Origin of the sequence: Hydrogenophaga sp. (genome assembly GCF_050182545.1) — a bacterium.
Taxonomy (GTDB): Bacteria; Pseudomonadota; Gammaproteobacteria; order Burkholderiales; family Burkholderiaceae_C; genus Hydrogenophaga.
On the sequence record NZ_JBFXCD010000005.1, the window covers coordinates 1 to 222,215 of the forward strand.

The 222,215-nt window shown below is 67.9% G+C and carries 212 protein-coding genes, 1 pseudogene and 2 riboswitches (1 of these 215 running past the window's edge); of the genes and pseudogenes, 110 read left to right on the forward strand and 103 right to left on the reverse strand.

Translation table 11 applies throughout. The features are described 5' to 3' along the window. Nucleotides 1–150: 150 nt before the first annotated feature. Both AB7P10_RS06870 and AB7P10_RS06875 read right to left on the reverse strand, forming a co-directional pair. Nucleotides 151–795, reverse strand: coding sequence for a glutathione S-transferase family protein (locus AB7P10_RS06870; protein WP_428293098.1), 645 nt, complete (start codon nt 793–795; stop codon nt 151–153). A gap of 30 nt (nt 796–825) precedes the next feature. Continuing rightward, complete coding sequence (locus AB7P10_RS06875) at nt 826–3,795, reverse strand: DNA topoisomerase III (RefSeq protein ID WP_428293099.1); 2,970 nt, start codon at nt 3,793–3,795, stop codon at nt 826–828. A 180-nt stretch (nt 3,796–3,975) separates the two neighbouring features. Here AB7P10_RS06875 and AB7P10_RS06880 point away from each other — a divergent pair, with 180 nt between their 5' ends. From AB7P10_RS06880 to AB7P10_RS06890, 3 genes are read left to right on the forward strand one after another with little or no spacing between them, the layout of a single operon-like run. Next, nucleotides 3,976–4,434, forward strand: a complete 459-nt coding sequence (locus AB7P10_RS06880; RefSeq protein ID WP_428293333.1) for an SET domain-containing protein — start codon at nt 3,976–3,978, stop codon at nt 4,432–4,434. 19 nt (nt 4,435–4,453) lie between these two features. Then, nucleotides 4,454–5,254 carry a biotin--[acetyl-CoA-carboxylase] ligase gene (locus AB7P10_RS06885; RefSeq protein ID WP_428293100.1) on the forward strand — a complete coding sequence of 267 codons (801 nt, stop codon included), beginning with the start codon at nt 4,454–4,456 and terminating at the stop codon, nt 5,252–5,254. Beyond that, on the forward strand, nt 5,248–6,081 hold the full coding sequence (locus tag AB7P10_RS06890; protein WP_428293101.1) for an SPOR domain-containing protein: 834 nt from the start codon (nt 5,248–5,250) through the stop codon (nt 6,079–6,081). Before AB7P10_RS06885 ends, AB7P10_RS06890 begins: the two co-directional genes overlap by 7 nt. A 62-nt stretch (nt 6,082–6,143) precedes the next feature. Here the strand turns inward: AB7P10_RS06890 and AB7P10_RS06895 are convergent, their stop codons facing one another. The 5 genes from AB7P10_RS06895 to tkt all read right to left on the reverse strand — a co-directional run bounded on the left by AB7P10_RS06895 (nt 6,144) and on the right by tkt (nt 11,985). Further along, nucleotides 6,144–7,088: a hypothetical protein gene (locus tag AB7P10_RS06895; RefSeq protein ID WP_428293102.1), complete on the reverse strand. Its 945-nt coding sequence runs from the start codon at nt 7,086–7,088 to the stop codon at nt 6,144–6,146. A gap of 79 nt (nt 7,089–7,167) precedes the next feature. Next, on the reverse strand, nt 7,168–8,115 hold the full coding sequence (locus AB7P10_RS06900; RefSeq protein WP_428293103.1) for an alpha/beta hydrolase family protein: 948 nt from the start codon (nt 8,113–8,115) through the stop codon (nt 7,168–7,170). A gap of 14 nt (nt 8,116–8,129) precedes the next feature. After that, nucleotides 8,130–8,729 carry a TetR/AcrR family transcriptional regulator gene (locus AB7P10_RS06905; protein WP_428293104.1) on the reverse strand — a complete coding sequence of 200 codons (600 nt, stop codon included), beginning with the start codon at nt 8,727–8,729 and terminating at the stop codon, nt 8,130–8,132. Between the two features lie 117 nt (nt 8,730–8,846). After that, entirely contained in the window at nt 8,847–9,845 is a 999-nt protein-coding gene (gene gap, locus AB7P10_RS06910) for a type I glyceraldehyde-3-phosphate dehydrogenase (protein ID WP_428293105.1), read from the reverse strand. 46 nt (nt 9,846–9,891) lie between these two features. Continuing rightward, nucleotides 9,892–11,985 carry a transketolase gene (gene tkt / locus AB7P10_RS06915; protein WP_428293106.1) on the reverse strand — a complete coding sequence of 698 codons (2,094 nt, stop codon included), beginning with the start codon at nt 11,983–11,985 and terminating at the stop codon, nt 9,892–9,894. A 161-nt stretch (nt 11,986–12,146) separates the two neighbouring features. Here tkt and AB7P10_RS06920 point away from each other — a divergent pair, with 161 nt between their 5' ends. From AB7P10_RS06920 to AB7P10_RS06945, 6 genes are all read left to right on the forward strand, one after another. Beyond that, a complete protein-coding gene (locus AB7P10_RS06920; RefSeq protein ID WP_428293107.1) occupies nt 12,147–12,890 on the forward strand; it encodes a nucleotidyltransferase family protein in 744 nt (247 codons plus the stop codon). 132 nt (nt 12,891–13,022) lie between these two features. Next, on the forward strand, nt 13,023–14,420 hold the full coding sequence (locus AB7P10_RS06925; protein WP_428293108.1) for an aminopeptidase P N-terminal domain-containing protein: 1,398 nt from the start codon (nt 13,023–13,025) through the stop codon (nt 14,418–14,420). A 176-nt stretch (nt 14,421–14,596) separates the two neighbouring features. Then, a complete protein-coding gene (locus AB7P10_RS06930; protein ID WP_428293109.1) occupies nt 14,597–15,763 on the forward strand; it encodes an imelysin family protein in 1,167 nt (388 codons plus the stop codon). A gap of 164 nt (nt 15,764–15,927) precedes the next feature. Next, entirely contained in the window at nt 15,928–17,421 is a 1,494-nt protein-coding gene (locus AB7P10_RS06935; protein WP_428293110.1) for a di-heme oxidoredictase family protein, read from the forward strand. Beyond that, nucleotides 17,418–18,500, forward strand: a complete 1,083-nt coding sequence (locus AB7P10_RS06940) for an imelysin family protein (RefSeq protein WP_428293111.1) — start codon at nt 17,418–17,420, stop codon at nt 18,498–18,500. Before AB7P10_RS06935 ends, AB7P10_RS06940 begins: the two co-directional genes overlap by 4 nt. Then, on the forward strand, nt 18,484–19,605 hold the full coding sequence (locus AB7P10_RS06945) for a DUF1513 domain-containing protein (RefSeq protein WP_428293112.1): 1,122 nt from the start codon (nt 18,484–18,486) through the stop codon (nt 19,603–19,605). The genes AB7P10_RS06940 and AB7P10_RS06945 overlap by 17 nt, the downstream gene beginning before the upstream one ends. A 10-nt stretch (nt 19,606–19,615) precedes the next feature. Here the strand turns inward: AB7P10_RS06945 and AB7P10_RS06950 are convergent, their stop codons facing one another. The 7 genes from AB7P10_RS06950 to AB7P10_RS06980 are packed head-to-tail and all read right to left on the reverse strand — an operon-like array spanning nt 19,616 to nt 26,768. After that, on the reverse strand, nt 19,616–20,056 hold the full coding sequence (locus tag AB7P10_RS06950; RefSeq protein ID WP_428293113.1) for a hypothetical protein: 441 nt from the start codon (nt 20,054–20,056) through the stop codon (nt 19,616–19,618). Continuing rightward, nucleotides 20,053–21,003, reverse strand: a complete 951-nt coding sequence (locus AB7P10_RS06955; protein WP_428293114.1) for a heme ABC transporter ATP-binding protein — start codon at nt 21,001–21,003, stop codon at nt 20,053–20,055. Before AB7P10_RS06955 ends, AB7P10_RS06950 begins: the two co-directional genes overlap by 4 nt. Beyond that, entirely contained in the window at nt 21,000–22,079 is a 1,080-nt protein-coding gene (locus AB7P10_RS06960; RefSeq protein ID WP_428293115.1) for a FecCD family ABC transporter permease, read from the reverse strand. The genes AB7P10_RS06955 and AB7P10_RS06960 overlap by 4 nt, the downstream gene beginning before the upstream one ends. Further along, on the reverse strand, nt 22,076–23,002 hold the full coding sequence (locus tag AB7P10_RS06965; protein WP_428293116.1) for a heme/hemin ABC transporter substrate-binding protein: 927 nt from the start codon (nt 23,000–23,002) through the stop codon (nt 22,076–22,078). Before AB7P10_RS06965 ends, AB7P10_RS06960 begins: the two co-directional genes overlap by 4 nt. Before the next feature lie 31 nt (nt 23,003–23,033). Next, on the reverse strand, nt 23,034–24,119 hold the full coding sequence (locus AB7P10_RS06970) for a hemin-degrading factor (RefSeq protein WP_428293117.1): 1,086 nt from the start codon (nt 24,117–24,119) through the stop codon (nt 23,034–23,036). Nucleotides 24,120–24,160: 41 nt separating this feature from the next. Next, nucleotides 24,161–24,493, reverse strand: coding sequence for a hypothetical protein (locus AB7P10_RS06975; protein ID WP_428293118.1), 333 nt, complete (start codon nt 24,491–24,493; stop codon nt 24,161–24,163). A gap of 19 nt (nt 24,494–24,512) precedes the next feature. Beyond that, entirely contained in the window at nt 24,513–26,768 is a 2,256-nt protein-coding gene (locus AB7P10_RS06980) for a TonB-dependent hemoglobin/transferrin/lactoferrin family receptor (RefSeq protein ID WP_428293119.1), read from the reverse strand. A gap of 200 nt (nt 26,769–26,968) precedes the next feature. Between AB7P10_RS06980 and bfr the strand changes: the two genes are divergently transcribed. The 5 genes and pseudogenes from bfr to AB7P10_RS07005 all read left to right on the forward strand — a co-directional run. After that, the gene (gene bfr / locus AB7P10_RS06985; protein WP_428293120.1) at nt 26,969–27,445 is read left to right on the forward strand and encodes a bacterioferritin; all 477 of its coding nucleotides are present in this window, start codon (nt 26,969–26,971) and stop codon (nt 27,443–27,445) included. 120 nt (nt 27,446–27,565) lie between these two features. Next, nucleotides 27,566–27,790: a (2Fe-2S)-binding protein gene (locus AB7P10_RS06990; protein WP_428293121.1), complete on the forward strand. Its 225-nt coding sequence runs from the start codon at nt 27,566–27,568 to the stop codon at nt 27,788–27,790. A 241-nt stretch (nt 27,791–28,031) separates the two neighbouring features. Beyond that, the gene (locus AB7P10_RS06995) at nt 28,032–30,359 is read left to right on the forward strand and encodes an NADP-dependent malic enzyme (RefSeq protein WP_428293122.1); all 2,328 of its coding nucleotides are present in this window, start codon (nt 28,032–28,034) and stop codon (nt 30,357–30,359) included. Nucleotides 30,360–30,581: 222 nt separating this feature from the next. Then, nucleotides 30,582–31,013: a ribonuclease domain-containing protein gene (locus tag AB7P10_RS07000; protein WP_428293123.1), complete on the forward strand. Its 432-nt coding sequence runs from the start codon at nt 30,582–30,584 to the stop codon at nt 31,011–31,013. Nucleotides 31,014–31,071: 58 nt separating this feature from the next. Then, a pseudogene (locus AB7P10_RS07005) lies at nt 31,072–31,467 on the forward strand (barstar family protein); the annotation flags it as partial. Nucleotides 31,468–31,736: 269 nt separating this feature from the next. Here the strand turns inward: AB7P10_RS07005 and rsmA are convergent. The 3 genes from rsmA to AB7P10_RS07020 are packed head-to-tail and all read right to left on the reverse strand — an operon-like array spanning nt 31,737 to nt 36,277. Continuing rightward, entirely contained in the window at nt 31,737–32,501 is a 765-nt protein-coding gene (gene rsmA / locus AB7P10_RS07010; RefSeq protein ID WP_428293124.1) for a 16S rRNA (adenine(1518)-N(6)/adenine(1519)-N(6))-dimethyltransferase RsmA, read from the reverse strand. A gap of 34 nt (nt 32,502–32,535) precedes the next feature. After that, entirely contained in the window at nt 32,536–33,921 is a 1,386-nt protein-coding gene (locus AB7P10_RS07015) for a peptidylprolyl isomerase (RefSeq protein WP_428293125.1), read from the reverse strand. After that, nucleotides 33,914–36,277 (reverse strand): LPS-assembly protein LptD, encoded by a 2,364-nt coding sequence (locus AB7P10_RS07020; RefSeq protein ID WP_428293334.1) that lies wholly within the window; start codon nt 36,275–36,277, stop codon nt 33,914–33,916. The genes AB7P10_RS07015 and AB7P10_RS07020 overlap by 8 nt, the downstream gene beginning before the upstream one ends. 270 nt (nt 36,278–36,547) lie before the next feature. Between AB7P10_RS07020 and AB7P10_RS07025 the strand changes: the two genes are divergently transcribed. Together AB7P10_RS07025 and AB7P10_RS07030 are read left to right on the forward strand one after the other, a co-directional pair. Further along, nucleotides 36,548–37,639 carry an aminoglycoside phosphotransferase family protein gene (locus AB7P10_RS07025; protein WP_428293126.1) on the forward strand — a complete coding sequence of 364 codons (1,092 nt, stop codon included), beginning with the start codon at nt 36,548–36,550 and terminating at the stop codon, nt 37,637–37,639. Nucleotides 37,640–37,643: 4 nt separating this feature from the next. Further along, nucleotides 37,644–38,381 carry a 16S rRNA (uracil(1498)-N(3))-methyltransferase gene (locus tag AB7P10_RS07030; RefSeq protein WP_428293127.1) on the forward strand — a complete coding sequence of 246 codons (738 nt, stop codon included), beginning with the start codon at nt 37,644–37,646 and terminating at the stop codon, nt 38,379–38,381. A gap of 5 nt (nt 38,382–38,386) precedes the next feature. Here AB7P10_RS07030 and AB7P10_RS07035 read toward each other — a convergent pair whose 3' ends face one another. Continuing rightward, nucleotides 38,387–39,331: an alpha/beta hydrolase family esterase gene (locus AB7P10_RS07035; protein WP_428293128.1), complete on the reverse strand. Its 945-nt coding sequence runs from the start codon at nt 39,329–39,331 to the stop codon at nt 38,387–38,389. 124 nt (nt 39,332–39,455) lie between these two features. Between AB7P10_RS07035 and AB7P10_RS07040 the strand changes: the two genes are divergently transcribed. Then, nucleotides 39,456–40,631 (forward strand): MFS transporter, encoded by a 1,176-nt coding sequence (locus tag AB7P10_RS07040; protein ID WP_428293129.1) that lies wholly within the window; start codon nt 39,456–39,458, stop codon nt 40,629–40,631. Next, nucleotides 40,594–41,193, forward strand: coding sequence for a YidB family protein (locus AB7P10_RS07045; RefSeq protein WP_428293130.1), 600 nt, complete (start codon nt 40,594–40,596; stop codon nt 41,191–41,193). Before AB7P10_RS07040 ends, AB7P10_RS07045 begins: the two co-directional genes overlap by 38 nt. An 8-nt stretch (nt 41,194–41,201) precedes the next feature. Here the strand turns inward: AB7P10_RS07045 and AB7P10_RS07050 are convergent, their stop codons facing one another. The 5 genes from AB7P10_RS07050 to AB7P10_RS07070 form a co-directional block, all read right to left on the reverse strand. After that, nucleotides 41,202–42,068: an alpha/beta hydrolase gene (locus AB7P10_RS07050; RefSeq protein ID WP_428293131.1), complete on the reverse strand. Its 867-nt coding sequence runs from the start codon at nt 42,066–42,068 to the stop codon at nt 41,202–41,204. 10 nt (nt 42,069–42,078) lie between these two features. Further along, a complete protein-coding gene (locus AB7P10_RS07055) occupies nt 42,079–43,575 on the reverse strand; it encodes a M20 family metallopeptidase (protein ID WP_428293132.1) in 1,497 nt (498 codons plus the stop codon). A 149-nt stretch (nt 43,576–43,724) separates the two neighbouring features. Then, nucleotides 43,725–45,287 (reverse strand): methyl-accepting chemotaxis protein, encoded by a 1,563-nt coding sequence (locus AB7P10_RS07060; protein ID WP_428293133.1) that lies wholly within the window; start codon nt 45,285–45,287, stop codon nt 43,725–43,727. Nucleotides 45,288–45,347: 60 nt separating this feature from the next. Beyond that, nucleotides 45,348–47,291, reverse strand: a complete 1,944-nt coding sequence (locus AB7P10_RS07065; RefSeq protein ID WP_428293134.1) for a Cache 3/Cache 2 fusion domain-containing protein — start codon at nt 47,289–47,291, stop codon at nt 45,348–45,350. A 32-nt stretch (nt 47,292–47,323) separates the two neighbouring features. Continuing rightward, entirely contained in the window at nt 47,324–47,854 is a 531-nt protein-coding gene (locus AB7P10_RS07070; RefSeq protein WP_428293135.1) for a chemotaxis protein CheW, read from the reverse strand. A gap of 198 nt (nt 47,855–48,052) precedes the next feature. Here AB7P10_RS07070 and AB7P10_RS07075 point away from each other — a divergent pair, with 198 nt between their 5' ends. Continuing rightward, nucleotides 48,053–48,739: a transglutaminase-like domain-containing protein gene (locus AB7P10_RS07075; protein ID WP_428293136.1), complete on the forward strand. Its 687-nt coding sequence runs from the start codon at nt 48,053–48,055 to the stop codon at nt 48,737–48,739. 3 nt (nt 48,740–48,742) lie between these two features. Here the strand turns inward: AB7P10_RS07075 and metW are convergent, their stop codons facing one another. After that, nucleotides 48,743–49,324 (reverse strand): methionine biosynthesis protein MetW, encoded by a 582-nt coding sequence (metW, locus tag AB7P10_RS07080; RefSeq protein ID WP_428293137.1) that lies wholly within the window; start codon nt 49,322–49,324, stop codon nt 48,743–48,745. Continuing rightward, nucleotides 49,321–50,490, reverse strand: coding sequence for a homoserine O-succinyltransferase MetX (gene metX, locus AB7P10_RS07085; protein WP_428293138.1), 1,170 nt, complete (start codon nt 50,488–50,490; stop codon nt 49,321–49,323). The genes metW and metX overlap by 4 nt, the downstream gene beginning before the upstream one ends. A 54-nt stretch (nt 50,491–50,544) precedes the next feature. Next, nucleotides 50,545–50,620: riboswitch (SAM riboswitch) on the reverse strand. A gap of 287 nt (nt 50,621–50,907) precedes the next feature. Between metX and AB7P10_RS07090 the strand changes: the two genes are divergently transcribed. Further along, on the forward strand, nt 50,908–51,300 hold the full coding sequence (locus AB7P10_RS07090; RefSeq protein WP_428293139.1) for an RNA recognition motif domain-containing protein: 393 nt from the start codon (nt 50,908–50,910) through the stop codon (nt 51,298–51,300). Between the two features lie 87 nt (nt 51,301–51,387). On the opposite strand, the gene AB7P10_RS07095 is transcribed toward AB7P10_RS07090, so the two are convergent. The 4 genes from AB7P10_RS07095 to AB7P10_RS07110 are packed head-to-tail and all read right to left on the reverse strand — an operon-like array spanning nt 51,388 to nt 54,456. Then, entirely contained in the window at nt 51,388–52,209 is an 822-nt protein-coding gene (locus AB7P10_RS07095; RefSeq protein WP_428293140.1) for an SDR family oxidoreductase, read from the reverse strand. Between the two features lie 23 nt (nt 52,210–52,232). Further along, on the reverse strand, nt 52,233–52,904 hold the full coding sequence (gene lptC, locus AB7P10_RS07100) for an LPS export ABC transporter periplasmic protein LptC (protein ID WP_428293141.1): 672 nt from the start codon (nt 52,902–52,904) through the stop codon (nt 52,233–52,235). Further along, nucleotides 52,901–53,446: a KdsC family phosphatase gene (locus tag AB7P10_RS07105; RefSeq protein WP_428293335.1), complete on the reverse strand. Its 546-nt coding sequence runs from the start codon at nt 53,444–53,446 to the stop codon at nt 52,901–52,903. Before AB7P10_RS07105 ends, lptC begins: the two co-directional genes overlap by 4 nt. Before the next feature lie 11 nt (nt 53,447–53,457). After that, nucleotides 53,458–54,456: a KpsF/GutQ family sugar-phosphate isomerase gene (locus tag AB7P10_RS07110; RefSeq protein ID WP_428293142.1), complete on the reverse strand. Its 999-nt coding sequence runs from the start codon at nt 54,454–54,456 to the stop codon at nt 53,458–53,460. Between the two features lie 62 nt (nt 54,457–54,518). On the opposite strand from AB7P10_RS07110, the gene AB7P10_RS07115 reads away from it, so the two are divergent. Next, nucleotides 54,519–56,504: a cation:proton antiporter gene (locus AB7P10_RS07115; RefSeq protein ID WP_428293143.1), complete on the forward strand. Its 1,986-nt coding sequence runs from the start codon at nt 54,519–54,521 to the stop codon at nt 56,502–56,504. 232 nt (nt 56,505–56,736) lie between these two features. After that, on the forward strand, nt 56,737–57,282 hold the full coding sequence (locus AB7P10_RS07120) for an adenine phosphoribosyltransferase (RefSeq protein ID WP_297648556.1): 546 nt from the start codon (nt 56,737–56,739) through the stop codon (nt 57,280–57,282). A 31-nt stretch (nt 57,283–57,313) separates the two neighbouring features. On the opposite strand, the gene AB7P10_RS07125 is transcribed toward AB7P10_RS07120, so the two are convergent. The 7 genes from AB7P10_RS07125 to rpmH form a co-directional block, all read right to left on the reverse strand. Then, nucleotides 57,314–58,018 carry a hypothetical protein gene (locus AB7P10_RS07125; RefSeq protein ID WP_428293144.1) on the reverse strand — a complete coding sequence of 235 codons (705 nt, stop codon included), beginning with the start codon at nt 58,016–58,018 and terminating at the stop codon, nt 57,314–57,316. A 96-nt stretch (nt 58,019–58,114) separates the two neighbouring features. Next, on the reverse strand, nt 58,115–58,606 hold the full coding sequence (locus tag AB7P10_RS07130) for a Crp/Fnr family transcriptional regulator (protein ID WP_297648560.1): 492 nt from the start codon (nt 58,604–58,606) through the stop codon (nt 58,115–58,117). 107 nt (nt 58,607–58,713) lie between these two features. Then, complete coding sequence (gene mnmE / locus AB7P10_RS07135; RefSeq protein ID WP_428293145.1) at nt 58,714–60,120, reverse strand: tRNA uridine-5-carboxymethylaminomethyl(34) synthesis GTPase MnmE; 1,407 nt, start codon at nt 60,118–60,120, stop codon at nt 58,714–58,716. A gap of 151 nt (nt 60,121–60,271) precedes the next feature. Continuing rightward, nucleotides 60,272–61,975: a membrane protein insertase YidC gene (gene yidC / locus AB7P10_RS07140; protein WP_428293146.1), complete on the reverse strand. Its 1,704-nt coding sequence runs from the start codon at nt 61,973–61,975 to the stop codon at nt 60,272–60,274. Further along, nucleotides 61,972–62,262 (reverse strand): membrane protein insertion efficiency factor YidD, encoded by a 291-nt coding sequence (yidD, locus tag AB7P10_RS07145; RefSeq protein WP_428293147.1) that lies wholly within the window; start codon nt 62,260–62,262, stop codon nt 61,972–61,974. The genes yidC and yidD overlap by 4 nt, the downstream gene beginning before the upstream one ends. Then, a complete protein-coding gene (locus AB7P10_RS07150; protein ID WP_428293336.1) occupies nt 62,252–62,671 on the reverse strand; it encodes a ribonuclease P protein component in 420 nt (139 codons plus the stop codon). Before AB7P10_RS07150 ends, yidD begins: the two co-directional genes overlap by 11 nt. Before the next feature lie 73 nt (nt 62,672–62,744). After that, a complete protein-coding gene (rpmH, locus tag AB7P10_RS07155) occupies nt 62,745–62,879 on the reverse strand; it encodes a 50S ribosomal protein L34 (protein WP_006299042.1) in 135 nt (44 codons plus the stop codon). Nucleotides 62,880–63,115: 236 nt separating this feature from the next. Here rpmH and dnaA point away from each other — a divergent pair, with 236 nt between their 5' ends. The 4 genes from dnaA to AB7P10_RS07175 all read left to right on the forward strand — a co-directional run bounded on the left by dnaA (nt 63,116) and on the right by AB7P10_RS07175 (nt 69,837). Further along, complete coding sequence (gene dnaA / locus AB7P10_RS07160) at nt 63,116–64,534, forward strand: chromosomal replication initiator protein DnaA (RefSeq protein WP_428293148.1); 1,419 nt, start codon at nt 63,116–63,118, stop codon at nt 64,532–64,534. A gap of 106 nt (nt 64,535–64,640) precedes the next feature. Continuing rightward, on the forward strand, nt 64,641–65,747 hold the full coding sequence (dnaN, locus tag AB7P10_RS07165; protein ID WP_428293149.1) for a DNA polymerase III subunit beta: 1,107 nt from the start codon (nt 64,641–64,643) through the stop codon (nt 65,745–65,747). 82 nt (nt 65,748–65,829) lie between these two features. After that, nucleotides 65,830–68,454 (forward strand): DNA topoisomerase (ATP-hydrolyzing) subunit B, encoded by a 2,625-nt coding sequence (gene gyrB, locus AB7P10_RS07170; protein ID WP_428293150.1) that lies wholly within the window; start codon nt 65,830–65,832, stop codon nt 68,452–68,454. Between the two features lie 153 nt (nt 68,455–68,607). Next, a complete protein-coding gene (locus AB7P10_RS07175; RefSeq protein WP_428293151.1) occupies nt 68,608–69,837 on the forward strand; it encodes a PQQ-dependent sugar dehydrogenase in 1,230 nt (409 codons plus the stop codon). Nucleotides 69,838–69,917: 80 nt separating this feature from the next. Here the strand turns inward: AB7P10_RS07175 and AB7P10_RS07180 are convergent, their stop codons facing one another. After that, complete coding sequence (locus AB7P10_RS07180) at nt 69,918–70,922, reverse strand: GlxA family transcriptional regulator (protein WP_428293152.1); 1,005 nt, start codon at nt 70,920–70,922, stop codon at nt 69,918–69,920. Nucleotides 70,923–70,948: 26 nt separating this feature from the next. Between AB7P10_RS07180 and AB7P10_RS07185 the strand changes: the two genes are divergently transcribed. Further along, nucleotides 70,949–72,100, forward strand: coding sequence for a DJ-1/PfpI family protein (locus AB7P10_RS07185; protein ID WP_428293153.1), 1,152 nt, complete (start codon nt 70,949–70,951; stop codon nt 72,098–72,100). Between the two features lie 94 nt (nt 72,101–72,194). Then, nucleotides 72,195–72,668, forward strand: a complete 474-nt coding sequence (locus AB7P10_RS07190) for a VOC family protein (protein WP_428293154.1) — start codon at nt 72,195–72,197, stop codon at nt 72,666–72,668. A gap of 84 nt (nt 72,669–72,752) precedes the next feature. Here the strand turns inward: AB7P10_RS07190 and AB7P10_RS07195 are convergent, their stop codons facing one another. After that, nucleotides 72,753–73,721, reverse strand: coding sequence for a LysR substrate-binding domain-containing protein (locus AB7P10_RS07195; RefSeq protein ID WP_428293155.1), 969 nt, complete (start codon nt 73,719–73,721; stop codon nt 72,753–72,755). 121 nt (nt 73,722–73,842) lie between these two features. Here AB7P10_RS07195 and AB7P10_RS07200 point away from each other — a divergent pair, with 121 nt between their 5' ends. The 4 genes from AB7P10_RS07200 to AB7P10_RS07215 all read left to right on the forward strand — a co-directional run bounded on the left by AB7P10_RS07200 (nt 73,843) and on the right by AB7P10_RS07215 (nt 76,668). Further along, nucleotides 73,843–74,832 (forward strand): tripartite tricarboxylate transporter substrate-binding protein, encoded by a 990-nt coding sequence (locus tag AB7P10_RS07200; RefSeq protein ID WP_428293156.1) that lies wholly within the window; start codon nt 73,843–73,845, stop codon nt 74,830–74,832. Further along, nucleotides 74,829–75,392: a DUF4863 family protein gene (locus tag AB7P10_RS07205; protein WP_428293157.1), complete on the forward strand. Its 564-nt coding sequence runs from the start codon at nt 74,829–74,831 to the stop codon at nt 75,390–75,392. The genes AB7P10_RS07200 and AB7P10_RS07205 overlap by 4 nt, the downstream gene beginning before the upstream one ends. Continuing rightward, entirely contained in the window at nt 75,389–76,090 is a 702-nt protein-coding gene (locus AB7P10_RS07210; protein ID WP_428293158.1) for a nitroreductase, read from the forward strand. The genes AB7P10_RS07205 and AB7P10_RS07210 overlap by 4 nt, the downstream gene beginning before the upstream one ends. 161 nt (nt 76,091–76,251) lie before the next feature. Next, nucleotides 76,252–76,668 (forward strand): hypothetical protein, encoded by a 417-nt coding sequence (locus tag AB7P10_RS07215; protein ID WP_428293159.1) that lies wholly within the window; start codon nt 76,252–76,254, stop codon nt 76,666–76,668. Between the two features lie 7 nt (nt 76,669–76,675). On the opposite strand, the gene AB7P10_RS07220 is transcribed toward AB7P10_RS07215, so the two are convergent. Both AB7P10_RS07220 and AB7P10_RS07225 read right to left on the reverse strand, forming a co-directional pair. Continuing rightward, nucleotides 76,676–78,916 (reverse strand): ATP-binding protein, encoded by a 2,241-nt coding sequence (locus AB7P10_RS07220; protein ID WP_428293160.1) that lies wholly within the window; start codon nt 78,914–78,916, stop codon nt 76,676–76,678. Nucleotides 78,917–79,062: 146 nt separating this feature from the next. Beyond that, a complete protein-coding gene (locus tag AB7P10_RS07225) occupies nt 79,063–79,374 on the reverse strand; it encodes a hypothetical protein (RefSeq protein ID WP_428293161.1) in 312 nt (103 codons plus the stop codon). 167 nt (nt 79,375–79,541) lie between these two features. Here AB7P10_RS07225 and AB7P10_RS07230 point away from each other — a divergent pair, with 167 nt between their 5' ends. From AB7P10_RS07230 to AB7P10_RS07260, 7 genes are all read left to right on the forward strand, one after another. Then, on the forward strand, nt 79,542–80,285 hold the full coding sequence (locus AB7P10_RS07230; protein WP_428293162.1) for a class I SAM-dependent methyltransferase: 744 nt from the start codon (nt 79,542–79,544) through the stop codon (nt 80,283–80,285). Nucleotides 80,286–80,470: 185 nt separating this feature from the next. Further along, the gene (locus AB7P10_RS07235) at nt 80,471–81,061 is read left to right on the forward strand and encodes a TetR/AcrR family transcriptional regulator (protein ID WP_428293163.1); all 591 of its coding nucleotides are present in this window, start codon (nt 80,471–80,473) and stop codon (nt 81,059–81,061) included. A gap of 99 nt (nt 81,062–81,160) precedes the next feature. Beyond that, entirely contained in the window at nt 81,161–81,868 is a 708-nt protein-coding gene (locus AB7P10_RS07240) for an SDR family oxidoreductase (protein WP_428293164.1), read from the forward strand. A 13-nt stretch (nt 81,869–81,881) separates the two neighbouring features. Continuing rightward, nucleotides 81,882–83,264 (forward strand): MATE family efflux transporter, encoded by a 1,383-nt coding sequence (locus tag AB7P10_RS07245; protein WP_428293165.1) that lies wholly within the window; start codon nt 81,882–81,884, stop codon nt 83,262–83,264. A gap of 35 nt (nt 83,265–83,299) precedes the next feature. After that, entirely contained in the window at nt 83,300–83,716 is a 417-nt protein-coding gene (locus tag AB7P10_RS07250) for a PaaI family thioesterase (RefSeq protein ID WP_428293166.1), read from the forward strand. 127 nt (nt 83,717–83,843) lie between these two features. Beyond that, nucleotides 83,844–84,254 carry a DUF4148 domain-containing protein gene (locus AB7P10_RS07255; RefSeq protein ID WP_428293167.1) on the forward strand — a complete coding sequence of 137 codons (411 nt, stop codon included), beginning with the start codon at nt 83,844–83,846 and terminating at the stop codon, nt 84,252–84,254. Between the two features lie 87 nt (nt 84,255–84,341). Next, nucleotides 84,342–84,995 carry a 3'-5' exonuclease gene (locus AB7P10_RS07260; protein ID WP_428293168.1) on the forward strand — a complete coding sequence of 218 codons (654 nt, stop codon included), beginning with the start codon at nt 84,342–84,344 and terminating at the stop codon, nt 84,993–84,995. Here the strand turns inward: AB7P10_RS07260 and AB7P10_RS07265 are convergent. Next, nucleotides 84,976–85,464 carry a hypothetical protein gene (locus AB7P10_RS07265; protein ID WP_428293169.1) on the reverse strand — a complete coding sequence of 163 codons (489 nt, stop codon included), beginning with the start codon at nt 85,462–85,464 and terminating at the stop codon, nt 84,976–84,978. The two genes, AB7P10_RS07260 and AB7P10_RS07265, sit on opposite strands and share 20 nt — an antisense overlap. 153 nt (nt 85,465–85,617) lie before the next feature. Between AB7P10_RS07265 and AB7P10_RS07270 the strand changes: the two genes are divergently transcribed. After that, nucleotides 85,618–86,715, forward strand: a complete 1,098-nt coding sequence (locus tag AB7P10_RS07270) for a 3-deoxy-7-phosphoheptulonate synthase (protein ID WP_428293170.1) — start codon at nt 85,618–85,620, stop codon at nt 86,713–86,715. A 6-nt stretch (nt 86,716–86,721) separates the two neighbouring features. Further along, the gene (locus tag AB7P10_RS07275) at nt 86,722–87,750 is read left to right on the forward strand and encodes a patatin-like phospholipase family protein (protein ID WP_428293171.1); all 1,029 of its coding nucleotides are present in this window, start codon (nt 86,722–86,724) and stop codon (nt 87,748–87,750) included. Nucleotides 87,751–87,766: 16 nt separating this feature from the next. On the opposite strand, the gene infA is transcribed toward AB7P10_RS07275, so the two are convergent. The 8 genes from infA to AB7P10_RS07315 form a co-directional block, all read right to left on the reverse strand. Beyond that, nucleotides 87,767–88,021, reverse strand: coding sequence for a translation initiation factor IF-1 (gene infA, locus AB7P10_RS07280; protein ID WP_056265133.1), 255 nt, complete (start codon nt 88,019–88,021; stop codon nt 87,767–87,769). Nucleotides 88,022–88,049: 28 nt separating this feature from the next. After that, the gene (locus AB7P10_RS07285; protein WP_428293172.1) at nt 88,050–88,316 is read right to left on the reverse strand and encodes a hypothetical protein; all 267 of its coding nucleotides are present in this window, start codon (nt 88,314–88,316) and stop codon (nt 88,050–88,052) included. 370 nt (nt 88,317–88,686) lie between these two features. Continuing rightward, complete coding sequence (gene minE / locus AB7P10_RS07290) at nt 88,687–88,947, reverse strand: cell division topological specificity factor MinE (protein WP_297648695.1); 261 nt, start codon at nt 88,945–88,947, stop codon at nt 88,687–88,689. Between the two features lie 3 nt (nt 88,948–88,950). Further along, on the reverse strand, nt 88,951–89,766 hold the full coding sequence (minD, locus tag AB7P10_RS07295) for a septum site-determining protein MinD (protein ID WP_428293173.1): 816 nt from the start codon (nt 89,764–89,766) through the stop codon (nt 88,951–88,953). 38 nt (nt 89,767–89,804) lie between these two features. After that, nucleotides 89,805–90,581, reverse strand: coding sequence for a septum site-determining protein MinC (gene minC / locus AB7P10_RS07300; RefSeq protein ID WP_428293174.1), 777 nt, complete (start codon nt 90,579–90,581; stop codon nt 89,805–89,807). Between the two features lie 413 nt (nt 90,582–90,994). Further along, nucleotides 90,995–91,576 carry a Spy/CpxP family protein refolding chaperone gene (locus AB7P10_RS07305; RefSeq protein ID WP_428293175.1) on the reverse strand — a complete coding sequence of 194 codons (582 nt, stop codon included), beginning with the start codon at nt 91,574–91,576 and terminating at the stop codon, nt 90,995–90,997. A 64-nt stretch (nt 91,577–91,640) separates the two neighbouring features. After that, nucleotides 91,641–92,165, reverse strand: a complete 525-nt coding sequence (gene cueR / locus AB7P10_RS07310) for a Cu(I)-responsive transcriptional regulator (RefSeq protein WP_428293176.1) — start codon at nt 92,163–92,165, stop codon at nt 91,641–91,643. A 2-nt stretch (nt 92,166–92,167) separates the two neighbouring features. Then, nucleotides 92,168–92,365 carry a heavy-metal-associated domain-containing protein gene (locus AB7P10_RS07315; protein WP_428293177.1) on the reverse strand — a complete coding sequence of 66 codons (198 nt, stop codon included), beginning with the start codon at nt 92,363–92,365 and terminating at the stop codon, nt 92,168–92,170. Nucleotides 92,366–92,503: 138 nt separating this feature from the next. Between AB7P10_RS07315 and AB7P10_RS07320 the strand changes: the two genes are divergently transcribed. Beyond that, nucleotides 92,504–94,822, forward strand: coding sequence for a heavy metal translocating P-type ATPase (locus tag AB7P10_RS07320; RefSeq protein WP_428293178.1), 2,319 nt, complete (start codon nt 92,504–92,506; stop codon nt 94,820–94,822). Nucleotides 94,823–94,904: 82 nt separating this feature from the next. Then, entirely contained in the window at nt 94,905–95,501 is a 597-nt protein-coding gene (locus AB7P10_RS07325; RefSeq protein WP_428293179.1) for a hemerythrin domain-containing protein, read from the forward strand. A gap of 9 nt (nt 95,502–95,510) precedes the next feature. On the opposite strand, the gene AB7P10_RS07330 is transcribed toward AB7P10_RS07325, so the two are convergent. Then, on the reverse strand, nt 95,511–96,878 hold the full coding sequence (locus AB7P10_RS07330) for a transaminase (protein ID WP_428293180.1): 1,368 nt from the start codon (nt 96,876–96,878) through the stop codon (nt 95,511–95,513). A 136-nt stretch (nt 96,879–97,014) separates the two neighbouring features. Between AB7P10_RS07330 and AB7P10_RS07335 the strand changes: the two genes are divergently transcribed. Next, nucleotides 97,015–98,229 carry a YbfB/YjiJ family MFS transporter gene (locus AB7P10_RS07335; RefSeq protein WP_428293337.1) on the forward strand — a complete coding sequence of 405 codons (1,215 nt, stop codon included), beginning with the start codon at nt 97,015–97,017 and terminating at the stop codon, nt 98,227–98,229. On the opposite strand, the gene gstA is transcribed toward AB7P10_RS07335, so the two are convergent. Further along, nucleotides 98,226–98,831, reverse strand: coding sequence for a glutathione transferase GstA (gene gstA, locus AB7P10_RS07340; protein ID WP_428293181.1), 606 nt, complete (start codon nt 98,829–98,831; stop codon nt 98,226–98,228). The two genes, AB7P10_RS07335 and gstA, sit on opposite strands and share 4 nt — an antisense overlap. 117 nt (nt 98,832–98,948) lie before the next feature. Here gstA and AB7P10_RS07345 point away from each other — a divergent pair, with 117 nt between their 5' ends. From AB7P10_RS07345 to AB7P10_RS07355, 3 genes are all read left to right on the forward strand, one after another. After that, on the forward strand, nt 98,949–100,262 hold the full coding sequence (locus AB7P10_RS07345) for an AsmA family protein (RefSeq protein WP_428293182.1): 1,314 nt from the start codon (nt 98,949–98,951) through the stop codon (nt 100,260–100,262). A gap of 123 nt (nt 100,263–100,385) precedes the next feature. After that, nucleotides 100,386–101,306 carry an agmatinase gene (speB, locus tag AB7P10_RS07350; protein WP_428293183.1) on the forward strand — a complete coding sequence of 307 codons (921 nt, stop codon included), beginning with the start codon at nt 100,386–100,388 and terminating at the stop codon, nt 101,304–101,306. After that, entirely contained in the window at nt 101,303–102,604 is a 1,302-nt protein-coding gene (locus AB7P10_RS07355) for an NAD(P)/FAD-dependent oxidoreductase (protein WP_428293184.1), read from the forward strand. The genes speB and AB7P10_RS07355 overlap by 4 nt, the downstream gene beginning before the upstream one ends. A gap of 46 nt (nt 102,605–102,650) precedes the next feature. Here the strand turns inward: AB7P10_RS07355 and AB7P10_RS07360 are convergent, their stop codons facing one another. After that, on the reverse strand, nt 102,651–103,145 hold the full coding sequence (locus AB7P10_RS07360; protein WP_428293185.1) for an acyl-CoA thioesterase: 495 nt from the start codon (nt 103,143–103,145) through the stop codon (nt 102,651–102,653). Then, nucleotides 103,142–104,644, reverse strand: coding sequence for a PLP-dependent aminotransferase family protein (locus tag AB7P10_RS07365; protein WP_428293186.1), 1,503 nt, complete (start codon nt 104,642–104,644; stop codon nt 103,142–103,144). Before AB7P10_RS07365 ends, AB7P10_RS07360 begins: the two co-directional genes overlap by 4 nt. 110 nt (nt 104,645–104,754) lie before the next feature. Here AB7P10_RS07365 and AB7P10_RS07370 point away from each other — a divergent pair, with 110 nt between their 5' ends. The 11 genes from AB7P10_RS07370 to AB7P10_RS07420 all read left to right on the forward strand — a co-directional run bounded on the left by AB7P10_RS07370 (nt 104,755) and on the right by AB7P10_RS07420 (nt 118,005). Further along, entirely contained in the window at nt 104,755–105,564 is an 810-nt protein-coding gene (locus AB7P10_RS07370) for a gamma-glutamyl-gamma-aminobutyrate hydrolase family protein (protein WP_428293187.1), read from the forward strand. Nucleotides 105,565–105,596: 32 nt separating this feature from the next. Further along, nucleotides 105,597–106,967, forward strand: coding sequence for a glutamine synthetase family protein (locus AB7P10_RS07375; RefSeq protein WP_428293188.1), 1,371 nt, complete (start codon nt 105,597–105,599; stop codon nt 106,965–106,967). Nucleotides 106,968–107,077: 110 nt separating this feature from the next. After that, nucleotides 107,078–108,514 (forward strand): aspartate aminotransferase family protein, encoded by a 1,437-nt coding sequence (locus AB7P10_RS07380; RefSeq protein ID WP_428293189.1) that lies wholly within the window; start codon nt 107,078–107,080, stop codon nt 108,512–108,514. A 143-nt stretch (nt 108,515–108,657) separates the two neighbouring features. Continuing rightward, the gene (locus tag AB7P10_RS07385; protein WP_428293190.1) at nt 108,658–109,827 is read left to right on the forward strand and encodes an extracellular solute-binding protein; all 1,170 of its coding nucleotides are present in this window, start codon (nt 108,658–108,660) and stop codon (nt 109,825–109,827) included. A gap of 87 nt (nt 109,828–109,914) precedes the next feature. Next, complete coding sequence (locus AB7P10_RS07390) at nt 109,915–111,012, forward strand: ABC transporter ATP-binding protein (RefSeq protein WP_428293191.1); 1,098 nt, start codon at nt 109,915–109,917, stop codon at nt 111,010–111,012. A 2-nt stretch (nt 111,013–111,014) separates the two neighbouring features. Beyond that, complete coding sequence (locus tag AB7P10_RS07395) at nt 111,015–111,926, forward strand: ABC transporter permease (RefSeq protein WP_428293192.1); 912 nt, start codon at nt 111,015–111,017, stop codon at nt 111,924–111,926. Between the two features lie 13 nt (nt 111,927–111,939). Then, nucleotides 111,940–112,776, forward strand: a complete 837-nt coding sequence (locus AB7P10_RS07400; RefSeq protein ID WP_428293193.1) for an ABC transporter permease — start codon at nt 111,940–111,942, stop codon at nt 112,774–112,776. Nucleotides 112,777–112,892: 116 nt separating this feature from the next. Beyond that, nucleotides 112,893–114,368 (forward strand): aldehyde dehydrogenase, encoded by a 1,476-nt coding sequence (locus AB7P10_RS07405; RefSeq protein ID WP_428293194.1) that lies wholly within the window; start codon nt 112,893–112,895, stop codon nt 114,366–114,368. A gap of 109 nt (nt 114,369–114,477) precedes the next feature. Continuing rightward, nucleotides 114,478–115,788, forward strand: coding sequence for a 4-aminobutyrate--2-oxoglutarate transaminase (gene gabT / locus AB7P10_RS07410; protein ID WP_428293195.1), 1,311 nt, complete (start codon nt 114,478–114,480; stop codon nt 115,786–115,788). Beyond that, a complete protein-coding gene (locus AB7P10_RS07415) occupies nt 115,785–117,131 on the forward strand; it encodes a type III glutamate--ammonia ligase (RefSeq protein WP_428293196.1) in 1,347 nt (448 codons plus the stop codon). The genes gabT and AB7P10_RS07415 overlap by 4 nt, the downstream gene beginning before the upstream one ends. Before the next feature lie 121 nt (nt 117,132–117,252). Continuing rightward, nucleotides 117,253–118,005 (forward strand): hypothetical protein, encoded by a 753-nt coding sequence (locus tag AB7P10_RS07420; RefSeq protein WP_428293197.1) that lies wholly within the window; start codon nt 117,253–117,255, stop codon nt 118,003–118,005. Nucleotides 118,006–118,009: 4 nt separating this feature from the next. Here the strand turns inward: AB7P10_RS07420 and AB7P10_RS07425 are convergent, their stop codons facing one another. The 5 genes from AB7P10_RS07425 to AB7P10_RS07445 all read right to left on the reverse strand — a co-directional run bounded on the left by AB7P10_RS07425 (nt 118,010) and on the right by AB7P10_RS07445 (nt 120,407). Further along, nucleotides 118,010–118,780 (reverse strand): class II aldolase/adducin family protein, encoded by a 771-nt coding sequence (locus tag AB7P10_RS07425; protein ID WP_428293198.1) that lies wholly within the window; start codon nt 118,778–118,780, stop codon nt 118,010–118,012. 99 nt (nt 118,781–118,879) lie between these two features. Next, nucleotides 118,880–119,074, reverse strand: coding sequence for a YgaP family membrane protein (locus AB7P10_RS07430; protein WP_428293199.1), 195 nt, complete (start codon nt 119,072–119,074; stop codon nt 118,880–118,882). A gap of 74 nt (nt 119,075–119,148) precedes the next feature. Continuing rightward, on the reverse strand, nt 119,149–119,406 hold the full coding sequence (locus tag AB7P10_RS07435) for a YkgJ family cysteine cluster protein (RefSeq protein WP_428293200.1): 258 nt from the start codon (nt 119,404–119,406) through the stop codon (nt 119,149–119,151). 16 nt (nt 119,407–119,422) lie between these two features. After that, nucleotides 119,423–120,016 carry an NADPH-dependent FMN reductase gene (locus AB7P10_RS07440; RefSeq protein ID WP_428293201.1) on the reverse strand — a complete coding sequence of 198 codons (594 nt, stop codon included), beginning with the start codon at nt 120,014–120,016 and terminating at the stop codon, nt 119,423–119,425. A gap of 19 nt (nt 120,017–120,035) precedes the next feature. Further along, nucleotides 120,036–120,407: a hypothetical protein gene (locus AB7P10_RS07445; RefSeq protein WP_428293202.1), complete on the reverse strand. Its 372-nt coding sequence runs from the start codon at nt 120,405–120,407 to the stop codon at nt 120,036–120,038. Between the two features lie 208 nt (nt 120,408–120,615). Here AB7P10_RS07445 and mnmG point away from each other — a divergent pair, with 208 nt between their 5' ends. From mnmG to AB7P10_RS07475, 6 genes are all read left to right on the forward strand, one after another. Next, nucleotides 120,616–122,583 carry a tRNA uridine-5-carboxymethylaminomethyl(34) synthesis enzyme MnmG gene (gene mnmG / locus AB7P10_RS07450; protein WP_428293203.1) on the forward strand — a complete coding sequence of 656 codons (1,968 nt, stop codon included), beginning with the start codon at nt 120,616–120,618 and terminating at the stop codon, nt 122,581–122,583. Continuing rightward, the gene (gene rsmG, locus AB7P10_RS07455) at nt 122,580–123,254 is read left to right on the forward strand and encodes a 16S rRNA (guanine(527)-N(7))-methyltransferase RsmG (RefSeq protein WP_428293204.1); all 675 of its coding nucleotides are present in this window, start codon (nt 122,580–122,582) and stop codon (nt 123,252–123,254) included. The genes mnmG and rsmG overlap by 4 nt, the downstream gene beginning before the upstream one ends. Before the next feature lie 90 nt (nt 123,255–123,344). Continuing rightward, nucleotides 123,345–123,959: a LysE family transporter gene (locus AB7P10_RS07460; RefSeq protein WP_428293205.1), complete on the forward strand. Its 615-nt coding sequence runs from the start codon at nt 123,345–123,347 to the stop codon at nt 123,957–123,959. An 11-nt stretch (nt 123,960–123,970) separates the two neighbouring features. Continuing rightward, nucleotides 123,971–124,741: a ParA family protein gene (locus AB7P10_RS07465; protein WP_428293206.1), complete on the forward strand. Its 771-nt coding sequence runs from the start codon at nt 123,971–123,973 to the stop codon at nt 124,739–124,741. A gap of 20 nt (nt 124,742–124,761) precedes the next feature. Further along, on the forward strand, nt 124,762–125,301 hold the full coding sequence (locus AB7P10_RS07470; protein WP_428293207.1) for an RBBP9/YdeN family alpha/beta hydrolase: 540 nt from the start codon (nt 124,762–124,764) through the stop codon (nt 125,299–125,301). 23 nt (nt 125,302–125,324) lie between these two features. Beyond that, the gene (locus tag AB7P10_RS07475; RefSeq protein ID WP_428293208.1) at nt 125,325–126,248 is read left to right on the forward strand and encodes a ParB/RepB/Spo0J family partition protein; all 924 of its coding nucleotides are present in this window, start codon (nt 125,325–125,327) and stop codon (nt 126,246–126,248) included. A gap of 45 nt (nt 126,249–126,293) precedes the next feature. Here the strand turns inward: AB7P10_RS07475 and AB7P10_RS07480 are convergent, their stop codons facing one another. The 3 genes from AB7P10_RS07480 to AB7P10_RS07490 all read right to left on the reverse strand — a co-directional run bounded on the left by AB7P10_RS07480 (nt 126,294) and on the right by AB7P10_RS07490 (nt 128,506). Further along, nucleotides 126,294–126,629 (reverse strand): YegP family protein, encoded by a 336-nt coding sequence (locus AB7P10_RS07480; RefSeq protein WP_428293209.1) that lies wholly within the window; start codon nt 126,627–126,629, stop codon nt 126,294–126,296. A gap of 113 nt (nt 126,630–126,742) precedes the next feature. After that, nucleotides 126,743–128,167 carry an FAD-binding oxidoreductase gene (locus tag AB7P10_RS07485; RefSeq protein WP_428293210.1) on the reverse strand — a complete coding sequence of 475 codons (1,425 nt, stop codon included), beginning with the start codon at nt 128,165–128,167 and terminating at the stop codon, nt 126,743–126,745. Nucleotides 128,168–128,275: 108 nt separating this feature from the next. Beyond that, nucleotides 128,276–128,506 carry a hypothetical protein gene (locus tag AB7P10_RS07490; RefSeq protein WP_428293211.1) on the reverse strand — a complete coding sequence of 77 codons (231 nt, stop codon included), beginning with the start codon at nt 128,504–128,506 and terminating at the stop codon, nt 128,276–128,278. 230 nt (nt 128,507–128,736) lie between these two features. Here AB7P10_RS07490 and AB7P10_RS07495 point away from each other — a divergent pair, with 230 nt between their 5' ends. The 6 genes from AB7P10_RS07495 (at nt 128,737) to AB7P10_RS07520 (ending at nt 133,563) form a co-directional block, all read left to right on the forward strand. Next, nucleotides 128,737–129,303 carry a cob(I)yrinic acid a,c-diamide adenosyltransferase gene (locus tag AB7P10_RS07495; protein ID WP_428293212.1) on the forward strand — a complete coding sequence of 189 codons (567 nt, stop codon included), beginning with the start codon at nt 128,737–128,739 and terminating at the stop codon, nt 129,301–129,303. Next, nucleotides 129,300–129,644 (forward strand): hypothetical protein, encoded by a 345-nt coding sequence (locus AB7P10_RS07500; protein WP_428293213.1) that lies wholly within the window; start codon nt 129,300–129,302, stop codon nt 129,642–129,644. Before AB7P10_RS07495 ends, AB7P10_RS07500 begins: the two co-directional genes overlap by 4 nt. A 270-nt stretch (nt 129,645–129,914) precedes the next feature. Next, nucleotides 129,915–130,904, forward strand: a complete 990-nt coding sequence (locus AB7P10_RS07505) for a tripartite tricarboxylate transporter substrate binding protein (protein WP_428293214.1) — start codon at nt 129,915–129,917, stop codon at nt 130,902–130,904. 96 nt (nt 130,905–131,000) lie between these two features. Next, nucleotides 131,001–131,501 (forward strand): tripartite tricarboxylate transporter TctB family protein, encoded by a 501-nt coding sequence (locus AB7P10_RS07510; RefSeq protein WP_428293215.1) that lies wholly within the window; start codon nt 131,001–131,003, stop codon nt 131,499–131,501. Then, nucleotides 131,498–132,994 carry a tripartite tricarboxylate transporter permease gene (locus tag AB7P10_RS07515; RefSeq protein ID WP_428293216.1) on the forward strand — a complete coding sequence of 499 codons (1,497 nt, stop codon included), beginning with the start codon at nt 131,498–131,500 and terminating at the stop codon, nt 132,992–132,994. Before AB7P10_RS07510 ends, AB7P10_RS07515 begins: the two co-directional genes overlap by 4 nt. Nucleotides 132,995–133,014: 20 nt before the next feature. Next, nucleotides 133,015–133,563 carry a DUF4256 domain-containing protein gene (locus AB7P10_RS07520; RefSeq protein ID WP_428293217.1) on the forward strand — a complete coding sequence of 183 codons (549 nt, stop codon included), beginning with the start codon at nt 133,015–133,017 and terminating at the stop codon, nt 133,561–133,563. A 34-nt stretch (nt 133,564–133,597) separates the two neighbouring features. On the opposite strand, the gene AB7P10_RS07525 is transcribed toward AB7P10_RS07520, so the two are convergent. Continuing rightward, entirely contained in the window at nt 133,598–134,020 is a 423-nt protein-coding gene (locus AB7P10_RS07525) for a hotdog fold thioesterase (RefSeq protein WP_428293218.1), read from the reverse strand. Between the two features lie 118 nt (nt 134,021–134,138). Here AB7P10_RS07525 and AB7P10_RS07530 point away from each other — a divergent pair, with 118 nt between their 5' ends. After that, nucleotides 134,139–135,419, forward strand: coding sequence for an AsmA-like C-terminal region-containing protein (locus tag AB7P10_RS07530; RefSeq protein ID WP_428293219.1), 1,281 nt, complete (start codon nt 134,139–134,141; stop codon nt 135,417–135,419). 7 nt (nt 135,420–135,426) lie between these two features. Here AB7P10_RS07530 and AB7P10_RS07535 read toward each other — a convergent pair whose 3' ends face one another. The 9 genes from AB7P10_RS07535 to AB7P10_RS07575 all read right to left on the reverse strand — a co-directional run bounded on the left by AB7P10_RS07535 (nt 135,427) and on the right by AB7P10_RS07575 (nt 144,904). Further along, nucleotides 135,427–136,803 (reverse strand): solute carrier family 23 protein, encoded by a 1,377-nt coding sequence (locus AB7P10_RS07535; RefSeq protein WP_428293220.1) that lies wholly within the window; start codon nt 136,801–136,803, stop codon nt 135,427–135,429. A 318-nt stretch (nt 136,804–137,121) separates the two neighbouring features. Beyond that, a complete protein-coding gene (locus tag AB7P10_RS07540; RefSeq protein WP_428293221.1) occupies nt 137,122–137,877 on the reverse strand; it encodes a DUF3800 domain-containing protein in 756 nt (251 codons plus the stop codon). 67 nt (nt 137,878–137,944) lie between these two features. Further along, nucleotides 137,945–139,270 carry a fumarylacetoacetase gene (gene fahA / locus AB7P10_RS07545; protein WP_428293222.1) on the reverse strand — a complete coding sequence of 442 codons (1,326 nt, stop codon included), beginning with the start codon at nt 139,268–139,270 and terminating at the stop codon, nt 137,945–137,947. A gap of 5 nt (nt 139,271–139,275) precedes the next feature. Continuing rightward, nucleotides 139,276–140,085, reverse strand: coding sequence for a cyclase family protein (locus tag AB7P10_RS07550; RefSeq protein ID WP_428293223.1), 810 nt, complete (start codon nt 140,083–140,085; stop codon nt 139,276–139,278). A gap of 42 nt (nt 140,086–140,127) precedes the next feature. After that, entirely contained in the window at nt 140,128–141,177 is a 1,050-nt protein-coding gene (locus AB7P10_RS07555) for an SMP-30/gluconolactonase/LRE family protein (RefSeq protein WP_428293224.1), read from the reverse strand. Continuing rightward, nucleotides 141,174–142,496, reverse strand: coding sequence for a TRAP transporter large permease (locus AB7P10_RS07560; protein WP_428293225.1), 1,323 nt, complete (start codon nt 142,494–142,496; stop codon nt 141,174–141,176). Before AB7P10_RS07560 ends, AB7P10_RS07555 begins: the two co-directional genes overlap by 4 nt. Beyond that, nucleotides 142,493–143,086 carry a TRAP transporter small permease subunit gene (locus AB7P10_RS07565; protein ID WP_428293226.1) on the reverse strand — a complete coding sequence of 198 codons (594 nt, stop codon included), beginning with the start codon at nt 143,084–143,086 and terminating at the stop codon, nt 142,493–142,495. The genes AB7P10_RS07560 and AB7P10_RS07565 overlap by 4 nt, the downstream gene beginning before the upstream one ends. 1 nt (nt 143,087) lies before the next feature. Then, a complete protein-coding gene (locus tag AB7P10_RS07570; RefSeq protein WP_428293227.1) occupies nt 143,088–144,155 on the reverse strand; it encodes a C4-dicarboxylate TRAP transporter substrate-binding protein in 1,068 nt (355 codons plus the stop codon). Beyond that, a complete protein-coding gene (locus AB7P10_RS07575) occupies nt 144,152–144,904 on the reverse strand; it encodes a TetR/AcrR family transcriptional regulator (protein ID WP_428293228.1) in 753 nt (250 codons plus the stop codon). Before AB7P10_RS07575 ends, AB7P10_RS07570 begins: the two co-directional genes overlap by 4 nt. Nucleotides 144,905–145,002: 98 nt before the next feature. Between AB7P10_RS07575 and AB7P10_RS07580 the strand changes: the two genes are divergently transcribed. Both AB7P10_RS07580 and AB7P10_RS07585 read left to right on the forward strand, forming a co-directional pair. Next, nucleotides 145,003–147,192 carry an acetoacetate--CoA ligase gene (locus tag AB7P10_RS07580; protein WP_428293229.1) on the forward strand — a complete coding sequence of 730 codons (2,190 nt, stop codon included), beginning with the start codon at nt 145,003–145,005 and terminating at the stop codon, nt 147,190–147,192. 141 nt (nt 147,193–147,333) lie between these two features. Further along, entirely contained in the window at nt 147,334–153,351 is a 6,018-nt protein-coding gene (locus AB7P10_RS07585; protein ID WP_428293230.1) for an amino acid adenylation domain-containing protein, read from the forward strand. On the opposite strand, the gene AB7P10_RS07590 is transcribed toward AB7P10_RS07585, so the two are convergent. Further along, the gene (locus AB7P10_RS07590; RefSeq protein ID WP_428293231.1) at nt 153,335–153,979 is read right to left on the reverse strand and encodes an NAD(P)-dependent oxidoreductase; all 645 of its coding nucleotides are present in this window, start codon (nt 153,977–153,979) and stop codon (nt 153,335–153,337) included. The two genes, AB7P10_RS07585 and AB7P10_RS07590, sit on opposite strands and share 17 nt — an antisense overlap. A 110-nt stretch (nt 153,980–154,089) precedes the next feature. On the opposite strand from AB7P10_RS07590, the gene AB7P10_RS07595 reads away from it, so the two are divergent. Both AB7P10_RS07595 and AB7P10_RS07600 read left to right on the forward strand, forming a co-directional pair. Further along, nucleotides 154,090–155,004 carry a LysR substrate-binding domain-containing protein gene (locus tag AB7P10_RS07595; protein ID WP_428293232.1) on the forward strand — a complete coding sequence of 305 codons (915 nt, stop codon included), beginning with the start codon at nt 154,090–154,092 and terminating at the stop codon, nt 155,002–155,004. A 118-nt stretch (nt 155,005–155,122) separates the two neighbouring features. Continuing rightward, complete coding sequence (locus AB7P10_RS07600; protein ID WP_428293233.1) at nt 155,123–156,118, forward strand: tripartite tricarboxylate transporter substrate binding protein; 996 nt, start codon at nt 155,123–155,125, stop codon at nt 156,116–156,118. 108 nt (nt 156,119–156,226) lie between these two features. Here the strand turns inward: AB7P10_RS07600 and AB7P10_RS07605 are convergent, their stop codons facing one another. The 3 genes from AB7P10_RS07605 to AB7P10_RS07615 are packed head-to-tail and all read right to left on the reverse strand — an operon-like array spanning nt 156,227 to nt 158,195. Further along, nucleotides 156,227–157,120, reverse strand: a complete 894-nt coding sequence (locus AB7P10_RS07605) for a DMT family transporter (protein ID WP_428293338.1) — start codon at nt 157,118–157,120, stop codon at nt 156,227–156,229. A 56-nt stretch (nt 157,121–157,176) separates the two neighbouring features. Continuing rightward, nucleotides 157,177–157,677, reverse strand: a complete 501-nt coding sequence (locus tag AB7P10_RS07610) for a MarR family winged helix-turn-helix transcriptional regulator (protein ID WP_428293234.1) — start codon at nt 157,675–157,677, stop codon at nt 157,177–157,179. Beyond that, nucleotides 157,674–158,195 (reverse strand): flavin reductase family protein, encoded by a 522-nt coding sequence (locus tag AB7P10_RS07615; RefSeq protein WP_428293235.1) that lies wholly within the window; start codon nt 158,193–158,195, stop codon nt 157,674–157,676. Before AB7P10_RS07615 ends, AB7P10_RS07610 begins: the two co-directional genes overlap by 4 nt. Before the next feature lie 87 nt (nt 158,196–158,282). Here AB7P10_RS07615 and AB7P10_RS07620 point away from each other — a divergent pair, with 87 nt between their 5' ends. The 4 genes from AB7P10_RS07620 (at nt 158,283) to AB7P10_RS07635 (ending at nt 162,616) form a co-directional block, all read left to right on the forward strand. Continuing rightward, nucleotides 158,283–159,335, forward strand: coding sequence for a peptidase M29 (locus tag AB7P10_RS07620; protein ID WP_428293236.1), 1,053 nt, complete (start codon nt 158,283–158,285; stop codon nt 159,333–159,335). Then, nucleotides 159,332–160,144 carry an alpha/beta fold hydrolase gene (locus AB7P10_RS07625; protein WP_428293237.1) on the forward strand — a complete coding sequence of 271 codons (813 nt, stop codon included), beginning with the start codon at nt 159,332–159,334 and terminating at the stop codon, nt 160,142–160,144. Before AB7P10_RS07620 ends, AB7P10_RS07625 begins: the two co-directional genes overlap by 4 nt. A gap of 170 nt (nt 160,145–160,314) precedes the next feature. Continuing rightward, nucleotides 160,315–161,571 carry an acyl-CoA dehydrogenase family protein gene (locus tag AB7P10_RS07630; protein ID WP_428293339.1) on the forward strand — a complete coding sequence of 419 codons (1,257 nt, stop codon included), beginning with the start codon at nt 160,315–160,317 and terminating at the stop codon, nt 161,569–161,571. A 178-nt stretch (nt 161,572–161,749) separates the two neighbouring features. Further along, on the forward strand, nt 161,750–162,616 hold the full coding sequence (locus tag AB7P10_RS07635) for a M14 family zinc carboxypeptidase (protein WP_428293238.1): 867 nt from the start codon (nt 161,750–161,752) through the stop codon (nt 162,614–162,616). A 63-nt stretch (nt 162,617–162,679) separates the two neighbouring features. On the opposite strand, the gene AB7P10_RS07640 is transcribed toward AB7P10_RS07635, so the two are convergent. Beyond that, nucleotides 162,680–164,032, reverse strand: coding sequence for a D-amino acid dehydrogenase (locus tag AB7P10_RS07640; protein WP_428293239.1), 1,353 nt, complete (start codon nt 164,030–164,032; stop codon nt 162,680–162,682). Between the two features lie 151 nt (nt 164,033–164,183). Here AB7P10_RS07640 and AB7P10_RS07645 point away from each other — a divergent pair, with 151 nt between their 5' ends. Then, a complete protein-coding gene (locus tag AB7P10_RS07645) occupies nt 164,184–165,113 on the forward strand; it encodes a LysR family transcriptional regulator ArgP (RefSeq protein ID WP_428293240.1) in 930 nt (309 codons plus the stop codon). A gap of 51 nt (nt 165,114–165,164) precedes the next feature. Here AB7P10_RS07645 and AB7P10_RS07650 read toward each other — a convergent pair whose 3' ends face one another. Beyond that, on the reverse strand, nt 165,165–165,620 hold the full coding sequence (locus AB7P10_RS07650) for a fasciclin domain-containing protein (protein ID WP_428293241.1): 456 nt from the start codon (nt 165,618–165,620) through the stop codon (nt 165,165–165,167). 189 nt (nt 165,621–165,809) lie between these two features. Between AB7P10_RS07650 and AB7P10_RS07655 the strand changes: the two genes are divergently transcribed. Beyond that, nucleotides 165,810–166,460 carry a TetR/AcrR family transcriptional regulator gene (locus AB7P10_RS07655; RefSeq protein WP_428293242.1) on the forward strand — a complete coding sequence of 217 codons (651 nt, stop codon included), beginning with the start codon at nt 165,810–165,812 and terminating at the stop codon, nt 166,458–166,460. A gap of 66 nt (nt 166,461–166,526) precedes the next feature. Here the strand turns inward: AB7P10_RS07655 and AB7P10_RS07660 are convergent, their stop codons facing one another. From AB7P10_RS07660 to AB7P10_RS07670, 3 genes are read right to left on the reverse strand one after another with little or no spacing between them, the layout of a single operon-like run. Continuing rightward, nucleotides 166,527–166,949 carry a universal stress protein gene (locus AB7P10_RS07660; RefSeq protein WP_428293243.1) on the reverse strand — a complete coding sequence of 141 codons (423 nt, stop codon included), beginning with the start codon at nt 166,947–166,949 and terminating at the stop codon, nt 166,527–166,529. After that, nucleotides 166,946–167,818 carry a metallophosphoesterase gene (locus AB7P10_RS07665; protein ID WP_428293244.1) on the reverse strand — a complete coding sequence of 291 codons (873 nt, stop codon included), beginning with the start codon at nt 167,816–167,818 and terminating at the stop codon, nt 166,946–166,948. The genes AB7P10_RS07660 and AB7P10_RS07665 overlap by 4 nt, the downstream gene beginning before the upstream one ends. A 23-nt stretch (nt 167,819–167,841) precedes the next feature. Next, entirely contained in the window at nt 167,842–168,855 is a 1,014-nt protein-coding gene (locus AB7P10_RS07670; protein ID WP_428293245.1) for a LysR family transcriptional regulator, read from the reverse strand. A gap of 102 nt (nt 168,856–168,957) precedes the next feature. Here AB7P10_RS07670 and AB7P10_RS07675 point away from each other — a divergent pair, with 102 nt between their 5' ends. Continuing rightward, nucleotides 168,958–169,524 (forward strand): hypothetical protein, encoded by a 567-nt coding sequence (locus tag AB7P10_RS07675; protein ID WP_428293246.1) that lies wholly within the window; start codon nt 168,958–168,960, stop codon nt 169,522–169,524. Nucleotides 169,525–169,664: 140 nt separating this feature from the next. Here the strand turns inward: AB7P10_RS07675 and AB7P10_RS07680 are convergent, their stop codons facing one another. The 5 genes from AB7P10_RS07680 to AB7P10_RS07700 all read right to left on the reverse strand — a co-directional run bounded on the left by AB7P10_RS07680 (nt 169,665) and on the right by AB7P10_RS07700 (nt 175,268). Then, a complete protein-coding gene (locus AB7P10_RS07680) occupies nt 169,665–171,521 on the reverse strand; it encodes a phosphoenolpyruvate carboxykinase (GTP) (protein ID WP_428293247.1) in 1,857 nt (618 codons plus the stop codon). Between the two features lie 362 nt (nt 171,522–171,883). After that, nucleotides 171,884–172,027 (reverse strand): hypothetical protein, encoded by a 144-nt coding sequence (locus tag AB7P10_RS07685; protein ID WP_428293248.1) that lies wholly within the window; start codon nt 172,025–172,027, stop codon nt 171,884–171,886. Between the two features lie 53 nt (nt 172,028–172,080). After that, nucleotides 172,081–172,509, reverse strand: coding sequence for a PaaI family thioesterase (locus AB7P10_RS07690; protein ID WP_428293249.1), 429 nt, complete (start codon nt 172,507–172,509; stop codon nt 172,081–172,083). A gap of 4 nt (nt 172,510–172,513) precedes the next feature. Beyond that, nucleotides 172,514–173,974, reverse strand: coding sequence for a mechanosensitive ion channel (locus AB7P10_RS07695; protein WP_428293250.1), 1,461 nt, complete (start codon nt 173,972–173,974; stop codon nt 172,514–172,516). Nucleotides 173,975–174,068: 94 nt separating this feature from the next. Continuing rightward, nucleotides 174,069–175,268, reverse strand: coding sequence for a threonine ammonia-lyase (locus AB7P10_RS07700; protein ID WP_428293251.1), 1,200 nt, complete (start codon nt 175,266–175,268; stop codon nt 174,069–174,071). Nucleotides 175,269–175,438: 170 nt separating this feature from the next. Here AB7P10_RS07700 and AB7P10_RS07705 point away from each other — a divergent pair, with 170 nt between their 5' ends. Beyond that, nucleotides 175,439–177,838: an ATP-binding protein gene (locus tag AB7P10_RS07705; protein WP_428293252.1), complete on the forward strand. Its 2,400-nt coding sequence runs from the start codon at nt 175,439–175,441 to the stop codon at nt 177,836–177,838. 126 nt (nt 177,839–177,964) lie between these two features. Here AB7P10_RS07705 and AB7P10_RS07710 read toward each other — a convergent pair whose 3' ends face one another. From AB7P10_RS07710 to AB7P10_RS07720, 3 genes are all read right to left on the reverse strand, one after another. Then, the gene (locus AB7P10_RS07710) at nt 177,965–178,315 is read right to left on the reverse strand and encodes a hypothetical protein (RefSeq protein WP_428293253.1); all 351 of its coding nucleotides are present in this window, start codon (nt 178,313–178,315) and stop codon (nt 177,965–177,967) included. Nucleotides 178,316–178,493: 178 nt separating this feature from the next. Next, nucleotides 178,494–180,395: a DNA helicase RecQ gene (gene recQ / locus AB7P10_RS07715; protein ID WP_428293254.1), complete on the reverse strand. Its 1,902-nt coding sequence runs from the start codon at nt 180,393–180,395 to the stop codon at nt 178,494–178,496. Beyond that, complete coding sequence (locus tag AB7P10_RS07720) at nt 180,392–180,811, reverse strand: rhodanese-like domain-containing protein (RefSeq protein ID WP_428293255.1); 420 nt, start codon at nt 180,809–180,811, stop codon at nt 180,392–180,394. Before AB7P10_RS07720 ends, recQ begins: the two co-directional genes overlap by 4 nt. An 81-nt stretch (nt 180,812–180,892) precedes the next feature. Here AB7P10_RS07720 and AB7P10_RS07725 point away from each other — a divergent pair, with 81 nt between their 5' ends. Next, the gene (locus tag AB7P10_RS07725; RefSeq protein ID WP_428293256.1) at nt 180,893–181,939 is read left to right on the forward strand and encodes a homocysteine S-methyltransferase family protein; all 1,047 of its coding nucleotides are present in this window, start codon (nt 180,893–180,895) and stop codon (nt 181,937–181,939) included. Here AB7P10_RS07725 and AB7P10_RS07730 read toward each other — a convergent pair whose 3' ends face one another. Next, nucleotides 181,940–182,551, reverse strand: coding sequence for a Crp/Fnr family transcriptional regulator (locus AB7P10_RS07730; protein ID WP_428293257.1), 612 nt, complete (start codon nt 182,549–182,551; stop codon nt 181,940–181,942). Nucleotides 182,552–182,649: 98 nt separating this feature from the next. On the opposite strand from AB7P10_RS07730, the gene AB7P10_RS07735 reads away from it, so the two are divergent. The 7 genes from AB7P10_RS07735 (at nt 182,650) to AB7P10_RS07765 (ending at nt 188,793) form a co-directional block, all read left to right on the forward strand. Continuing rightward, nucleotides 182,650–183,858 (forward strand): PAS domain S-box protein, encoded by a 1,209-nt coding sequence (locus tag AB7P10_RS07735; RefSeq protein WP_428293258.1) that lies wholly within the window; start codon nt 182,650–182,652, stop codon nt 183,856–183,858. Nucleotides 183,859–183,875: 17 nt separating this feature from the next. Beyond that, nucleotides 183,876–184,538, forward strand: coding sequence for a response regulator (locus tag AB7P10_RS07740; protein ID WP_428293340.1), 663 nt, complete (start codon nt 183,876–183,878; stop codon nt 184,536–184,538). Between the two features lie 146 nt (nt 184,539–184,684). Next, complete coding sequence (locus tag AB7P10_RS07745; protein ID WP_428293259.1) at nt 184,685–186,106, forward strand: CmpA/NrtA family ABC transporter substrate-binding protein; 1,422 nt, start codon at nt 184,685–184,687, stop codon at nt 186,104–186,106. A 2-nt stretch (nt 186,107–186,108) separates the two neighbouring features. Continuing rightward, a complete protein-coding gene (gene ntrB / locus AB7P10_RS07750; protein ID WP_428293260.1) occupies nt 186,109–186,972 on the forward strand; it encodes a nitrate ABC transporter permease in 864 nt (287 codons plus the stop codon). Further along, nucleotides 186,962–187,834, forward strand: coding sequence for an ABC transporter ATP-binding protein (locus AB7P10_RS07755; protein ID WP_428293261.1), 873 nt, complete (start codon nt 186,962–186,964; stop codon nt 187,832–187,834). Before ntrB ends, AB7P10_RS07755 begins: the two co-directional genes overlap by 11 nt. A gap of 48 nt (nt 187,835–187,882) precedes the next feature. After that, a complete protein-coding gene (cynS, locus tag AB7P10_RS07760; RefSeq protein ID WP_428293262.1) occupies nt 187,883–188,326 on the forward strand; it encodes a cyanase in 444 nt (147 codons plus the stop codon). Then, nucleotides 188,326–188,793, forward strand: coding sequence for a DUF1348 family protein (locus AB7P10_RS07765; protein ID WP_428293263.1), 468 nt, complete (start codon nt 188,326–188,328; stop codon nt 188,791–188,793). Before cynS ends, AB7P10_RS07765 begins: the two co-directional genes overlap by 1 nt. Before the next feature lie 132 nt (nt 188,794–188,925). Here the strand turns inward: AB7P10_RS07765 and AB7P10_RS07770 are convergent, their stop codons facing one another. The 4 genes from AB7P10_RS07770 to AB7P10_RS07785 all read right to left on the reverse strand — a co-directional run bounded on the left by AB7P10_RS07770 (nt 188,926) and on the right by AB7P10_RS07785 (nt 191,397). Further along, nucleotides 188,926–189,321 (reverse strand): type II toxin-antitoxin system VapC family toxin, encoded by a 396-nt coding sequence (locus AB7P10_RS07770; RefSeq protein ID WP_428293264.1) that lies wholly within the window; start codon nt 189,319–189,321, stop codon nt 188,926–188,928. Beyond that, complete coding sequence (locus tag AB7P10_RS07775) at nt 189,321–189,533, reverse strand: AbrB/MazE/SpoVT family DNA-binding domain-containing protein (RefSeq protein WP_428293265.1); 213 nt, start codon at nt 189,531–189,533, stop codon at nt 189,321–189,323. Before AB7P10_RS07775 ends, AB7P10_RS07770 begins: the two co-directional genes overlap by 1 nt. A gap of 68 nt (nt 189,534–189,601) precedes the next feature. Next, nucleotides 189,602–190,471, reverse strand: coding sequence for a pirin family protein (locus AB7P10_RS07780; RefSeq protein ID WP_428293266.1), 870 nt, complete (start codon nt 190,469–190,471; stop codon nt 189,602–189,604). A gap of 53 nt (nt 190,472–190,524) precedes the next feature. Then, nucleotides 190,525–191,397 carry a pirin family protein gene (locus tag AB7P10_RS07785; protein ID WP_428293267.1) on the reverse strand — a complete coding sequence of 291 codons (873 nt, stop codon included), beginning with the start codon at nt 191,395–191,397 and terminating at the stop codon, nt 190,525–190,527. Nucleotides 191,398–191,482: 85 nt separating this feature from the next. Here AB7P10_RS07785 and AB7P10_RS07790 point away from each other — a divergent pair, with 85 nt between their 5' ends. Further along, complete coding sequence (locus AB7P10_RS07790; RefSeq protein ID WP_428293268.1) at nt 191,483–192,388, forward strand: LysR family transcriptional regulator; 906 nt, start codon at nt 191,483–191,485, stop codon at nt 192,386–192,388. 28 nt (nt 192,389–192,416) lie between these two features. Beyond that, nucleotides 192,417–193,487 carry an RNA methyltransferase gene (locus tag AB7P10_RS07795; RefSeq protein WP_428293269.1) on the forward strand — a complete coding sequence of 357 codons (1,071 nt, stop codon included), beginning with the start codon at nt 192,417–192,419 and terminating at the stop codon, nt 193,485–193,487. Here the strand turns inward: AB7P10_RS07795 and AB7P10_RS07800 are convergent. Beyond that, entirely contained in the window at nt 193,473–194,288 is an 816-nt protein-coding gene (locus AB7P10_RS07800; RefSeq protein ID WP_428293270.1) for a hypothetical protein, read from the reverse strand. The genes AB7P10_RS07795 and AB7P10_RS07800 overlap by 15 nt on opposite strands. A 122-nt stretch (nt 194,289–194,410) precedes the next feature. Here AB7P10_RS07800 and AB7P10_RS07805 point away from each other — a divergent pair, with 122 nt between their 5' ends. The 3 genes from AB7P10_RS07805 (at nt 194,411) to AB7P10_RS07815 (ending at nt 198,211) form a co-directional block, all read left to right on the forward strand. Then, the gene (locus tag AB7P10_RS07805) at nt 194,411–194,812 is read left to right on the forward strand and encodes a helix-turn-helix domain-containing protein (protein ID WP_428293271.1); all 402 of its coding nucleotides are present in this window, start codon (nt 194,411–194,413) and stop codon (nt 194,810–194,812) included. 30 nt (nt 194,813–194,842) lie between these two features. After that, nucleotides 194,843–194,940: riboswitch (S-adenosyl-L-homocysteine riboswitch) on the forward strand. Between the two features lie 77 nt (nt 194,941–195,017). Continuing rightward, complete coding sequence (metH, locus tag AB7P10_RS07810) at nt 195,018–197,714, forward strand: methionine synthase (protein ID WP_428293341.1); 2,697 nt, start codon at nt 195,018–195,020, stop codon at nt 197,712–197,714. Nucleotides 197,715–197,809: 95 nt separating this feature from the next. Next, nucleotides 197,810–198,211 (forward strand): DoxX family protein, encoded by a 402-nt coding sequence (locus AB7P10_RS07815; RefSeq protein ID WP_428293272.1) that lies wholly within the window; start codon nt 197,810–197,812, stop codon nt 198,209–198,211. Between the two features lie 161 nt (nt 198,212–198,372). Here the strand turns inward: AB7P10_RS07815 and AB7P10_RS07820 are convergent, their stop codons facing one another. From AB7P10_RS07820 to AB7P10_RS07835, 4 genes are all read right to left on the reverse strand, one after another. Further along, a complete protein-coding gene (locus AB7P10_RS07820) occupies nt 198,373–199,812 on the reverse strand; it encodes an NAD-dependent succinate-semialdehyde dehydrogenase (protein WP_428293273.1) in 1,440 nt (479 codons plus the stop codon). A gap of 179 nt (nt 199,813–199,991) precedes the next feature. Further along, entirely contained in the window at nt 199,992–200,531 is a 540-nt protein-coding gene (locus tag AB7P10_RS07825) for a hypothetical protein (RefSeq protein WP_428293274.1), read from the reverse strand. A gap of 16 nt (nt 200,532–200,547) precedes the next feature. Continuing rightward, the gene (locus AB7P10_RS07830) at nt 200,548–202,275 is read right to left on the reverse strand and encodes a hypothetical protein (protein WP_428293275.1); all 1,728 of its coding nucleotides are present in this window, start codon (nt 202,273–202,275) and stop codon (nt 200,548–200,550) included. Between the two features lie 91 nt (nt 202,276–202,366). Then, nucleotides 202,367–203,917: a YifB family Mg chelatase-like AAA ATPase gene (locus AB7P10_RS07835; RefSeq protein ID WP_428293276.1), complete on the reverse strand. Its 1,551-nt coding sequence runs from the start codon at nt 203,915–203,917 to the stop codon at nt 202,367–202,369. Between the two features lie 351 nt (nt 203,918–204,268). On the opposite strand from AB7P10_RS07835, the gene AB7P10_RS07840 reads away from it, so the two are divergent. From AB7P10_RS07840 to AB7P10_RS07870, 7 genes are all read left to right on the forward strand, one after another. Beyond that, complete coding sequence (locus AB7P10_RS07840) at nt 204,269–204,607, forward strand: P-II family nitrogen regulator (protein ID WP_297649034.1); 339 nt, start codon at nt 204,269–204,271, stop codon at nt 204,605–204,607. 31 nt (nt 204,608–204,638) lie between these two features. After that, nucleotides 204,639–206,072: an ammonium transporter gene (locus tag AB7P10_RS07845; RefSeq protein WP_428293277.1), complete on the forward strand. Its 1,434-nt coding sequence runs from the start codon at nt 204,639–204,641 to the stop codon at nt 206,070–206,072. 117 nt (nt 206,073–206,189) lie between these two features. Next, on the forward strand, nt 206,190–206,405 hold the full coding sequence (locus AB7P10_RS07850; RefSeq protein ID WP_428293278.1) for a hypothetical protein: 216 nt from the start codon (nt 206,190–206,192) through the stop codon (nt 206,403–206,405). Between the two features lie 83 nt (nt 206,406–206,488). Further along, complete coding sequence (glcE, locus tag AB7P10_RS07855) at nt 206,489–207,610, forward strand: glycolate oxidase subunit GlcE (protein ID WP_428293279.1); 1,122 nt, start codon at nt 206,489–206,491, stop codon at nt 207,608–207,610. 97 nt (nt 207,611–207,707) lie between these two features. Beyond that, nucleotides 207,708–208,946, forward strand: a complete 1,239-nt coding sequence (gene glcF / locus AB7P10_RS07860; RefSeq protein WP_428293280.1) for a glycolate oxidase subunit GlcF — start codon at nt 207,708–207,710, stop codon at nt 208,944–208,946. A gap of 23 nt (nt 208,947–208,969) precedes the next feature. Further along, nucleotides 208,970–209,314: a CidA/LrgA family protein gene (locus AB7P10_RS07865; RefSeq protein WP_428293281.1), complete on the forward strand. Its 345-nt coding sequence runs from the start codon at nt 208,970–208,972 to the stop codon at nt 209,312–209,314. Continuing rightward, nucleotides 209,311–210,063: an LrgB family protein gene (locus tag AB7P10_RS07870; protein ID WP_428293282.1), complete on the forward strand. Its 753-nt coding sequence runs from the start codon at nt 209,311–209,313 to the stop codon at nt 210,061–210,063. The genes AB7P10_RS07865 and AB7P10_RS07870 overlap by 4 nt, the downstream gene beginning before the upstream one ends. On the opposite strand, the gene AB7P10_RS07875 is transcribed toward AB7P10_RS07870, so the two are convergent. Further along, nucleotides 210,011–210,949 carry a LytTR family DNA-binding domain-containing protein gene (locus AB7P10_RS07875; RefSeq protein WP_428293283.1) on the reverse strand — a complete coding sequence of 313 codons (939 nt, stop codon included), beginning with the start codon at nt 210,947–210,949 and terminating at the stop codon, nt 210,011–210,013. The two genes, AB7P10_RS07870 and AB7P10_RS07875, sit on opposite strands and share 53 nt — an antisense overlap. Nucleotides 210,950–211,084: 135 nt before the next feature. Here AB7P10_RS07875 and AB7P10_RS07880 point away from each other — a divergent pair, with 135 nt between their 5' ends. Further along, complete coding sequence (locus tag AB7P10_RS07880) at nt 211,085–212,278, forward strand: acyltransferase family protein (RefSeq protein WP_428293284.1); 1,194 nt, start codon at nt 211,085–211,087, stop codon at nt 212,276–212,278. Here AB7P10_RS07880 and AB7P10_RS07885 read toward each other — a convergent pair. Then, complete coding sequence (locus AB7P10_RS07885; RefSeq protein ID WP_428293285.1) at nt 212,208–212,693, reverse strand: glutathione peroxidase; 486 nt, start codon at nt 212,691–212,693, stop codon at nt 212,208–212,210. The two genes, AB7P10_RS07880 and AB7P10_RS07885, sit on opposite strands and share 71 nt — an antisense overlap. Before the next feature lie 180 nt (nt 212,694–212,873). Between AB7P10_RS07885 and AB7P10_RS07890 the strand changes: the two genes are divergently transcribed. Further along, entirely contained in the window at nt 212,874–214,079 is a 1,206-nt protein-coding gene (locus AB7P10_RS07890) for a hypothetical protein (RefSeq protein ID WP_428293286.1), read from the forward strand. Between the two features lie 54 nt (nt 214,080–214,133). On the opposite strand, the gene AB7P10_RS07895 is transcribed toward AB7P10_RS07890, so the two are convergent. Beyond that, nucleotides 214,134–214,901, reverse strand: coding sequence for a TetR/AcrR family transcriptional regulator (locus AB7P10_RS07895; RefSeq protein WP_428293287.1), 768 nt, complete (start codon nt 214,899–214,901; stop codon nt 214,134–214,136). A gap of 103 nt (nt 214,902–215,004) precedes the next feature. On the opposite strand from AB7P10_RS07895, the gene AB7P10_RS07900 reads away from it, so the two are divergent. Genes AB7P10_RS07900 through AB7P10_RS07915 form a run of 4 tightly spaced genes read left to right on the forward strand, consistent with a single transcriptional unit; the run spans nt 215,005 to nt 218,319 of the window. After that, nucleotides 215,005–215,805, forward strand: a complete 801-nt coding sequence (locus tag AB7P10_RS07900) for a cyclase family protein (RefSeq protein WP_428293288.1) — start codon at nt 215,005–215,007, stop codon at nt 215,803–215,805. A 10-nt stretch (nt 215,806–215,815) separates the two neighbouring features. Further along, nucleotides 215,816–216,775: a fumarylacetoacetate hydrolase family protein gene (locus AB7P10_RS07905; RefSeq protein WP_428293289.1), complete on the forward strand. Its 960-nt coding sequence runs from the start codon at nt 215,816–215,818 to the stop codon at nt 216,773–216,775. Nucleotides 216,776–216,817: 42 nt separating this feature from the next. Beyond that, nucleotides 216,818–217,792, forward strand: coding sequence for a Bug family tripartite tricarboxylate transporter substrate binding protein (locus AB7P10_RS07910; protein WP_428293290.1), 975 nt, complete (start codon nt 216,818–216,820; stop codon nt 217,790–217,792). Beyond that, nucleotides 217,789–218,319 (forward strand): carboxymuconolactone decarboxylase family protein, encoded by a 531-nt coding sequence (locus AB7P10_RS07915; protein WP_428293291.1) that lies wholly within the window; start codon nt 217,789–217,791, stop codon nt 218,317–218,319. The genes AB7P10_RS07910 and AB7P10_RS07915 overlap by 4 nt, the downstream gene beginning before the upstream one ends. 9 nt (nt 218,320–218,328) lie before the next feature. Here the strand turns inward: AB7P10_RS07915 and lplT are convergent, their stop codons facing one another. After that, nucleotides 218,329–219,612, reverse strand: coding sequence for a lysophospholipid transporter LplT (gene lplT, locus AB7P10_RS07920; RefSeq protein ID WP_428293292.1), 1,284 nt, complete (start codon nt 219,610–219,612; stop codon nt 218,329–218,331). 233 nt (nt 219,613–219,845) lie between these two features. Between lplT and alr the strand changes: the two genes are divergently transcribed. Next, nucleotides 219,846–220,955: an alanine racemase gene (gene alr, locus AB7P10_RS07925; protein WP_428293293.1), complete on the forward strand. Its 1,110-nt coding sequence runs from the start codon at nt 219,846–219,848 to the stop codon at nt 220,953–220,955. On the opposite strand, the gene AB7P10_RS07930 is transcribed toward alr, so the two are convergent. Continuing rightward, nucleotides 220,956–222,215, reverse strand: partial view of an ArnT family glycosyltransferase gene (locus AB7P10_RS07930; protein WP_428293294.1) — the 3' portion only. It continues 282 nt past the right edge of the window; 1,260 of the gene's 1,542 nt are visible here — the last part of the coding sequence; the start codon falls outside the window, past its right edge — the gene reads right to left on this strand; its stop codon occupies nt 220,956–220,958.

Sequence of the window (222,215 nt, forward strand, 5' to 3'; positions counted from 1 at the left end):
GACTGGGACTGGCCATCGTGCAGGAGATCGCCCAGCAGCACGGTGCCACGGTGTTCATGGAGGACGCCCACGCCGAGCGCAGCCCGCGAGGCCTGCGCGCCGTCGTGCGGTTCACGCCCAAGAACCCGCCGCGCTCGCAGGAGTGAGGGCTCAGGCCTTGGGCTGGTACACGTTGAGTTGCAGCCGCTCGCGCTCGATGGCGCGCGCCACGGCCGGCAGCGCGGCAAACCGCTGCACCAGTCCCCAGGTGGCGGGGTAGCCCGCGGGGTCGATGCCGGCATAACCGCCCCAGCGCAGCAGAGTGAGCGCATAGGCGTCCAGCGCACCGGGCTGTTCGCCCATCATCCAGGGCGAAGCCTGGGCGGCGAGGGCCTCGATCTCGCCCAGCAGGCCGCGGTAGGTGTTCGCGGCGAAGGCGCGGATGGCCGCTTTGGCGGCTTCGTCGTCGGTGAATTTCTCGGGCATGAAGACGTGCGTGAACGTCGGGTGCACCGTGTTGTTCATCCAGGCCAGGGTCTGCAGCGCACGCGTGCGCGCCAGGCCCGAGGCGGGCAGGATGCCGGCCTGCGGCAGCTTCGCGTCCAGGTGCAGCAGGATGGCGACGATCTGTGTGATCACCTGGCCATCGTCGACCAGCACCGGCACCTGGCCGCGCGGGTTGAGCGCCAGGTATTCCGGGCTGCGCTGCTCGCCTTTGTGCAGCTTCACCATCGACGGCTCGAAGTCGGCACCCGCAAGCTCAAGCATGGCGTGCGGCACGAACGAACAGGCACCGGGTGCGAAATGGAGTTTCATGCCCATGAGAAAAATCCTCTTGAAAAACAGTCAGTTGAGATGCTGGCCCACGATGCCCGCGATCTCGAACATCGTCACCTGGTCCTTGCCGAACACCGGGCGCAGCTTGGCATCGGCGTTCACGCGGCGTTTGTCGGCGGTGTCCTGCAAGCCGTTGGCCTTGATGTAGTCCCACAGTTTCTTCACCACCTCGGGGCGTGAGACGGCGCCCTCGCCGATCACCGCGGCCAGCGCGGCGCTGGGCTGCTTGCCGCTGGCGGCCGTGGTCTTGCGCGGCGCCTTGGGCGCCTTGGGCGTCTTGGCAGCAACGGCCTTTTTGGCTGGCGCCTTCTTCGCAGGTGCGGCCTTGGCCGGTGCACCCGCCGCTGTCTTGCGCGGCGGGAACTTGCTGGCGCGCGGCTCGAACTCGAAGTTCACCTTGCCGGCCTCCTTGTCCCAGGCCAGGAAGGCCTTGAACGCGCGGCGCGTGCGCATGGAGACGAACTTGTCGAGCAGGTCGGTCTTGCCGGTCTCCAGCAGCTTGCTCATCTGTTCGCGCGCCACCGGCTGCTGCAGGATGATCTTGCCGCTCTTGAAGTCGCAGCTGGGCGTGGGCTGGGCCAGCGTGGGCACGGCCTTCTCGCAGACGTAGTTGCTGCCGTGTTCATGCACCGCGCCGCCGCACTTGGGACACCGGCCCAGCGCCTCGCTGCCGGTGAAGTCGACCAGCTCACCGGTTTCCTCACCCTTCTTGTCATCGCCGAAGTCGAATTCCAGTTTCCAGTTCTTCTCTTCTTCGTTGAACTTGATCACGATCTCGGCCACGAAGGGCCAACCGGCTTTGGAGCGGAAGCCTTCGAGCGGGCCGATCTTCTTGTCGCGCAGCAGCTGTTCGGCCTCCTCGGGCTCAAAAGTGCGCCCGGCGGGTGACTTGCCGAACGAGAAGCCGCAGCCCTCGCTGTTGCCATCGGCGCCCGTGCAGGCATAGCGGCGGTAATTTTCTTTCACCACACCGCCGCAGTTCGGGCAGGGCGTGGACAGCGTGGCGTAGTTGCCCGGGATGGTGTCGCGGTCGTACTCCTTGGCCTTCTTCACCATGCGTTCGGTCATGGCCGCGATCTCACCCATGAAGGCGGCGCGGCTGAGCCGGCCGTGCTCCATCTGCGAGAGCTTGTACTCCCATTCACCGGTGAGCTCGGCCTTGGAGAGTTCCTCCACGCCCAGGCCGCGCAGCAGCGTCATGAGCTGGAACGCCTTGGCCGTGGGGATGATCTCGCGGCCTTCGCGGAACATGTACTTTTCGGTCAGCAGGCCTTCGATGATGGCCGCGCGTGTCGCAGGTGTGCCCAGGCCCTTCTCCTGCATGGCCTCGCGAAGTTCGTCGTCGTCCACCAGCTTGCCCGCGCCCTCCATGGCGCCCAGCAGCGTGGCTTCCGAATAACGCGCGGGCGGCTTGGTCTTCAGGCCCTTGGGTTCGACCGATTCGGTGCGCACGGTCTCGCCTTCGCGCACCGGCACGAGGTTCTGACCCTTGTCGCCGTCCTTGGCATCCACCACGTCCTCGGCAGCTTCCTTGCCGTAGACCGCCATCCAGCCCGGCTTGACCAGCACCTTGCCCTCGGTCTTGAAGTGGTGGTTGAGCACCGAGGAGATCCGGGTGGTGACCATGAACTCGGCGCTGGGGAAGAACACCGCAAGGAAACGGCGCACCACCAGGTCGTAGAGCTTCTGCTCGGCATCGCTCAAGCCGTGGGGCGCCTGCAGCGTGGGAATGATGGCAAAGTGGTCGCTCACCTTGCTGTTGTCGAAGACGCGCTTGCTCGGACGGATGTAGTTGCCGTCAAGCGCCGTCTGGGCGTGTGGTGCGAGGTGCTTCATGCCGCTGCCGGCCAGCATCTCGAAGGTCTGTTTCACCGTGGGCAGGTAGTCCTCGGGCAGGGCGCGCGAATCGGTGCGCGGGTAGGTCAGGGCCTTGTGCCGCTCGTACAGGCTTTGCGCCAGCTGCAATGTGGTCTTGGCCGAGAAGCCGAAGCGGCCGTTGGCTTCGCGCTGCAGGCTGGTCAGGTCGTACAGCAGGCCACTGGCCTGGGTGGTCGGCTTGCTTTCCTCCTTCACGCTGGCGGCCTTGCCGCGCACGGCCTCGGCAATGGCCAGCGCCTCGCGCTGGTTCCAGATGCGATCGGCGCGCAGGTCGGCATCGGCATCGTCGCCGGTGGGCTTCTTGAAGGCCGGGTCGAACCACTTGCCCGGGTACTCGCCGGCCTCGGCCAGGAAGGAGGCGTGAATTTCCCAGTAGTCGCGGCTCCGGTGCGCGCGGATCTTTTCCTCGCGCTCGACCACGATGGACAGCGTGGGCGTCTGCACCCGGCCGACCGTGGTGAGGAAGAAGCCGCCGTCGCGCGAGTTGAAGGCCGTCATGGCGCGCGTGCCGTTGATGCCGACCATCCAGTCGGCTTCGGATCGGCTGCGCGCGGCGTCGGCCAGGCCCTGCATCTGCTCGTTGCTGCGCAGGTTCTCGAATCCCTCGCGGATGGCCGCCGGCGTCATGGACTGCAGCCACAGGCGCTGCACCGGCTTGCCCAGGGGCTGGTAGCTGCCGTTCTTCAGGCCGCCGGCGTACTGCTCGATCAGGCGGAAGATCAACTCGCCCTCGCGGCCCGCGTCGCACGCGTTGATGAGTCGGCCCACGTCCTTGCGCTTGACCAGCCTGACCACCGCGCCCAGGCGCGACTTGGTCTTGTCGATCGGACGGAGCTCGAAATAGGGCGGCAGCACCGGCAGGTGCGCAAAACTCCATTTGCCGCGCTTGACGTCGAACTGCTCGGGCGCGGCGATTTCCACCAGATGGCCCACGGCGGAGGTGACCACGTACTGGTCGTTCTCGAAGTGGTCATCGTGTTTTTCAAACTTGCCCGCCGCAGGGGTGAGCGCGCGCACGATGTCCTGGGCCACCGAGGGTTTCTCGGCAATGACCAGCGTTTTGGAAGAACCTTGGGATGGAACGGACCCTGATGTTTTCATCTCTACAATCTGCTTTCACGCGCGTGCACACGCGCACATGGGCACGCGCGCACCCGCGCGCACCTGCATGAAACAACCTTACCAAATAAATCGGCCGTGACGAAAACCCGAGGTTCTGCTGATAGCCCCCCCAAGAAGCCGCGCGCCAAGACGCGCACCGCCGAGCTCTCTGGCCGCCGCATCCAGACCCGGCGCTCCGGCGTGCACGGCAAGGGTGTGTACGCGGTTGTCGACCTGGCTGAGGGCGAGACCCTGGTGGAGTACGTGGGTGAGATCATCACCTGGGAAGAGGCGTTGCGGCGCCACCCTCACGACCCGAGCGACCCCAACCACACGTTCTACTTCCACATCGATGAAGACCATGTGATCGACGCCAAGGTAGGGGGCAACTCGGCGCGCTGGATCAACCACAGCTGCAAGCCCAACTGCGAGGCGGACGTGGAAGACGGCCGCGTGTTCATCCGCGCGCGGCGCAACATCAAGGCCGGCGAAGAACTGTTCTACGACTACGGCCTGGTGATCGACGAACCCTACACACCCAAGCTCAAGGCCGAGTACCCCTGCTGGTGCGGCGCCAAGAAGTGCCGCGGCACCCTGCTCGCGCCCAAGCGGGCCGGACGCGCTTCGAAGCTCGGCTAAGGGCCGGATGGCATGCACCATGTCTGACCTGCTCTCGCACGCGGAAGCCGTGTGGCAGGCCGTGGCTCCCGAGCTGCCGGGGTTCACCGTGGAGGTGCTGCCCAGCGTTGACTCAACCAGCAGTGAGCTCATGCGGCGTGCTCGCAACGGTCTGATGGAGCCCGTGCTGCTGACCGCCGAAGACCAGACCGCGGGTCGCGGCCGTCTTGGCAAGGGCTGGCACAGCAAGCCAGGGCATTCGCTCACGTTCTCCCTGGCATTGCCCCTGGCTCCCGTGAATTGGGCGGGCCTGTCCCTGGCGGTGGGTGTGAGCCTGGCGGGCAGTCTGCATCCAGACATTCGCCTCAAATGGCCCAACGACCTCTGGCTGCATCAGCGCAAGATCGGCGGCATCCTGGTGGAGACGGCGAGCAACGGTGAGGCGCCTGCAAGCCAGCGCATGGTCGTGATCGGCGTGGGCATCAACATCGCGCGCCCCGAGGCCTCGGTTGTGGCTGCGCTGCTGCCCGATGGCGCCGGTGTGACCGCCGTGGCGCCTGCCGGTCTGGCCGAAGTGCTGGTGGGCATCACGCCAGGCGAGGTTCTGGAGCGCGTGACAGCCCCCCTGGTGCGGGATGTACGGGCCTTTGCCACACAAGGTTTTCCCGCTTTTGCACAGCGGTTCGCCCGCCTCGATGCGCTGCAGGGGCAGACCGTTCAGTTGTCCAACGGCACCCAAGGGACAGCCTGCGGCGTGGACGACAGCGGCGCCTTGCAGGTGCTCACTGCGCATGGCATGCAGACGGTCACCAGTGCGGAAGTGAGTGTGCGCCCGTGCTGAGGTGGGCTGTCGTTCTGCTGGTGCTGGCCAACGCGGTCTATTTCGCCTGGACCCAGGGCCACCTCGATGGGCTGGGGCTGGCCCCGGTAGAGCAGTCAGAGCCCCAGCGGCTGACCCTGCAGATCCAGCCCGACATGGTGCGCCTGCTCAATGGCCCCAAGGGTGCATCCATGCCGGCCGATGCCGCGGCTGTGGGCAGTGCAACGCCACCGGTCACTGCACCCGTTCCCACTCCCGCGCCCGCGGTGGCGCCGTCGACCCCGATGGTCGACAGTCCGCGCGGCGCCACAGACGCGCCCGCCGCACCGGCCGCACCCGCCACGCTGCCTCCGGCGACTTCGACCACCACCCCGGCCGTGGCCGACGGCGGCCCCCGGGCCTGCTGGCTGGCAGGTGCGTTCACGGAATCCCAGCTCGAGTTGCTGCGCGCCGAACTGGCCCTGCTGGGGCTCCCGGCAAGCCAGTGGCAGTTCACCGAGACCCGCAGTGGCGGACGCTGGATCGTCTACATGGGCCGCTACGACAACAACGACCAGGTCGAGCGCAAGAAGGCCGAGTTGCGGGGATTGGGTGTGAGCTTCCGCGAGATCAGCGCCCCCGGACTGGCACCGGGTCTGGCCCTGGGCACCTACTCCAGCGAGAGCGCAGCGCAGCAGGCACTGCGACAGCTTGAACAGGATGGCATTCGCACCGCCAAAGTGGCGCAGGAGCGCGCGGAATCGGTGTCGTACACGCTGCGCCTGCCGGCCATCACCGACGCCCAGCGCGCCGCAGTGGATGGTCTGGAAGAGGCCATGGCAGGCAAGACGCTGCGCCGCTGCGTTTGAGCCAGAGCTGCGCACGCTGTTCCGGCAGGCCTCCGGGCGGCGATGAATCGAGTGAACAGTCGCTAGAAGCGGTAGGTCAGCGCCACACCCACTTCGCGGGTGTCGTTTCGGGGCTCGTAAAAGCCGCGCGTTACCTCGGAGTCATCCGCGCTCCAGGTGCGCAGAAACGGTGTCAACGTGATGCGCGAAGGCTTGTGCGCAAAGTTGACATACAGCTCGAAGCCGGACGCATCTTTCTGCTTCTTGTCCAGGCCACCCGAGAGGGCCGAGTACTGATTGCCCCATAGAGCCGAACGGTAGTTGAGGCCAGGGGAGATGGTCCAGTTGCCACTGTGAAAAGGCTTCTCCACGCCCAGGGCAAGGTAAATGCGGTCATTCACGCGCTGGTAGCCGGCCGGACCCGCCTCCTGGAGGTTGTCCGTCAGGCGGCGATAGCCCACGCCAGCGGAGAACGCGACGTCGCTCCATTGGGGAATCGACTGTTTGTAAGCGACCGACACATCAAGAAGGTAACGGCTCTGTCCGTTGAACCTGAGTTCGCCGTAGTTGCCGCCGATAAAGCTGCCTGTGTAATCAGATTCGCCCATTGCGATTTCGCCAGCGACGATCAGCTTTCTGTCTGGGCCCAGGTGGCGGGTCACGGCGCCCTTCACACCAATGAGTGCGCCTTTCTCCTGCATGATTTTCTGGTTCGACGTGCCGAACTCCTCGTAGAGCTCGGTATGGGTCGTCACGCCCAGTTCGTAGGTGTAGCGGCGGACGAGATGGCCGCCGTCGGTTCTGTCAGGGAGGGCACCGGGATCGGCATCGCGGCCACCGCCGTCGTTGGTGACCTTCAACTCGCTCACGAGGTGGTAGCCCCGCGACATCAAGTCACTGCTGGCTTGCCCCTGGTGGAGAGCCGACTGTCCCTGAGGGAGGTCTGTTGCGGAAGCTGCCGCGCCTGCCAGCGCGGTCGTGCACATGAGTGTTCCTGAAATCCAGCGGCGCATTGCGTTCTGATGCATGGGCCGAAGGACCCGGGTGGGGAAAGGTTAACGAAGTAACGAGACATTTTGACATGTCAGTCTTTCTTATTGCCTTCGGTCACGCTGGTTTCGTCATTTCCTCACAACTTTGCAACACCAATGCTCCGCGGCCTGTGCTGGTTTCGGCACGCCGGGCCTCGAACCAGTCCAGCGCCTCGTTCCACAGGGGCAGGGCGCGTGCCCTGAAGTAGCCCATGTGGCCGATCGGGCCCAGACCGGCCAGGCGCGGATCGATGGTGACGGCGCGCACCGCCGCGTTGCGGTAGCCTGCCATGAAGGCGTCGCGCGAGGCCGGTGGCGCCCAGGCGTCGTCCAGCGCGTTGACCGCGACGATGGGAAAGCGCACCTCGTCAAAGCGCGCGGTGACGGACGTCATCCCCGGGTCGTCAAAGAAGTAGCGCGGAAAACGGCACCAGTGACGCCACTGGCGGTACACGTCCAGCGGCAGGTCTTCGCCCATCCCCAGGCGGCTCCAGGGCAGGTAGCCCGCCAGGCGGGTCCACACCGGACCCAGCACGCGCCACATGAAGAGCACGCGCAGGCGTTCCAGGGGCGGCATCCAGCCGTGCCAGCCGGCGCCGGTGGCGAAGGTGTACGCCCCGTCGACCGCATCCGGATCGGGCAGCAGGCCGAGCGCGTGACCCCCATAAGAATGACCCACCAGGTACAGCGGCATGCCCTCTTCGCGCATGGCCGCGACGGCGGCCGCCAGGTCGAGCCGGCCCCAGTCAAGGTAGTTCATGCGAAAGCCCTTGAGCGTGGACGGCGCCGACCCACCGATGCCCCGGTAGTCCAGCGTGAGCACGTCGAAACCGCGTTGCGCCGCGTGTTCGGCGAAGCGTTTGTAGAAGCCTTGCGGCACGGCGGTGGCGCCACCGACCACCAGGTGGGCTCGCGCCGGCGCGGGGCCGCTGTAGCGCGTCGCCGCCAGGTTGTAGCCGTCGGCGGCGGTCAGTGCGATGCGCTCGATGCGCACGCCGGAAGTGGGGTCGATGGCAGCTGTCATGTGCGGATCTCCATTCAGCGCGCGGTGCGCGCGGCGAGCAGGCTCAACAAGGTCTGCGTCGCCTGCTGGATGGGTTCGGTGCTTTGGGCGACACGGGCCTGCAGCAGGCCGCCTTCGTAAGTGGCGACGATCAATGCCGCCACGCCGCGGGCGGACTGCGGCGGCTCGCCGGCGGCTTCCAGCGCTACCGCGATGCGCTCGCGCAGCGTGGCGAAGGCGCGCGCCAGGGCGTCGCGCAGGGCGTGGTCGTCGGGCGTGCTCTCCAGTGCCACGGCGGCCAGCGGGCAACCCGAGTGAAAGCCTGTGCTGCTCAGGCGCGCGGTGGCACCCTGCATCCACTGCCGCGCGGCCTCGACCGGGTCGGCGTTTCGGGCCAGCAGGCCATCGAGCCAGCCCAGCATGCGCTCGACCACATCGTCGATGGCCGCCACCGCCAGTTCGGTCTTGCCACCGGGAAAGTGGTGGTACAGCACACCCTTGGGCGCGCCGGCCTGGGCCAGCAGTTCGGTCAGTCCGACGCCGTGCAGGCCACGGCGGCGCAGCGCGTCGGTCATGGCGGCGATCAGGCGTTCGCGGGTGCCGGGACCTGGTTCGGGAAGGTTGGATGCGGACATGGACGCAATCTATAGACCGGTCGGTCTAGTGTCAAGCCAGCCATGTCGCAAGTAGGCGAGCACCAGACAACAACAAAAAAGCGCCCGAAGGCGCTTTTTTTTGTTGTGAGCTTGCGCTTACTTGGCCACGACACGAACCATTTCGAGGCACTTGTTCGAGTAGCCCCACTCGTTGTCGTACCAGCTCACGACCTTGATGAAGGTCTTGTCCAGCGCGATGCCGGCGTCGGCGTCGAAGATGGAGGTGCGGGTGTCGCCGCGGAAGTCGGTGGCCACCACCTTGTCGGTGGTGTAGCCCAGCACGCCTTTGAGCGCGCCCTCGCTCTGGGCCTTCATCTCGGCACAGATCTCGTCGTAGGTGGCTTCGCTGTTGAGCTCCACCGTGAGGTCGACCACCGACACGTCGGAGGTGGGCACGCGGAAGCTCATGCCGGTAAGCTTCTTGTTCAGCTCGGGAATCACCACGCCCACCGCCTTGGCGGCGCCGGTGCTGCTGGGGATGATGTTTTCCAGGATGCCGCGGCCGCCGCGCCAGTCCTTGTTGGACGGGCCGTCCACGGTCTTCTGCGTGGCGGTGGCGGCGTGCACCGTGGTCATGAGGCCGCGCTTGATGCCCCACTTGTCGTTGAGCACCTTGGCAATCGGCGCCAGGCAGTTGGTGGTGCACGAGGCGTTGGAGATGATCGCTTCGCCCTTGTAGGTCTTGTCGTTCACGCCGAAGACGAACATGGGCGTGTCGTCCTTGGACGGGGCCGAGAGGATGACCTTCTTCGCACCGGCGTCCAGGTGCTTCTGGGCGGTGACCTTGTCCAGGAACAGGCCGGTGGATTCAATCACCACGTCGGCGCCGACCTCGTTCCACTTCAGGTTCGCCGGATCGCGCTCCTGCGTCAGGCGGATCTTCTTGCCGTTGACGATCAGGGTGTTGCCCTCGACCGAGACCGTGCCCTTGAAGCGGCCGTGCACGCTGTCGTACTGCAGCATGTAGGCCAGGTAATCGGGCTCGAGCAGGTCGTTGATGGCCACGACTTCGATGTCGGAAAAATTCTGGATGGCGCTGCGCAGCACGTTGCGGCCGATGCGTCCGAAGCCGTTGATGCCGATCTTGATGCTCATGTCTGGTGCTCCTGGGGTTGCTTGAGGTTCAAAAAAAACGGGGTCTTCACTTCGCGAGCACGGCACGCACCGTGTCCGCCACGTTCTCGGGCGTGAAGCCGAAGTGCTTGAACAGCACCGGCGCCGGGGCCGATTCGCCGTAGGTGTCGATACCCACGACAGCGGCCACGCCGTACTTCCACCAGCCGTCGGTGGCGCCCATCTCGACGGCCACGCGCGGCACGCCCGCCGGCAGCACACCGGCCTTGTAGGCAGCGCCCTGGCGGTCGAAGGTGGTGGTGCTGGGCATCGAGACCACGCGCACCGCGATCTTGTGTTCCTTCGCCAGTTGCTCCTGCGCCTTCAGGGCGAGCTGCACCTCGGAGCCGGTGGCGATGATCACCGCCTGTGCCTTCTTCTTCATGCCCACCTCCGCCGGCTCGGCCAGCACGTAGGCGCCCTTGCTGACGTCCGAGAGGTCGTGCTTGGGCGCGTAGGGCAGGTTCTGGCGCGAAAGCAGCAGCGCGGTCGGGCGGCTGGTGTTCTGCAATGCCACCGCCCATGCCACCGCCGTCTCGGCCGTGTCGGCGGGGCGCCAGACGTCCAGGTTGGGGATCAGCCGCAGGCTGGCGGCGTGCTCGATGGACTGGTGCGTCGGGCCGTCTTCACCCAGGCCAATGGAGTCGTGCGTGAACACGTGAATGACGCGCTGCTTCATCAGCGCGGCCATGCGGATGGCGTTGCGCGAGTAGTCGCTGAAGGTGAGGAAGGTCCCGCCGTAGGGAATGAAGCCACCGTGCAGCGCCACGCCGTTCATGACCGCGGCCATGCCGAACTCGCGCACACCGTAATTGATGTGGCGCCCGCCCTGGCCCTGCTCGTTCTTCACCACGTCGCCCGACATGGTGAAGCGCAGCGCCGGCGTGGCCTTGGTGTTGGTGAGGTTGGAGCCGGTGAGGTCGGCGCTGCCGCCGAGCAGCTCAGGCAGGGCGGCGGTGAAGGCCTCCAGCGCGAGCTGACTGGCCTTGCGGCTGGCCACGGTCTCGGCCTTGGTGTGGGCCGCCACGGCGGCGTCCACCGCAACCTGCGCGAAATTCTTCGGCAGCTCGCCCTTCATGCGGCGCACGAACTCCCTGGCGAGTTCCGGGAAAGCGGCCTTGTAGGCGGCGAACCGGCCGTCCCAGGCTGCTTCCATCGCCTTGCCCGCGTCTTTCGCATCCCAGGCGGCGTACACATCCTGCGGAATCTCGAAGGGCTTGTGCGACCAGCCCAGCGCTTCGCGCGTGAGTGCGATCTCGTCGGCGCCCAGGGGTTCGCCGTGGGCCTTGGCGGTGTTGACGCGGTTGGGGCTGCCCTTGCCGATGTGCGTCTTGCAGATGATCAGCGTCGGCCCGAAGGTGCCCATGCCGGCCTTGTTCTTCGCATCGGCGATGGCGCGGTCCACCGCTTCGGTGTCGTGGCCATCGATCGGGCCGATCACGTTCCAGCCACAGGCGGTGAAGCGCAGCGCGGTGTTGTCGATGAACCAGGGCGTGACCTGGCCGTCGATGGAAATGCCGTTGTCGTCGTACAGCGCGATCAGCTTGTTGAGCTTCCAGGCTCCGGCCAGCGCCACGGCCTCGTGGCTGATGCCTTCCATCAGGCAGCCGTCGCCCAGGAACACGTAGGTGTGGTGGTCGACGATGGCATGGCCGTCGCGGTTGAACTCGGCCGCCAGCAGCTTCTCGGCCAGTGCCATGCCCACGGCGTTGGTGATGCCCTGGCCGAGCGGGCCGGTGGTGGTTTCCACGCCGGGGGTGATGCCGGTTTCCGGGTGGCCGGCGGTCTTGCTGTGGAGCTGGCGGAAGTTCTTCAGCTCGCCCATCGGCAGCTTGTAGCCGGTGAGGTGCAGCAGCGCATAGATCAGCATCGATCCGTGGCCGTTGGAGAGCACGAACCGGTCGCGGTTGGCCCAGTGCGGGTTGGTCGGGTTGTGGCGCAGGTGCCGGCCCCACAGTGCCACCGCCATGTCGGCCATGCCCATGGGCGCACCGGGATGGCCAGAATTGGCCGCCTGCACCGCGTCCATGGCCAGGGCCCGGATGGCGTTGGCCTGGGTCTGGGCGGTTACTGCCGAGGCGGCGGGAGCAAGGCGGGATGGGGTGCTGGCGGCATCGGACATGGGGTGCGGGGTGTGGATGGAGGAAAGGCTGCGCGGTGGCGCAAAACGCATGATTTTATCGGGCCGCCCGGCGCGCCTGCCGAGCGCGCACGCGCTGCCGCGACCGCGCTCATAATTCCTGCAGCGCAGGGCCCTGTGTGCCCGTTACACCGCCCAAGCCCATGCCCCGTCCAGCCACCATCCCGCAGACCATCGCCTCGACCCCGGCCATGATCCTCGCCGCCGGGCGCGGCATGCGCATGCGACCCCTGACCGACGCCACGCCCAAACCGCTGCTGCCCGTGCACGGCAAGCCACTGATGCAGTGGCCGATGGAGGGGCTGCGTGCCGGTGGCTTCCACCGGTGCGTGGTCAACACCGCCAGGCTGGGTGAGCAGATCGACGACTTCTGCCAGCGCTGGCAGGCCGTGAACCCGGGCGCCGAAGTGACGGTCTCGCGCGAGGGGCAGGATTTCGGTTACGCCCTGGAGACCGCCGGCGGCATTGCGCGCGCGCTGCCGTTGCTGGGCGAGGTGTTCTGGGTGCTCGGGGGCGACGTGTACGTGCCCGGCTTCCCCTTCACGGACGAGAGCGTGGCGCGCTTCCAGGCGAGCAACCGGCTGGCGCACATCTGGCTCGTGCCCAACCCGGCGCACAACCCGCGCGGCGATTTTGGCCTGAGCCCCGAGGGCCTGGCGCTGAACCAGGCGGCGACGCGCTTCACCTACAGCACCATCGGCCTGTACCGGCGCGAACTGTTCGAGCCACCCTGGTGCGAAATCCTGCCGGGCAACCCGCAGGGCACGGCCGAGCCCCTGGCGCCACTGCTGCGCCGCGCGATGGACGCCGGCCTGGTGAGCGCCGAGCTCTACACCGGGCCGTGGGTGGATGTGGGCACGCCCGAACGGCTGAAAGAACTGGAGTAACAGGATCTCCCCCCGCGCCGCCTGCGGCGTCCCCCCCCCGAGGGGGCGCACCTGGCGGCCCGGCAAAGCCGGTTCCGCGGGTGCTCTGGTCAAACACCACGGCGCCTCGGCAAAAGTCAGACAATGGCGCGCATGGACGCCACCACACACACCGCTCTCTACGCCGACCGCCGCGCCCGCGTGGCCGCCCAGCTCGGGCCCGGCGGCATCGCCATCGTGCCGACCGCGCTGGAACGCCCGCGCAACCGCGACACCGACTTCATCTACCGGCACGACAGCTACTTCTACTACCTCACCGGTTTCACCGAACCGCACGCCTGGCTGGTGATCACCGCCGAGGGCGAAACCACGCTGTTCTGCCAGCCCAAGGACCTGGAACGCGAGATCTGGGACGGCATCCGGCTGGGCCCCGAGGCCGCGCCCGCTCACCTGGGCGTGAGCCAGGCCTTTGCGGTCGGCGAACTCGACCGGCACCTGCCCCGCCTGCTGGAGAACCGCCAGACCGTCTGGTACCCGTTCGCGACCCATGGCGGGCTCGAAGGCCGGGTGGACGGCTGGCTTCAGAAGGTGCGCGCGCGGGTGCGCTATGGCGCGCTGTGCCCCGAATCGCAACGCGACCTGTGCGGCATCCTCGACGAGTTGCGGCTGGTCAAGGACGCACACGAACAGGCCACGATGCGCCGCGCCGCGCAGATCAGCGCGCAGGCGCACATCCGCGCCATGAAGCGCAGCGCGGCGATGCTGCGCGCCGGCCAGGACGTGCGCGAGTACCACCTCGACGCCGAGCTGCTGCACAGCTTCCGCGAGCACGGCTCGCAGTACCCGGCCTACGGCAGCATCGTGGCTGCGGGCGCCAACGCCTGCGTTCTGCACTACCGTGCCGACGCCGCGCCCATTCGGGACGGCGAACTGGTGCTGATCGACGCCGGCTGCGAACTCGACGGCTACGCCAGCGACATCACGCGCACTTTCCCGGCCAACGGCCGCTTCACCGGCCCGCAGCGCACGCTGTACGACCTGGTGCTCGCCAGCCAGGACGCGGCCGTGGCCGCCACCAGGGCCGGCGCGCGTTTCAACGACCCGCACGAGGCCACCGTGGCGGTGCTCGCGCAGGGCCTGCTCGACGTCGGCCTGCTGGATGCGAACAAGGTCGGCGGCGCGCAGGACGTCATCGCCAACCGCAGCTACTTCCCGTTCTACATGCACCGCACCGGCCACTGGCTGGGCATGGACGTGCACGACTGCGGCAGCTACGTGGAACCGACCGAGCTCGGCACCGTCAGCGAGCGCCGCGACCCGCTCAGTGGCGAGACCATCAAGGACCGCCCCAGCCGCATCCTGCGCCCGGGCATGGTGCTGACCATCGAGCCCGGCCTCTACGTGCGCCCGGGCGAAGGCGTGCCCGAGGCGTTCTGGAACATCGGCATCCGCATCGAGGACGACGCCATCGTCACCGCGAGCGGCTGCGAGCTGATTTCGCGCGGCGTGCCGGTCCAGGCCGACGAGATCGAAGCGCTGATGCGCGCCTGAGACCGCGAAACCGGCGACCGCACCACGCCGGGACCGCTCCTGGCCAAGACCCCCATGGGCGGGGGGGTCTTGCGCACAAATGAAGAATCATTCTCATTTACACTCAAGAACTCTCGACAAGGACTCCCGGCACCGCCGGCCTCGCCCGCCTGTCCACCCTCAGCCCTGGTTCCACCATGAAACCCACCCTGCTCGCCCTGGCCCTGTCGGCCACCCTGTCCGTGCTGCACGCACCCGCCCATGCCCAGACCGCCGCGCCGGCCACCGTCAACTACGCGACCGTGGCCTCGAACTACGCCGCGCTGGTGCATGCCAACTACAGCGACACCCTGGCCGCCGCCCAGGACATGCAGAAGGCCATCGCCGCCTTCGTGGCCGCGCCGTCGGCCGACGGACTGGCCGCCGCGCGCAAGGCCTGGCTGGACGCGCGCGAGTTCTACGGCCAGACCGAGGCCTTTCGCTTCTACGGTGGCCCGATCGACGACGACAAGGGCCCCGAGGGCCAGATCAACGCCTGGCCGCTGGACGAGGCCTATGTCGACTCCGTTCAGGGCAAGCCCCAGTCCGGCCTGATCAACAACCCCAAGTTCAAGATCACCAAGGCCAATCTGGCGAAATTCAACGAACGCGGCGGCGAGGAGAACATCAGCTCCGGCTGGCACGCGGTCGAGTTCCTGCTATGGGGCCAGGACCTGAGCGAGACCGGCCCGGGCAACCGCTCGTTCGAGGACTTCGTCGACGGCAAGACGCCCAACGCCGACCGCCGCCGCCAGTTCCTCACGGTGGCCACCGCGCTGCTGGTGGACGACCTGGGCAGCATGGCCAAGGCCTGGGCGCCGGGTCAGAAAAACTACCGCGCAAAATTCGAGGAAGGTGGCAAGGAGTCGGTGCGCAAGATCATCGTCGGCCTGGGCTCGCTCTCGCGCGGCGAGCTCTCGGGCGAGCGCATGGAGGTGGCGCTGAATTCGCAGGACCAGGAAGACGAACACTCCTGCTTCTCGGATAACACCCACCGCGACATCGTCACCAACGCGCAAGGCATCCAGAACGTGTGGCTGGGGCAGTACAAGCGGCGCGACGGCAGCATGCTGCAAGGGCCGGGCGTGCGCGACCTGGTCGCGGCGAAAAAGGCCGATCTGGCCGAGAAAACCAGCACGCAGCTGGCCGCCTCGGTTGCGGCGGCCGAAGCCATCCCGGCGCCGTTCGACCGCGCCATCGGCAAGGGATCGGCCGGCCGCCCGGCGGTGGAAAAGACCGTCGCCAGCCTGGTCGAGCAGTCCAAGCTGCTGGTGGAATCGGCCAACGCCGTGGGCATCGCCAAACTGACCCTCGTCGAGCCCTGATTCGGAACACCCCCCTGCGCCGCCGCGCGGCTTCCCCCCTCTCTGGCGCGCCTTCGGCGCTGGGAGGGGGGACGGCGTCTCGGGCCGGCGAAGCCGGACCCTTGACGCCTCTGGTCTGACATCGCTTCGCTCCGGCTGCTCATCTGCACACAGGTTCTTTCACCATGCCACTTCATCCCAAAGCCATGCGCCTCGCGCTCGCCATGGGGGTCCTGCTCTGCGGCTCTGCTGCGCTCGTCCTGCGCGCCGATGAGGCACCCGATCCGCTGGGCGAGAAGACCGGTGGCGTCACCACCGTGTATGCCACCGGCAAGAACGCGTTTTCGTTCCCGCTGGCCAATCTGGACGACGCGGGGCGCACGCGCTTCGTGATCGGCAATTCGTTCTTCAAGCGCAACTGGGTCGAGGCGCCGGCCTCGACCACCGCGCGCGACGGCCTGGGCCCGCACTTCATTGCGCGTTCGTGCGCGGGCTGCCACGCCCTCGACGGCCGGGGTGAACCACCGCCGTGGAAGAACACGCTCGGTCCGGAGCCGGAGGGTACGGTCGGGCTGCTCATGCGCCTTTCGGTCGCAGGCACGCCCGACGCAAAGGCCGGCGTGCGCCCCGACCCGGTGTACGGCGACCAGTTCAACAACGCCGCCATCCAGGGCGTCCAGCCCGAGGGCCGGGTGGAAATCCGCCAGCGGCCGATCCACGGCCGCTTCGCCGACGGCACGCGCTACACCCTGCAGCAACCGCTGTACACGCTGACCGACCTGGCCTACGGGCCATTCGCGCCCGGCCTCATGGTCAGCCCGCGCGTCGCACCGCAGCTCGCCGGCATCGGCCTGATCGAGGCCATTCCCGAGGCCGAGATCCTGCGCAACGCGCGCGAGCAGGCCGCCGCGCCCGGCCCGGTCAAGGGCCAGGTCAATCGCGTGTGGGACATGTTCGCGCAAGAAGAGCGCGTCGGCCGCTTCGGCTGGAAGGCCAATGTGGCGAGCCTTGCGCACCAGACCGCCGGCGCCTTCCATGGCGACATCGGCATCACCTCCAGCGTGTTGCCGCTGGAGACCTGCACACCGACCCAGAAGGACTGCCTGGCCGCGCCGCACGGTGGCGGCCGCACCCGCGGGAGCGACGGCATCGTGCCCGCGGCCACCGCCCGCGGCACGCCCCCGGAGATCGACGACGAAACCCTGGGCCACGTGATCTTCTACCAGGCCACGCTGGCGCCGGCCGCGCGCCGCCATGCGAAGGACGCGCAGGTGCTGCGCGGACAGGCGCTGTTCGCGCAGGCCCAGTGCGCGGCCTGTCACCGCCCGAGCTACATGACCGCCGAAGGCCCGTTCCCCCGGTTCACCAGCCCCGCGCTCAAGGGGCAGCGCATCTGGCCCTACACCGACCTGCTGCTGCACGACATGGGACCCGGTCTCGCGGACGGCCGCCCCGACCACCAGGCCAGTGGCAGCCAGTGGAAGACGCCGCCGCTGTGGGGCATCGGCCTCATCCAGGATGTCAACGGCCACACGCGGTTGCTGCACGATGGGCGCGCCAACGGCGTGCTTGAGGCCATCCTGTGGCATGGCGGCGAGGCTAAGCCCTCCAGGGAACAGGTCTTGAAGATGAATCGCCGCGACCGACAGGCGTTGGTGAAATTCGTGGAGTCGCTATGAACCTTTCAGCCATCCACCGGGCCGCCATGCTGCTGGCCCTGGCGCTGGGTACCGCCACCCTGGCCCGGGCACAGACCGCGCCCGTGGTCGCAGCACCGTATTACTCCGCCGAACAGGCCTTGCAGGGCCTCTACACGCACCACCTGCCACCGCTGGCGCGCGACTTCCAGCGCCAGTCCGACCGGCTGGTGGACGCCGCCACGCAGTACTGCAAGGGCCAGCTGGACCTGCCCGCGCTGCGTGCGCAATGGCAGGGCACGCTCATGAGCTGGGAGGCGCTGTCCACGCCGTCCGTGGGCCCGCTGGTCGCGCGGCGCTCGCAGCGCCAGATTGACTTCTGGCCGACCCGCCCCGCCTTGCTGCGCCGCTCGATGGACAAGAAGCCCTCGACCCTGGCGGACATGGAGCGCGTGGGCACGCCCGCCAAGGGCTTCCCCGCGCTGGAGCTGCTGATGCAGCGCTGGGCCACGCAGCCTCCGGCGGCCGACGCCTGCCGCTTTGGCGAACTGGTGGCGCAGGGCATTGCCGCCGAGGCGAGCGCGCTCGACGCCGCATTCACCCCCTTGGTCACGCGCGGATGGCAAGACGAGCCCGAGGCCGCCACCGCCGCGCTCGCCGAGTGGGTGAACCAGTGGCTCGCCGGGCTGGAGCGACTGCGCTGGGCCCACATCGAAAAACCCATCACCACGCACCAGACCACCGGCAAGGCCGCCACCGGCGAACCCGTCCCCTATGCCCGCCTGAACCGCGACACCAGCCTGCGCGACTGGCGCGCGCAGTGGCACAGCCTGTACACGCAGGGCCGCCTGCCACCGGGCACGCCGCCGCCTGCCGCCGGCCAGGCGCTGGTGCCCATGGAGGCGCTGCTCATGGGCCGGGGCCAGCTGGCGCTGGCCGCACGCTGGGGCCGGGCGCTGGACCAGGTGGACGCCGGCGTGGGCCGGCTCACACCGGATTCGAGCGAGAGCGAATTGCTGGCCGTCACGAAATCGATGAAGGCCGTCACCGTGCTGTTCCAGAACGAAGTGGCGGCCGCGCTGGACGTGCCTCTGGGCTTCTCCGATGCCGACGGTGATTGAGGGCGCGCTCGAGACCGTGTTGTCGCGCCGCCGGTGGCTGCTGGCGGCCACGGCGCTGGCTTGCGCGCCCACCGCGCGGACGGCTCAGGCCGGACGTGCCACGCGCCTTGTCGCCGCCTGGCAGACACCCAGCGAGCACCATATTGGCGTCATTGCGGTGGACGGTGCGCGCTGGTCGGTGCAGCGCGCGCTGGCCGTGCCCACGCGCGCGCACGGGCTGATGGTGGAACCCGGCGGCAGCGTGCTGGCCACGGCGCGCCGACCGGGCGACTGGCTGCTGCGCTGGCATCCGGCGAGCGGGCAGACGCAATGGCACTGGATCGAGGACGACCGCCGCTTCAACGGCCATGCCATCGCCAGCGCGGACGGCCGCACGGTCTGGACCACCGAGACCGACCTGGAGACGGCCCAGGGCAAGCTGGCCGTGCGCGACGCGCGCTCGCTGCGCAAGCATGGCGAATGGGCCACGGGCGGCATGGACCCGCACGAGCTGATGGTGCTGCCCGAGCGCGTGGGCGACATCCCCGCCGGCAGCCTGATCGTGGCCAACGGCGGCGTTCCCACCCTGCCCGAGACCGGGCGCAGCAAGCGCCACCTGGACCGCATGGACGCCTCGCTGGTGGCGCTCGACCCGCGCGACGGCGCCCTGCTCGGCCAGTGGCGGCTGGACGACCCGTCCCTGAGCATCCGCCACCTCGCCTGGGACCCGGTCTCGCGGCAGGTCGGCATCGCGCTGCAGGCCGAACACCCGGACGCTGGCGCAAAGCAGCGGGCGCCCGTGTTCGCCGCCTGGGATGGCCAGCGCCTGCGGGCCGCGCTGGGCCAGCCGGCGGTGCAGGGCTACGGCGGCGACATCTGCGCGCGCCCCGGCGGTGGTTTCGTGGTGAGCTGCCCGCGCGTCGACGCACTGGCCGAGTACCGCGCCGACGCGCACTGGGCGCGCAACGTGGCGCACCGCGAGGCCTACGCGCTGGCCGCCTCGGCGGGCCACTGGTGGGCCAGTGGCGCCGAGGGCGTGTGGTGCGCGCCCGAAGGGCAAGAGGCCCGCAACGGCGCAGCCAGCGTGCAGTTCGACAACCACTGGATGGCCTGGCCGAAGGCCTGACGCGGCGCGGTCAGTCCGTGTCGACGCCGCTGGCACTGCCCGCGTACCGCTCGCAGGCCACCCCCGTCCGGCGGCACTGACCATCGGCCTCCAGCCAGGGATGGGCGTGGCCCACACAGCCGGTCTGGCAGATCACGCTGCTGGCCTCTGCCATGGTCGGCGCGGGCGCCGTCACCGCCGTGCGCGCGCGCCGGGGCACGGACTGCAACCCCGCAGCCACGCCCAGACCCCAGAGCAGACAGGTGCGCGCCAGGACGAGTTGCGCGCGCAGGCAAAGCACTTCGTCTTCCAGCCCGCGCACCTGCCGCGCACTGGCGCGAACCTGTTCGCTCACGCGCCGCTGCAGGCTGGCCAGCTGGCGCGCGAGCGCCGCGTGTTCGATGGAAACCTCGCGCGCGTCAGCGCCGTCGTAACGCGCCAGGACGTGCGATGGCATCGTCTTCTGTGTCATGTGGGTTCCTTCCCTGACGTGAGCGGCTCGCCGGCCGCGATGAGCAGTTGCGCCACGCCGTCGGCCGCGCACACGGTGCTGGCCTGCACCTGCCACACGCGCTGCACCAGCGCGGGCCGCAGCACCTGAGCGGGCGGGCCGCTGCTCTGCAGCACGCCGCCATCGAGCACCCACACGCGGTCGGCGTAGCGCAGCGCGAGGTTGGGGTCGTGCAGCACCGCCAGCACGCCCACGCCCTGTTCGCGCGCCCAGCGCTGCACGGTGCGCAGCGTCTCGTGCTGGTGGCGCAGATCGAGCGCGGCGGTGGGTTCGTCCAGCAGCATCCAGCGTGGCGCGCCGTCGGCGCTGGGCTCCCAGATCTGCGCCATGACGCGCGCGAGCTGCGCGCGTGCGCGCTCGCCACCGCTCAGGCTGGCCAGGCTGCGATCGGCCATTGCGGCCACCCCGGTGGCGACCATGGCCGCCTGCACGATCGCGGCCTCGTCGCGCGCGGGGTGCTGGTGGTGCGGGTAGCGCCCGAGCTCCACCACTTCCTGCACGCGGAAGTCGAACGCCACGGCGGTCTCCTGCGGCAGCACGGCGCGCTGTCGTGCCAGCGCGTGCGCCCGCTCGGGCGCCACGTCCTGGCGGTTGATCGTCACGCAACCACTGTCGGGCGCGCGCAGGCCGGCCAGCACCGACAGCAGAGTCGACTTGCCCGCGCCGTTGGGCCCCAGAATGGCACCGACCTCGCCCGGTGCCAGCTGCAGGCTCACGCCCTGGAGCAGGGCGCGGGTGCCCGCGCGCACACCCACGTCCATCGCGCACAGGCCATGTCCCTCGGGCAGGGCTCGTACATCGGTTGCGGTGTCTTCATCGACGTCGTCATCGAGCCAGAGCGGCCGTTCACCGCCTGGCAGCTCTCCACAGGCGCTGCGCCAGTCGGCGTCCAGCAGGCGCGCGTTCACAGCCGCCGCCCGTGCGCGCTGCGCAGCAGCAGCAGGAAGAACGGCACGCCCACCACTGCGGTGAGCACGCCCAGCGGCAACTCGGCCGGTTGCAGCAGGGTGCGCGCCACCGCGTCGGCCGCCAGCACCAGCACGGCGCCCAGCAGCGCCGAGCCTGGCAGCACCCAGCGGTGGTCCGGGCCGGCCACCAGCCGCACCATGTGTGGCGCGACCAGGCCGATGAAACCGATGATGCCGGTGGTGGCCGTGACCGCGCCCACGGCCAACGCGGTGGCCACGATGGCGATCCGCTTCACGCGTTCCACCGACACGCCCAGCAGCACCGCCTGCGCCTCGCCCAGCGCCAGCGCGTTGAGCGGGCGCGCCAGGCGCAGGCCCACCACGCCCGCCGCCAGCGTGATCCCGCCGACCAGCGCCACCGCGCTCCAGCGCGCGCCGCCCAGGCTGCCGAGGAGCCAGAACTGCAGGTTGCGCAATTGTTCGTCGGTGGCCAGGAAGTTGAGCAGGCCCAGGCCGGCGCCGGCCAGCGCGTTCACGGCGATGCCGGCCAGCAGCATCAGCCCCACGCGCGTGCCCCCTTCGCCGCGCGAGAGCAGGTAGATCAGCACCGTGACCGCGAGGCCACCGCCAAAGGCCATGAGCACCAGCGTCCAGCTGCCCAGCGCGCGCGGCAGCTCGGGGAACCACAGGCTGCCCATCACGATGGTGGCGCCCGCGGCCAGCGCCGCGCCGCTGCTCACGCCGATCAGGCCGGGATCGGCCAGCGGGTTGCGGAACAGGCCCTGCATCAGCGCGCCGGCCAGTCCCAGCCCGGCCCCGGCGGCCAGCCCCAGCACCAGGCGCGGCAGACGGATGTGGAAGAACACCAGCTCGGCGCCCGAGTGGGCCGCGCCCGTGCCCAGCAACACGGCGGGCAGGTCGCGCAAGGGCAGGCTGTAGGCGCCTTCGCCGGCGGCCCACAGCAGCGTGAGCAGCAGCAGCGCGCCCAGCGCCCCCAGCAGGCTCGGGCCCGAGAGGCGCTTCGGCGTCCACCGGCCCGTGCCGGCACGCGCCACCGTGGCGACGGCTGTGTTCATGAGCGCACCAGCTGGTTGTGCAAACGCTCGACCACGCTGGGCAGGCGCGGGCCGAAGCCCAGCAGCTCCAGCGCGTCCAGGTGCACCAGGGTGCGGGCGCTGGCGCGGCGCTCGAAGGCGGGCGTGAGGGCGAGTTCGGGGCGTTGCCAGAACGCGGCCTCGCCGCCGATGGCCTCGATGCCCTGGGTGGTGGTCAGGATCACGTCGGGCGCGGCCTGCGCCATGGCTTCGGCGGTCATCGGGCGGTAGCCCTGGAAACCGCCGAGCGCGTTGCGCGCACCGATGAAGCGGATCAGCGCATCGGCCGCCGTCTTCTCGCCCGCCACCATGGGGCTGCCGCTGTGCGAGAGCACGAACAGGATCCTCGGGCCCGGCGCCTTCGCGGCCTGCACGCGCGCCATCACCGCCTGCCAGCGCGCGTCCAGTCCGATCTGCAGTTCGCGCGCGGCCGCTTCGCGCCCCGCAGCGCGGCCCACGGCCGCCACCTTGCGTCGCACCTCATCCCAGCTGTGGTCGGCGTTCACCAGTTCCACGCGCACGCCCGCGCTGCGCAACTGGTCCAGCACCACTGGCGGGCCGGCGTCGCTGCCGGCGACCACCGCATCCGGCCGCAAGGAGAGCAGGCCCTCGGCGGAGAGCTGGCGCATGTAACCCACCTTGGGCGTCGCTTGCGCTGCCGCAGGGTACAGGCTGGTGGTGTCGGTGCCGACCAGCTGGTCCTGCGCGCCCAGTGCGTACACCACCTCGGTGATGCCGCCGCCGACGGTGATGAGACGCGGGGCCGAAGGCGCCGCCGCCACTGGTCGCAAAGGCCAGCCTGCCGCTGACGCAGCAGCGCCGGCCAGCGCGGCCGCAGAGAGTTTCTGCAACGCGCTTCTGCGCGAGGTGCCCGCGGAAGGGAATGATCGCAACGGTGATTTCATGGGTGCTGGAGCGGTGTCCGGGATGGGTGACTCATGCAGCCACCGAGGCGTGCGGCTGCGCCGCGGCCTGCAGGTGCGCCACGATGTGGCGCCAGGCGAGCAGTTCGGCCTGGCCGGGCTTGCGCGCGCCGAAGAACATGGCCATGAGTTCGCCCCGCGCGTCAAAGGCTTCGACCGAGGTCACCACGCCATCGGCGGTTGGTTTTTCCACCACCCACACGTCCTGGATCAGGTCTTCGCGCAAATGCAGATTGAAACCAGGATCGAGCACGTTGAGCCAGGTCTTGTCCTGCATCTCCATGGGCGCGATCCGCTGGACCGGGCCGGTGTGGATCTGGATGCAGCCCGGGCTGCCCACGAACACCATGATGGGCGTGCCGTCGAAGGCGGCTTCCATCAGCAGTTCGCGCACGGCGGCGGTTTCCACGCGGTGCGTGTAGCGGCCCTCCACCAGGCGAAATCCCTGCTGGCGCTCCAGGCCAAACTGCTTGAGCAGGGGAAAGAACTGGTGCGTGTCCGTCATCGCGCCCCAGGCCGCGCCGAACGCCGTGGCGTCCACCGGGGGTTGCGGCGCGGATGTGCCCTCAGCGGCGCGCGGCGCGAATTCGATTTCGGAGCGGTCGCCGCCATGCAGTTCGATCACGCGCCGCCAGGCGGCCAGGTCGGTCTGCTCGCGCACGAAGATCTTGTGCACCGCCACGCCGTGGCGGTCGAAAAACTGCAGGCTCGGCACGGCCATGCCGTGCTGCGACTTCAGCGCCTCGGCCACCGCGAAGCCCGCGTGCCACTGGTTGAAGAACAGGCGCAGGTCGATGTGCTCGCCCAACGCCAGCCCCACGGGGCCGCTGGCCGAGACCTTCTGGTAGACGCCAGTCTTCTCATGCACCGTGGTCTCGTTGCGCGTGAGCGCCATCAGCGGGCCGCAGGCTTCGAGCGCCTGCAACAGGCCCAGCCAGTCGGGCCGCAGCGCCGTGGCCTGCAGGGGCGCATCGTGGGCGCCGCCATGCGCGGCGATGGCGGCGCCTTCGCTCAGGCCGATGGCTTCGGCGGCTTCCCGGGCCCGCAGGCCGCTGGCGCGAACGGTCTGGAAGGCTGCGCGGATGTCGTGGGCATTCATGGTGTTCTCCTTGGGGATGGATTGGGGTCGCTGGCGGTGCTTCACTGCACGCTGGCGGGTGTGGCATGCCACAGGGTGGTGGCCCGAATCTCTTCAGCGGCCGCCACATCGGCGGCGTTCTCCACCTCGATCTGCCAGCGCGTGCGCAGATTGCCCACCATGGTCCGCATCGGCGACGAGAGTTGCGGGTGCTCCGAGAGGTGGTACAGGTTGCACACCAGCTTGCGCGCCATCGCGGCGCGGTGCGGGCAGTCGCACGCGCTTTGCGCGTAGCCGGTCATGAGCGCCAGCGTGCCGGCCAGCAGCGCCTCCACGCAGGGCATCGTGTACTCCTCGTCGGCGGTCTCGTTGGCGTGTGGCTGTGCTGAAGGCATGGCGGCTCCTCTGAGGTGGCTAGAAGTCGGTGACGAGCGCCACCGACAGGCTGCGCCCGGGGGCGGTGTAGGCGTCCAGCACCGGGTCGTTCGCCGCGATGCCGCGCACGTTGGTCCACTCCCAGTACTTGCGGTCGGTCAGGTTGTGGATGGCGGCGCTCAGGCGCGTCGAGCGGTTGACCTGCCAGCTCGCGCGCAGGTCCAGCGTGGTGTACGAGGGCGTGGCGAACTGGTTGGCCGTGCCGCTGGTGTCGATGTCGCTGGCGGACTTCTTCGCGCTGTGGCTGAGCGAGGCGCCCAGGCTCCAGTCACCCAGGCGGTGGTCGACGCCGAGCACCAGTCGGGCCGGGTTTACCGAATTCAGCGGCAGGTTGCGCGCGGTGTCCGTGCCCCGGGTCTGGCCATAGGCCGCGCGCAGCGTGGTGCGGGCGGAGAGCCGCGCCGAGCCCTTGAGTTCGAAGCCACGCAAGGTGACCGACTGGCGGTTGACCGACTGGAATTGCAGCACCGGCGCGGTCTGCACCGTCACCAGGTCTTCGATGAAGTCCTTGTAGCGTCCGGTGAAGGCCACCGCCTCCCATTCGATCACGCCGGACGAACCGCGTGTGCCCAGTTCCAGCGTGCGGCTCTTCTCCGGGCGCAGGTTGGGGTTGGGAATGGCTTCGTAGTTGCCGAAGGGGTTCTGGAAGTAGTTGTTCAACTGCAGCGGGCTGGGCGACCTGAAGCCCGCAGCCAGGTTGCCAAACACGCTCCAGTGCTCGCCGCCGCGCCAGATCGCGCCCAGCTTGGGTGTGAGCGCTCCATTGGACAGCGAGGCCGGCTGCAACGGATACAGCGGGCTGCTGCGCGCGTCCAGCGCCACGCGGTCGTAGCGCAGCGCCGGAATGAGGCTCCAGCGGTCGCTGGCGAACTCGCTCTGCACGAACAGCGCCGAAGTCGTCTCGATGGTCTCGGGAAAGCGCTGCAGCGGATAGCTTTCGTACGACGGACCGTTCACGCCGGTGACGAGGTTGTCCAGGCTGGCGCGTGAGACATCGACGCCATAGACCAGCTTCTGCGACCAGTTGCCGCCCAGGGGGCGCAGCTTCTCGGCCTGCAACACCGCTTGCAGGATGCGTTCGCGGTAGGTGACGTCGCGCACGCGGTTCTGGGTGGCGGCCGGCTGCAGCGGGCGGTATTCGTGCGTCACCTCCTGCGATTCCGAGGCCTGGTAGCCCACCATCGCGCGCAACTCGTCGGCCCACGCGGAGGCGACCGGGAATCGGCCATCCCAGCTCACGCGGCTGCGCACCATGTCGGAGGTGCCGTCGAGATCACCCACATGCGTGGCGGCCGAGATCACCGGTGCGCGCCCACTGTAGGCCTCCACCTCGCTCTGCTTGTCGACGTGCTCGGCGGTGACGACGTGGCGCTGTCCACCACCGGGCGTGAAGACCAGCTTGCCCATCACCGACACCTGCTCATCCTTCTGCGGGTTGGGCGCCGTGCGGGTGCTGTTGAGCGCATGGTTTTCGCCCTGGTTGTCCAGCTCCCGGCTGCGGCCGACCTGCACGCTGCCCAGCCACTGCAGGGTGTCGCTGGCGACCCCCGCGAGCGTCGCGCCGATGCGGCGGCCGCCGTCCTCGCCGTCGTAGCTCAGCCCGACGCGACCACCCAGCGTCTGGCCGGGCCTGAGCAGGTCCTTCGGCTCGGTGGTGAACATGGCGACCATGCCGGCCAGGCCATCGGAGCCATACAGGGCCGAGTTGGCCCCGCGAAGGAGCTCCACTCGCGAGATCAGGCCCAGGTCGTAGTAGTCGCGGCCGAAGGCGGCCGGGCCGAACACGCCACTGCTGAGCTCGCGCGGCACGCGGATGCCGTCGATCGTGAGCAGCACGCGGTTGCCTTCCAGGCCCCGGATGTTGAAACCGGCGTTGCCGTCGCGCCCCACGTTGCCGGTCACGCCACCAAAGCGCACCGGCGCACGCTTGACGCTCACATTGGGCAGCTCGCGCACCAGGTCGCGGATGTCCTGCACGCGCGCCGGGTCCAGGTCTTCGCCTTCGAGCAGGTCGATGGCCGCCGGCACTTCGTCGAGTGCGCGCTCGCTGCGCGAACCGCTGATGACCACGGTGCGCAGCGCGGGCGCGGCGTTGCCGGCCTGCGCCGTCAAGGCGTCTTGCCCGGCGCCCTGGGCATGGGCTGGACTGGCGAGCAGTGCGAGACAGGCGAGAAACAGCGGGCTGAGCGCCAGCCGGGGAAAGCGGGTCGGGGAATGCTTGTGCGAGGAGGTCAAGACGGCACCTGGTCCAAAGGGTTGGAGAACGGGGCTGGCGTCACGACCTCAGGCAGGCGGCCCGGGTGCTGGCTGGCAAAGAGGCAATTATATGCGAATGATTCCTATTTGCAAGATGTACCGATTCTCAAGACGGAATCGATAGCACGCAACGCGCACAATGCCTGCCTGTCAACACAAAAATGGAAAGGAGCGCACCCATGAAAGGCGACGCGAAGGCCATCGGCCACCTGCAGGCACAGCTCAAGAACGAGCTGACCGCGATCAATCAGTACTTTGTCCACTACCGCATGCTCAAGCACTGGGGCCTGGACAAGCTGGCGGGCAAGGAATACGAAGAGTCCATCGGCGAGATGAAGCACGCCGACAAGCTCATGGACCGCATCTTCATGCTCGACGGCCTGCCCAACCTGCAGGACCTGGGCAAGCTGCACATCGGCGAGAGCGTGCCCGAGATCCTCAAGAGCGACCTGGGGCTGGAGACCGCCGCCCAGAAGACCATCAAGGACGGCATTGCGCACTGCGAGTCCGTGCGCGACTACGTCTCTCGCGACCTGCTGCAGGAGATCCTGGACGACACCGAGGAGCACATCGACTTTCTGGAAACCCAGATCGAGCTGGTCGACAAGGTCGGCCTGCAGAACTACCTGCAGAGCCAGATGGGCTCAGCCAGCTGAAGGGCCGGCCTGCGGCCTGTACCCCATGGACCACAAAGCCCCGCCCCTCGCGGGGCTTTTTTTGATCTATTGAATACGATCAATTATCATTTGCGGACTCTTTGACTGTTCCACCGTCCCATGATCGTTTGCGTTTGCCACCGCGTCAGTGACCAGACCATCGCACGTGCCGCGCGATCGGGCATGGCGTTCGACGACATCCAGCTTGAACTGGGCGTGGCCACGCAATGTGGGCAGTGCGAGTCCTGCGCTCGCTCGCTCTGGTCCGAGTGCACGCCGCACCAGTCGGTGGTGCACTTGCAGCTGCACCCGGCCACGCTGCCGGCCCAGGCCGCTGCGGCCTGAAGCCCGCCCGGCGGACCACCCCCCTGACTTTCCCTGCCCGGGCCGCCCATGGCGGCCGCGCTGCCGCATACTGCGTCGCATCGGCTCGCCAGCGCCCGTTTGCGGGCGCGATTCCCCTTCGAAAAGTCACAGGCGCCACAACGCTTTACGCACTTCCACGCACTAGGGTTTTCCCGCGCATCGCTTTAGAATGCGCAACTCCTTTCCGCATAGCAAGATAACGATCCGCCGGAGACATCAGATGAGCATGGAAAACACCCAAGAGAACAAACGCGCCGAACTGCGCCGCGCCGCGCTCGAGTACCACGAGTTCCCCACCCCCGGCAAAGTGGCCATCGCGGCCACCAAGCAGCTCACCAACCAGCGCGACCTGGCGCTGGCGTACTCGCCCGGCGTGGCGGCCCCTTGCGAGGAAATCGTGGCCGATCCGGTCAATGCCTTCAAGTACACCGCGCGCGGCAACCTGGTCGGCGTCATCTCCAATGGCACCGCCGTGCTCGGCCTGGGCGACATCGGCCCGCTGGCGGCCAAGCCAGTGATGGAAGGCAAGGGCGTGCTGTTCAAGAAGTTCGCCGGCGTCGATGTGTTCGACATCGAGATCGACGAGAAGGACCCGGCCCGGCTGGTCGAGGTGATCGCCGCTCTGGAGCCGACCTTCGGCGCGATCAACCTTGAGGACATCAAGGCGCCGGACTGCTTCTACGTGGAGCGCGAGCTGCGCAAGCGCATGAAGATTCCCGTGTTCCACGACGACCAGCACGGCACCGCCATCACGGTGGCGGCCGCCATGCTCAACGGCCTGAAGGTGGCCGGCAAGGACATCGCAAAGGTCAAGCTGGTCACTTCGGGGGCGGGCGCGGCGGCGCTGGCTTGCCTGAATCTGCTGCTCAAGGTCGGCCTCAAGCGCGAGAACGTGTTCGTCACCGACCTGGCCGGCGTGGTCTACGAGGGCCGCGAGGAGCTCATGGACGACGACAAGCGCCAGTACATGCAGAAAACCGACAAGCGCAAGCTCGCCGAAGTGATGGAGGGCGCCGACGTGTTCCTCGGTCTTTCGGCTGGCGGCGTGCTCAAGCCCGCGATGGTGTCGTCGATGGCACCCCATCCGGTGATCTTCGCGCTGGCCAACCCCAATCCCGAAATCGCACCCGAGGACGCGCACGCGGTGCGCGACGACGTGATCATGGCCACGGGGCGCACGGACTATCCGAACCAGGTCAACAACGTCCTGTGTTTCCCGTACATCTTCCGCGGCGCGCTCGATTGCGGCGCGACCACCATCACCGACGAGATGGAGATCGCCGCAGTGCACGCGATCGCCGAGCTGGCGCAGGCCGAGCAGAGCGAAGTGGTGGCCGCCGCCTACGCCGGTGAGCAACTGGCGTTTGGCCGGGAGTACCTCATTCCCAAACCGTTCGACCCGCGCCTGATGATGAAGATCGCGCCGGCGGTGGCACAGGCCGCGGCCGACTGCGGCGTAGCCCTGCGCCCGATCGCCGACATGGCGGCCTACCGCGAGAAGCTGCAGAGCTTCGTGTTCGCCTCGGGCACCATCATGAAACCGATCTTCTCGGCGGCCAAGACGGCGGCGCGCAAGCGCGTGGCCTACGCCGAGGGCGAAGAAGAGCGCGTGCTGCGCGCCTGCCAGATCGTGGTCGACGAAGGCCTGGCGCGCCCGACCCTGATCGGTCGGCCGGCCGTGATCGCGCAGCGCATCGAGAAATTCGGCCTGCGCCTGCGCGAGGAGCTTGACTACGACGTGGTCAATGTCGAGCAGGACAACCGCTACCGCGACTTCTGGCAGACCTACCACCGCATGACAGAGCGCAAGGGCGTGACCCAGCAGCTGGCCAAGATCGAGATGCGCCGCCGGCTCACGCTGATCGGCTCGATGCTGCTGCACAAGGGCGAGGTCGACGGCCTGATCTGCGGCACCTGGGGCACCACCCAGCACCACCTCAAGTACATCGACCAGGTGATCGGCAAGCGCGAGGGCGGCAGCCCCAGCACCGCACAGGACGTGCGCATCTACGCCTGCATGAACGGCCTGATGCTGCCCGGGCGCCAGGTCTTCCTGGTGGACACCCACGTCAACAGCGACCCAAGCCCCGAGGAACTGAGCGAGATCACGGTGATGGCCGCCGAGGAGATGCTGCGCTTCGGCCTGCAGCCCAAAGCCGCCCTGCTCTCGCACTCCAACTTTGGCTCCAGCGACGAAGCCAGCGCGGTGAAGATGCGCCGCACGCTGGCCCTGCTGCGCGAACAGGCACCGTGGCTGGAAGTCGATGGCGAGATGCACGGCGATGTGGCGCTGGACGCCGACGCGCGCCAGCGCCTGATGCCGAATTCGACCCTCAAGGGGGCGGCCAACCTGCTGGTGCTGCCCAACATCGACGCGGCGAACATCGCCTACAACCTGCTCAAGACCGCCGCCGGCGGCAACATCGCCGTCGGCCCGGTGCTGCTGGGCGCTGACAAGCCCGTCCACATCCTCACGGCCAGCGCGACGGTGCGCCGCATCGTCAATATGACCGCCCTGACCGTGGCCGACGCAAACGTTTCACGCTGACGTTTTGCAAAAAAGCAAGCGCTAACTTTTATACACATTTTCCCCGCCTGGGTTTTGCTGAATATTTCAGCAGGCGCTTGCAATTTCCCCCCACCTCAGGCACACTAGAGCGCTTGGATTTCAGGGTTAACCCGCCCTCAAACGCACCACAAAATACATACTTTTGTCTGTCTTTTGTGCCGCATGGGTCATGGGTTGACGTCATCAGCAGCAAGGGATTTCATGGGTCTGAATCAGATCCGGGTTCGTTCAGGGGGGCTGCGCCGCGTGGCCGCTTGGGGCATCGCGGCTGCCCTGGCGGCGGCGCTGGGCACCATTGCGGTGCAGGCCCGCGCTCCCGATACGAAGCTTGGCGGATCGAACTCCGCAACGGTGGTGGTTTCAGGCCTGCCCTTGCAGGGCCAGGAAGTGATGGACCGGATTCGACAGGGTGGACCGTTCCGCTACGAGAAAGACGGTTCGGTGTTCGGCAATCGCGAACGCCTGTTGCCAGGTGAAAAGCGGGGGTACTACCGGGAATACACGGTGCCCACCCCGGGCCTGAACCACCGGGGTGCCCGGCGGATCGTGTGCGGCGGGCTTCGGCCCCGGGCTCCTGAAGCGTGTTATTACACCGAAGACCACTACAGCAGCTTCAGGCTGATCGTGCAGTGAGCCTTGGGTGATGTGAGCAGATTTTCAACTTAGACCTTATTTAGAAAGAGACGCGGAGATGGACACGCCACTTCGTAACGTACGCCCCAATATCGTTCAGTCGATTCGCGCCCATGGCGTGAAAGACCTGCAGGCAGCGGCCGAGCACCTCGGGCACCATTTCCTGTACGCCAACCTGGCCAAGGCCCAGAGCAAGCAGGACGTGCTGGAGCTGATCGCCGCCCAGTACACCCTGCCGTCGCACTTCGGCAAGAACTTCGATGCGCTGTACGACTGCATGACCGACATGGTCCACAAGTCGGGGCCGCAAACCGGGTTCATCGTGGTGCTCGAGCACATCCCCGCGCACGCCAAGTTCGACAAGGAGGCACGCGAGCAATTGCTCGACATCTTCCGCGATGCGGCCGACTACTGGTCGGATCGCAAGGTCCCGTTTCGCTGCTTCTACTCCTTCTCGGTCGCGCGCGCGCCCAAGGGCGAAGAGCCGATCGAAGTGCAGAGCGACGAACCCATGCCCACGGACAAGATCCTGGACGTGAGCCCGATGGCGCTGCGCATGAGCAGCCCTTTCAACGCGGGTTACTGGCTGGCCGCGGCCTGACCAAATAGCCCACCCCCGCGCCGCGCCTGCGGCGCGTCACCCCCTCAAGGGGGCAACACCTGCAGGCCGGCGAAGCCGGACCTGCGGTGTTCTGGATGGCCGCAGCACTTGCTGCGGCTTTTTCATGCCTGCGTGATTTGTGCGAGCGCGACGTATTCGCTCACCGGTACTTCCTCGGCCCGGCGCTGCAGTTCGAAGTCGCCGCTGTAGCCCTGTTCGTCCAGCCAGCGCCCGAGCGTGTTGCGCAGGATCTTGCGGCGCTGGCTGAAGGCGACCTGCACCAGTTCGCCGAAACGCTTCACATCGATCTGCGGCGGCTCGGCCAGCGGCTGCATGCGCACAATGGCGCTGTCCACGCGCGGTGGCGGGTCGAAGCTCTCGGGCGGCACGAACAGCACGTTCTCCATCGCATAGCGCCACTGCAGCATCACGCTGAGGCGGCCATAGTCGGCGGTCGAGGGGCGCGCCACCATGCGGTCGATCACTTCCTTCTGCAGCATGAAGTGCTGGTCCTGCACGGCGGCGACATGGTCGAGCAGGTGAAACAGGATGGGCGTGGAAATGTTGTAGGGCAGGTTGCCCACCACACGCAGCTTCTGGGCGCCCAGCTGCCGCGCCACGGCACCGAAGTCCACCTTCAGCACATCGGACTCGATGACGCTGAGCTGGCCGTGTCCGCGCAGGCGCGCCGCGAGGTCGCGATCGAGCTCGATCACGGTGAGCTGACCCAGGCGCTCCACCAGCGGCTGGGTCAAGGCCGCCAGGCCAGGGCCAATCTCCACCATCGCATCGCCGGCGGCGGGAGCAATGGCGTCCACGATGGCGCCGATGATGACCGGATCGGTCAGGAAGTGCTGGCCAAAGCGCCTGCGAGCGACGTGTTTCATGCGCCGGCGGTCCGTGCCGGTCCCTGGCCCGGCTTCAAGGTTGCGGCGCCTCGCGGTATTCCACGTAGGCCCGCCCGCGAACGTCCTGCGCCCAGACACGCAGGGCGTCATCCATCTTCTTTTCGCGCACCATGTCGCGCACCATGTCGCGTTGCTCGCGCTGCGACAGCTGGGTCTGGCGGCGCTCCTCGACGCGGATGAGGTGCACGCCAAACCGCGACACCAGCGGTGCGGACATCTCGCCTGGCCGCAGCGCGTTCATCGCTTCCTCGAACTCGGGGACGAACTGGCCCGGGTTGGCCCAGCCGAGGTCGCCACCCTGGCTGGCCGATCCGTCCTGGCTGTGCTCGCGCGCCAGGGCCTCGAATGTGGCCTGACCACTGGCCACCTGCTGGCGATAGCCCGCCAGGCGCGCCACCGCATCGGCTTCGCTGAGCTGGGCGGTGGTGCGCAGCAGGATGTGGCGCGCCCGGGTCTGCGTGATGGCCGCACCCGGAAGGCCGGCCTGGCGCTTGTCGATCACCTTGAGCACGTGAAACCCGGCCGGGCTGCGCAAGGGCCCCGCCACGGCGCCCACATTGAGCGTGCGTGTCGCTTCCACGAAAAGCGTGGGCAGTCGATTGGCCGCCCGCATGCCGAACTGCCCACCACTGGCGCCCTCGGGCGCATCGGAGAATTCGCGCGCCAGAGCGGCAAAGTCGGCGCCGGCGCGCGCCCGGTCGGCCGCGCCCTGGGCGCGCGCCTGAAGCTCCTGGATGCGCTGTTCGCTGGCGCCTTCGGGCACCGCGACCAGCACGTGCGACAGGTTGAGCTCCAGGCTGGCCAGGTCATTGCTTCCCTGCTGCTCGCGGATGAAGTCGTCGACGTCGGCGTCGGTCACACGGACCCGCGCGTCCACCTGCCGCTCTCGCACGCGCTGCAACAGGATCTGGTTGCGCAAGTCGTTGCGCAGGCGGTTGATGTCCATGCCTTCGGCGGCGATGCGCCGGCGCAGCTCCTCGGGGCTGAGCTGGTTCTGCGCGGCGATCGCGAGTTCGGCCTGCGTCACCGCGGCTTCGTCCACCGTGATGCCAAGCTCCGTGGCCTGCTGCAGCTGCGCGCGTTCGTTGATGATCTGTTCGAGCACTTCGCGCGCGAGCGCATCGCGCGGGGGCATGGCGCCGCCGCGCTGGGCCAGCTGCTGCTCCACGCGCAGCAGGCGCTGGCGCACTTCGTTGTTCGTCACGGGTTCGGAGTTGACCAAGGCGACGATGAAATCCGCCGTGGCCTGCTCGGGCGCCGTCGCGGCAGCCGGGGGGCGCAACGGGCTGAGCTGGCCGGTGGCGCGCAAGCCTTGCGCCTGCGCAGCGCAGGCCCCGAACAGGAGCGCGCACGACAGACAGATGGACAGGCGCGAGGGGACGGTGTGGCGGTCAGTCATATTGTTGGAAGCGGCTGGGCGGGTTGATCTCTTCGCGCAGGTACTGGTAGCGAGGAACGTTGTCCTTGAGCGTCTTCAAGGGGTTGGAGCCGAGGCGGGAGAAACCACTGAACTCCAGCTGGAACAGGATACGCTGGTTGGCCGACAGGGCGCTGCGCTGCAGGCGTTCGAGCACGATGCGTCCGATCCAGCAACCCGCATCGTATTCAAAGCCGGCCACCAGATCGACCACCTTTTTATCGGGCACGCTGTAGTTGATGCGACCCACGCTGTACCACTGTCCTGCCCCGAGCCCGCGGCCGGGCACGGGCGAGCGCGCGGACTTCTCCCACAGGTCATTGAGGGGCCATTGCCAGCCGAATTCATACTGTTCGCTGACGCCGCGCTGCAGGCGGTAGGCGGCGCTCAGCACACGGTAGCGGCTGGGGGTGTAGCGCGCGGCCAGCGTGGTGCGCACGGCTTCGCGGCTGCCGGGGCTGTACTGGAAGTTGGTGTCGACCATCCAGCGCGGGCTCCACTGCACGCGCGTGGCCAGCAGGATATCGCTCAGGCGTTCCTGCACCGGGTCGCCCCCGGGCAGGCCGCTGGCATTGGGCAGAAAGACGTTCTGGTCGCGGATCAGGTAGCGCTGCGCCAGGCCCACGCGCACGATCTCGGCGCCCGAGTCCGGGTCGAGCAGGCGCGAACTGGCGCCCACCGTGACGGCACGCGTGTCGGAGATGCGGTCGTTGCCGCCGAAGACGTTCTCCGAAAAGATGGTGGCGAAATTGAAGTCGTTCGCGGCAGAGTCGTAGTTGGGCAACAGGCTCTGGTCCCGGTAAGGCGTCCAGGTGAAGAACGCCCGCGGCTCCAGCGTCTGCACGAACTGGCGGCCGAAGTAACGCGCGTCGCGCTCGAACACCAGGCCACCGTCCAGGCTGAGCGTGGGCAGCACGCGCGAGGCGCTGCGCGCACCGTTGGCCAGCGGGTCGTCAAAGTGGTACTGGGTGGCGTGCAGCTGCGCGCGCGGCTGGATGAACCAGCCTGGCGTCTGCCAGCGCCGGCTGAGATCGGCGATGGCCAGCGAGCGCGAGCCGTTGGTCTGGCCCGTGAGCAGCGGATCGGACTCGAAGCGCGTGTACTCCCCCGTGAGCGACCAGTTCCAGTCGTTCAGGCCTGCCAGGCGCGCGTCGCCCCGGCTGTAGCGCACCGCGATGGACGGCAGACGGTCGTAGGGCGGCACGATGGGTGCATCGATGTCCTGAAGCGTCTGCCAGCTGTAGGCGCCGGCGCTCACCGACCAGGGCCCCCGGTTCCACGACAGCACCGCGTCGCCGGCCAGCAGGCGGGTGGTCAGCGAGGCCGTGGCGCGCGGGAAGTCGCGCCAGTAGTCGTCGTCGCTGACGCGGTTGACGTTGAATCGCAAACCTGCCGACCCCCCCAGAGCGAGGCGGGTGCCGCTCAGGCTCTGGTTGTGCTGCCACGAATAGCCCCAGCGGTCGCTGTCGCGCAAGGGGTCCGAGGGCATGTAGGCGCCGCGCACCTGGCCGGCGTAGGCGGGTTGCAGGTAACGCACCTCGGCGCCCAGGTCCACGCCGCGCTTGCTCATCAGCGTGGGGTAGAGCGTCGCGTCCAGGTTGGGCGCGATGTTGAGGTAATAGGGCAGCGTGAGCTCAAGCCCGTTGATGTTGTCGATGTTGATCGTGGGCGGCAGCAGGCCGGACTTGCGCGTGTCGGTCAAGGGGAAGGTGAAATAGGGCCAGCCCAGCAGGGGCACGCCCTTGAATTCCAGCACGCCACCGGTGGCCTTGCCGATTTCGGCCACGTTGTCGAACTCGATGCGGGTGGCCCGAATCAGCCAGTCCGGCATCCAGTCGGCGCCTGGGGTGCGCGGGCAGGTCGAGTAGCGTGCGTCGTGCGCCACCGCCTTGTCTTCCCCCAGAAAGTCGAGCCGGCTCGCGTCGCCCTTGCCTTCGTTGTTGAGCAGCGTGAACTCGGGCTGCTCGAAGTGGCCTTCGAAGGTGTCCACGTTGAGTTGCAGTTCGGGACCCTCGAAGCGGTCGCCAGCGCGATTGATCAACACATCGCCCCGCGCCCTGGCCTCGCGGCTGCGCTGGTCGAACTCCAGGCGGTCGGCGCGGATCACGGTGTCGTGCCGGCGCAGTTCGGCATCGCCTTCGACCGTGGTCACGCCGTCGGTCTGGCCTTCGATGCGCTCACCGGAGACGAAGGTCGGCGCCCGATCCTGGGCTTCCTCGGGCAGCTTCTCCTGCAACAGGCCGCTGGCCTTGAGGTTGACGGCGGACGAGGGCTGCTCATCGCCATCACCGGACTGGGCCCGCACGCAAACGGGCGCGGCCAGCGCCCCCAGCGCCATCACGGCCAGCAGGCCATGGACCGCGCGCGCCACCGGCCGCGCCGCGAACAGCGCGGAGGCGAACGCGACGCGCGTGCGGTGGGTGGACGGCGGATCGTTGCGGCGGTTCAAGGGGATGGACTTCGGTGGCCGGGTTGCCAGGATGGGCTCGATGCGCGGGCATGAGAGCCGGCCGCCGCCCTGCAGGGGGTTTGTAGAATCTCTGGCGATTATCCACGGCCCGACCGTCCCGGGCACCGCCCGGCAACCCCCGCCCACCCGAGCCCCCGCATGACCCCGCCCCTCCCCGCCGTTGCCTGGGCCGAACCCCTGCGCGAAGCTGCCTTTCACGCCTGGCTGGCGCCCCTGGCGACGCGCCTGGCCCTGCTGCCGCAGACGCTGCGCCCGGCCTCGGCCGATGCGAGCTTTCGCCGCTACCTGCGGGTGGACACGCGGGCCGGGGGCAGCCTGATCGTGATGGATGCGCCGCCCGCGCACGAGAACTGCCAGCCCTTTGTGCATGTGGCCGGGCTCATGCGCGCGGCCGGCCTGCTGGTGCCCGAGGTGCTGGCCTGGGACGAACCGCAAGGCTTCATGCTGCTGAGCGACCTGGGCCAGCAGACCATGCTCGAAGGCATCGACACCGCGAACCCGCAGGCCAACCACGCGCGCTACCTGCAGGCGCTGGACGCCCTGCTGGCCTGGCAACTGTCGTCGAAGCCGGGCGCGCTGCCGCCCTACGACGAGGCGTTGCTGCGCCGCGAGCTGCAGCTGTTCCCCGACTGGTACCTGGGCCAGCACAAGGGCCTGACGCTGAGCACTGCGCAGGCGCAGACGCTGCAGACAACCTTCGACACCGTCGTGGCACACAACCTCGCCGCGCCCCAGGTGTACGTGCACCGCGACTTCATGCCGCGCAACCTCATGTTGCCGCTGCAACCCGGCGATACACCGGCGCAGCAATTGGGCGTGCTCGATTTCCAGGACGCAGTGCATGGCCCCATCACCTACGACATCGCCAGCCTGATGCGCGACGCCTTCCTGAGCTGGGAGGAAGACTTCGTCATCGACGTCACCGTCCGTTACTGGGAAAAGGCGCGCGCCGCCGGTCTGATGGACTTCGAGGACTGGCACAGCGACTTCGGCGCCTTCTACCGCGGTGTCGAGTGGATGGGCCTGCAGCGCCACCTGAAGGTCGCCGGCATCTTTGCGCGCCTGACGTTGCGCGACGGCAAGCCCAAGTACCTGGCCGATGCGCCGCGCTTCATCGGCTACATCCGCCACACCGCGCACCGCTACCGCGCGCTGGGCCCCTTCCTGAAGATGCTCGACGAGATCGAGGGCCTGCAGGCCGCATCGGGCTACGCCTTCGGGCGCGTCTGAGCCCATGCCGCGCTTCCATTGCCCGGCCCCGTTGCGCGAAGGCCAGCACCTCGCGCTACCGGCCGCCACCGCGCGGCACGTGCAGGTGATGCGCCTTCAGCCTGGGCAGACCCTCACGCTGTTCAATGGCGAGGGCGGCGAGTGGGACGCCACCATCGCGCGCATGGGCCGCAGCGACGTGGACGTGACCATCGGCGCGCACCGCGCGGTCGAGCGCGAGGCGGCGCGCGCGGTTCACCTGGCCCTGGGTATGCCCGCCAACGAGCGCATGGACTGGCTGGTCGAGAAGGCGACCGAACTCGGCGCTGCCAGCCTGCAGCCGCTGCACACCGCGCACAGCGTGCTGCGCCTGGCGGGCGAGCGCGCCACGAAGAAGCAGGCGCACTGGCAGGCGGTGGCGATCGCGGCCTGCGAGCAGTGCGGTGGCAACCGTGTGCCCACGGTGCACGCGGTGGGCGACCTGGTCAGGTGGCTCGGGGCCCTGCCGGCCCCCAATGCCGGGCAACCCGTGCTGCGCTGTCTGCTCTCGCTGACCGAGGGCACGCAGGCGCTGGCCTCGGTGCTCGCCGCCGCCAGGCCCGACGCACCGGTGCTGTTCCTCAGCGGTCCCGAAGGGGGTCTCAGCCCGGCGGAGGACGCGCAGGCGCGCGCGGCCGGCTTCGTGCCTGTGACGCTGGGCCCGCGCGTGCTGCGAGCCGAAACCGCCGCGCTCACCGCACTGGCACTCGCCACCGGGGCCTGATCGGCTCAATGGCGGCTGAAGAAGTCCCAGATCACGTCGTTGGCAACGAGCGCGCCAGAACCGGCCTGACCACCCAGCACCTTGCGACCACCGGGCCACGAGTGGCCGCCGGTCTCGGTCACACAGAGTTCGACCTCGCTGCCGCCGCGGCAGGGCGCGCGCGTCTTGCACCAGGCACCGGCGACCTCCAGCACGCGCCGCGGTTCGGACGTGCAGCCGTTGAGCCGCGACCATTTCGCCACCGTCTCGGGTACCGAGACAAAGTTCGCGTGCGTCGCCGAGGCGCTGCCCGAGCCGCCATTGAACAACACGCGGTCGTCGTCGCGCGCGTGGATGTGCAGCACCGGGACCGGCCGCGACGGTGTGCAGTTCGGCGAACCGTCTGTGCCCGCCACGGCGGCGATGGCCGCAAAGGTATCGGCCATCTCGCAGGCCAGCCGGTAGGCGAGCATGCCGCCATTGCTCATGCCCTGGGCGTAGATGCGGCGCGGGTCGATGTCCAGGCGGCGCTGCACATCCGCCACCACGGCGCGCACGAAGCCCACGTCGTCAACGTCGCGGTCGCGCGCCTGGCCGCAGCACAGCCCGGCGTTCCAGGTCGCGAGCTTGCCTGAACGCAGGCGGCTGTAGCCGTTGGGAAACACGATCACGTAGCCGTTGCGCTGCGCGTGAGACACCAGGCCGTAGTAGCGGTCATTGGCCTGGATCTCCATGTTGCCGCCGCCACCGTGGAAGGACAGCACCAGTGGCGCGGCCGTGCCGGCGCGGTACGACGCCGGGACATGCACCAGGTAAGCACGCAACAGTCCGTCGTGCGTCAGTGTGAAACGGTGTTCGCCCGGTTGCGTGATCGGCGTCGCATCCTGCGCCGCGCCCATGTGCGGCAGGCACGCGGCTCCGGCGAGCAGAAAGGCCAGCAGCACGCGGCGCCCTGTCGTGCACACACTCATCCCTGATCTCCTTCTGGTGGCAGAGCCGCCATCTTGCCGCATGCGCACGGTCCAGACCAGCCTGCAGGGGGCGCCACGCGGCCCAGGGACGCGTGGTGATGGCTCGCTGTATAAACGCCTGCTTATGAACAAGAACCTCTGGCTGCTGGCCGCCGCGCAAGGCCTGTTTCTCACCAACAACGTGGTCTTCATCGCCATCAACGGCCTGGTGGGTCTGTCGCTGGCGCCGCTGGGCTGGATGGCCACGTTGCCGGTGATGGGCTACGTGGTGGGCGGCGCGCTGTCCACGCCCCTGGTGGCGCGCACGCAGAGCGCGCTCGGGCGCCAGGCCTCGTTCCAGATCGGCCTGCTGGTGGCGCTGGGCTCGGCGCTGCTGTGTGCCTGGGCGGTGATGGACAAGAACTTCTGGCTGCTGGTGGCCGCCACCGTGGTGGCGGGCTACTACAGTGCGAACGGCCAGCTCTACCGCTTCGCGGCGGCCGAGCTCAGCGCACCGGCATTCCGCGAGAAGGCGGTCTCGCTCGTGCTCGCGGGCGGCCTGGTGGGCGCGGTGCTGGGCCCCAACCTGGCCACGCGCACCAAGGACTGGTTGGGCGTGCCCTTCGCCGGCGCCTACGTGGCGCTCGCCGCGGTGGCGCTGCTGTCCATGCTGGCCATGGCCTTCATGCGCTTCCCGCCGGTGCCGCCGCGCGCGGCTCTGGCCGACCGGGGTCGTCCGCTGGGCGCGATCATGCGCCAGCCGGTCTTCATCGTTTCCACCGCGGGCGCCGCACTGGGCTTTGGTGTCATGAACCTGCTGATGGCGGCCACGCCGCTGGCCATGCAGGTCTGCGGCTTTCCGTTCGAGGACGCGGCCCTGGTGCTGGAATGGCACGTGATCGGCATGTTCGCGCCAGGCTTCATCACCGGCCACCTCATCAAGCGCTTTGGCGTGCTGACCATCATGGGCACGGGCGTGGTGCTCAACATCGTGTGCATCGGGGTGGCGCTCTCTGGCGTGGACCTGCACCAGTTCCTGATCGCGCTGTTCCTGCTCGGCGTGGGCTGGAACTTCCTGTTCACCGGCAGCACCACGCTCTCGCTGCAGGCCTACCGACCCGAGGAAAAGGACCGCGCGCAGGCGGCGATCAATTTCTTCGTCTTCGCCACCATGGCGCTGACTTCGTTCGCCTCCGGTGCGCTGGTCACCACGCAGGGTTGGCAATGGCTCAACATTGGTTCTCTGGTACCCGTGGCGCTCACGGGGCTGGCCCTGATCTGGCTTGCCTGGGTGCGCCGGCAAGCCCACAATCCGGCCTGAACCGCATGCCCATTCCGGGCCAGCGCAACGGGGGCACTCCATGGGACTTCTGGATTCACTGATCGGCGCCGCCGCCAACGCTTCTCTGGGCTCAGCGCAGGACCAGCCGGCACCGTCTGCCGCCGCCAACGGTCTGCCGGGTGGCCTTGACCCCCAGATGCTGATCGCGCTGGTGGGCTCGGTGCTGGCCAGTTCGGGTGGTCTGCAAGGCCTGCTGGCGAAGTTGCAGTCGGGCGGCCTGGGCGACGCCGTGCAATCGTGGATCGGCACGGGCACCAACCAGCCGGTCTCGGGCGATCAGCTCGGCAGCGCGCTCGGGCCGGACCTGATGGGCACGATTGCCGCGCAACTCGGTGGCAGCCGCGAGCAGGCCTCGGGCACACTGGCCGACCTGCTGCCGGGCCTGATCGACCAGCTCTCGCCCCAGGGCCGGCTGCCGGCCGACAACGAACTGGGTGGCCTGGGCGGTCTGGGCGCCCTGCTGGGCGGAGGCCACGCCGGCAACGGCGCCACCGGCGATCTGATGGGCATGCTCGGCGGCCTGATGCAGCCCCGGCGCTGAATGGCCCGCTAGGTCGGGGCCGGGGCCGGGGCCTGAACTTCCAGCCAGGCCTTGAGCGTACCGAACACGGCCGACGGATCGGCCTCGTTGAATATCTCGTGGTAGAGCCCCTCGAAGGCGTGGCTGTGCACCTTGTCGCGAGGCGCCGCAGCGGCAAAGGCGCGGCTGCCGGCTGGCTGCACGAGGCTGTCGGCACCGGCGTACATCAGCAGTGAGGGAACACGCCATTGCGGTGCCGCCGACACCACGCAGGGGCCATTGGCATCGATGAACCGCGCCAGCCGCGCGCTGATGCGGTCGTGCACCAGCGGGTCCTTGCGGTAGGCCTCCACGACCGCCGGATTGTGCGAAATCTTGCTGGCGTCCAGGCCATTGGCGATGGCGAAATTGGGCGCGAAGCGATACATCAGCGCGATCAGCTTTTTCTGCAGCGCGCCGATGCCGGCGTCCAGCGCCGGCGATGACAGCACCAGACCATCGACCGGCGCCATGTTGCGCTGCACGAAAGTCGCCGCGATCAAGCCCCCCATGCTGTGGCCCAGCAGAATCAGCGGGCAGGCCCAGGGTTCGGCGATGTGCGAGCGCGTGTCTTCCACCACTTCGGCCAGGTCGTCAAGCAAGGTGTCGTCCTCGGGCAGCACGCCACGCGCGCCACCGGACTCCCCATGGCCGCGCTGGTCGTAGGCGCGCACGCAGAAGCCCCATTCGTTGAGCCGCTGCGCCACGTGGTCGTAGCGCCAGGCATGCTCGCCCAGGCCGTGCACGATGAGCACCACCGCGCGCGGGCGCCAGCGCATCGGCAGCGGCCAGTCGAACAGGGCCAGGTTCAGGCCGTCGCGCAGGGTGAAGGGGGCCTGGGTGGTGTCGGACGACATGGTGGCTCGCTCAGGGCATGCGGGCCATCACCTGGGCCACCGCAGCGGTCAGTCGCCGGGCGTAGTCCAGGTGCAGGAATTCGTTCGGACCGTGCGCATTGCTCCTGGGCCCGAGCACGCCGCACACCATCATCTGCGCGGTTGGAAAGCCTTTGCTGAGCATGTTCATGAGCGGGATCGTGCCGCCCTGGCCGATGGTGCCGCAACCGGCGCTGAAGTGCGCCTGCGAGGCGTCCTGCAGCGCCTGCTCAAACCACGGCGTGGTGGCGGGCGCGTTCCAGCCGCTGGCCGCGCCCTCGCCGTCAAAGGTCACCCGGGCCTGGTAAGGCGCGTTGTCTTCCAGCAGGGCTTTGAGTTCCTGCACGGCGGCGGGTGCATCCACCAGCGGCGGCAGGCGCAGGCTGAGCTTGAACGCGGTGTAGGGGCGCAGCACATTGCCGGCATCGCGCAGCGCGGGAAAGCCCTCGGCCCCGGTGACGCTGAGCGTGGGCCGCCAGGTGCGGTTGAGCAGCGCCTCGACCGGGTCGGTGGTGGTGGGCAGGGCGAACAGCGTGCTGCCGCCGCAGTCGTGGTGCGCCCAGGGGAAGCGCTTGTAGATTTCGTCACCCAGGATGGCGGCGGTGGCCCTGGCCTGCGCCACGCGCTCGGCCGGCACCTCGCAGTGAAAGCTCGCGGGCAGCAGGCGGCCGGTGGCGCTGTCCTCCAGCCGGTCCAGCACCTGGCGCATGATGCGAAAGCTCGACGGCACCAGGCCGGAGGCGTCGCCCGAGTGGATGCCCTCGGTGAGGATCTCGACCTTGAGCACGCCACTGGCCATGCCGCGCAGGCTGGTGGTGAGCCAGAGCTGGTCGTAGTTGCCGGCGCCGCTGTCCAGGCAGATCACCAGGCCCACGTCGCCCAGGCGCGGGCGCAGCGCGTCCACGTAGGGCAGCAGATCGCCGGAGCCGCTTTCCTCGCAGGTCTCGATCAGGCCGACGATGCGCGGGTGCGCCACGCCTTGCGCCTTGAGCGCCTGGATGGCGGCGATGCTGGCATAGACCGCGTAGCCGTCGTCGGCACCGCCCCGGCCATACAACTTGCCGTCATCGATCTTGGGCGTCCAGGGCCCGAGGTCGTTGCGCCAGCCGGTGAATTCCGGTTGTTTGTCCAGGTGGCCGTACATCAGCACGGTCTGGCCCGAGGCGGGGGCCGGTGTGCCGTCCTTGCCGGCGCTCGCCGGCACTTCGAAGAACAGCACCGGCGTGCGGGGTGTGCCACGGGCGTCACTGAGCCGCACGACTTCGAGCGTCAGGCCCACCACCTTCTGCGAGCGAACCCAGTCGGCCGCGCCTTGCAGCACGCGTTCAAGAAGGCCATGGGCCGCCCAGTCGGCATCGAAGGCCGGCGACTTGGCCGGCACCTCGATGTAGCGCTGCAACTCGGGCACGATGGTGCCCGACCAGGAGGCATCGACGTGGGACTGCAGGGCCGAGGCGTCGAGCAGGGGGGAAGGCAGGCGGGCGTTCATGGCATCGGTCTCCGGGAAGGGAGGCCTGAAGCGCCCCGGAAGACCATGCCGGGGGGTTCAAGCCCGGCGGACAGTATAGGCACGCACAGGCGTTTGTGGGCCTGCAACCAACCCCGGGGCCCGCAGGGTGGGCGGGGGTTCCCCCGGCCTTACGCGTGGGACACGCGGAAGAAGCCCACCGCCTCGGCCAGGCGCGAGGCCTGGTCCTTGAGGCTTTCGGCGGCGGCCGCGCTCTCCTCGACCAGCGCGGCGTTCTGCTGCGTCATCTGGTCGAGCTGCGTGACCGCCACGTTGACCTGCCCGATGCCGTCGCTCTGCTCGCCCGCGGCCGTGGTGATGTCGCTGATGAAGGCCGAAACCTTCTCGGCGTTGGCCACGATCTCGCTGATCGTGCTGCCCGCCTGTGCCACCAGGCGCGAGCCGTCTTCGACCTTGCCCACGCTGGTCTCGATCAGGCCCTTGATCTCCTTGGCTGCCTGCGCGCTGCGCTGCGCGAGGTTCCTCACCTCGGCCGCCACCACGGCGAAGCCGCGGCCCTGCTCGCCCGCTCGCGCGGCTTCCACCGCCGCGTTCAGCGCCAGGATGTTGGTCTGGAACGCAATGCCGTCGATCACACCGATGATGTCGCCGATCTTCTTGCTGCTGTGGTTGATCTCGTCCATGGTCGTGACCACCTGGCCCACCACCTGACCGCCGCGCACCGCCACCTCGGCGTTGGCCACCGCCATCTGCGTGGCCTGCCGGGCCGCGTCGGCGCTCTGGCGCACCGTGCTGGTGAGTTGCTCCATGCTCGCGGCCGTCTCCTGGAGGTTGCTCGCGGCCTGCTCGGTGCGCGCGCTCAGGTCCTGGTTGCCACTGGCAATCTGCTGGCTGGCGGTGCCGATGCTGTCGGTGGAGTTGCGCACCTCGCTCACGATGCGCGAGAGCGAGGTCCGCATGTCGCCCAGGGCGCGCATGAGCGCGGCGGTCTCGTCGCGGCCCACCGCGTGCACCGGCCGCGTCAGGTCGCCCTGCGCGATGGCGCTGGCCAGATGACGGGCCTCGTCCAGCGGGTTGCAGATGCTGGTCATGTTGGACAGCGTGGTCGGCACCACCACCAGCGCCGCAATGGCCACGGCCAGACCGAACAGCACCATCGTCTGGCGGCTGGCGTCCAGCCCGGCCTGGCGCGCGCTGGCGGCTTCGGCCATCAGCACCTCTTCCACCTTCTTGAGGCTGGCCAGCAGTTCGTCGTAGCTGGCGTGCGCGCGGTTGAGCATGCGGTTGGCCACCGTGGCCGAGTCGTAGCCACTGGTTTCGAGCTGGCGCGTCACCGGCTCCACCGCGCCCACGTACTGCGTGAGCTGCTCCTTCATGGTCAGCACCAGGGCGTTGTCGTCGTCGGCTTCGCCCGCGAGCATGAGGTCCATCTGGCGCTGCGCTTCATCGCGCGCGGCCAGCCAGGCGGTCTTGGCCTTGAGCACCTGTTCAGGTTTCTCATAGGCAATCACCATGTCCTTCTCGAAACCCCCCATGTCGCGCAGCGACATCTGCAGGCGCGAGAGGGTCAGCGTTTCCTCGAACGGTCCCGCAACGAAGGTCTGGTTCAGGGTCTGCAGGCGGGCGATGCCCCACCAGCCGGCGGCACCCACCAGGGTCAGCAGCATCAGCACGACGCCAATGGCTCCGAGCATCCGGGTTCGGATGGAAAACTGTCGCATCATGTTCTGCATGTCGTCTCTCCAGGGTCTTGTTGGTATGGATGCAGTGGTGAAACCAAGCGGCGCGGAACGTCAGGATGCGGATTGCGCATCGACGCGGAACACGCGCACGACCTGATCGAGGCGCACGGCCTGGTCCTTGAGGCTCTCGGCCGCTGCCGCGCTCTCCTCCACCAGCGCCGCGTTCTGCTGCGTCATCTGGTCGAGCTGCGTCACCGCCACGTTCACCTGCCCGATCCCGTCGCTCTGCTCGCCCGCCGCCGCCGTGATCTCGCCAATGATGTCGGAGACGCGCTGCACCGAGCCCACGATCTCGCTCATCGTCTGACCCGCGTCGGCCACCAGCCGCGAGCCGGTCTCCACCTTGTCCACGCTCGCGCCGATCAGCCCCTTGATCTCCTTGGCCGCCTGCGCGCTGCGCTGCGCCAGGTTCCTCACCTCGCCCGCCACCACCGCGAAGCCCCGGCCCTGTTCGCCCGCGCGCGCGGCTTCCACCGCCGCGTTGAGCGCCAGGATGTTGGTCTGGAACGCGATGCCGTCGATCACGCCGATGATGTCGCTGATCTTCTTGCTGCTGTGGTTGATCTCGTCCATGGTGGTGACCACCTGGCCGACCACTTCGCCGCCGCGCACGGCGATCTCGGCCGCGCTGGCGGCCAGCTGGTTGGCCTGGCGCGCGGCATCCGCGCTCTGGCGCACCGTGCTGGTGAGTTGTTCCATGCTCGCTGCGGTTTCCTGCAGGTTGCTCGCGGCCTGCTCGGTGCGCGCGCTCAGGTCCTGGTTGCCGCTGGCGATCTCCACCGACGCGGTGTTGATGCTGTCGGTCGCGCTGCGCAACTCGCGCATCATGGCGAGGAAGCGCTGGCGCATGGTTTCCACCTCGCGCACCAGACGGCCGATCTCGTCCTTGCGACTGGACTGGAAGGCCTGGCTGAGGTCGCCCTGGGCCACCGCGGTCACGGCCGAGGTCAGCTGGGCCAGCGGCTGGCTGACGTTGCGGCGCACCAGCAGGAACAGGCCCACACCCAACGCAAGAGTGGCGCCGGCCAGCAACGCCCAGAGGGCGTAGATGGTGCGCCAGTAGCTGGCCATGGCTTCGGTATCGGACACCTCGGCCACCACCCACCAGCCGCCCGCTTGGGCTTCGCGCTTGACCACCCAGGGATTCGGGATGGCATCGCTGCGCAGCGGCACGGCATGGCGCACGAAGGCACCGGGCGAGGCGCGCAGCTCGCTGAGCATCGCGTCCGCGCCGGGGTTGACCTCCAGCACCTTCTTGCCGGCGGCCGTGGGGTGCGAGACAAACACCGCATCGGCGTTGGACCCGCGCGGATCGATCACGTAGGTGCCGCCGCTTTCGAAGAAGCGCGCCTCGTCGACCAGCTTGTCCAGCGACGCCTGGAAGTCGGCAATGTCAAAGCCGATGAAGAGGATGCCGACCACCTTGCCGGCCTCGTCCTTCATGGTTTCGTAGTGCGTCATGTAGGGTTTGCCGAACAGCACGGCGCGCCCCGTGTAGCTCTTTCCTTCCAGCATCAGCGGGTAGGCGGCATGCTTGCGATCAAGCAGCGTGCCCATGGCGCGTTCGCCGTTTTCCTTCTTCAGCGAGGTGCTGACGCGCTCGAAGTCGTCGCCCTTGCGCATGAAGATGGTGGCCACGCCACCATTGGTGCGGTTGAAGGTGTCGACCTCGGAGAAATCGTTGTTGAGCAGCATGCCCCAGCTCTTGAGCATGCCGGCCTGCGTGTCGAGTTCAAACTTGTCGGCGAACTTCTGCCGGAATGGCTTGAAGGCGCGATCGGTCATCAGGCGGGCCGTGGCGTCAAAGGCATCGACCGAGTTGGCGACGGACACCGCCTTGTCTCCCGCCCACTCCGCCGTGCGCTCGCGCGAGGAGCTTTCCGCAACCACGGACAGCACGCCGCTGAGCAACGCGAGCACCGACGCCAACAGGACGACGGCGAGCAGCGCTACGCGGCGCGCGACCGAACTCTCTCGGATGTTCTTGTCTTTCATGATCGGGTCTCCTCTTGGGGATGTCAGCCGGCTTATTGAAGGGCTTGGGTGGAGTTGTCCATCAGTCCCATGTCGCTGCCGGACATGAGGGCTTCAATGTCCATCAGGATCAGCATGCGTTCACCCACGCTGGCGATGCCGGTGATGAACGTGGTGTCCACATTGGTGTTCATCTCAGGCGCGGGCTTGATCAGGTCGCCGGCGAGTTCGAGCACGTCCGAGACCGAGTCCACCACCGCGCCGACCACGCGGCCGTGCACGTTGAGCACGATCACCACGGTGAAGCCGTTGTATTCGACCTTGTCGCAACCCAGCTTGATGCGCAGATCCACCACCGGCACGATCACGCCGCGCAGGTTGACCACACCCTTGATGAACGAGGGCGAATTGGCGATGCGGGTGGGTTCCTCGTAGGAGCGAATCTCCTGCACGCGCAAGATGTCGATGCCGTATTCCTCGCCGCCCAGGCGGAAGGTCAGGAATTCGGCGCTGGCCGGCTGGGCTGCGGTGGCCCGCGCGCTGTCCGGGCGGGCAAGTGGGGTGGCGTCGTTGCGCATGTCCATGGAATCGGTCCTCGGTTGACAGGTTGGTCCAAGGACTATCGGCCGGCTGCGGCGGGGCTGAAGTCGGAAATAGGCGGACAAACCCGCCTCTTTCCGGTGCGCAAGCACATAAAAGAATTCTAAAGTTTTAATTCTCAGATTCTGCGGCATGTCTCTGCGGTGTCGCTGGCGTCACCACCCTTCTGCTAACTTGTGCGAATGAGCACAGACACGAATCCCGGCCCGCAGCATCTCGCGGCCACCCCCTGGATCGACACCGACCACCCCGCCGTGCAGGCCTTCGCGGCAGAACATGCCCGCGGCGACAGGCCGCGCGACCGTGCCGTTGCGCTGTACCAGGCAGTGCGTGATCGGGTGCGCTACGACCCTTACCGCATCGACCTGTCGGACGCCGGCATGTCCGCCAGCCGCGTGCTGGAACAGGGGCATGGCTGGTGCGTGCCCAAGGCGGTGCTGCTGGCGGCGGTCTGCCGCGCGCAGGGCATTCCGGCGCGGCTGGGGTTTGCCGACGTGCGCAACCACCTGTCCACCGAGCGCTTGCGCCAGACCATGAAGACCGACGTGTTCGCCTGGCACGGCTACACCTCACTGTGGCTTGATGGCGCCTGGCGCAAGGCCACGCCAGCGTTCAACATCGAACTGTGCGAGAAGTTCGGCCTGTTGCCACTGGCGTTCGACGGCGAGCACGATTCGCTCTACCACCCGTTCGACCGCGAAGGCCGCCAGCACATGGAATACGTGAACGAGCGTGGCGCCTTCGACGACCTGCCACTGGCGCGGATTCGCTCCGCGTTCCGCGAAATCTATCCCGACATGCCCACCGCCAGCGATGCCGCCGATGGTGATTTCGCGGCCGACGCCGCACGCGAAGCGGCCCGGGGCTAGGGCCTAGCTCGAAAAGCGGAACACCGCCGTGCTGGCCAGCAGGTTGGGCCAGGTTCGGATCTCGCGGCCTTCGTGCAGACCGAAGCTGTCTTCAATGGTCAGCCCGTTGCGCCGCGCCAGGACCTCGAAGTCCGCATGCGTGCCAACGCGGATGTTGGGCGTGTCGTACCACTGGTAGGGCAGGCGCTTGGTCACGGGCATGCGGCCCTGCAGCACGTGCAGGCGGTTCGGCCAGTGCGCGAAGTTGGGAAAAGCCACCACGCCCGCGCGGCCCACGCGCGCGGTCTCGCGCAGCATGGTCTCGGCGTTGCGCAGGTGTTGCAGGGTGTCGATCTGCAGCACCACGTCAAAGGCGTCGTCGGCGAACATGGTCAGGCCGTCTTCCAGGTTGAGCTGCAGCACGCTCACCCCGCGCCGCATGCAGGCCAGCACCTTGGCGTCGTCTATCTCCACGCCGTAGCCGGTGCAGGCGCGCGTGGCCTGCAGATGCGCCAGCAGCGCGCCGTCGCCGCAGCCCAGGTCGAGCACGCGCGAGCCCGGGGGCACCAGGCGGGCGATGGACTCCATCACGGGTTTCTCGCTCATGGCCGCCCCCCTCCGACGGTCTGTTCAAAGTAGGCCTGCACCGCATTCAGATAGCGCGGGTCGTCCAGCAGGAAGGCGTCATGGCCGTGCGGCGCATCGATCTCGGCGTAGCTGACCTCGCGCTTGTTGTCGAGCAGCGCCCGGACGATCTCGCGGCTGCGCGCGGGGGAGAAGCGCCAGTCGGTGGTGAAACTCACCAGGAAGAAGCGGGCGCGGGCGCGTGCCAGTGCCGCCGTGAGCTTGCCGTCGAATGCCCGCGCGGGGTCGAAATAGTCGAGCGCCCGCGTGATCAGCAGGTAGGTGTTGGCGTCGAAGTACTCGCTGAACTTGTCGCCCTGGTAGCGCAGGTAGCTCTCGATCTGGAACTCGACGTCCTGTGTGGTGTAGCGGTAGGCCTGTTCGGCCACGGCCGTGGGGTCTTCGCGTTCGACCGTGCGCAGAGAGCGCCCGAACTTCTCGTTCATCACGTCGTCGCTGAGGTAGGTGATGTGGCCGATCATGCGGGCGATGCGCAGGCCACGCCGCGGCAACGTGCCCTCGCGCAGGTAGTGCCCGCCGTGAAAATCGGGATCGGTCACGATGGCGCGGCGCGCCACCTCGTTGAACGCGATGTTCTCGGCCGTGAGGTTCGGGGCGCTGGCGACCACCACCGCATGGCGCACGCGTTCGGGGTATTGCAGCGTCCAGCTCAAGGTCTGCATCCCACCGAGGCTGCCGCCCATGACGGCGGCCAGCGTCTCGATGCCCATCAGATCGAGCAGCCGGGCCTGGGCTTCGACCCAGTCCTCGACGGTGACCACCGGAAAGTCGGCGCCCCAGGGCGTGCCGGTGGCGGGGTTGACGTGGGTCGGTCCGGTGGAACCGAAACACGAGCCCAGGTTGTTGACACCAATGACGAACCAGCGGTCGGTGTCGACCGGTTTGCCGGGGCCGATCATGTTGTTCCACCAGCCTTCGCTGCGCGCCAGCGGCTGGCCATGGGCATCCGCGTACCAGCCCGCCACGTGGTGCGACGCGTTGAGCGCATGGCAGATCAGCACCGCGTTGGAGCGTTCGGCATTGAGGCTGCCATAGGTTTCCACCACCAGTTCATAGGCCGGCAGCACGGCACCCGAGCGCAAAGCGAGCGGTTCGGTAAAGCGAAAGGTTTGGGGCGTGACGATCAAGGCCTTGTCCTGCGGGCGGCACCCGCCCAATAAAAAAACCCGGTGCCGCCAAAAGCGAGACCGGGAATCTCCCCTTTAGCGGCATTTTTAAAGCGCCCGCAATCTGGAACAAATCGGCGCTGGGGGCAAGTATAAGTTGAAGCACCGCGCGTGTGCAGCCACGCCCAAAGGGCCCCAGGAGCCGGGTTTCCCCCCAACGTGCGGCCTGTCCTGTTGTAGCGGCGCATCGGGCCCCGGGCGGCTTTGCACATCCTGAAAAATAGTTAGTGTTTGCGGGACATTCAGCGCATAATCCTTCGGCGAGCGCGGCGAGCGCTCGTTTTTTACAAGTGATCGGTTGGTTTCGCGTGCTACAGGTTTTTGTGTGCTAACGGGGCTCCATCGCTATTTTTCTCAGTGTTATTAGGAGTCCCATCCATGGGCAACAAACTGTACGTGGGCAACCTGCCCTACACCGTGCGCGACGAAGATCTGCAGCAGGCTTTCAGCGCCTTTGGCTCTGTCAACAGCGCCAAGGTCATGATGGAGCGCGAAACCGGCCGCTCCAAGGGCTTCGGCTTCGTGGAAATGGGCAGCGACGCTGAAGCGCAATCCGCGATCGAAGGCATGAACGGCCAGTCCCTGGGCGGTCGCAGCCTGGTGGTCAACGAAGCCCGCCCGATGGAAGCGCGTCCTCCGCGCACCGGTGGCTTCGGCGGCGGCCGCAGTGGCGGCGGCGGCTTTGGCGGCGGTGGAGGCGAAGGCGGCTTCCGCAGCCCCTACGGTGGCGGTGGCCGTCGTGAAGGCGGTGGTGGCCGCGGCGGTTACTGATCGTCCGCGCCCATCGGCCTGAACGGCCGATGCGAAACAAAAGCCCTGTGGCAATGCCCCAGGGCTTTTTTCATGGGCGCGCGGTTCTCAGCCGCCCGAAGCTCCGCCGCCCTGGCGGTGCTTGCGTGGCCGGCCCGCCAGCACGCGGTCGAACAGGGCATTGGGCAACAGGCGCAGCAGCTTGGCTACCACACCCATCTGCCAGGGAATGACCCGGTAGCTGGCGCGCACCCGGATGGCATGGAAGGCACGGTCGGCAAAAGTCTCGGCGCTCAGCAGGAACGGCATGCTGTAGCGGTTTTGGCGCGTCAACGGCGTGTCCACGTACCCGGGCAGCAGGGTGACCACGGCGACTCCGCTGCCCCGCAGTTCGCCACGCAGGCTCTCGCAATAGGCGACCACGGCCGCCTTGCTGGCGCAGTAGGCGCCATGCCCGGGCAGACCGCGGATGGCCGCCACGCTGGCGATGCCCACCAGCGCGCCGCTGCCGCGCGCCGCCATCGCGGCGACGAAGGGGTGGAAGGTGGCGGCCAGGCCGGTGTTGTTGGTGGCGAAGGTGCGCGCCATCACCTCGATGTCGGCCCGCTCGGCGGTGTCCATGCCGACGCTGATGCCGGCATTGGCGATCACCACGTCGGGCACACCCTGGTCCGCCAGGCAGGCCTGTGCGGCGGCCAGGATGCTTTCGGTGTCGGCCACGTCCGCGCCATAGACACGGCAGCAATTCGCATCGAATCCCTGGGCATGGGCCCAGGCCTGCATCTCCTGCGTGCGGCGCGCGACCAGGGCGAGCCGGTAGCCGGCTTGCGCATAACGCTGAGCCAGCGCCAGGCCAATGCCGCTGGAAGCGCCGGTGATGAACACCAGCGGGGCATCTGTGCGGGCGGGCGGGGTGAAGGCGGTTCGCATGGTGGGCGTTGGAGCGATTGCGGTCAGCGCGGCACCAGTTGCACCTTCACGCGGCCCTTGAAGAGGGCCACCTGATCCTCCGCGGCGTAGTCAAGGGTGTCCGCGACGAGGCGGTCGTTGCCACGCAGCAGCGTGACGGGTTTGTCGGAGACGATGCGGTCGGGGTCGAGATAGACGTGCAGGAACTCGCCCTGGAATTCCAGCCGGGGCTGGGGTTTGCCTTGGGCGTCGGTGCCCGCCTCGCGCACGACCACCGCGTCGCCCTTCAGCACGAACTCGGTGTTGTCGCTGTTGGTCGTGACCAGGCGCGCACGGGCCAGCGTGGGCAGTCCCTGCTCTCCGATGTGGCGGATGCGCGCCATGTCGATCTCCACCGTGTCGCTGGCCGGGAAATGGCGCGCCTCCACCCCCGAGACCTGTGTCCGGAGGTCGCCCTGGGCGTCGAAGGCCTTGACCGAGAACTGCCGCATGAAGTAATCGGGCTCGCTGCTCGCCGGCTGCGGCGGCGCCGGCAGCGCGGGCGCGGGTGTTGCCCGCAGCAACCAGTAGGACGCCAGGGCCAGCAAGCCCATGAGCAGCACCGGCAGGTAGATGGAGAGGCGGTCCAGCAGCTGGCGTTTGCGCCGCGGCGCGCGGGGCACGGCAGCCGTCTGGTCGACGTCGTCGAAGAAGTCGAGCGGGTCGGAGGTGCTCACCGCGATGCCGCTTCCAGGGCCTGCGCGTAGACGCCACTGGCGATCAGCAGCAGATCGCAGGCCTCGCGCACCGCGCCGGCCCCCGGCGCGCGCGCGGTGATGTGGTGCGCCACCGCCAGCACCTCGGCATGTGCCGTGGGCGGCGCGACGGCCAACGCGGCGCGGCGCAACAGGGGCAGATCGGGCCAGTCGTCGCCCATGGCCGCGGCAGCGGTCCAGTCCAGGCCCAGTTCAGCCAGGATCGCCTCGGCCGCGGGCGCCTTGTCCTCGGTGCCCAGGCGCAGTTGCGCGACGCCGAGCGCGGACAAGCGCGCGCGCAGTGCCGCCGAGTCGCGCCCGCTGACCACCGCGGGCGTGATGCCGGCGCGTTGCAGCAGCTTGATGCCGTGACCGTCGAGCGTATGGAAGCGCTTGAGGGTTTCACCGGCTTCGCTGAAGTAGAGGCTGCCATCGGTGAGCACGCCATCGACATCCAGGAAGAGCACACGCACGGGCTGGGCGCGCAGCAGCAGGGCAGGCGGGAAGTTCAGCACGGGGCGCAGCGGGCTCACGCTCAGATCACCTTTGCGCGCATCAGGTCGTTGCTGTTGATCGCGCCCTGCAGTCGGCCCGTGGCATCCACGACCAGCACGCTGGTGATGCGGCTGGCTTCCATGAGGCCGGCTGCTTCCACGGCAAGCGCGTCGGCGCGCACGGTGCACGGGTTGGCGTGCATCACGTCGCGCGCCATCATCGAACGCAGGTCTGCGCTGCTGCCGGTCTTCTCGATCAGGCGGCGCAGGTCGCCATCGGTGAAGATGCCCAGCACGCGCTGTTCGGTGTCGACGATGGCGCTCATGCCCAGGCCCTTGGCGCTGATCTCTCGCATGAGGTCCATCAACCCGGCGTCCGGACCCACGCGGGGCAACGCGTCGCCGCTGCGCATGACGTCGCCCACGTGGGTGAGCAGCTTGCGCCCGAGCGCGCCACCGGGGTGCGAGCGCGCGAAGTCGTCCGCCTTGAAGCCGCGCGCATCAAGCAGCGCGACCGCCAGCGCATCGCCCAGGGCCAGCTGCGCCGTGGTGCTGGCCGTGGGTGCGAGGTTGTGCGGGCAGGCCTCCTTGTCCACCGAGGCATCCAGCACCACGCTGGCGTGACGGCCCAGGGTGGAGTCGGCGCGGCCGGTGATGGCCAGCAACGGCACGCCCATGCGCTTGATCAGGGGCAGGATGGCGGTGAGTTCCTCGCTCTCACCGCTGTTGCTGATGCCGAGCACCAGATCGAAGCGGGTGATCATGCCCAGGTCGCCATGGCTGGCCTCGGCCGGGTGCACGAACATGGCCGGCGTGCCGGTGGAGGCCAGCGTGGCCGCGATCTTGCGGCCGATGTGGCCGCTCTTGCCCATGCCCATGACAACGACGCGCCCGGACACGTCCAGCACAAGCGCCACCGCGCGAACAAAGGCGTCGTCCATGCGCCGGGCCACGGCGTTGACCGCATCCGCCTCGATGTTCAGGGTCTCCTTCGCCATGGCCAGGGCCCGGGCGGGGTCAAAGGTGGAAGGCAGGCTCATGCGGCGCATTATCGCCGCCACCTTCGCCGGCGGCGCCTGCAACCAGCCAGTACCATCGCGCCATGAATTCGCTCGACATCGCCCTGCTGTACCTGCTGGCCGCCGTGCTGGGCGTTGTGGGTTGCCGCATGCTGCGGCTGCCGCCGATGCTGGGTTACCTTGTGGTGGGCGTGCTCATCGGGCCGAATGCGCTGGCCCTGGCGCAGGACTCGGGGGGCATCCGCTACCTCGCCGAGTTCGGGGTGGTCTTTCTCATGTTCGTGATCGGGCTCGAATTCAGCCTGCCAAAGTTGCGCGCCATGAAGCGCCACGTGTTTGGTCTGGGCCTGTCACAGGTGGTGCTCACGCTGCTGCTGACCACGCTGGCCTCGCTGGCACTGGCGTTGTGGCTGCCCAGGTGGTGGAACGTCTCCTGGCAGACCGCGCTGGCGCTCGGGGGCGTGATGGCGATGAGCAGCACCGCGATCGTGATGAAGATGGTGGCCGAGCGGCTCGAACTGGAGTCCGAGCACGGCAAGCGTGTGCTTGGCATCCTGCTGTTCCAGGATCTGGCGGTGGTGCCCTTGCTGGTGATCATTCCCGCGCTGTCCGCCCAGCCCGAGGAACTGCTGCCCGCACTGGCCTGGGCCGGTCTGAAGGCGGTGCTGCTGCTGGGCCTGCTGCTGACAGGGGGGCAGAAACTCATGCGCTGGTGGCTCACGCTGGTGGCGCGGCGCAAGAGCGACGAGCTCTTCATGCTCAACCTGCTGCTCATCACGCTGGGCCTGGCCTGGATGACCGAACACGCCGGGCTCTCGCTCGCGCTGGGCGCTTTCGTGGCCGGCATGCTGATTTCGGAGACCGAGTTCAAGCACCAGGTGGAAACCGACATCCGGCCGTTCCACGACGTGCTGCTGGGCCTGTTCTTCATCACCATCGGCATGATGCTGGACTGGCGCCTCGTGCTGGACCGCTGGCCCCTGGTGCTGCTGCTGCTGTCGGTCTCGGTGTTGTTCAAGCTCGCGCTGATCACCGGCCTGACGCGCGCCTTCGGCGCGCCCACAGGCGTGGCTCTGCGCACCGGCCTGTACCTGGCGCAGGCGGGGGAGTTCGGTCTCGTGCTGCTGACACTGGCGGGGCAGAACAACCTGGTGCCGCCGCAGTTGTTCAACCCGATTCTCGCCAGCATGGTGATCTCCATGCTGGCCACGCCCTTTGCCATCCTCTACGCCAACAGCATCGTCACGCGCCTGGTGGGCAGCGACTGGCTGATGCAGTCGGTGCAGATGACGAGCATCGCGCGCAAGGCCATCAACGCCGACAAACACGTGATCATTTGCGGCTATGGCCGTTGCGGGCAGAACCTGGCGCGCCTTCTGGAGGCCGAAGGCATTCCCTACATGGCGCTCGACCTTGACCCCGACCGCGTGCGCCAGGCCGCCGCCGCCGGGCATTCGGTGGTGTTCGGCGACGCCGCGCGCCTTCAGGCCCTGATGGCCGCGGGCCTGCACCGCGCCAGCGCCGTGGCGGTGACCTACCTCGACACGGCCAGCGCCCTCAAGGTGCTGCACCACGCCCACGCGCAGGCGGCCCACGTGCCGGTGGTCGTGCGCACCGTGGACGATGCCGATCTGGAGAAATTGCGCGCCGCGGGCGCCACCGAGGTGGTGCCCGAAGCCATCGAGGCCAGCCTGATGCTGGCCAGCCATGCCCTGGCGCTGGTGGGCGTGCCCATGCGGCGCGTGATCCGCGTGGTGCAGGACCAGCGCGACGCGCGCTACAACCTGCTGCGCGGCTACTTCCACGGCGCCGACGACGACGGCGTGGACGAGATCGACCACGAGCGGCTCAACACCGTGACCCTGCCCACCGGGGGGCGCAACGTCGGCAAGACGCTGGGCAGTCTGGCCCTGCACGCGGTCGGCGTGCGGGTGGTGAGTCTGCGACGCGCCGGCGGACGGCCGCAACCACTCGAAGACGAGACGGTCCTCGAAGGCGGCGACACCGTGGTGATCAGTGGCAAGGCGCCCGCACTGGCGCTGGCCGAACAGAAGCTGCTGACCGGCTGAGATCCAGCTGGCACGCCCTCGTCGCGCATTTCGTCGGCCTCAGCGTGCCGCACACCCGGAACCGGGGCTGCCGCTTGCCAGCGGCCACCACAATGGCCCCTCAGGCTCTTTCCAGGGCCTTGCTTCCTGCCCATGGCCTACGTACAGGGTCGCCATGGTCTCTCGCCCCGGCCTGCGTGCCGGGGTTTTTTTGCCGCCATCGATAATGGGCCTCCCCTTTCGGACCGAGCCCATGGACACCTCCGCCTTCCTGAAGTCCCACATCCGCACCGTGCCCGACTGGCCCGCGCCCGGTGTGCAGTTCCGCGACATCACGCCGCTGCTGCAGGACCCCAAGGTCTTTCGCGTGCTGATCGACACCTTTGTGCACCGCTACATGGATCCGGCGCTGCGGCCGTCGGTGGTGGCCGGACTGGATGCGCGCGGTTTCATCATCGGCTCGGTGCTGGCCTACGAGCTGGGTGTGGGTTTCGTGCCCATCCGCAAGAAGGGCAAGTTGCCCTTCACCACCGTGGAAGAAACTTACGAACTGGAGTACGGCAGCGCCACGGTAGAGCTGCACACCGACGCGGTGAAGGCCGGTGACCGGGTGGTGCTGATCGACGACCTGATCGCCACCGGCGGCACCATGATGGCCGGGCGGCGCCTGCTGGAAAAGCTGGGGGCGCACGTGATGGAGGGTGCGGCCATCGTCGACCTGCCCGAGCTCGGTGGCTCGGAAAAGCTTCGTGCGTCGGGCCTGCCGCTGTTCACATTGCTCGACTTCGCCGGCCACTGAGCCGCGGCCGCCACAGGGCAGACCAGCGGCGTCAGAGCTTGCCGTGCTGGGTCTCGCTCAACGCCGCGAAATCGCTGTGCGACTCGGGCACCGGCATGTCCATCTGCGCTTCGGCTGGCATTCGGTATGGCGGCGTGGCCACGCTTTCGAGCGCCTGCCGGAAAGCCTGCACCTCGTCATCGCCCACCTGCTGCGCGGGCGCGTTGCCCGGCGCGAGCACGGGGCGGGGGATGGCGGTCGCGCTGGGCACCGGCATGGGCCTTGAGGTCGGTGGCACCATGCCGGGCGCCATGAGCACGGTTTCGCGCCGCGTCTGCGCCGCCACCGCCGCCTTCAGAGCCATGCCGACCTGATCGTGCACCGCCTTGCGGCGCCAGTAGACCGATCGCACGTCCATTTCGTGGCGGGTTCGCGCGCTCTGCTGAATCCAGCGCTCGATCTCGAGCAGGTATTCGTCAGGCATGGACTGGGCAGGCAGCGCCAGATCGATCAGCACGAGAAAGCTGTCGCCGTTGGCATCGAGCGTGAGCACCTTGAATTCGTAGCTGGTGGACAGCACGCCGGCGCGAATGAGCGATTCGCGGACCACGGAGAACAGCTGCTCGCGGCGCAGGATGCGGCGCCCGCGGCGTGGCGAGATCAGCGGCAGGGTGGTCTGACTGAATTTGTTGCGGGCACGGGTGAACGGTCCGCCCTTGCCGGATGTGGTGGACTTCTTGGCCAGTAGCCAGCTCATCAAGGACATGGGCAAAGTGTGCGCCAGCGGGAGACGCGCAAAGGATTGAAAAGACGGCACAAAGAGACCTTGATCAATGCGCGCAACCCGTAGGGCTCAGGTCACGGCCACCCGTTTGGGTCGGTTGTACATGCGCCGCGCCAGCACTGCGGACATGGCCACGGTCACATCCAGCGCGATCTCCGGGTGGCGCGTTGACAGTTCGCGAAAACGCAGCGGCGTCAGGCACCAGAGCCGGCAATCGCTGCCCGCATGCACCGTGGCACTGCGTGGAAGGTGGCTGAAGAATGCGCCCTCGCCGAGCAAGGAGCCCGAACCCACCACCGCTATGCGCACGCGTTCGCGCGAATCTTCATAGTGCACGGTCAGGGTGCCACTTTCCACGAAGTAGACGGTGCGGTCCTTCACCCCTTGTTCGATCAGCACCTGCCCCTGTTGCAGAGCCACCGGTTGCAGGTAGTTGGCCAGCAGTGGCCACTGGTTGTCATTGAGATTCAGGGGCACGGCGTCCAGCGCGCTGCTCAGGCGCATGGACTGGGCCAGACCTTGAATGTCAAAGCGCACGGGCGTGGGCAGCTGGGCGTTCATGCGGTCAAGATAACCGCGCCCCGCCACCATGCGCAAGCCTGTTCTTACCCGCGCTTACAGTTGCACTCTCGGCGGTATCTGCACGGCTCCAAGCGGTACTTTCGGCCTCATTTGCCGATGCAAAAACGCGAAAAGATTTCGCCCAGCAAGTCGTCGGCGGTGAACTCGCCGGTGATCCCGTTCAGGGCCTGCTGGGCCAGGCGCAGTTCCTCGGCCAGCAGATCCAGGTGCTCGGCGCGCGAACGCAGCAGGCCGTCGGCTGCATCCAGGTGTTCGCCCACGCGGCGCAAGGCCTGCACATGGCGCTCGCGCGCCATGAAGAGACCATCGCCAGCGTGTTGCCAGCCGGCGAGCGCAAGCAGGCGCTGGCGCAGGTCCTCCAGGCCGGTGCCGTGCCGCGCCGAGACGGCCAGCGCATCGGCCTGCGCCTGCACGGCGGCGGGCACGCGACCGTCCAACTGGTCCAGCTTGTTCCAGACGTGCAGCACCGGCACGCCTGGCGGCAGCGTGGTAGCGAGGCTGGCGGCAATCGAGGCATCTGCCTCTAGGTACGCCGGGCTGTCGCCGCGACCCAGGTCGTGCAGGAACAGCACAGCATCGGCCTGCCGAATGCGCCCCCAGGCGCGCTCGATGCCGATCTTCTCGACCTCATCCACGTCGGGACTGTCGCGCAGGCCGGCGGTGTCGATCACATGCAGAGGCACGCCCTCGATCTGGATCGTCTGCTGCACCACGTCGCGCGTGGTGCCCGCCACCGGCGTGACGATGGCGAGCTCCGCGCCCGCCAGCGCATTGAGCAGCGAACTCTTGCCCGCGTTGGGCTGCCCGGCGATAACCACCTGAAGGCCGTCGCGCAGCAAGGCGCCCTGCCGCGCCTGCGCCTGCACGTCGGCCAGCGCCAGCTGCAGGCGCTGCAACTGGCCTGTGGCATCGGCCTTTTGCAGGAAGTCGATTTCCTCCTCAGGGAAATCCAGCGTCGCTTCGACCAACATGCGCAGGTTCACCAGCGCGTCGCGCAATGTGTGGATGAGTGTGGAGAACGCGCCTGCGAGCGAGCGCGAGGCGCTGCGTGCGGCCGCCTCGGTGCTGGCATCGATCAGGTCGGCAACCGCTTCGGCCTGAGCCAGGTCGAGCTTGTCGTTGAGGAAGGCGCGCTCGGTGAATTCACCCGCGCGCGCCAGGCGCAAGGCGGGCAGCACGTCGCGCCCCACTTCCAGGCAGCGCGCCATCAGCAGCTGAAGCACCACCGGCCCGCCGTGCCCCTGGAGTTCGAGCACATCTTCCCCAGTATACGAATGGGGTGCGGGAAACCACAGTGCCAGCCCATGATCGATCGGTTGTCCCTGTGCATCGTTGAACGGCAGGTAGGCGGCCTCGCGCGCGCGCGGTTCACGCCCGACCAAAGCCTGCACAAAGGCGTTCAGTCCCTTGCCCGACACCCGCACGATACCCACCGCTCCCCTGCCAGGTGCAGTGGTGATGGCAACGATGGGATCACGCGAGGCAGCGAGCATGTGGAGTGAGCATAAAAGACAAAGGGCCTGCAACCGCAGGCCCCGGATCGGAGAAGTGCCCCATGTCCAGAAATGTCGAGGGTCCGGCCCCGCCGGCCCCAGACATCGTCCCCCCTTCGAGGGGGGAAGCCGCGTCAGCGGCGCAGGGGGGTCAGGTGAACTTGGGCATGCTGAACTTCAGCGGCACACCCATGCTCTTGTTGATCACCGCCTGCTGCGCAATCGTGAGCACGTTGTTCGTGATCCAGTACAGCACCAGGCCGGACGGGAAGAAGAAGAACATGACCGAGAACATCAGCGGCATGAGCCACATCAGCTTGGCCTGCAGCGGGTCCGGCGGCAGAGGGTTGAGCGCGGTCTGGATCATGGTCGTGACGGCCATCACCAGCGGCAGAATGTAGAACGGATCGGGCGAGGACAGGTCGGTGATCCAGGCCATCCAGGGCGCGTTGCGCATCTCCACGCTGGACAACAGCACCCAGTAGAGCGCGATGAAGACGGGGATCTGGATCAGGATGGGGAAGCAGCCGCCCAGCGGGTTGACCTTCTCCTCCCGGTACATCTTCATCATTTCCTGCTGCATCGCCTGCGGGTTGCCCTTGAGGCGCTCCCGCATTTCCATGATGCGCGGGTTGATCTTCTTCATCTTGGCCATGCTGCGGTAAGCGCTGGCATTGAGCCAGTAAAACGCGGCCTTGATCAACACCACCAGCAGCACGATGGCCCAACCCCAGTTGCCCACGTAGCCGTGGATCTTCTCGAGCAGCCAGTACAGCGGCTTGGCCAGGATGGTGAGCCATCCGTAGTCCTTCACCAGTTCGAGGCCCGGGGCGATGGTCTCGAGCACCTTTTCTTCCTGCGGTCCCACGAACAGGCGTGTCTGCACGCGCTCGCTCTGGCCGGGCTCGATGGCTTTGAGTGCGGCGATGCTGCCGACCGCAAACAGGTTGTTGTCGATCTTGCGCGCGAAGTTGTCCCGCGCCACGCCATCCCCCAGCAGCCAGGCCGAGGCGAAGTAGTGCTGGACCATGGCCACGTAACCATCGCTGGTGGACTTCACGAACTCGGCCTTGTTCTTCTCGATGTCGGCGAACTCGACCTTCTGGTACTTTTTCTCGGTGGTGTAGACCGCCGGACCGGTGAAGGTGGAGTAGAACGGCGTATCGCTGCTGAGCTTGCTGCCGTCGCGCACCAGCTGAACATAGAGCTGCGGGCTCACTGGCTGACCACCCAGGTTCTGCACCTCGTGCTCGACCGCGATGTCATAGCTGCCACGCGTGAGCGTGTAGGTCTTGACCAGCTTCACGCCACCGACCTCGGCGGACTCGAACCGCACCTTCAGTTCGTTCTGGCCGTCGGCCAGGGCTCCGGGCGCGCCGACCAGCGTCATGGGGGTCTTGTGGGTCGGGAACGTGCCCCCGATCAGGCCCGTCTGCGCCACGTAGATGTGCTCGCCGTCCTGCCTGAGCAGGGTGAAGGGCTGCACGCTCTGGTCCTTGCTCTGGCCCGTGGCTTCCGCGTGCTTGAGCAACTGGGCGCCGATCAGGGAGCCACCTTCGCTGTTGAAGGCCAGCTTGAACACGTCGGTGCTCACCTCGAAGCGCTGGGCCACCGCACTCGGGGCTCCCGCCGGCGACTGGCCGCCAGCGACTGCTGCTGACTGGGCTGCGGCGGGCAGGCTGGCATCGGCTGCAGATGCCGCCGGGGCGCTGGTGCTGGCCGCGGGCGCGGTGACCGGCGCTGCGCCGGGGAAGAAGGTGGGTTTGTGGCCATTGTGAATCTGCCACTTGTCCCAGATCAGGACCATCGACAGACCAAAAACCACCCACAGGATGGACCGACGGATGTCATTCATGACGGGTTCTTCTTTTCGCAGGAAGGTGAAGAAATCAGGCGGGAGAACAGCGTGGGCCGCTCCATGGGGACCGGGTCATGGCCCCCCTCGCACCAGGGATGGCAGCGCGCCAGGCGACCCAGCGTCAGGTAACTGCCGGCCATGGCCCCATGGCGCTCCAGCGCCCCTATCGCATAGACAGAGCAGGAGGGTTCGAAGCGGCAGGCACTGCCCAGCGAGGGGCTGAGCAGCAGGCGGTACCCCTTGACCAGGCCGACCAGGGCCTGGCGCGGCCAGTCAGACAGCATCGCGGGCCTCCGCGGCGCGGCTCGCCGCGCGTGGCGCGGCCCGGGGCGACAGCAGCTGCTCCAGCTCGGCGCGCACCGCGCGCTTGAGCACATCCGACGTTGCGCTGACAAACTGCCGGCGGCTGAACTCGCTGCGCAGCCGCACCACCAGGGCGGCCTGGGGCAGGCTACCGGCCCGCAGGCGCGCGATTTCGTAGATCTGGCGGCGGATTGTGTTGCGCGTGACCGCGCGTTTCGCCCAGCGCTTGGGCAGCAACACACCCAGCCAGGCATCGGCCACAGGAAACAATGCCCTGCCCTCGTGTGCGCTGGAAAGCGCGGCACGGTGCAAGGCAAAGTGGGGGGTCTTGGCCACGGGGGCTCCCGCCATGACGGCCTGGAACTGTTGCCGGGACCGCAGCCGCTGTATCACCGCTGAACCGAAAGGGCCATGCGGCGAGGGAGCCGGGCAGGCTGGCGCCGGCAGAACACGCGCGCTGGCCTCAGACGGCCAGGCGCTTGCGACCCTTGGCGCGGCGCGCGTTGATCACGGCACGGCCTCCGCGGGTCTTCATGCGAACGAGGAAGCCGTGGGTGCGGGCGCGGCGGATCTTGGAGGGCTGGTAGGTGCGTTTCATGGTGGTCTGTGGAAATCGGGGAAACCCGCAATTATCGCAAATAAAACCCATGGCCGGCAAGCACTTGGCCCACATTGCTGGCGCTGCACCTGATGCCCGCAGCGCCTCGCGGATGGCGGAGGAAGGCGGTCGGTCCGGGTTTCCCGCCGCTTGTGGATAAGTGTCCCGCCACACTACAATGCCACGATTGCCCCGAGACATTTGTCCACAACTCCAACGCTTCCACCGTTTCCCGCATGATCGAGGGCACACCCCCTGAAGCTGTCGTGGCCGCCGCACGGCCCGAACCCCCCTCGCTCTGGCCGAGCTGCATGGACCGGCTGTCGCAGGAAATTCCCGAACAGCAGTTCAATACCTGGATCCGGCCCCTGTCCGCCACCGTGGCCGACGACGGCTCGCGCGTGGTCGTTGCCGTGGCCAACCGCTTCAAACTGGACTGGATTCGCGCCCAGTACGCGGCCCGCATTACCGCCTTGCTGGAAGCGGTGAACGGCTCGCCAGTGTCGCTGGAGTTGGTGCTCGCTCCGCGGGAAGGGCCCAGCAGGACTTCACCCGCTCCACGCGCCATCCAGGACCCGGTGCTGGCGGAACTGCCCGATCTGGCGCCGGTGGAAGTCGCCACGCCCAGCGGCCCCAAAACCCGGCTCAATCCCGCGCTGGCCTTTTCCACTCTGGTGGAAGGTTCGGCCAACCGCATGGCGCGCGCCGCGGCCATGCACGTGGCCGGCAGTCTGGGCCAGTTGTACAACCCGCTGTTCATCTACGGCGGCGTCGGCCTGGGCAAGACACACCTGGTGCACGCCATCGGCAACCACCTGCTCGCGGACCGTCCACAAGCCAGGGTTCTCTACATCCACGCCGAGCAGTTCGTCTCCGATGTGGTCAAGGCCTACCAGCGCAAGACCTTTGACGAGTTCAAGGAGCGCTACCACTCGCTCGACCTGCTGCTGATCGACGATGTGCAGTTCTTCGCCAACAAGGAGCGCACGCAGGAAGAGTTCTTCAACGCCTTCGAAGCGCTGCTGGCCAAGAAGAGCCACATCGTGCTGACCAGCGACACCTACCCCAAGGGGCTGGCGGACATCCACGAGCGGCTGGTTTCGCGCTTCGACTCGGGGCTGACGGTGGCCATCGAGCCACCCGAGCTGGAGATGCGGGTGGCCATCCTGATCAACAAGGCGGCGGTCGAAAACGCCGTGATGCCCGAAGAAGTGGCCTTCTTTGTGGCCAAGAACGTGCGCTCCAACGTGCGCGAGCTCGAAGGCGCACTGCGCAAGATCCTGGCTTATTCGCGCTTCAACCAGAAGGAGATCTCGATCCAGCTCGCGCGCGATGCCCTCAAGGATCTGCTGTCGATCCAGAACCGCCAGATCAGCGTGGAGAACATCCAGAAGACCGTGGCCGACTTCTACAAGATCAAGGTCGCGGACATGTACAGCAAGAAGCGCCCGGCCAGCATCGCCCGGCCGCGGCAAATAGCCATGTTCATTGCCAAGGAGCTGACCCAGAAGAGCCTGCCCGAGATCGGCGAGCTGTTTGGTGGGCGCGACCACACCACGGTGCTGCACGCGGTGCGCAAGATCGGCGCGGAGCGCCAGCAGAACACCGAGCTCAACCAGCAGCTGCACGTGCTCGAACAGACGCTCAAGGGATGAGGTCGCAAAAAGGGCGAAAATAGCGGGGATTTGGCCCTGACAGTGAGGAGGGCCTTCCGGGTGGCAGGAACCGGCCTACAAACAACCAGAGACGAAAGAGTCTGACATGATCGTTTTGAAATCGACCCAGGACAAGGTATTGGCCGCGCTGCAGTCCGTCGCGGGCATCGTGGAACGCCGCCACACCCTGCCGATCCTGGCCAACGTGCTGCTGCGCAAGACCGGCTCGCAGGTGCAGCTGACCACCAGTGACCTGGAGATCCAGATCCGCACCACCGCCGAACTCGACGGCGACGCCGGCAATTTCGCCACCACCCTGGGTGCACGCAAGCTGATCGACATCCTGCGCACCATGCCGGGCGACCAGACCGTGAGCCTGGAATCCAGTGCCGGCAAGCTCATCCTCAAAGGTGGCAAGAGCCGCTTCACGCTGCAGAGCATGCCCGCGGAAGACTTTCCGCTGGTGCAGGAATCGGCCAGCTTTGGTCCGGTGTTTTCGGTGCCGCAGAAGACGCTCAAGAGCCTGCTCGGCCAGGTCTCGTTCGCGATGGCCGTGCACGACATCCGCTACTACCTCAACGGCATCCTGTTCGTGGCCGAGGGCAAGCAGCTCAGCCTGGTGGCCACCGACGGCCACCGCCTGGCCTTTGCCTCCAGCACGCTGGACGTGGAAGTGCCCAAGCAGGAAGTGATCCTGCCGCGCAAGACCGTGCTGGAACTGCAGCGCCTGCTGTCCGACAAGGAGGGCGCGATCGAGATGCAGTTCGCCGCCAACCAGGCCAAGTTCAGCTTTGATGGCATGGAGTTCGTCACCAAGCTGGTCGAGGGCAAGTTCCCCGACTACAACCGCGTGATCCCGAAGAACCACAAGAACATCGTCACGCTCGGCCGCCAGCCGCTGCTGGCCTCGCTGCAGCGCACGGCCATCATGACCAGTGAGAAGTTCAAGGGCGTGCGCCTGAACGTCGAGCCCGGCGCGCTGCGCGTGGCCTCGAGCAACGCCGAGCAGGAAGAAGCGGTGGACGAGCTCGACATCGACTACGGCGGCGACGCGATCGAGATCGGCTTCAACGTCACCTACCTGATCGACGCGCTGCAGAACATGTCGCAGGAGATGGTGCGCATCGAGCTCTCCGACGGCAACAGCTCCGCGCTGGTCACCAACCCCGACGACAACGCCTTCAAGTACGTCGTCATGCCGATGCGCATCTGAGGCTGTCCGCCCCGGCTGCCATCGCATTCCAAACCCGCGAACACCGCGGGTTTGGCGTTTACTGAGATCGAGAAACTTCATCATGTCCGACGCCAACAAGCCCGCCGAATCCGTTCACACCGGCGCGGTTCAAGCCGAAAGTTCCAATTTCCAGCCCGTCATCGACGCCCACCAGGCCGGCGCCAGCGAAGGCTATGGCGAGGGTTCGATCCAGATCCTGGAGGGCCTGGAGGCGGTGCGCAAGCGCCCGGGCATGTACATCGGCGACACGTCGGACGGCACCGGCCTGCACCACCTGGTGTTCGAGGTGGTCGACAACTCCATCGACGAAGCCCTGGCCGGCCACTGTGACGACATCGTGGTCACCATCCACACCGACAACTCCATCAGCGTGGTCGACAACGGCCGCGGCATCCCCACAGGGGTGAAGATGGACGACAAGCACGAGCCCAAGCGCAGCGCCGCCGAGATCGCGCTGACCGAATTGCACGCCGGTGGCAAGTTCAACCAGAACAGCTACAAAGTCTCGGGCGGCCTGCACGGCGTGGGCGTGAGCTGCGTGAACGCGCTCTCGCAATGGCTGCGCCTGACGGTGCGCCGCGAAGGCCATGTGCACCAGCTGGAGTTTGCGCGCGGCTTCGTGCAGAACCGCATCATCGAAGCCACGCCCACCGGCGTGGAACTCTCGCCCATGCGCGTGACCGGCGCGACCGAGAAGCGCGGCACCGAGGTGCACTTCCTGCCCGACTACGAGATCTTCCGCGAGAACGCCGACTTCCACTACGAGATCCTGTCCAAGCGCCTGCGCGAGCTCTCCTTCCTGAACAACGGCGTGCGCATCCGCCTCAAGGACGAGCGCAGCGGCAAGGAAGACGACTTCTCCGGCGCCGGCGGCGTCAAGGGCTTTGTCGATTTCATCAACAAGGGCAAGACCGTCCTGCACCCGAACGTGTTCCACGCCCTGGGCGACCGCCAGAGCGACCAGGGCACCAACATCGGCGTCGAAGTCGCGATGCAGTGGAACAGCGGCTACAACGAGCAGGTGCTGTGCTTCACCAACAACATCCCGCAGCGCGACGGCGGCACCCACCTCACCGGCCTGCGCGCGGCGATGACGCGCGTGATCAACAAGTACATCGAAGAGAACGAACTCGCCAAGAAGGCCAAGGTGGAAGTCACCGGCGACGACATGCGCGAAGGCCTGTGCTGCGTGCTCAGCGTCAAGGTGCCCGAGCCCAAGTTCTCCAGCCAGACCAAGGACAAGCTGGTCTCCAGCGAGGTGCGCGGCCCGGTGGAAGACATCGTCAGCCGTCTGCTGGCTGACTACCTGCAGGAGCGCCCGAACGACGCCAAGATCATCTGCGGCAAGATCGTTGAAGCCGCACGAGCGCGCGAGGCCGCGCGCAAGGCGCGCGAGATGACGCGCCGCAAGGGCGTGCTCGACGGCATGGGCCTGCCCGGCAAACTCGCCGACTGCCAGGAGAAAGACCCGGCCCTGTGCGAGATCTACATCGTGGAGGGCGACTCCGCCGGCGGCTCGGCCAAGCAGGGCCGCGACCGCAAGTTCCAGGCGATCCTGCCGCTGCGCGGCAAGATCCTGAACGTGGAGAAAGCGCGCTACGAAAAGCTGCTGACCAGCAACGAAATCCTCACGCTCATCACCGCGCTGGGCACCGGCATCGGCAAGGCTGGCGCGGAAGGCAGTGGCAATGGAAACGGCGGCGCCGACGACTTCAACGTCGCCAAGCTGCGCTACCACCGCATCATCATCATGACCGACGCCGACGTCGACGGCGCCCACATCCGCACCCTGCTGCTGACCTTCTTCTACCGCCAGATGCCCGAGCTCGTGGAGCGCGGCCACATCTACATCGCGCAGCCGCCGCTGTACAAGGTCAAGGCTGGCAAGGAAGAGCTGTACCTGAAGGACGGCCCCGCGCTCGACGGCTTCCTGCTGCGCATCGCGCTGAGGGACGCGTCCGTGTTCACGGGTGGCGCCACGCAGACCACCCTGAGCGGTGACACGCTGGGCGAACTCGCGCGCAAGCACCAGGTGGCCGAAAGCGTGATCGCCCGCTTGTCCAACTTCATGGACGCCGAAGCGCTGCGCGCGATCGCCGACGGCGTCTCGCTCAACCTCGACAGCGTCGAGCAGGCCGAAGTCAGTGCGGTCGCGCTGCAGGAAAAACTGCGCGAACTCACCACCACCGGCGTGCCCGCCGAAGTCGCGGCCGAATTCGACGTGCGCACCGACAAACCGATCCTGCGCATCAGCCGCCGCCACCACGGCAACATCAAGAGCAGCGTGCTCACGCAGGACTTCGTGCACGGCGCCGACTACGCCGCGCTCGCCACCGCCGCCGACACCTTCCGCGGCCTGCTGGGCGAGGGCGCGAAAGTCATGCGCGGCGAAGGCGAGAAGCAGAAAGAAGAAAAGGTCAGCGACTTCCGCCAGGCCATGCGCTGGCTCATCAGCGAAGCCGAACGCACCACCAGCCGCCAGCGCTACAAAGGCCTGGGCGAAATGAACCCCGAGCAGCTCTGGGAAACCACCATGGACCCGGAAGTGCGCCGCCTGCTGCGCGTACAGATCGACGACGCCATCGAAGCCGACCGCGTGTTCACGATGCTGATGGGCGATGAGGTGGAACCGCGTCGGGATTTCATCGAGACGAATGCCTTGCGGGCGGGCAATATCGACGTTTGAGTTGTCCTCCCCCGGGCCGCCACGCCCGGCACCGCCGGTGGGCATGATGCCGCCGCGAGGCGCGTTGTGCCGCTGGTCGGCGCGGCGGCCAGGGTTGGGCGCAGTGTGCGCCAGCGCACGGACGCAGGGGAGCATGTGCCTAGCATTGAGCACATGCCCGCCCTGCGCTTCTCGCCCCGCCTGTTGCTCGCCGCCGCGCTCGCGTTGGGCGTACTGAGCGCGTGCGGAGGTGGCGACGACGACGACGATTCGGGTGGCGGCTCGCCTGATGGCGGCGTCACCTTCACCCCCACCACCGAACCGGTGGCCGTGACGCAGCTGCCTGTCGGCTTCTCCAATCCGACCGCCATGGCCTTTCTGCCCGACGGCCGCTTCATCGTCGTCACGAGCGACCGCTATTTGCGCCTGTATGAGGCCGATGGCTCGAGCTACATGTACCTCAACCACGCCGCGTTCAGCAGGATGACGGTGGGCACCGAGCACACGGGCCTTCGCGATGTGGCGGTAGATCCTGCCTTCGAGAGCAACCACCGGCTGTACTTCACCTTCGCCGAGGGGTCGGACGTGCCGCTGGCCCGAGGCACGGCCGTGGCGCGTGCGGAGCTGACCGACAACGGAGATCTCGTGCCGTCATACGAGGTGATCTACCGGCAGCCCAAAGTGACCGATGGCGGCTATCACTATGGCGGACGCATGGCGTTCGACCGCGAAGGTCATCTCCTGGTGACCCTGGGCGACCGCCAGACAGCGGAACAGCGCGTGCTCGCACAGGACGTGGCGAGCGGCAGCGGCAAGGTGGTGCGCATCACCACCGAGGGCGAACCCGCGCCGGGCAATCCGCTGATTCCGGGCGGGCTCCCCGGCCTGTGGAGTTGGGGCCATCGCAATCCGCAAGGTGCTGCCATCCACCCCGACACCGGTGAGCTGTGGACGCACGAAGCGGGCCCCCAGGGCGGTGACGAAGTCAACCTCACACGGCCCGGGCGCAACTACGGGTGGCCGGTGATCAGCCACGGCCAGGTGCCGGGGACGACCATACCGTTCGGCGAGGGCACCAGCAAGGCAGGCATGGAGCAGCCGCTGGCGGTCTGGGACACCAGCGACGGCAGCCCCTGGACCGGTGGTCAGAAGTCGTCCATCGGACCAAGCGGCATGGCTTTCTTCACCGGCAGCAGTCCGGCGCACTGGCGAGGCAGCCTGTTCGTCGGCGCACGCGAAGGCACTGGTCTGTGGCGCATACAGTTCGACGGCACGCGCGAAGTGGGTCGCGAACGCCTGCTCGCGGATCGCAACGAGCGCATCGTCGATGTGCGCATGGGGCGCGACGGTCATCTGTACGTTCTCACCCTCCCGTCCGGCGGTGTCCTGCGGGTCGGCGGTTGATGGCAGCCTCCCGGCCGTCATGGCTCATGCCGTGGGCCCGACGACGTCCAACGGCACATCACGCGCGCGCCTGAACGCTGTCAAGCGCGTTCGCGGTAGGTGCGCGGCGTCACGCCATGTGCCCGGTGGAACGCGCGTTGAAACGCATCGACTGAGCGAAAACCGCTGCTGCTTGCGATCTTTTCCTGCGTCCATTGCGTCTGTCGCAACAGGCGCGCCGCGGCCTTCACGCGCGCCTGCTCGACGAAGCGCGCGGGCGTGGTGCCGGCTTCGGCTGCAAACGCGCGGGCGAACTGCCGTTCGCTCATGTGCGCCCGCTCGGCCAGCGCGCCCACCGAGAGGTCCTTGCCTGGATGCAGGCCGATCCACGCAATGAGGTCGCGCAGGCGATGCCGCGCGACCGACTGTGCCTGCAACGTGTCGCTCAATTGCGTCTGATCGCCCGCGCGAAGCAGTGGCAACGCCAGCGTGCGCGCGATGTCCATCGCCACGTCGCGCCCAACGTCGTCCTCCACCAGAGCCAGGGCCAGCTCGATGCCGGTCGTGACGCCCGCCGATGTCCAGATCGGGCCGTCGCGCACATAGACGAGGCCGCGCGCCACGCTCACCTGCGGCCGCATCGTCTGCAGCTGGTCGCACGCGCGCCAGTGGGTGGTGGCCCGGCGGCCGTCGAGCAACCCGGCCGCGGCGAGCGCGAAGGCGCCACTGCACACGCTGGCCACGCGCCGAACGCCCGGGGCGACTTTGGACAGCCAGGCGCTCACGGCATGGTCGACGATCGCGGCACGAACCCCCGCTTCTTCGCCGCCTGCAACGATGACCGTGTCGATGCGGATCGGCAACTCGTCGAGACGGCAGAAACCGCTGAGGCTCAGTCCGGCGTTTGTCAGGATCGTGCCGCCCGTGGGTGACGCGGTGTGGAGGCGATACGTTCCGGGGCAAAGGTGCTCGGCTTTGGTGAACACGCTGGCCGGTCCGGCGACATCAATCGCTTCGGCGCCATCGAACGCGACCAGCACCACGTCGATGGCAGGATGCGCGGACTTTTCGTCATTGCCCGCTGGACGCAGACTTCGTAAGGTCACGGCTTGATTCGGATTCTGGAGTGTCCATGTTCAGGTCAATGACGTTGATCGTATCGTGTGCTGCCGCGATGTGCGTGGCCGGTTGCGGTGTGGGCGCGGAGATACCACCGGCCCCTGTGGACCCGGCCCTGCGCGAGCGGCAGACACAGGCCTTCGTGCGTGCCATGAAGCCGCGCCACGCCGGCCGGCCGGTGGTGGCGGTGGTTGCGCTCAACGAAGGCACGGAAACCACCGACTTCCTGCTGACGCACGCGGTGCTGCAGCGCGCCGACGTGGCCGAGGTGAAAGCGGTGGCGCCGCGACGCGGACGGGTCGAGCTGTTCCCCGCGCTCCAGGTGGAAGTGCAGCAGGATTTCGAAGGCTTCGACCGTGCCCACCCTTCGGGGGCGGACTATGTGATCGTGCCCGCCATGAGCAACGATGCCGATCCGGCCGTCACGGCCTGGCTGCGGCGCCAGGCCGAACGCGGCGCGCGCGTCGTCGGTGTGTGCAACGGCACCCTGGTGGTCGGCCGCGCCGGCCTGCTCGACGGGCGCCGTTTCGCTGGCCACTGGTCCTCGCGCAGCAAGGTGCTGGAGCGCCACCCCGGGTCGGTCCACGTGCCGCACCAGCGCTACCTGGTCGATCGGGACGTGGCCACCACCACCGGCATCACCGCTTCGATCCCGGTGGCATTGGCGCTGGTGGAGGCGATCGGCGGGCGCGACAAGGCCGCCACCGTGGCTGCTGAGCTCGACGCCGACGCCTGGAGCCCCGAGCACGACAGCACACCCTTTGCGCTCACCTTGCGGCGTGGCGCGAGCTATCTGCTCAACAAGGCGCCGTTTCGCTCGCACGCGCAGTGGGGTGTGGAGGTGCGCGATGGCATGGACGACATTGCCCTGGCCCTGACCGCGGACGCCTGGTCTCGCACTGGCCGGGTGAGCGTGCACGCGGAATCGGCGTCGTCGGACGCCGTGGCGTTGCGCAGCGGGATGGTGCTCGTCGCAGAGCGTCCCGCTCGCGAAAGGCCCCGTCTGCCCATCACGGCCACGATGAAGCCTTTGCAGCAGCTCGACGCCACGCTGTGCCGGATTCAGGAGCGCTTTGGCGTGTCGTACCGAGAATGGGTCGTGCTCGAGATGGAGTACGCCGATGCACCCCGTTTTGTCGATTCGAATGGCTGCCGATCGTCGTGAGAGGGAGGGCCGGCGGGTCAGAACCCGTCGGCCTTCCATGCAAATCTTGAAAAATCTGTCCATCCATTCATCCACTCAAGCAAGGAGCAACACGATGACCAGTTCCATCCGTACCTGCCTCTGGTTCCGCGACGGTCGGGGCCGTGAGGCCGCTGATTTCTACTGTTCCCTGATCCCGGGCAGCCGGGTCGAGACGACTTTTTCCGGCGATGCCGGACACGGCACCTTTTCGGTGATCGATTTTTCGCTGGGCGGTGTGCCCTACCAGATACTCGATGCCGGGCCCGTCTTCACGCTGACCGAGGCGGTGTCGATATCGGTCGCGACGGACGACCAGGCCGAGACCGACCGCCTCTGGGCGGCGCTGACCACGAATGGCGGCGAAGAGAGCGTCTGCGGCTGGCTGAAGGATCGCTACGGGGTGTCCTGGCAGATCTTCCCCCGGCGACTGACGGAGCTGACGACGAGCGCCGACAAGAAGGTCTCTGCTTCGGCGATGGCAGCGATGATGAAGCAGAAGAAGATCGATATCGCCGCGATCGAGGCGGCGGTGCGCGAGGCGGCGTAGCCCGTCGCATGCCCTCGCGCGCGTGACTCACCCCCGAACCGGGCGGGCCCATCGTCGACCTGCCCGCGTCGCCGTGGTGAGCGCTCAGGCCACCCGGCCCGCCGCCCGCGCCACGCTGTCCTGCAGCCATGCATGCGCGGGGTCGTGGTCGTTGCGGCTGTGCCAGACCGCGCGGAAGGTGGAGGGCGTGGACGGGTAGGGAGGCTCGCGCATCAGCAGTTCGCCGCCCGCGGCCAGGTTGCGCGCCAGTGACGACGGCATGATGGACAGCATGTCCGAGCCGCGCAGCAGCGCGGGGATCGCGAGCGAGTGGGGCACGGTCACGCGGTAGCGCGGCGCCTTGCCCACGGCCTTCAGCGCTTCCTCCAGCGCGTGGCGGTCGAACATTTCGGCCTGCCGGGCCAATCCGCGCTCCAGGATGAAGCCCCCCACTGCGCCTTCCTCCTGCCCGCCCACCGACACCGTGACCAGCGGGTAGCGCGCGAGGTCCTGCAGCGCCAGCCGGCGGCGCGAGGCGGGATGGGCCTTGCGCATCACGATGCTTTCGCCCTGGGTCATCAGCGTGCGCGAACTCAGCCGCTGCGGCACCTGCGCGAAGATGCCCACCGCGAGATCGATCCGGCCCACGTCGATCTGCTCGGCCAGGTCGATGCGCGTGGAGGGGCGGATCACCAGGTCGATGCCCGGCGCCTCGGTCTTCATCAGCCGGCTCAGCTCGGCCACCATCACCGCCGTCAGGTGGTCGTTGGCGGCGATCACGAAGCGGCGCGTGGAACGGCCCGGGTCGAACGGCTCCACCCCCAGCGTCGCTTCGATGCGGCGCAGCGCGTCGCGCAATTCGTCGGCCATCGCCAGGGCCCGCGCGGTCGGCACCATGCCCCGGGCGGTGCGCACGAAGAGCTCGTCGCCCACCACCTCGCGCAGGCGCGAGAGCGCGTGGCTCACCGCCGACTGGCTGAGGTTCAGGCGTTTGCCGGCGCGCAGCAGGTTGCGGTCTTCATGAACCGCGTCGAACACCTTGATCAGGTTGAGGTCGATGCGTCCGATGCTCATGGCAGGCCCTTTCCGTGTTGCACGCCATGCATTTTGCTCTTGCAAAAGCATCGCTTCCGTTCAAGTTGATCGATGGCGATCATTCGTGACACCCACCACCCGTCACCTCACGGAGCCCCACATGAACACTCTCTCACGCAGGCGCTTCGGCGCCGCCAGCCTCGCCACTCTGGCCGCCTCGGCCTGGCCCCTGACCAGCTGGGCGCAGGCCACCGGCTCAACCCGCAAGATCATCGTCGGCTACCCGGCCGGCGGCACGCTGGACCAGACGGCGCGCCGCGTGGCCGAGGCATGGCGCCAGCAGGGCACCACCACCATGGTCGACAACCGCTCCGGCGCCGCCGGCCGCCTGGCCAACTCCCAGCTCAAGCGCGAGCGCGGCGACGGCGCCACGCTGCTGTGCACTCACACTTCGGCGCTGAGCATCTACCCACACGTCTACAGCAAGCTGATGTACGACGCGGTTGCGGACTTCGTGCCGATCTCGCCCGTGGTCTCGGCCACCTGCGCGCTGGCCATCAGCAACGCCGTGCCGGCGTCGGTCCGCACGCTGGCCGACTACGTGAAGTGGGTGCGGCAATCGCCCGACCACGCCATGTACGCGTCACCGGCCGCCGGTTCCATGGCGCACTTCCTGGGCTTCCAGTTGTCGGAGGCGACTGGCCTCAAGCTGCAGCACGTCGGGTACCGCGGTTCGGCGCCGGCCATGAACGACATGCTGGGCGGGCAGATCCCCGCCTACCTGGGTTTTGTCGCCGACTTCCTGCCCTACATGCAGAGCGGCAAGCTGCGCATCCTGGCCGTGAGTGGAGAGAAGCGCTCGCGCTTCATGCCGGGCGTGCCGACGTTTCCGGAACAGGGCTTCGGCGCGATCACCGGCATCGAGTCCTACGGCATCTTCGCGCCACCCGGCACACCCGAGGCGGTGGTGAAGACGCTGCACGAGGACGTGATGGCGTCCACCCGCAACCAGGCCCTCGTCGCCGGTTTCGAGGAGGTCGGCCTGGAGCTGTTCACGCTCAGCCCCAAGGCGTATGAGCGCTACATCCAGGCGGAGCGCGACAAGTGGGGCCCGGTGGTGCGCGCCTCGGGCTTCAAGTCGGAGGAATGATGAACATGCAGACCATCGACGAGCGCGAAGAACTCATCGAGCGCAGCATCGCCTTCCTGAGCGAGGTCAAGGACATGACCGCCGGGACCGCCGTGGAGCGCTGGCTCAACGAGACACACGGCCCTGGCAGCGAGGTGTACGAGCAGCTCGCGAGGCTGGTGAAGGCCGGCGTGCGCGACGGCTGGGCCGCCAGCACCGAGATCGCCGGCCCGCAGTACCGGCGCAGCCGCATCATGGAGCCCTCGGAACGCACCCACTGGTTCAGCATCACGGCCGTTTACATGGACAGCAGCGGCAACACCCAGGGCAACCCGGGCAACAGCTTTCGCGGGCAGTACCATGCACACCCCTATGGCGAGCTGAACATGGTGATCCCGCTCAACCCCGGTGCGGCGCTGGCCGGGCCCAACGGCTGGTGCGAGGGCGGCTGGACAGCACCCGGCCCGGGCAGCCACCACTACCCCGAGGCCCGGGGCGGCGCGGTCATCGCGCTGTTCTATCTGCCTGCGGGGCGCATCGCCTACCATCCACCGCCGGTGGACACACAGAGGGAAGGATGAGCATGCCGGAACACAGCACCATGGACGTGACGCGCGTGGTCGACGCCGTGCTGCGCGCGCGCCGCAGCCTGCGCGCCTACCGGCCGGACGCCGTGCCGCGCCCCGTGCTGGAAGACCTCCTGGACGTGGCCTCGAGCGCGCCCAGCAACTCCAACACGCAGCCCTGGCGGGTGCACGTTCTCGCGGGCGCAGCCAAGGACGCGCTGGGTGCCGCGCTGCGGACTGCCTTCCGCGACAACACCCTGCCCCCGTCGCCCCACTTCCCCGACCCGTTGCCCGAGGAACACGCGCAGCGCCAACGAGACTTCGGCGCGGTCTACTACCGCACGCTGGGCATCGACGTTGCCGACATGCCCGCCCGCATGCGGCAGACCGAGAAAAACTTCGACTTCTTCGGCGCCCCGGTGGGCCTCATCTTCACCATCGACCGCCGCCTGGCGCCGCACAGCTGGCTCGACCTCGGCCTGCTGGTGCAGAACATCATGATCGCCGCCAGCGCGCGCGGCCTGGGCACCTGCCCGCAGGTGTCGTTCGCGCGGTTTCATCCGGTCATCGCCCGGCACCTGTCCTTCACCGAACACGAGCAGACGGTGTGCGGCATGTCGCTGGGCTACCCCGACCGCGACGAGCCCGTCAACCACATGGCGATGCCGCGTCGCGGGGTGGGGGAGTTCGCCAGTTTTGATCACTGGGAGTGACGAATTCCCGCTTCGTGGCGCTTTCCCTTCGCTCGTGCACAACAAGCCATCCACGGGGGTGACGGTCTCGGCACAATCCAGCCAGATCCACTTGTCCTCTGATGATGGCCGTCATTCCTTTCCCTCTTGCGACACCGCGCCCTGTCGTTGAACGCAGGCGCATGGGTGCGCGCCCGTACCGCGACCACCACGATCGCCTGAGCATCGAAGAGATCGAAGCGCTGACCACGAGGGACTTCTTCGACTGCATCCTGGTCGATGCCGAGAATGGGACGGCCGTCATGCAGCGCGACGACGAATCGCAGTTGGTGCAATACCTGACTTTTCACGGCCTGCGCCTGCCACGGGCGGTGAAGGCGGCGCAGGTGCTGGACCTCTGCAACGACCTGCGCTGGTCGTTTGGTGAGGCGGTGCGCTGCGCCGTGCGCGGGGAACGCGACATCGGCGTCGCGTTTCCCCTGCTCAACGCGGAGAAACTGGCCTACGTGCGCGCCATGGGCCGCCAGGAGCCGGATGCCGTGCGGGACATGGCCCGCGTGGTGTTCAAGGCGCCCGCGTACGGCGTGTTCCTGTTCTAGAAGCCGCTCAGGCCTCTGGGCCGACCCCGTCAGCCTTGCGGCGCACCACGCCGTTGAGCACGGCATCGAGCTCAGCGGCTTCAATGGGTTTGCGCAGCACCGCCGCGAACAGTTCACGGGGCAGGTGATTGCCCGCCTCGTCGAGGTTGCCGCTGAGCAGCACCACCGGCGGCGGCTGGTCCGAGGCGTGAATGCGTTCGGCCAGGCCCACTCCGTTGAGCCGCGGCATCGCATAGTCGGTCAGCACCACATCCCAGCGCCCCGGCGACTGCACCAGGTAGCTCCAGGCCTCCTCGCCGTCGCGCGCGCGCGTGACCTGCCAGCCCCGGCGTTCGAGCAGCGCGCTCCACGACTGGCGAACCAGCTGATCGTCATCGACGAACAGCAGCTCCCGGCCTGTGCTGCCGGTCTCGGTCGTGGCAGCCGGCAGCGCTGCGGCGGCCTCGCCCCGGCACGCGGGCAGGTAGATGTGGAAGTGCGCGCCTTCACCCAGCGCGCTGCGCAAGCCGATGTGGCCGCCATGGCGCTCCGTGATGCCCTGCGCGACGGACAGACCCAGCCCCGTGCCACGGCCCGCCCCCTTGGTGGTGAAGAAGGGCTCGAAGACGCGGTCCACGATCTCGGCCGGCACGCCCGGCCCGAAGTCGCGCACGCCGACCACCAGGTAGCGCCCCGGCGCCAGTGTGCATGCGCCTGGCCAGCGCGCGTGCGCGTCGGTTTCCGCGAACGGGACCGTGATCTCGTCGAGCGTGACTTCAATGCGGCCCTTGCCCTCCATGGCGTCGGCGGCGTTGATCAGCAGGTTGACCACGACCTGCTGCAGTTGCGTTGGATCGGCTTCGACGACGTCCAGCTCCACGCGGTTGATGAGCACGAGTTCGCACCGCCGCGTAAGCCCCGCGCTGACCAGGCGCCGGGTGTCCTCCAGCAGCACCTTCAAGTGCAGTGGCTGCAGTTTCGGCGGGCTCTTGCGGCCGAACGCGAGCAGCTGGCGGATGAGGCCGTCGGCATAACGCGTCGCCTTCAGCGCCTGCTCCAGCGACTCATGGCCGGGGTGCCTGTCCTCCAGGTCTTCCATCGTGAGGCGCACCCACCCCGAGACGGCCGCCAGCGAGTTGTTGATGTCATGGGCAATGCCACCCGCGAGCCGACCCAGGGCCTCCGCCTTCTGGCCCTGCATCATCTGCGCCCGCGTGGCCTCCTGCCGCTCATGCGCCAGTTGCTGCTGTTGCGCATCGGCGTGCACGCGCGCAAGCAGCTGATTGATGCCGGTGGCCAGCGCGCTGATCTCGTCGCTGCCCTGCACCCGAACAGGCGGGGCCGCGGTGGGACCGTCGCGGGTGATGGCCCTGACGTCGTTGTAAAGCCGCTGCAGGCGCTTGAGCAGGAAGCGGTCCAGCACCAGCACCAGCACCAGACTGGCGAGCAGCGAGGTCAGCGCGACCATTGCCATACTCAGCCAGCTCAGTTCGTGTCCGCGCGCCTGCAGACGCCGGTCCAGATCCAGGACAAGCTCCGCCACGGCCTGGCCGGTGTGGTCCTCCAGCACGGCGTGCAGCTTGTCCGTCTCGTCGTCGACGCGGTGCACGTGGGTGGGCAGGCCTTCGTGCGCCGCGACGTCGAACGAAAGCCGCGCGGGCGTCATCAGCACCTCGGCCAACAGCGCGATTTCGGTTTCGTCAAAACGGCGCGTCATGATCATGGCGCCATAGCTCTTCGGGTCGGACAGGTCCTGGCGGCGAATGGCGGAGGCGGTCACGATCCGGAGCTGGCCGTCCACCACCCGCAAGGTCTGCAGCACGCGGCCCGCGCCCTCGGCCGCCAGCACCTGCGCCGCCAGGGCCTGATAGGGCGCCGTGCGCTCATCGCTGAGCGAGCCCAGCAAGCCTTCGGGTGTTTTTTCCAGCGTCGCGAGCGCGCGGCCGCGGCCGTCGAATACCAGGATCTCCGAGATGCGCAGGTAGCCCATGTTCTCGGCGTCGAAGTTCTCGGACATGAAGTCCGGCTGACGCCCCGTGACGAACGCCACGGAGTCGTTCCAGAACGCGTAATCCTGCACGGTGGCACGCAGGGCTTGCACCTGCTGGTTGAAAACCCGCCGGGCACGCTCGCCTTCGCGCAGCGCGGCCGCCGTCTCCAGGCGGGCAAACGAGTCGCCCACGATGTAGCGCGCGCCCAGCATGGCCGTGCACGCACTCAGGGCCAGTGCGGTCAGAATCAGGGCCCAGGCCTTGTGTTGCAGCTTCATGTGGCTGACATATCGGCAGCCACCGATGCAGATGAAGCGCCCAAGGGCCGTGCGGCTCAACGTCCCGCCCGACAGCGTGACGCCCTTCACCGAAACGCCGCGTCACCTGCGCTGGCTCCCCCATGCCCGCCGCGCGGGCGCAGGGTTCAGTGGCGGTCCACCAGCGTCTGCAGCAGCCGCTCCAGCTGCAGGCCGACGGTCTCCAGCACGCCCTTGACGCCCGCGCTCTTGTGGACCACCTCGGAAGCCATGTGTTTCGGCTGCCCTTGCAGCTGCGCAAGCTCGCTGCCGAGCCGGAAGCGCTCACGCTCGATTTCGGCCAGCTGCGCCTGCAGATCGGGCCCCGCGGGCTTGAGCGCTTGCGCCTGCCGGGCCTTGTCCATCATCTCGTCGATGTGCTTGAGGTGCGAGGCCGAAATGAGGAAGTGTTGTTCCACCAGTCTGCTGATCTCGTCCATGGCTGTCTCCGAAGTTGGGTTCTCGAAGGGGCACGGCCCCTTGTAGCACCAACCGCGGCGCGTGTCAGCCCCGGGCCGCGTCCCGCGCGCACTGGGTTACGCTGCGGCCTGTGCCGCGCCATTCCGTGCGCATTCCCCACCCCGGCCCGTGACCGCAGGAGCAGACTTTGACCGAACCCACCCCCCAGCTCCCGCATGCGCCCCTGCCGGCCTACTACCAGGACGAGGCCGACCACGCGCGGTACGTGCGCCGCATGTTCGACGAGACCGCCATCGACTACGACCGGATCGAGCGCGCGATGGCGCTCGGCTCGGGCGGCTGGTACCGGCGCCAGGCGCTGCAACGGGCGGGCCTCAAACCCGGCGACAAGGTCGTCGACGTGGGCATCGGCACGGGGCTGGTGGCGCGCCAGGCCTGCGCCGTGATTGGCGACACCGGTCGCCTGATCGGCGTCGACCCGAGCCCCGGCATGCTCGCGCAGGTGAACGTGCCCGGCGCCGAACTGCGCGCCGGCCGGGCCGAGGCACTGCCGTGCACCGACGGCGAGGCCGACTTCCTGAGCTTTGGCTACGCGTTCCGGCATGTGTCGGACGTGGACGCCGCGCTGCACGAGTTCCATCGGGTGCTGCGGCCCGGCGGCCGCTTGCTGATCCTGGAGATCAGCCAGCCGGCGGGCCGGCTGTCGCGCGCCCTGGTGAAGTTCTACATGCGCCGCGTCGTGCCCACGCTCGCGCGCGTCGTGGCCCGCGAGCGCGGCAGCGCGGAGCTGTGGCGCTATTACTGGGACACCATCGAGAGCTGCATCCCGCCCACGCAGATCCTCGAAGCGATGGAGCGTGCCGGCTTCCTGCAGGTCAGGCGCTACACCGAACTGGGCATCTTCTCGGAGTACACGGCCGTTCGGCCCTGAATGGGCTCGGGCGATTGGCCGCGCGTTGCACCGTGTTCATGGTGCGCGAAAGCCACGAGGCCGCCGCCGACACGTGAATCGGCAGAACGAATGGACGACCGGGGACGGATCGCACGGCTGCCAGAAGCCATGCGGCCGGGCGGGAAATATGATGCTTATCATATTCTGCGCTACACTCCGTCGCCATGGACACAGCCCCCAGCCGCAAGGCCCTGACCCACGAACGCATCCTGGACACGGCGGCGCGCGCGATCCGCCGCGCCGGCTTCCAGGGCGTGGGCGTGGCCGACATCATGAAGGAAGCGGGCCTGACCCATGGCGGCTTCTACGCCCACTTCGCCTCGCGCGACGCGCTGCTGGCCGAAGCGCTGCAGCACGCGGGGCGGCAAAGCGCCGAGCGCATCGCCAAGGGCAACGCCACGCGCCAGGCGCGCGGCGCGAGCCCGTTTCGGGCGCTGATCGAGGGCTATCTGTCGGAGCGGCACCTGGCCGGCGCCGAGAACGGCTGCGCCGTGGCGGCGCTGGCCTCGGAGATGCCGCGCCAGTCGGCCGACGTGCGCGACGCCGCCGCGCAGCGCGTGCGCGCCCTCGTGGCGCTGGTCGGGCGCTCCCTGCCCGAGGGCGCGGCGCACGAAGCGGCCACCGCCATCGCCAGCCAGATGGTGGGCGCGCTGCAGCTCGCCCGCGCGCTGGGCGACAACGCCGAAGGCAAGGCCTTGCTGGCCGACAACCGCGCCGCCCTGCTGGCGCGATACGACACCGCCTCCGCGAACTGAGCGATGCGCGCTTGCATCCAGCCCGTTTTTTGATCGCCCCCGAATATGACGGCCATCATATTTCTTCCCACCCTTTCACCACCTGCCCAGGAACCCACCATGAAACTCCACAACGCAACTGTTCTCATCACCGGCGCCAACCGCGGCATCGGCCTGGCCTTTGCCCGCGAGGCGCTGGCGCGCGGCGCGCGCAAGGTCTACGCCGGCGCGCGCAACCCGGCCAGCATCACGCTGCCCGGCGTTGAGGCCCTTGCGCTGGACGTGAACGACGGCGCCCAGGTGGCGGCCGCGGCGCGCCACGCGGGCGACGTGACGCTGGTGATCAACAACGCCGGCATCGCGCACTTCGGCGGCTTCCTGGCTGAGAGCGGCATCGAGTCGGCGCGCACGCAGCTGGAGACCAACTTCTTCGGCCCGCTGCGCGTGAGCCAGGCCTTTGCGCCCGTGCTCGCGGCCAACGGCGGGGGCGCGATCCTGAACGTGCTCTCCGTGGCAAGCTGGATCAGCTCGCCGATGCTGGCGGTCTACGGTGCGAGCAAGTCGGCCGCCTGGGCGCTCACGAACGGCCTGCGCCACGAACTGCGCGCGCAGGGCACGCAGGTGCTGGGCATGCACATGGGTTTTGTCGACACCGACATGACGCAGGACATCGGGATGCCCAAGTCGACACCGGAAGACGTGGTGCGCCGCGCCCTGGACGCGCTGGAGGCCGGCGCCGAGGAGGTGCTGGCGGACGAACTCACGCGGCAGGTCAAGCAGGGCCTCGCGGCCGATCCGGGCATCTACCTGCGCGATGCGCGCGGTTGACCGGAGCCCGCTCATGAGCGCCGTCCTGCCCGTCCACACACCCGCCAGCCCGGCGCAGACCCGACTGCAGCAGATGCTGCATGCGCCCCTGCTGCCCACGCTGGTGCGCCTGGCCACGCCCAACGTGCTCGGCCTGTTCGCGATGACCATCGTGATCGGGTACGACGGCTACATCCTGGGGCGCGTGGGGGCCGACGCGCTGGCAGGTATCGCGCTGGTGCTGCCGCTGTCGATGCTGATGCTGCAGATGTCGGCCGGCGGCATCGGTGGCGCCACCACCGCTGCCGTGGCGCGCGCGCTGGGTGCGGGCCGGCAGGAAGACGCGTGCCGTCTCGCGCAGCAGGCGCTGGTGATCGCGGCCTTGCTGGCCCTGCTGTTCATGGTGGCGTTGCTCGGTTTCGGGCGCAGCATCTTCAGCGGCATGGGCGGGCAGGGTGCCGCGCTGGACGCGGCGCTGGCGTACGCCAACGTGCTGTTCGGCGGTGCGGCGGTGATCTGGTTCACCAACGTGCTGGCCGCCATCGTGCGCGGCGCGGGCAACATGCTGCTGCCTTCGGTGCTGCTGCTGGGCACCGCGCTGCTGCACGTGGTGCTGTGCCCGTTGCTGGTGTTTGGCGGGGGCCCGCTGCCGGGTCTGGGCGTGGCGGGTGCGGCATTTAGCTTTCTCGCTGTCAATGCGCTGTCGGCGCTGGTGATGGTGGTGTACCTGCTGCGCCGCGACGGCACCGTGCAACTGCACCGCACGGCCTGGCGCCTGGACCGGCCGCTGCTGCGCGACATCCTGCGCGTGGGCCTGCCGGCGTCGATGAGCCCGGTGATCAGCAACGCCTCCATCGCCGTGGCCACGGCCTTCGTGGGCAGCTACGGCACGGCCGCGCTCGCGGGCTATGGCGTGGCCGCGCGGCTGGAATACATCCTGGTGCCGATCGCCTTCGGTTTCGGCACGGCGCTCACGGCCATGGTGGCGACCAACATGGGCGCGGGCCAGTCGGCGCGCGCGCTGCGCGCGGCCTGGGCCGGCAGCGCGCTGGTGGCGGCGATCACGGGCGCCATCGGGGTCACCACCGCGATCGCGCCCGCGCTGTGGATGGATCTGTTCACCACCGACGCGCAGGTGCTTGGCTTCGGCGCCACTTACCTGCGCATCGTGGGCGCAGGCTATGCCTTCTTCGGTCTGGGCCTGGCGCTGTTCTTCGCCTCGCAGGGCGCGGGCCGCATGTTCTGGCCGCTGGCCGGCAGCGTGGGCCGCCTGGTGATTCTGACGGTGGGCGGCTGGTTGTGCGTGCGCGTGTTCCAGGCGCCGCCCGCCGTCTTCTTCGCGATCGTGGCGCTCAGCCTCGTCGCCTATGGTTCCACGCTCGCCATCGCGATCCGGCTGGGCAGCTGGACGCGCTGAGTGCCATCATCACCACCCGACCCAGGAGACGCCTCATGAACCAGCCTGCCGATCAATTCAACCAGCGCGGCGCCGGCGCGCTGCCGGGCCACCTGGGCCTGGTGTTCACCCACGTGAGCCCGGGGGAGGTGCGTGGCGAACTCGCGGTGAAGCCGCACACCATGGCACCCAACGGCTTCCTGCACGCGGGCAGCGTGGTGACGCTGGCCGACACCTCCTGCGGCTATGGCTGCGTGGCCAACCTGCCGAAAGACGCCAGCGGCTTCACCACCATCGAACTCAAGAGCAACCACCTGGGCACGGCGCGCGAGGGCACCATCGATTGCGTGGCCCGGCCCGCGCACCTGGGCCGCACGACACAGGTATGGGACGCGACCGTCACCCACCGCGAGACAGGCAAGACGATTGCGCTGTTCCGCTGCACGCAGATGGTGCTGTACCCCAAGGCCTGAGCCGGGCCGGCGCAGCGCGGGGTATTTGTTTCGAGTTGTAGTCGGGTTGAATCCAGCGGGCGCGCCAGGGCGTATCCAGTGGGCAACCCAACGCCGGCCTCGCCGGCACAACCCAAAGGAAAGCCTCATGAAAACCGCACGCCTCTCCCTCATCGTTCTGGCCCTCTCCGCCGCATCGTTCGGCACCGCCTTCGCTGCCGACGCATCGACCCCGAAGACACGCGACCAGGTGCGCGCCGAGCTCGCCGAAGCGCAACGCAACGGCACCCTGATCGCCGACGGCCAGACCGGCCAGACGCAACGCGCACTCAACCCGCAGCGCTTTGGCGCCATGCCGATGGCCGCCATGGGCAAGACCCGCGCTGAAGTCGTCGCCGAACTGCGCGACGCGTGGGCCCGCGGCGAGCTGGTGGCCGATGGCCAGACCGGTGCGACCTTCCGCGACCTGAACCCGGGCCAGTACCCCATGCACATGGCCGCCGACACCCCATCTGCGGTGCAGGTGGGCCAGGGCGCGATGCCGTCGACCCTGCGCTGAACACCGCGCGACCGGTGTGTCCTCAGCCCCCGCATGCCGTGCAGGCACCGGGGGCTGTTCGTTCGTTCGCTCCGCTACAGTGCGGGCATGAACCGCATCGCCGTCATCGACTTCGAGACCACGGGCACTTCCCCGGGCCTGGGCGATCGCGCCACCGAGGTCGCGATCGTGATCACCGAACACGGTCGCGTGGTGGACCGCTACCAGAGCCTGATGAACGCGGGCGTGCGCATCCCGGCGTTCATTACCCAGCTCACGGGCATCACCAACGCCATGGTCGAGGCGGCGCCACCGGCCGAGCGGGTGATGCGCGAGGCCGCGCGGTTCGTGGGCGATGTGCCCATGGTGGCGCACAACGCCGCGTTCGACCGCCGCTACTGGGTGGCCGAACTCGCGCGCATGGGTGTGGATGCCTCGCAGCCCTTCGCCTGCACGGTGCTGCTCTCACGCCGGCTGTATCCGCAGGCGCCCAGCCACAGGCTGGGTTCGCTGGTGGATTTTTTCCGGCTGCCGCGCACCGGCCAGGCGCACCGCGCGCTGGCTGACGCCGAGATGGCCGCCGAGCTGCTGGGGCGCATCCAGCACGACCTGCGCACGTTGCACGGGGTGGACACGCCCGATCACGCTTTCCTGATGGCACTGCAACGCTGCACGCGCGCGGCTCTGCCGCGCTTCATGCAGGCGCATGCGCAGGCTCAGCGGCACCCGGTACCGCTGGCGCTCAGTGCACGCGCAGCTTGAACTGCACGATCACCGCGCCGTCGACCTTGCCAATCGAGGGGATAACGCCGAAGTTGATGCCATAGCGTTTGCCTTCCCAGGTCGCCAGGGGCAGGGCCGCGAAGAAGGTGCCGCCACTGGCCATCGAGGGATAACCGTTCATGACGCCGATGGCCGCCCCCAGTTTCAATGGGCCGATCGACAGAGGCTGCCAGTTCACCGCCGCGTACGACGTGGTCTTGCGCACGCTGTTGTAGTACGCGCCAGCCATGTACGAGATCTCCGGGCTGGTGCGGTATTCGATCCCGAGGCCCAGATTGCTTTCGTTGTAGCCCTTGTTGCGCGAGAAATGGCGCGAGAAGCCGCCCACGTTGAGCCAGACCTCGGAGGAGCGGTCTTCGAACGACGGGGTGGCGGCCGGCACGGACTGCGCAAAGGCGGGCAGGGCACCCATGCACAGTGCGGCCAAAGTGATGCGGAAAGTATTCATGCGTGCCTCGTTTGCCGGTTGCCGCCCTCGCGGGCTCGTAACCACTTGTTTCGGCGGTGACGCGGCGGACTTGATGCCGGCCATGCCCCAGAATCGGCCACAGCGCGACTTTTTGGGCGTTCGCGAACCGTTTGCCCGATCTCCACGTTGGCCATGAAGACCCACACCCCGCACACCGTTCTCTCCACCCACGACACCACCCGCATCGACGATCTGCGCATCGGCGCCGTGCGCCCGCTCATCACCCCCGCACTGCTGCAGGAGTGGCAGCCCGCCGGCGATGCCGCGCAGGCACTGGTGGAAAGCAGCCGCGCGGCGATCTCGCGCGTGCTGCAGGGGCTGGACGACCGCCTCGTGGTGGTCGTCGGCCCGTGCTCCATCCACGACCACGGCCAGGCCATCGACTACGCCCGGCGGCTCAAGGCCCAGGCCGACGCACTGCAGGACGACCTGATAGTGGTCATGCGCGTGTACTTCGAGAAGCCGCGCACGACCGTAGGCTGGAAGGGCTATATCAACGATCCCCACCTCGATGGCAGCTTCGCTATCAACGAAGGCCTGGAGATGGCGCGCGCGCTGCTGCTGGAGGTGCTCGCGCTGGGCCTGCCCGTGGGCACCGAGTTCCTGGATCTGCTCAGCCCCCAGTTCATCAGCGACCTTGTGAGCTGGGGCGCGATCGGCGCGCGCACCACCGAGAGCCAGAGCCACCGCCAGCTCGCCAGTGGCCTGAGTTGCCCGGTGGGCTTCAAGAACGGCACCGATGGCGGCGTGAAGGTGGCCGCCGACGCGATCCAGGCGGCGCGCGCCGCGCACGCCTTCATGGGCATGACCAAGATGGGCCAGGCCGCGATCTTCGAAACGCGTGGCAACGAGGACTGCCACGTGATCCTGCGCGGCGGCGCACAGCCCAACTACAGCGCGGCCGATGTCGACGCCGCTTGCGCGCTGTTGAAGAAGGCCGGGTTGCGCGAGCAGGTGATGGTGGATGTGTCGCACGCCAACAGCAGCAAGCAGCACCGTCGGCAGATCGAGGTGGCGGCCGACGTGGCCGCGCAGGTGGCCGCGGGCGATGCGCGCATCGTCGGCGTGATGATCGAGAGCCACCTGCACGAGGGCCGGCAGGACATCGTGTCCGGCCAGCCGCTGCAACCGGGTGTGAGCGTGACGGATGCCTGCATCTCATTCGAACAGACCGTGCCCGTGCTGCACGGCCTGGCCGCTGCCGTGCAGGCGCGGCGCGCCAAGGGCTGAGACACCGTGGTCCTTCCCTGGCGCGGCCCGCCCGCCATCAACCTCGCGCTGCAGGGTGGCGGCGCGCACGGCGCTTTCACCTGGGGCGTGCTCGACGCCCTGCTGGAAGACGGGCGACTGCGCTTCGACGGCGTGAGCGGCACCAGCGCGGGCGCGATGAACGCGGTGCTGTTGGCGCAAGGGCTGATGGTGGGTGGCACACAGGGCGCGCGCGATGCATTGCGCGGCTTCTGGAGCGCGGTGGCTGGCAGCCTGCCTTTCGAGGTGGCGGTGCCCACCGCCAACGGCAAGGACATGCGACTGGCACCGGCCATGCAGCTGATGCTGCAGTGGACGCACTACTTCTCACCCGAGCAGCTCAACCCGTTCGACCTCAACCCGCTGCGCAAGATTCTCTCCAGTCAGGTCGATTTCGAACGCCTGCGGGCGCACAGCCCCATCAAGCTGTTCGTGGCGGCCACCAACGTCAACACCGGCAAGCTGCGGCTGTTCCGCGCGCCCGAGCTCACGCCCGACGCGGTGCTGGCCTCGGCCTGCCTGCCCACCATGCACCGAAGCGTGGTGATCGACGGCGATCCGTACTGGGATGGAGGCTACGCGGCGAACCCGGCCGTGTTTCCGCTGTTCCATGAGTGCGACGCGCGCGACATCCTGCTGGTGATGCTCGCGCCGCTCAAGCACAGCGCCACTCCGCAGTCGGCGGCGGACATCAAGAGCCGGATGATGGAGCTGGCGTTCAACGCCACGTTCCTGCGCGAGATGCGCATGTTTGCCCACCTGCGCGAACGTGCCGCGCGCAGCACGTGGTGGCGGCGCGGTGAGCTCGACCGGCGCCTGGCCGGCACGCACTTTCATGTGATCGAGGCCGGCGAGGTCATGGGCGCGTTGAGCACCGAGAGCAAGGTCGCGGCCAACATGCGCTTTTTCGAGATGCTGTTTGCGCTGGGCCGTGAGCACGGCAGCGCGTGGCTGTCGGCGCACCACGCCGACGTGGGACGGCGCAGCAGCGCCGACCTGGGAGCCCTGTTCTACTAGGGCGAAACCGGAAGGATCAGCGCGGCTTGCGCGGCACCATCGGGCCACGGCCTTCGATGTGGCGGAAGTTGATGCGACCCTTGGTCAGGTCATAGGGAGAGAGTTCCAGCGAGACGCGGTCGCCCGCCAGGATGCGGATGTGGTTCTTCTTCATCTTGCCCGCGGAATAGGCAATCAGCTGGTGACCGTTGTCCAGCGTCACGCGAAAGCGCGTGTCGGGCAGCACCTCGTTGACGATGCCCATCATGTCGATCAGTTCTTCCTTGGCCATGGTGTTTCCTTTGCGTGAAGTGTATCGGTCAGTTCGGGCGGGCGGCCTGGCGGTTGGTGTCCTGCACCCAGTCGATGCCCTGGGCGAGGGCGTAATCGGCCGCCGCGTCGTGCGTGGGGAAAGCGCTGTCGAAGCGGATAACGCGCGCCGTGGACGCGCTGCCCTGGCCGCTGGCAATGGACACCTGCGCTGCAAAGAGGCCACCCGGCAGGGCGCGCGGAAAAGCCGCAATGCGGTACTTGCCGAGGGTCAGAGGCGTTGGTCTCGTGTGTGTTGTGCTTGTTGTATGGATCATCAAATTCATCGGTGGGCCCGTGCACGCCCATCATGGGCGCGCCCGTCAGGCCCGAAGCCTGTCTAAAAACAGCTGGCAGCCCCAGCGCCGGGGTTCCCCGCCGGGTCATCCGGGTCCGGTGCAACAGGCATCGGGCCAGGGCCGGCGCACGAGCCACGGCAGAGGCATCGGCAACAGCAGGGAGGAAAGGGAGAGCCACGGTGCCGTGAGAAGGCGGTGTGGCGCGGCGCCTTGCAGGGGCTGGACCAGCACAGCCCCTCTGCCAGGGGCACCTGCATCGTGGCGGTGAGGCTTTGACGCGGCTGGTCGCTCAAGGCGACCGCGCATTATAGCCCGGCTGGCGAAAAGACGCCAGTCCGGGGTCGCCGGCTCATTTGCGGTCGGGCAGTTCGATCTTCACCTCGAGCACGTCCAGGTTGTCCTGGCGGTCGAGCTGGACCTTGATGTCGTCCGGGTTGATCTTGATGTACTTGCCGATCACCGCGACCAGTTCGCGCTGCAGCGCGGGCAGGTAGTCGGGCTCGGAGGCACTGCGACCGCTGCGCTCGTGCGCCAGGATGATCTGAAGCCGCTCCTTGGCGACGCTGGCGGTTTTTTTCTTCTCACCGAGCAGGAAGGACAGAAGGGACATGCCTCACTTCCTCCCGAACACGCGCTTGAAGAAGCCGGCCTTTTCGGCCTCGATGAAGCGCAGCGGCTTGTCGGCACCCAGGAAGCGGTCGATCACGTCGCTGTAGGCCTCGGCCACGTCGGTGCCCTTGAGGTGGATCGCCGGCGTGCCCTGGTTGGAGGCGGTCAGCACGTTTTCGCTTTCGGGAATCACACCGATCAGCTTGATGCGCAGGATGTCCTGGATGTCTTCCAGCGACAGCATCTGCCCGTCGGCCACGCGGCCCGGGTTGTAGCGTGTGATCAGCAGGTGTTCCTTGACGGGGTCCTTGCCATCGATGGCGCGCTGCGTCTTGCTGCCCAGCATGCCCAGGATGCGGTCGGAGTCGCGCACGCTGGAGACTTCGGGGTTGGTGACGATGAGGGCCTCGTCGGCATAGTGCATGGCCATGAGCGCGCCGGTCTCGATGCCCGCGGGCGAATCGCAGACGATGTACTCGAAACCCATGGCGGCGAGGTCGGTCAGCACCTTGTGCACGCCTTCCTGGCTGAGCGCGTCCTTGTCGCGCGTCTGGCTTGCGGCCAGCACGAACAGGTTCTCGCACTGTTTGTCCTTGATGAGTGCCTGGTTCAGGTTGGCCTCGCCCTGGATCACGTTGATCAGGTCGTACACGACGCGGCGCTCGCAGCCCATGATGAGGTCAAGGTTGCGCAGGCCGACATCAAAATCGATCACGGCCGTCTTGTGGCCGCGCAAGGCGAGGCCGGACGCGAAGCTGGCGCTGGTGGTGGTCTTTCCCACGCCGCCCTTGCCGGAGGTGACGACAACGATCTTGGTCATGGTGGCGGTCCTTCTGTTCAAAAAATGGGGCGAGCGCTTCAGACACCGATGGCGTCGATCACGAGCTTGTCTTCGCCCTCGGGGCCAGGCACCAGGCGCACCTGGGCGGTCTTGCCCTGCACCGACTCGGGCAGTGCAACTTCGCTGGTGCGGTAGATGCCGGCGATGGAAATGAGTTCGGGCGCCATCGAGAGCGCGAAGATGCGCGCATCGGCGTTGCCGCGCGCACCCGCGATGGCCTTGCCCCGCAGCGGCGCATAGACGTGGATGTGGCCATCAGCGATGACCTCGGCCCCCGGGTTGACCATGGCCATCACCACCAGGTCGCGGCCGCGCGCATAGACCTGCTGACCCGAACGCAGGGGTTTGTCGATCACCAGCGCGCCCGCGATGGGTTCGGGCAGCGCCGGCATCGGTTCGGGTTCGGGAGCGGTGGCCATCTCGGTCGGTCCAACCACCGGCGGGGTGCGTTGCACGTTCGCGTCCGGCGCGGGCGTGAGGCCGGCCGCCACGGCCAGTGCGGTCTGCTCGACGGTCCCGCCGCGCACGGCCAGCGGCGTCAGGCGGTACTGGCGCAACAAGGTTTGCAGTGCGCCGAAGTCGGGCAGGGCGTTGGCCTCAGCCACATTGAGCGGGTGCAGGTCGATGACCAGCGGGTCGTGGTCGAAGAAGTCGGGCATGTCGCCGAAGCGCTGGGCGAATTCCTCTGCCAGGCGGTTCAGATCGGACGACTTGAGCATGAGCGCCACCAGGGGCAGTTGCGCGCTCTTGATTTCAAAGGTGGCGGGGGCGGTTCCTGCGAGGGCAACGGACATGGGCGAAACGGATCCAATAACGGGCCGGCTGCAGGACGCCGGTGGTGCAGGTCTGTCGGTGACAGCGGCGCATCTTACCAGCCGTTCAGGCCCGCTTTCGCAAGCGTCTGTGCACAGGTGTCAGGGCATGTTTCCGATCCGCCCGGCGCCTTGCGCGCACAACGCTGTGTGTAACTTTTGAACAAGTGGCCGCTTGTCCACAGGCGCTGTGCCGCGGCGCAGGTTGTCCCCGTTCACGGACACCGTCAACAGGGCACTTCACACAGCGTTTGGTGCTCTGCAAGTGCTTGAAGGGAAAGGAGAAAGGGCGCTTGTCCACAGCGGACAGCGCCCTCTACTACTACTGCTATCTTGAATTAACAGTATTCATATAAGAGAGGAAAACAGGCGCAGCCCCGTTGTCCTCCGTGCCTTCACACCGGTTGCTTCATGCCGTCGTGGGAACCTTGCCGATGAAAGTGGTGGTGTTTCCCGCCATGTTGGCGCTGCATGCCGGTGCGCTGAAAGCCGGGCAGGTGCTTCGAGTCAAAGACCTTCTGTTGCTCGGCATCGAGCGCGGCGTAGAAGCTGCGGATGGCATCGGCGCGCTGGTCCATCGCGGCGCTGCGTTCGGCCTGGCGTGCCTTCATGCGGTCCAGGCGCTCGGGCGTGGTCAGCTGGGACCAGTCTTCGCGCTGGCCCGGGTGCTGGGCCCTGGGCTGTGGCTGGGTGCGTGCCACGAAGGCATTCCAGGCGGGTTCCTGCGCGGGGGTGATCTTCAATTCGGCCTTCAGGGCTGCCTGCCGTTCGGCGCGCTTCTGCTGCATGCGGGCCATGCGTTCGGCTCGCTTCTGTGCGTGTTGCTGGGCACCGGGTTCACCGGCCCTGGGTGTGACCTGCGCTTGCGGTTCGGCGGCTGGCGTTGCCACGCCCTGTGCGATGGCGGTGGCGGTGGCGCCGACGAAGGCCGTGGCCAGCGCGGCGGCAAGCAGGGCACGTTTCGGGAAGTGGGTCATGAGAGGCTCCTGTGGCAATGGTGGAAGGATCTCCACAGGACCGGGTGTCGGCTGCGGAGTGGTTTCAGTGTCGGACGCGCTTGTTTCCGCTCCGTGCCGCCGGTGTGGCGGGTTTGTAAATTTTTGTCCCGCTTCGTGCAACAAATGTGGACGCAGGGTGGCTCAAATCGTCCAGGATCGGGCAATCGGGCCGGCCATCTCCGGGGCACAGGTGCAGCAGGTGGCCCAGGGTGCGCTGCATGGCCTGCAGGGCTTCGATGCGCTGGCCCAGGTCGTCCAGGTGTTTCTGGGTGATGCGCTTGACGCTGGCGCTGCTGCGCCTGCGGTTGTGCCACAGGCTCACCAGCTCGGTGATGGCCTCCAGGCCGAAGCCCATGTCGCGTGCACGCCGGATGAAGCGCAGCGTGTGCACGTCGGCCAGACCGTACTGTCGGTAGTTGCTGTCGGTGCGAGGTACCTCGGCCAGCAGGCCGAGCGACTCGTAGTGGCGCAGCATCTTGGGCGAAATGCCGCTGAGCTGAGCCGCCTTGCCGATGTTTACGGGCCAGCGTATGAGTGCGTCGCTGGCTGTGTCCGTGTCTTCGTCCATGGTCAGACAGCCACTTCGTAGCCTTCTTCGCGGATCGCCGCGATCAGGGCTTCGCGTGGCTGGGCGGTGTCGATCTCGACCCGGTTCTGGCCGCGATCGATGCGCACCTGCGCCTGGGGATCGACCTCTTTGATGGCGCGGGTCACGGCTTGTTCGCAGTGGCCACAGGTCATGCCGGTGACGTTGAAGATCTGGTTCATGGGAACTCCTTGCTGGTGAACAATGTGCAGCCATTCTGATCCCTGACATGGTGTCAAGGTCAAGATCTGGTTGGTGGACCGTCACAGTTGGCTACAACAGCTTTACCTTCCCATGATGGCAAACCTTATGCTGCCGGCATGAACACACTCATCACCATTCCATCCGAATCTGGAGGGCTGTTTTCGTCCATTCCCCCTGCCCGCATCGACCTGGGCATCGGTGGCATGACCTGCGCGTCCTGTGTGATGCGGGTGGAGAGAGCGCTGAAGAAGCAGCCAGGTGTGAGCGACGCCACCGTGAACCTGGCCACGGAGTCCGCGCGCGTCCTGGTCAGTGGCGTGGACGAGATGGAATCCCTGGCGCGCATCAAGCGCGCGGTGCGCGATGCGGGTTACGAGCCGCGCACGCTGGAGGCCGCGGACGATGAGAGCGATCGGCGCTGGATGGGCGTGCCGCGCGACCTGTTGCCCGTGCTGGCCGGTGTGTTGCTCTCGGCACCCCTGGCATTGCCCATGGTGGGCGACCTGTTTGGCCAGCACTGGATGTTGCCGGCCTGGATCCAGTTCGTGCTGGCCACGCCAGTGCAGTTCGTGCTGGGTGCGCGCTTCTATCGTGCCGGCTGGCATGCGCTGAAGGCCTTCACAGGCAACATGGAATTGCTGGTGTCCATCGGCACCACGGCGGCCTGGGCGCTTTCGACCTGGCTGTGGTGGCGCGCCGATGCGGGCGAGATGGTGCACCTGTACTACGAGGCGTCGGCGGTGGTCATCACGCTGGTGTTGCTGGGCAAGTGGCTGGAGGCGCGAGCGAAGCGCCAGACCACCACCGCCATTCGTGCGCTGCACGCGCTGCGGCCCGAGCGAGCACACCTGCTGCCCGATGGGACGCGGCGCACCGAAGCCATCGACGTGGCGGTGGACGAGTTGCTGCCTGGCGACGTGGTGCGCGTGCTGCCCGGTGAACGCTTCGCCGCCGATGGCACCGTGGTGCAAGGCCACACGCAGGCGGACGAATCGATGCTCACCGGCGAGGCCATGCCGGTGCCCAAGGACGTGGGCGATGGTGTGACCGGTGGTTCGCTCAATGGCGAGGGAGCGGTGGACGTGCGGGTGCGCGCGGTCGGCGCGCGGAGCGTGCTCGCGCAAATCATCGGTCTGGTGCAGGACGCGCAGGCGGGCAAGGCCCCGGTGCAGCGCATGGTGGACCAGGTCGCGGCGGTGTTCGTGCCGGTGGTGCTGGTGATTGCGCTTTTCACGATGGTGGGCTGGTGGTGGATGGGCGCCCCGCTCGAGGAGGCCCTGCTGCACGCGGTGGCGGTGCTGGTGATCGCCTGCCCGTGTGCACTCGGGCTGGCCACGCCGGCGGCCATCATGGCAGGCACCGGTGTGGCCGCGCGACACGGCATCCTGATCAAGGACGCGCAGGCGCTGGAGATCGCGCACAAGGTCGACACCGTGGCCTTCGACAAGACCGGCACGCTGACCGAAGGACACCCGCGCCTGCAGGTGATCGAAGCCGCCGAAGGTGTGGACGAAATGGCGGTGTTGCAAGTCGCGGCCGCCCTGCAGGCGCAAAGCGCGCACCCGCTGGCGCGCGCGGTGCTGGAAGCCGCGGCATCGCGCGCGATCGGGGTGGCGACGGATGCCGCGCAGGAGGTGCAGGCGGTGTCTGGGCGGGGCACCCAGGGGCGTGTGAACGGTGCCTTGCTGGCGCTGGGCAGCCTGCGCTGGATGCACGAACTGGGCGCGGCGCTTGGTCCGCTCGAAGCGCGCGCGAAAGCCCTGCAGGCGGACGGTGCCTCGGTGTCGGTGCTGGCCAGCCAGACACCGGGCGACGCTGCCGCGGCGGCAGTCTGGTCGCCGCTGGCCTTGCTGGCGTTCGGCGACGAACCCAAGGCCAGCGCCGCCGAGGCCATTGCCGGCCTGCGCGCGCGGGGCATGCGGTTGTTCATGGTTTCGGGCGACAACCGCGGCGCGGCGCAGGCGATGGCGACGCGCCTGGGACTTCGCGCCGACCAGGACGAGGTGATTGCCGAGGTGTTGCCAGGTGACAAGGCTGCGGTGGTGCGCCGGTTGAAGTCTGGCGGGAGCTTGCACACGGTGGCCATGGTGGGCGACGGCGTGAACGACGCGCCCGCGCTGGCCGCGGCCGACGTGGGCATGGCCATGAGCCACGGCCGGGGCGCGAGCGCCGACGTGGCCATGCATGCCGCGGGCATCACGCTCATGCGCGGCGACCCGATGCTGGTGGCCGCCGCGCTCGACATCTCGCGCCGCACGGTGCGCAAGATCCGGCAGAACCTGTTCTGGGCCTTTGCCTACAACGTGGCGGGCATCCCGCTGGCGGCCCTCGGTTACCTGAGCCCGGTGGTGGCCGGAGCGGCGATGGCGCTGAGTTCGGTGAGCGTGGTCAGCAACGCGCTGCTGCTCAGGCGATGGCAACCGCCGCAGCGCTGAAGGGCCGTGCGCATCCCTTGACCCAGGTCAAGGCGTGGCGTGGGTACCTGGGCCATGCTCGAGCCATGCCGAGGAGACCGACATGAAACACGACACCCTGCGCGTCATCCGCAACGAACACGCCAGCCTGAGCGCGATGCTTCAATCGCTGCTGCAGATGCTGCAGCGCGGACCACAGCCCGACGGCAGGGACGACAACGAACGCTTCTTCGATGTGCTGCGCGCCATGCTGTTCTACATCGGTGAATTTCCCGAGAAGCTGCACCACCCCAAGGAGTCCAACCTGCTGTTCCCGCGCCTGGCGCGCGCCGCGCCGCAGGTGATGCCCACGATCGAGCAGCTGGAGCGCGACCACATGGGTGGCGAGATGCGGGTGCGCGAGCTGGTGCACCTGCTCATGGCCTGGGAGTACCTGGGTGAATTGCACCGGCCGGCGTTCGAGAGCGAGGCCCGCCGCTACGTCGCGTTCTACCTGGAGCACATGCGGCTGGAAGAAACGGCGCTGCTGCCCGAGGCCGAGCGCAGCCTGAAGGACGAGGACTGGCGCGAGCTCGATGCGGCCTTCATTCGCAACAGGGATCCGCTCAATCCCCAGGAGCCGCGCGATCCGCAGTTTGATCGCCTGTTCACCCGCATCGTGATGAACGCGCCCGAACCGGTGGGCCTGGGCGAGGCCTGAGCCGCTGGCTCAGTTCGTGGCCAGTTCGGCCAGCAGCTTGTCGAACCCCGCGAGCAGGCGCGCGATGTCCTGCGCACCGGTCTCGGGTGAGACCAGCAGCATGCTGTGGAACGGTGTGAGCAGAACGCCCCGATTGAGCATGTAGAGGTGTGTGAGGGCTTCCATTTCGGTCTGCGCGTGTTCGCGCACATCCTGCGCGTTGCGTGGCGTGTGCGGCATGAACTGCAGTTCCATGCGTGCGCCCAGGCGCGTCACCGTCCAGGGCATGCCGGCGCGCGCGATGCGCGAGGCCAGGCCCTGCTCGAGTTGTTCGGCCAGCGCGAGCATGTGGTCGTAGTTCGCCTGCGTGTGCAGGTGTTCCAGCGCGGCGTCAAGCGCGGCCAGGGTGAGCGCATTGCCCGACAGCGTGGTGCCGATGCCGCTGTGCCCCTCGGGCGCGGTCGCCTTGGCCGCAGCCATGCGCGTGGCCATGTCCAGGGTGAAGCCATACACCGCGCAGGGCAGGCCACCGGCCACGGCCTTGCCCACCACCAGGACGTCGGGTTCGAGTCCGTGGGCCTGCGCATAGCCACCCAGCGCGGTGGAGACGGTGTGCGTCTCGTCGCAGACGAACAGGCTGCCGTGTTCGCGGCACAGCGCGCGCGCCGCATCCCAGAAACCCGGCGCGGGCGGCACCAGGCCGAAGTTGGTCAGCGCGGGTTCGGCCAGCAGGCAGGCCACGTCGCGCCGCGCCAGCGCCGCTTCGAGCACGGGCAGGTCGTTGAAGGGCACGACGCGCGTGAAGTCGGCGTGGTTGTGCACCTGGCCGAGCACCGAGGGGCGCGGCAGGGTGGCGCCGCTGGCGGGATCCAGGTCGACCAGCGTGTCGTCCACGGCACCGTGGTAGCAGCCGTCGAACACGAGCAGCGTTGGTCGCCCGGTGACGGCGCGTGCCCAGCGCAGCACGAAGCGGTTGGCGTCGCTCGCGCTCAGCGCCAGTTGCCACATGGGCAGCCCGAACACACGCTGCAGGCCGGCGCCCACGGCGGGCGCAAGAGTCGTGGGCAGCATGCAGGTGAGGCCCTGGGCGGCCTGGCGCGCGATGGCCTGCGCAACGGCACCGGGGCTGTGGCCGAACATGGCGCCTGTGTCGCCGAGGCAGAAGTCGGCGTAGTCGAGGCCGTCGGCGCAGGTGAGCGTGACGCCCCGGGCCTGCCGCACGAACAGGCTGGCCGGGCTGGGCCAGTCGCGCATCCAGTGCAGCGGCACGCCGAACAGGTAGTGCTGCTGCGCGGCCTCTCCCAGGGCCAGGGAAGCCGGATGCGTGGCGAGGAAGTGTTCGCGTTCGGCGTGCTGCAGCGCGCGGATGCGCGCGGGTGCGATGCGGGGCGTTGGCATGGCACCAGCTTAAGGGCGCATGGTGGTCGCTGGCGAGGGGCGCGCGATTGGACATTTCGGCCCACAACGAAATGGCACCGGCGCCAGCGGCGCACGAATCCACCACAATGGCCCGGCCATGCCCGATCACCGCCCGATGGACCCCAGCTCCGCCCCGCCCACGCCGCCCGACACCACCCCTTATGTGCGCCTGGCGCTCGCGCTCTCGCTGGGCGCGGCGGTGTCGCTGGGCATCACGCGCTTCGCCTACGGCCTGCTGCTGCCGCCGATGCGCGAGGACCTGGGCTGGAGCTACACGCTGGCCGGTGCCATGAACACCTTCAATGCGCTGGGCTACCTGATCGGCGCGCTGGCCACGCCCTGGCTGATGCGGCGCTTCTCGCCCACTTCGCTGCTGCTGGGCGGCTCGTTGCTGGCCTCGCTGTTCATGGGGCTGAGCGGCTTCTTCACCGCCGCCGCACCGCTGCTGGCGCAGCGCCTGCTGGCCGGCGTGGCCAGTGCGCTGGTGTTCATTGCCGGGGGCCTGCTCGCGGCGCGGCTGGGGGCGCGCCAGCCCCGGCGCAGCGGTTTCCTGCTGGGCCTGTACTACGGCGGCACGGGTCTGGGCATCGTGGTCTCGGCGCTGGGCGTGCCACCGGTGCTGGCGGCCGCCGCGCGACAAGCCCACGCGTGGGCCTGGGCCTGGTGGGCGCTGGCGCTGGTGTGCCTGATGGCCACGGTGCTCATGGCCTGGCCGGCGCGGGTGCTGGCGCGCCAGGAAGCGCCGGTGGCCAGCGCGCAGGCCACGGGCGGGCACTTGTTTCGTTTGCGCGACTTTGCTTTCTCGCTCGCGGGTTACGCCGGCTTCGGCATCGGCTACATCGGCTACATGACCTTCGTGATCGCGCTGCTGCGCGAACAGGGCAGCGCGGCGGCGGCCATCACCACGTTCTATGCGCTGCTCGGGCTGGCGGTGATCGCGTCCTCGCGCATCTGGGCCGGGCTGCTGGACCGCCACCGCGACGGGCAGGCGCTGGCGCGGCTCAACGCCTTGCTGGGGGTGGCGACCATCGTGCCCGCGCTCACCGCGAGCTGGCCGCTGGTGCTGGCCTCGGGTCTGGTGTTCGGCGGCGTGTTCCTGTCGGTGGTTGCGTCGACCACGGCGCTGGTTCGGCACAACCTCCCGCCCGCGCAGTGGGCCGCGGGCATCAGCGCCTTCACCATCGTGTTCGCCGCCGGCCAGATCGTCGGCCCCACGGTGGTGGGCTTCATCGCCGACGGCCCGGGCGGGCTGGCGCGCGGCCTGGTGTTCTCGGCGGTCGCGCTGTGGGTGGGCGCGGCGCTGGCGTGGCGCCAGCGCGCGCTGGTCTAGACCAGACCCTCGGCCTTCATCGCGGCCTGCACCGCCGGCCGTGCGGCCACGCGGGCGCGGTAGGCGTTGAGGTTCGCCAGACCGCTGATGTCCACGCCCACGCGCGGCGCCCAGTTGGTGACGGTGAACAGGTAGCCATCGGCGACGCTGAAGGTGTCGCCCATCAGGTACTGCTTGTCCGCGAGCTGGCTGTCGACCCACTTGAGCCGGCCCGCAAGCCGCTCTTTGGTCGCCGTTTTGACTTCCTCCGGTGTGGCCGGGTTGAACAGGGGCGAGAAGCCCTTGTGCACCTCGGTACCGATGAAGGTCAGCCATTCCTGCAGGCGGTAGCGTTCCATGCTGCCGTTGGCCGGGGCCAGGTTTTTCTGCGGCACCTGGTCGGCGATGTACTGCACGATGGCCGGACCCTCGCGCAGGCGTTCGCCGTTGTCGAGTTCGAGCAGGGGCACATAGCCCAGCGGGTTGATGGTGTAGTAGTCGGTGCCGTCGGGCAGCTGGTGGGTCTTGGTGGGCGCGGGCACGGCTTCGAAGGCCAGGCCGGCTTCGTGCAGGGCGATGTGCGGGGACAGCGAGCAGGCGCCGGGGGAGTAGTACAGCTTCATGGAAGGAAGGTCCTCGGGAACAGGCCCCGGGTTGGGGCACGGCGTGCGCATGCTAGCCGCGCCAGGGCATTCGTGCTGGCGCGAGGACATCGCGGCCCTGCTCGGCACAATGGGGCCATGCGCCGCCTGCTCCGACTCCTCGCCCTGGCCACCGCCCTGTTCCTGCTGCTGGGGGTGGGGGTGGTGATCGCCCTGCACCAGTGGACAGGCAGCGACGGTTTTCGCCAGCGCGTCGAGCGCGAGGCCAGCGCGGCCCTGGGGGTGCCGGTGAAGCTGTCGCAGGTGGATGTGGACATATGGCCCCTGCCGGCGGTGGTGCTGGAGGGGCTGGACATTCAGGCGAAGCCGGCACTTACTTTGGAGCGCATCGAGGCACGCCCCGCCTGGGGCGCGCTGCTGGCCGGGCGCTTGCAGGTGCACACCCTGGTGGTGCGCGAGGCCGTGCTGCCGCAGGCCACGCTGGTGCTGCTGGCCGCGCGCCTGCAGACGCCGGACAAGGGCCCTGCCGCCGCGCCGGCTGACGGCGACGAAGAGGGGCTGGACCTGGGCTGGCTGCCGCGCCGCATGGTGCTCGACGGCGTGACATGGGTTGGCGAACAGGGCGGGCGCACCACCGTGAGCGCGCAGTCGGACCTGGACGAGGACGGCTGGCCCGCGTCGGCGCAGGTGGAGATCACCGACGGTGCGCTCGCCGGCACCACGGCGCGGCTGCAGCGCGACGCGCCCGGCCAGACCGCCTGGACGCTGCGGGTGGACGTGGGCGGCGGCACGGTGCAGGGGCCGTTGAAGGTGACGCTGCCGGTGGCGGGCGACCCGAAGGCGCGCCACATCGTGTTCGAGGGCGAGCTGCAGACGCGCGGGGTGGAGGTGGCCGCGCTGACCGCGCCGAGCCGCCCGCTCACCGGCGAGCTGGAGGCGCAGACCACGCTGTCGGCGCGCATCGACCCCAAGGCCGGCACCGCCGCCATCGCCGACGCGCTGCGCACGCAGACGCGCTTCACCGTCAACGGCGCGGTGCTGCAGGGGCTGGACCTGGCCGCCGCGGTGCTCAGCGTGGGCCTGCAGCGCGGTGGCATCACCGAGCTGGACACGCTGGCCGGCCAGGTGGCCACGCGTGGCCAGACCATCACGCTCACGAACCTGGTGGCGAGTTCGGGCGTGCTGGCCGCCACCGGCGAGGTGACGGTGGCACCCTCGCGCGCGCTCTCGGGCCGTGTGCGCGTGGACATGACCCGCGGCGCCGGCGGCCAGGTGGTGGGTGTGCCGCTGGCCGTGGGCGGCACGCTGGACGAACCCAGCGTCACCCTTACCCGCGCGGCCTTGCTGGGTGCGGCCATCGGCACGGTGATCGCGCCGGGTGTGGGCACCGGCGCGGGCGCCAACCTGGGCGACCGGATCGGCGAAGGCCTCAAGGACCTGTTCGGCAAATAGGCAGCCAGGCGCGGGGTGGACGCCGGGGCCCCCGGACGATTGGACCCTTCGGGTGGTCGGGGCGGCGGTATCTTCTGGCTCCACTTTGTGTTCCCCCCTGCTACCTTCCCCGAGGATGTCCCCATGGCCCTGGGTCAGTTCGCCTACGCCAACAACAGCAACCGCTTCATGGCCTGCGCGCCGCTGGACGCGCAGCCGTTCGCGATCGCGGGCGTGCCCTACGACGGTGTGGTGACCAACCGGCCGGGCGCGCGCTTCGGCCCGCAGGCGATCCGCGCGGCCAGCCTGATGCTGTGCGACGCCATCCACCCGGTGTTCGACGTCTCGCCGCTCGCCCACCTGGGCGACGCGCTGGACATGCGCCTGCCCAACGCCTCGCCCCTGCCCGAGGTGCGCCGCCACATCGAGGCACAGGCCGCCGCGCTGATGGCGAAACACCACTGCGTGTTCCTCGGCGGCGACCATTCGGTGACGCTGTCGCTATTGCGCGCGGCGAAGGCGCGGCACGGCGGCGAACCGCTGGCGCTGGTGCATTTCGACGCGCACTGCGACACCTGGGTGGACCACTTCGGCGAGCCCTCGGGCCACGGCACCTGGACGTATGAAGCCCTGCAGGAGGGGCTGGTGAGCGCGGCGCACACGGTGCAGATCGGCATCCGCTCCAGCGGCGAGCGCGCCGCGCGCGAGTACGTGGCCGACCAGGGCGGGCAGATCTTCACCGCGCGCGCGCTGCGCGGGCGCGACGGCGCGGGCCTGCAGCCCGCCATCGACGCGATCCGTGCGCGCATCGGCCAGCGCCCGTGTTACCTCACGCTCGACATCGACTGCCTGGACCCGGCCTTCGCGCCCGGCACCGGCACGCCCGAACCCGGCGGCATGACGAGCTCGCAGGTGCTGACCTTCCTCGAAGAGCTGGCCGACCTGAACTGGATCGGCATGGACTGTGTGGAAGTGGCGCCGGCCTACGACCACGCCGAACTGACGACCAACGCCGCCGCCGCCTTTGTGTGGACCTACCTGAGCGGGCAGGTTGCGAAGCGATGAACCTCATCGGCTCCGACACCCAGCTCAATCAGAAGAGCTATTACGAAGCCAGCGTGCAGCGGCCCGAACCGCTGCCGCCCTTGCAGGAAGCGCTGGAAGCCGACGCGGTGGTGGTGGGCGCGGGTTTTGCCGGCCTGAGCGCCGCGCTCGAACTCGCGCAGCGCGGCCTCTCGGTGGTGCTGCTGGAGGCCGACCGCGTTGGCAGCGGCGCCAGCGGGCGCAACGGTGGCCAGGCCATCGTGGGCTACGCCAGCGGCCTGGGCCCGTTCGAACAACAGCTCGGCGCGGCCGACGCACAGCGCGCCTGGGACATGTCGCTCGAAGCCATCGACCTGATGGACGCGCGCATCGCCGCGCACGGCATCGCATGCGACCGCGTGAATGGCTATGTGTACGTGGCCGACTCCGCGCGCAAGGCCATGGCGCTGCACGAGGAAATGGAAGGCCTGAAACACCGCGGCATTGCAGTGGACTGGGCCGAGGGCGCGGACCTGCCGCGCCTGATCAACAGCCCGCGCTACGTGGCCGCCGGGCGCGAGCAGCGCTCGGGCCACCTGCACCCGCTGAAGTACGCGCTGGGCCTGGCGCGCGCCGCGCAGGCGGCGGGCGTGCGCATCTTCGAACAATCACCCGTGACGGCGCTGCAGCGCGGCACCACGCTGGTGGCCCGCACCGCGCAAGGGCAGGTGAGGGCGCGCTTCGGCGTGCTGGCGGGCAACTGCATGCTGCCCGAATACGGCCCGCGCGTGGCGCCCGAGGTGGCGCCGCGCATCATGCCGGTGGGCACCTACATCGTGGCCACCGCGCCGCTGGACCCCGAACTCTGCGCGCGCCTGATCCCCGGCAACGCCGCGGTGTGCGACAACAACTTCGTGCTCGACTACTTCCGCTTCAGCGCGGACCATCGCATGCTGTTCGGCGGCCGCGTGAGCTACACCACCCGCACGCCCGCCAACCTGGAGGGCGTGATGCGCCAGCGCATGGGCGAGGTGTTTCCCGCGCTGCGCGAGGCGCCCGTGGAGCATGTGTGGGGCGGCTTCGTCGACATCAGCATGAACCGCGCGCCCGACTTCGGCCGCCTGGGCGACAACCTCTACTACCTGCAAGGCTTCAGCGGCCACGGCGTGGCCCTCACCGGCCTGGCCGGCCAGCTCGTGGCCGAAGCCATCGAAGGCCAGGCCGGCCGCTTCGACGTCTACGCGCGCCTGAAACACCGCCGCTTCCCTGGCGGCCCGCTGCTGCGCACACCCAGTCTGGCGCTGGGGATGCTGTGGCACCGGTTGCGGGATGTGCTCTGAGCCGGCAAGGACTTGAGCCGCGCCAGTGCCAGGTGTTTGCGCCGCTTCAGGCTTGCTGCAGCGCCTCGTCCCAGGCGATCAGGTGGGCGGGCTTTTCTTTCGGGCATGGGCCGAACACGTCCCTTGGCGGCACGGTCAGGCGCCCCTTTTTGAACTTCATCTTCACGAGCACCTCGGCGTGCAACGTGCCTTGTACCAACAGCGTGTGGGAGAAGTACGCGCACCTGTCATCGGCAAACACGATGGCGGTGCCCACGTCAACGCACTGGAACAGACCGACGGGCCGGACGAAGCGGACCAGCTGGGAGGCGTTCACGAACCCAATGCCCGCACGAACCAGTGGCCATGCACTCCGTGTCCTGACCATGAAATCCACTTGTGCGGCTTCGGCCAGTTGCAGGTAGCGGTCGCTCTTGAGAATGCGTACACCGACGTCGAAGGGGGTAACGCGAAACCGTTTGGTCACGCGCGACTGGGGTGTGCAGGGTTCGGCGAAGCAGGCCCCGACGAGCGTGCCGAGGTTGCGCGCGAGGCCGATCATGCCGGCCCGCCCCTCAAGGCCTGCCGCACCGCCGCCGCCACCAGCGGCCCGCAGCGCTGGATTTCGGCCAGCGGCGCGTAACCGTACCCAATGACCAGGCCGCGCAGGTCCTTGCGCTGCAGGCAGTAGGCCGACAGCGGCCGCACGGTGAGGCTGTGCTGTGTGGCGATGCGTTGTGCCAGGGCGTGGTCGTCCACCGAGGCGGGCAGGCGCAGGCACAGGTGCAGGCCTTGTTCGGCCCCGCTGATGAAGGGGCCTTCGGCGCTGTCGCGCAGCACGGGCTTGAGCGCTTCTAGCAGGCACTGGCGGCGTTCGCCGTAGTTCTGCCGCGCGCGGCGCAGGGCGCTGGCGAAGTGGCCCATTTCGATGAACTCGGCCAGCGCGGCCTGCACCGGCATCTGGCCCGGGCGGTTGAGGTCGTAGTGGGCCTGCTTGAAGGCCGGCACCAGCGGCCTGGGCACCACGAGGTAGCCAATCTTCAGGCCGGGGTAGAGCACCTTGGAGAAGGTGCCCATGTAGAGCACGCGGCCGTCGGTGTCCAGCCCCTCAAGGCAGGATATGGGCGGGCCGCTGAAGCGGTATTCGCTGTCGTAGTCGTCTTCCAGTACCCAGGCGTCGTGGGCGCGCGCGGTGGCCAGCAGCTGGTGGCGCCGCGGCAGCGACATGACCGCGCCGGTGGGGTACTGGTGCGAGGGCGTGACGTAGACCAAGCGCGGCGGCTTCGCGTTGTCCGCGCTGCGGGGGTTGATGCCTTCCTCGTCCACCGGCACCGGGTGCAGCGACAGGCCGGTGGCCATGAAGGCCTTGACCGCGCCCCAGTAGGCGGGGTCTTCCACCCACACGGTGTCGCCGTGGTCGGCCAGCAGGCGCGCGCAGAGTTCGAGCGATTGCTGGGTGCCGGTGGTGATGACGACCTGGTCGGCGTCGAGCTGCACGCTGCGGAAGACGCGCAGGTAGTCGGCCACGGCGCGGCGCAGGGGCGCGTACCCGCCGGAGTCGTTGTAGTCCAGCATGTCCGGGTAGGTCAGGCGCCAGTGCTTGTTCTGCAGGCGCTGCCAGAGCGTGAGCGGAAAGGCGCTGAAGTCGGCGATGCCGGGGGTGAAGGGCTGCACCTCCAGTTCGGTGGCGCAGAAGCTGGCCGAGAGCGCCTTGCCACGGGTCGAGAGCCGGCCGGCCTGCACGGTGGCGGGCTGGCCACCCGCCTTGCGCGCGCCGCGGCCGGGCGTGGCGCGTGGCACGCTGTCGTTCACGTAGGTGCCGCTGCCCACCCGGCTGGCCAGGTAGCCTTCGACGCTGAGCTGGTTGATCGCGGCCACGACGGTGTTGCGCGAGAGGTTGAGGTCCTGCGCCAGGTCGCGGCTGGAGGGCAGGCGCTCGCCGGCGCCGAGCTTGCCGTCGAGCATGGCGCGGCGCAGCGCCTCGTAGAGCTGGCGGTGCAGGGGCAGGGCGTCGCGCGCGCCCAGGCGGCTCATTTCGGCCAACAGGAATTCAGACAACATGGTGCATTGCGGCGCAGGGAGGTCGGGATTGGCACCATGGGGTTGGGCCAACTGGCCCTCATTGTGATCCAATTGGCCCCCCACAATGGCATCCACTGTCTGGAGTCATCATGAACAAGCCACCATGCATGGTCTGGCTGCCTGCCGACCACCGCCTGATGGGCGACCACGGGCACCAGATGCCCTTTTTGCTGCTGGGTGACAAGTACGCCCGGGCCGTCAAGGTCGGGGCGCAGGCGCAGCCGGTGATGTTTCCGCTGGCCGACACCGGCCAGATCAGCGAGCTGCTCGCGCTGGTGGACGGCGTGATGCTGACCGGCTCGCCGTCCAACGTGCACCCTTCGCATTTCGACGAGGACGTGGCCGACCCGAGCCTGCCGCTGGACGCCGAGCGCGACCTGCTCACGCTGGCGCTGGTCAGGGCCTGCGTGCGCGAGGGTGTGCCGCTGCTGGGCATCTGCCGCGGTTTCCAGGAGATCAACGTCGCCCTGGGTGGCACGCTGCACCAGCGCGTGCACGAGGTGCCGGGCCTGATGGACCACCGCGAACCCAAGACCGCGCCGCCCGACGAGCAGTACGCACCGCGCCACGAGGTCCGCTTCGCACCGGGCAGCGTGTTCGAGACCTGGGCCGGTGGTCCGGTCACGCAGGTGAATTCGCTGCACGGCCAGGGCATCAACCGCCTGGCCGCCGAACTGGAGCCACTGGCGCACGCACCCGATGGCGTGGTCGAGGCCTTTGGCGTGCGCGGCGCGCGCACCTTTGCCTATGCGGTGCAGTTCCACCCGGAATGGCGCTGCTGGGAAACGCCGTTCTATGCCGCCATCTTCGAGGCCTTCGGCCGCGCCTGCCGCCAGCGCACCAGCCAGCGCCTGCAGGCCGCCGACCTGGCGCGCAGCGCGGCCAGCACCAGCGCCTGACGACAACCCCATACCCACCACGGAGACGGCACATGACAGCCCCCCCCAAGAAGATGAACTTCAACGACCTGGAGCAGTGGCTCAACCAGCACCGGGTGACCGAGGTCGAGTGCCTGGTGCCCGACCTGACCGGTGTGGCCCGCGGCAAGATCCTGCCGCGCGAGAAGTTCACCGAGGACCGCGGCATGCGGCTGCCGCAGGGCATCGTGGCCATGGGGGTGACCGGGGAGTTTCCGCAGAGCGGCCCGTACTTCGACGTGATCGAGCCCACCGACCGCGACATGCAGCTGCGCCCCGACCCCACCACGGTGCGCATCGTGCCCTGGGCGAGCGACCCGACGGCGCAGGTGATCCACGACTGTTTCGACCATGCCGGCAAGCTGGTGCCCTTTGCCCCGCGCAGCGTGCTGCGCCATGTGTGCGACCTGTTCGACGCCGAGGGCCTGGAGCCGGTGGTCGCGCCCGAGCTGGAGTTCTACCTGACCGCGCGCAACACCGACCCGAACACGCTGCTGAAACCGCCGATCGGGCGCAGCGGGCGCGCGGAGACCTCGCGCCAGGCCTACAGCATCGACGCGGTCAACGAGTTCGACCCCCTGTTCGAGGAGATCTACGACTACTGCGACAAGATGGAGCTCAACGTGGACACGCTGATCCACGAGATCGGCGCGGGCCAGATGGAGATCAACTTCTTCCACGCCCACCCGCTGGGCCTGGCCGACGAGGTGTTCTTTTTCAAGCGCACGGTGCGCGAAGCCGCGCTGCGCCACGACATGTACGCCACCTTCATGGCCAAGCCGATTGCCGGCGAGCCCGGCTCGGCCATGCACGTGCACCAGAGCATCCTGGACAAGGCCACCGGCAAGAACATCTTCAGCAACGAGGACGGCTCCGCGTCGGAGGCCTTCTACCACTACATCGGCGGCATGCAGCGCTACATTCCCGCCGCCATGGTGCTGGTGGCGCCCTATGTGAACAGCTACCGCCGGCTCTCGCGCCACACGGCCGCGCCGATCAACATCGAGTGGGGCCACGACAACCGCACCGTGGGCATCCGCTCGCCGATCGCCTCGCCCCAGGCGCGCCGGGTCGAGAACCGCGTCATCGGCGCCGACGCCAACCCCTACGTGGCCATGGCCATGACGCTGGCCTGCGGCTACCTGGGGCTGAAGAACAAGATCAAGCCCAAGCCGGAGATGAAGGGCGACGCCTACCTGGCGCCGTATTCGCTGCCGCGCAGCCTGGGCGAGGCGCTGGACTGGCTGCGCCGCGAGCCCGACCTGCACGAGGTGCTGGGCAAGGAATTCATCACCATCTACACCGAGATCAAGGAGCTGGAGTTCGACGAGTTCATGAAGGTGATCTCGCCCTGGGAACGCGAGCATCTTCTTCTTCATGTTTAACCACCCCCCCGCGCCGCCTTCGGCGTCACCCCCCAGGGGGCAACGCTGGCGGCCCGGCAAAGCCGGTTCCGCGGCGTTCTTGAATCAAACCCTTCGCTCGAGAGACTCTGATGAACACTTCGACCCTCATCGCCCCGCCCGCCCTGGTCCGCCGCGCTGAAAAGCATGACACCAAAGCCGTTCAGGCGCTGGACAGCGCGCACTTCATCCACCCCTTCACCGACCACGGCGACCTGGCCACGCGCGGCTCGCGCGTGATCACGCACGCCGAGAACATCTACGTTTGGGACTCCGAGGGCCACAAGATCCTCGACGCCATGAGCGGGCTGTGGTGCGTGAACGCCGGCTACGGCCGCAAGGAACTGGCCGACGCGGCGTACCAGCAGATGATGACGCTGCCGTTCTACAACACGTTCTTCCAGACCACCAACGTGCCGGCCGTGCAGCTGGCCACCAAGCTCGCGGCGCTCGCGCCCGAGGTGGGCGGGCGCAAGTTCGAGCATGTGTTCTTCTCCAGCAGCGGCTCGGAGAGCAACGACACCAACGTGCGCATGGTGCGGCGTTACTGGGACCTGCTCGGCCAGCCGCAGCGCAAGGTCATCATCAGCCGCAACAACGCCTACCACGGCAGCACCATGGCCGGCGCCTCGCTGGGCGGCATGAGCGGCATGCACGCCCAGGGCGACCTGCCGATCCCGGGCATCGAGCACATCGAGCAGCCCTACCACTTCGAGAACGCGCTGCCCGGCGAAAGCGAGGCCGACTTCGGCCTGCGCGCCGCGCGCTGGCTGGACGAGAAGATCCTCTCCATCGGCGCCAACAAGGTCGCCGCCTTCATCGCCGAGCCGGTGCAGGGCGCGGGTGGCGTGATCATCCCGCCGTCGACCTACTGGCCCGAGATCCAGCGCATCGTCGACAAGCACGGCATCCTGCTGATCAGCGACGAGGTGATCTGCGCCTTCGGCCGCCTGGGGCACTGGTTCGCCTACGAGAAGTTCGGCATGCGCCCCGACCTGGTCACCTTCGCCAAGGGGGTGACCAGCGGCTACATCCCGCTGGGCGGTGTGATGGTGGGCGACCGCGTGGCGCGGGTGCTGATCGACAAGGGCGGGGAGTTCAACCACGGCTACACCTACAGCGGCCATCCGGTGGCCTGCGCGGTGGCGCTGGCCAACATCGAGCTGATGGAGCGCGAGAAGCTGGTCGAGCGGGTGAAGGACGACACCGGCCCCTACCTGGCCGAGTGCTTCGAGGAACTGCGGCACCACCCGCTGGTGGGCACGGCCCAGGCCTGCGGCTTCGTCGCCGGCCTGCTGCTGGTGAAGAACAAGGCCACCAACGAGCAGTTCGACCCCGACCTGGGCGTGGGCATGATGTGCCGCGCCCACTGCTTCCGCCACGGGTTGATCATGCGCGCGGTGGGCGAGCGCATGATCATCGCGCCGCCACTGGTGATGACGCGCACCCAGATCGACGAGATGATGGTCCTGATCCGCACCTGCCTGGACGCGACGGTGGACGAATTGCGGGCCGCGGGACAGCTGTGACTAGAATGTTTTCCGGACAACAGGCCCGCTGGGTGCGGGCCGGACGAGGCGGCTTCGGGTCTGGAAATTGCTAGCGGTTTCGCATGCCCGCTGCCGCCGCCTGGGTACTTTGGGTCAACAACCTCCTTGGAGAGAGCAACACCATGAAAAAGCACGTTCTGGTTCTCGCGATGTCAGCGATCCTGCTGGCCGCCTGCGGCAAAAAAGAGGAGCCTGTGGCCGCTCCCGCCGAGCCCGCTCCGGTGGCCGCCGCGCCTGCGGCGCCAGCCGGCCCCGCGATGGACGAGGAAAAGGTCCTCAACGTCTACAACTGGCCTGACTACATCACCGAGACCCTGGTGGCCGACTTCGAGAAGGAGTACGGCATCAAGGTGAACTACGACACCTTCGAGAACAACGAGGCGCTGCACGCCAAGCTGGTGGCCGGCAACTCGGGCTACGACATCGTGATCCCCACGGCCGGCTTCGCCAAGAAGCAGATCGAAGGCGGCCTGTACCAGCCGATCGACAAGAGCAAGATCCCGAACTACGCCAACCTCGACCCGGACTTCATGTCCAAGATCGCCGGCGTGGACCCCGAGAACAAGCACCTGGTGCCCTGGGCCTGGGGCTTCACCACGGTGGGCATCAACAAGCAGAAGGTCGAGAAGGCGCTGGGCGGCATGGCCATGCCGGAAAACGCCTGGGACCTGGTGTTCGACCCCAAGTACTCCAGCAAGCTCAAGTCCTGCGGCATCGCCTACCTGGATTCGCCCAGCGAGATCCTGCCGGTGGCGCTTCACTACGTCGGCAAGCCGCCCTACAGCGAGAACCCCGAGGACTTCAAGGCCGCGGGTGAAATGCTGATGAAGGTGCGCAAGGACGTGCGCCTGTTCTCCAGCACCATGATCGACGACATCGCTGGCGGCAAGGCCTGCGCCTTCATCGGCTGGTCGGGCGACATCAACATCGCGGCCGACCGCGTGAAGGAAACCGGTGGCAAGGACGAGATCGTCCCGCTGCTGCCCACCGGCGGCGGCCTCGTGTTCATCGACACCATGGCCATCCCCAAGGACGCCAAGCACGTGCTCAACGCCCACCTGTTCATGGACTTCTACCTGCGCGCGGCCAACGGCGCGGCCATGGCCAACGAAATGAACTACCCCACCGGCAACAAGGCCGCGCTGGCCGACATCAAGGACGAGGTCAAGAACAACAAGACCATCTTCCTGGGCCCCGAAGACACCGCCCGCCTGATCCCCACCGGTGGCTTCTCCAATGAAATCTCCGGTGTCCTCAACGACACCTACAACGCCTTCAAGCGCGGCAAGTAACGCTCCGCCGCGCGGGCTCAAGGGCTGTTCATCCTGCCGGGTTGAACAGCCCTTTCTGTTTGGCTCAGAGAAGAAACGGACTTCAAGATGGCTGACACAACGGGTTTCCTGGTGACCGAGAAACTGGTCAAGCGCTTCGACGAGGCGGTGGCGGTGGACGAGGTCTCGCTCTCCATCGGCAAGGGCGAGATATTTGCCCTGCTGGGCAGCTCGGGCTGCGGCAAGTCCACCCTGCTGCGCATGCTCGCGGGCTTCGAGCGGCCGACCTCGGGGCGCATCCTGCTCGGTGGCCAGGACGTGGCGGCCATGCCGCCCTACGACCGGCCGGTGAACATGATGTTCCAGTCCTACGCCCTGTTCCCGCACCTCAACATCTGGGAGAACGTCGCCTTCGGCCTCAAGCGCGAGGGCTTGCCCAAGGCGGAGATCCAGCAGCGCACCGACGAGATGCTGGCACTGGTGCAGCTCACGCCCTACGCGAAGCGCAAGCCGCACCAGCTCTCGGGCGGTCAGCAGCAGCGCGTGGCGCTGGCGCGCAGCCTGGCCAAGCGGCCCAAGATGCTGCTGCTGGACGAACCCCTGGGCGCGCTGGACAAGAAGCTGCGCGAGCAGACCCAGTTCGAGCTGGTGAACATCATCGAGAAGGTGGGCGTGACCGTGGTCATGGTCACGCACGACCAGGAAGAGGCCATGACCATGGCGAGCCGCATCGCCATCATGAGCAAGGGGCGGGTGCTGCAGGTCGGCACGCCGGAGGAAATCTACGAGCACCCCACCAACCGCTTCGTGGCGGACTTCATCGGCAACGTCAACCTGTTCGAGGGCAAGCTCAGCGTGGACGAGCCCGATCGCTGCGCGGCCACCACCGGCATTGGCGAGATCCAGGTCGGCCACGGCGTGAGCGGCACGCTCAACATGCCGGTGGCGATCGCGGTGCGGCCGGAGAAGATGGAGATCGGCAAGCAGCGCCCGGGCGCCGAGGCCGGGCCCAACGTGTTCAGCGGCCGGGTCAAGGAGATCGCCTACTTCGGCTCGTACAACACCTACATCGTGGTCGCCACCGATGGCACCAAGGTCAAGATCACCGAGGCCAACACCTCGCGCCACGACCTCTCGGACATCACCTGGGAGGACGAGGTGTTCTTCTGGTGGGACGACGTCGCCGGCATCGTGCTGAGGGACTGAACATGGCCTCACTACCCATTCCCGGCAAGCGCTTCGTGATCGGCGTGCCCTATGCCTGGCTGATCCTGTTCTTCTTCCTGCCGTTCCTGATCCTGCTGTACATCAGTTTCGTGGACATGGGCGGCGACATCAGTCCGTTCAAGCCCATCTGGGACCCTGTCACCGGCATCCTGAGCCTGAAGTACGAGAACTATCTCTCCATCTTCCGGGCGGAGGAGGGTGCGCCGCTGTTCAAGACGCTCTACATCGACGCCTACCTGCGCTCGATCTGGTACGCCCTGTGCACCGCCGTGCTGTGCCTGCTGATCGGCTACCCGTTCGCCTATTTCATCGCGCGCTCGCCAGCGAGCATCCGCCCGGCGCTGCTGCTGATGGTGATGCTGCCGTTCTGGACCTCGTTCCTGCTGCGCGTGTACGCCTGGAAGGGCATCCTCACCGACCAGGGCGTGCTCAACCGCCTGATGATGACGCTGGGCATCATCGACCAGCCGATCCAGATGCTGTACACGAACGTGTCGATGCTGATCGGCATGACCTACGTGTACCTGCCCTTCATGGTGCTGCCGCTGTACGCCAACCTGGTGAAGATGGACTTCCGCCTGCTCGAGGCCGCCTACGACCTGGGCACCACGCCGTTCAAGGCCTTCTGGCTGGTCACCGTGCCGCTGTCCAAGGCCGGCATCGTCGCCGGCTTCATGCTGGTCTTCATCCCCTGCGTGGGCGAGTTCGTCATCCCCTCGCTGCTGGGTGGCCCGGAGAACCTGATGATCGGGCGCGTGGTGTGGGACGAGATGTTCACCGCCAACGACTGGCCGCGCGCGACCGCGCTGGCCGTGATCATGATCGCGCTGATCGTCATCCCGCTGGCCCTGTATTACCACTACACGGCAGACGCGGCCGAACCCCGCAAGTGACCAGGGCCCGACCATGAAACAACTGCTTGAAAGACACTTCGGCAAGGCCTGGCTGGCGCTGGTGTTCGCCTTCCTCTACATGCCGCTGGTGTTCATGATCGTGTTCTCGTTCAACAGCACCCGGCAGGACGCGCGCTTCACCGGCTTCTCGCTGCGCTGGTACGAGGCGCTCACGCGCGACAACAGAATCGTCGAAGGCTTCTGGCTCTCGCTCAAGGTGGCGACCATCACGGGCCTGCTCTCTGCCGTGCTCGCCACCTTCGCGGCCTTCGTGCTGGTGCGCTACCGGCGCTTCCTGGGCCGCACCATCTTCTCGGGCATGGTCAACGCGCCGCTGGTCATGCCCGAGGTGATCATCGGCCTGTCGCTGTTGCTGCTCGCGGTGGGCGTGCAGAACCTGTTCGGCTGGCCGCAGCGTGGCATGCTCACCATCATCGTGGGCCACACGCTGCTGGGCATGGCCTACGGCATGGTGGTGATCCAGTCGCGCCTGCTGGAGATGGACCGCTCCATCGAGGAAGCCGCCATGGACCTGGGCGCGCGGCCGCACCAGGTGTTCTTCTTGGTCACGCTGCCGAACATCTTCCAGGCCATCCTCGCGGCCTTCCTGCTGGCGTTCACGCTCTCCTTCGACGACGTGGTGATTGCCGAATTCCTCTCGGGCCCGGGCGTGAACACCCTGCCGCAGGTGATCTTCGGCTACGCGCGGCGTGGCATCAACCCGACCATCTACGCCGCGGCCACGCTGCTGATCGTGACGGTCACCATCGTCATCGTGAGCTATGCGATCTGGGTGGCACGGTCCACGCGGCGGCGCGAGCGGGAGATTGCGGCGGCGTTGAAAAGCTGAGTTCCGCGGCGCATGCGGTGCGGATCGGGGCCGACAAAGTGGACTGGCCCTGTCCCCCGTTCCGGGCGTAGCATGGGGCCAATCTGCCTCCTGCAACCCTTCCGGACACCGAACCCATGACCGACCTCAGTTTCGACGGCCGCGCCTTCATCAATGGCGAGCGCGTCGCCGCGCGCGACCGCCAGACCTTTGACTGCATCTCGCCCGTGGACGGCCGCCTGCTGACCGCCGTGGCGCGCTGCGGCGAGGCCGACATCGACGCCGCCGTGGCCGCTGGCCGCGCCGCTTTCGAGGACCGCCGCTGGAGCGGCATGGCGCCGGCGCAGCGCAAGCGCGTGATGATCAAGTTCGCCGAGCAACTGATCGTCCACGCTGACGCGCTGGCGCTGACCGAGACGCTGGACATGGGCAAGCCCATCCGGTACGCCAAAAGCGTGGACGTGAACAGCGCGGCCAACTGCATCCGCTGGTACGGCGAAGCGGTGGACAAGGTCTACGACGAAATCGCGCCCACGCCCAGCACCGCGCTGGCGCTGATCACGCGCGAGCCCGTGGGCGTGGTGGGCGTGATCGTGCCCTGGAACTACCCCATGATCATGGCGGCCTGGAAGATCGCGCCGGCGCTGGCCGCGGGCAACTCGGTGGTGCTCAAGCCCAGCGAGAAGAGCCCGCTGACCGCGCTGCGCCTGGCCGAACTGGCGCTGGCCGCCGGCATTCCGCCCGGCGTGTTCAACGTGGTGCCGGGCTACGGCCCCGAAGCCGGCAGCCCGCTGGCGCTGCACATGGACGTGGACTGCATCGCCTTCACCGGCAGCACGCGCGTGGGCAAGCAGATCCACGTGATGGCCGGGCAGAGCAACTTGAAGCGCGCCTGGACGGAGCTGGGCGGCAAGTCGCCCAACATCGTGTTCGCCGACTGCCCCGATCTGGACAAGGCGGTGGAGGCGGCGGTAGGCAGCATCTTCTTCAACCAGGGCGAGAGCTGCAACGCGCCCTCGCGCCTGTTCGTGGAGGCTTCGATCAAGGACGCCTTCCTGGAGAAGGCGCTGGCGATGGTGCCGCAATACCAGCCGGGCAACCCGCTGGAGAAGGCGACCGTGATGGGCGCCATCGTGGACAAGGTGCAGATGGACAACGTGATGCGCTACATCGGCCTGGGGCAGGACGAGGGCGCGAAGCTGCTCGCAGGCGGCGCGGCGGCCGAGCCGGTCAAGGGCGGCCACTACGTGCTGCCCACCATCTTCGACGGCGTGACGCCGCAGATGACGATCGCGCGCGAGGAGATCTTCGGCCCCGTGCTCTCGGTCCTGTCCTTCACCGACGCGGCCGACGTGGTGAAGCAGGCCAACAGCAGCGTCTATGGCCTGCAGGCCGCCGTGTGGACGCGCGACATCAACAAGGCGCACGGTGTGGCGCGCGCGCTGCGCGCCGGCACGGTGCACGTGAACCAGTACGACGAGGACGACATCACCGTCCCGTTTGGCGGCTTCAAGCAGAGCGGCGTGGGGCGCGACAAGTCGCTGCACGCGTTCGACAAGTACACCGAGACCAAGACCACCTGGATAAGAATCGACTCCCCCCTGCACCGCTGACGCGGTTTCCCCCGGAGGGGGACGGCACTGGCGGCCCGGCAAAGCCGGTTCCGCGGTGCCCCTGGATCAGACTTCGCGCCGCTGTTTGCGCATTTGATGGAGATGGGTCATGAACGCACCGCAGAAACCCGAGCACCTGAACGCGCCGCACACCAACGCCGCCTGGCATGAGCGCCGGCTCGCGGCCACGCCGCGTGGCGTGGGCGTGTTCGGTGACTTCTTCATCGACAAGGCGAAGAACGCCGAGTTCTGGGACATCGAGGGGCGCCGCTTCATCGACTTCGCCGGCGGCATCGCGGTGCTCAACACCGGCCATGTGCACCCCAAGGTGCAGGCGGCCATTGCGGCGCAGCTCGAACGCTTCACGCACAGTTGCTACCAGGTCGTGCCCTACACCGAGTACGTGGCGCTGGCCGAGCGCATCAACGCCATGGTGCCCATCGACGGTCCGGTGAAGACGGCCTTTTTCTCCACCGGCGCCGAGGCGATCGAGAACGCGATGAAGATCGCACGCGCGGCCACCGGGCGCAGCGGCATCATCGCCTTCGGTGGCGCGTTCCACGGCCGCAGCCTGTTCTCGGTGGCGCTCACCGGCAAGGTGCAGCCGTACAAGGCCGGCTTCGGTCCGTTCCCGCCCGAGATCTATCACGTGCCGTTCCCGATGACGGGCGCGAGCTTCGAGGACGCGAAGAAGGCCATGGAGCACCTCTTCAAGGCCGACATCGAGCCCGGCCGCGTGGCGGCCATCGTGTTCGAGCCGGTGCAGGGCGAGGGCGGTTTCAACCCCATCCTGCCCGCGGCGGTGAAGTGGCTGCGCGAACTGTGCGACGCGCACGGCATCCTGCTGATCGCCGACGAGGTGCAGACGGGCTTCGCGCGCACCGGCCGCATGTTCGCCATGGAGCACTACGGCGTGAGCCCCGACCTGATGACGCTGGCCAAGAGCATGGCCGGCGGCACCACGCTCTCGGCCGTGTGCGGCAAGGCGGCGGTGATGGACGGCCCCGCGCCCGGCGGCCTGGGCGGCACCTACGCGGGCAACCCGCTGGCCATTGCGGCCTCGCACGCGGTGCTGGACGTGATGGCCGAGGAGAAGCTGCCCGAGCGCGCGCAGCAGCTGGGCGACCAGCTCATTGGCCACCTGGTGGCGCAGCGCGCGGTGTATCCGAAACGCATGGGCGAGGTGCGTGGCCTGGGCGCCATGGTGGCCTGTGAGTTCATCGACCCGGCCACCGGCGCGCCCGACGCCGAGACCACGAAGCGGGTGCAGATGGCAGCGCTCAAGCGCGGCTTGCTGCTGCTGACCTGCGGTGTCCACGGCAATGTGATCCGCTTCCTGTTCCCGCTCACCATCGAGGACAGCGTGTTCGCCGAAGGCCTGGCCGCGTTCGACGCGGCGCTGGCCGAGGTGCTGGTGTGAACACACCGATGGACCTGGCGCTGGAAGGCCGCATCGCGGCCCTGCGCGCCCAGGGCATCCACTCGGTCCTGGCCACCTTCACCGATTTGCTCGGCGCGCCCAAGGGCAAGCTGGTGCCGCTCGACCGGCTGGCGAACGCGGTCGAGGTGGGTGCCGGGTTCTCGGGCCCGAGCATCGCCGGCACCGGCCTGCCGCGCATGGGCGCGCGCAGCGAATACATGGGCCGTGTGGTGCCCGCGAGCCTGCGCCCGCTGCCCTTCATGCCCGGCGTGGCGCACGCGGTGTGCGACGGCTTTGCCGGCGGCGAGCCGCTGGACACCTGTTCGCGCCAGCTGCTGCAGCGCCAGCTGGCGCGCCTGCGCGAGCGCGGCTGGACGCTGTGGGTCGGCATCGAGCCCGAATTCTTCCTGCTGCGGCGCGACGCGCAGGGCCGCTGGGCGGTGGCCGATGGCGACGACCGCCTTGCCAAGCCCTCGTACGACCTGCAGGCCATGGGCCGCAATTTCGGCTTTCTGGATGGCATGCGCCAGACCCTGGACGCGCTCGGTTTCCAGCTCGAGCAGATCGACCACGAGGACGCGAGCGGCCAGTACGAGATCAACTACCGGCACGACGAAGCGCTGGCCGCGGCCGACCGCTACCAACTGTTCAAGCTCGCCGCGCAGGCGCTGGCGCGGCAGCACGGCATGGTGTTCTCCAGCATGCCCAAGCCGCTGGCGCACGCTCCCGGCAGCGGCCTGCACTTTCACCTGAGCCTGACGGACGCGCAGGGAAGGGCGGTGATGGCCGAGCCCGCCGGCACACTGGGCCTGAGCGAGACCGGCCAGCGCTTCGCCGCCGGCCTGCTGCACCACGCGGATGCGCTGGCCGCGCTGTGTGCGCCCACGGTCAACAGCTACAAACGCCTGGCCGCCAGCCGCAGCGCGTCCGGCACCACCTGGTCGCCGGTGTGGAAGGCCATCGGTGACAACAACCGCACCTGCCTTGTGCGGGGCGTGGCCGGGCGCATCGAATGGCGCCTGCCCGATCCTTCCTGCAATGTGTACGCGGCCCTGGCCGCGACGCTGGCCGCCGGCCTCTCGGGCATCGACCAGCGGCTGCCTGTGGTCGAACCCTGTGCCGACGATCTTTACGACCGGCACGCGGCCGGCGAACCGCTGCCCCCGCGCCTGCCGCGCGACCTGCTGGCCGCGCTCGATGCCCTCACGCGGGACGCCGCACTGCGCGAAGCCGTGGGGCCGGCCTTCTGCGCCCAGTTCCTCGCGCTCAAGCACGAGGAATGGGCGGCCTGGAGCCAGCAGGTGAGCGACTGGGAGCTGCAGCGCTACGCCGACGCGCCGTGATCGAAGGCACCCCGCGCCGGCTGCGGCGTCACCCCCTCGAAGGGCGCTCCCGGCGGCCCGTCGCGTGCATGTCGGGGGGCGCATCCGGGGGAGCCCTGAGGAATCGGGATAATTCCGGCTCTTGAGCACATCCGCCCCACCCCCTTCGTCCTTCAAGACCTGGACCAAGACCGCCGACCGGCCCTTGCGCAGCCTGCGCAAGTCCATGGGCATCTGGGTGTTCGCGCATTTCGTCGGTGTGCCCGTGCCCTGGCACGCGGTGCGCCAGACCGACGGCCGCGCTCTGCTGGCTTACGAACACGAGCGCCTGCAGGCGCTGGTGGCAGCGGGGGAGCATGTGCCGCCGGTGCTGACCTTCGACGGTTTCTCCCTCACCACCGGCGACGTGGGCGACACGGTGGACCACCAGTTGCACCGCATGTCCGAGGGCGAACGCCTGCCGCTGATGTGCGCGGCCAGCGCCGACCTGGCGGCTTTCCACGCGCGCGGCCACTGGCACGGCGGCGCGCAACTGCGCAACACCACCTGGGACGGCGTGCGTTTCGCGCGGCTCGACTTCGAGGAACAGCTGCGCCCGGGCATGGCGCTGGAGACCGTGCAGGTGTACGACGTGCTGCAGATGCTGCTCTCGCTCGCGCGCTTTCTGCAGCCGCTCGGGCCGGGCGCGGTGCTGGCCGTGCTGCAGGCCTACGACGCCGCCGGCCCCGGCGGCCCCGCGCTGCGCCGCTTCATCGAACACCTGCTGCCGCGCCTGCAGCGCGTCTCGCGCATCGCGGCGTGGTCGAAGCGGCTGGACACCTCGCGCGAACTGATGCGCCTGCGCACCGTGCTGGACGGCATGGCGGCTTTCGTCGCAAACGCCTCGCGCGCCTGAGAGCTCAGGTTCGGTACCCCGGGTCCAGCCGCTCCACCTTGCGCAGCAAGGCTGGCCACGCCAGTTGCGCACCCTGGCCCGCGGTGGCCACGCGCATCACGTCGGCCATGCCGTTCAGGATCTTCGGGTCGACCTGGGTGAGTTCGCTGCCGCCGGCCAGCGCGTCGATCTGGATGCGGCAGGTGTTCTCGAAGGTGTACATCGAGAGGAAGGCGTCGGCGATGGTGCGGCCCACGGTGAGCAGGCCGTGGTTGCGCAGCACCAGGTAGTTGGCCTTGCCCAGGTCGGCCTGCAGGCGGGCCTTTTCCTCGTCCCGCAGGGCCACGCCTTCGTAGTCGTGGTACGCGAGCGACGACAGCACGAAGGTGCTTTGCTGGCTGATGGGCAGGATGCCGGCCTTCTGCGCGCTCACGCCCACGCCGGCGCGCGTGTGGGTATGCAGCACGCAACCGGCTTCGGGGCGTGCCTCGTGCACGGCGCTGTGGATCACGAAGCCGGCCGGGTTCACCGGGAAGGGCGAGTCGTGCAGCTTGTTGCAGGCCATGTCGACCTTGACCAGGCTGCTGGCCGTGATCTCGTCGAACATCAGGCCGTAGGGGTTGATGAGGAACTGGTGTTCGCCGGCGGTGACACTGTCGGGCAATTTGGCGCTGATGTGGGTGAAGACCAGATCGCTCCAGCCGTAGGCGGCGACCAGTCGGTAGCAGGCGGCGAGGTCGCAGCGCAGCGCCCATTCTTCGGCGCTGACGACTTCTCTGAGTGAGGGGATGTGCATGGGGTGTCTCCAGTGGCGCCTCGATGGGGCGCGCGTCCATGCACTGTATGCCGCTGCGGCGTGCCTGTCTTGTCGCTGCGAGGACAGGAGGGCCGGGCGCTACGGCTTCTTCATCGAGCAGGTGTTGAAGCCCAGCAGCGCGTAGGGCGGGCACCAGCCCACCAGGCCGGTGAGCAGGGGCACCACGCCGAGGTAGCCCCAGAGGCCGACGGTGCCCGTGGCGGCCGCGGCGACCAGGGCCAGGCCAATGGCGATGCGAAGGGCGCGGTCGATGCCGCCAACGTTGCGTGTCATGGGAGTCTCCGTTCGCGAGCGATCTTGCTCGCCACCATTGGACGCCCCGCAAGCTGCGGCGGGTTTGATCCAGATCAGGACGGGGCGGTGGCGCGTTCCAGCCGGGCGAGCCACTGCATGGCGTGGGCGCGCTCGCGCCCGCACATGTCGGCATGGGGCTGGAGACTGGCGCATACGGCCGGGCGCTCGGGCCGGCCGAAGAGCTGGCAGCGCAGCGCGGCGTCCAGGTGCGGGCACGGCATGCCCGCCGGTTTGCCGTGCGGCAGACCGGGCAAGGGGCTGCTGATGGATGGCGCGGTGCAGCAGGCACCGCAGCCCGGGCGGCAATCCACGGTGGTGCTTTTTGTCCTATGCGTTCGAGAGGCGGGCGGCGGCCCACAGGGTTTGCTCCACCACACCCTGCACGGCCTGGCGGGCGGGCTCGGCGATCAGCTGGCCTTCGGCGTCGAAGGCGTCGGCCGCGCGGGAGAGCGCAAACTGCTTCGGCGTCAGCCAGCACTGCAGGTTCAGCAGCAGGGGCGTGAGGTGGGACAGGCTGCGCAGGCCGCCCAGTGCGCCGGGTGAGGCGCTGAGCAGGCCCACCACCTTGCCGGCAAAGGGTTTGGTGCCGCTGGTCCACGCAGGGTCGGACTTGACCGGGCTGGAGACCCAGTCGATGGTGTTCTTGAGCAGGCCGGTGTAGCTGCCGTTGTACTCGGGCGAGCAGATCACCCAGGCCGGGTGGGCGTGGAAGATTTCCTTGAGGCGGATCGCGGCCGCCGGCGTGCCGCGCGCCTCCAGGTCGGCGTTGTAGATCGGCAGATCGAAGTCGGCGAGTTCGATGTGCGTCACCTGGGCGCCGGCGGCGCGCGCCATGTCGGCGGCGACGTGCGCGAGCCTGCGGTTGTGGGACTGGGCGCGGGTGCTGCCCGCGAAGATCAGGAGGGGTAGGGGCTGGGTCATCCCGCGATTGTCGCGGGGATCAGAACAAGGTGTCCTCGAAGTCCGGAAAAGCCGGTGCGGGCGCGGCGGGCGCAACCGGGGCCGGCGGGCAGCGCGTGCTGGAGGCGCCCCACGCGATCTGGTAGTGCTCGCGCAGCAGGTCACGACCGAAGGTCACGGTGGTGCGCGTGAAGTTGTAGCCCACGCCCACGTCGAACCCGACCCCTTTGGGGAAGAAGCTCACGCCGGCCGCCAGCACGGGCCTGTCGCGCCGGTCCGAGGACAGGATCTTGAAGGTGACGCCGGTGTCGCCGCCGAAGTTGTGGCTGATGCCGAACATGAAGGCCGCGCCCGCGTGGGCGTTGAGGCAGGCCAGCGCGGTGGAACCGGCCACGAGCCAGGGTGTTTTCATGGGATGTCCTTCCCGGGAATCCGCCCGAAGGTGGGCGGATTCAGCTTAGGAAAGAGGGTGTCCCATGCCCATCCGCACGGGGCGTGAGGCGCGGCGCGCCAGTGCGCCGGCCGGATGGCGCGCGAGGCAGAAAACCCCCATCGGTGGGACAATCGCGGGTTGCGCGGCCGGGCGCCAGGTCCGCCGCACCCTTGAAGCGATCACCACCATGTTGTACCCACAGGAATTCGATGTCATCGTCGTCGGCGGCGGGCACGCCGGCACCGAGGCCGCGCTGGCCGCCGCGCGCATGGGCTGCGCCACGCTGCTGCTCACGCACAACATCGAGACCCTGGGCCAGATGAGCTGCAACCCGTCGATCGGCGGCATCGGCAAGGGCCACCTGGTCAAGGAGGTGGACGCGCTGGGCGGCGCCATGGCGCTGGCCACGGACGAAGGCGGCATCCAGTTCCGCATCCTCAACAGCTCGAAGGGTCCGGCCGTGCGCGCCACCCGGGCGCAGGCCGACCGCGTGCTCTACAAGGCGGCGATCCGCCGCGTGCTGGAGAACCAGCCGAACCTCTGGCTGTTCCAGCAGGCCGTGGACGACCTCATGGTGGAAGGCGAACGTGTGGTGGGTGCCGTGACGCAAGTGGGCATTCGCTTTCGTGGCCGCACCGTGGTGTTGACGGCCGGGACCTTCCTGGATGGGAAGATCCACGTTGGCCTCAACAACTACGCCGCCGGCCGCGCGGGCGACCCCCCGGCGGCGTCGCTCTCGGCGCGCCTGAAGGAGCTGAAGCTGCCCCAGGCCCGCCTGAAGACCGGCACGCCGCCGCGCCTGGACGGGCGCAGCATCGACTGGTCGAAGTGCACCGAGCAGCCCGGCGATGGCGTGCCCGGCGGCATGAACCCGGACAAGCCGGTGCCGGTGTTCAGCTTCATGGGCAACACCGCCATGCACCCGCGCCAGGTGCCGTGCTGGATCACGCACACCAACGAGCGCACGCACGAGATCATTCGCTCCGGGTTTGACCGCAGCCCCATGTTCACCGGCAAGATCGAAGGCGTGGGCCCGCGCTACTGCCCGAGCGTGGAAGACAAGATCAACCGCTTTGCCGACAAGGACAGCCACCAGATCTTCCTCGAACCCGAGGGACTGACGACGCACGAGGTCTACCCCAACGGCATCTCGACCAGCCTGCCGTTCGACATCCAGTACCAGCTGGTGCGCAGCATGGCGGGGCTGGAGAATGCGCACATCCTGCGCCCGGGCTACGCCATCGAGTACGACTACTTCGACCCGCGCTCGCTCAAGAACAGCTTCGAGACCAAACAGATCCAGGGCCTGTTCTTCGCGGGCCAGATCAACGGCACCACGGGTTATGAAGAGGCGGCGGCCCAGGGCCTGTTCGCCGGCATCAATGCCGCGCTGCAGTGCCGGGGTGAAGCCGCCTGGTTGCCGCGCCGCGACGAGGCCTACCTGGGCGTGCTGGTCGACGACCTCGTGACCCAGGGTGTGACCGAGCCCTACCGCATGTTCACCAGCCGGGCCGAGTTCCGCCTGCAGCTGCGCGAGGACAACGCCGACATGCGCCTGACCGAGGCCGGCCGCCGCATGGGCCTGGTCGACGACGCGCGCTGGGATGCGTTCTGCCGCAAGCGCGACGCGGTGGCCCGGGAAACCGAGCGGCTCAAGGCGACCTGGGTGAACCCGAGCAACCTGCCGGCGCAAGAGGGCGAGCGCGTGCTGGGCAAAGCCATCGAGCACGAGCACAACCTGTTCGACCTGCTGCGCCGCCCCGGCGTGGCCTATGTGGACCTGGTCGGCATGGACGGTGGCAGGTACGCCGCGCCAGATGTTTCACGTGAAACACTGGCCGACTTGCTGGAGCCGGTGGTCGAGCAGCTGGAGATCGCGGCCAAGTACTCGGGCTACATCGACCGGCAGAAGAACGAGGTGGAACGCGCCGCCCACTACGAAGGCCTGAAGCTGCCGGCCGATCTGGACTACCTGCAGGTCGCGGCCCTGTCCTTCGAGGCGCGGCAGAAGCTGGCCCAGCACCGGCCGGAAACCCTGGGGCAGGCTTCGCGCATCTCGGGCATCACGCCCGCAAGCATTTCCTTGCTGCTGATCCACCTGAAGAAGGGTGGCTTCAAGGGCTTTGCCACGGTGCCGGCCGCCGCGGAGGCATGAGCGACTTGCGTGCCACGTTGCAGCTGGGGCTGCAAACCCTGGGGCTTGCGCTCGATGCGCGCCAGGTTGACCAGTTGCTCGACTACCTGGACCTGCTCCAGAAGTGGAACAAGGTCTACAACCTCACGGCGGTGCGCGACCCGGCCGAGATGATGACCCACCACCTGCTGGACAGCCTGGCGGCCATCGACCCCTTGCGGCAGCAGGTGGGCGATCGCCCGGTGCAGTTGCTCGACGTGGGTTCGGGTGGCGGCCTGCCCGGTGTGGTGATCGCCATCGCCTGCCCGCAGATCGGCGTGACCTGCGTGGACACGGTGGCGAAAAAGGCAGCGTTCATCCAGCAGGCTGCCGCGACGCTCAAGCTGCCGAACCTGCATGGCCTTCATGCCCGTGTGGAAAGCCTGAACGCGCTGTCCGGCCCGGGCTACGACGTGGTTTGCTCGCGCGCCTTTGCCTCGCTGGTGGACTTCACGACATGGTCAGGTGCTGCGCTCAACCCCGGTGGCATCTGGATGGCGATGAAGGGCAAACATCCGGCCGAAGAGCTGGAAGCCCTCAAGGCCGGCGCCCCCGCGGTGGATGTGTTTCACGTGGAACAACTCCAGGTGCCGGGGCTGGACGCCGAGCGCTGCATGGTCTGGATGCGGCCCAAAGCCACACCTGTTGTCTGAGCATCACAGCAGGCGCACCCCCGGCGTGATGCGGGCAGGGCGCTGGGACCCTTCACGTAAACTCGACCCTCCACATCCCGGGGGATTCCCATGTTTGGCATCGCGGACTACGGCGCTTTTGTTGTCGCCATCATCGTTTTCCTGCTCATTCCCGGCCCGGGCAACCTGGCGCTGATCACGTCCACCGGCAAGGGCGGCATTCGTGGCGGCATGGCCGCCACGCTGGGCGTGATTGCCGGCGACCAGGTGCTGATGTGGCTGGCGGTGGCGGGCGTGGCCGCCTTGCTGTCGGCGTATCCGGCGGCGTTCAGCGCGGTGCAGTGGTTGGGCGCGGCCTACCTGGCCTGGCTGGGCTGGAGGATGCTCACCACCCGGCCGGGCGACGCGCCGGTGCTCAATATCCGGCCGCGCCAGTATTTTCAGCAGGCGGCTTTCATTACCTTGCTCAACCCCAAGGCCATCGTTTTCTACATGGCCTTCTTCCCGCTGTTCGTCGACCCGGCCCGCCACCAGGGCCTGCTGACCTTTGGTGCCATGGCGGCCACCGTGGCGGTGCTGACCTTCTTGTATGGCCTGACCGCCGTGCTGCTCACCCACTTCCTGGCCGCGCGCATGCGCGCCAACCCTGCCATCGGCCGCGCGCTGGAGAAGGTGGCGGGCCTGTTCCTCATCGGCTTCGGCATCAAGCTGGCCATCTCCAAATAAGAAGCGGCACCATGGCGAAAATTTTCTGTGTGGCCAACCAGAAGGGCGGCGTCGGCAAGACCACCACCACCGTCAACCTGGCCGCTGGCCTGGCCAAGGTGGGCCAGCGCGTGCTGATGGTGGACCTGGACCCGCAAGGCAACGCCACCATGGGCTCGGGCGTGGACAAGCGGCAGATGGCGCTGTCGGTCTACGACGTGTTGCTTGAATCCGCCTCGGTGGCGGAGGCGGCGGTGTTTTCGGACAAGTGCGGTTACCACGTGCTGGGCGCCAACCGCGAACTGGCGGGTGCCGAAGTCGAGCTGGTCGAGGTGGAGCGGCGCGAGAAGCGCCTGAAGACCGCGCTGGCCGAGGTGGCCGACGCCTACGACTTCGTGCTGATCGACTGCCCGCCGTCCCTGAGCATGCTCACCCTCAACGGCCTGTGCGCGGCGCACGGCGTGATCGTGCCCATGCAGTGCGAGTACTTCGCACTCGAAGGCCTGACCGACCTGGTCAACACCATCAAGCAGGTGCACGCCAACCTCAACCCCGACCTCGCCATCATCGGGCTGCTGCGCGTCATGTTCGACCCACGCATCACCCTGCAGCAGCAGGTGAGCGACCAGCTCAAGGCTCACTTCGCCGACAAGGTGTTCGACACCGTGATCCCGCGCAACGTGCGCCTGGCCGAGGCACCCAGCTACGGCTTGCCCGGTGTGGTGTTTGACCCGGCCGCGCGCGGCAGCCAGGCCTTCGTGGCGTTCGCACAGGAAATGGTCGAACGCATCCACAAGCTCTGAGCCAGACCCGACTGTTTCACGTGAAACCACACAACGTCCTCACGCTTCCCGGCTGGCAGAGCAGCGGCCCCGACCACTGGCAGAGCCGGTGGGAAGCCACCCACGGCTACCGCCGCGTGGACCAGCACGACTGGATGCATCCGAAGCGCGGCGACTGGATTGCCCGGCTCGAAGAGGTGCTGCTCGGCTGCGACGAGCCCGCAGTGCTCGTGGCGCACAGCCTGGGCTGCCTGCATGTGGCGGCCTGGGCGTCGCATTCGCAAAACACCGACCGGGTGAAGGCCGCGCTGCTGGTCGCCCCGGGCGACGCCGAGCGCGAGGAGATGCGCCCGGTGCTGCCCAGCTGGTCGCCGATTCCGATGCAGCGCCTGCCGTTCCCGAGCGTGCTGGTGGGCAGCCGCAACGACCCGTACTGCAGCTTCGAACGCGCGCAGGCTTTTGCCCTGGCCTGGGGCGCGCGCTTCGTCGACCTGGGCGACGCCGGCCACATCAACGCCGAGTCCGGCCTGGGGGACTGGCCCGCTGGCCATGCGGTGCTTGCCGAACTCCTCAACCTCTGACCTTTCCGAAAGCAAGACGATCCATGGTCACCAAAAAACCCAAGGGCCTCGGCCGCGGACTCGAAGCCCTGCTGGGCCCCAAGGTGGTGGAGGGCGCCGCCGCCACCGCGAGCGAACGCGATGGGTTGCCCTCCAGCCTGGCACTGGACCAGCTGGTTGCCGGCATCTACCAGCCACGCACCCGCATGGACGAAGGCGCCCTGTATGAGCTGGCCGAGAGCATCAAGGCCCAGGGCGTGATGCAGCCCATCCTCGTGCGCCAGCTGGCGGGTGGCCCGAACGCCGGCAAATACGAAATCATTGCTGGCGAACGGCGCTTCCGCGCCTCGAAACTGGCGGGGCTGGACAGCGTGCCGGTGCTGGTGCGCGCCGTGCCCGACGAGGCTGCCGCGGCCATGGCCTTGATCGAGAACATCCAGCGGGAAGACCTGAATCCGCTGGAAGAGGCCCACGGACTGCAAAGGCTAGTGAAAGAGTTTGGGCTCACTCACGAACAGGCTGCGCAGGCCGTGGGGCGTTCGCGCAGCGCCGCCAGCAACCTGCTGCGCCTGCTGCAACTGGCCGAGCCGGTGCAGACCATGCTCATGGCGGGCGACTTGGACATGGGCCACGCGCGCGCCTTGCTCGCGCTGGACAAGGCCAGCCAGATCACGGCGGGCAACCAGATCGCGGCGAAAAAGATGTCGGTGCGCGAGGCTGAAAGCCTGGTCAAGCGGCTGGGTGCTGAATTCGCGCTGTCGCCGCAGAAGCTCAAGAAAGAGAAGTCGCGCGACATCCGCCGCGTCGAGGAAGAACTGGCCGACCTGCTGACCGCCGAGGTCGAGGTGCGCGTGAAGAAGCGCGTGAAGCGCCATGGCCGCGTCGAGGACATGGGCGAGGTCGCGATCCAGTTCGGTTCTCTGGACGCCCTCAATGGCCTGATCGACCGCCTGCGCGGCGGGCACTGAACACGGGCAGGCAGCGGGCGGTGTCGTGCCCGCCGCCCCGGCGCTTCAGGCGCCGCCGCCCTTGACCACCTCGCTGTGGCCGTTGCTGCGCACCGACTCGATGCCGGCGTCGCGGCTGGCCGCCGACTTGTACATCTGGCTGGTGCCGATGACCTGGTGGTTGGCCGCCTTGAGGTTGAAGAAGAAGCGCCCGTCCGTGGCGTCGCTGCGTTCGTAGCTCGCGGCGTTGGGGCTGTTCTTCTGGACCGAGGCGATGCCGTTTTCGGCCGAGGCCCGCGTCTCGTAGCCTTCGCTGCGCAAGATGACTTCGCCGTTGGCGGCTTTCAGGACAAACGAAAACTTGCCTTTTTCGTTCTGATGCAGTTCGTACCAACCTGCCATGTGACCTCCTTGGGTGGGGATGAAGAAAACAGGACTTCATCCTAGCCGGCCCCGGCTCGCGGGGAAGGGGGTTTCTCCTTGGGCGCGGCGCCGCAGGCGCGCGCCCGCAGGGGTCACAGCGCGAAGATCTTGCCCGGGTTCAGGATGTTGTCCGGATCGAGCGCGCGCTTGATGGTGCGCATCATGTCCACCGCGCCGGCACCGGTCTCGGTGAGCAGGAATTCCATCTTGTGCAGGCCCACGCCGTGTTCGCCGGTGCAGGTGCCTTCCAGGCTGAGCGCGCGCGCCACCAGTTTGTGGTTGAGCTCCTCGGCCAGCGTGTGTTCCTCGGGCTTGTTGGGGTCGATCAGGTAGCCGAAGTGGAAGTTGCCGTCGCCCACGTGGCCAACCAGGAAGTAGGGCAGGCCCGCGGCGTCGGCCTCGGCCACCGAGTCGAGCAGGCAGTCGGCCAGGCGGCTGATCGGGACACAGGTGTCGGTGCTGATCGCGCGGCAGCCGGGCTTGCTCTGGATGGCCGCGAAGTACGCGTTGTGCCGCGCGGTCCACAGGCGCGTGCGCTCCTCGGGCGTGTCGGCCCACTGGAACGCATTGCCACCGAACTCGTTGGCGATTTCCTGCACCGTCTCGGCCTGTTCCTTCACGCTCGCGGGCGAGCCGTGGAATTCCATCAGCAGCATGTTTTCCTCGCGCAGGCCGAGCTTGCTGTGGGCATTGACCATGCGCACGGTGTTGTGGTCGATCAGTTCGCAGCGCGCGATCGGCACGCCGAGCTGGATCACCTGGATGACGGTGCGCACCGCAGCCTCGATGCTGGGGAAGGAGCAGGTGGCCGCCGAAATCGCCTCGGGCAGCGGGTAGAGCTTGAGCGTCACCTCCGTGATCACGCCCAGCGTGCCTTCGCTGCCCACCATCAGGCGCGTGAGGTCATAGCCCGCGCTGCTCTTCTTCGCGCGCGTGCCGGTGCGGATGACCTCGCCGCTGGCGGTGACGACCTCGAGCGCGAGCACGTTCTCGCGCATGGTGCCGTAGCGCACGGCGTTCGTGCCCGATGCGCGCGTGGCGCACATGCCGCCGATGGAGGCGTCGGCCCCCGGGTCGATCGGGAAGAAGAGGCCCTCGCTTTTCACCGCCTCATTCACCGCCTTGCGCGTCACGCCCGGCTGCACCGTGACGGTGAGGTCTTCGGCATTGATCGAGAGCACGTTGTTCATGCGGTTCACGTCGATGCTGATGCCGCCCTGCACCGCGAGCAGGTGGCCTTCGAGCGAGGAGCCCACGCCGAACGGAATCACCGGTACGCGGAACTGTGCCGCGAGCTTCACCGCATCGGCCACGTCCTGCGTGCTCTGCGCGAACACCACCGCCACCGGCGGCGGCACCTCGTACACCGACTCGTCGCGCCCGTGCTGCTCGCGCACGACCATGGCGGTGGAACACTGCGCGCCAAAGCGCGACTGCAGCGCGGCCAGAAACTCAGGCGGTATGGCGCGCTGGTGGACTTCGGGCGCCAGGTGGCTCAGGGCGGTGGGGGCGTTCATGGGCTTGTCTCCGGTGTCGGCTGTGATCAGCCGGTCAGTTTACGCCCAGACCCCCGCCATGCCGAGACGCCACGCGACAAGTCCCGCGCCGCGCGCGGGCACGCCCGTTCAGGGCTGGCGCCGGTTCTGCAGTGGCCCCAGCGCGGTGGTAGCGCGGGCCATGTTCGGCGCGTCGCTGCCGCTGCTCTGGGAGGTGGCGGTTCCGGCCTGGCCGGTGACGCGCGCCGACGGCGTGCCGTGCACGGCGGCCACGCCAGCCAGGCCCAGGGTGCACGCGGCAATCAGTTGAACGCTGCGGGCTTCGAAATCGGCCACCAGGCGCGGGCGGGAGCGTGACATCGGGGACTCCTTGAGGAAGTGGATGCGTTGGAACGAGCGCCCATTACCACCCGAAGCGGCGCCGCAGGCCAGCGGTTTTGCCACTCGTTGCCAGCCTGCACGGACACTTGCCGGAGACACATTTGCCAGCATGCGGTTACTCGGCGGTGGCGTGCGCGGCTCCTTCACAATGCGTGTTCCGTGCGCTGCGCGCGGCATCGGTCCATCAGAAGAGAAAAGAGGAAACATCCATGGGCAACCGACTCACCCAGATCGCCACCCGCACCGGCGACGCCGGCACCACCGGCCTGGGCGACAACACCCGCGTCTCCAAGGACAGCCTGCGCGTGCACGCCATGGGCGATGTGGACGAACTCAACTCGCACATCGGCCTGCTGCTGTGCGAGGACATGGGCGACGACGTGCGCGCGCTGCTGGTCGAGATCCAGCACCAGCTCTTCAACCTCGGTGGCGAGCTCTCCATCCCCGGCTTCGAGTTGCTCAAGCCCGAGGCGGTGCTGGCGCTGGACGAGGCCCTGGCCACGCACAACGCGGCCCTGCCGCGCCTGCAGGAGTTCATCCTGCCCGCGGGCAACCGCGCGGCCAGCCTGGCCCACGTCTGCCGCACCGTGGCGCGCCGCGCCGAACGCGCCGTGGTGGCACTGGACAAGGCCGAGACCTTGAAGGACACGCCGCGCCAGTACCTCAACCGCCTCTCCGACCTGATGTTCGTGCTCGCGCGCGTGCTCAACCGCATGAACGGGGGCGACGACGTGTACTGGAAGAGCGAGCGCATGCAGCAGGGGGCAGGCGCGTGAAACCACACCATGCCCTCGCGCTGGGGCTGCTGGGGATCGCGCAGGCCGGCAGCGTCGGCGCGCAGGCTCCGGCCGGCGCGGGCGACGTCACGCTGGTGTGCGAGGCCGTGTACCTGCCCGCGCGCGCCACCTGGACGCGCACCGTGCGCATCGGCTACGACCAGCAGCGCGTGCGCTCGGTGCGCATCGACGACGTGCCGGTCTACACCTTCTCGATCCGCGAGACGGTCATCCTCACCGCCATCGACAACGAGCGCATCCAGATCGACACCGCGGCCCAGACCTGGACCAGCGATTTCCGCGGCCAGGCGACGGCGATGGGGCGCTGCGAACGGGGTTAGCGTGTCCCACCGCCTGGTGGCCCGAAAACCTAAGGGATAACGAGAAGAATGGCTGATGATCGAACGAATATGGCCGGAGAGCGGACAAGTATGTCCCGCAGTTTCTGGACGGCGCTGCCGCCATTCCCTATCGTCGCGGCCATGTCAGCCCCAGGTCCTTTCTCGCTGCCGGGCACCGCGACGGCGGCACTTGCGAACTGACGTTCACCACCGGCCACCCTGGTCGCTGGTCGATTTTCCCGCCCCTCTTCCAATTTTCTGGAGACAACAATGAAACTGATTCGAACCGCACTCGCCACGCTGGTCTGCGCCGTGGCCGCAACGGGCGCGTCCGCGCAAGGTTTTCCGGAGCGTGAGCTCTCCGGCATCATCCAGTGGGGCGCCGGCGGCGCCACCGACGTCGTCAGCCGCGCGCTGACCCCGGGCGCCGAAGAGGCGCTGGGCAAGAAGATCGTGCTGCAGAACAAGCCCGGTGGCGTGGGCGCGATCGCGACCAACTACATCCAGCAGCAGGCCAGCGACGGCTACACGCTGCTCTTCGGCGCGGAGAACCCGCAGCTGCACCCCATCCTGGGCATCAGCGACCTCGACTACTCGAAGTTCTACCCGGTCAACATCGTGGGCCGCGGCAACGTGCTGGTGGTGACGACGCCCAACAAGCCCTGGAAGACCTTCAAGGACCTGCTCGCCGACGCGCAGGCCAACCCCGGCAAGATCAAGCAGGCATCCACCGGCACGGGCGGCCTGCCGTTCACCGTGGGCTCGATGATTTCCACCGTCGCGAAGTTTCCCGTCACCTCGGTGCCCTTCGACGGCGACGGCCCGGGCGTGACCGCGCTGCTGGGTGGCCACGTGGACCTGATGTTCGTGGGCGCCGGCGCGGCGGCCGAACACATCAAGGCCGGTCGCCTCAAGGCGCTGGCGGCGATCGACTCGCAGCCCTTCGGGGACGTGCCCCCCATCACCACCGACCTGCCCGGCCTGGGCAAGTACCTGCCCTGGGGCCCGTTCTATGGCGTCTTCGTCAAGAAGGACACGCCCGACGCAGCCAAGGCCAAGCTCACCGCCGCGTTCAAGAAGGCCGTGGATGACCCCAAGTTCAAGGAACTGATGGTCGCGCGCGGCAACGTCGTGATGAACCTCAGCGGCCCCGAGGCCGAGGCCTTCCTCAAGAAGTGGCAGTCGGTCACCGCCTGGACCTACCAGGAAGTGGGCGTGGCGAAAAAGAACCCGGCCGACCTGGGCATCGCCAAGCCCTGATCGCGCACATGGCCAGCGATTCCCGGCGGCACTGATCTGCCGGGGCGCAAACCCCGGCGGCCGCAGCGCCGCCGGGACAGAACCGAGGTCCCTTCCATGCACACCAAGCGCAGCCGGCTGCCCGGCGAAATCGCCTTCACCGTCCTGCTGCTGCTGTTCAGCGCGTTCATGCTCTGGACCGCGTACGGCATCTCGGGTTTCGAGTCGCTCACCTCCGCCGGGGCCTTCCCGATGGTGGTCACCGCCGTGATGCTGATCACCGGCGTGCTCAACGTCGTGCACACGCTGCGCGAAACGCCCAGCTCCGCGCAACCGGGCGAGTCGCTGGCCCGGCGCTTCGTGCGCCAGCTCACGCCACCGGTGCTGCTGGGCTTCGTGCTGGCCATCGCCCTGTACATGCTGGTGCTGGACTGGGCGGGCTTCCTGCTGTCGTCCTATGTGTTTCTGGTGGTTTCGATGTGGCTGCTGGGCAGCCGGCGCATCGTGCTCAACCTCGTGGTCGCGGCGCTCAGCCTGGCCGCCATTCACGTCATCTTCCAGACCGTGTTCTCGGTCGTGCTGCCCAAGGGCAAGCTGCTGCAGGGGCTGCTGTCATGAGCGAGGTGCTGGGCTTCTTCCTGATCCCGTGGCTGGATCCGTATTTGCTCATGCTCACGGCGCTGGGCACGCTGGCGGGCATCTACATCGGCGCCATCCCCGGCCTGTCGGTGACGATGGCGGTGTCGATCCTGATCTCGTTCACCTTCAAGTGGGACGTGAATGAAGCGCTGGCGCTGATCGCCGGCATTTATTTCGGGGGGGTCTACGGGGGCTCGCGCAGCGCCATCCTGCTGAACATTCCCGGCGCACCGTCGGCCATTGCCACAGCGCTCGACGGTTACCCCATGGCCAAGCGCGGCGAGGCCGGGCAGGCCATCGGCCTGACGACCATCGTCTCCGTCATCGGTGGCTTCATCGGAATCATCGCGCTGGCGCTGGCCGCACCCGCGGTGTCCGAGCTGGCGCTCAAGTTCGCGCCGCGCGACTACCTCATGCTCGCGCTCTGGGGCATCCTGCTGGTGGGCAGCCTCTCGGGCGACTCGCTGTCCAAGGGCATCTTTGCCGGCGCGCTGGGCGTGCTGATCGGCTCCGTCGGGCTGGACCCGATGACGGCCGAGCCGCGCTTCACGTTCGGCAACCTGCAGCTCACCGCCGGCATTTCCTACGTGGCGGCCATGATCGGTTTCTTTGGCGTGGCCGAGGTGCTGGCGCAGCTGCACGAGCTCAAGCTCAAGGCCATCAAGCAGAACGTCTCGAAGATCATTCCCTCGTGGTCGCGCCTGCGCAAGCATCTGCCATTGACCGCGCGCACCTCCGCCATCGGTGTGGTGGTGGGCGCGCTGCCCGGCGCGGGCGGCGACATCGCCGCGCTCATGGCCTACGACCACGCCAAGCGCAGCGTCAAGAACCCGGAGGTGCCATTTGGCGAGGGCGCGGTCGAGGGCCTGGTGGCGCCCGAATCGGCCAACAACGCCGCCATCGGCGGCGCCTACATCCCGATGATGACGCTGGGCATTCCGGGCGACGCGGTCACGGCCGTGATCATCGGCGCCATGTACATCCACGGCCTCAAGCCCGGGCCGCTGCTGATGGTGGAAACGCCGCACCTGTTCTGGTTCACCGTGGGCTGCCTGACGCTGGCCAACATCTTCCTGCTGGTCTTCGGCCTCACCGGCATCAAGCTGTTCGCCAAGATCGTCGAAACGCCCAAACCCATCCTGTTGCCGCTGATCCTGGTGCTCTCTGCCGTCGGCGCCTATGCGATCAGCAACAACCCGACCGACGTCTACTGGATGCTCGGCTTCGGCGTGCTCGGCTACTTCCTCAAGATGTACGGCTACCAGGTGGGCCCGGTGATTCTGGGCATCATCCTCGGGCCGCTGATGGACCGCAGCTACCGCCAGGCCATGATCTCGGCCGAAGGCAATGTCGGCCAGTTCGTCGGCGAATTCTTCACCTCGCCGCTGTCGGCCATCATCCTGGCGGCGCTGACCTTCACCATCGTGAGCCAGACCGCCTGGTGGAAGCGGCTGCGCCAGCGCAAGGCCTGACTGGAAGGAGTACCCCCCGGATGACATCGAAAGAACGCGAGGAACTGCTGGCGCAATTGAAGCGCCGATTCGAGCAACACATGAATCGCCACCCCGGCCAGGCCTGGACGGACGTGCTCGCCCGACTCAAGGCCGCGCCGGCCACGGCCATCGAATCCCTGGCGCGCATGGAAGCCACGGGCGGCGAGCCCGACGTGATCGGGCAGGCCAGCGACAGCGGGCAGATCGCCTTTTGCGACTGCGCCGCCGAAAGCCCCACAGGGCGCCGCAGCCTCTGCTACGACGACGAGGCCCTGAACGCGCGCAAGGAAAACAAGCCCCAGGGCAGCGCGGTGCAGATGGCCGCCGACATGGGCGTGGAGCTGCTGACGGAAGAGCAGTACCGCGCGCTGCAGCAACTGGGTGAGTTCGACCTCAAGACCTCCAGCTGGGTCGCCACCCCCGCGGCCATCCGCTCAAAAGGCGGAGCGCTCTTCTGCGACCGCCGCTACGGCCAGGTGTTCACGTACCACAACGGCGTGCAGTCGTACTACGCCGCCCGGGGCTTTCGCGCGCTGCTGCGCGTTTGAAGCCCGAGGCCCGATGTGGCCGCAGGCGCTGCCTTCAGCGCGGCGCCAGCACCGCCATCGTGATGCGCGAGACGCAGGTCGTTTCGCCCGCGTCGTTCGTCATGTCGATCTGCCACACCTGGGTGGTGCGGCCGATGTGCACCGGGCGGGTGACGCCGGTGACCCAACCGCTGGTGGCGCCCTTGAGGTGGTTGGCGTTGATGTCCAGCCCCACCGCGCGGTGGCCGTCGGGGCAGCTGTAGGCGGCGCCGCAAGAGCCCAACGTTTCCGCCAGCACCACGCTCACGCCACCGTGCAGCAGGCCATAGGGCTGTTTGGTGCGCGTGTCCACCGGCACGCGCGCGCGGATGAAGTCGGGCCCGACTTCGAGGAACTCGATGCCCAGGTGCTGCACGGCGGTGTCGTGGTGGATGGCGGTCAGTTCTTCAACCGAGATGGGTTTTTTCCAGATGGACAAGAGCGGTCTCCTTGGGGTGAAGGCTGCACTATAGGAAATATCCGGCACCCCACGCGGCCTGCGCCTACAGCGCGCCGGCCGCCCTGCCGGCACGATGCAGGCTGGAGACCAACCGACCATGACACCTGCCACCCGCCGCCGGGCCTTTGCCGCTGTCGCCCTGCTGGCGCTGCTGGTGGTTGGCGCGTCGGTTGCCATCCAGTTGGCCGTGCCGAGCAACGAGGAACTTGCGCGCCGCGTCGAGCGCGAGTTCGAAGCTCGGCTCGGCCAGCGCCTGGTGGTGGGTGAAGCGCGCTGGCGCCTGCGCGGCACGCCGGTGATCGAGGTGCTGGACGCCCACACCGAGCAGCCGCGCGACGAGGCGATCCGCATGCGCCGCCTCGCGATCTACCCCGAACCCATGCCGCTGCTGCGCAAGCGCCTGGTCATCGACCGCCTGGAAATCGAAGGCGCTGAAGTGCCGCGCCAGGCGCTGGCCGCCTACCGCGGCAAGCTGCAGAACGCGGACGGCGCCAGCGTCGTGCTGCGCACGCTGGTCTTCAGGGACCTGACCTACACCGCCTCCAGCGGCGTGCCGGTCAACTATGAAGGCGAGATCGAATTCAGCGAAGGCGACCGCCTGCCGCGGCGCGCGCAACTGCGCCGCCCCGACGCGAAGACCCCCGCCACGTTGCACGCCACGCACGACGGCAGGACCAGCGAGGGCGCCGACATCTACCGGCTTGAGCTGCAGGCCGGCGGTGGCACGGCGCACGGCCGGGCGCGGCTGACCACGTCGGGCAGCGGCCGCATGACGCTCGCCGGCGAACTCGCACCGCGCGGCGTGGAGATTCAGGCCCTGCTGGAGAGCTTCAACCGCCGCGCCTTCATCAGCGGCCGGGCCTCGGGCGACACGACGCTGCGCGCCGAGGGCGACACGGTGGGCGAGCTGTTTCGTTCGCTGCGCACCCGCAGCACATTGCAGGTGGCGGGCGCGCGTCTGTTGCGCATCGACCTGGACAAGGCCGTCAAGTCGCTCGGTGAGGACCGCGCCGGCCAGACGCCACTGGATAGCCTCAGCGGTGTGATGGTCACGCAGAACACCGCGCAGGGTCTCAAGACCACCTTCACCGAGGTGCAGGCGGTGGCCGGCGCCTACAGCGCCACGGGTAAGGCCACCCTGTACCGCCGCGAGATCGAAGCGCAAGGCACGCTGGTGGTGGGCGGTGGCGTGGTGGACGTGCCTTTCGCGGCCCATGGGCCGACGCGCGAACCGACGTTCGAGATGGCCTGGGGTTCGATCGCCGGCGCGGTCATCGGCACGGCGGTGCTGCCCGGCATCGGCACGCTCCTGGGCGGCAAGATCGGTGGGGCGGTGAGCGAGCCGCCCCGCATTCCACCAGCGCGGCAGCGCCGGTGATGAACGATCAGGTGTTGTTGCCTGCGGGCGTGGCGCCGCCCCGGTTGAGCAACCAGTACAGGATGATCGCGCCGAAGGTGGCGGTGCCGATGCCACCCAGCGCGAAGCCGCCGAACTTCAGCGTGTACTCGCCCGTGCCCAGAATCAGCGTGATCGCGGCCACCAGCAGGTTCTTGTTGTCGCTGAAGTCGACCTTGTTCTCCACCCAGATGCGCGCACCGGCGATGGCGATCAGGCCGAAGACGACGATGGACACCCCACCCATCACCGCCAGCGGAATCGCCTGGATCAGCGCGCCGAACTTGGGGCTGAAGCCCAGCACGATGGCAATACACGCGGCCACCACGAACATGGCGGTGGAATAGATCTTGGTCGCGGCCATCACGCCGATGTTCTCGGCATACGTCGTCACGCCGGTGCCGCCCGATGCACCGCTGACCATGGTGGCCACGCCGTCGCCAATGAAGGCCTTGCCCAGGTAGGGGTTCAGGTCGCGCCCGGTCATCGCGCTCACGGCCTTGATGTGGCCCAGGTTCTCGGCCACCAGGATCAGCGCCACCGGCGCAATCAGCAGCATGGCCTGCGCCTCGAATACCGGCGCGGCGAACTTCGGCAGCCCGAACAGCGGCGCGGCGGCCACGGCCGAGAGGTCGATCGGCTTGCCCAGGCCCAGGCCGTTGGTGAGCACGGCGTAAATCAAACTGGCCGCGATCAGACCCACCAGGATCAGCAGCCGCTGCGTCATGCCGCGCGTGTACACCGCCACCAGGCCCACGCTGAGGAAGGTGACGGCCTGCATCCAGGCGTCAAAACCCGTGGGCGCCATGTTCTTGATCGGGATCGCCGCCAGGTTCAGGCCGATCACCGCCACCACCGCGCCCGTCACCACCGGCGGCATCAGCCGCTCGATCCAGTGCACGGCCACGTCGTTCTCCACCTCCTCCACCTCCATGCCCTTGAGCGGCGTGGAGCGCGTGTGCCGCACATTGGTCAGGTGCACGACGACGCCGATGACGGTGTAGAGCGCCCCGCAGGCAATGATGCCGCCCAGCGCCACACCCAGGTTGGCGTTCAGCCCCGGCCCCGCGTAGCCGCTGGCCGCAATCACCACGCCGATGAAGGCAAAGCTGGAGCCCAGGTAGCTCGGCACCTTGCCCCCGGTGATGACGAAGAAGATCAGCGTGCCGATGCCACTCATGAGGATGGCGACATTGGGGTCAAACCCCATCAGCAACGGCGCCAGCACCGTGGCGCCAAACATGGCAATGACGTGCTGCACACCCATCACCCCCGTCTGCGGCCAGGGCAGGCGTTCGTCGGGCGCGATCACGCCGCCATTGTTCAGCGTGGAAGCCGGTTTCTCCGTCCAGTTGAGCAGGCCCATGGTTGTCTCCGTGTTGTTGAGGGGGCGGGCGCGCCTCTTCTCGCGCCGGGTGGGATTGTGCCTTCGAAGGCTGTCGAGAGAAGCAACTTCGGCGCAGCTACCTTCTTAGTCCACGGCGGTCTTAGCCGGGCTATGTGGTCGTGGGCGTGAGTGAAAAGTGGTCCGTGGAACCCGCAACGTTGTACGGATATCCCAGCCACCGTACAATTCGACTACGCCGTGACTGCGTCGTTACTAGCAGGTTTGTTGGGAAACCAACAACACGGCGCCTAATTCGATTGAAAGGCACCTCGACCATTGGTCGAGGTGCCTTTTCTTTTACCAAGCGCCTTTTGGGAATTTCACCACGCCGTAGCCCGCGATAGCGCCAGTCGGCGAAGTTCTGAAGGAGCCTTCAATCTGAGAAAAAAAGCGACCATCATCCGCTTTGAACTTCCGAAATATCGCCCCAGCTACCAAATCGGCGAACTGAATGCCGACGCTCAAGTGAGATGGGGCGATGAACAATCCTTCGATGATGTTTTGATAGCGCGAGATGTTTTCACCATCAGACGACATAAGCGTTGCATGCAAGTTCCTCAGGTTTTCGTCGTCTCTTGGGCCACGGTTGTCGCACACCACAATGCCGTGAACCGAATGACCGATCATGCGAGACAAGTCTTGAAGCATGTATTGAAAACGTTCGGTCAATTGCTTGTAGCAAAGCCAGTAAATGTTGTCGGGGGTCTCGATGTACCCTTTGCCGTAGCACGATGGGGCATGGGCTACCACACTGATAATCTTTACTGCCTTATATGCTGTGAGAGCTCTATAAAGGTCGCGGCGAAGCGACTCTTTGTGCTCTATAGGCAGATGACTTAATGGGGTTGGCTTTCCACCCTTGTCCTGCGCGAAGTGTCTCCACTTAATCTCGCCATGAACTTGGTAAGAAGCTTTGATTCGCTTTAGGTCAGCGGCCAACTTGACCCAAACTTCCTCAGGTATCACAACTCCACCCAGCACAAAGTAGCCGACATCCGCTGCGGATTTGGCGGTGGGGGGAGTGCCAGACTCATCAATGAATAGGAGTTGCATGGCGAGATTCTTGCAGGTTCGCCAACGACAAGAATTTCGAAGCCGCTTTGGTGGCTTACCCCTCGGCTCACCCCACCGACGCCAACACCTCCCCCCGACTCTCCCCAAACCCGATCCGCGCCGCGCCCGGCTTTTCGCACCAGCCGCGCAGGATGATGGTGTCGCCGTCTTCCAGGAAGCGGCGCTGCGCGCCGATGCCGGGCAGGGGCACGTCCTTGGTGCCGCCCACGCTCAGTTCGACGATGGCGCCGGCTTCGGCCGGTGTAGGGCCGGAGATGGTGCCGGTGCCCAGCAGGTCGCCGGGTTGCAGGTTGCAGCCGCCCACGGTGTGCTGCGCGAGCATCTGCGCGATGGTCCAGTACTGGTGGCGAAAGCTCGTGGCCGATAGGCGGTCGGGCGCGATGCCGCGTTCGCGGTGTTCGCGCGATTCGAGGCGCACCTCCAGTTGCACGTCGACGCCGCCTTCGGCGCTGTTGGCCGCGCTGTCCAGGTAGGCCAGCGGCTGCGGTTCGTCGGCGGGGTGTGAGAAGGGAACGCGGTAGGGCGCGAGCGCTTCCATGGTCACGATCCACGGTGACACGGTGGTGCAGAAGTTCTTGCCCAGGAAGGGGCCGAGCGGGTTCATTTCCCAGAACTGGTGGTCGCGCGCGGACCAGTCGTTGAGCAGGCACATGCCGAAGATGTGGTCTTCGGCTTCGGTCAGTGGAATGGGCGTGCCCATGGCGTTGCCGGGCCCGACGTAGAAGCCCATTTCCAGTTCGTAGTCCAGCCGCTTGCAGGCGCCGTACACGGGGGCGCTCGCGCCCGGTGGCATGGCCTGGCCCATGGGGCGGTGGAAGGGCGTGCCGCTGACGACGACGCTGGAGGCGCGGCCGTGGTACGCGATGGGGATCCACTGGAAGTTGGGCGAGAGCGGGTCGTCCGGCCGGATGACGCGGCCGACGTTGCGCGCGTGGTGGATGGAGGTGTAGAAGTCCGTGTAGTCGCCGATGCGCGTGGGCACGCGGTGTTCCACCTCGGTCAGCGGCACGAGGCTGGCGCGCAGCGCGTTCACGCCCGGGCCGCTGGCGCCGGTCTTGAGCAGGTCGAACAGCGCGTGGCGCAGCGCGCGCCAGGCCATCGGGCCCATGGCCAGGAAGTCGTTCAGCGCGTCGCCCGCGCAGGCGTTGACGGCCTTGACCGCCGCCGCGCCGGAGACGGCGCCGGCCTTGGCGATGGCGGCGAGGTCGATCACCTGGTCGCCAATGGCCACGCCACCGCGGAAGGCCTCGCTGGATCCCTTGCGGCGGAACACGCCGAACGGCAAGTTCTGGATCGGGAAGTCGGTGCCCGGTGCGTTGGCCGATTCAAGCCAGCTGCGTGCTTCGGGGTCGTGGGTGTGGTTCAGTTCCATGGTGTTCAAGCGGCCGTGGCCTGGAGAGCGTCATCAAAAATCGCGACCGCGCGTGTCCAGCCGGCGGAGGCGCCACGGATCTTGTGCGGGAAGCAGGAGATGAAGAAGCCGTCGGCCGGCAGGGCTTCGAGGTTGTGCAGCTTCTCGATGTGGCAGTAGCCGATGTCGCGCCCGGCCTTGTGGCCTTCCCAGATCAGCGAAGCGTCTTTCGTCTCGCCGTATTTCTGCGCGGTGTGCACGAAGGGGGCGTCCCAGCTCCAGGCGTCGGTGCCGGTCAGACGCACGCCGCGCTCCAGCAAATACATGGTGGCCTCGTAGCCCATGCCGCAGCCGGCGGACACGTAGTCGTTGTGGCCGTAGCGCGAGCCGGCGCGCGTGTTCACCACCACGATCTCCAGCGGTTTGAGGGTGTGGTTGATGCGCTTCAACTCGGCTTCCACGTCGGCGGCGGTGACAACGTAGCCGTCCGCGAAGTGGCGAAAGTCCAGCTTCACGCCGGGCTGGAAGCACCACTCCAGCGGCACGTCGTGAATGGCGATGGCGGGCTTCTTCTCGCCCAGCGCCTTGTCCATGGTGGAGTGGAAGTGGTAGGGCGCGTCCAGGTGCGTGCCGTTGTGGGTGGAGAGCTGCACGAGCTCCACCGCCCAGCCTTCGCCGTCGGGCAGGTCTTCCTTTTTCAGGCCGGGGAAGAAGGGCTCGATCTGCTCGAAGCTCTGCTCGTGCGTGAAGTACTGGATCTTGGGCGCGAAGGCTGGCGGGTCGCTCAGCACGTCGTTTTCAAGGTAGATGGAGAGGTCGACGAATTGGCGTGGCATGGGGGCCTCCTTCAGAAATGGGAATGGTCGAAGCGTGTGGTGCTACCAGTGCACCATGGGCAGCCCCGCCACCGGGGACTGGAAGTAGGGGATGCGTGTGCCCAGCAGGCTGCCCAGGTACACGGTGCGCAGGTCGGGCCCGCCGAAGGTGAGGCTGGCCATCCAGGGGGCGATGCCGCCGCGCGCGCGCTGCATGTCTTCTGCGGTGGCGGTGCCATCTGTCATGCGTTGCACGAGCGCGCGCGCCGGCTCGCCGTTGCTGTCGTCGAGCAGCATGCGCTTGTCGCCTTGCGGCGTGAGCGCGATCAGTTGGTCCACCATCACCAGCGTGCACCAGAGGTTGCCGAAGCTGTCGAAGGCAATGCCGTCGGGCGGGCCGCCCAGGTGGCTGGGGCCGAACACCTCGCGGTCGGTCAGCCGCACGCCGCCGGCGCCCGACTCGTCGAGCCGCATGCGCGTGATGTGCGGGCCGGTGGTTTCCACGATGTAGATCCACTCTTCGCGCGCGTCCAGCCGCACCTCGTTGGTGAAGTAGAAACCGTCGGCCACCACGCGCAGGCCGTGCTCGTCCACCACCGCAAGGTAGCCGTCCTGCACGCGCCGCGCGGCGGCGACCGTCCAGGGGTTCACGCGGGTGGAGACGGTGAGCCAGATGCGGTTCTTGCCGTCGCGCAGCACGAAGTTGACCTTGCCGATGGGCAGGCCGTCGATGCGGTCGTGCAGCGTGCGGGTGCGGCCGTCGCGCGCCATCAGCTCCAGGCAGTCGGTGCCGAAGTTGGCAATGAGGAAGTTGCCTCCGGCATCGAAGGCCATGCCGTTGGGCAGCGTGCCCTGCGTGAACTTGGCCTCGAAGTCCTCGGCGGTGCCCGCGGCCGCGGAGGCAAAGCGGTCGTCCGCGCGCTGGCCCACGAACTGCTGCGAGCCGTCGGGCGCGATGCGCGTGACGCCGCCGCGCGCATCGGCCGCCCACAGCGTGCCGTCGCGTTCGGCCAGGATGCACTCGGGGCGCTGCAGGTCTTGGCCGATGGTGCGGATCGCGGCGCGGTCGACGGTGAAGCCGTCGAGCGGGTTGGGTGTGGAGTGGGCGGTCATTTGAGCAACACCAGGCTGATCTGCGGGAACGCCAGCAGCAGCGCGAGCACCACCAGCATCGTCAGCGTGAACGGCGCGGTGCCGCGGAAGATGTCGCCCAGGCTGATGTCCACCGTCTTGCCCAGGGTGCTCTTGATCACGTAGATGCTCAGGCCGAAGGGCGGTGTGAGCAGGCCGATTTCCACCGCCACCACCGTGACCACACCGAACCAGATCAGGTTCAGGTCGAACTGCTGGGCAATCGGCAGCATCAGCGGCAGCATGATGAGCAGGATGGAGGCCGAGTCGATGATGGTGCCCAGCAGGATGACGATGAGCACGTAGATCAGCAGGAAGGCCGCCACGCCCAGGCCCGCGGCCGACATCCACTCCAGCATGGCCTGCGGCGTGCCGCTCATGGCCAGCATGCGGGTGTAGATGTTGGCGCAGATGATCAGGAAGCTTACCGACACCGTGACGTGGCCGGTTTCGGTCAGCACGCCCCAGAAGCTGCGCAGCGTGAGCTTGCGCCGCACCACCGCGATCAGCAGCGCCATCAGCGCGCCCACCGCGCCGGCTTCGGTGGCGGTGAAGAACCCGGCGTAGATGCCGCCCAGGATGGAGCCGATCAGCAGCACGATGGGCACGATCTTGCGCACCATCTCGCCCAGCGGCATCAGCGCTTCTTCTTCCATGGGCTGCGGCGTCGCGTCGCGGTAGATCATGCCGGGGCGCAGGTGCGCCATGAGCACAATGACCACGCCGAACGCCACCGCCAGCAGCAGGCCGGGCACGATGCCGGCGGTGAACAGGTCGCCCACCGACTGGTCGGAGAGGAAGCCGTACAGGATCATCAGCAGGCTGGGCGGGATGAGCATGCCCAGCACCGACGAACCCGCCACCACGCCCACGGCGAACTTCGGCTGGTAACCAAAGCGCAGCATCTGCGGCACGGCCACGCGGGTGAACACGGCGGCCGAGGCGATGGAAATGCCGGTGATGGCGGCGAACACCGCGTTGGCCGCGACCGTGGCCACGCCCAGGCCGCCGCGGATGCGGCGGAACGCCTGGTTGGCGACCTCGAACGCGTCCTTGCCCACGTCCGCGTACGCCACCAGAAAGCCGGTGAGCACGAACAGCGGCACCACGCCGAAGATGTGGCTGGCAATGGAATCGCTCACCGCCTGCGCGAGCAGGTTCGCGGCGATGCCGGCGTCGTCGCGGATCAGCCAGACGCCGACGAAGCTGATCAGGCCCAGCGTGATCGAGACGTGCATGCCGGCATAGATGAACACCAGCATGAGCACCAGCGAGCCCAGGGCAATCGTCACGCTGCTCATGCGCGCTCCCCGTTGCGGCGGCTGGCCAGGCGGCGCAGGTCCATCCAGGCCAGCAGGCCGAAGCACAGCGCCGTGACCGACAGGCCCACCAGCGTGATCAGGCGCACCGGCCATACCGGTGCCTGGAAGTCGCCGATGGCGCCCACGTATTCGCGGATGCGCACCGACTCCACCAGCGGCGCCCAGCTCGCGAGCAGGATCACCACCATCAGCGCCAGGCCGATGGTGTGGTACAGCGCGTGCAGCGCATCCGTGAGCATCGGGCGCGTGTGTTTCAGGCGGTCCAGCAGGATGTCGGCTCGCGTGAAGCGGCCGGTGCGCAGCGTGTCGCCCAACTGGAGGAACACGATGCCGACGATGGACAGCGAGACCAGCTCGGTCACGCCGCGCACCGGCACCCCCAGCAGGTTGCGGCCGAACACGTCCAGGTTGATGAGGACCATCAGCGCGAGGATCCACACCGTGCCCAGCGCGTTCATGCCGCTGACCAGCCGGTGCAGGCCGAAGGGCAGGGGGCTGTTGTAGGCGTCGGACGCGATCGACGCCCCGACCGACGCGTCATCGGCCGGTCGTGGCAGGGATTCGCTCACCTCACTTGCTCCAGTCGCGTGGCACCTTGGCGCCGGCGCTGATCAGGCTGGCCATGTAGGCTGCGAGCACGTCGTTCGCGGGCAGGCCCTTGCTCTGTGCGTCGGCGGCCCAGGTCTTGGCCACGGGCGAGAGCACGTCGGCCCAGCGCTTGCGCTCGGCGTCGCTGAGCTCGCTGAACTTGCCGCCGGCAGCGGTGATCTCCTTCACGCGGGCTTCCACCAGGGCGCTTTGCGCGGTGGCGTACTGCGCGGTCCAGGCGTCGCCCGCTTCGCGGATGGCCGTCTGCACCTCTGGCGGCAGGCGGTCGAAGCGGCTCTTGTTGATGGCGATGCCTCCCGCGAACATGGAGCCGAAGTTCACTTTGGTCACGTAGGGCGCCACCTCGTGCAGCTTGGCTGGCGCCGCGCCGGTGGTGAACACCACGGCACCGTCGGAGACGCCAGACTTGATGTCCTCGTAGTAGGTGTTGAGCGAACCGGCCACGCCCACCGCGCCGGTGCCACGCACCCAGTTGGCCGACGGGCCGGGCGCGCTGATCTTCTTGCCGTTGAGGTCCTCGTATTTCGTGATCGGGAACTTGGACCAGATGTGGTACGAGTCCAGCGCCATGCCGCCCAGGTACACCAGGCCGTTCTTGGTCCAGGCGTCGCCCATGGCGGGCACGCTCTTCTGCAGGTCGCCGATGGTCTTGCTCACCACGTCGATGCGGTCCGAGCCGAAGGGCGTGTAGTACGAGACGTTCTGCAGCGGGAACTTGGCCGCTTCGAACAGCGTGCTGACCACGCCCAGGTCGGCCACGCCGTCGGCCACGCCCTTGGACTCGCTGCCCAGCTTCACCAGCGTGCCGCCCCAGGCCTTGGTCCACTCGATCTTGTACTTGTTGCCGCCGGCCGCGAGCTTCTTGTCGACCTCGGGAATGAACACCTCGTCAAGCGTCTTGACCCACAGGAACACCGGCGGGTGGCCGGAGACCGCGGTGAGCTTGATGACCTGCTGCGCCTGCGCGGCGCCGGCGGTGAGGGCCAGCGCGGCCAGCAGCAGGCTGTGTTGGACGATGGGGCTTTTCATGCGCGTCTCCTGGTTGTGGTGGTGGGGATCGAACGGGAACGGGAATGGGGAAGGGCTGTGGCGGCTTCGGTGCTCAGAGCGGCCTGCACACCGGCGGTGATGAAGCGGATCAGGCGCGGCGTGGCCGACGGGTCGCTCGGTGTGTTCTCGCCGCGCGAGAGGCGCTCGATGCGCGAGTCGCTCATGTGGTGGATCAGCGTGCCCAGTGCGAACTGATAGGCCCAGGCCGCGTCGGCGCGGCTGCTGTGGGGAAAGGTGTCGTGCAGGGCATCGATGAAGGCGTGCGCCATCGGGTCGAAATAGTCCGCGAGCACGCGGTCGGCGTCGGGTGTGCGGTAGGCCAGCTCGCGCGCCACCAGCAAGGCGTAGTACTCGCCCTCGGCACTGGCGCGCATGCGCATCACCGGTTCCACGAAGGCGCTCACCACGCGCTCCAGCCTGCGCCCGTCGCGCGGCCCTTCGCGCGCGGCGGCGAGCAGGGCCAGGCGTTCGTTCACCGTGTCGCGCCAGTGCTCGAAGATGGCATGGAACAGCTCGTGTTTCTGTCCGTAGTAGTAGCCCACCAGCGCCAGCGGCACGCTGGCCTCATCGGCGATCTGCCGGATGCTCACCGCGTGGTAGCCGAACTGCGCGAACAGCCGCTCGGCGGCGAGCAGGATCGCCTGCTTGCGGTCCGGGCGCGGCGCGGCGGCCCGCGCCTTCGGGGGGCGGCGTGGGGCCGAGGCACTGGGGTGGTCGCGGGAGGGCATGGGCGGCACTGTACGGCCGTACAAATATTTGCACACCCGTACAAACCCTGAGCGCACGCGACTTGCAAATGGGGCTTCGCAGATTACGCTTGGCGCCTATGGAGACAACACAAGACAACCCGCCTTTCGTCCCGCAGATCCGCCTGTACCAGCAATGGCTGGCCGAGCACCGCGGCCTGCAATTCGATGACTACGACGCGCTGTGGCAGTGGTCCGTCACCGAACTCGACGCGTTCTGGCAAAGCATCTGGGACTACTTCGAGCTGCAGTCGCCCACGCCGCACACCGCTGTGCTGGCGAAGAACGTGATGCCCGGCGCGTCATGGTTCCCTGGCGCGCGCGTGAACTACACGCAGCAGGTGTTCCGCCACGTGCAGCCCGCCCACGCGGCCGGCTTCTCCGCGGTGGTCGCCCGCAACGAAAAAGGGCGCCGCGTCGAGCTGGACTGGCCCACGCTGCAACGCCAGGTCGCCGCGCTCGCGCTGCACCTGCGTGAACAGGGCGTGCAGCCGGGCGACCGCGTGGCCGCCTACCTGCCCAACATCCCCGAGGCCATGGTGGCGTTCCTCGCCACGGTGTCCATTGGCGGCGTGTGGAGCATCTGCGCGCCCGACATGGGCACGAACGCCGTGCTCGACCGCTTCCGCCAGATCGAACCCGTGGTGCTGATCGCCTGCGACGGCGTCACCTACGGCGGGCGCGACCACGACCGCCTGGGCGTGGTGGCCGAGCTGCGCGCGGCGCTGCCCACGGTGCGCCACCTCGTGCTGCACACCAACCTGGCCGAAGGCGAGGCCGCGCAGGCGCGGGCCCTGGAAGCCGCGGCGCCCTGCGCCGCGTTCGCGGCCATCACCGCGCGCGACGACGCCGCCACCGCGGCCTTCGAGCCCGAGTGGCTGCCGTTCGACCACCCGCTGTGGATTGTCTACTCCAGCGGCACCACCGGTCTGCCCAAGCCCATCGTGCATGGCCACGGCGGCACGGTGATCGTCGGGCTGGCGCTGAAGATCCTGCACAACGACATCGGATGCAGCTACGAAGCCAACAGCTGGGGTGAGCGCTACCACTGGTACAGCTCCACCGGCTGGGTGATGTGGAACGCGCAGACCAGCGGCCTGCTCAATGGCACCACCTGCGTGATCTACGACGGCAACCCCGGCGGCAGCAAGGACCGGCCCGACTGGACCACGCTCTGGCGTTTCGCGGCCGCGGAAGGCGTGACCTTCTTTGGCGCCGGCGCCGCCTTCTTCGCCAACTGCCTCAAGGCCGGCGTGGACCTGACCACCTGCGGCGACCTCGGCACCGTGCGCGCGCTGGGCACCACGGGATCGCCGCTGTCGGAAGACGCGCAGAACTGGGGCACCGAACAGTTCCGGCGCGTGCGGCGCGCTTTGCTCCCTCTCCCTCTGGGAGAGGGCGGGGGTGAGGGTTTCGGCGCTCCCAGCCCTCACCCTGACCCTCTCCCAAAGGGAGAGGGGACAGGAGAGGACATCTGGTGGTGCAACATCAGCGGTGGTACGGATTTCGCTGGTGCATTCATCGGCGGCAACCGCGAGCTGCCACAGACGCCCGGGCGCATGCAGTGCCGCCTGCTGGGCTGCGCGGTCGAGGCCTGGAACGAGCAGGGCCAGCCCGTGATCGACGAGGTGGGCGAACTGGTGTGCGCGCAGCCCATTCCGTCCATGCCGCTGTACTTTGTCGGTGACGTGGACAACCAGCGCCTGCTGGGCAGCTACTTCGACACCTACCCACCGGGCCAGGGCCGCAAGACTGGCGGCGGCGACCTCGGCCCCGAGGCTGGCGCGGTCTGGCGCCACGGCGACTGGCTGCGCGTGCACCCCGACGGGTCCTGCGTGATCTACGGCCGCTCCGACGCCACCATCAACCGCCATGGCCTGCGCATGGGCACGAGCGAGCTCTACAGCGCGGTCGAAGCCCTGCCCGAGGTGATGGACTCGATGGTGGTCGACCTCGAATACCTCGGGCGCGAGAGCTACATGCCGCTGTTCGTGGTGCTGCGCGAGGGCGTGCCGCTGGACGACGCGCTGCGCCGGCGCATCACCGACAGCATCAAGACCGCGCTGTCGCCGCGCTTCGTGCCGAACGACGTGTTCCTGGTGCCGGAGATCCCCCGCACGCTCTCGGGCAAGAAGCAGGAGCTGCCGATCAAGAAGCTGCTGCTGGGCCAGCCGCTGGAGAAGGTCATCAACAAGGAAGCGATGGCCAACCCGGGGTGCCTGGACTGGTACGTGCGGTTCGCGGCCACGCGCGCGGCCACGCGCGCCTGACGCCCCGGGCCAAAGGGCTCGGACGCAGCGCAGCCGGTACCCGTGACAATTGGCGCGGTGGCAGCCGGCCGTTGTGGCCGTGGCCCTTGGGCCTCGTCTTAGAATCGTTTGGCCCCGCCTGCATCCGTGATCCGTGATCGAATGCCCTCCCACCGGCGGGCCACCGACCAGACACCGATGCCCCCCAGCGCCGATTTTCGAGAACTGCTGCTCGCGCGAATCGCCGAGTGCGGCGACCAGCCCGCCTACGTGTTTCTGGGCGACGATCTTGAAGCCACCGATGTTCTGAGTTACGAAGCGCTGGGGCGAGCCGCCGAAGCCATCGCCGCAAAACTGCTGGTGCTCGCGCGCCCCGGCGACCGGGTGCTGCTCGCGTTCAACAACGACCTGGAAGCCCTGCAACTGTTCTGGGGCTGTGTGCTCGCGGGTGTGATTCCCATCCCGGCGCCCGCGCCCGACCTTCAGCACGCACGGGCCAGCGATGCGCGCTTGCGCGGCATCAGCGCGGACGCGGCGGTGGCGCTCGCCCTGACCCACGAACCCCACCTGGAGGCGGGCCGCGCACAGATCCCCGGGGTGCCCTGGCACTCGCTCCAGACCTTGCTGGCGGTGCCCGGTGCGACGGTGCCGGCGCCCGCCATCGATCCGCAGGCAGACGTGGTCTACCTGCAGTACACGTCGGGGTCCACCAGCGCCCCGCGGGGCGTGCGCATCACCCACGCCAACCTGCTGGCGCAATGCCGCGCGCTGGTGAGCAGCCTCGACACGCACGGTGGCAGGGCGCTGGTCTGGCTGCCATGGTTCCACGACTACGGGCTGGTGCACGGGGTGATCGAGCCCATCCACTCCAGCGGCACGGCCTACCTGATGTCGCCCGCGCAGTTCATGTTGCGGCCTCTGAGATGGCTCGAAGCCATCGAAAAGTACCGCGTGACGCACAGTGGCGCTCCCAACTTTGCCTACCTCGCCTGCGTGCAGGCCCTGGCCCGCAAGCCCGGGTGGAGCGCCCGGCTGGACTGCTGGCAACTGGCCACCTGTGGCGCCGAGCCTGTGCGCGCGGCCACACTGAAGGCATTCGCCGCCGCCTTCGCACCATTTGGTTTCAACCCGGATGCGCTGGCGCCGTCCTATGGCCTGGCCGAAGCGGTGCTGGGGGTCACCGTGCGCGACACCCGCATGCCCTTGCAGCAGGTCGCCTTCGATGCGCGAGCCATCGAGCGCCACGAAGTGCGGACGGCGCAGGCGACAACGCCGCGGACCCGGACCCTGGTGGGCTGTGGCCCGGCGCTGCCGGGTTTTCAGCTGCGCATCGTCGACCCCGATACCGCGGTGCCCTGCGCGCCCGGTCGCGTGGGCGAAATCTGGGTGGCCGGGCCGAGCGTGGGCCAGGGCTATTGGGGGCAAGCCGAGGCGTCGGCCGAGCGCTTTGGCGTGGCCCTGGCCGATGGCGGCGCGGATGCGATGCGCTACCTGCGAACCGGCGACCTGGGCTTCCTGCACGGTGGTGAACTCTTCGTCTCGGGTCGCCGCAAGGACATGATCGTGGTGAACGGGCGCAACCTGTACCCGCAAGACCTGGAGCGAACCGCCGAAGCCACCCACGCGAACATCCGTGTCGGCGGCTGCATCGCGTTCCCGGTGGACAAGGGGCACAGGGAAGCGGCGGTCCTGCTGGTGGAATGCGGCCGGTACCTGTCTCCCGACGCTGTGCGCGAACTGATCGACGGCGTTCAGCGGCAGGTGGCCATCGAGCACGAACTTGACCTGCACGACATCGTGCCGTTGCGCGCGGGCTCCCTGCCCCGCACGTCCAGTGGCAAGCCGCAGCGCGCAGCCGCGAAGCGCCTGTATTTGCAAGGGGCGCTGGAGCCGCTGCGACTGGCGGCGCAGGCAGCCGCGCTGGTGCCCGCGCCATCGACGCACGAACCCGACGCTGCCCTGATGGAGACGCTGTGCCAGATGTGGTCCGACGTTCTGGGGCAGGAGGTGGTCGAGCCCGACGCGAACTTCTTCGACCTGGGCGGCGACTCCCTGCTGGCCACGCAGCTGGTGTCGCGCCTGCGAACCCGGCTGGGGGTCGAACTGCCGATCCGGACGTTGTTCGAGCGCCCGACGGTGCGGGGGCTCGCCAGCGCGCTGGCCGGTGCGCCGACGACACCGGCCGACACGCCCACCCGCCAGACGGCGGAGGTGACGGCGCCGCCGGGTCCGCGCCCTCCGGGCACGCGCGTCGCGCTGTCGTTCTCTCAGGAGCGCATGTGGTTCATGCACGAACTCGCGCCCGCGAGCAGTGCCTACAACGTGCCGCTGGCGCTGCGCTTGCACGGCACGGTCGACATCACCGCGCTGCGGAACGCGCTGGCGCAGGTGGTGGAACGGCATGAAATCCTGCGAACCCGTTTTGTGCGGACGGCCGACGGTGTGCAGGGTGAGGTCGTGCCGGCCCCGCGGGTGCCGGTCGAGGAAGTGCGACTGGCCCCCAGCGGAGGGACCGCATCCGAGGCGGTGCTGCATCGCCACCTCGCCGAGGTCACGTCCGTGCCGTTCCAGCTGGACCAGTGCCCGTTGCTGCGCGCCCAGTTGGTCCATGTCGGTGACCAGCAGGCCGTGCTGCTGATCGTGATGCACCACATCGTCAGCGACCAATGGTCCTTCGCCCAGCTGGGCCAGGAACTGGCCGCGCACTACAGCGCCCTGGTGACCGGCGTGCAAGCCACGCTGCCGGCGCTGGCGCTGCAGTACGCCGACTACGCGAACTGGCACCGCAACTGGTTTGAGGGCGAGCGCCGGGCGCAGGAACTGGCCTTCTGGTTGCGCCGCCTGGACGGCCTGGAGCCCCTGTCGCTGAACGAGGATTTCCCGCGGCCCCGCCAGCAAAGTTTCCGGGGTGCCGCGCTGCGCTTTCCCCTGGCGCCGGACGACATTGCCGCGCTGCGCCACCTGGGCGCGGCCCACGGCGCGAGCCTGTCGATGGTGCTGATCGCCGCGCTCAACGTGATGCTGTGCCGGCACACGGGCAGGACCGACATCGCGGTGGGCGTGCCCATCGCGGGCCGCCACCACGTCGCGGCCGAGAACCTCATCGGCACCCTGGTGAACACGCTCGTGTTCCGCACGGACCTGGGCGGCGACCCGGATTTCCGCACCGTGCTCTCGCGCGTGCGCGACGTGTCCCTGGAGGCCTTTGCGCACCAGGACATGCCGTTCGAACTGCTGGTTCGCGAACGGGGCGGGCGGCCCGACGCCAGCCGCCAGCCGCTGTTCAACGTGATGTTCAACCAGGTGAATTCGCCGGTGCGCGATGGCCGTTTCGAGGGCTTGACCTGGTCCCGGCTCGACTTCGACCGGACGTCCACGCAGTTCGATCTGACGGTTGTCGCCGACACGCTGTACGACCATTCCATCGTGTTGGAGTACGCCACCGACCTGTTCGCGCGCGAGACGGTTCAGCGCATGGGGGAGCACCTACTGAACATCCTGCGTGCCGCGGTCCGCGCGCCGCAAACCTGTGTGTCCACATTCCCGCTGCTGGGCGACGACGAGCGGGCCGCGCTGCACGCCTGGTCGCTGGGCCCGGCCGAGCCGCCGGCGGCGCGATCGGTGGTCGAGTGGCTTGCCCACGGCAGCCGGCGTTCCGCGCAGCAGGTCGCGCTGGTGTTTGGCGGCGTGCAACTGACGCACCATGAGCTGGACGAGGCGTCGAACCGCCTGGCCCGCTGGATGCGCCAGCGCGGGATCGCCCGCGGCTCGCGCGTCGGGCTGTGCCTGTCCCGCGGCCATGATCTCGTCATCGCGATGCTGGCCGTCCTGAAAACAGGGGCTGCCTTCCTGCCGCTGGATCCCGGCCACCCCCGCCAGCGACTGCAGTTCCAGATCGACGATGCCGATCTGGCGCTGCTGGTCACGCAGCGTTCGGTGGCGCCGGCGCGCGAGCACCCACCGAGCCTGCTGCTCGACGTTGACCGCCCGTCTGTCGCGGCCATGTCTGCCGATCCACTGGATGCCGATGCCCAGCTCGACCCGGGGCCGGACGACCCCGCCTACCTGATCTACACCTCGGGGTCCACCGGCCAGCCCAAGGGTGTCGCGGTGCCGCACCGGGCCGTGGTCAACTTCCTCGCGAGCATGGCGCGCACGCCGGGCTTCAGCCCGCAAGACCGCCTGCTGGCGGTGACCACGCCCAGCTTCGACATTGCGGTGCTCGAACTGCTGCTGCCGCTGGGCGTGGGTGGCACGGTGGTGGTGGCCAGCGAGGCGCAGGCCACCGACGGTTGCGCGCTGGCCGAGTTGATGGTCCGCGAGCACATCACGGTGCTGCAGGCCACGCCTTCGCGCTGGCACCTGCTGATCGATTCCGGATGGAGTGGAAGGCCGCAGCTCAAGGCCCTGGTGGGCGGCGAGTCCCTGCCCCCCAGCCTGGCTTCGCAGTTGCGGGAGCGCTGTGCCGTGGTCTGGAACATGTACGGCCCCACCGAAACCACGGTGTGGTCCAGCTGCTGGCAGGTGCCTGCCGATGCCGCGCAGGCCATCTCGCTGGGGCGGCCGGTGGCCAACACCTCGATCCAGGTCCTTGACGGGCACGGCCAGCCGTGCCCCATCGGCGTTCCCGGCGAGATCTGCATTGGCGGCGCCGGCGTGGCGCTGGGCTACCACAAGCGCCCGGCGCTGACCGCGGAACGTTTCATCGACCAACCCGACGCCCGAACGCCTGAAAACAGGCGCATCTACCGCACGGGCGACCGGGGACGCTGGCGGCACGATGGATCGCTGGAACATCTTGGCCGGCTGGACGACCAGGTCAAGGTGCGCGGGTTCCGGGTGGAGCTCGGCGAGATCGAGACGAACCTGCTGGGCTACGCGGGTGTTTCGCGCGCGCTCGTGGTGCTTCGGGAAGATCAGCCGGGCCAGCCCATGCTGGTCGCTTACGTGGTGCCCGAGGGGCCCATGCCCTCGCGCGAACACCTGCGCCAGCACCTGCGCCAGTCCGTGCCAGACCACATGGTGCCCGCGCATTTCGTCGAACTGGCTTCCCTGCCCACGTTGCCCAATGGCAAAACGGACCGCCGGGCCTTGCCGGCCCCATCGCGCAACCCGACGGGCTCAGGTGATTCGGGGCAAGCCCCTCGCAACGCGGTCGAAGCGAGCATCTTCACGATCTGGCAAGAGGCCTTGCAGGTCGACCACCTCGGCATTCACGACAACTTTTTCGATCTCGGGGGGCATTCGATGCAGGCCGTGGGCGTGGTCAGCCGCATCGAGGCGGCACTGGAACGCCCCTGCTCGCTGGCCCTTCTTTTCGAGCACCCGACAGTGGCGGATCTGGCCGCCGCCATGGCGCGGCATCGGCCAGCAGGCACGGAACACGCGTCGGTTGCCGTGCTCCAGCCCCATGGCAACGGCCCGGGCCTGTTCCTGCTGGCTGGCGCGGAACAGTATCGCCATCTGGCGCAACAACTGGAACCGCAGATGCCGGTGTATGGCGTGTTCTCGCAAACCGAGATCGACCTGCTGCAGTGGCCGGTGGACGCCGCACCACCCCAGGTGTCCGTCGAGACGCTGGCAGTGGAATACCTCGACCTGATCCGGGGCGTTCAGCCCCACGGCCCCTACTTCCTGGGGGGCTTCTCCATCGGCGGCGCGCTGGCCTACGAGGTCGCCCGGCGCCTGAGGGCGGCCGGCGAGGACATCGGCCTGATCGTCCTGCTCGACACCATGCTGCCGGGGCGCGGCTTCAAGCACCTGTGGGCGGGCGTGCGCAGGCGCCTGCGCCTGCTCCGCCTCCAGGGACTGCGCCACCTGCTGCACATCTACCGCGTCTATCGGGGCCAGTTCGTGGCCCGCCAGGATCCCGGCATGCGGCGAAACGGCGCCTACGCGAAGGCCATGCGCAACTACGAAGCCGCGCCCAGCGACATGCCGGTGCTGTTCCTGCAGGCGGGTGACGACGCTTCCACCGCGCCCGCCTATGGCTGGCGGTCGCTGGTGCCTGGGTTGACGGTGGAACTGGTGCCCGGCAAACACATGGACATCATGGAGCCCCCCAACGTCCATGTGCTCGTGTCCCGCATGCGGGCGCCCGTGGCCGCAGCCAGGGCCGCGCAGGGTCCCGCAGCGAGCCGCGGGGCGGTGGGGCGCGGTTCCCTCAGTGCGCGACGGTGAAGCGCTGGCGCGTGTGCTTCGGCTGCTCGATCTCGTCGACGATGGCCACCGCCAGGTCAGCCACCGAAATTCCGGCCGGGGCCTCGCCCTCGCCCGGCAGCAACTGGTCGCCGCCGACGCGGTAGCGCCCGGTGCGCGCGCCCGGCGCGAGCGCGATCGGCGGTGAGACGAAGCTCCATTCCATTTCGGTTTCGCCGCGCAGGCGCGTGAGCAGGTCGCGCGCGGCCAGCGCGCCCTGTTTCCACTCGGCCGGGAACTCGGGCGTGTCCACCAATTGCACGCCCGGCGCCACCTCCAGGCTGCCCGCGCCGCCCACGGCCAGCACGCGTTTCACGCCGGCCTTCTTCGCGCCCGCGAGGATGGCGTCGTAACCCAGGCCGAACAGACGCTTGATCTCGGCCTCGCCCCAACCCGGGTTGTAGGCGCTCACCAGCGCGTCCTGGCCGGCGAGCGCGGCAGCCACCTGGGTGGCGTCCTGGGCGTCGGCTTTCACCACCTGCAAGCGGTGCTGCGCCGCGAGCTTTTCCGGATGGCGCGCCAGCGCGGTCACGGCGTGGCCGCGCGAGAGCAGTTCGGTGAGCACGGCGCTGCCGACGAATCCGGTGGCGCCAATCAGGGCGATCTTCATGACATGACTCCTGTGAAAAGGAAGGGTTGCAGATGGCATTGAGTGTCATGGCTACATAAAATTGACACTAGATCGCAAAATCAGCTTACTTTGATTAGAAAAACTAACAAATGAACGACGCTGTCGCCTGGACCGACAAGCTCAAGCGCATGGCCCTGTTCGCCGAGATCGTCGACAGCGGCTCCATCAGCGCGGCCGCGCGCCGCGTCGGAAGCACCCCCTCGGCGGTGAGCCAGCAGCTGCGCCTGCTGGAAGAAGCGCTGGGCCTGGTGCTGCTGCACCGCTCCACGCGCCGCATCACGCTGACCGAAGCGGGCGCGCGCTATTACCCGGCCTGCGCGGCCATGGTGGCCCAGGCCCGCAGCGCGGACCAGGCGCTGGAGCGCCTGCGCGACGAGCCCGAGGGCGAGCTGCGCCTGGCCGCGCCGATCGGCTTCGGCGAGCTGCTGGCCACGGCGCTGGAGCCGTTGCGCCGCCACCCGCGCCTGCGCCTGCACCTGCTGCTGGACGACACGCCGATCGACCTGATCGCCGAGCGGGTGGATCTGGCCCTGCGTGTGGGCCGCTTCACCGATTCCTCGCTGGTGGCGCGCCGGCTGGGTGAGCTGCAGCGCCAGCTGTGCGCCGCGCCGCGCTACCTGGCGGAGCACGGCTGGCCCGCCCACCCGAGCGAGCTGGCGAACCACGAATGGCTGGGGCTGCCGCCTCGCAGCAGCGCGCTGGAGACCGTGTGGCTCCAGGGGCCGCAAGGCGGGCAGGAGGCGGTGCGCATCGAGCCGCGCGTGCTGGCTTCGCAAGTGACGGTGCTGCAGTCGCTGGCGGTGGCGGGCTGGGGCCTGTACGTGGGCATGGCCGAGGACGTGCGCGCACCCATGGCGGCGGGCCAGCTTGTGCCGGTGCTGCCCGAGTGGCGGCTGGAGCCGGCGGCGGTGTTCGCCGTCACGCCGCGGCGCGACGAGCAACCGGCCAAGGTGCGGCACGCGCTGCGGGCGCTGCAGGATCACTTCGCGGCACGCCCGGGCTGAGACGGCCGCGCGCAGTCCCGCAGGGGACTGGAACGGGGAGGGCACCGGGGCCAACCCGCTTTCACGGGGCATGGGCTTGCGCTAAGTTGCGCAGCTTCATTCCATCAGGAGACAGACCATGCGCGCCACCCCGACCTCCACCCAACGCCGCCAGTTGCTGGGCGCCGCCGCCGCTGCCGTGGCCGCTCCGGTGCTGCTGCCCGCAAGCGCCTGGGCGCAGGACAAGTTCCCCTCGCGCCCGATCACGCTGATTGCGCCCTGGCCGGCCGGTGGCAGCAGCGACGGTGTGATGCGCGCCATTGCCAAGAGCGCCAGCAACGCACTGGGTGTGCCGGTCATCGTGGAAAACAAGCCCGGCGTGGGTGGCACGCTGGGCGCCAGCGCCATGGTGCAGGCCAAGCCCGACGGCTACACCCTCACGCAGCTGCCGCTGGGCATCTACCGCCTGCCGCACATGCAGCCCATGCCCTTCGACCCGGTGAAGGACCTCACGCACATCGTCTGCCTCACCGGCTACACCTTTGGCATCGCCTGCACCGCCGACGCGCCGTTCAAGACGCTCAAGGAGATGGTGGCCTACGCCAAGGCCAACCCGGGCAAGCTGGAGTACGGCCACACCGGCACGGGGACCACGCCGCACCTGGCGATCGAGGAGTTCAGCGAGAAGGCCGGCATCCAGCTCAACCCGATTCCCTACAAGGGCTCGGCCGAGATCATGCAGGCCATCCTCGGGGGCCACATCCGCATGATGAGTGGCACCACGGAATTTGCGCCGCACGTGTTGAGCGGCAAGCTGCGCCTGCTGGCCACACTGGGCAGCCAGCGCAACAAGGCCTTCCCCGACGTGCCCACCGTGAAGGAGAGCGGCTGGGACACGATCAGCGAATCGCCTTTCGGCATCGGTGGCCCGAAGAACATGGACCCGGCGGTGGTGAAGACCCTGCACGACGCCTTCAAGGCCACGCTGGACGACCCGGAGCTCAAGGCCGCGCTGGACAAGTTCTACCAGCCGACGATCTACATGGGCACGGCCGACTACACGGCCTATGCGGCGCGCACCTTTGCGGCCGAGAAGAAGACCATCGAGCGGCTGGGGCTGGCGAAGAAGGGTTGACCCCCACGCTCCACCGCTGCGCGGGTCGCTGCCCCCCGAGGGGGCTGACCCACCTTGGGGCGGCCCGGCGGTGGCTCGCTGACCCCCACGCGCCGCCGCTGCGCGGCCTCAGCGCCGGGAAACGAGCACGATGCCCACTGCCACGCCCGCCAGCGCCACCACCAGCTGCGGCGTGAGCGGCTCGCCCAGCAGCACCACGCCGAAGACCAGCGCGAACACGGGGGTGAGGAAGGTGAAGGTGGACATCTGCGTGGCCGGGTAGTGGCGCAGCATCCACATCCAGGTCAGGTAGCTGGCAAAGGCGCCCACCACCGTCTGCAGGCCGATGGACGTCCAGGCGCGCGCCGAGTAGTCGAATGCCCAGGCCTCGCCCAGTGCCAGCGAAATCAGGGGCGCCACCGCCGCCGTGACCGCCACCTGGTAGAACAGCGTCTTCTCGGCACTGGCGTGGGCCAGCTTCGTGGAGCGGATGGTCAGCGTGGTCAGGCCCCAGAGCGTGCCCGCGGCCAGCGCCATCGCGTCGCCCAGCCATTGCCCCGCCACCGGCGAGCTGTGCATGAAGCCTTCGCTGAAGGCCAGCGCCACGGCCGCGAACGCGATCACCAGGCCGGCCCACTGGATGCGCCGCAGCGTTTCGCCCGGCACCACGCGCGGCAGCAGCAAGGCCACCACGAAAGGGCTGGTGTAGAGGAACACCGTGAGCCGCGAGGCGCTGGTGTGCATCAGGCCCAGGTAGATGAAGGCGAACTCGCCCGCAAACAGCGAACCCGCCAGCAAGCCGCCCTTGAGCGTGCCGTCGCGCGCGAACAGGGGCACGCCGCGCGCCGCGCACCACAGCCAGATCAGCGCCGCCGCACCCCAGAAACGCAGCGAGGCCTGCCACAGCGGCGGCACCTCGGCCACCGTGTCCTTGATCAGGATCTGCTGGAAGCCCCAGAAGGCACAGCACACCACCAGCAGGGTGATGGCGAGGGAATCGAGGTGCGTCTTGCGCTCGGCCAGTGAAGTCATGCGCGGGATTGTGCGGGCTTCGGCAATGGCCCGTCTGTCGCGGGGGCTCAGCGGTCCGCAGCCGTGCTGGTGCCCCCTGCGAGGTGGCGCAATTGCGCCTTCAGGCGCTGCACGTCCGAGGCGCTCATGCCGGTCAGCACCCGCGCTTCGTGCGCGCGCGCCCGGCGAATCAGCGGTGTCACCTTTTTCTGCCCCAGCGGCGTGATGACGACCAGCGTGCGCCGCTGGTCCGCGGGGTCGTCGCGCAAGGCCACCCAGTCCTGTGCGGCCAGTCGCTGCACCAGCTTGGTCACCGTGGGTTGAAGGCTCAGCACCTCCAGCGCAAGCTGACCGATGGGCATGGGCGGCTGCTGGCTCAGCACCGCGAGCACGCGCCACTCCAGCGAGCCCAGGCCGGCGGCGCGCACGTCGGCGTCGAAGTCCCTGAACAGCGCGTGGTTGGCCTGGCCGAGCAAGTAGCCGAGGTAGTCGTCCACGAACCGCGGGTCGTCCCGGGCGGCAGCGGCGCGGGCGGGCGCACTGGACATCGACGGGGCGCGACGGCTCACAGCGGATGCTCGGCGTAGAACCGCCCGCCGTGAAACAACAACGGCGATGCGTCGGCGCGGTGGCGGCAGCGCTCGACCTCGCCAACGAAGATCACGTGATCCCCCTCGGCGTACTGGCTGCGGTTGAAGCATTCGAAGTGCGCCGCCGCGCCGTCGAGCAGTGGTGCGCCATTGGCTCCAGCGACGAAGTCCACGCCAGACCAGCGGTCGGTGTCGCGCGTGGCAAAGCGCTCCGCGAGCGCTTGCTGGTCGGCCGCGAGCACGTTGATCGCGTAGTGCAGTCCGTTGGAGAACACCGCCATGGAGCCGGCCATGCGGGCCAGGCTCCAGAGCACCAGCGGCGGCGACAGCGAGACCGAGTTGAAGGAATTGGCGGTCAGGCCTACCAGTTCGCCACGGTCGGTGCGCGCGGTCACGATGGTCACGCCCGTGGCGAACATGCCCAGCGAGGCGCGGAAATCATGCGCCGAAAAATCGGGGGGGCGGGCCTGGTGGCCGGCGGGGCGGGCGTTGGACATGGTTGGAATTTATATGAAAATTCATGAATAATGGCAAGGCCGGCGCCAAAAGGCCGATGGCGCGCGACCACACAAGGAGACCCACCCATGCTGCAGGAGCGGACCGAACCCGCCTGGATCGATGCCTTCGAGGCCATGCTGCGCCGTTGTGCCTTGCAGCCCGGCGATACGGTGGCCATTCTCGGTGAAACGCAGAGCCGGCCAGTGTTGCCTGAACTGGCGCATCTTGCGTCAGCGCGCCTGGGCGCGCGCGTGTTTCATATCACGCTGCCTTCGGTGTTCAGCGCGGGCGAACCGGTGTCGCGCTCCACCGGTGCCTGTCCCGCGATCCAGCAGCTCGCGCCGGTGATCGCGGCGCTGGCCGGCTGCACGCTGGTGGTGGACTGCACGGTCGAGGGCCTGATGCACGCGCCCGAGCTGCCGGCCATCCTCAAGGGCAACGGCGCCACACAGCCACGCATTGTCTATGTGAGCAACGAACACCCCGAGGCGCTGGCGCGCCTGCTGCCCGACGACGCGACCGAAGCACGGGTGAAGGCGCATGTGAAACGCGTGCGTGGCGCGAAGTCGATGCGCGTCACCTCTGCCGCCGGCACCGATCTCGACATCTCGCTGCAAGGCGCTGTGGTGGGCGGCAACTGGGGCAGCACGACGCGCCCGGGCACGCTCACTCACTGGCCCGGCGGCCTGGTGCTGGCCTTTCCAGCGGCCGGCAGCGTCAACGGCACGCTGGTGCTGGCCGAGGGCGATGTGAACCTGACCTTCAAGCGCTACATCGACCGCGCGATCACGCTCACCATCGAGAACGACCACGTCACGCGCATCGACGGTGCGGGCGTGGACGCGGACCTGCTGCGCAGTCACTACGCGGCATGGGGAGAACCGGCCGCCTATGCAGTCAGCCACGTGGGCTACGGGCTCAACGAAGCCGCGCGCTGGGACAGCATGGCGCTGTACGACAAGCGCGACTTCAACGGCACCGAGCTGCGCGCGTTCGCCGGCAACTTCCTCTACAGCACCGGCGCCAACGAAGTGGCGGGCCGCCACACGCACGGCCATTTCGACTTTCCCTTGCGCGGCTGCACGGTGCGGCTCGATGGCGAAACCGTGATCGACGCCGGCCGGGTGGTGACGCCATGATCCCCACCTTCACCACACTGGGCGACGGCGCCACCACCGTGCTGATGCTGCACGGCATCGGCGGTGGCCACCTGGCATTCGCGCCGCAGGTGGAAACGCTGGCCGCCGCTGGCTACCGCGCCGTGGCCTGGGACATGCCGGGCTACGGGCACAGCCCACCCATCGAGCCCTACACCTTCAAGGGCCTGGCGCAGAGCTGCATCGACCTCATCGACGCCCTGCAATGCGAACACGTGGTGCTGGTCGGCCACAGCATGGGCGGCATGGTGGCGCAGGAGGTCGTGGCGCGCCGGCCCGAGCGCGTGAGCCGCCTGGTGCTGTGTGGCACCTCGGCCGCGTTCGGCAAGCGCAGCGACGGGCGCGACGCCGAGGCCTGGGCGCGGCAGTTCGTGAGCCAGCGCACCGCGCCACTGGATGCAGGCCAGAGCATGGCCGAGGTGGCCAGCCGGCTGGTGCCGCAGATGGTCGGCCCGGGCTCTCTGCCCGAAGGCCTGAAGCTGGCCGAGCACTGCATGGCCGGCGTGCCCGCCGCCACCTACCGGCGCGCGCTCGATTGCCTGGTGACCTTCGACCGCCAGAGCGACCTCGCCGGCATCGGCGTGCCCACGCTGCTCATCGGGGGCGAGTTCGACCGCGTGGCCGCGCCGGCCGTGATGAAGCAGATGGCCGCCGCCATCCCGCATGCGCGCTACGCCGAGCTGCCCGGCATCGGCCACCTGATGAACCTGGAAGCGCCCGAGGAATTCGATGGCTTGCTGCTCGACTTCCTCGGCGAACCGGCGGCGGACCGCTCCCGAGATGTGCATTGATGGACACCCCCCTGCGCCGCTGTGCGGCTTCCCCCCTCCGTGGCGCGCCTTCGGCGCTTCGAGGTGTGACGGCACCTTGGGCCGGCGAAGCCGGACCCTCGGTGCCACTGGGGTGCGCCTTTCTCTGCGGTGAAACGACGTAACTAAGGAGACTGCTCATGAACATGCCCTTGCCCTCGGGCACAGCGCTGGACTTCACCCCCGCCGTGGGCGACATGCCGTTCACGCCGCTGCAGCGCGAGCTGCTGGCCCGGGCGCATGCGCTGGGCCGCGACCGGTTCGCCGCGCGTGCCGCGCAATGGGACCGCGAAGCCAGCTTCCCGTTCGCCAACTACGAGGACCTGCGCGAGGCCGGTTTCCTCAAGCTGTGCGTGCCGACCGCGCACGGCGGCCTGGGCGCCGACTACGCGACCTACATGATGGTGGCCGCCGAGATCGGGCGCTTCTGCGGCGCCACCGCGCTCACCTGGAACATGCACATCTGTTCAACGATGTGGACCGGTGTGCTGGCCGACGGCATCGCCATGACCGATGCGCAGCGCGCCGAGCACCTGGCGCGGCGAGAACTGCACTTCCAGCGCATCGTCCACGACGGTGCGGTCTATGCGCAGCCTTTCAGCGAGGGCAGTGCTGCCGCGGCAGGCCGCGCACCCTTCGGCACCACGGCGAAGAAGGTCGACGGTGGCTGGCTCGTCAACGGCCGCAAGATCTTCGCCAGCCTCTCGGGCGCGGCCGACTACTACGGCATCCTGTGCACCGAGGACAAGGGCGACGAGCACCCGGACGCGCGCGACACGCTCTACATCAGCGTGCCCGCCACGAGTGAGGGATTCACCATCAGCGGCGACTGGGACCCGCTGGGCATGCGCGGCACCGTCAGCCGCAACCTCGCGTTCAAGGACGTGTTCGTGAGCGACGCCGAGCAGCTCATGCCGCGCGGCATCTACTTCAAGGGCGCGCAGACCTGGCCGGCCATGTTCTTCACGCTCTCGCCCACCTACCTCGGGCTGGCGAACGCGGCGTACGACTTCACCGTGCAGTACCTGCGCGGCGAGGTGCCCGGGGAGCCACCGGTCAAGCGGCGCCAGTACCCGACCAAGCAGATCGCGGTGGCGCAGATGCGCATCCAGCTCGAGAACATGAAGAGCATCTTCGCGCGCGCGATCACGGAGGCGAAGCCGAACCCGACCAAGGACGAGAAGCTGCGCCTCTATGCGGCGCACTACAGCGTGATGGAAGGCGCCAACGACATCGCGCGCCTGGCCATCCGCACCTGCGGCGGCCAGAGCATGATGAAACACCTGCCGCTGGAACGCCTGTACCGCGACAGCCGCTGCGGCGCCCTCATGCTGCCGTGGACGGCCGAGCTGGTGCTCGACCGCATGGGCCGCGAGACGCTGTACGAAGCCGGCGAGCGCGACGAATAGGGAGCGCTCCCCCCGCGCCGCTGCGCGGCTCCCCCCTCTCTGGCGCGCCTTCGGCGCTGGGAGGGGGGCGACACCTTGGGCCGGCGGAGCCGGACCCTTGGTGTCTCTGGACCGAGGTTGCGCCGCGCGGCCGGTTCGCGCGCCAGCCGTTGGGTGGGTGCTTGCCTAGAATGCGCCGATGTACTGCACCCCTCTGTTTCGCCTGGTCCCGCTCTTCGTCCTGTTTCTGACGCTGTTGGCCACGAACGCGATGGCGGTGCAGCCGTTGCGCGGCCCGGCGCACCACCGCACGGTGGCGCCGTTCAACCCTTGCGTGGCGTGGGTGGCGCGACTGCCGAACCTGAAGCGACCGCTGTGCGACGCGGCGGCGCTGCGCATCACGGAGGGCCGCTCGGTTCAGGGGCGCATGCTCTATGCGCGCGATGTCATTGCGCCCGACGCAAAGCTGCGCGTGCTGGTGGTGGGCGCCATGCACGGCGACGAGCTGTCTTCGGCGTCGGTGGCGCTGCACTGGATCCAGCAAGCCATGCAGACGCCGGCCAACGCGCACTGGCGCTTCATTCCCGTGCTCAATCCGGATGGCCTGCTGGCCCGCCCGGCACGGCGCACCAACGCCCGTGGGGTGGACCTCAACCGCAACTTCCCCACGCCCAACTGGGAGCGCGACGCCAAGGCGTACTGGGAGCAGCGCACGCGCAAGGACCCGCGCCGCTGGCCTGGCCGCACGCCGCTGTCCGAACCCGAGTCGCGCTTCCTGCACGAGGAGATGGCGCGCTTCGAGCCGCACCTGATCGTGAGCATCCACGCCCCCTACGGCGTGCTCGACTTCGATGGCCCCGGCGTGCCGCCACCGCAACTCGGGCGCCTGTATCTGGACCAGGTCGGCATCTTCCCCGGCAGCCTGGGCCACTACGGTGGCGTGCACCAGGGCATGCCGGTGGTGACGGTGGAGTTGCCCAACGCCTTTCGCACGCCGCTGGACGCCGAGATGCGCCAGATGTGGCTGGACCTCCAGCGCTGGATGGCTGAGCGCCTGCGACCCTGAGCGATGGTGAAGATGGTGGCGGCCAGGATCAGCCAGCCCACGATGAGCGGCCCGGTGAAAGGGTCAGGCGCGCTGCCGGGTGGGCGCGGATGAGAGAGAGGGCTGGGGTGCCGTGCGCGGCGCCATGCCAATGCCCTGAAAGCGGAAGTTCATGGCGGGTTGCTCGCCGTTCATGAGTTCTGCCAGCGCTTTGCCCGAGCCCGCGCCATGTGTCCAGCCCAGCGTGCCGTGGCCCGCGTTGATCCAGAGCCGGCGCAGCGGCGTGCGGCCGATCAATGGGATGTTGGTCGGGGTGGCCGGGCGCAGGCCGCACCAGAACCTTGGGTCACCGCCTTCCTGCGGCGTGCGCGTGTCGGCGACGCCGGGAAACACCTGCTCGATGCGGCGCACCAGCATTTCGCAGCGCTTGCGCGCCAGCGGGGTGTCCAGGGACAGGTCGAAGCCGCCGAGTTCGATGGTGCCCGCCACGCGCAACTGGTCGCCCAGGCGCGAGATGGCGCACTTCATCTGGTCATCGATCATGCTCACCGATGGCGCCCGATCGGGCTGCAACAGCGGCAGCGTGGCGCTGTAGCCCTTGCCAGGGTAGATCGGCACCTGCACCCCGACCGACTTCAGCAGCGGCGTGGTGTAGGAGCCGCAGGCCACGACGAAGGCATCGGCCTTGAGTGTGCTGGTGCGGCCGGTGTCGCGGTGGCGCACACGCACTTCTCGCACCTCGTCGCCGTCCCGTACAAGGCGTTCGATGTCGTGACCGAACAGCAGTTGCGCACCGCGCTGCGCGCACAGGGCCGCCAGCTTCTGCGTGAACACGCGCGCGTCTCCTGATTCGTCGGTTTGGGTGTAAGTGCCGCCGACGATGCGGTCGGCGAAGGCGCCCAGGGCGGGCTCGATCGTCAGCAGCTCCTCGCGCGAGACCACGCTGCGCTGGACGCCGAAACGCCGCATGACGGCGGCCGCGTTGGCCGCGCCATCGAAGGACTTCTGGTCGGTGTAGTAGTGCGCGATGCCACGTTCGAGGCGGTTGTAGGCAATGCCGGTCTCGGCCACCATCTCTTTCAGAGTCGCGTGGCTGTAGGCGCCGAGCGCCACCAGTTGCGCCACATTCCGCACGAAGGCCGCGTCGTTGCATTGCCCCAGGAACTGCAGGCCCCAGCGCCACTGGGCCCAGTCCAGCTGCGGGCGGAACAGCAAGGGAGACTCGTCGGAGAACATCCACTTCAGGGTCTTGAGGGGCGCATCCCTGTTGGCCCAGGGTTCGCAATAGCTCACGGAGATCTGCGCCGCGTTGGCGAAGCTGGTCTCCAGTGCGGCATCCGGCTGCCGGTCGACCAGCGTGACCTCGTGCCCGCGCTGCAGCAGCTGCCACGCCGTGCTGACTCCGATGATGCCCGCGCCTAAAACCGTGACTTGCATGACCCGCTCCAGAAAATGGGGTGTGTGGATGCGCCGCAGTATGGAAAAAGTCGTGACTTTAGTGAAGTGAGATTAAACTGAATTCTAATTCATCAGCTTTGCTTATGCGATGTCGCAGGCCATCCTGCTGTGTTTTCACTGGAGGTTTCCCATGAGCACCTTTGATCCCGATGCCCTGGAATGTCTGGCCGCCATCATCGAGGAGGGCGGGTTCGAGCGCGCCGCGCAGCGCCTGTCCATCACGCAGTCGGCGGTGTCACAGCGTCTGCGCGCGCTGGAGGCGCAGGTGGGCACCGTGCTGATCGTGCGCAGCCGCCCGCTCAAGCCCACCGCTGCGGGCCAGCTCATGCTCAAGCACGCAAAGATGATGCGCTTGCTGCGCGCCGATCTGGAAAAGGACCTCAAGGAACTTGCGCCCAGTTCCACCGGCCACGGCCGGGACGAAGAGCGCATCTCGGTGGCGATCAATGCCGACAGCATTGCCACCTGGGCGTTGCCCGCGCTGGACGCGCTGGCGCGGGGCGGTTTGCCGATCGAGATCATCACCGACGACCAGGAGTTCACCCACGAGTGGTTGCGCGAGGGTCAGGTGCTGGGATGCGTGACCTCGCTGGGCCAGGCCTTGCGCGGCTGCAAGATGGAAGCGCTGGGCACCATGGACTACGTGGTGGTGGCGCAGGCGGCCTATGCCGCCGAGCGTCTCCCCAAGGGCATGAATGCCCACAACTTCCACACGGTCCCGTTCGTGGCCTTCAACCGCAAGGACAACCTGCAGCACGGCTTCGTGGCCCGGGCGTTCGGCCTGCAGCGTGTGTTGCTCAAGCAACTGTTCGTGCCGTCCAGCGAAGGACAGGTGCGCGCGGTGCTCGCGGGCTGGGGCGTGAGCGTGGTGCCGGAGTTGCGCGTGCGCGAACTGCTTGCCAGCGGCGAGCTGGTCAACCTCGCGCCACGCCACCGTCTGGGCGTGGCCTTGCACTGGCACTGCTGGAACCTCAGCTCCGAAGTGCTGGACGCGCTGAGCACCGCCTTGCGCACGGCGGCGGCGCACAACCTGCTGCCTGTGGGGAAAGCCAGCGCCTGACAACCAAAAAAAAGCCCCGCCTGGGCGGGGCTTGTGCTCGGAGCCACAGTCTTACTTGGGCATGATCACCGTGTCGATCACGTGAATCACGCCATTGTCGGCGGCGATGTCGGTCTTGACCACGTTGGCCGCATCCACCTTCACGCCGCCGGCGGTGGAGAGGGTGACCATGCTGCCCTGCACCGTCTTGACCATGCCGGGCTTCACGTCCTTGGCCATCACCTTGCCAGGCACCACGTGGTAGGTCAGCACCTTGGTCAGGGCGGCCTTGTCCTTGAGGAGCGCGTCCAGCGTGGCCTTGGGTACCTTGGCGAAGGCCTCGTCGGTCGGTGCGAACACGGTGAACGGGCCCGGGCCCTTGAGTGTGTCGACCAGTCCGGCAGCCTGCACGGCGGTCACAAGGGTCTTGAACGAGCCAGCGGCGACAGCCGTGTCCACGATATCGGCGGCGTGGGCAGAACTCAGTGCGCCCAGGGCGAGGAGCGAAGCGATCAGGGTCTTTTTCATGGCGATTCCTTCGGTCTGAAGTTGGGAAGAGAGGGAGCGGAGAGAGGACACGTCAGGTGCGTGCGGATTGGATGTTAGACGAAATAGTCTTTTTGTAGACTGATTAGTATGTAACAATACTTGTCAGTGGGGATATCGACGGAGTCGTCGATATCGGGCAGAATGCGAGCGCTGTCAAAAGGTCTCTCCATGGTCAACGCCGCCCTCAAACCGCCCTCCGAAGCTCCTGCGAAACTGAGTTTTCGCGCCCAGATGCACCTCGCGCGCGAAGACGCGATCGTCACGGCCGTCAACCGCCTGCTGGCCGAAAAAGGTTTCGAGGCCATGACGGTGGATGAGGTGGCGGCCGAGGTCGGCATTGCCAAGGCCAGCCTCTACAAGCACTTTCCGAGCAAGGAAGATCTGGCTGCGGCGGCCATGGTGCGCGTGATGGACCGCGCGCGCGCCTTCCTGGACAAGCTCGCGGGCGAGGCGCCTGCGGGCGCCCGACCGCTGGATCAGCTCAGGTCGGTGGCTCGCTGGACCATGGAGGTGCAGCTCGCGGGCGAGATGCCCTCGCTGCCCAGCGAAAACTCCAGCCTGCGTGCGGCGTTGACCACCAACAAGGCCTATGTGGACGGGCTGATGGACGTGAGTGAACGCCTGGGCGCCTGGATCACCGCGGCCCAGGCCGATGGCAGCCTTGATCCGGCTTTGCCGCCCATTGCCGTGCTGTACACGCTGTACGCGCGCGCCTGTGACCCCGTGCTCGGGTTCCTCAAAGGCAGTGGTCAGTACGACGATGCGCAGATCATCGACATGGTGCTCAGCACCTGTTTTGACGGCTTGCGCGCGCGCTGAACAACGGGCGCCGCGCAGCAAAAAGGGCCGCTTGCCGCGGCCCTTTTTCGTGAAGGCGAAACGGATTCAGCGCACCAGCATCACCGGCACGCCGCAGTGCGCCAGCACCTGGGTGGCGACCGAGCCCATGACCAGATTCGCCAGGGCTCCATGCCCGTGCGAACCCATCATCACCAGGTCGAACCGGCCGCTGTCAGCGGCTTTGGCGATCAGCTCGCCCGCGGATCCCACTTTGTGGATGACCTTCGGGTCGATGTCGTGGCGCTTGAGGAACTTGACCACGGGCGCCGTGACCTTGTCCGATTCCTCGGCGTAGTACTCGTCGGCGATCTTGGCGCCCAGTGCGGCCCGGGCGCGCGGCGGCAGCGGGTCCTGCACCGTGATGAGCGTGAAGCTGTTGTTGGGCGCGAACATCTCGCCGTGCGTGGCCACGTAAGCCAGCATCTTCTTGGTGTACTTGCTGCCGTCGACAGCCAGCAAAATCTTCATGAGCGCTCTCCTTCGGGGTGGGTTCGGTCTCCAGTGTATGTCCTGGCGCCGCGTGCCGCTTGCGCTGGATCAAGGGGTTCGGCAGTCTCTCCTCGCTCCGGAACATGGATCAACTGCTGTGGCAGGAAGGCGCCCTGCTCGTTTTTGTCGGCGTAGCCCAGCGGATTGGCGACGATGCGGCAGCGCCCCACCTGCACGTCCGTCGGGCAATGCAGATGTCCGTGCAGCCAGAGATCGGCCATCGGCAACCAGTCGTCGAGGGCGTTGCAGAAGCCGGCGGTGCCCGGGCTTGGGCCGTAGCGCGGATCCATGCTGTGCAAGGTCGGCGCGAAATGCGTGACCACCACCGTGGTGCCCTCGAACGTTTCACTCAATGCCGCATGCAGCCAATGCTGACATTCGACGCCCAGTGAACGCATGGCCTCGGCGTCGAACAGTTGGCCACCTCGCTCACTGGCCATTTTCACCAGGTAGTGGTTGGCTGCACGATAGGCCTTCTCGCGGTGCCCGAGCGCGTCGTAGTCGCTCCACAAGGTCGTGCCGACGAAGCGCACCCCTTGCAGCACGCGCGTCTCGCGCTCCAGCCAGAGCAGGCCGAGGCGGTCGCAGGTTTCGCGCAGCCGCTGGTGAGCCTCGTCCACGTCGAGCGCGTCGTACTCGTGGTTGCCTGGCACGAACAGCACCGGCACGGGCCAGTTGGCGAATCGCTGCAGGCCCCAGTCGGCTTCGTCCATCACACTGCCGTCGCGTCGCAACTGGTAAGAGCCCACGTCCCCCGCCAGCACGAGCAGGTCGGCGCCGGGTGCGGGGGTCGGAACGAAGTCCGGGTTGTTTTCAAGGTGCAGGTCGCTGAGCAGCTGGAGTTTCATGCGCGCATTGTCGGCCAGGGGCATCAGGCCCGCACTTTGCGGGGACGGGCCTGCCGGGGCGGGGCGGTGGTGGCCGCGCCCGGACGAAAGCCGATCGCGGAGGCACGCGCCACGGCCTCGCGCAGCCAGCGGTGCGCGGTGTTGTGGGCGGCCTGGCGGTGCCACAGCGAGTCCACATGCACGGCGGGTACCTGCAGGGGCAATTCGCACAGGGCGAGTTCGTGCTCCATGCCGGTGGCGCCGAGAAAGTGGCGAGGCAGCACCGTGAGCAGGTCGGTGGTGGCGACCACGCGGCCGGCAGTGAAGAACTGGTTGACCGTCAGCACAACGCGGCGCTGGCGCGAGAGCGCGGCGAGCGCCTCGTCCACGAAACCGAAGGGGCGCCCCGAGAAACTCACCAGCAAGTGGCGTGCTTCACAGTACGCGTCCAGATCGAGAGCCTGGCCTGCCAGTGGGTGGCCTCGCCGCATGACGACCACGTATTCGCCGTCGTACAGCCGCTGATGATGAAAGTGCGGGCTCTGCTCCTGCAGGTGCAAAGCGCCCAGCTCGGCCAGCACGCCAGGGAAGTGCCCGATAGCGAGGTCAACCGTGCCGCTCTCGAGCAGACCGCGCGGATCGCGCGTTGTCAGTGGCAGCACTCGGAGATTGGCGCCTGGGGCTTCGCTCTCGAAGATGTCGATCAGCCCCGGGATCAGCTTGGCGGCCGTGGCATCGGCCATGGCCAGCACGAAGGCGTTGTGCGCGCTGGCCGGATCGAAGGCGCCGGGTGTCAGCGATTCGCGCAGCATGCGCAGGGCATCGCGCACCGTGGGCCAGAGCGCCAGCGCCGCTGGCGTGGGCTCCACGCCATAGCCGGCGCGGCGCACCAACTCGTCACCGAGGACCTCGCGCAAGCGCCGCAGCGCGTTGCTCACCGCCGGTTGCGTCATGGACAGGTTGTGGGCCGCGCGCGTGAGATTGCGCTCGGTCATGACCTCGTCAAAGACGCGCAGGAGGTTCAGGTCCAGGGTGCGGAAGTTGGGTGCATTTATCATTTTCGTGAATGTAATTCATCACAAAGATAAAGTGGCAGGATATCAGTACTTACCCTAGTATTGCGGTGTCCAAAAGACATTCATCTCTTTCAGGAGTTCGCCATGAGCACGTTTGCATCCCTTCCTTCTGCCCCGCTGGGCTTGCGCCCGGCATCCGCCCCCGCGCACAAGGGGATCGACGGCGTCCGCCGCCGTGCCGACAATGCGCGTGGTCTGACCGCCATGCTGCTGGCGGCCGTGGTCGCTGCCCTCGTGGTGGTCGCCGACCGCCTGATCAGCACCTGGGCTGATGGCCACTTGTTCCTGGCCTGGGTGTTCCTGTGGGTCGTGATATTCGCCGGCATGGCGCTGTTCGCCGACACCGCGCGCACCTTGGCCCGACGCGCCGTGGTGGCGCTGGACGGCTGGTCTCAGGCGCTGGCGGAAGCACGTGCCGAGATGCGGCTGTGGGAAATGGCCCGCATGGACCACCGTCTGATGGATGAGCTGATGCAGGCCCGTGCGCGCGCAGCAGAGCCGGTGGTCGAAGAGCCGGCTGCACAGTCGTTCACCGAAGCGCTGGCCCCGCTGGGTCTGCCCGAAGCACCCAAGGCTGTGGCATCCCAGGCTGGCTACTGGGAGCGTCTGGGTACGGCCCGCGCGCGCAACCGCCTGATGTACTACATCTGACGTGACCCCAGGCGCCAGCCAGGCGTCCACAAAAAAGCCACCGGGTCCGGTGGCTTTTTTTTGCCCAAACGGATGGGCTCGGGGTGTGGCGGCGGCCCGCAGAGCGTGCGGAACGCCGAGATCTTCGGGCGCTGACAGTGTCAGGCGGCGAGGCGTTTCTCGATCTGCGCCTTGGTCTCCTCAAGCTCCCGGGGCAAGTGGTACGCGAGCTGGCTGAACAGCTCGGCGTGCAGTTCGAGCTCTTTGGCCCATGCCGCCTTGTCGATGTGTGTCACGGTGCGGTATTGCTCGGCCGAGAAGTTCAGCCCGTCCCAGTGAATGTCTTCAAAGCGAGGGCTCACACCGAATGCGTGCTCGGTGCCCTGACCCTGGCCTTCGAGGCGGTCGATCATCCACTTGAGGACGCGCATGTTCTCGCCGAAGCCGGGCCAGACGAACTTGCCGGCCTCGTCCTTGCGGAACCAGTTGACGCAGAAGATGCCGGGCAGCTTCGCACCCTGGCTGGCGAGCTTGGCGCCAAGGTCAAGCCAGTGCTGGAAGTAGTCGCTCATGTTGTAGCCAGTGAACGGCAGCATGGCGAACGGGTCGCGACGCACCACGCCCTGTGCACCGAAGGCGGCAGCGGTGGTCTCGGAGCCCATGGTGGCGGCCATGTAAACGCCTTCGGTCCAGTTGCGTGCCTCGGTCACCAGGGGCACGGTGGTGGAACGGCGGCCGCCGAAGATGAAGGCATCGATAGGCACGCCCGCGGGGTCATCCCAGGCTGCGTCGAGGGCGGGATTGTTGACCGCGGCCACCGTAAAGCGTGCATTGGGGTGCGCAGCCTTGGCGCCGGTGTCTTTCGCGATCTGCGGTGTCCAGTCCTTGCCCTGCCAGTCGATGGCGTGTGCCGGGGCCTCGCCCATGCCTTCCCACCACACGTCGCCGTCGTCGGTGAGCGCGACGTTGGTGAAGATCACGTCGCGGTTCAGGCTGGCCATGCAGTTCGGATTGGTGGCGGTGTTGGTACCGGGCGCCACGCCAAAGTAGCCCGCTTCCGGGTTGATCGCGTACAGGCGGCCATCCTTGCCGGGCTTGATCCAGGCAATGTCGTCGCCGATGGTGGTGACCTTCCAGCCCTCGAAGCCCTTGGGCGGGATCAGCATGGCGAAATTGGTCTTGCCGCAGGCGCTGGGGAAGGCCGCGGCCACGTGGTACTTCTTGCCGTGGGGGCTGGTCACGCCCAGGATCAGCATGTGCTCGGCCAGCCAGCCTTGCTGCTTGCCCATGGTGGAGGCGATGCGCAGCGCAAAACACTTCTTGCCCAGCAGCGCATTGCCGCCATAACCCGAACCGTAGCTCCAGATTTCGCGGGTTTCGGGGTAGTGGACGATGTACTTGGTGGTGGGGTTGCAAGGCCAACCAGTCTGGTCGGTCTCGCCCGCGGCCAGCGGTGCGCCCACGGTGTGGACGCAGGGCACGAAGTCGCCGTCGGTGCCCAGAACATCGAACACGGCCTTGCCCATGCGGGTCATGAGCTTCATGTTGACAGCCACGTAGGCGCTGTCAGACAACTCGATGCCGATGTGGGCAATCGGGCTGCCGAGCGGACCCATGCTGAAAGGCACCACGTACATGGTGCGGCCGCGCATGCAGCCGTCAAACAGCGGCTGCAGCGTGGCGCGCATCTCGGCCGGGGCTTTCCAGTTGTTGGTCGGGCCGGCGTCTTCCTGCTTCTCCGAACAGATGAAGGTGCGGTCTTCCACGCGCGCCACGTCCGACGGGTCGGAGCACGCCAGAAAGCTGTTCGGGCGTTTCACCGGATCCAGTTTCTTCAGTGTGCCGGCGTCCACCAGTTGCTGACACAGACGCTGGTACTCGGCATCGCTGCCACCGCACCAGACGATGCGCTCGGGCTTGCACAAGGCGGCCATGTCGGCCACCCAGGCAATGAGCCTGGCGTGCTTTACGTAGGAGGGGGTGTCGAGGGCCAGGCCCTGCATCACGGGTGAGTTCATGGAGTGGCTCCAGAAGTTTGTAAAGCGGCGCACCTCAGAGACACCGACAGCCGCAAGCGTCGGAGCATGACGCGGCGGCTGTCCAAGGGGTCCCTTTGGGAAGAAGGGCGGTCGGCGCGGGGCTGCGGTGCGGGTGGCGGGGCAGCGGTATCGGTTCCGGGTCTGTGGTCCGGGCCTGATCGGCGGGTCGGCCTATGGGGCAATTTTATGAAAGTGCCCGGCGGGTTACCTGCCAGTTACATGCAAAACCCGCATAACGTGATGCATTCGACGCTTGGCTCACCGAAGGGAGGTGGCCTCGACACCAAAAGAAAAAAGCCGAAGGCCCGGAGGCATTCGGCTATTCGGGAGGCGCGGGAACCTCAGGCCATGAAAACGGCGATGAAGGCCAGCAGGAACATCAGCACGCCGCCTGCGACCGGCAGCACAACGGGCATATAGGGAACGATGGACTCCACCAGATCCTGGGGCTGGTCGCTGGGGGTGTCGTGGCCGTGGTGGGACATGGTTACTCCGTCAAGGGGTTCAGAACTTGGTGCATTTTAGATGATGCGGCGCGTCACAGCAGGGCGTAGGTCGTGCTGGCACGGCACACGCTGCGGCCGTCACTGGCGCCGCAGATGTCGATCTCGCCAAACACCAGGCTCTTGCCCGCACGGATCACGCGCGCCGTGATGCGGGCGTCCTGTCCCGAGAGCGGTTTGAGGAAACTGGTGTTGAGCTGCACCGTGGTCATGGGGCGCTGGCTGCCGAGCTGGGTGACGATGGCCAGCACCATGGCGGTGTCGGCGGCCGACATCATGGCCTGGCCGCACAACATGCCGCCCACGCGGGAGAGCTGATCGCTCAGGGGCAGGCGCAGCGTCACCTCGCCGTCACCGAAGGACTCGACCTGCAGGCCCATGGCCTGGATCCAGGGGGCAAACCACTCGGAGAGCAGGCCCTGGAGCCGATCAATGGCGATGGGGGCGTCGGGGTTCTGGGTCATGCAATCATTCCTCGCGGCGGAATCGGCTCAGCCAGTGGTCCATCAGCTTGCCCGCCGCCTCGCGCCCGCCCAGGCCAAAAGACAAGGCCACCGCCACCGCCACCGCGCCCAGTGTCAGGCCGAAGGCCAGGTTGACGATGTCGTCCGCGATGCCCATGGCGCGCAACCCCATGGCGATCACCAGAGCGAGGATGGCGTAGCGGCCGATCCGCGCCAGACCCCGGGTGTTGGCGCCGCTGGCGCGGTCGATGGCGTCATAGGCCACGTTGGCCAGCCAGAAGCCGATGACGAGGATCGCCGAGCCCAGCAGGATGTCGCCACCGAAACGGATGAAGCTGGCCACGATGTCGCTGACCTGACCGAAGCCCAGTTGCGCGGCAGCCTCGACGGTGGCGAACAGCATGGCAAAGAACAGCACGACGCGGCCGACCGCGGTGGAGGCACTGGTCTTCTCAAAGGCGTGCGCCATCTGCACGCGCGCGGGCAAGGTATCGAAGCCCAGCGTCGCCAGCAGGCTGGCCAGCAGCTTGCTGGCGAACGAGGCCACCAGCCAGGTGATCAGCAGGATCAGGGCGGCGGCAATCAGGTTGGGCACCGCCTGCATCAGGGTATTGAGCATGTCGGTGGCCGGCCGGGAAATGGCTTCGATCTTCAGGGCGTCGAGTGCCGCGATCAGCGAGGGCAGGAACACCGCCACGAAGACCAGCATGCCGATCACGCGGGAGAGGTTCACGGAATCGGCCAGCCCCGCCTGGTGGCCCAGTTTGTCGACGCCGGCCGTGCGGCTGAGGTGGGTGGTGAGGTTGCGCAACACGGTCGCCACGATCCAGCCCACGCCCCCGATCACGATGGCCGCCACCGCGTTGGGCAGCATGTCCAGCGTCTTGCTCACCATGTCGCGCAGCGGATCGAGCAAGCCCTCCATTTGAAGGGCGCCCAGGATGGCGGGCACGAACAGCAGGATCACGAGCCAGAACAGTGCGCCGGAGAGGCTGTCGCTGATGGGCGCCATGTCGGCGTGCTCGGAGAGCTTCTCGTCCAGCGTGGTCTTGTCGAGCAGCTTCTGCGACAAGGCGCGTACCACGCTGGCCACCAGCCAGCCCACCAGCGCCAGCACCAGGCCGCCGAAGATGCGCGGCGCGTACTCGAACAACTGGGTCGTGAAGGCAGAAAACGGACCGGAGACGATCGTCAGGTTCAGCGAGTTGAACACCGCCACCAGCGTGAGCAGGATCATCACCCAGAAGAGAGCCAGGGCGACGGCGCCCTCGATGTCCACCCGTGTGCTGGTGAGCTTGCCGAACCGGTGGTTGACGCCCACGAAGCCCAGGCTCTTGCGCGTGGCCGCACGCACCAGAACCGCGATGAACCAGCCCAGTATGAAGATGGCGAGCGCCCCCAGCAGTTGCGGTATGTGCGTGCCCAGCGTGTTCTGCAGGGAGTTCCAAAGCGTGTTGGTATCCATCTCGTCCTCCGTTTGGCGTTGGCAGATCGGATCATGATGCCGGACGCCGCGCGGCCACGTCAACCGTGCACGTCCATCGGAGGCCTCGCTCGGCTCAGAGCAGCGTCGTCTCGAAGCCGGATTGACGCAAGCGATCGATCACCTGGGTGATGTGCTCACGACCGCGTGTCTGCAGCACCAGTTCAATGGCCACGTTCTGCGCCGCCAGCAGCGTGAAGGCGCGCTGGTGGTGCACCTCGTCGATGTTGGCGCCCGCCTCGGCCACCGTGGCGGTGATGCGCGCGAGGTTGCCGGGAACGTCGCGTGCGTTCACCTGGATGCGCGCCAGGCGTCCGGCGCGCACCATGCCGCGCTCGATGATGGAGGCCAGCAGCATCGGGTCGATGTTGCCGCCACACAGCACCAGTCCCACGCGCTGACCCGCAAAGCGCCCGGGGTGCTTGAGAAGCGCGGCCAGGCCCGCGGCGCCGGCACCTTCGACCAGCGTCTTCTCGATCTCCAGCAGCATGACGATGGCCTGCTCGATGTCGCCCTCGTCGACCAGCAGCAGCTCGTCCACCTTCTGGCGCACGATGGCCTCGGTGATCACGCCGGGCGTGCCCACGGCGATGCCCTCGGCGATCGTGCTGCTGCCTTGTGGCAGCTGCGTGCCCTGGATCGCATTGACCATGGCGGGGAAGCGCTCGGTCTGCACGCCCACGATGCGGATGTCGGGGCGGATCGCCTTGGCCGCCGTGGCGATGCCGGCGATCAGGCCGCCGCCGCCAATGGCGATGACCAGGGTATCCAGGTCGGGTTGCTCGCGCAGCATCTCCAGCGCCAGCGTGCCCTGGCCCGCGACGATGGCTTCGTCGTCATAGGGGTGTACGAACACCAGTCCGTCGCGCTCCGCCAGTTCGCGCGCGTGCGCCCGGGATGCGTCCAGCGTGTCGCCATGCAGCACCACCTCGGCACCGAAGCCGCGCGTGCGCTCCACCTTCACGCCGGGCGTGAAGCGCGGCATGACGATGACCGCGCGGATGCCCAGGCGCTGCGCGTGGTAAGCCACGCCCTGGGCGTGGTTGCCCGCGCTCATGGCGATCACGCCGCGCGCGCGCTCTTCGGCGCTGAGCTGCGCGAGCTTGTTGCAGGCTCCGCGCTCCTTGAAGGAGGCGGTGTACTGCAGGTTCTCGAACTTCAGGTACACCTGACAGCCGGTCAGCTGGGAAATGGTGCGCGATTCGACAAACGGCGTGTCCAGAACATGGCCGCTCAGACGGGCGGCGGCGGCTTCGATGTCGTGAAGTTGCAGCATGGCGCGATTGTGAACCAGCTGCTGCGAAGCCCGCCCGCGGCAAAGACCGACAAATTGCTCAGACACGCCGGATCACTCTCTTCCATGATTCATCAAGCTGGGTTATGGTCCGCTCAAATGTCGGCTCCCCCGGCATGGCGACACTGAAAGACCATTCTGGAGGTGCCTGGATGACCAAGCGCTTGCCGCAGTCCGCTGCACCGGTGGCGGCTCGCACCGTTCTCGATGCGCGGGAGGGCCGCGGCCTGCTCGCGGGCGAGGGGCGCGTGTTCGTGCCGCACGGTCTGCGCCAGGCGCCGGTGCTCGATCTGATGTGTTCGCACTTCGTGCTCATCCTGGCCGCGCGCCAGGGCCCGCGCTTCAACGTGCGGCGCGATCTCAACACCCTGTTGTCTCTGGCGGGCCGCCACCTGGTGTGGCCTCAGACCGTGCTGTTGCGCCTGCGCGAATTCCTGCAGCGCCGTTGCAAGGACAACGAACTCTGGAGCGGCCACGACCGCCTGACCACCAATGCGTTCATGGAGCGCTACGGTGTGTGGCGCGGGCCTTATGAAGAAGGCACGCTGTTCTTCTACCTCGACGAGTACGCCAAGGAGTCACCCAAGGATCTGCTCTCGGTGCTGGCCGTCACGGGCGAGTGGCTCAGCCATTCGCTGAAAAAGCAGTCCACCCTGGTGGAGAAAAACATCGACGCACTCGCCGGCCTGTTGCAGCTCAACCGCGCCGAGCGCGCGCTGCTGCTCTATGGCACGCTGGCGCGCTACCAGCGCGACCTGCGCTCGATCCTGGTCGAATTCAAGGTGAACAACGCGCCCGAGGCCTACGCGGCCATCGCCGACGTGGCCGGTGTGAAGGCCAGTGAGGTGGGCGAGGCGCTGCGCGCCGGCTCGCGGCTGGAGCGCATCGGCATGGTGGAAAACCTGATCTCCGAGCACAACATCACCGACCTGGCCGACCTCATGAAGGTCAGCGAGAAGCTGCCGCCGGTGCTGATGCGGGAGTACCGCACACAGAGCGAGTTGATGGCGGTGTTCACGCGGCCGGCCGCACGCTCGTCGCTGAGTGTCAAGGATTTCGACTACGTGGGCGAGGACGTGCGCCTGCTTTGCGGCCTGCTGCGCGAAGCCGTGGCGCGCAAGGAACCGGGTGTGAACGTTCTGATGTATGGCCCGCCCGGCACCGGAAAGACCGAACTGGCGCGCGTGGTGGCCGAGGCCGCCGGTCTCGAACTGTTCGAGGTGGAGTACGCGGACCGCGACGGCAACGCGCTCTCGGGGCGGGACCGCTACCGCTCGTTGCAGATCGCTCAGGTGTTCCTGAAAGGCACGGCGCACTCGGCCTTGCTGTTCGACGAGGTGGAGGACGTGTTCCCGCCGATCTCCAGCGAGGCCGCGCAGCTCATGGCGCGCGCCGAGCACGTCGCTGCGCCGCACACCGGCAGCGTCAGCGGCAAGGCCTGGGTCAACCAGATTCTGGAAACGAATGCCGTGCCCACGCTGTGGGTGACCAACCGCATCGAGCAGATCGACCCGGCGTTCCGCCGCCGCTTCGCCTACCACCTGGAGCTCAAGAGTCCGCCGCCCGGCGCTCGCGAGCAACTCGTGCGCAAGACGCTGGAAGATGCGCCGGTGTCCGACGCGCTGGTGGCGCGGCTGACCGAACGCAAGGGCCTCACGCCGGCGCAGATCCGCACCGCGCTGCGTTTTGCCCAGCTCGCGGCCAGCCCGGTCAAGTCCCGGGCGCGCCGCTCCGCGAAGGCGGTTGTGCTGCTGGACGATCTCATCGAACGCCAGCTCAAGAACGCCGACCTCGCCCTCGGCCGAAAGCCCGATCTCCTGCAGCGCCCCAGCGTCACGCAGTACAGCCTGGACATGCTCAATGTCGACACGCGCCACGAGCTGCCGCGCGTCATTGCGGCGCTCAAGGCGCGGGGCCATGGTTGTCTGTGTTTCCACGGCGCTCCAGGCACCGGCAAGACCGCGTTGGCGGAGTACCTGGCGCAGCAGCTGGATCGCCCGCTGATGATCCGCCGGGCCAGCGATCTGGTGAGCAAGTTTGTGGGCGAGACCGAGCAGCAGATGGCTGCGATGTTCCGCGAAGCCGAGGCCGAGAAGGCCGTGCTGCTGCTGGACGAGGCCGACAGCTTCCTGCAGGACCGGCGCGGTGCGCAGCGCACCTACGAGGTGACCGAGGTCAACGAGATGCTGCAGGGCATGGAGCGCTTTGCCGGCATCTTCATCTGCACCACCAACCTGATGGACAGCATCGACCAGGCGGCGCTGCGGCGCTTCACCTTCAAGATCCGCTTCAAGCCGCTCACGGCCTCCCAGCGTGAAACCATGTTCGTGGTCGAGGCGCTCGAGGGCGATGCCTCGCGGCTGGTGCCCGAACTCGCTGCGCGCCTGGCCAGGCTCGACCAGCTGTGCCCCGGCGACTTCGCCGCCGTGAAGCGGCAGGTGGAGATCCTGGCCGAAACGCTGACGCCCGAGGAGTTCATGGCCCAGCTCGAAGCCGAGCACCGCATCAAGCCGGAAGTTCGAGAAGCGAGAGGCATCGGCTTCGTGCGATGAGCCAATGCGCCCAATGAAAAGGCCACCCGAAGGTGGCCTTTTCTCATCCAGAGCAGCGCGGAACCGGCTTTGCCGGGCCGCATCTGCCGCCCCCTGGGGGGTGACGCCGCAGGCGGCGCGGGGGGATCAATGAAGCAACGCCATCGGGCCGGTGGGCAATTCGTCGGATGAATAGTCGGGGTGGTTGTCCACGAAGAAGCGCAGCTTCTGGTCCAGCCGGGCCACGCGCGTGTTGGCCACGCTCTCGCAGTGGTGCTTGGAGATCAGGCCAAACAGTTTGCTGCGCATGAACCACAGGTCCTTCGGGCTCTGGCAGGACATCAGCGCGGCGTGCATGCGGGTGCGCACCGGATCCTTGATGTCGGCCATGGCCTCGTGGAACTCGTCGACGAGAAAGTCCATCTCCAGCACCTGGGTGTCGTGGTACTGGGCCTTCGGGGTGGTTTTGCCAAACCATGGCAGCAACCTGAGAAACATGACGCGCTCCGTTCGATGATGTCCGGGACCGGGGTGAAAACTCCCCGGCTACATCACCAACATCGGCTTGAGGCGCCGCAGCTTGAGCGGCAGAACGGCCCGACAGGCGGTCCCGCCGACGGGCGGTTGACCCTGTCACACCTTGGTTGTCACCACGGGAGCGAGGCGGTCAGAGGCCTCAGACGAAAGCACTCACCACCCGCAGCACGTCCGCGCCGTAGGCCTCGCGCTTTTTCTGGCCGATGCCGGCGATGCCCTCCAGATCGGCCGGCGTTTCGGGTTTGCGGCCGGCGATGGCGCGCAACGTGGCGTCGTGAAAGATCACGAAGGCCGGCAGGTTGTGCTCGCGCGCGACACCGGCGCGCCAGGCCTTGAGCGCCTCCAGGCATTCGCGCTCGGACAGGGTCAGTGGCTGTCCGTCGTCCCGCGCGGTGGCGCGCGCGGCGCGCTGGCGGCTGCCGCGCGGAGATCCGGTGGGCTTGTCGCTCAAGGTCTTGAGCCAGACCGGGCTCTGGCCCTTGAGGATGTCGCGCGCCGCGTCGGCCAGGTGCAGGGTGTTGTAGGGCGCGTCGTGCACCTGCACCGCCTCGCGCGCGATGAGCTGGCGCAGCAGCGCACGCCACTGGGTTTCCGAGAGGTCCGCGCCGATGCCGAAGGTCGAGAGCTTTTCGTGGCTGTATTGCTTCACCTTGTCAGTGGCCTTGCCGCGCAGGATGTCCATGATGTGGCCGGCCCCGAAGGCGTTGCCGCTGGCTTGCTGCACGCGGTAGATGCACGAAAGCAGCTTGCGCGCCGACTCGGTGGCGTCGTGCAGCTCGGGCGGCGTGAGGCAGTTGTCGCAGTTGCCACAGGGCTGGCTGTCCTCGCCAAAGTATTTCAGCAGGCGCACGCGCCGGCAGTCGCTGGCCTCGGCCAGCGTGAGCAGGGCGTCGAGCTTGCCGCGCAGCACCTGCTTGAACTCGTCGGCCGCCGGGCTTTCGTCGATCATGCGGCGCTGGTTCACCACGTCCTGCAGGCCGTAGGCCATCCAGGCGTTGGCGGATTCACCGTCGCGCCCCGCGCGCCCGGTCTCCTGGTAGTAGCCCTCGATGTTCTTGGGCATGTCCAGGTGGGCGACAAAGCGCACGTCCGGCTTGTCGATGCCCATGCCGAAGGCGATCGTGGCCACCATGATCAGGCCTTCCTCGCGCAGGAAGCGGTCCTGGTGTTGCTGCCGCAGCGCCGCGTCCAGCCCGGCGTGGTAGGGCAGCGCGGTCAGGCCGGCATCGCACAGCATGGCCGCCACTTCCTCGACGCGGCGGCGCGACTGGCAGTAGACGATGCCGGCATCGTGCCCGGCGGCGCTGCCGTGTTCGTCGCGGATGAAGCGCAGCAGCTGCGTGGTGGCGTCTTTTTTCTCCACCAGCTGGTAGCGGATGTTGGGCCGGTCGAAGCTGCTGACGAAGGTGCGAGCGCCCTGCAGCTGAAGGCGCTCGACGATGTCGGCGCGCGTGAGGTCGTCTGCCGTGGCGGTGAGGGCCACGCGCGGCACGCCGACAAAGCGCTCGTGCAGCACGACCAGCGCGCGGTACTCGGGGCGGAAGTCGTGGCCCCACTGGCTCACGCAATGGGCCTCGTCGATCGCGAACAGGCCGAGCTTGCCCCGCTCGTGCAGCGAATCCAGCAGAGCCAGGAAGCGCGGCGTGGTCAGGCGCTCGGGTGCGGCGTAGAGCAGGGTGAGCTCTCCGCGCAGCATCTGCTTCTCGACCTTCTGCGCGTCTTCGCTGGAGAGGCTGGAGTTGAGGAAGGCCGCGGCCACACCGGCCTCGATGAGCGCGCCGACCTGGTCGTGCATCAGCGCGATCAGCGGCGAGACCACCACCGTCAGACCGTGGCCGGCGCGTTCGCGCACGATGGCCGGCACCTGGTAGCACAGCGACTTGCCCCCGCCCGTGGGCATGAGCACCAGCGCATCACCGCCGCCACCGACGTGGGCGACGATGTCGGCCTGCGGGCCACGGAACGCGTCGTAGCCAAAGACCTCGTGCAGCACATCCAGGCTGCTCTCCAGGACTTCGCTGCCGGGAGCGATATCGATCACATCTGTTCCCAGGGCAGGCCGTCGTAGCGCCAGCCGTTGAGGCTGGAGCGCTTGAAGTCCTCGTTGAGCTCGCCCTCGAAGCCGTGCACCACGTGCGCCACGTCGCTGAAGCCCGCAGCCTCAAGTGCCTTGCCCGCGTCGAGCGTGCGCTTGCCACTGCGGCAGATCAGCAGCACCGGTCGGGTCTTGTCACCGGCCTCCTGCTCTACCGCGGTGGCAAAGCGCGCCGGGTCGGGGGTGAGGTCGGGATACTCGTACCAGGGGATGTTCTCCACGCCGGGCGGGCGGCCCACGTAGAGCGACTCGATCTCCATGCGCACGTCGACGAACAGCGGGGGCTCCTCGCCGCGCGCCGCGCGCTGCTCGCGTTCGGCCTGCAGCCAGGCCCAGGCCTGCTGGGGCGTGAGGTGTTTCATGCCCGGTATTGTCGGGGAATTCGCAAGGCCACCCGGCGCGGCGAGCGTGCAGGCCCGAGGCCACTTCTTACAATCCGGGGCATGAATGCCCCAGCCTACACCCGCGCCCAGGCGCTGCCCGAGATCCTGAAGCAACGCATCGCCATCCTGGATGGCGCCATGGGCACCATGATCCAGCGCTTCAAGCTGGGCGAGGCGGAGTACCGGGGCGAGCGCTTCAAGGACTTCCACAAGGACGTCAAGGGCAACAACGAGCTGCTCAGCCTCACCCGGCCGGACGTGATCCGCGACATCCACGAAGGCTACCTGGCCGCCGGCGCCGACCTGATCGAGACCAACACCTTTGGCGCGACCACGATCGCGCAGGACGACTACGACATGGGCCATCTCGCGCGCGAGATGAACCTCGCCTCGGCGCGCATCGCGCGCGCCGCCTGCGACAAGTTCAGCACGCCCGACAAGCCGCGCTTTGTCGCTGGTGCCCTCGGCCCCACGCCCAAGACCGCGAGCATCAGCCCCGACGTGAACGACGCCGGCGCGCGCAACGTCAGCTTCGAGGAGCTGCGCGCGGCTTACCTTGAGCAGGTCGAGGCGCTTGTCGAGGGTGGCGCCGACGTGCTGCTGGTCGAGACCATCTTTGACACCCTCAACGCCAAGGCCGCGCTGTTCGCGATCGATGAGTTCTTCGAGAAGAGTGGTGAGCGCCTGCCGCTCATCATCAGCGGCACCGTGACCGACGCCTCCGGCCGCATCCTCAGCGGCCAGACGGTGACCGCGTTCTGGGCGAGCGTGCGCCATCTGCAGCCGCTGGCGGTGGGCCTGAACTGCGCGCTCGGTGCGGCGCTGATGCGTCCCTACATCCAGGAACTCGCCAAGGTGGCGGGGGACACCTTCATCAGCTGCTACCCGAACGCCGGCCTGCCCAACCCGATGAGCGACACCGGCTTCGACGAAACGCCGGCGGACACCAGCCGCCTGCTGCGCGAGTTCGCGGCCGAAGGCCTGGTGAACATCGTGGGCGGCTGCTGCGGCACCACGCCTGAGCACATCGCCGCGATCCACGACAGCGTGAACCCGCTGGCACCGCGCGGCGTGCGGCGCGACTTTTTCTACAAGGAAGCCGCCTGATCAGTCCGGGCCGTCCGGCACCAGCCGGTCGATTTCCTGCTGCATCGAGAACACCAGCTGCGCGTAGAGCTGCAGCTTGCCGTCGGCCTCGCGCAGGCGCCGGCTCAGGCGCAGCGCCACCGCGCTGAGCAGCTTGGCGGCGGTGGCCGGCTCTTCGGCGATCAGCGCTTCCAGCGCGGCGCGCGTGAGCACGGCGCAGTGCACGTCGGTGCTGGCGGTGCAGGTGGCCGAGCGGGCGGCGCCGTCCATCAGCGACATCTCCCCCATCAGGTGCCCCGGGCCGAGCACGTTCACGGTCAGAGGTGACGTGCGGCTCACCGTCAGCGCCTCGACCGTGACCTCACCCTCGATCACCAGCGCCATGAAGCCGTCGTCACCACTGCCGCCGCTGTCGCCCTGGCGGATGATGGCCTCGCCCTCCGCGTGGCGCCGCAGCTGCATGAAACCCACGACAGTGAGCGCCTCGGACTCGCTGAGCTGGATCAGCGCCGTGGCCGAGCGCAGCAACGCCGCCGCGCGCAGCGCGATGGCCGACGCGTTCACCCGGGCGCGGCGCCGGTGCGCGGCGCCGCCGGCGTCGTCCGGACGGAAAAGGGTGTGAAACCAGGCCATGGGGCGTGAGGGTGTCGCGCGAAATTGCAAACCCTGCGATTGTCGTGCTTCCCGGGTGCATGCACCGCTGTGGCACATCCATTGCTTGGGTCCGGCGCATGCACCTCGATGCCCGCCACCTTGTCAGCCGTCCGCAGGCACCCGCCAACGGCGCCTGGCGCGACCCGCTCGCGCTGCTGCTGGCGTCCACTGGCGAGGGGGTGTTCGGCGTCGACCTGGATGGCCTGTGCGTGTTCATCAACCATGCCGGCGCCCGCATGATCGGCTTCGAGCCCGCCGAGTTGCTGGGCCGCAACATGCACGAACTCACCCACCATTCGCACGCCGATGGCGCGCACTACCCGGTGGCGGACTGTCCGATCTTCAACGCCTTTCGCCAGGGGCTGCCCTGCCGCATCGACAGCGAGGTGTTCTGGCGCCGCGACGGCACGTCATTCCCGGTGGAGTACTCCAGCCATCCCATCGTGGACGCGGGCGAAGTGCGTGGCGCGGTGGTCACCTTTGTCGACATCACCGAACGCAAGCGCGCGGCCGACGCGCTGCAGCGCGCCAAGGACCAGCTCGAAGAGCGCGTGAGCGAGCGCACCCTGGCCCTGGCCACCGCGCTCAAGCAGGTGCGCGAACTCGCGGCCCGCTCGGAGACCGTGCGCGAGGACGAGCGCACCCGGATCGCGCGCGAGGTGCATGACGAACTGGGCAGCCTGCTGGTGGCGCTCAAGATGGACGTGAACTGGATGGACCGGCGCCTCGCCGAGCAGGAGCAGCGCAGCGCCGAGGCCGCCCACGACATGCGCGACCGCCTGCGCCACAAGTGCCAGAACATCAGCCGCCTGATCGAGACCGCGGTCGACAACGTCGGCCGCATCATCACCGACCTGCGCCCCAGCATCCTGGACCACCAGGGCCTGTGGGCGGCCCTGGAGTGGCAGGCGCAGGAGTTTGTGCAATCGGCCGAGATGGTGCTGGACTGGCGCATGGACGTGGCCGACGCGCCCGACCCCCCCGAGCCGCTGGCCATGGCGGTGTTCCGCATCTTCCAGGAAATGCTCAGCAACGTGGGGCGACACGCGCGCGCGCAGCGGCTGTCCGTGGACATCGTCGTCGTGGGGGCTTCCCTGTGCCTGACAGTGCAGGACAATGGCGTGGGCGCTTCCCCGCAGGCCTTCGAGGCCGCCGATGCCTATGGCGTGATGGGCATGCGCGAGCGGGCGCGGCATTTTGGTGGAGACATACAGATCGACAGCGCGCCCGGCAAGGGCACCCGCATGCGCCTGCTGGTTGGATTGCATCCAGGAGACACCGTGTGAACACCCAGTTCGACCTCATGACCGAAACCATCCGCGTGCTGATCGGTGACGACCACCGCATCGTGCGCGAGGGCCTCAAACAGATCCTGGCGGACGCGCCGGATGTTCAGGTGGTTGCCGAAGCACAGACGGGCCACGAAGTGCTGGCCGAGGTCACGGCCTGCCGGGGCAAGGAGGGACTGGATCTGGTGCTGCTGGACGTGGCCATGCCGGGGCTGGACGGCCTGGACGTGCTGCAGGCGATCAAGCGCGAACACCCGCGGCTGCCGGTGCTCATGCTCAGCACCTACCCCGAGAAGCAGTACGCGGTGCGCTGCATTCGTCTGGGCGCCTGCGGCTACCTGAACAAGAGCGCCGACCCGGACGACATGCTCGCGGCGGTGCGCAAGGCCGCGGGCGGCGCGGTGTTCGTGAGTCAGGCGACGGCAGAGGCCCTGGCCGCTGCAGTGGGCAGCGCCGGCGCGCAGGGTGGCCCCGAGGCGCTCTCGCACCGCGAGTACCAGGTCTACCGCCTGCTCACGCAGGGACGCACGGTGAGCGAAATTGGTGCGCAACTCGGCCTGGCGGCCAACACGGTGAGCACCTACCGTGCGCGCGTGCTGGAAAAGACCGGCGCGAAGAACGACGTGGAGCTCGCGCTGTATGCCGAACGCCACGCGCGCGCTCCCAGAAGCGGCTGAAACGCAGCGTCTTGTAGGGCTGGCCCTACACGGCGTCGTGCGGCGCGGCACAACTTGCACAGGGGATCCGCCCGACGGCATGTCTGGCAGGGATTCTGGCCCGCTGCTTGCACGTGCTGCCTCGTCTTCAACACACGAGGTGCGCCATGTCCGAATTCTTCGATCCCTTCAATGCCGATCGTCCGCTGATGCTCAAGTGCAGTTGCGGTCGCGACCACACCGTGGCCGAGCATCAGGCCGAAGAGGCCGTCAACAAGGCGTCCGCCGGTGCGGCCAGGACATTGCGCGAACGCAGCGAGACCGCCGAATTCGAGGCCTACAGCAACGAATTCATCGAGGCCACGCTGGTCAAGGCCCTGTTCCCGCAGGACGCAGTGCGCCGCCGCTTCCTGCGCGCGGTGGGCAAGGGCACGGCCATGGCCGCCATCTCCAGCCTGCTGCCCGTGGCCAGCCTGCAGGCCATGGCCCAGGAGAAGAAGGGGTCGCTGGAGAAGACCAACCTCAAGATCGGCTTCATTCCCATCACCTGCGCCACGCCCCTGATCATGGCCAAGCCACTGGGCTTCTATGAGAAGCAGGGCCTCAACGTCGAGGTGATCAAGACCGCGGGCTGGGCGCTGATCCGCGACAAGATGATCAACAAGGAGTACGACGCCACGCACTTCCTCTCGCCCATGCCACTGGCGATCTCCATGGGCGCCGGCTCCAACCCCGTGCCCATGAACGTGGCCACGATCCAGAACACCAATGGGCAGGCGATCACGCTGCACGTGAAGCACAAGGACAAGCGTGACCCCAAGCAGTGGAAGGGCTTCAAGTTCGGCGTGCCGTTCGAGTACTCGATGCACAACTTCCTGCTGCGCTACTACCTGGCCGAAGCGGGCATCAACCCCGACACCGACGTGCAGATCCGCGTGGTGCCGCCACCCGAGATGGTGGCCAACCTGCGTGCTGGCAACATCGACGGCTACCTCGGCCCGGACCCCTTCAACCAGCGCGCGGTGTACGACGAGGTCGGTTTCCTGCACATCCTTACCAAGGAGCTGTGGAACGGCCACCCCTGCTGCGCGTTCGGCACCAGCACCGAGTTCATCACCCAGAACCCGAACACCTTCGCGGCCCTGTACCGTGCCGTGCTCACCGCGGCGGCCATGGCGCGCCAGGCCAAGAACCGCGAGCTGATCGCCAAGGTCATCTCGCCCCAGGCCTACCTCAACCAGCCCGAAACGGTGGTGGCGCAGGTGCTCACCGGGCGTTTCGCCGATGGCCTGGGCAAGATCCAGAACGTGCCCGACCGCGCCGATTTCGACCCGATGCCTTGGCAGAGCATGGCCGTGTGGATGCTCACGCAGATGCAGCGCTGGGGCTACGTGAAGGGCGATGTGAACTACAAGCAGATCGCCGAGCAGGTGTTCCTCATCACCGATGCGCGCAAGTACATGAAGGACCTCGATATCGACTTCAAGGCCGGCCCGGCGTACACCAGGCACACCATCATGGGCAAGGAGTTCGATCCGGCCAAACCGGTGGAGTACCTCAACAGCTTCGCGATCCGCAAGGCGGCCTGAGCATGAAGGTCGTGGGCTTGAACTTGCGGGCCATGCTCGTCTCCGTGATCCTGTTCGCGGTCTTCATTGCGGCCTGGCAGCTCGCTACTTCGGCGCCGTCGGTCGGAGGCTCCAGCGCCGGCATGACGGCCGAGGAGATCGAGTACGCGAAGCTCATGGGCAAGGCGCCGGGCGCGGAAAAGACCACCGGCTTTCCGCAGCCGCTTGAAGTGGCCAGGGCCAGCTGGGGTCACTTGTCCGACCCGTTCTACGACAGGGGTCCCAACGACAAGGGCATCGGCATCCAGCTGGGGCACTCGCTGGCCCGGGTGGCCGCCGGCTTCCTGCTGGCGATGGCGGTGGCCATTCCGCTGGGCTTCCTGATCGGCATGTCGCCGCTGATGCGCAAGGCCTTTGATCCGTTCGTGCAGGTGCTCAAGCCCATCAGCCCGCTGGCCTGGATGCCGCTGGCGCTCTACACGCTCAAGGACTCCAACGTCAGCGGCATCTTCGTCATCTTCATCTGCTCCATCTGGCCCATGATGATCAACACCGCCTTCGGTGTCTCGGCGGTCAAGCGGGAGTGGCTCAACGTGGCCAGCACGCTGGAGGTCAACCCGGTGCGCAAGGCCTTGCGGGTGATCCTGCCAGCGGCCGCGCCCACCATCCTCACCGGCATGCGCATCAGCATGGGCATCGCCTGGCTCGTGATCGTGGCCGCCGAGATGCTGGTGGGGGGCACCGGCATCGGCTACTTCGTGTGGAACGAGTGGAACAACCTTTCGCTGTCCAACGTGATCTTTGCGGTGCTCGTCATCGGCGTGGTCGGCATGCTGCTCGACCTGATGTTCGCCCAGCTCCAGAAGGCGGTGACCTATGTGGAGTGATGCCGGCGTGCGCGAAGACCGCGCCATGCCACGGGCCCTTGCACCGGCAACAACGAAAGCACCCCAGATGACCGGTTTTCTCCAGGTTGAACAGCTCTCCAAGGCCTACCAGGCCGACAAGCCGGTGTTCGCCGACGTTTCCTTCGCCATCGACAAGGGCGAGTTCGTCTGCATCATCGGCCACAGCGGTTGTGGCAAGACCACCATCCTCAATGTGCTCGCCGGTCTCGACACCGCCACCAGCGGCCACTGCTTCATGGACGGGCGCGAGATCGCCGGCCCCAGCCTGGAGCGCGGTGTGGTGTTCCAGAGCCATGCGCTCATGCCCTGGCTCACGGTGCGGCAGAACATCGCGTTTGCGGTCAAGTCGCGCTGGCCCGACTGGGGTCGCAACGAGATCAACGCGCATGTGGAGAAGTTCGTGGCGCTGGTCGGCCTGAGCCCTGCCATCGACAAGAAGCCCAGCCAGCTCTCGGGCGGCATGAAGCAGCGCGTGGGCATCGCCAGGGCCTTCGCCATCCAGCCCAAGATGCTGCTGCTCGACGAGCCCTTTGGCGCGCTGGATGCGCTCACCCGCGGCACCATCCAGGACGAGCTCATGGCCATCGTGCGCGAGACGCACCAGACGGTCTTCATGATCACGCACGACGTGGACGAGGCCATCCTGCTGGCCGACCGCATCCTGCTCATGAGCAACGGCAACGACAGTGGCGCCGGCTACGTGCCCGGTGGCATGGCCGAGGTGGTGGTCAACCCCCTGCCACGCGAGCGCAGCCGCGCCCAGCTGCACCACCTGGACGGCTACTACGAGTTGCGCAACCACATCGTCGATTTCCTTGTCACCCGGGCCAAGGCCCACTGACCACCCCTTCCCTTTCCACTCCCTTCATCACAAGCAAAGAGGCAATCCATGAGCCGACTCGACGTCACCGAAAAGATCATCACCACCAAAGTCAGCAAGGGTCTGAGCTGGGCCGATGTGGCGAAAAAGGTGGGCCAGTCCAAGGAATGGACCACCGCGCTGTGCCTGGGCCAGATGACCGCCACCGCTGCGCAGGCCAAGGTGCTGGGCAAGCTCTTCGGCCTCTCCACCGAGGAGCAGAAGTGGCTGCAGGTCGTGCCGTACAAGGGCTCGCTGCCGACCACCGTCCCCACCGACCCGCTGATCTACCGCTTCTACGAACTCGTCAACGTCTACGGCACGACCTTCAAGGAACTGATCCACGAAGAGTTCGGCGACGGCATCATGAGCGCGATCGATTTCAAGATGGACCTCAAGCGCCAGCAGGACCCGAACGGTGACCGCGTGAACATCGTGATGTCCGGGAAGTTTCTCCCCTACAAGCAGTACTGATGGAGCCGCGCCCGCCGCTGCCGCCCTTCACCGCCGATACCGCCGCGCAGAAGGTGCGCATGGCCGAGGATGCGTGGAACAGCCGCGATCCGGACCGCGTGGTCAAGGTCTATACCGGGGACACGCGCTGGCGCAACCGCGCGGAGTTCCCGGTGGGCCGGGACGAGGTGCACGCCTTCCTGGTGCGCAAGTGGGCCAGGGAGCTGGACTACCGCCTCATCAAGGAACTGTGGGCGTTCACGGACCACCGCATCGCGGTGCGCTTCGTCTACGAATGGCGCGACGACTCGGGCCAGTGGTTTCGCTCTCACGGCAACGAGAACTGGCAGTTCAACGAACTCGGCTACATGGAACAGCGCCACGCCAGCATCAACGACCGACCCGTCCAGCAGAGCGAGCGGCTGTTCCAATGGCCGCTGGGGCGGCGGCCCGACGACCATCCCGGCCTGAGCGAGCTGGGGCTTTGAGCGCCGCCACCTTGTGCCGAAAAGCCATGGACGGCGGCGGTGAGATCGGGGTGGCCAGTGGCGCTGCCGAGACCGGCGGCAGCGGCGTGGCCCGTGTCGGGCGCCTTCTGGCGCGGGTCTGAGGCTTCCGGTTCAGTGGGCTCGCGACTTCGGAAACAGGACCACACCCGGCAGGTCTTCGAAATGCGCGTCACAGGTGAGCAGTTCGGCGCCCTTCTGCACGGCCGTGGCGTACACGATGGCGTCTGCGGTGGCGAGCTTGTGCTGGCGGTGCAGATCGGCGGCCAGCAGGGCGGTGGCCGTGTCGAGTGGTGTGACCTGGCACTTCATCGTGTAGGCGATCACCTGATCGGCCTGCGGTTCACCGAGTTCGCGCCATAACCATTTGGACAGCTCCAGCTGCACGATGGTCGGCACGACGCACAGGTCCTTCTCGGGAATTTCCTGGGCGAGCTTCTTGCCGGTGGGCGAGGCGATCAGCCATTCGATCCAGGCCGAGGTGTCGACCACGCGCAAGGGAGCCGCCATCAGTAGCGGTCCTTGCGGTCCCGGTACCCCGCCGTGCTCGCGCCTTTGGCGATGCCGGCGAGTTGCTTGAGCTCCGGCACCGGCATCACCAGCACGCCCTTGTCCTTGGGAATGAACACGAACTCCTGGCCTGCTTTCCAGTGCAGCTCGTCGCGAACCGCCTTGGGAATGGAGATCTGGAACTTGCTGGAAAGGGTGGCGGTGGCAGACACGTCTGGCTCCTGGATGATCGATCGAAAGATGGTAAGAATATACCAAGCTTCGTCGAGATGCAGGCGACCTACCCCGGCAGTGGAATCCACTCCTGGTTGTCTTCCGGGGGCAGGGGAATGCGCCCGGCCTTCCAGTCGGCCTTGGCCTGTTCGATGCGTTCCTTGCGCGAGGAGACGAAGTTCCAGAACACGTGCCGTTCGCCCAGCGGCTCGCCGCCGAAGATCATGAGCGTGCTCTTCTCGCGCGCGGCAAGGACGGCATCCGCATCATCGCCAAACACCAGCAGCTGGCCCGGGTGGTAGATCTCGCCCGCGTGTTCGACCTCGCCGCGCGCCACATAGACCGCCTGCTCGCTGTAGCCTCCGGGCAGCGCCAGGCGCGCACCGGCCTGCCATTCTGTGTGCAGGTAGAACAGGCGCGAGTGCGTGCGCACCGGGCTCTTCATGCCGTAGGCTTCGCCCGCGATCAGGCGCATCCACACACCCGCTTCGTCGCGCACCGGCAGGTCCGCGGCAGGGTAGTGGGTGAAGGCCGGATCGGTTTCTTCGTCGGCTTCGGGCAAGGCCACCCAGAGCTGCATCAGCTCCAGGCCGCCACCCGCGAACGAGTCGGGGTGCGTGAAGCGCTCGGAATGCGAGATACCGCGCCCGGCGGTCATCCAGTTCACGTCGCCCGGCACGATGGATTGCCGCACGCCCAGGCTGTCGCGGTGCATCACCTGGCCGCTGAGCAGGTAGCTCACGGTCGACAGCCCGATGTGCGGGTGCGGGCGCACATCGGCGCCCTTGATGGCCTCGGGTGCCAGCGTCACGGGCCCTGCGTGGTCGACAAAGATCCAGGGGCCGACCATGCGGCGTTTCGCGTACGGCAGCACGCGCCGCACCTTCAGGCCGTGGCCCAGGTCCGCTTCACGGGCGTTGATCACCATTTCGAGCATCGTGGCACTCCTTGTTGTTTCGAGGGGGGGGCCGCCGCAGGCGGCGCGCAGCGTTACACCTCAGCCGCGATCCGGCCCATCTTGCCGCTCTGGAAGTCGGCAAAGGCCTGGTGGATTTCGGCCTCGGTGTTCATCACGAACGGGCCATACCCCACCACCGGCTCGTTGATGGGCTCACCCGCCAGCCAGAGCACGGTGGCATCTTCCAGCACCTCGAAGCGCACGTCCTGCCCGTCGCGGGTGAAGACCGGCATTTGCGCCGCGCCCACCTCCTGACCATCTTCCAGGCGCAGTCGGCCGCGCAGCACAAGGGGCGCCGTGGTGTGGCCTTGTGCGGCGGGCAGGGTCACGGTGTGGCCGGCCTTCAGGCGCAGGTCCCACACCTGCATGGGCGTGAAGGTGCGCGCCGGGCCTGCCGAGCCCTGCAGGTCGCCCGCGATGATGCGGGCGATGCCCGCGCCCTCGGGCAGGTCGACCTGGGGAATCTGATCGCGCGTGATGCCCTGGTACCCGGGCGCGGCCATCTTGTCGCGCGCGGGCAGGTTCACCCAGAGCTGCACCATTTCGAACGGGCCACCTTCCTTCGCGTAGCGTTCACCGTGGTACTCCTCGTGCACGATGCCGGCGGCAGCGGTCATCCACTGCACCTCGCCGGGGCCGATGGTGCCGCCGCCACCGCTGGAGTCGCGGTGCGAAACCTCGCCGTCGTAGACGATGGTCACGGTCTCGAAGCCGCGGTGCGGGTGCTGACCCACGCCGCGCTGCTTGGTGGTGGGCTCGAAGCGCGTGGGGCCGCCGTAGTCCAGCATCAGGAAGGGCGAGAAGCGTTCGGGCCGGTCGTTGTACGAAAACATGTTGCGCACCGGAAAGCCATCACCGACCCAGTGGCCGCCGGCGTTGCGCTGAATGAAAGACACGGTTTTCATGGGGTGTACTCCTTGTTGGGGTCCACTGTAGCGGTCTGTCGTTCTCTTGATAAGTCGGTAAGATTGCAAATCATTTTTCAATGAGATGAACAATCAGAACCCCGACCTGAACGACACCCTGGTGTTCGTGCGCGTGGCGCAGGCCGGGGGCTTTAGCGCCGCCGCGCGCCTGACGGGCATGCCGGTCTCCACCCTGAGCGTGCGCGTGGCGCGGCTGGAGCAGCGCCTGGGCGTCACGCTGCTGCAGCGCACGACGCGCCGCCTGCGCCTGACCGAGACGGGGCAGGCCTATCTGCAACAGGCGGCGCGCGGGCTGGAGGACATCCTGCAGGCCGAGGCGCAGATCGATGCGGGGCGGCAGGAAGCGCAGGGCCTGCTGCGCATGACGCTGCCGATCGACATGGGCGACGACCAGCTGCTGGCCATCCTCAGTGCCTACCGCGATCGCCACCCGGGGGTGGCCATCGAACTGGTGTTTTCCGACGCACGCCTCGACCTCGTGGCGCACGGCCTGGATCTGGCCCTGCGCGTGGGCGAGCTGGCGGACTCCAGCCTGGTCGCCCGCACGATCGGACAGGCGCGCTGGGCGCCTTTTGCCCACCCCGGCTACCTGCAGCGCGCCCCCGCGTTGCGCCAGCCCAGGGACCTGTCGCAGCACGACGCGCTGTGCTTCAGCCCGCTCGGGCGCGACAGCTGGACGCTCGGGCGCGGCAAGAGTCGCGTCCATGTGCCGTTGCGCAGCGTCTTTGCCGCCAACGACATGCGGCTGATCCGCCGGCTCGCGCTCGAGAGCCGGGGCGTGGCCCTGCTGCCCGACTACGTCTGCCGGCGCGAGGTCGACCACGGGCAGCTGGTGCCGCTGCTGCCCGGCTGGCACGCGCGCACCGACCCGATTCACCTCGTCTACCCCACGCAGCGCTTCGTGCCGCCCAAGCTGCGCCACTTCATCGATGAGGCGGGGCCCGCTCTTTCTGCGCTGTTCGACCGCTGAACACGCCGCGGTGCCAAACTTCGTTCCCATGCGCCTCGAACACTTCCATCAGCGCCTGCGCGGCCTGGGCGCCAACCCCCGCCATGCGCAGCGAGTGCTGCGCCTGTGGTCGCAGGCCTTGCCGCAGCTGGGCGGGCGCCGCGATCCCGTCAGCTTCCTGCCGGCGCCGCTGGTGGCGGCGCTGCCTGCGCTGGCCGACGAGCTCGCTGCCCTGGCGCGGCTGGTGTCCGAACACCCGGGCGAAGACGGCTCGGCGCGCCTGCTGGTGGCGCTGGCCGATGGCCAGATGGTCGAGAGCGTGCTGCTGCCGCGCGGCGGCGTGTGCGTGTCCACCCAGGTCGGCTGCGCCGTGGGCTGCGTGTTCTGCATGACCGGGCAGGGCGGCCTGGTGCGCCAGGTGGGCAGCGCCGAAATCGTGGCCCAGGTGGCACTGGCGCGCACCCTGCGCCCGGTACGGCGGGTGGTGTTCATGGGCATGGGCGAGCCCGCGCACAACCTGGACAACGTGCTCGAAGCCATTGACCTGCTGGGCACCGTGGGCAACGTCGGCCACAAGGACCTGGTGTTCTCCACCGTGGGCGACCCGCGCGTGTTTGAGGCCTTGCCTCAGGGCCGCGTGAAGCCCGCGCTGGCGCTCTCGCTCCATACCACCAAGGCTGGTCTTCGCGAACAATTGCTGCCGCGCGCGCCGCGCATGACGCCCGAAGAACTGGTGGAGGCCGGCGAGCGCTACGCGCGCGCCACCGGCTACCCGATCCAGTACCAGTGGACGCTGCTTGAAGGCATCAACGACGGCGACGACGAGATCGAAGGCATCGTGCGCCTGCTGCACGGCCGGTACGCGATCCTCAACCTGATCCCCTACAACACGGTGGGCCCGCTGCCGTACCGGCGACCCGCCGCTGAACAGGCGGTGGACATCGCGCGCCGCCTGCACCGGCGCGGCATCCTCACCAAACTGCGCCAGTCGGCGGGGCAGGACGTGGACGGCGGCTGCGGGCAGTTGCGCGCGCGGGCCGAGAAATTGCAGACGCGGCGGGTCGTGCCCCTGCGGGCGCTTGGCCAGCCTCCGGGCGGGCGGGCGTCATCCCCCGCCTGAGGCCTCGGGCAGAAAGCTCACCTGCAGGAAGCGCCGGCCCTTGGGTTCGGCGATGCGGTGCAGGCAGGCCTGCCAGGCCACGTCGGTGGCGCAGCCGCGATGCACGAACCCGGGGATGGGATGGGTTTCATCGTCAAACACCATCAACTCGGGCAAGCGCGCGAGGTACGGCAACGCCACACCGCCCGTGGCGTGTCGCGCACCCACCTTGTGGGCGTGACCACCCACCAACAGGCGCCGGTGCGCCAGGGCGAGCAGGCCACCGCCCGTGGCCCTCACGCCGATCTCGCGGTGGCCGCAGATGTTGCCGCACACGAAGGCGAAGACCTCCTGGCGCCAGGGCTCGGGAACGAGGCGATCGGCCCAGCGCACGATGTCGGCGTTGCCGATGTCGCGCGCACCCTGGCCGCCCGGTATGGGTTTGCCGCAGAAGGCGTCCAGCAGCCGTTCGTAGGCGATGAGGCCGGGCGCGACCACCAGGAACCGCCGCACGAAGCGCGGGTCGTCCCGACCCGATGCCCGTGCGCGCAAGTGGTTGAGCAACTGCCAGATCAGTAAGGCCTGCAGCACCGCGACGCGGCCATCACCGGTGGGCAACGCCACGCAGTGGCTGCGGCGTTGCTCGCGCCCGGTCTCATGCGCCGCGATGGTGGACAGGATGGCCCGCCGTTGCGCTTCGTCAAAGGCCGGAAGCGACCGGGCATGGGCCCGGCCCTGACCGAACCACAAACCAAGCAGCGCGGCCGTGGTGGGTGTGACACCCTCCAGCGTTTGGGCGTCGGTGACGCATTGAAGGTCCATGGGCGATCTGGGGCACGTGAGGGCGATGCGGTGGCGACTGGCCAGAAAATTCAATCAACAAGTGAATGAAATATACAACAAAACGTTTAAATGTTCGACGACCAAAACCTAGCGTTGCGGTCATGGAACACAAGCTTGAATTTGCCCAGCGCTTGCGCGAGGCCATGGTCGCTGAAGGGTTGGCGCCCCGGCCCGGCGTGCTGCTGAACCTGTTCAACGCCAACTACTGGGGTCGCTCGGTGTCGTTCCAGGCGGTCTCGCGCTGGCTGCGCGGCGAGGCAATCCCCGCGCAGGACAAGCTGCTGGTGCTCGCCGAAGCCCTGAAGGTCGAGCCCGAGGTGCTGCGCTTCGGCGAGGCCGTGCGCCACCGCGTGCGGGAGCACCGCGCGCGCTGGGACGCGGGTGTGGGCTACCAGGAGCGCGAGGTGTTCGACGCCTTCCTGCGCCTGCCCGCGCCGCAGCGCAAGCTGGTGCGGGAAGTCATTCAAGCGCTGGCGCAGGTGCAGGCTGAACGCAAGGCGTGAGCAGACAGGCCTCGCGCGCTAAAATCCCTCCTTCTCAAGGAGCGTTGCAGCGCCGGGGGCTCACCGCAGCCCGCACCGTGCGTCAGGCTTGAGTGGGCATGAACAGGCCCAAACGGCGCTCACCACAGTCTGTTGTCCGCAACCTGTCCTGGTGAGCCTCATGTCCTCGGAATCCACGCCGTCCCCTTCCCACCCCGTGCCGCCCATGCTGCTCTCCGGCCTGGAGCCGTTGCGCATTGGCGAAGGCAGCCTGTTCGTGAACGTCGGGGAACGCACCAACGTCACCGGCTCCAAGGCCTTCGCCCGCATGATCCTGGAGGGCCGTTTCGAAGACGCGCTGGCCGTGGCCCGCCAGCAGGTGGAGAACGGCGCCCAGATCATCGACGTCAACATGGACGAGGCCATGCTCGACAGCAAGGCCGCCATGGTGCGCTTCCTCAATCTCATCGCCGGCGAGCCCGACATCGCGCGCGTGCCGGTGATGGTGGATTCCTCCAAGTGGGAGGTGATCGAGGCCGGCCTGCGCTGCGTGCAGGGCAAGGGCGTCGTCAACTCGATCTCCATGAAGGAAGGCCTGGACGAATTCAAGCGCCAGGCGCGCCTCGTCAAGCGCTACGGCGCCGCCGCCGTGGTGATGGCGTTCGACGAAAAAGGCCAGGCCGACACCTATGAACGCAAGGTCGAGATCTGCGAGCGCGCCTACCGCGTGCTGGTCGACGAAGTCGGCTTTCCGCCCGAGGACATCATCTTCGACCCCAACATCTTCGCCATTGCCACCGGCATCGAGGAACACAACAACTACGCCGTCGATTTCATCAACGCCACGCGCTGGATCAAGCAGAACCTGCCCGGCGCCAAGGTCAGCGGCGGCGTGTCCAACGTGTCGTTCAGCTTCCGCGGCAACGACCCGGTGCGCGAGGCCATCCACACCGTTTTCCTGTACCACGCGATCCAGGCCGGCATGGACATGGGCATCGTCAACGCCGGCATGGTCGGCGTGTACGACGAGCTCGAACCCGAACTGCGTGATCGCGTGGAAGATGTCGTGCTCAACCGCCGGCCCGACGCCGGCGAGCGCCTGGTGGAAGTGGCCGAAAGCGCCAAGGGCTCGGCCCGGGACGATTCGCAAAAGAACGCCTGGCGCGCGCTGCCGATTCGCGAGCGCCTGAGCCACGCGCTGGTGCGCGGCATCAACGACCACATCACCGAAGACACGGAAGAGATGTGGCGCGAGATCGAGGCGGGCGGCGGGCGCCCGCTCAACGTGATCGAAGGCCCGCTGATGGATGGCATGAACGTGGTTGGCGACCTGTTCGGCCAGGGCAAGATGTTCCTGCCTCAGGTGGTGAAGAGCGCGCGCGTGATGAAGCAGGCCGTGGCGCACCTGCTGCCCTACATCGAGGCCGAGAAGCTGGCCATGCAGGCCGCCGGCGGCGACGTCAAGCCCAAGGGCAAGATCGTGATCGCCACCGTCAAGGGCGACGTGCACGACATCGGCAAGAACATCGTCACCGTCGTGCTCCAGTGCAACAACTACGAGGTGGTGAACATGGGCGTGATGGTGCCCTGTCACGAGATCCTTGCCATGGCCAAGGCCGAGGGCGCGGACATTGTGGGCCTGTCGGGGCTGATCACCCCCAGCCTGGAGGAAATGCAGTACGTGGCCGGCGAGATGCAGAAGGACGCGCACTTCCGCGAGCGCGGCATCCCGCTGCTGATCGGTGGCGCCACCACCAGCCGCGTGCACACGGCGGTGAAGATCGCGCCGCACTATGACGGCCCGGTGGTCTACGTGCCCGACGCTTCGCGCAGTGTGAGCGTGGCGCAAGGCCTGCTGTCGGAGCAGGCGGCGGCCTACATCGCCGAGGTCAATGCCGACTACGAGCGCGTGCGCCAGCAGCACGCGAACAAGAAGCAGGTGCCGCTGTGGCCGCTGGCGAAAGCCCGCGCCAACCGGACGCCGATCGACTGGAGCGCCTTCACGCCGAAGCAGCCCAGGTTCATCGGCCGGCGCGTGTTCAAGAACTTCGACCTGCACGAGATCGCGAAGTACATCGACTGGGGCCCGTTCTTCCAGACCTGGGACCTGGCCGGGCCCTTCCCCGAGATCCTGAAGGACGAGGTGGTGGGCGAGGAAGCGCGGCGCGTGTTCAGCGACGGCAAGCGCATGCTGCAGCGCCTGATCGAAGGCCGCTGGCTCAGCGCCAGCGCGGTGGTGGGCCTGTACCCGGCCAACAGCGTGCGCGACGACGACATCGAGCTCTACACGGACGAGAGCCGCAGCGAGGTGGCGCTGACCTGGCATGGCCTGCGCCAGCAGGCCGAGAAGCACGAGATCGACGGCGTGATGCGCCCCAGCCGTTGCCTGGCCGACTTCGTCGCGCCCCGGGGTGTGGCCGATGACTACGTCGGCCTGTTCGCCGTCACCGCCGGCCTGGGGGTGGAGAAGAAAGAGAAGCAGTTTCTCGACGACCTGGACGACTACTCCGCCATCATGCTCAAGGCCCTGGCCGACCGCATGGCCGAGGCGCTGGCCGAGTGCATGCACCACCGCGTGCGCACCGACCTCTGGGGTTACGCGGCCGACGAGGCGCTGAGCAACGAGGAACTGATCAAGGAAAAGTACCAGGGCATCCGCCCCGCACCCGGCTACCCCGCGTGTCCGGACCATTCCGTCAAGCGCCCGATGTTCGAGCTGCTGCAGTGCGAGGACATCGGCATGGGCCTGACCGAGAGCCTGGCCATGACACCGGCGGCCAGCGTGAGCGGCTTCTACCTCGCCCACCCGCAAAGCACCTACTTCAACGTCGGCAAGATCGGCGAGGATCAGGTGGACGACCTCGCCGCGCGCAGCGCGGTGGCGCGCAACGAACTGCAGCGCTGGCTCGCGCCGAATCTGTAGGTCATTTCAACGCCGAGCGGAACCGATGGCGGGCCCCAGGGTCTGCCTCCGGGCATTCCCTTCGATTTCTTCTCTTTTCAACACCCGTCACACACATGAACGCACTCAACAACCTCTTCAACCAACCCCGCCTGGGCGTGATCCTGCTGCGCTGGACCCTGGCCATCCTGATGATCTTCCACGGCTGGGCCAAGGTCACCGGCGGCGTGGGTGGCATCGAGGGCATGCTGGTGGGCAAGGGCTTGCCCGGCGTACTGGCCTATGGCGTGTACCTGGGGGAGCTCATCGCGCCCCTGTTCCTGCTCGCGGGCGTCTGGATCGTGCCCGCCGCGCTCCTGATCGCGATCAACATGGCCTTTGCCGTGGGTCTGGCCCACATGGGCCAGTTCACGGATTTCACGAACAGCGGCGGCTGGCGCCTGGAACTGCAGGCGTTCTTCTTTGTCACCGCACTGGTGGTGGCCTTCACCAACCGCCTGGGGCCGAACAAGGGTTGAGCTGTATCAGCCGGCGCCGGGGCACAACCCGCTCCGCCTGAAGCAACGCCATCCAGAGGCACCGAGGGTCCGGCTCCGCCGGCCCGAGGCGCCGTCCCCCTCCCAGCCGAAGGCGCCAGAGAGGGGGAAGCCGCGCAGCGGCGCAGGAGGTGCTTCCCCGCCTATACGTTCATGATGGCCACGGAGCGCGCGTTCAGGTAGGCCTCCATCGCCTCCGGGCCGCCCTCGGAGCCGTAGCCCGAGTCCTTCAGGCCACCGAACGGCATCTCCGCCGACGGCATGGCCGGCATGTTCACCCACAGCATGCCCACCTCGACACGCCGCGCCAGCAGGTCCGCGTTCTTCAGCGAGCGCGTGAAGGCGTAGCCCGCCAGGCCATAAGGCAGGCGGTTGGCTTCGGCGATGGCTTCGTCCAGCGTGTTGAAGCTGCGCACCGCGGCCATGGGGCCGAAGGGTTCGTCGTTGAACACGCGCGCGTTCAGCGGCACGTCGGTCAGGATGGTGGGGCGCCAGAAGTTGCCTTCGTCGCCAATGCGCTCACCGCCGGTGGCCAGCGTGGCGCCGCGTTGCAGCGCGTCCTGCGTGAACTCGGCCATGGCCGTGACGCGGCGCGGGTTGGCCAGCGGGCCCATCTGCGTGCCTTCGGCGCTGCCGTCGCCCACGGCCAGGCCGGCCGCATGCTTCACCAGCGCGGCGGAGAATTCCTTCGCGATGCTCTCGTGCACCAGGAAGCGCGTGGGCGAGATGCAGACCTGCCCGGCGTTGCGAAACTTGGCGCCGCCCGCGGTCTTCACGGCCAGCGCCACGTCGGCGTCTTCCGCCACGATCACCGGGGCATGACCACCCAGCTCCATGGTCACGCGCTTCATGTGCTGGCCGGCCATGGCCGCGAGCTGCTTGCCCACCGGTGTGGAGCCGGTGAAGGTGATCTTGCGGATCACCGGATGCGCGATCAGGTAGCTGGAGATTTCCGATGGCGTGCCGTAGACCAGGCCGAGCACGCCCGGCGGCAGGCCGGCGTCGGCGAACGCGCGCACCAGCTTGGCCGGCGCGGCGGGGGTTTCTTCTGGCGCCTTGACGATCATCGAACAGCCGGTGGCCAGTGCCGCCGCGAGTTTGCGCACCACCTGGTTGATGGGGAAGTTCCAGGGTGTGAAGGCCGCGACCGGCCCCACCGGGTCCTTCAGCACCATCTGGCGCATGGCCAGGTTGCCGCGCGAAGGCACGATGCGCCCATACACGCGTTGGCCTTCATCGGCGAACCACTCGATGATGTCGGCGGCGGCCATGGCCTCGCCCTTGGCCTCGGCCAGCGGCTTGCCCTGTTCCTGCGTCAGCAGCGCGGCGATGGCACCGGCGCGCTCGCGCATCAGGGCAGCGGCGGCGCGCATGATCTTCGCGCGCTCCACGGGGGCCTTGTCGCGCCAGACCTCGAAGCCCTTTTGCGCGGCGTCCAGCGCGAGGTCCAGATCCGCCTGGCGTGCGTGCGCCACGCGGCCGATCTCCTTGCCGGTGGCCGGGTTGAACACGGGCAGCGTCTCGCCAGCGGCGGCCTCGCGCCACTGGCCGTGGATGAAGAGTTGGGTGTTGGGGTAGGTCATGGCGGGTCTCCTGCGGGGGAAGGTTCTCGGATCGGAAAACCGCAGACCATACCAGTTGGCATGGGAAACGCGCGAGCTGGGGGTTTCAGACGGGCCGCGGGAACAGCATCGGCAGGAGCAACACGGCCTCAGGAGCCGGTGATCCCGTCTTCGAGACCCGTACCACCCGGCCCGGCACGTCAGGGTTCGCAGGTGTCGCCCTCCGGCAATCGACCCGAGCTGCCTGAGACGGAGCGGTTGTAGGCGAGGTATTGCCTGGCGCGTGCTCTGGTGTTTGCCATCATGGCCTCAAGTTGGCTGCCCATGTCGTAGCCCTTTTGGTAGTCGGGCATGAACGATAGCCGCAGGCATTTCACTCCAGCCATGGAACGCTCGCCCAACACCTGCAGGGCCTCAGCGTCGGTCAGATTCGCGAGCAATTTGGCCTGCTGCACCCGCGCCATCTGTTGTGCCGCCTTTTTCTGTGGATCCGTGATGGGCTGGGCGGCGATCCAGGCGTCGATGTCATCACGGATGCCGTTGTCATCAGCGTCCGGCCCCCGAAGGTCTCTGGAGCGGTCAAGCCTGTGCAACTGGCCGCTGTCTTCCAGGGCCTTGATCTGCTCGGCCAGAGGGATCGCGGACGTTTCTGCGTTGTCGGGCGCAGAGCCGCCGCCACAGGCGGTCAGAGCGGCAGCGAGCGCCAGCGGGAGGAGCGAGCAGCAGACATGTCGTGCCATGGCGTTTCCTGTGGGTTCAATTGACGAGGGCGTCCAGCGACTGGACGATGAGGCCACGGGTGCGGGGGTAAGCCTCGCGCGCGGTATCAAGATAAGTGGGCTCGAAGCCGTGACCGGTGAGATCGGTTCGGCTCATGGGCAAGCTGACGTTGACATCCGGCACGCTGTTCAGGCCGGTGACGCGCAGCGCATTGATGACCAGGTCGATGTTCGCGAGCACGTAGTCGCCGCGCAGGGTGGGTGAGGCCGGCGCCACGTGCACCACCCGGGCCCGCGCGTCGGGCTTGAAGGCCATGAGCGCATCGAAGGCGCTGTTGACGAACAGGTTGCCTTGCGAGTGGGCCACCAGCACCATGCCGTGGCCCTCGTCGGCGTAGCGCCACAGGCGTTCCATGTGGTCGGCCCGGTTCTCGTGGGTGGGCGAGTCCCTGAGCAGAGTGATCAGCTTGAGGGTTTCTCGTGCCAGCTGATTCAGCAGGGCATTGACGCTGCCGTCCAGCCACTGCAGGAGCGCATTGCTGCCATGGCCCAGCCGACTGAGCAGTTGACCGGTCAGGGAGGTGTCTTGCTGGTGGCGTCCTGCCAGGATGTCCCAGAAGGTCTCCCAGCGATTGGTGAACACACCGCCCAGTTCCTGGCTGCGCTGCTCGAACACCTCGGCCACGTCTTCAAAGCAAGAGAGTTTGCCCAACACGCCCTCGCCGCAGGCGGTCTGGTTGTAGAACCAGTCGTATTTGAGCGCGACGCCTTTGTACTGAGTACCGAACTCGACCTCAAGTCGATCAGCGCTCTTTTGTGCATGTTCATCCGTATTCGCCACTCCATTGAAGAACCCGATCACCACCTCCTGCCGGACGTCGATGTCCCACCGGGCAGGTTCGCTGCAGTCCTCGCATTCCGCGACGACGGTGTCGGTGCGGGGCTGGGTGCTTGATCCGGGGTAGTAAGTGAAACGGAATTCTCCGGCGCTGTCGGTTCTCCTGATCGTTGACGAGCAAGCGGCCTGGCCGCATGCGAGCCAGCCCGGCGTGGCGGTGGCCGGATCGGTCTCCAGGCGCAACGTGACCGGCTTGTGCGGCAGGATTGCGCCATTGAAGCTTGTCCGGGCCGTGAGCTGGACCGGCCGTGGGTTTTTCAGCGAGACGGATCTTTGATCACCTTGCAACGTGATGTTCAGGGGGAGCGGATTCCGGTGGGCGCAGTATTGAAGATGGCGCACCTCGAACCCGTTGAGGCCGAGATCGCGAATGATCGTCTCCGTGGTGCCGCTTGAGCAACTGCCTGAGGGCCGGCAGGTGGTCTGGGTTTGCCTCCAGTTGTGGAAGTCCACGATCCATACATGGCCGTCCCGGAACACCGGGTCGGATGTCGTGAGAAGGCTCGTTTCACGCGTGATGGTCGTTGTCCAGCCGGGCCAGGGCTTGTCTTCATGGTGTTGTGGGGACGGACCGTTGATGCTGTAGAGGTCGGGATACGACTCGGCGTTCGGGTATTGCACATAGTTCCGGATGACCTGCTGAACCGCCTCGCTGGCCATGCTCTGCCCCAAATCGGGAAGCGGTTCTTCCTGGTCCCCGAATTCATGGCAATAGGTGATCGGGGCGGCGTGGGCGGTCGAGACCAGGAGGACAGCCGCCACAAGAACGCCCAGGCATCCTCTGCAAAACCGCTTGACGCCCTCGGCGCCGCCGCCGGGCCCGTTCAAAACCCCATTCAGTCCTTTTGTGTTTGTGAAGTTGTGCATGCCGTCCCTTTGAGAAGCCGGCGATGCTAGAAGCGTGCAATCCCGGGGAACATACCCCCAACGCATTAATTTCTGGGGCAGGATGTCGTGCTTAACCCGCCTGGCGCAGCACCCGCCTGTATTGCACCGCTTCGGCCACGTGCCCCACGCCGACGGCGTCCTGCCCAGCCAGGTCGGCGATGGTGCGCGCCACGCGAAGCGCGCGGTGCGTGCTGCGCGCGCTCCAGCCCAGGCGCGCGGCGGCGTTGTGCAGGAACTTGAGGGCGTCGGCCTCGGCGTTCAGGTGCCGGTCCAGCGCCTGGCCGGCCAGGGCCTGGTTGGCCACGCCCTGTCGCTGCTCGGCGCGGTGCCGCGCCGCGATCACGCGTTCGCGCACGGCGGCGCTGGGCTCGCCGGCGCCGCCGCGCAACAGGTCGTCGGGTGGGAGCGCGGGCACTTCCACGTGCAGGTCGATGCGGTCAAGCAGCGGGCCGCTGAGCTTGCCCTGGTAGCGCGCGATCTGGTCGGGGGTGTCGCGGCAGGCCCGGGTGGGGTGACCGAGAAAGCCGCAAGGGCAGGGGTTCATGGCGCCCACCAGCTGGAAGCGCGCCGGGAACTCGCTTTGCATCGCTGCGCGCGAGATGCGGATGTGGCCACTCTCCAGGGGCTCGCGCAGCGCTTCCAGGGCACTGCGCGGAAATTCGGGCAGCTCATCGAGGAACAGCACGCCATGGTGGGCCAGCGAGATTTCGCCTGGGCGTGGTGGCGAGCCGCCGCCCACGAGCGCCACGGCGCTGGCGCTGTGGTGCGGCGCGCAGGTCGGGCGCTGGCCCCAGCGTTCGAGCGAGAAGCGCCCGGCCAGCGAGGCCACGGCGGCGGACTCCAGCGCCTGCAGGCTGTCCATGGGCGGCAACAGGCCGGCGAAGCGCTGGGCCAGCATGGACTTGCCCGAGCCCGGGGGCCCGACCATGAGCACGCTGTGGCCGCCGGCCGCCGCAATCTCCAGCGCACGCCGGGCCGCAGCCTGGCCCTTGACGTCGGCCATGTCGGCGTAGACCGGCGCCGCCCCGAGCGCTGTGGGCACCATGCGGCACCAGCCGCCTTCATCAGGGGGCACCTCGTCGGCCAGGCGTTCGGGGAGGAAGCGCGCCACCACATCCAGCAGGTGGTGCGCACGATAGACCTGGGCCTGCGGCACCAGGGCGGCCTCCTCCGCACTGCCGGCTGGCAGCACAAGGCGGGTGGGCTCGTCCTTCGAGGCATCGGTGCGGTGCAGCGCCAGGCTCATGGCCAGCGCGCCGCGCACCGGGCGCAGCTCGCCGCCCAGCGAGAGCTCGCCTGCGAACTCCCAGCCGGCCAGCCGCGCCGCGTCGATCTGGCCGCTGGCGGCGAGGATGCCCAGCGCGATGGGCAAATCGAAGCGGCCGGAATCCTTGGGCAGGTCGGCTGGTGCCAGATTGACCGTGATGCGCTTGTTCGAGGGAAAGGCCAGCCCCGCATTGGCGATGGCCGAGCGCACCCGCTCGCGCGCTTCCTTCACCTCGGTGTCGACCAGGCCCACGAGCGTGAAGCTGGGCAGCCCGTTGGCCAGGTGCACTTCCACGCAGACCGGTCGGGCGTCCAGGCCGAGCAGGGCGCGGCTGCGCACCAAAGACAGACTCATGGCGACTTTCTCCCTGTTCTGGTGCATTTCGGAGCGAGATCGCCTGCCGCACGAAGGGAAACAGCGCTGCACCCGATTGGTGCGCACAAGTTTGGCGCGCTTGCGAGGGGTGCTGGTGCTGGCGGGGGGATCCCGGCGCGGGGGTGATGATTCCTGCTGCCGTGGTCGCAATGTAGCGGTGGCTGCGGCCTGGAACCCCGGGGGGGTAGGGTTGCACGGCGCTGGCATGGTCCGTGCTTGGGGGTGTAAGCGATTGAATCCGGGCCGTGGAGTTCCATGGTCCCTCCGCAAACCGCGGTGGCGGCCCCCCGGCCTGATCACCCTTCCGTTCTCCAGAAGAGGAATCACAGCATGAAAATGGTTTCAGCCATCATCAAGCCGTTCAAGCTGGACGAAGTGCGCGAAGCACTTTCCGGCATGGGCGTGCAAGGCATCACCGTTACCGAAGTCAAGGGCTTCGGCCGCCAGAAAGGCCATACCGAGCTGTACCGCGGCGCGGAATACGTGGTCGACTTCCTGCCCAAGGTCAAGATCGAGGCCGCCGTCTCGGACGACCTGGTCGAGCGCGTCATCGAGGCCATCGAAGGTGCGGCCCGCACCGGCAAGATCGGCGACGGCAAGATTTTCGTCACTTCCCTGGAACAGGTGGTGCGCATCCGTACCGGCGAGACCGGCAAGGAAGCGCTCTGATCGCCGCCCCTGAACAAGAAAGATCACGAACATGAAAAAACTCATTGCAACCCTGTTCTTGGGCATGGGCCTGGCCTTCGGCGGCCTCAACGCCATGGCACAGACCGCCGCCCCCGCCGAGGCGCCTGCCGCGGCAGCGCCCGCCGCCGATACCGCCGCCCCTGCAGCGGCTCCGATGGCTGCGGAGGCACCCGCTGCGGCTGAAGCCGCACCGGCCGAGGAGGCCGTCAAGGAAACCATGGACAAGGGCGACGTGGCCTGGATGATGGTCGCCACCGTGCTGGTCGTCCTCATGGTCGTGCCGGGTCTGGCCCTGTTCTACGGCGGCCTGGTGCGCAGCAAGAACATGCTGTCGGTGCTGATGCAGGTGATGGTGGTGTTCTCGCTGATTGCCGTGTTGTGGGCCGTCTACGGCTACAGCCTGGCGTTCGGTGGCGAAGGCCTGATCATTGCCAACCTGGACAAGGTCTTCCTGCTGGGCATCACGGCCGACACGCTGGCCGCCACCTTCACGCCCGGCGTGATGATTCCCGAGCTGATCTTTGTCGCCTTCCAGGCCACCTTCGCCGGCATCACCTGCGCCCTGATCGTGGGCTCGTTCGCCGAGCGCATGAAGTTCAGCGCCGTGCTGCTGTTCAGCGTGATCTGGTTCACCTTCAGCTACCTGCCGATCGCCCACATGGTCTGGGGCGCGGGCGGCTACCTGTTCGACAAGGGCGCGCTGGACTTCGCCGGCGGCACCGTGGTGCACATCAACGCCGCCATGGCCGGTCTGGTGGGCGCCTACATGGTGGGCAAGCGCATCGGCTACGGCAAGGAAGCGCTCACGCCGCACAGCCTGACGCTGACCATGGTGGGTGCCTCGCTGCTGTGGGTGGGCTGGTTCGGCTTCAACGCCGGCTCCAACCTGGAAGCCAACGGCGGCGCCGGCCTGGCCTTCATCAACACGCTGCTGGCCACCGCCGCCGCCGTGCTGGCCTGGTGCATCGGTGAAGCGCTGAGCAAGGGCAAGGCCTCCATGCTGGGTGCCGCCTCCGGTGCCGTTGCTGGCCTGGTGGCTATCACCCCGGCCTGCGGCTCGGTCGGTCCCATGGGCGGCATCGTCATCGGCCTGATCGCCGGCTTCCTGTGCCTCTGGGGCGTCAACGGCCTCAAGAAGATGCTGGGCGCGGACGACTCGCTCGACGTGTTCGGCGTGCACGGCGTCGGCGGCATCGTGGGCGCGCTGCTCACCGGCGTGTTCTCCGCCGGTTCGCTCGGTGGCATCAAGGGCGACGACTACTCCATCGGCAGCCAGCTGGTGATCCAGGCCGAAGGCGTGCTGATCACCATGGTGTGGTCCGCGGTCGTGGCCTTCATCGCCTACAAGATCGTCGACATGATGGTGGGTCTGCGTGTGTCGGAAGAAGCCGAACGCGAAGGCCTGGACATCACCGCCCACGGCGAGACGGCCTACAACCGCTGAGCCCTCGATCTCCCTGGTTTGTTGAACCCGCGCTGCCGCAAGGCAGGCGGGTTTTTTCATGCGCGCGCGGCCTGCTTATGATGCGCGGCGGGACACGACAACATTCAGGAGGAAGCCATGTCCATCGCCCCGCTGCGCCTGTGCGCGCTCGCCGTATTGACCGCGTTCATCGCGACCGCGCACGCCACCGAGACCGGCCAACGCAAGCCGCCCGCCAAGGTCACCTTCCAGAAGGCGCCATCCGAGGAAAGCCCGGCCGCTCGCGAGAAGCGGCTCAAGCGCGAATGCAAGGGCCGGCCCAACGCCGGCATGTGTCTCGGGTACACACGTTAGATCAACGGCTCCCGGGCGGGATTGCAGCCCGTCGTGCAGAAAATTCAAAGCCCCAGGATGGCCCGGCGGCTACCATCGCTGCCATGTCCTCCACGCCTCCCGAGTACCCGGGTGAATTGATTGAACGGGTGCGCGCCGCCGCCGCCGCGCGAACATCTCTGCACATCACGGGAGGCGGCACCAAGGCCTTCCATGGCGAAGCGGCCGCCGGCGAGCCGCTGTCCACCACCGGCTGGTCGGGCATCGTGAGCTACGAACCCACCGAACTGGTCGTCACCGTGCGCGCGGGCACGCCACTGGCGGAACTGGAAGCCGTGCTGGCCGAGCGCGGCCAGTGCCTGCCCTTCGAGCCACCGCACTTCGCACCCGGCGGTACCGTGGGCGGCATGGTGGCCTCGGGCCTGAGCGGTCCGGCGCGCGCCAGCGTGGGCTCGGTGCGGGATTACGTGCTCGGCGCCCGCTTCATCAACGGGCGGGCCGAGCTGCTCACCTTTGGTGGCCAGGTCATGAAGAACGTGGCGGGCTACGACGTCAGCCGCGTGATGGCCGGTTCCATGGGCACGCTCGGCGTGATCACCGAAGTCAGCCTCAAGGTGCTGCCGGTGGCCCCGGCCGAGGCCACGCTGGTGTTTGCACTCGGCCAGCACGAAGCGCTGGAACAACTGCACCGCTGGGGCGGCCAGCCCCTGCCCTTGAACGCCAGCCGCTGGGTGAAAGACGATGCGCAAGACGGCGCGCCCGAACGGCTGTTCGTGCGGCTGCGCGGTGCGGTGGCGGCGGTGGAGGCGGCCTGCGAGCGCATGGCCCGCGAAGCCGGTGGCACGCGCATGGACAACGCCGTGACCGCCCCGGACTGGGCCGCCTGCCGCGACCAGCGCCTGCCTTTCTTCCATGCCCCCTCGCCCGAGGTGTGCCTGTGGCGCCTGTCCGTGCCGCAGACCGCGCCGGTGCTGGCGTTGCCGGGGGCGCAGCTGATCGAATGGCAGGGCGCACAGCGCTGGCTGTGGGCGCCAGCCTTGGCCGCCGCTGAGATACGCGCGGCGTCCGCCGCGGTGAAAGGCCACGCCACGCTGTTTCGCGCCGGCGCCGACGGGGCGCCGGGCGTGCCGCGCTTTGACCGCGCGAGCAACGCCATCGAGACCATCACGCAACGCCTGCGCGCCGAGTTCGACCCGGCCGGCATCTTCAACCCCGGCAGAACATGAGCCCCCATGCTCCACCGCTGCGCGGGTCGCTGCACCCCGAGGGGGCACATGCCAGGCTTGGGGCGGCCCGGCGCCTGGCCTGAATCGCTGAACCTTCATGCAAACCCAACTGTCCCCCGAATACCAGCAGCGCGCCGACGGCCGCGCGGCCGAGGCCATCCTGCGCAAGTGCGTGCACTGCGGCTTCTGCACCGCCACCTGTCCCACCTACCAGCTGCTCGGCGACGAACTCGACGGACCGCGCGGACGCATCTACCTGATGAAGCAGGTGCTTGAAGGCGCCGCGCCCACGCGCAAGACGCAGCTGCACCTGGACCGCTGCCTCACCTGCCGCAACTGCGAGAGCACCTGCCCCAGTGGCGTGGACTATGGCCACCTGGTGGACATTGGCCGCCAGATCGTGGACGAGAAGGTGCCGCGCCCGGCCAGTGAGAAGGCGGTGCGCTGGCTGCTCAAGGAAGGCCTGACCTCGCCCCTGTTCGCGCCTGCCATGAAGCTCGGCCAATGGGTGCGCCCGCTGCTGCCGGCGGTGCTCAAGGACAAGGTGCCCGCGCCGCGCGCCGTCGGTGTGCTGCCTTGGCGCACGCACGCGCGGCGGGTGCTGCTGCTGGCCGGTTGCGTGCAGCCGGCCATGATGCCCGGCATCCACGCCGCCACCGTCCGCGTGCTCGACGCCGCCGGCATCCAGGGCGTGCTGGCGCCGGAAGCCGGCTGCTGCGGCGCGGTGAAGTTCCACCTCAACGACCAGGACGGTGGCAAGGCACAGATGCGCCGCAACATCGACGCCTGGTGGCCGCTGATCGAAGACGGTGTCGAGGCCATCGTGATGAACGCCTCGGGCTGCGGCGTCACGGTGAAGGAATACGGCCACATCCTGCAGGACGACCCGTTCTATGCCGCCAAGGCCGCGCGCGTGAGCGCGCTCACGCGCGACCTGAGCGAGCTGCTGCCCGAACTGGTGCCGACGCTCAGGCCGCTGCTGAAGCAGCTGCCCGATGCCGCTCGGGTGATCGCTTTCCACCCGCCCTGCACGCTGCAGCATGGCCAGCAGCTCAAGGGCGGCGTGGAGCAGCACCTGGGCGCGCTCGGCTTCACCGTGCAGGTGGCAAAGAACGAAGCGCACCTGTGCTGCGGCTCGGCAGGCACCTATTCGGTGCTCAACCCCGACATCGCCCACACGCTGCGCGACCGCAAGCTCGGCCACCTCGGCGAGCTGCAGCCGGCGGTGATCGCCAGCGCCAACATCGGCTGCATCACCCACCTGCAGAGCGGCACCACCACGCCGGTGCGCCACTGGGTCGAGCTGCTGGACGACGCACTCACCGCCAGCGGTTGACGCCTGCGCGGTAAGCTGCGCGCATGATTCCCGCCCTGGCCACGCTGCTCGTCTTTCAACTGCTCGGCGAAGCGCTCGTGCTGGCGCTGGCCATGCCGGTGCCTGGCCCGGTGGTGGGCCTGGCGCTGCTGCTGCTCACGCTGGTGCTGCGCCCCTCGGTGCTCGACGGCATCAAGCCCACCGCGCAGACCTTGTTGCAGCACCTCTCGCTGCTGTTCGTGCCGGCCGGCGTGGGGGTGATGCTGCACCTGCAGCGTCTGGGGGATGAGGCGCTGGCCATCGGTGTGGCGCTGGTGCTGAGCACCCTGGTGGGTCTGGCCAGTGCGGCCCTCACGATGGCCTGGCTCATGAAGCGGGCGCGGCGATGAACCCGGGCGCCACCGCACCACTGGCGGGCTCGCTGGCCGACATCTGGGTCTACCTGTCGGCCACACCACTGCTGGGGCTGACGCTCACGCTGCTGGTCTACCACGGGGCCTTTCTGTTCTACCAGCGCTGCGGCTTCAACCCGCTGGCCAACCCGGTGGCCGTGGCGGTGGCGGTCCTGGCCGCGTTGCTCTGGGCCACGGGCACGCCCTACGCCACGTACTTCGAAGGCGCGCAGTTCGTGCACTTTCTGCTCGGGCCGGCCACGGTGGCGCTGTCGGTGCCGCTGTTCGAGCAGCTCGCGCGCCTCAGGCAGTTGTGGCTGCCCATGTTGGGTGCGCTGGTCGTGGGCACGCTGGCGGCCACCGTCACCGCCGTGGGCGTGGGCTGGGCGCTGGGCGCGTCGCGGGCCACGCTGGCCTCGCTCGCGCCCAAGTCGGTCACCAGCCCGGTGGCCATGGGCATCTCGGAAAAGATCGGTGGCCTGCCCTCGCTCACCGCCGTGCTGGTGGTGGGCACGGGTGTGACCGGCGCGGTGTGCGCGCGTTTCCTGTTCGATGCGCTGCGCATCCGCGACCCGATCGTGCGCGGCTTCGCGCTGGGCAATGCCGCGCACGGCATCGGCACCGCGCGCGCGTTCCAGGTGAGCGAGGAAATGGGCGCCTTTGCCGGGCTGGCCATGGGCCTGACGGCGCTGTTCAGCGCGGTGGTGCTGCCGCTGCTGGCGGGGCTGCTGCTGCGCTGGGTGTAGCCGCTCCCGTTGCGCGCTGACCCATCGCCTCGCGGTAGCGCCGGCTGCAGGGGACGGTGGCGCCGTCGCGCAGGTGCAGGCGGGCGTCGCCGCTGTCCAGGGGTTCGATCTCGGCCAGGTGATCCAGATTCACCGCGTGGCTGCGGTGCACACGCACGAAGCAAGCGGGATCGAGCTGCTGAAGGAAATCGGTGAGGGTTGCGCGCAGCAGATAGTCGTGCCCGTTCACCCGCAGCCCCACGTAGTTGCCCTGGGCCTGCACCCAGGCGATGTCGGCGGCGGCCACCAGGAATTCGCGGCGCAGCTTGCGCACCAGGAAGCGGGTGGGCCGCGGCTCGGGTTGTGGGGCGGCCTCGGCACCGGGGGCCGGCTCGGGGGCGTCGAGCACCCGGGCCTCGCCGGTGAGCCGCAGCACCAGGAAGCGGTAGCCCATCAGCGCCGCCACGATCATGGCGTAGCTGCGCACGTCCTTCAGATATTCATAGGCGAGTTGCAGCGGCCAGGGGCCGAAGTCGTAGCTTGCGCCCAGCAGGGCATAGCCCGCCCGGCGCAGCCACCACATGCCACCCACATGGAGCACGCAGAACACCAGGCTGGCGACGAGGTGCATGGGCAGCGCCGTGCGCAGGCTGTCCCAGCGCAGCGGAAAGCGCCGCTCGAACGCCACGATGGCCGGGATCAGCGCGCCGATGACGAGCGCACTCGTCACCTCCCACAGCACCGGTTGCCACAGCGGCGGCTGCTGCGCCGCCACCCGCTCCAGGTCCATCCAGGTCACCACGCTGTTGAAGACGGCCTGAACGGTGAGCACCAGGAACCAGAACCCGACCTCGAAGCGGCGCCGAACCGCGAGGTAGCGTGTGAACCAGTCGGAGGGAAGCGCCATGGCCGCCAGTCTACGTGGGGCCTGTCCCCGGGCCACGCCACTCGTCACAGCCGACCCACGAACCGTCCCAAAGTGGCCGGTGGCGGCGGCATCGGTCTCAAGAATCGGTGCCTGCAACCCGCAGGAGAGCCCTTCATGAACCGACGGCACGACATCGATGCCTTGCGCGCCCTCGCGTTTGCCCTGGTCATCGTCTACCACGTGGGCATGTACTACGTGGCCGACTGGCATTGGCACATCAAGAGCCCGCACGCGGCAGAGTGGCTGCAGTGGCCGATGCGGGCGTTGAACCTCTGGCGCATGGACCTGGTGTTTCTGGTGTCAGGCATTGCCTTCGGTTTCCTGCGGCGCGGTCTGGCGCTGGCGCCGCTGATCGCTGCGCGCAGCCTGCGCCTGCTGCTGCCACTGGCGTTCGGCATGGCCGTGGTGGTGCCTTACCAGGCGTATGTGCAGGCGCTGAGCCAGGGCGTCATCGAGCCGGGGCTGGGCGCATTCCTCGCGCGCTACTTCAGCGGCGGGCCGTGGCCGCGCGGCGCTTTTGACGGTTCGGACTTCGGCTTCACCTGGAACCACCTCTGGTACCTGCCGTACCTGTGGGCGTACACCGTGGTGCTGGCACTGCTCTCGCCCGCGCTGGAATCCGCGCCCGGCCAGCGGTTGCGGTTGGCCTTCACGCGACTGCGCGGCGCCGCCCTGCTGGTGCTGCCCGCGCTGCCCCTGGCGCTGTATTCGCTCACGCTGTGGCCACGCTTCCCGCCCACGCACGACCTGATCCACGATGCCTGGTTGCACGCGGTGTACTTCACGCTGTTTCTCTACGGCCACTGGCTGGGCGTGGACGCGGGTTTGTGGGCGGCGCTGCGGCGGCTGCGCTGGATCGCACTGGCCCTGGCCGCAAGCACGTTTGCCCTGCACGTGGGGCTGCGCCTTGGGCCCGGCGGCGGCGAGCCGCTCTGGCGCATGGCGGCGCGGCTCGTGGCCGATGCCTACCTGTGGACGAGTCTGGTGGCCGTGCTGGGCTGGGCCCATCAGCTGCTCAACCGGCCCTGGCCCTGGCTGGCCTGGGCCAACGAATCGGTTTACCCCTGGTACGTGCTGCACCAGACGCTCATCATCGCGCTGGCGGTGCTGCTCGCACCGCTGGCGCTCGGCGCGGTGGTGGAACCGGCGCTGCTGCTGCTGGGCACGGCGCTCGGCTGCTGGCTCGTCACCGACGGGCTGGTGCGCCGGGTGACCTGGCTGCGGCCCCTGTTCGGCCTCAGGCCGCGAGCGCGGCCTCCACATCCTTCGCCAGCTTCTCCGGCGCGTCCTGCGGCGCGTAGCGCTTGATCACCCGGCCGTCCTTGCCCACCAGAAACTTGGTGAAGTTCCACTTGATCGCCTTGCTCCCCAGCAGGCCCGGGGCTTCGGCGGTGAGCCACTGGTACAGCGGGTGGGCCTGCGCGCCGTTGACGTCGATCTTCTCCATCATGGGAAAACTCACGCCATAGTTGAGCTGGCAGAAGCTGGCGATCTCGTCGTTGCTGCCCGGGTCCTGGCTGCCAAACTGGTTGCACGGAAAACCCAGCACCACCAGGCCGCGCGCGCCATACGCCTGGTGCAGCTTCTCCAGGCCGCCGAACTGGGGTGTGAAGCCGCAGGCGCTGGCGGTGTTGACGATCAGCAGGGGCTTGCCCTTGTACTGGCTGAGCGGCACCGGCTTGCCGTCGATGGACTGTGCTTCAAAGTCATAAATGCTGCTCATGGATCGGGCTCCTCGGTGGGGGGTGGTGCGGCGTCCCACTGTGCCAGATCGCGCGCCGCCCGGCGCGCGTGCGACAAAAGCCGCACCGGCGAGCCCTGCCGCGCGCCCGAGCCTCTTCCACCGGCGCGGTCAAAGCGGGCATACTGGCTTGCAACATTCAATAACAAATTGGGGCCGGAGATGGTGGCTGCATACACGGTGGCGCTGGTGGGGTTCTCGCAGGCGGAGTCGTCCACGTTCGAATCGTTCTTTCGCCTGGCCTCGCGGCGACCGCCGGGGTATCTGGTGCAGGACGAGGTGATGGATGCGCAGATCCTGATCGTCAACGCCGACAACGCGCAGGCCGTGCTGCTGGTGCGCGACGCCGAGCTGCCGGGCCGGGTGTTGCTGGTCGGCAGCTCCGATGGCGGCACCGGCTGGCCCCTGCACCACAAACCGGTCAAGCTGGTGGCCATGCTGGCCGCGCTCGACGAAATCGTCGGTGCCCGGCGCCCACCGCCGCGACGGCGCAGCGGCCACTCGGGGTTCAGCCCGGCCGAACCGTACAAGGAATCCCAGCTGCAGGGGCTGGATGCGAGCATGAAGCTCGCAAGCGGCCAACCGATGCCGCCCGAACACCCGCCCGCGCTGGCCTCCGGCGCCGGGGCAGACCGCGGCTTCTCCGCCACCCAGCCACCCGAGGACGCGCCTGCCCTGGCGCCCGCCGTGCGCTCCGGCCGCCGCCGCCGCTCGGCCGATACCGAATTCCCACCCACGCGCCCCATGGAGCGCGGAGAGGTCGTTGCCTCGCCGCCGCCTGCACAGGCTGCCGCGTCGGCGCGCCGAACCCCGGCCGCCGCCCCGGCGCAGCGCACCGGCGTCATGCGCATGACCGACTTCGGCAGCCTGGACGACCTGCCCTCTCCCCCGGCGCCCCGTTCCACGCGCGCACCCCGTTCGCGCATCAGCACCGACAAGAGCGCCGCCGTGCCCGAGGTGGCGCGCGGCGACATGCTGCTGGTGGCGGAAAGCCTGGTCGAAGGGCGCATCCTGCTCAAGCGCTTCAAGAAGTACGGCCTGAGCGTGGACTGGTCGCGCGAAGCGGCGCAGTCCCTGGTGATGCTCAAGGCCCACCCCTACCGGCTGGTGGTCATCGACCGCCTCAAGGGCGAGCCCGACGCCAACCACATCTGCCGCGTGGCCAAGCAGACCAAGGGCCCCAAGGGCGCACCGGTGGTCATCATGTTCGCGCCCACCGCCGGCAGCATGGACCGCATGAAGGCCGGCCTGGCCGGCAGCGACGCCTACCTCTCGCGTTCGGTCGGCGAGGGCGACCTGTACAAGGTGCTGGCCCAGCACCGCCTGGTCAGCCTGGATGGCTTCGCGCCGACGAACGTGGGGTTTTGAGGGAGAGATCGCTACTCGGCGAGGGGTGACGGTCTTGTGGCGGTCACCGGCACATCAGCTCTTTTTGGCCGCCTTCTGCCTCTCAGGAGCGTCACGCCGAGCCGTATGAGTACGCCCTTTTTCGTCCGATGGGGGGGCTCGCATAGCGCCCTCGAGGAACCGGGTCAGGAATCGGGAGGCGTCCGCGAAGTTGGACTGGTCGAACCGACCACCCCACAGCGCCGTGGTCCGGGTGTGCTGCGTGTGCGCGTAAAGGAAAGCCCCATACATGAAAGTGACGCGCCAGTAGAACTCGTTGTCCGACAAGTCGCCACACTCTGCACGCAGCATTTGCACAAACCGCACGGCGTATTCGTCCAGCAATGAAGCCAGAATTGCCTGAACCTCCGGAGACGGGTCAAAGAGCATGCGCCCATAAAAGCGCCGGAATGAGCTGGCCTCTTCTCCTGAGACACCACCTGCCATCAAGGAGGGGCGGTGAGAGGCGTCGAACAATGCGCTGAGCCCGCCGCCAGTCGCCTGAACATCATCCAGGCCCTGCACGCGCTCTTTCAGCATCGGTACCAGACGCCGCTCCAGCGCATCACGGCACAGCATTTCCTTGGTTCGCCAGTAGTAATGGATGGCGCCGAGATTGACCCCGGCTTCCTCAGCAATCTGGCGTACGCCGGTGGCATCGTAGCCCTGCAGGGCAAACAGCCTCTCGGCCGTGTCCAGCAGCAGCGTACGGGTGACTTCAGCGCGCTTCGTGCGCGCCGATGGTACGGGTTCCTGCTCTTGGGGTGCGGAGGGCGGTGCCTTCTTGGTGGTGCGTTTGACCATGGTTCATTTTATGGATCGGGTCCCTGCGTTCACGCAGGGTGTTGACAGGGGACGCATGATGCCATTTAATTTAGTCAGTCGACTGACTAAATTAAATGGCATCATGAAACTCATAGACCTCACCCGAACACTGAACCCGATGGACAGGGAGCGCATCGCGCACCAGACGTCGCGACCCGACCTGCACGCCCCCCGCATCCGCTACCTAAGTCCCGATAAGGAAGGTCTGCACGAGTTCTGCCGCTGCCTGAAATGCACGCCAGATCAACTCCCCGACCACGAGGGCTGGGGCGAGGAGGTCATCGACGACATGTCGTCGCATTGCGGTACCCATGTGGACGCGCCCCTGCACAGTGGAACCACCTGTGAAGGCAAGCGCTCGCGAACCATCGACGAGATCCAGTTGGAAGAGTTGTACTGCCCCGGCTACGTCCTCGATGTCCGGGCCAGTGTCGTTCGGGGAGAGCCGATATCGGTCGAGGCACTGGAATCTGCCATAGACCGAGTCGGGGGAGCGTTGCTGCAAGGTGCCGCCGCGCTGATCCGTACGGGGCAGGAAAACGACCAGCCTGGAGACGCCAACTATTTCAGCTACCCAGGCATGACACGGGAAGGCACGCTGTACCTGATTGAAAGGGGTGCCAAGGTACTAGGCACCGATGCAATCGGCTGGGACCGTCCCTTCGCCGTCATGACGCGCCAGAACCAGTTGGACGGCACCCCGCTGTGGGACGGTCACAAGGCCATACGGGAGCGAGAAGCCTTCATTGTGCAAAAGCTAACCAACCTGGGGTCGCTCCCGCTCCAGGGCTTTCACGTCGGGTTCTTTCCCTTGAAACTCGCGCGCGCCAGTGCCGCACCCGCCCGCGTCGTGGCATTCGTTTCGGAACGGGGGGGCAACTGAAATGAGGCTGGTGGCATTCCGGCAAGCGGAGGGCCTGCCGCGACTCGGCGCGCTCCATGGGCCAGACGACGACGTCATCGACCTCGCCGCAGCCGATGCGGGGACGGGTGTATTCGAGTCGATCCGATCCCTGATGGCTTCCGAGGTCCGTGGCTTGGACATGGCCCATGAGGTGCTGTACACAGCAATCCGCGAAGGACGGCTGACGCCACGAGCCGAAGTCCAACTGTTGTCGCCGATTGGGAAGCCGACCTTGATCAGGGACTTCGCCACGATGGAAACCCACATGCGGAACTACCTCATGTTGAGAGCCGTTGAAAGAAGCCGGACGGTGGTGGATCCCCCCGCTTACATCGCGTCCGAGCGAGCGGCGGGGCGGCTTGACATGCCCAGGAACTGGTTGACGGTCTACCAGCACCACATCGGCAATCCGCTCAACACCATGGGTCCGGATGATGTCCTGACGCGACCTGTTGGCGTGAAGGAACTGGACTACGAACTGGAACTCGCCGCCGTGGTGGGGCAGAGCGCAAGAAGCGTCAGCGTGGAAGAGGCCGCTGGTCACATCTTCGGATACACGTTGATGAACGATTTCACGGCCAGAGACATCCAGAGGATCGAAGGCAAGGCCGCAGGAAAAAGCAAAGACTTTGATGGCAGCTACAGCATCGGACCATGCATCGTCACGCGGGACGAGTTCAAGAGATGGCCAAAAGTCAAACTCAGATCGCGCCTGAACGGGCAACTGCAGGCTGAAGACAGCACATCCAGCATGCGATTGAGCTTCGAACAATTGCTGTCTTACATCAGCCAGTCCTGCACGATCCACCCCGGTGAAATCCTGGCATCTGGAACGTTTGCCATGGGATGCGGCTATGAAGTCGGTCGCTTCCTGGAGGACGGTGACATCGTGGAAATCGAAGCGGACGGCATCGGCACGCTGCGCAATCAGGTGCGTGGTCACCCGTAGCCGCAAGCCCTTTCACAAACACTCTTACACAAGGAGACTGAAATGAAGTTCTGGAGAACACTGGCCCGTCTGTTGGGCGCCCTGGCATCTGCTGCATTCTGCGCTTCGAGCGCATCGGCAGCGTTTCCCGACAAGACCGTCACCATTGTTGTTCCCTTTGCCGCAGGCAGCTCCGCCGACGCCAATGTCCGCGTGCTTGCCGAAAAGCTCCGGGACGTCCTCAACACCACGGTGGTCGTCGAGAACAAACCCGGTGCCAACGGAATGATTGGTGCCGGCGCGGTCGTCCGGTCTGCGCCGGATGGGTACACCGTTCTGTACCACAGCGCTTCTCTGGTGATCAATCCTTGGTTGGTCAAGGATGCTCCGGAGCCCACACAGACGCTGGTCCCTATTGCGCAGGTCGCGTCCACCCCTTACATCCTCGCGGTCCGCTCCGAGTTGGGCATACGCTCCGTGGCCGACTTCGTGGCCTATGCCAAAGCCAACCCGGGCCGGCTTTCGTGCTCGAGCTACGGCGTCGGCTCCCCGCCTCACTTGGCGCTGGAACTCTTGAAGCAAAGTGCGGGCATCCAGGTTGTTCATGTCCCCTATCGCACTGGATTTGCGCAAGCGTTTGTTGATCTGACACTGGGTCAACTGGATTGCGCGATGGACCTGCCCGCCAACGTGATGCAACATGCCGCCAGCGGAAAGCTTGTTGTGGTGGGGGCCACGGCGCCCTCCCGACTGGTCTCGGTCAAGGACGTCCCCGTGATCAGCACAGACCACCCGGACGCGGTTGTCACCGGTTGGTCCGGCTTCTTTGCGCCCGCTGGCACACCCCCCGAAGTCGTCAGGAAGCTGGAGGAAGCGGTGCGCAGCGCCATTGCCGATCCGACCGTGCTGAAAAACCTTGCCACTGTGGGCATGAGCCCCAGCACAGCGGTGACACGCGACGAATTCACCAAAACCGTCGGTTCTGACTACAGACGCTTCGGCGCGATCATCAAGGCCACGGGCATCAAGATTCAATGACCCAGCCACGCATACCTCTTCCGGCGCTCAGCGAACTGGACCCTCACGTGATCGAGCAGCTTGAGCGCCGCCCCCCGGTCCATCTGTACCGCATGATGGCCTATGCACCGGGGCTGCTGGAACCTTTCATGTCCATGGTCATGGCCAACTTCGACCAGTTGAGTCTTCCTCCAGCGCTGCGGGAGGCCTTGATACTCCGGGTTGGTCAACACCACCGCTCCGAGTACGAGATCTACCACCACCGCATCAAGGCGCGCGAGGCTGGGCTCACCGACCAGGAAATAGCCACCTTGCTTGATCCCTCAAGCCCCCCGCTCAACTGGGAGAAGGACAGGCGCACGGCCATTGAATTCGTGGACCGATTGCTTGAGGGCCGAGACCTCGACAAGGCGCTGGTGGGCGAATTGGTGGACGCTTTCGGGTACCGTGGCTACGTGGAAATATCCGCATTGACCGGGTTCTATCGAATGGTGGCCACCTTTCTGGAGGCCACCAACCTTCAACCGGAGTGCGTTCGCGTGATCTGACGAGCTCGCTCAGCCATGAAGATCATCGCGCCGCGCGATCTCCAGCAGGCGCTCCAACTCGTGTGGATGCGTGCGCTGGTTGTGGCGGTGCCACAGCGCGATCAGGCCCATGAAGCCGGCCACCAGCAGGCCGAAGGCGGTGATGGCGGCGAAGGCCGACAGGCCCATGCCGGTCGAGAAGCTGTAAAGAGCGCCCAGGCCCAGGATGCAGGCCTGTTCGTTGAAGTTCTGCACCGCGATGGAGCGGCCGGCGCCCATCAGGTTGTGGCCTCGGTGCTGCAGCAGCGCGTTCATCGGCACCACCAGGAAGCCGCCCAGGCCGCCGAGCAACACCAGGAAGGGCGCAGCCACCCAGACGTTGTCGATGAAGTTCATCAGGATCACCAGCACGCCCATGCCGATGCCCAGGGGCATCACGCGCGTGGCCTGGTCCAGCCGCATGCGCATGGACGCGATCACCGCGCCGACGGCGGTGCCGATGGCGACCACGCCCACGAGCGATGACGCCTGCGTGGTGCCGTAGCCCAGCGCCGCGCCGGCCCATGCCAGCACGATGTAGCGCAGGTTGCCCGAGACGCCCCAGAACAGCGTGGTGGTGGACAGCGAGATCTGGCCCAGGTGGTCGCGCCAGAGGCGGCTGTTGCAGCGCCAGAAGTCGGGCAGCAGGGCCAGCGGATTTTTTGGCATGGGCCGCGGTGTCACGCCCGTGAGCGGGATGCGGGTGTTGAACCAGGCCGCCAGCGCGTAGACCACCACCAGCGCGGCCACGGCCGCCTGCGCGGGGTGGTGGATGCCGGTGTGGAAGCCGGGGATGTCGATGGCCAGCAGCTGGGCCGACACCCAGGGGCTGACCAGCTGGCCGCCCAGCAGCACGCCCAGGATGATGGAGGCAATGGTCAGGCCTTCGATCCAGCCGTTGGCCTTGACCAATTGGGAAGGTGGCAGCAGCTCGGTCAGGATGCCGTACTTGGCCGGTGAGTAGGCCGCCGCACCCAGCCCCACCAGGGTATAGGCCAGCAGCGGGTGCACGCCGGTGAGCATGAGCAGGCAGCCCAGCACCTTGATGGCGTTGCTGATGAACATGACCTGGCCTTTGGGCCGGGCGTCGGCAAAGGCGCCCACGAAGGGCGCGAGCACGACATAGAACAGGGCGAACAGGGGGACCAGGGCGGCGCTTTGCCACTCCGGCGCGCCGCGTGTGCGCAGCAGTTCGATGGCGGCGACGAACAGCGCGTTGTCGGCCAGCGAGCTGAAGAACTGCGCCGTCATGATGGTGTAGAAGCCGCGCTTCATGGCGATGATTTTGTGGGCCGGTGCGGGTCAGCGGAGGGCTGCCAGGGGGGGATGCGCCGGCCTTTTTGTGCGACAGTTGGCGGGTCTCCAGACGATGCGGGGTTATAGCACGCGCCCCTGAAAACACAGGGGTTGCGGCCACCGGGTTTTCCTCCTTACGGCCGGCCCGCGACTTACCGCACGTTCCTTCCGCACCGCCGCCACACACGCCGCCGCCCGACCGCCCAGACGCCATGCCCCGCCCGATTCTCGCCACCGTTCACCCCGATGCCCTGCGCCACAACCTGCAGCGCGCGCGCGACTGCGCACCCGACGCCCGTGTCTGGGCGGTGGTGAAGGCGAATGCCTATGGCCACGGCATCGAGCGCTGCTTTGAAGCCGTGCGCAGCGCCGATGGTTTTGCCCTGCTGGACCTGGCCGAAGCCGAGCGCCTGCGCGCGCTCGACTGGCGCGGCCCGATCCACCTGCTTGAGGGCGTGTTCGAACCGCGCGACCTGGAGCTGTGCTCGCGCCTGCATCTGTGGCACACGGTGCACTGCAACGAACAGATCGACTGGCTGGCCGCGCACAAGACGCAGGTGCCGCACCGCGTGTTCCTCAAACTCAACAGCGGCATGAATCGCCTGGGCTTCACGCCCGCTGCGTTCCGCAGCGCCTGGGCGCGGCTCAACGCGCTGCCGCAGGTGGACGAGATTTCGCTCATGACGCATTTCAGCGACGCCGATGGCGCGCGCGGCATTGCACACCAGGTGGCCGCGTTCGAAGCGGCCACCGCCGACCTGCCGGGCGAGCGCACGCTGTGCAACAGCGCGGCCCTGCTGCGCCATGCGCGCACCGCGCTGCGCGGCGCGCAAAGCCTGGCGGCCGACTGGGTGCGCGAGGGCATCGCGCTCTACGGCAGTGCGCCCGACTTCCCCGCCGGCAACGCCGCCGGCTGGGACCTGCAGCCGGCCATGACGCTGGCCAGCCGCGTCATTGGCGTGCAGTCGCTGCAGGCCGGCGACACGGTGGGCTACGGCTCGGCCTTCACCGCAGACAAGCCCATGCGCATCGGCGTGGTGGCTTGCGGGTACGCCGACGGTTACCCGCGCCACGCGCCCACCGGCACGCCCGTATTGGTAGGGGGTGTGCGCACCCGCGTGGTGGGGCGTGTGAGCATGGACATGATCACGGTCGATCTCTCGGGCCTCGATGCCGAGGGCATGGGCTCCGAGGTCGTTCTGTGGGGGCGCTCGTCATCGGGCGCGGTGCTGCCGATCGACGAGGTGGCCTCCGCGGCGGGCACGATCAGCTACGAGCTGATGTGCGCGGTGGCACAGCGGGTGCCTTTTGCCGCGGCCTGATCAGGGCCGGCCGGGCGAACACGCCACGAACCCGTAGCGCTCGCAGAACGGGTTGCCCAGCAGCGGCAGCCAGCGCGGGATGTCGTGGAACTCGCGCGCCACCTCCGCCAGCACCGTGTCGCGGAAGGGCGGGTACCGGAACCCCTCGCCGTCCACCGCGAAGAAGGCCACGCCGTCGACCTCGAAGCGCTTCGTGCTCACGCGCTCGAAGTAGGGCGCGAACGCGGCCAGGTCGGGCTCGTCGTAGAGGAAGATGCGGATGGGCTGGCCGTCGTAACGGCGAAAGTCGACGATCTGGTCGTCCTGCCGCGCATGGTGCTTGCCGACGCCGAACACCGGCACGTACTGGCCGTGGTGGAAGGCCAGCATCGCGGCCGGGTTGTAGGTGCGCCCCATCAGCGTGGCGCCCGCCGGCAGGTCCTGCTGCAGCGCGGCAACGATGGCCGGCGTCTCGCGCAGGAAGACCGCGCGGTCGTATATCTTGAGCGGCTGCCACCAGGCCAGGGGCGCCCAGGCAATGGCCGCGACCACCAGCAGGTGCGGCACCGACAGCGCCACGGTCCAGTTCAGCGCGCTGCGCAGCGGCCGCGCGTCCAGCCGCAGGCTGACCCACAGCACGAACAGGGGCACGAAACCCAGCACCCAGTGCAGGCCGATGACCCGCTGCGTGCTCAGCAGCGCGAACACGACCAGCGGAAACAGCCACAGCACCGCCAGTGCGCGCGCCGTGGTGGGCGAGGCGCCAGGTGCCAGGCGCGCGGCAGCACCCCGCCACAGCAGCCAGGGCGTTAGCAGGTACGGCACCATCACAAGGTATGAGGCGAAAGCCTCGAGCGACCAGGACGTTCCCTCGTTGCGGTTGAAGACGTTGAACATCACGTTGCTCCAGCCGTGCGTGGCGTTGAACGCGATGTTGAGCGCGATCGCCGGCAGGGCCGACACGAAGATCAGGAAGGGCGCCCACCAGCGCTCGCGGCGCCAGCCAAAGCAGTGCGCCGCGTAGGCGAATCCCAGCAAGGCGGCGAAGTACTTGGAGAGGAAGGCCAGGCCCAGAAACAGGCCGGCCAGCACATACCAGCCCGCGCCCCGCGCGCTGGCATCGGCGCGCAGGTAGCACCAGGCCGACAGTGCCATGAAGAAGAGCAATGGCGTGTCGGTGGTCACCAGCACGAACATCCACGACCACGGCATGGCCAGGTACACGGCACCCGCCAGCCAGGCGCTGGCCTCGCGGTCCTCGGGCAGGAAGCGGCGCAGCAG

Coding starts and splice junctions, on each gene's coding strand:
- AB7P10_RS07540 (WP_428293221.1), bottom strand. CDS start 137,877: ATGCAACTCCTATTCATTGATGAGTCTGGCACTCCCCCCACCGCCAAA.
- rsmG (WP_428293204.1), top strand. CDS start 122,580: ATGAGCGACTTGCGTGCCACGTTGCAGCTGGGGCTGCAAACCCTGGGG.
- AB7P10_RS07130 (WP_297648560.1), bottom strand. CDS start 58,606: ATGAACGCCCAGCTGCCCACGCCCGTGCGCTTTGACATTCAAGGTCTG.
- AB7P10_RS07705 (WP_428293252.1), top strand. CDS start 175,439: ATGACCAAGCGCTTGCCGCAGTCCGCTGCACCGGTGGCGGCTCGCACC.
- minD (WP_428293173.1), bottom strand. CDS start 89,766: ATGACCAAGATCGTTGTCGTCACCTCCGGCAAGGGCGGCGTGGGAAAG.
- AB7P10_RS06885 (WP_428293100.1), top strand. CDS start 4,454: ATGTCTGACCTGCTCTCGCACGCGGAAGCCGTGTGGCAGGCCGTGGCT.
- AB7P10_RS07725 (WP_428293256.1), top strand. CDS start 180,893: ATGAATGCCCCAGCCTACACCCGCGCCCAGGCGCTGCCCGAGATCCTG.
- AB7P10_RS07755 (WP_428293261.1), top strand. CDS start 186,962: ATGTGGAGTGATGCCGGCGTGCGCGAAGACCGCGCCATGCCACGGGCC.
- AB7P10_RS06920 (WP_428293107.1), top strand. CDS start 12,147: ATGCCCCGTCCAGCCACCATCCCGCAGACCATCGCCTCGACCCCGGCC.
- AB7P10_RS07530 (WP_428293219.1), top strand. CDS start 134,139: ATGACACCTGCCACCCGCCGCCGGGCCTTTGCCGCTGTCGCCCTGCTG.
- AB7P10_RS07320 (WP_428293178.1), top strand. CDS start 92,504: ATGAACACACTCATCACCATTCCATCCGAATCTGGAGGGCTGTTTTCG.
- AB7P10_RS07585 (WP_428293230.1), top strand. CDS start 147,334: ATGCCCTCCCACCGGCGGGCCACCGACCAGACACCGATGCCCCCCAGC.
- AB7P10_RS07665 (WP_428293244.1), bottom strand. CDS start 167,818: ATGAAACTCCAGCTGCTCAGCGACCTGCACCTTGAAAACAACCCGGAC.
- AB7P10_RS07875 (WP_428293283.1), bottom strand. CDS start 210,949: ATGGCGCTTCCCTCCGACTGGTTCACACGCTACCTCGCGGTTCGGCGC.
- AB7P10_RS07315 (WP_428293177.1), bottom strand. CDS start 92,365: ATGAACCAGATCTTCAACGTCACCGGCATGACCTGTGGCCACTGCGAA.
- speB (WP_428293183.1), top strand. CDS start 100,386: ATGGCCCTGGGTCAGTTCGCCTACGCCAACAACAGCAACCGCTTCATG.
- AB7P10_RS07175 (WP_428293151.1), top strand. CDS start 68,608: ATGCCCGCCCTGCGCTTCTCGCCCCGCCTGTTGCTCGCCGCCGCGCTC.
- tkt (WP_428293106.1), bottom strand. CDS start 11,985: ATGTCCGATGCCGCCAGCACCCCATCCCGCCTTGCTCCCGCCGCCTCG.
- AB7P10_RS07430 (WP_428293199.1), bottom strand. CDS start 119,074: ATGACACGCAACGTTGGCGGCATCGACCGCGCCCTTCGCATCGCCATT.
- metW (WP_428293137.1), bottom strand. CDS start 49,324: ATGAGCGAGAAACCCGTGATGGAGTCCATCGCCCGCCTGGTGCCCCCG.
- AB7P10_RS07115 (WP_428293143.1), top strand. CDS start 54,519: ATGAATTCGCTCGACATCGCCCTGCTGTACCTGCTGGCCGCCGTGCTG.
- AB7P10_RS07260 (WP_428293168.1), top strand. CDS start 84,342: ATGAACCGCATCGCCGTCATCGACTTCGAGACCACGGGCACTTCCCCG.
- AB7P10_RS06965 (WP_428293116.1), bottom strand. CDS start 23,002: ATGAAATCACCGTTGCGATCATTCCCTTCCGCGGGCACCTCGCGCAGA.
- AB7P10_RS07345 (WP_428293182.1), top strand. CDS start 98,949: ATGCGCCGCCTGCTCCGACTCCTCGCCCTGGCCACCGCCCTGTTCCTG.
- AB7P10_RS07440 (WP_428293201.1), bottom strand. CDS start 120,016: ATGACCCAGCCCCTACCCCTCCTGATCTTCGCGGGCAGCACCCGCGCC.
- AB7P10_RS07870 (WP_428293282.1), top strand. CDS start 209,311: ATGAACCCGGGCGCCACCGCACCACTGGCGGGCTCGCTGGCCGACATC.
- AB7P10_RS07460 (WP_428293205.1), top strand. CDS start 123,345: ATGTTTGGCATCGCGGACTACGGCGCTTTTGTTGTCGCCATCATCGTT.
- AB7P10_RS07110 (WP_428293142.1), bottom strand. CDS start 54,456: ATGAGCCTGCCTTCCACCTTTGACCCCGCCCGGGCCCTGGCCATGGCG.
- AB7P10_RS06875 (WP_428293099.1), bottom strand. CDS start 3,795: ATGAAAACATCAGGGTCCGTTCCATCCCAAGGTTCTTCCAAAACGCTG.
- AB7P10_RS07220 (WP_428293160.1), bottom strand. CDS start 78,916: ATGAAGCTGCAACACAAGGCCTGGGCCCTGATTCTGACCGCACTGGCC.
- AB7P10_RS07650 (WP_428293241.1), bottom strand. CDS start 165,620: ATGAAAAAGACCCTGATCGCTTCGCTCCTCGCCCTGGGCGCACTGAGT.
- AB7P10_RS07120 (WP_297648556.1), top strand. CDS start 56,737: ATGGACACCTCCGCCTTCCTGAAGTCCCACATCCGCACCGTGCCCGAC.
- AB7P10_RS07865 (WP_428293281.1), top strand. CDS start 208,970: ATGATTCCCGCCCTGGCCACGCTGCTCGTCTTTCAACTGCTCGGCGAA.
- AB7P10_RS07125 (WP_428293144.1), bottom strand. CDS start 58,018: ATGAGCTGGCTACTGGCCAAGAAGTCCACCACATCCGGCAAGGGCGGA.
- AB7P10_RS06960 (WP_428293115.1), bottom strand. CDS start 22,079: ATGAACACAGCCGTCGCCACGGTGGCGCGTGCCGGCACGGGCCGGTGG.
- AB7P10_RS07075 (WP_428293136.1), top strand. CDS start 48,053: ATGAGCACAGACACGAATCCCGGCCCGCAGCATCTCGCGGCCACCCCC.
- AB7P10_RS07910 (WP_428293290.1), top strand. CDS start 216,818: ATGAAGTTCTGGAGAACACTGGCCCGTCTGTTGGGCGCCCTGGCATCT.
- AB7P10_RS07355 (WP_428293184.1), top strand. CDS start 101,303: ATGAACCTCATCGGCTCCGACACCCAGCTCAATCAGAAGAGCTATTAC.
- AB7P10_RS07845 (WP_428293277.1), top strand. CDS start 204,639: ATGAAAAAACTCATTGCAACCCTGTTCTTGGGCATGGGCCTGGCCTTC.
- mnmG (WP_428293203.1), top strand. CDS start 120,616: ATGTTGTACCCACAGGAATTCGATGTCATCGTCGTCGGCGGCGGGCAC.
- AB7P10_RS07570 (WP_428293227.1), bottom strand. CDS start 144,155: ATGAAAAGCCCCATCGTCCAACACAGCCTGCTGCTGGCCGCGCTGGCC.
- AB7P10_RS06935 (WP_428293110.1), top strand. CDS start 15,928: ATGCCACTTCATCCCAAAGCCATGCGCCTCGCGCTCGCCATGGGGGTC.
- lplT (WP_428293292.1), bottom strand. CDS start 219,612: ATGAAGCGCGGCTTCTACACCATCATGACGGCGCAGTTCTTCAGCTCG.
- AB7P10_RS07515 (WP_428293216.1), top strand. CDS start 131,498: ATGAGCGAGGTGCTGGGCTTCTTCCTGATCCCGTGGCTGGATCCGTAT.
- AB7P10_RS07680 (WP_428293247.1), bottom strand. CDS start 171,521: ATGAACTCACCCGTGATGCAGGGCCTGGCCCTCGACACCCCCTCCTAC.
- AB7P10_RS07645 (WP_428293240.1), top strand. CDS start 164,184: ATGAGCACCTTTGATCCCGATGCCCTGGAATGTCTGGCCGCCATCATC.
- AB7P10_RS07335 (WP_428293337.1), top strand. CDS start 97,015: ATGGACCCCAGCTCCGCCCCGCCCACGCCGCCCGACACCACCCCTTAT.
- dnaA (WP_428293148.1), top strand. CDS start 63,116: ATGATCGAGGGCACACCCCCTGAAGCTGTCGTGGCCGCCGCACGGCCC.
- alr (WP_428293293.1), top strand. CDS start 219,846: ATGCCCCGCCCGATTCTCGCCACCGTTCACCCCGATGCCCTGCGCCAC.
- AB7P10_RS07475 (WP_428293208.1), top strand. CDS start 125,325: ATGGTCACCAAAAAACCCAAGGGCCTCGGCCGCGGACTCGAAGCCCTG.
- AB7P10_RS07535 (WP_428293220.1), bottom strand. CDS start 136,803: ATGGGCCTGCTCAACTGGACGGAGAAACCGGCTTCCACGCTGAACAAT.
- AB7P10_RS07190 (WP_428293154.1), top strand. CDS start 72,195: ATGACCAGTTCCATCCGTACCTGCCTCTGGTTCCGCGACGGTCGGGGC.
- AB7P10_RS07370 (WP_428293187.1), top strand. CDS start 104,755: ATGAACAAGCCACCATGCATGGTCTGGCTGCCTGCCGACCACCGCCTG.
- AB7P10_RS07795 (WP_428293269.1), top strand. CDS start 192,417: ATGCGCCTCGAACACTTCCATCAGCGCCTGCGCGGCCTGGGCGCCAAC.
- AB7P10_RS07195 (WP_428293155.1), bottom strand. CDS start 73,721: ATGAGCATCGGACGCATCGACCTCAACCTGATCAAGGTGTTCGACGCG.
- AB7P10_RS06930 (WP_428293109.1), top strand. CDS start 14,597: ATGAAACCCACCCTGCTCGCCCTGGCCCTGTCGGCCACCCTGTCCGTG.
- AB7P10_RS07820 (WP_428293273.1), bottom strand. CDS start 199,812: ATGACCTACCCCAACACCCAACTCTTCATCCACGGCCAGTGGCGCGAG.
- AB7P10_RS07070 (WP_428293135.1), bottom strand. CDS start 47,854: ATGGACATGCGCAACGACGCCACCCCACTTGCCCGCCCGGACAGCGCG.
- AB7P10_RS06925 (WP_428293108.1), top strand. CDS start 13,023: ATGGACGCCACCACACACACCGCTCTCTACGCCGACCGCCGCGCCCGC.
- cueR (WP_428293176.1), bottom strand. CDS start 92,165: ATGGACGAAGACACGGACACAGCCAGCGACGCACTCATACGCTGGCCC.
- AB7P10_RS07425 (WP_428293198.1), bottom strand. CDS start 118,780: ATGCACATCCCCTCACTCAGAGAAGTCGTCAGCGCCGAAGAATGGGCG.
- AB7P10_RS07825 (WP_428293274.1), bottom strand. CDS start 200,531: ATGGCACGACATGTCTGCTGCTCGCTCCTCCCGCTGGCGCTCGCTGCC.
- AB7P10_RS07640 (WP_428293239.1), bottom strand. CDS start 164,032: ATGCAAGTCACGGTTTTAGGCGCGGGCATCATCGGAGTCAGCACGGCG.
- AB7P10_RS07000 (WP_428293123.1), top strand. CDS start 30,582: ATGGGTCTGAATCAGATCCGGGTTCGTTCAGGGGGGCTGCGCCGCGTG.
- AB7P10_RS07250 (WP_428293166.1), top strand. CDS start 83,300: ATGAACCAGCCTGCCGATCAATTCAACCAGCGCGGCGCCGGCGCGCTG.
- AB7P10_RS07215 (WP_428293159.1), top strand. CDS start 76,252: ATGGGTGCGCGCCCGTACCGCGACCACCACGATCGCCTGAGCATCGAA.
- AB7P10_RS07090 (WP_428293139.1), top strand. CDS start 50,908: ATGGGCAACAAACTGTACGTGGGCAACCTGCCCTACACCGTGCGCGAC.
- gabT (WP_428293195.1), top strand. CDS start 114,478: ATGAACGCACCGCAGAAACCCGAGCACCTGAACGCGCCGCACACCAAC.
- AB7P10_RS07625 (WP_428293237.1), top strand. CDS start 159,332: ATGATCCCCACCTTCACCACACTGGGCGACGGCGCCACCACCGTGCTG.
- fahA (WP_428293222.1), bottom strand. CDS start 139,270: ATGGAACTGAACCACACCCACGACCCCGAAGCACGCAGCTGGCTTGAA.
- AB7P10_RS07520 (WP_428293217.1), top strand. CDS start 133,015: ATGACATCGAAAGAACGCGAGGAACTGCTGGCGCAATTGAAGCGCCGA.
- AB7P10_RS07830 (WP_428293275.1), bottom strand. CDS start 202,275: ATGCACAACTTCACAAACACAAAAGGACTGAATGGGGTTTTGAACGGG.
- AB7P10_RS07600 (WP_428293233.1), top strand. CDS start 155,123: ATGCGCGCCACCCCGACCTCCACCCAACGCCGCCAGTTGCTGGGCGCC.
- AB7P10_RS07255 (WP_428293167.1), top strand. CDS start 83,844: ATGAAAACCGCACGCCTCTCCCTCATCGTTCTGGCCCTCTCCGCCGCA.
- AB7P10_RS07465 (WP_428293206.1), top strand. CDS start 123,971: ATGGCGAAAATTTTCTGTGTGGCCAACCAGAAGGGCGGCGTCGGCAAG.
- AB7P10_RS07730 (WP_428293257.1), bottom strand. CDS start 182,551: ATGGCCTGGTTTCACACCCTTTTCCGTCCGGACGACGCCGGCGGCGCC.
- rpmH (WP_006299042.1), bottom strand. CDS start 62,879: ATGAAACGCACCTACCAGCCCTCCAAGATCCGCCGCGCCCGCACCCAC.
- AB7P10_RS07770 (WP_428293264.1), bottom strand. CDS start 189,321: ATGGCGGCTCCCTTGCGCGTGGTCGACACCTCGGCCTGGATCGAATGG.
- AB7P10_RS07765 (WP_428293263.1), top strand. CDS start 188,326: ATGGAGCCGCGCCCGCCGCTGCCGCCCTTCACCGCCGATACCGCCGCG.
- AB7P10_RS07400 (WP_428293193.1), top strand. CDS start 111,940: ATGAAACAACTGCTTGAAAGACACTTCGGCAAGGCCTGGCTGGCGCTG.
- AB7P10_RS07015 (WP_428293125.1), bottom strand. CDS start 33,921: ATGACTGACCGCCACACCGTCCCCTCGCGCCTGTCCATCTGTCTGTCG.
- AB7P10_RS07850 (WP_428293278.1), top strand. CDS start 206,190: ATGTCCATCGCCCCGCTGCGCCTGTGCGCGCTCGCCGTATTGACCGCG.
- AB7P10_RS06905 (WP_428293104.1), bottom strand. CDS start 8,729: ATGTCCGCATCCAACCTTCCCGAACCAGGTCCCGGCACCCGCGAACGC.
- AB7P10_RS07030 (WP_428293127.1), top strand. CDS start 37,644: ATGCCGCGCTTCCATTGCCCGGCCCCGTTGCGCGAAGGCCAGCACCTC.
- AB7P10_RS07065 (WP_428293134.1), bottom strand. CDS start 47,291: ATGAAAGACAAGAACATCCGAGAGAGTTCGGTCGCGCGCCGCGTAGCG.
- AB7P10_RS07330 (WP_428293180.1), bottom strand. CDS start 96,878: ATGCCAACGCCCCGCATCGCACCCGCGCGCATCCGCGCGCTGCAGCAC.
- AB7P10_RS07270 (WP_428293170.1), top strand. CDS start 85,618: ATGAAGACCCACACCCCGCACACCGTTCTCTCCACCCACGACACCACC.
- AB7P10_RS07710 (WP_428293253.1), bottom strand. CDS start 178,315: ATGTTTCTCAGGTTGCTGCCATGGTTTGGCAAAACCACCCCGAAGGCC.
- AB7P10_RS07735 (WP_428293258.1), top strand. CDS start 182,650: ATGCACCTCGATGCCCGCCACCTTGTCAGCCGTCCGCAGGCACCCGCC.
- AB7P10_RS07560 (WP_428293225.1), bottom strand. CDS start 142,496: ATGAGCAGCGTGACGATTGCCCTGGGCTCGCTGGTGCTCATGCTGGTG.
- dnaN (WP_428293149.1), top strand. CDS start 64,641: ATGATCGTTTTGAAATCGACCCAGGACAAGGTATTGGCCGCGCTGCAG.
- AB7P10_RS07840 (WP_297649034.1), top strand. CDS start 204,269: ATGAAAATGGTTTCAGCCATCATCAAGCCGTTCAAGCTGGACGAAGTG.
- AB7P10_RS07060 (WP_428293133.1), bottom strand. CDS start 45,287: ATGCAGAACATGATGCGACAGTTTTCCATCCGAACCCGGATGCTCGGA.
- AB7P10_RS07495 (WP_428293212.1), top strand. CDS start 128,737: ATGGGCAACCGACTCACCCAGATCGCCACCCGCACCGGCGACGCCGGC.
- AB7P10_RS07035 (WP_428293128.1), bottom strand. CDS start 39,331: ATGAGTGTGTGCACGACAGGGCGCCGCGTGCTGCTGGCCTTTCTGCTC.
- AB7P10_RS07695 (WP_428293250.1), bottom strand. CDS start 173,974: ATGGATACCAACACGCTTTGGAACTCCCTGCAGAACACGCTGGGCACG.
- AB7P10_RS07785 (WP_428293267.1), bottom strand. CDS start 191,397: ATGAAAACCGTGTCTTTCATTCAGCGCAACGCCGGCGGCCACTGGGTC.
- bfr (WP_428293120.1), top strand. CDS start 26,969: ATGAAAGGCGACGCGAAGGCCATCGGCCACCTGCAGGCACAGCTCAAG.
- minE (WP_297648695.1), bottom strand. CDS start 88,947: ATGTCCCTTCTGTCCTTCCTGCTCGGTGAGAAGAAAAAAACCGCCAGC.
- rsmA (WP_428293124.1), bottom strand. CDS start 32,501: ATGAAACACGTCGCTCGCAGGCGCTTTGGCCAGCACTTCCTGACCGAT.
- AB7P10_RS07390 (WP_428293191.1), top strand. CDS start 109,915: ATGGCTGACACAACGGGTTTCCTGGTGACCGAGAAACTGGTCAAGCGC.
- AB7P10_RS07325 (WP_428293179.1), top strand. CDS start 94,905: ATGAAACACGACACCCTGCGCGTCATCCGCAACGAACACGCCAGCCTG.
- AB7P10_RS07550 (WP_428293223.1), bottom strand. CDS start 140,085: ATGCCACGCCAATTCGTCGACCTCTCCATCTACCTTGAAAACGACGTG.
- metH (WP_428293341.1), top strand. CDS start 195,018: ATGCTGCTCTCCGGCCTGGAGCCGTTGCGCATTGGCGAAGGCAGCCTG.
- AB7P10_RS07245 (WP_428293165.1), top strand. CDS start 81,882: ATGAGCGCCGTCCTGCCCGTCCACACACCCGCCAGCCCGGCGCAGACC.
- AB7P10_RS07210 (WP_428293158.1), top strand. CDS start 75,389: ATGAGCATGCCGGAACACAGCACCATGGACGTGACGCGCGTGGTCGAC.
- AB7P10_RS07580 (WP_428293229.1), top strand. CDS start 145,003: ATGGAGACAACACAAGACAACCCGCCTTTCGTCCCGCAGATCCGCCTG.
- AB7P10_RS07200 (WP_428293156.1), top strand. CDS start 73,843: ATGAACACTCTCTCACGCAGGCGCTTCGGCGCCGCCAGCCTCGCCACT.
- gap (WP_428293105.1), bottom strand. CDS start 9,845: ATGAGCATCAAGATCGGCATCAACGGCTTCGGACGCATCGGCCGCAAC.
- AB7P10_RS07620 (WP_428293236.1), top strand. CDS start 158,283: ATGCTGCAGGAGCGGACCGAACCCGCCTGGATCGATGCCTTCGAGGCC.
- AB7P10_RS07555 (WP_428293224.1), bottom strand. CDS start 141,177: ATGACCGCCCACTCCACACCCAACCCGCTCGACGGCTTCACCGTCGAC.
- AB7P10_RS06945 (WP_428293112.1), top strand. CDS start 18,484: ATGCCGACGGTGATTGAGGGCGCGCTCGAGACCGTGTTGTCGCGCCGC.
- gyrB (WP_428293150.1), top strand. CDS start 65,830: ATGTCCGACGCCAACAAGCCCGCCGAATCCGTTCACACCGGCGCGGTT.
- AB7P10_RS07360 (WP_428293185.1), bottom strand. CDS start 103,145: ATGATCGGCCTCGCGCGCAACCTCGGCACGCTCGTCGGGGCCTGCTTC.
- AB7P10_RS07670 (WP_428293245.1), bottom strand. CDS start 168,855: ATGATAAATGCACCCAACTTCCGCACCCTGGACCTGAACCTCCTGCGC.
- AB7P10_RS07590 (WP_428293231.1), bottom strand. CDS start 153,979: ATGAAGATCGCCCTGATTGGCGCCACCGGATTCGTCGGCAGCGCCGTG.
- AB7P10_RS07305 (WP_428293175.1), bottom strand. CDS start 91,576: ATGACCCACTTCCCGAAACGTGCCCTGCTTGCCGCCGCGCTGGCCACG.
- AB7P10_RS07050 (WP_428293131.1), bottom strand. CDS start 42,068: ATGTCGTCCGACACCACCCAGGCCCCCTTCACCCTGCGCGACGGCCTG.
- AB7P10_RS07395 (WP_428293192.1), top strand. CDS start 111,015: ATGGCCTCACTACCCATTCCCGGCAAGCGCTTCGTGATCGGCGTGCCC.
- AB7P10_RS07915 (WP_428293291.1), top strand. CDS start 217,789: ATGACCCAGCCACGCATACCTCTTCCGGCGCTCAGCGAACTGGACCCT.
- glcF (WP_428293280.1), top strand. CDS start 207,708: ATGCAAACCCAACTGTCCCCCGAATACCAGCAGCGCGCCGACGGCCGC.
- AB7P10_RS07635 (WP_428293238.1), top strand. CDS start 161,750: ATGTACTGCACCCCTCTGTTTCGCCTGGTCCCGCTCTTCGTCCTGTTT.
- mnmE (WP_428293145.1), bottom strand. CDS start 60,120: ATGCTCGCTGCCTCGCGTGATCCCATCGTTGCCATCACCACTGCACCT.
- AB7P10_RS07225 (WP_428293161.1), bottom strand. CDS start 79,374: ATGGACGAGATCAGCAGACTGGTGGAACAACACTTCCTCATTTCGGCC.
- AB7P10_RS07285 (WP_428293172.1), bottom strand. CDS start 88,316: ATGATCCATACAACAAGCACAACACACACGAGACCAACGCCTCTGACC.
- AB7P10_RS07025 (WP_428293126.1), top strand. CDS start 36,548: ATGACCCCGCCCCTCCCCGCCGTTGCCTGGGCCGAACCCCTGCGCGAA.
- AB7P10_RS07700 (WP_428293251.1), bottom strand. CDS start 175,268: ATGCTGCAACTTCACGACATCGAAGCCGCCGCCGCCCGTCTGAGCGGC.
- AB7P10_RS06895 (WP_428293102.1), bottom strand. CDS start 7,088: ATGCATCAGAACGCAATGCGCCGCTGGATTTCAGGAACACTCATGTGC.
- infA (WP_056265133.1), bottom strand. CDS start 88,021: ATGGCCAAGGAAGAACTGATCGACATGATGGGCATCGTCAACGAGGTG.
- AB7P10_RS07055 (WP_428293132.1), bottom strand. CDS start 43,575: ATGAACGCCCGCCTGCCTTCCCCCCTGCTCGACGCCTCGGCCCTGCAG.
- AB7P10_RS07445 (WP_428293202.1), bottom strand. CDS start 120,407: ATGAAAACACCCTGGCTCGTGGCCGGTTCCACCGCGCTGGCCTGCCTC.
- AB7P10_RS07615 (WP_428293235.1), bottom strand. CDS start 158,195: ATGTCCAACGCCCGCCCCGCCGGCCACCAGGCCCGCCCCCCCGATTTT.
- AB7P10_RS07020 (WP_428293334.1), bottom strand. CDS start 36,277: ATGGCGCTGGGGGCGCTGGCCGCGCCCGTTTGCGTGCGGGCCCAGTCC.
- AB7P10_RS07885 (WP_428293285.1), bottom strand. CDS start 212,693: ATGAGCAGCATTTATGACTTTGAAGCACAGTCCATCGACGGCAAGCCG.
- AB7P10_RS07095 (WP_428293140.1), bottom strand. CDS start 52,209: ATGCGAACCGCCTTCACCCCGCCCGCCCGCACAGATGCCCCGCTGGTG.
- AB7P10_RS07815 (WP_428293272.1), top strand. CDS start 197,810: ATGAACGCACTCAACAACCTCTTCAACCAACCCCGCCTGGGCGTGATC.
- AB7P10_RS07890 (WP_428293286.1), top strand. CDS start 212,874: ATGGTGGCTGCATACACGGTGGCGCTGGTGGGGTTCTCGCAGGCGGAG.
- AB7P10_RS06990 (WP_428293121.1), top strand. CDS start 27,566: ATGATCGTTTGCGTTTGCCACCGCGTCAGTGACCAGACCATCGCACGT.
- AB7P10_RS07660 (WP_428293243.1), bottom strand. CDS start 166,949: ATGAAGATTTTGCTGGCTGTCGACGGCAGCAAGTACACCAAGAAGATG.
- yidD (WP_428293147.1), bottom strand. CDS start 62,262: ATGCTGTCTGACTGGCCGCGCCAGGCCCTGGTCGGCCTGGTCAAGGGG.
- glcE (WP_428293279.1), top strand. CDS start 206,489: ATGTCCTCCACGCCTCCCGAGTACCCGGGTGAATTGATTGAACGGGTG.
- AB7P10_RS07265 (WP_428293169.1), bottom strand. CDS start 85,464: ATGAATACTTTCCGCATCACTTTGGCCGCACTGTGCATGGGTGCCCTG.
- AB7P10_RS07800 (WP_428293270.1), bottom strand. CDS start 194,288: ATGGACCTTCAATGCGTCACCGACGCCCAAACGCTGGAGGGTGTCACA.
- cynS (WP_428293262.1), top strand. CDS start 187,883: ATGAGCCGACTCGACGTCACCGAAAAGATCATCACCACCAAAGTCAGC.
- AB7P10_RS06900 (WP_428293103.1), bottom strand. CDS start 8,115: ATGACAGCTGCCATCGACCCCACTTCCGGCGTGCGCATCGAGCGCATC.
- AB7P10_RS07895 (WP_428293287.1), bottom strand. CDS start 214,901: ATGGTCAAACGCACCACCAAGAAGGCACCGCCCTCCGCACCCCAAGAG.
- AB7P10_RS06995 (WP_428293122.1), top strand. CDS start 28,032: ATGAGCATGGAAAACACCCAAGAGAACAAACGCGCCGAACTGCGCCGC.
- minC (WP_428293174.1), bottom strand. CDS start 90,581: ATGTCCGTTGCCCTCGCAGGAACCGCCCCCGCCACCTTTGAAATCAAG.
- AB7P10_RS07235 (WP_428293163.1), top strand. CDS start 80,471: ATGGACACAGCCCCCAGCCGCAAGGCCCTGACCCACGAACGCATCCTG.
- AB7P10_RS07375 (WP_428293188.1), top strand. CDS start 105,597: ATGACAGCCCCCCCCAAGAAGATGAACTTCAACGACCTGGAGCAGTGG.
- AB7P10_RS07595 (WP_428293232.1), top strand. CDS start 154,090: ATGAACGACGCTGTCGCCTGGACCGACAAGCTCAAGCGCATGGCCCTG.
- AB7P10_RS07385 (WP_428293190.1), top strand. CDS start 108,658: ATGAAAAAGCACGTTCTGGTTCTCGCGATGTCAGCGATCCTGCTGGCC.
- AB7P10_RS06970 (WP_428293117.1), bottom strand. CDS start 24,119: ATGAATGCCCACGACATCCGCGCAGCCTTCCAGACCGTTCGCGCCAGC.
- AB7P10_RS07805 (WP_428293271.1), top strand. CDS start 194,411: ATGGAACACAAGCTTGAATTTGCCCAGCGCTTGCGCGAGGCCATGGTC.
- AB7P10_RS07185 (WP_428293153.1), top strand. CDS start 70,949: ATGTTCAGGTCAATGACGTTGATCGTATCGTGTGCTGCCGCGATGTGC.
- AB7P10_RS07380 (WP_428293189.1), top strand. CDS start 107,078: ATGAACACTTCGACCCTCATCGCCCCGCCCGCCCTGGTCCGCCGCGCT.
- AB7P10_RS06975 (WP_428293118.1), bottom strand. CDS start 24,493: ATGCCTTCAGCACAGCCACACGCCAACGAGACCGCCGACGAGGAGTAC.
- AB7P10_RS07690 (WP_428293249.1), bottom strand. CDS start 172,509: ATGACCCAGAACCCCGACGCCCCCATCGCCATTGATCGGCTCCAGGGC.
- AB7P10_RS07745 (WP_428293259.1), top strand. CDS start 184,685: ATGTCCGAATTCTTCGATCCCTTCAATGCCGATCGTCCGCTGATGCTC.
- AB7P10_RS07365 (WP_428293186.1), bottom strand. CDS start 104,644: ATGTTGTCTGAATTCCTGTTGGCCGAAATGAGCCGCCTGGGCGCGCGC.
- yidC (WP_428293146.1), bottom strand. CDS start 61,975: ATGAATGACATCCGTCGGTCCATCCTGTGGGTGGTTTTTGGTCTGTCG.
- gstA (WP_428293181.1), bottom strand. CDS start 98,831: ATGAAGCTGTACTACTCCCCCGGCGCCTGCTCGCTGTCCCCGCACATC.
- AB7P10_RS07675 (WP_428293246.1), top strand. CDS start 168,958: ATGAGCACGTTTGCATCCCTTCCTTCTGCCCCGCTGGGCTTGCGCCCG.
- ntrB (WP_428293260.1), top strand. CDS start 186,109: ATGAAGGTCGTGGGCTTGAACTTGCGGGCCATGCTCGTCTCCGTGATC.
- AB7P10_RS07780 (WP_428293266.1), bottom strand. CDS start 190,471: ATGCTCGAAATGGTGATCAACGCCCGTGAAGCGGACCTGGGCCACGGC.
- AB7P10_RS07510 (WP_428293215.1), top strand. CDS start 131,001: ATGCACACCAAGCGCAGCCGGCTGCCCGGCGAAATCGCCTTCACCGTC.
- AB7P10_RS07900 (WP_428293288.1), top strand. CDS start 215,005: ATGAAACTCATAGACCTCACCCGAACACTGAACCCGATGGACAGGGAG.
- AB7P10_RS07405 (WP_428293194.1), top strand. CDS start 112,893: ATGACCGACCTCAGTTTCGACGGCCGCGCCTTCATCAATGGCGAGCGC.
- AB7P10_RS06950 (WP_428293113.1), bottom strand. CDS start 20,056: ATGACACAGAAGACGATGCCATCGCACGTCCTGGCGCGTTACGACGGC.
- AB7P10_RS07505 (WP_428293214.1), top strand. CDS start 129,915: ATGAAACTGATTCGAACCGCACTCGCCACGCTGGTCTGCGCCGTGGCC.
- AB7P10_RS07240 (WP_428293164.1), top strand. CDS start 81,161: ATGAAACTCCACAACGCAACTGTTCTCATCACCGGCGCCAACCGCGGC.
- AB7P10_RS07720 (WP_428293255.1), bottom strand. CDS start 180,811: ATGAAACACCTCACGCCCCAGCAGGCCTGGGCCTGGCTGCAGGCCGAA.
- AB7P10_RS07490 (WP_428293211.1), bottom strand. CDS start 128,506: ATGTCACGCTCCCGCCCGCGCCTGGTGGCCGATTTCGAAGCCCGCAGC.
- AB7P10_RS07040 (WP_428293129.1), top strand. CDS start 39,456: ATGAACAAGAACCTCTGGCTGCTGGCCGCCGCGCAAGGCCTGTTTCTC.
- AB7P10_RS07880 (WP_428293284.1), top strand. CDS start 211,085: ATGAACCGACGGCACGACATCGATGCCTTGCGCGCCCTCGCGTTTGCC.
- AB7P10_RS06940 (WP_428293111.1), top strand. CDS start 17,418: ATGAACCTTTCAGCCATCCACCGGGCCGCCATGCTGCTGGCCCTGGCG.
- AB7P10_RS07740 (WP_428293340.1), top strand. CDS start 183,876: ATGACCGAAACCATCCGCGTGCTGATCGGTGACGACCACCGCATCGTG.
- AB7P10_RS07835 (WP_428293276.1), bottom strand. CDS start 203,917: ATGAGTCTGTCTTTGGTGCGCAGCCGCGCCCTGCTCGGCCTGGACGCC.
- AB7P10_RS07205 (WP_428293157.1), top strand. CDS start 74,829: ATGATGAACATGCAGACCATCGACGAGCGCGAAGAACTCATCGAGCGC.
- AB7P10_RS07655 (WP_428293242.1), top strand. CDS start 165,810: ATGGTCAACGCCGCCCTCAAACCGCCCTCCGAAGCTCCTGCGAAACTG.
- AB7P10_RS07575 (WP_428293228.1), bottom strand. CDS start 144,904: ATGCCCTCCCGCGACCACCCCAGTGCCTCGGCCCCACGCCGCCCCCCG.
- AB7P10_RS07685 (WP_428293248.1), bottom strand. CDS start 172,027: ATGTCCCACCACGGCCACGACACCCCCAGCGACCAGCCCCAGGATCTG.
- AB7P10_RS07480 (WP_428293209.1), bottom strand. CDS start 126,629: ATGGCAGGTTGGTACGAACTGCATCAGAACGAAAAAGGCAAGTTTTCG.
- AB7P10_RS06870 (WP_428293098.1), bottom strand. CDS start 795: ATGAAACTCCATTTCGCACCCGGTGCCTGTTCGTTCGTGCCGCACGCC.
- AB7P10_RS07790 (WP_428293268.1), top strand. CDS start 191,483: ATGAACAATCAGAACCCCGACCTGAACGACACCCTGGTGTTCGTGCGC.
- AB7P10_RS07485 (WP_428293210.1), bottom strand. CDS start 128,167: ATGAACGCCCCCACCGCCCTGAGCCACCTGGCGCCCGAAGTCCACCAG.